Raw genomic sequence first — 230686 nt, 5'->3', positions numbered from 1 at the left:
AGCCGGAGTGTTTTTTTTTTTCATTAGTGTGGTATGTTATATTTTTGAAGAATGAAATCAATACAATCGTTCATGGCTGGAGGGAGATCAATGCAGATGGACAACAACGAAATAAATTCAAAGCATTTGGATCACCTGGATCATATGAATTTTAGGCTCCTTCACGTGAACTATACGAGTGACCCTGCGACGGAGTGGCTTCTGAGGAAACACTTCATTGAAACATACATGTTATTATTTGTAGCCAGTGGACAAGGGTGGTTAAAGATCGATGGCAGTTTCATCGAATTGAAGGCGGGCGGACTGTATGTAGGCTTCCCGGGGCAACTGGTTGAGGCAAATGTGCATTCGTTGGATGAACGAGGCGTGTATCACATGAGTTTTGATGTCATGTACGCACTGGAGCAGGAGGGTGGAACAGCCCTTGATATGATGAAGCAACTTTTACGTAATGAAGTGAATGGCGGGGTCAGCTCATCTTCGCCCGTTGCTGTTGGCGTGATCTGTCAGATGATTTACCACCACACGTTGAAGAAGGATGGTTTGCAAAGGTACTATGGTCAGATTCGTTTTCAGGAACTATTGTATACCTTGTTTTATGACGTGGCCTGTGCCGAAAAGACGGATCTCGTTTCACCAATTGAACATGTCAAAGGCTACATGGAGCAGAATTATTCGAAGAGATTAACCATTGAGGAATTAGCAAATGTGGCACGAATGAGCCCTCGACATTTCATGCGTTTATTCAAGAAAAGGTATGGTTACAGTCCTGTGGACTATTTAACGCTATATCGAATCAAACAAGCCCAGATCTTAATGAGAAATGATCACAGTTATCGACTCAAGGATGTGGCATCGTACGTGGGTTATCAGGATGAGACGTATTTCCGGCGTAAATTCAAACAAATCTCTGGCATTCCACCAGCAGCGTTTATACGTAATAGCAAACAAAAAATTGCTGCACTTCATTCTTTGAGCATTGGTATACTGCTTGCTTTGCAGATCATTCCATGTGCCGCGCCGGCAAGTCATCCGTGGACATACTATTATAGACGTAAATATGAAACGGACAAAGTTATGCCACTCGCAGAGAGTGAGACCACCTGGCTGGAACAGCTTCGATTAGTTAAACCTGATTATATTATTACGATTGGGACGGAGTCTGAGTCTCTGCAAAGTCAGCTACAATCTATTGCTCCAGTGTGTGACCTCCCGTGGGGAAAAGGCGATTGGAGAGAACATTTGAGATATGTTGCAAGTTTTTTGGACAGGTCGGATATTGCAGAGGTATGGCTTCAAAGATATGAAGAGAAAGCAACGATCATAAAGAATCAGCTTGCGGATTTCATACGAAAAGACAGATTAGTCGTACTCAAAGTTCATGGTGAAGCGTTGCAGATGTTAGGCCCAAGGAGCATTGCTTCCGTTTTTTACGTTGATATGCAAATGGAGGGTCCCGAAGGAGTTGAGACTTATTGGGAACGGGGAACAGCGACCATTAAGGAACTATCTGTTCTCAACGTTGAAAGAATATTACTGATTGTGGGTGATGATGAGACATCCAGGCAGACATGGTCTGCTGTGCGTAAGTCTGAAGAATGGCTTGAGTTGTTAGCAGTACAGGATGGCAGAATGGATATCCTGTTGTCGAGCGTCCTGCTGGACTACACTGCGTTTACCCATGAGCTTATGTTGGATGAAATATTAAAGTTATGGCAAGATCGTCCATAGCAAAAAGTCTGAATAGTCAATATCATGCCTGAACATATTTTATTATACTACTCCTATATCGTAGTGATAATGATAATTATTATTGATTAGACATTGTCATATATTAATGACCTATAGGGGGTACATACAGAATGAGATTCAGAAGGATAACCGTAATATGCACAATGATGTTGATGCTCGTTATTTCGGCTTGTGGTGCAGCAGGCAAAGAAGCATCCTCGAGCAAGGGACAAGAAGCGGGTTCCGCCAATTCTTCAACAACAGAAGCCAGTCAGGTGAAAAAAGTGAACATGGAAATGGGAGAAGTTGAAATTCCGGTGAACCCACAAAAAATAGTTGGTTTGTCCGTTGTATATCCAGAATTTTTATATTCACTTGGCATCGTACCCATTGCTGTACAGAACTACCATGAGGATTTTCCTTCTTACTTGCAAGAGCCATTTGCAAACACGATGAAAATGGGAATAGGAAGAACGCCTAACTTTGAAGCCCTCATGGAGGCAGCTCCGGATTTAATTATCGCTCCTGACTGGTGGTCCAAAAAGGACTATGATCAGCTTACTCTGATTGCACCTACCGTACTTTTGCCACAGCGTGATGATTGGCGCGATGAACTGCGGGATATGGCCAAAGTTTTGGACAAAGAAGAACAGGCAGAAAAGGTGATCCATGATTTGGTGGATAAGGAGAAGGTAGCTGCTGCCAAATTGGATAAGCTGATTGGTGAGGAGACTGTTCTCTACATTAGAGTGATGGAAAAAGAAATCGTACTTCATGGGGAGAATCTTGACCGAGGAAACTTTGTCCACAAACGATTGGGAATGAATCCACTTCCTAATTTCCCGAAAGATCAAACGGCCATGTCCGTATCCTTGGAAGTACTGCCTGAATACGACGCAGATCATCTGATCGTACAGCTGGATGATGAGACTAATCCGGAAATTAAAAAGAAATTTGAAGAAATGTTATCTTCATCGTTATGGAAAAATCTGAAAGCAGTCAAGCAGGACCACGTCTACATGGTGGGTGGCAAGGAATGGTTCAATCTGGGAATGTCTCCACTTGCCGATGAATATGTCATTGATGATATTGTTGCTGCTTTTGAAGCAAAAAACAAATAAAACAAACTGGGAATGTTACTTGTATCTCGAATTCATAACTAAATAAACAAGGTGTGTTTAAAATGAATGAAGAAGATATCTATGATGTAACCATCATTGGAGGCGGCCCTGCTGGCATGTATGCGGCTTTTTATGCAGGGATGCGTGATATGAAAGTCAAAATCATTGAAGGGAAGGACCAACTTGGTGGTTTTCTGCATACCTATGCGGAAAAAACAATTTGGGATGTTGGTGGCCTGCCACCTATGAAATGTTCGAAGTTGATCGAATGGCTTGTTCAGCAAGCAAATACGTTTAATCCAACGGTTGTATTGAATTGCCAGGTAGAAAGGTTTTCCCGACTGGATAACGGAATATGGAGTATATATACCGCTGAAGGGGAGATACACCATACGCGCACGATCATTGTTGCAGTAGGCCGCGGTATCGCAGAGATTCAGAAGCTGGAGCTTCAGGAGCCGATTGAATATGAGCAAGAGAACCTTCATTACACCGTGCAAAATCCAGAACATTTCGCTGGGAAGCGTGTACTCATTTCGGGTGGAGGCAACAGTGCTGTAGACTGGGCAATTGAACTTGCTCAACTTGCTCGCAGTGTAGTTGTAATCCACCGGAATAATGAGTTCCGCGCGATGGAACGAAACGTCAGTGAGATGAACAATATAACGGATGTGAGAACACCATACAGCATCACGCAGCTTCATAATAATGGAAATCGAATCCAGCAGGTTGTGATCACGCATATGAAAAGTCAGGACAATGTAGTGTTGGAAGTGGATGAAGTCGTCATTAGTCATGGATATAAAAGCAATTTAAGTGATCTTGCCAGTTGTGGCTTAGAAATGGACGATGGAATGGTTCTAATGAGCCACCATGCACAGACGAGTCTTCCGGGTGTTTTTGCAGCAGGGGACTGTGCGACCCACGAGAGCAAAGTTAGACTCATTGCAGGTGCCTTCAATGATGCGATCGTGGCAGTTAATAGTGCGAAACAATATATGACGCCAGACGCACCCCAGATGGCTTATGTTTCTTCCCATAATGAAATCTTCAGAGAAAAAAATCGACAAATTCCAAGTCTTTAAACTTGGGATTTGTTTGCGTATTTCGATTCGTTGGAGTATTAAAGTCTGATCTTTTAACATTTCCTTAATTTTGGGAGGAATGGAAGGAGTATCGAATCTGTAAGCGGTAATTGTAAAATTTGATCGAAAAAACACAAAAAATCTTGTAAAATTCACAAGAAAAATAGGGAGTACTCTTGCAATCTTTAACCAAAACCCCGAAAATAGAGAGACAGATATAGAAGATTTCTCTTTGGGAGGATTGGAAAGAACATGTGGGGTGCTCCTTTTACGGCTCAAGCCAAAAAAATGCTGCTACTAGGCAGTGGAGAATTGGGAAAAGAGGTCGTTATTGAGGCCCAACGACTGGGAGTAGAGACGATCGCTGTTGATCGTTATGAGAACGCACCTGCAATGCAGGTCGCGCACCGGTCTTACTGCATCGACATGCTGGATGCCGAAGCTTTGAAACAATTGATCCGTAAAGAAAAACCTCATTACATCGTACCTGAGATTGAAGCTATTGCAACAGAAGCTTTACTGGAGCTTGAGGAAGAGGGATTTTGTGTAGTACCTACTGCCCGAGCTGCACGTTTAACGATGGATCGCGAAGGCATCCGTCGGCTTGCAGCCGAACAATTGAAACTTCCGACAGCTGACTACCTTTTTGCGGACAACCTGGAACAACTTCAGGAAGCCGTACGTGAGCTTGGCACACCTTGTGTCATTAAACCATTGATGAGTTCTTCCGGCAAAGGGCAGAGTGTATGCCGTACACCGGGCGACGTGGAGGATTGCTGGAACATTGCTCTTTCGGGAGCACGTGGCAAATCTGTTCGTGTTATCGTGGAGAGCTTTGTGCAATTTGACAGTGAGATTACATTACTTACCGTTAGGTCTGTATCTGGCACCGTATTCTGTCCTCCGATCGGCCACATTCAGAAGGATGGGGATTATGTCGAATCCTGGCAACCTCATGCAATGACTCCTGAACAATGGGAGCAGGCTTGTCATATTGCCAAATCCGTCACGGATGAACTTGGCGGTTATGGACTGTTTGGAGTGGAATTGTTCCTGACTCCGGATGGTGTTGTGTTCAGCGAGGTATCGCCTCGTCCACATGACACAGGAATGGTTACAATGGTGACGCAAGACAGTTCCGAGTTTGCGCTGCATGTACGTGCAATTCTTGGTTTTCCGGTCACAGGTGTACATCTGTTGACACCGGGAGCTTCAGCAACGCTGAAGGCTAATGATGAAACATCTGACTTTACTGTAGGCGGGATAGAAGAAGCACTGGCTATTCCTCGTACTCAGATTCGTGTATTTGGCAAACCTGAGACCAAAGTAGGACGCCGAATGGCTGTAGCCTTAAGTGCTGGCCAAGATGTGGAAGAAGCTCGTAAAACAGCGGTGAAAGCCGCTAATATGCTGAAAGTGGAGGTAAATCATGTCCAATAATGTTGAGGCCCCTGTACTGATGATCCGAGAGTGTGAGCTGCGAGATGCTGAAGCGGTAACGGGACTGATGCGAGAGGTCAGCTATCCGACAACAACCAATGTCATGAAAGAACGCATTGAATGTTTGGAAACCAATCCAAACGCATGCATGCTTGTTGCCGAAGTGGATGAACAAATTATTGGTGTGATTGGCTTGCAATGTGTGCAAAGTCATGCCTATCCAGAACCTGCCGCACAAATTACTTCCCTGATTGTAGGTCAAGAACATCGTGGTGGTGGGATTGGCCGTCGTCTGATGGCTCGTGCCGAAGATTGGGGCAGACAGCAAGGTGGTAAACAACTGTTTGTCACGGGTGCTAACCGTGAAGTGACTTCAACAACGTACTCTTTTTATGAGCACATTGGTTTTCAGAAGAGAGGCTATCGGTTCAGTAAAGTTCTTCTATAGTATAAAAAAAGTTTCTTCTATTGCATGGAAATTCTCATGATATCCTGATCTGCACATTCTGGTGTGGTGAATGATAAATAGATGGTGAAGCGACATTCGACTAGCATTTTTAGTCCGAATGTCTTTTTTTTGTGCTTTTGTCAACGGGGATAGAGCCTTACGGGATAAGCCCTCAGACAAATCTGTAACATTCTAAAAAATGACAAAAAAGTTACTTTTCCATATTTTATAGGTTCACAATCTCCTGTTGAATTGATATACTGCTAGAGTATTAATTACAAAGTTGTAATAACTAATCTTAAGGAGATGAATGAATTTGAAAAAGAAATGGATGAAAACTGTCGTAACGAGTAGTCTGACAGCCGTACTGGCCGTAGGGGTAATGCTTCCTGCTTCCGCGTCTGCTGCAGATTCAACATATAAGACTATCACAACGTACAAAATTACAAGTACAGACAGCTTGAAAGCTTATATTGAGAAATGGCTCAAACAAAATGGATACACCGTATCCGAGGGGCAAATTGTAGAGAAGCCTGCTACGCAGCCTGATCAAACAACGAAACCTGCTGAGCCGACAACAAAACCAACTCAACCAACAACAAAACCTGCTGAACCTACAACTAAGCCTGAGCAACCGACTAAACCAACACAACCAGCTCAAGAAGAAAAACCGGAAACTACACCGGCTAAAGATCCTTCAAACACAGGTAATACAGGTAACAATACAAGTAATAATGGTAGCGAAAGCACACAATCCGACTTTGCTACTCAAGTTGTAAAACTTGTGAACGCTGAGCGTGCTAAAGCAGGTCTGAACGCTCTGTCTTCAGATGCACTTCTGGACAAAGTGGCTGTTGCTAAAGTAAAAGATATGAGCAACAACAACTATTTTGATCACCAGTCACCTACGTATGGTTCTCCGTTTGATATGATGAAACAATTCGGAGTAACTTACAGCTATGCAGGTGAGAACATTGCCCAAGGACAAAAAACACCACAGGAAGTGGTTACAGCTTGGATGAATAGTGAAGGTCACCGTGCCAATATTCTGAGCAAAAACTTTACGCATATCGGTGTAGGTTTCTACAACGGATACTGGGCACAAGAGTTTATCGGTAAATAATCGATTTATAATGAAGAAAGTATGAATTTCTTTTCCACAAGGTTATGCCAGCACACAGTTCAAATCTGTGTATGGTATAACCTTTTTTCCGTAAAATGACATAAGGAAAATGAATTCTGCGAATATAGCGCCAAAATTTGCAAATTAACGACAGAACATTTATGTTATTTAGGAATAGCATCATCAGGGCGTGTCTGAAAACTCCGAAGGAAGCGGATTTTCAGACACGCCTTAATGTAAAGTCATTATAAATTATTAAGCACCCGGATTGGTGTACATGAGCGGAGATGTGATGATGAAAAAGAAAAAAAGCCTTGATTCAGCACCATGGATCTGGAGAACCGTCAGTACAGTATCCATCTTGGCAACCTTGTTGTTGTTATTTGGATTTGGATACGCCATAAAAGACGTGATTTTCCCCGAGGGAGATTCAGCGTTAACTACAGGCCAAGAGGCAACTGCTCCATCTAAGGATAAAGAAGGAGAACCGGCTGTAGTGGAAGATAGGAAGATTCGGATGGCTGTCATCGGCGATTCCCTGGCAAGAGGTACGGGGGATGATGAAGGACTCGGTTTTGTGAGACGTGCAGGGAACCTGCTTAAAGATAAAGGATATGACGTTCAGGTTCTTAATAATCTGGGTGTAAACGGTTTGAGAACAGATGCTTTACTGGAAAAACTCGATGAGCAAGGCGTGCGTTATGTCTTACAACAGTCCAATTTTATTTTGCTCTCGATCGGCGCAAATGATTTGTTCCAGGGAGGACAAGTTCTACAGGGTGAAGATCCGCCAACAGCAGAGCAGCTGGCAGCGGCTTTGCCGGAAACGTCGAAGCGCCTTCAAGAGATATTGAAGAAAGTCAAAGAAATTAATCCCGATGCACAGATTGCGTACATAGGGCTGTACAATCCATTTGGCGATGTGAAGGAACTAGAGAAGCCGGGTAATGCAGTAGTTGCTGCATGGAACGATGCCGCACTGGCTATTTTGAACAATGAGGACAAGATGACACTTGTCCCTACATTCGATTTATTTGAAAATCATCTGGGGGAGTATCTCTCGTCAGATCATTTCCATCCCAACGGACAAGGTTATGAGCAAATTGCAGTTCGGATTACACAGGAATTCCAGGCAGATACACCGGCAGAAGGGAGCGGAAATTAAATGGCAGAGAAGCAGTATGATTCCGTCTTGTCTGTACAGCATCTGAAGAAGCGGATCGGACGCAAGTGGATCATTAAGGACGTTACATTTGACGTAAAACCTGGTGAAATCTTTGGATTTCTCGGTCCCAATGGTGCCGGAAAAACAACAACGATACGGATGCTGGTGGATCTGATCAAACCGACAGAAGGAAAAATTAAAGTCTGTGGTTATGATGTGAATCGGGACCCTGAGCGTGCTTTGAAGTATGTAGGCTCCATTGTTGAAAATCCGGAGGTATATACATATCTGACAGGATGGGAGAACCTGGAGCATTTCGCTCGCATGCAACCAGGTGTGGACAATGAACGAATTCAGGAAGTTGTAGATATTGTGCGTCTGGATCAGCGGATTCACGATAAAGTCAGAACGTACTCATTGGGTATGCGTCAACGGCTCGGTATTGCACAAGCGCTGCTTGGGCGACCGCGTCTACTTATTCTGGATGAACCGACAAATGGTCTTGATCCAAAAGGCATTAAGGAACTTCGTGTCTTTATTAAGCAACTTGCCAGCGAAGGTATGGCTGTATTTGTCAGCAGTCACTTGTTAAGTGAGATCCAGCTTCTCTGTGACAGAGTAGCCATTATCAGTGCTGGACGTGTGCTTGCTGTTGGAGGTGTAAGCGAACTGATTGAAGATCATTCGAAGTTGGCTATATGGCATGTTTCACCACTGGAGCAAGGCAAAAAAATGTTGCAGGATGCAGGCATTGCTCTGGTAGGTCGACCTGCGGATGTGATGGATGATACCATTGTTGCGGGCCTTGGTCCCAACGCCGTGGTTGCCGAGATGCATGAAGATCGAATTCCTGATCTGGTGCAGCAGATGGTTCAAGCAGGTATTCAGGTTGAAGGGGTACAGCGGATTCAGCCTACGCTCGAACAACTATTCTTAAAAATGACAGAAGGTGAATCCATTGAGTAATATCATGCCTCTGATCCGTAATGAAACGATTAAGATGGTGAAGAAAAAACGGCTTTATATTATATTTATTGTACTTGCGGTCCTCGTACCGATGTTTACGTATGCCCAGATGAAATCTGCGGAGAATAATCGCGACAAGTTTGGCGGCGATTGGCGTCTTGAACTTCAACAGGCCATCACAGACAATCAAAATTCGCTCGGTAGCGATCGGGTACCTGAAGAGTACAAAAAATATAGAACAGTATATATCCAACAGATGCAGTATTATCTCGAAAATGACATCAATCCCAAAGAACCGGGTGGTGTTACCTTTACACGGGAGTTCATGAACAACGCAGTTGGATTGTTTATTCCACTGTTAATCATGGCTATTGCTTCAGATCTTGTTTCAGGTGAACGTACGACAGGTACGATTAAAATGCTTTTAACGCGTCCGGTTAGACGCTGGAAAGTGCTTCTGAGTAAATTAATTACGCTGATTATGTTTGTTTCAATCATAGTGGTATCAGCCTACATTATATGTTATGTCATATCGGGTGCGGTCTTTGGTTACAAAGGCTTCAACATGCCAATCTTCACAGGATTCAAAGTTGTGGGAACAGATGTTGATATGTCGGCAGTGCATGCTGTAGACCAGTGGCTGTATATGCTTATGCAGGCAGGACTGATCTGGTTTGTGAGTGTAATTGTGGCTATGCTTGCATTTATGGTATCCGTACTTGTGCGAAGTACAGCTGCAAGTATCGTTATCATGATGGCCGCTCTGATTGCTGGAACAATCTTGACCAGTATGGCTGCATCCTGGCAGACAGCGAAATATCTGTTCATGGTTAACCTCGAACTTCCTGATTATTTGTCAGGCGGATTACCGCCAATCGAGGGTATGAATTTAGGTTTTTCCCTTATTGTGCTTAGTGTTTGGGGCATTGCTTCACTCATTGTGTCATTCCTTGTCTTTACGAAACGGGATATCTTGAATTAAAATGGACAAGGATAAGAAAACATCTGTTTGCATTTTAGGCATTTTTTTAGTTGCAAGTTAAGAAGGGGGAGCATGAATGGTCGAGCAAATCGATATGTCGGCAGGTTCGACAGGCGGAGGACAGGGGTCTTCAGGCTACGACGCGGACGACATTCAAGTACTTGAAGGGTTGGTAGCGGTACGGAAACGGCCGGGGATGTACATCGGCAGCACCAGCACTTCGGGTCTACATCATTTGGTATGGGAAATTGTCGACAACGCTGTCGACGAACATCTCGCCAAATTCTGCTCCAAAATCGATATCACGCTGCATAAGGACGGTTCTATTACGGTTCAGGATAACGGAAGGGGAATTCCGACAGGTATACATAAAACAGGGATTCCTACTCCCCAGGTCGTGTTTACGATTTTGCACGCAGGCGGAAAGTTCGGTGGATCAGGATACAAAAAATCAGGCGGTTTGCACGGTGTAGGTGCGTCAGTTACAAACGCATTGTCCGAGTGGCTTGAAGTCGAGATTTTCCGTGATGGCAAGATTCATCGTCAGCGATTCGAGTATTGGAAGGACAAAAAAGGGATTGAACATGTCGGTGAACCGGTCTCCGGTCTCGAAGTGTTGGGCAATACCAATCGGACAGGTACAAAAGTTACATTTAAACCGGATATTCGGGTGTTCCAGAACGGCATTCAATTTAATTATGATACATTGGCAGAACGCCTCCAGGAGATTGCTTTTCTGAATTCAGGTCTGAGAATTGTGCTTAAGGACGAACGTTCGGGCAATCAGGATGAATACATGTATGAAGGCGGAGCAAGCCAGTTTGTTGCTTTTCTGAACGAAAATAAAGATGTGTTGCATGATGTTATTCACTTCTATGCGGAGAAGGATGACATTGAAGTCGAAGTGGCAATCCAGTATAACGCGGGTTATACAGAAACACTGGCTTCGTTCGTGAACTCGATCCCTACTCGGGGTGGCGGTACTCATGAGACCGGATTCAGGGCTGCGTATACCCGTGTAATGAATGATTACGCACGGCGTACCAGCATGATTAAGGAAAAAGACAAAAACCTCGAAGGTAATGACCTGCGTGAAGGTATGATGGCCGTCATCAGTGTCAAAATGTCAGATGTTGAGTTCGTGGGTCAGACAAAGGATCAGCTCGGCAGCGCTTCCGCTCGAAGTGCAGTGGATTCGGTCGTGTCCGAGAATATTCAAAGGTTTCTGGAAGAAAACCCGCAGGTAGCTCAAACGTTAATTCGCAAAGCGGTTCAAGCCTCCAGAGCCAGAGAAGCAGCTCGCAAAGCACGTGATGATATGCGTACAGGCAAGAAACGCAGTGAAAGTTCCAACCTGAACGGCAAGCTGACGCCGGCGCAATCAAAGGATTTTACCCGAAATGAGTTGTTTATTGTTGAAGGTGATTCCGCAGGTGGTTCTGCCAAACAGGGCCGTGACTCGAAGATCCAGGCTATTCTGCCGCTCAAGGGAAAACCGCTCAATCCGGAAAAATCGAAGCTGGCCGACATTCTCAAAAATGAAGAATACCGTGCCATTACAGCGGCGATCGGGGCGGGCATAGGAACCGAATTTGCAGTTGAAGACAGCAATTATTCCAAAATTATCATTATGACCGATGCGGATACGGATGGCGCACATATTCAGGTGCTGCTGTTGACCTTCTTTTATCGTTATATGAAGCCTTTAATTGATGCAGGCAAAGTATATATTGCTCAGCCGCCATTGTACAAACTTACTCGTAAGTCTGGTAAGCTCGCGACTGTTCGATATGCATGGACGGATGAAGAACTGGCGAATTATATGAAGGAATTCGGTAATAATGTTGAGCTTCAACGTTATAAAGGTCTTGGTGAGATGAATCCGGATCAACTGTGGGAGACAACAATGAATCCGGAAACTCGTGCGATGCTGAAGGTACAGATTGTTGATGCAGCAAAAGCAGAACGTCGTGTATCTACGCTCATGGGTGATAAGGTTGATCCGCGGAAACGCTGGATTGTAGAGAACGTCGACTTTACAGAGTACGAAGAATAGAAGGTGCTTGGAATGAGTCCATCAGAACAATTTATGCCGGCCTTTCTCGAAGAGGTCGTTGGGGACCGTTTCGGTCGCTACTCCAAATATATTATTCAGGATCGAGCCATTCCGGATGTCCGGGATGGGTTGAAGCCAGTACAACGGCGTATTCTGTACGCCATGTACGATTCAGGTAATACGCCTGACAAGACTTACCGCAAGTCTGCCAAAACCGTTGGGGACGTAATGGGTAATTATCATCCACATGGTGACTCCTCCATCTATGAGGGTATGGTGCGGATGGCTCAGCCTTGGAAAATGGGCCATATGCTCGTGGACGGTCATGGTAACTGGGGATCACAGGATGATGACCCGGCAGCGGCGATGCGGTATACGGAGGCCCGTTTGTCGCCCATCGCAATGGAGATGCTTCGCGATATCGAGAAACGGACGGTGCTGTTTAAGGATAATTTTGATAATACGGCCAAAGAACCGGTTGTATTGCCATCCCGTTATCCGAACTTGCTGGTTAATGGCGTCAGCGGTATTTCCTCGGGCTTTGCAACCGAGATTCCTACACATAATCTGCGTGAGGTCATTGATGCTTCCATCGCTGTGATGGAGAAACCGTCGATTGAGCTGGACGAGATCATGATGTTTATGAAGGGTCCTGACTTTCCAACAGGCGGATTGATTATGGGCGGTGACGGCATTCTGGATGCCTATCGCACAGGTAAAGGACGGATCTATATCCGCTCCAAAACCGAGATTGAAAACATGCGCGGTGGCAAACAGCAAATCGTCATTACCGAGATCCCTTATCAGGTCGTGAAGTCTCGTCTGGTTACAGCGATGGAGAACATCCGACTTGAGAAGAAGGTTGAAGGTATTGCCGAAGTGCGTGATGAGAGTGGACGTGAAGGTCTGCGAATCGTGGTTGAGCTGAAAAAAGAAGCGGACGCACAAGGTATTTTGGCTTATTTGCTGAAGAAAACCGACCTGCAGGTCACCTATAATTTCAATATGGTGGCGATTGTGAATAAAGCACCTCACCAATTAGGATTGAAATCGATCCTCGAGGCTTACATTGCCCATCAGCGGGAAGTTGTAACATTCCGTACCCGGTTTGAGCTGGAGAAGGCGCAAGACCGTGCGCATGTGCTCGAGGGCTTGGTAAAAGCACTTAACATCCTTGATGAGGTCATTGCGGCCATCAAAGCGTCGAAGAACCGTCAAGATGCTCAAAATAACCTGATGTGGATGTTTGGATTCACGGAACGCCAAGCGGATTCCATCCTTACTTTGCAATTGTACCGTTTGACTAATCTGGAGATCAATTCTCTGGAGAAGGAACTTGGTGAACTGATGAAGAAGATTGCACAACTACAATCCATTCTGGATAGTGACCGTAAGCTCATCGGAGTCATCCGCAAAGAATTGATGGAGATTCGTGAGAAATACGGCATAGACCGTCGTTCCGCGATCCAGGGTGAAGTGGAAGAACTCAAGGTTAATCTCGAAGTGCTTGTCAATGCGGAAGATGTATTTGTTACGTTATCCAAAGAGGGATACGTGAAACGTACAGGCATGCAGTCCTTTACACGTTCAGGTGGTGAACGGAGCGGAAGTGGAGTAAAAGATGGCGATTATATCGCTCAGGTTCTGGAAGTAAATACGCTTGAGAACTTGCTTGTCTTTACGAGGAAAGGGCAGTACTTCCTGTTACCTGTTCACCAGGTACCTGAATTCAAGTGGAAAGATCCAGGCACAGCCATTGTGAATGTCATTCCCCTTGCGAAAGATGACCGTATTGCAAGTGTGCTTGCTGTGAAATCCTTTGAAGAGCCAAACCACAGTCTGGTTTTCGTTACGCGAAGAGGACAGGTGAAACGAACGGAACTGAAGGATTACGTTACCAAGCGTTCCGGTGCAGTTGCGGCTTGTAAAGTGGGCAAGGACGATGAAGTGTTATTTGTACATCTAAGTACAGGTGGTCAAGATATTATGTTGATTACAAAAGAAGCCATGGCGATTCGTTTCCGAGAGGATGAGGTTAATCCAATGGGACGTGTATCCGGTGGTGTTCGTGGTATTCAGTTAAGAGATACAGATGAAGTTGTATCTGCCCTATGGGTAGAAGGAGATGAAGGTGAAGTTGCCGTGTTGTCCGATTTGGGATATGGTAAACGTTCATTACTCCTGGATTATGCTATCCAGAGCCGTGGAGGCAAGGGGCTTGCCACATTCGAGTTCAAGGAAGGCAAACGTGTGAAACCGAATGGCAGCCGTATTGTTGGAGCGTTTTATTGCAAAGAGCAACGTAAGATCACTGTAATGACCAAGGAAGGCCAAGTGCATCCGATCTCTTCGGAAGGTGTTCCGATTACTGAGCGCAAACACATTGGCAAACTGATCGTTCCTGTGGATAAACAGGACGAGATCGTTGAACTTCTGAGGGACTTCAATGAGAATCAACCAGCATCATCTTCATAAAAACAAACAAACGAGACTTTTCGCAGAACAGCTAATCCTGTCATGCGAGGAGTCTTTTTTTGTTGTTCGAAGGCGGATTAGAAGAGGTCATTCATGCGAAGTTTAACAACCTTCGTCGATTACGGTCGATCGCTAGGAAATTGAAAAAAGGCAGCAGGAATGCGGCTTTGGAGCGCGAAAACTTAAGCAGGTGAAGTGATAACCGGTTGCAGAGAGGAGCGATGGAAGATGTATAATTCCGATTTTGCCAAGTGCTGGTCCAGGTTAACGAAAGATTATAAATTGCATATGGATCAAGAGCTGGCACCCTCATTAACGGAGGCTCAGCTGGCTGTTCTGGAGGTACTTGAAGATCATCAGAAGATGAAACCTTCGGATCTGATACCTTATCTGGCGACTACGCCAGCTGCTGTAACCATGCTGCTCGATCGGATGGAGAAAAATGATCTGATTCGCAGGAATCGGGATAATCAGGATCGACGCATTGTGTGGGTATCTCTGTCAGAGAAAGGAAGAATGGAGACAGAGCGGGGAATCACCATCCGTAACGAATTCATGAACTCTGTTCTCAGTAACATTTCGATGCACAATCAACAATTGCTGGTATATCTGTTAGGCAAAATGACAACACCGAAGACCAAAGAGCCTGCCTTATCTACTTCGGTATGATACCATGCTGATTCTTCTGAATAACCATAGGAGTGCCTGCTCGTTTCATGCAGGAGCCCTATGGTTATTTTATTTACAAATTACATATGATACACACTGTGTCCAGGTTAGTTGAGTAAAGGCATGGATGTAACACAGTTAGTATGTCCTGATATTATTTTTGTGAATTCATATGTAAAGAGTTGACTATGTAAATATTTTTGTTATAATAAATAATTGTTCCCCTGATATTTCGTGTACGAAATATTATATTCCAAAAGTAAAAGGGTGAAACAATGACTGATACGTATGAAGTATTCTATATTATTAATTCGTTCCGCCAAGTGAATCAAATGCTTTTTCGAGCATTTTGGAATGAAAACAAGGAGATCGAGCTGACTTCGATCCAGTTTATGGTGTTATCCATCCTGAGGGAGCGTCCTTCCATTGGCATCAATGAAGTGGCTGAGCTATGCCATATGGGCAGCAGTTCCATGAGCGCTGTTGTGGAGCGACTGGTCAAAGGCGAGTATATCGTTCGGACACGTTCAGATGCTGACCGCCGATCCGTTAAGCTTCAGATTACGGACAAAGGGGAACAGGCCCAACAGGAAACGCACCATTTGTGGATGGAAAGAGTGTCACCCATTCTGGATATATCGAAGGAAGACCTTGAGCACCTACTTAGAATTCATAGTCAAATGATTGAAAAGTTAGAAGGAAGAGAGATGAACAACATATGAGTACGACTACTGCTGCAGCTCCATCCTCAGCGATGGACAACATCAAGAAAGGCCCGATTGTAGCGGCATTGTTAATTGGTGCCTTTGTGGCATTCCTGAACCAAACCCTGATGAACGTAGCGCTTCCTAAAATCATGGAAGACCTCGCGATCAATGCAAACAAAGCCCAATGGTTAACTACGGGTTATATGCTCGTCAACGGTGTACTGATTCCGGTTACGGCATATCTGATTGCCAAATTCTCAACGCGTCAAATTTTTATTACAGCCATGACTCTATTTACCATAGGTACATTAGTCTGTGGTCTTAGTCCAACCTTCACCATTCTGATGGTAGGTCGTGTCATTCAAGCGGCAGGTGCAGGTATCCTGATGCCTCTCATGACCGTTGTATTCCTGACCATCTTCCCGATTGAGAAACGTGGTCAGGCCATGGGAACCATGGGGATCGCGATGATTCTGGCTCCTGCGATTGGGCCTACACTTTCAGGTTATGTGGTTGAGCATTATTCCTGGAGATTGTTGTTCTACATCATCTTGCCATTTTCTATTATTGCAACGGCAATTGGTATTGCTTTTGTCAAAAACGTAACACGTCAGTCCAGACCTAAACTGGATTATCCAGGCGTTATTTTATCTACACTTGGTTTTGGTAGTTTGCTCTACGGATTTAGTGATGCGGGTACCGATGGATGGGGCAGTGCAATTGTCATTGGATGTCTCGTCGTAGGTGCGATATCCCTGATTCTGTTCGTTATTCGTCAACTGACAACAGATCATCCGCTCCTTGAGTTCCGTATTTTCAAGTACAACATGTATACATTAACCACAATTATCAATATGCTCGTGACAATGGCGATGTTTGCAGGTATGATCCTGCTTCCTATTTTCCTGCAAAACATTCGTGGATTCTCACCAATTGAATCAGGACTTCTGATGATGCCTGGTGCGATATTGATGGGGATTATGTCTCCAATTACAGGTCGCATATTTGATAAAGTGGGCGCACGCTGGCTATCGGTTGCAGGTCTTGCCATTACGGCGATTACAACTTGGGGACTGAGTCGCCTGGCAATCGATACTACTTACGGCTACATGATGTTTATCTATACGGCTCGTATGTTTGGTATGTCGATGCTGATGATGCCGATCCAGACAGCAGGTCTGAATCAACTGCCTCAGCGTCTGAACGCGCATGGTACAGCGATGTCCAACACATTGCGTACTGTTGCCGGTGCGATCGGTACAGCCATTCTCGTTACCATCATGAGTAGCAAGCTCAAAACACATCTGGCGGATGCAGTGGCTGCGGGCCAAGTTGACCCTAATAATAAGACAGCGATGTTAGCTGCTACCGCAGATGCAACAATTTACGGTGTTAACTATGCATTCATCGTGGCTACCGGAATGACCGTGGTTGCTTTGATCATGGCGTTCTTTATTCGGAAAACAAAACCAGCTGTTGAGCCTGTTACTGTAGAACAGGAAAAAGCGACGGCTACAGCATAACGAATATCAGAAAAAACCAAAAAAGAGAACTCTAGCAGTTGAAATGGGGTAACCCTAACTGCCTGAGTTCTCTTTTTTTTTGGTGTGCGCAATATGAGGAGAGTAATCTTATTATTCGGTCTGGATCGTTGGATCGAGAAGAAATACAGGATCCGGCTCATGACCGAACTGTTTGAGGTTAATGGTTCCGTTCAGTTGAAACTCCACACCTTCGCTAATCAGTTCTGTTTCCTGCATCATGCGCGAGTGTTCGTCCGGTATGGAGATTTCGCCTTTTGCGTTGACGACACGGTGCCAGGGCAGACGTTCCTTACGGCTCATCGAGTGCAGAATACGAACGACTTGTCTCGCGGCTCTTGGACTTCCGGCATGGGCTGCAATCTGACCGTACGTCATCACTTTACCTTCGGGAATCGCCGCGATGATCGCAACGACTTGTTTGGTAAACGGGGTCATCATGATGTCTCCTTTCTGTATCTTAGGTATATAGCTGAAAATATGAAAAAACGTGTCGTTCAGATACAGAATCTGAACGACACGTGATATGGACAGATCTAACCTGATCCTGTGCATTTATAGAGGTTGTTCGATAAAAATGCTTGTGATCCCATCTTCTCGTTACTGAAAACCAGTCTTTTTGAACACGTATTTATTGAGGTTGTCCAAAAGCTTTTTGGTACACAGCAGCTGGCCATTCTGCCCAGGGGAATTCTCTTGCAGGCAAAGATTGCAGAATAACTTCTTCCTTGGTAACTGGATGAGGAAAAGAAGCAATCGCAGACCATAAAGCAATCTGTTGCCCGGGTTTATTCACGCTTGCACCGTACTTCTGATCCCCGTACAGAGGGCAGCCAATTTCTTTCATTTGCACCCGAATCTGATGAGATCTGCCGGTGTGCAGTTCGATATGGACGAGGCTGTAACGGTCTGTCTCGCCGATAACACGGTAATCCAGAACGGCATCCTTACCGCCAGCTGTACCTTTAGGTACAACAGTAACGGTATTTGTACGTGCATCTTTCAGGAGTGTGTGTTTTAACGTTCCCTGCTGTGCAGGCAACTTGCCATGTACAACAGCCGCATATATTTTACGGAAATGACGTCCCCGCACAGTCTCGGACAATCTCGAAGCTGCTTTAGAAGTCTTGGCAAAAATCATTGCCCCTCCAACAGGACGATCAAGTCGGTGTACTAACCCGAGATAAACATTGCCAGGTTTGTTGTATCGTTCTTTCAGATCCTGCTTCAGCAATGTAAGCAAATCCGGATCACCTGATGAATCTTCCTGGGTAGGTACATTGACCGGCTTCGTAATACCTAACAGATGGTTGTCTTCGAACAGAATCGGAATTGCATCGTGATCATGCCGATGTTCTGACATGATTAGGACTCCCAACGGCCCAGAATACCACAAGGCAGATCAAGACCACTGCGTGTGATCGGCAGACCGATTTCACCTGCGGTAATGTCACCGCCGTACTGAGCAGACATCGTCATGGTCAACATGTTGCGCAGAACGGTGGAGGAGATGCCCGTAGTGTAGGAGTTCACCAGCATGAATAATGGATTATCCGACAAGATCGTCATACATGACTTCAAGAAAGGATATAGGTTCTCTTCCAGTTTCCATGTCTCTCCATTAGGGCCTCGGCCATAAGAAGGAGGGTCCATAATAATGGCGTCATAACGATTTCCGCGCCGTTGCTCCCGTTGTACGAATTTGAATACATCATCTGTAATAAAACGAACAGGGCGATCAGCCAGTCCGGATAATTGAACATTTTCCTTGGCCCATTGAACCATGCCTTTAGCTGCATCCACATGCACAACAGAAGCGCCTGCGTAAGCTGCAGCTACCGTTGCTCCGCCTGTATAGGCAAACAGGTTCAAGACAGAAATAGGGCGTCCTGCATTGGAGATTTTATCCATCATCCAGCTCCAGTTGGCGGCTTGTTCAGGGAACAGGCCAGTGTGCTTAAAGCTGGTAGGTTTAATGTGGAATTTCAGGTTTTCGTATCCGATCGTCCAGCGCTCGGGAATGGGCTTTTTCATATCCCAGTTACCGCCACCGGAAGAGCTGCGATGATAGTGACCGTGCACTTGCCGCCATTCATTGGTTTCTTGCTCAAGGGGCCAAATAATCTGTGGATCGGGTCTGCGTAAAATCACATCTCCCCAACGCTCCAGTTTCTCGCCGCCTCCTGTATCGATTACTTCATAGTCCTTCCAATTCTTAGCTACGTACATAATGATTTATCCATCCTTCAAAAGTCATTTGGATACTATTGTACAACAAAAAAGGGCTTGTACGCCAGTTGGGGGACGGGATCATTGGAGGAAGGTATTACATCTGACCTTAAAAGGGTGAGGTATTTTAGCTGTGTTGAAATCCAAGGTGTGCCATATACTGAAAAACAAAGATAACCAAAAAATTAATTTGACAATGATAATCATTATCACATATGATTTTGTTAATCCAAAATTCATTCTTTCTTCATAGAGAGAATATAACATGATCAATTAAAGTGAGGGAAAAATAGATGGCTAAATTGTTAGTGGCTTATGCGAGCATGACAGGAAATACAGAAGAAATTGCAGAACTGATTGTGGAAGGAATTACACAGGGAGGCCACGAGGCAGACCTGAAATCCGTAACGGATTGTAATGCATCTGATGTATTGGACTATGACGGATTCATGATCGGTGTGTACACCTGGGGAGACGGGGAGTTGCCAGATGAATTCCTTGATTTCTATGAGGAGCTGGATGAGCTGGACCTGAGTGGTAAGAGAGCTGCGGTGTTTGGTAGTGGTGACACCTCGTATGAGCAGTTCTGCGGTGCAGTTGATCTCGCGGCTGCCAAGCTGCAAGAGCGTGGGGCGGAGGTATCTCCAGAGATGTTGAAAATTGAATACAGTCCGCTTGAGCAGGAGAAGGAAACATGCCGTGACTTTGGCAAACGCTTCGCTGCTGCCGGATTACAGGTATCCTAAAGATCATGTTAAGACATAATGTTCAGGCAGCGATGCCAGTCGGAAGGAATGATCTTCCTGAACGTCTGCTTGAAGATTACAGATTGGAAGAAATGCTGCGCAGCCCACACCGATTCATCCGCCCTGAACCAGTGTCTGAGCAGCGTCTTCCACTGCAATGGAGGCACCGTGTACAATATGCGGTGAGCCATGCGGTCAATGCCTTTTATAGTCTCGACCCCGATGTTCGCAAAGAGGTACCCGTACAGTATTTACTTGAGAAATGGTGGCCCAGAAAGACCGATGGTTTCGAATCTGTTCTCCATTACTGGGATGTGAAGAACAAGATTACGGATGAATTGTCACTCGCCATTGCAATGAACGATGATCTGAAACATCCAGCCATTCTTTTTGAACAGTGGAGAACGGAGTTACCTTCATTATCCATGCATTTATCGATGATATTTCAGGCGGCCTGGCAACCAGAAGGCTGGGATTCGCTGCTTATTCAGAAATATATGGTTGTCCACGATCCAAACGTAGTTGAAGCATTTCAGCATATGGTCAGTGTATTCTGCTGGGAGGCCTTCGGAAAATTACCGGGTATGATCGAGATATACTGCTTGTTGGAAGGACGCAAAATTAGGTACATCCCTGGACGCCAGTCTCTGATACGTTCCATGGACTACATTCGCTTGATACGTGACAGTATGCCGCAAGCTGAAGTGGTGGAGTCAGAACAGTTTACGACGCGTGATAAGGCGCGCATACACGAAGAGGTAGATCGCTGGAAAACGGAAGCCGTTGAACCGAAGAAAACATGGTTGATGTGAAGGCGATTGAAGGATAACGATATATCATGCAGATAGAGGAGGGGAAGTTGCCATGTCTACCGGTCTAAGTCAAGATATAAGCAGCGGCAAGAGACGTGCAGGAACTTGCGAATTCAGTTCGTTGCCAGTACCCCAGTCGGTTATACGAAAGTTGCTTGATGAAGCAGATCCTTCATTATATGTGATGAGTTCAGAACCTTGGAGGTTTATGTTGTTTGCAGGCGAAGGGCGACAGCTATATCTGGAAGCGGTCAGACAGAGCTATCCACCCCATCTGGCTGATCGCTACGGCGATTGGGCTACATATCAATACACGGAAGCAATCCCTACCCATCTGGTTGTCGTGGCGCCTAGAAATGCCCGTGAGGATGATCTTCTGCCGGCCAAAGCCTGGAGCAAACGTTTTAGTATTCTGGCTGCGGAACAGGGTTTGAATGCTGTCTGGAAGATCAATGATTATCAACAACATCCTGTGTTTATGAATTTGATGGGTTTGACAAGTGAAGAGAAGGTGCTGGGGGTCTTCCATATCGGTTACGGAGACCAGCCTGCATTGCGGGATATGGATGCAAGCAGACCAGCCTCTGAACTGATGACGGTCTATGACCATCTGGTATAAAAAAATGATTCATTAGTTCTCTTATTTGCTGGTGTTGGACAGAAAATCACGAACGAGCTGACGATTCGTCTGATCTTTGTTGTAGACGGAGAACAATCGATTGGACACCGTAAGGACATTGCCAAAAAAGAATCGTTCGAATTGGGTCTGCCTGCCCCCGAATGATCCGGCCCCAAGCTCCCAGATCAGGCGAAACAGAGCGTTGCGTTCGTGAGAAGCCATATCGTTCCCTTTCAGATATATATTCAGTGACGGAGCGATATCGGATTGAAACTCTTCTTCCTGAGGGATCATAATCACCCCGCTCGAACCCAAGAGTTGCAGAATTTCAATCATCTCAGGATAAAGTTTCGGAAAAAGGAGATTGGCTGCCATTAATGGTTTGGGTGCAGGTAATACAAATCCTCGTCCGTCTGGTATTGCACCTGCCTCCGCGGCCAAGGCCAATGCTTTTAACGATTCAAGACCTGCGAACACACGTGCAGATTTCTCTATAACATGTGCTTCCGTATTCAGATCCAGTGTATCCGTGAGAAGCTGGATTGTACCGAGAACAAATTCCGTCTTGGCAATATAACGACACAATACCTGATGACCTGCGTGAATATGAAAGTTGCTACCACTGAAGAGACGTGAGGACATTTCCTCACTTCCTGCAAAAAATATTCGTTCATGCGGAACAAGCACCCGGTCAAAGATGACGATATTGTCCATTTCTTCATATCTGGAACTCAGAGGATAGTTGGTGTGAGATTCGGCTGCGTAAGTATCCCTGCATACCAGACTGATTCCTGGCAGATCATTGGGGACAGCAAAAGAGAATGCAAATGGATTTTCGTCATCAAATGGGGCAGGAGAAGGTGACGGATAGACAAAAATCTCATCCGAAGTGGCAGCTTGTGTAGCCATCATAAATGCTCCGCTAATAATGAGGCCTTCCTCAGTGCGATCTACGACCTTTGCGGCAATAGCATCCTCAGTGGCATCCAATTGCCCTGAGATTTTGCTGGCATATGGCTGAATGAAGGCATGGGATAGCGTAATATCATGATCACGGCAGTAGGCATAATAATTCTTGAGATTATCTGCATATTGGGGAGATAATTCGTTCAGGAGATCGGCACCTGTGTAAAAGGACATTATGGCTGTATTCATGTAATCGGGTGAGCGACCAAGAAAGCCATGATGGACATTTGCCCAGATATTCATCCCTTCCCGTCGTTTACGGAGGTCATCGGCACTCGTTGGAGGCAGGAAGGATATGCCCACAGGTTTGCCGTCTGCCGGGGAGGCATACGTCATCTTTTCCGCAAATTGAGGATCAGATTGCAGATCATACATGTACATCTGAGTCTCCATTAAACCAGCAAATGCTACATGTTCAGAGCGTTTTCCAGTAATCAGTTTACCTTTGTACCAGCAAGGGACGGACTGGGTATCAATTCGTTCGCGATACTGTGAGCCACTTTTAACAGGCATTATTATTCACCTCTTGGTTCTAATCGTTCATGGGCAGACTGACTTCTTACGTAGTGTACGTAGGTTATCTGTCCAATGTGCATTTAAGAGGTGAGAAGCATTTTTACAGAATAGGGCTTGATAATAATTATCATTCTTGTTACAATAGACAAAGAAAAAAGGAACCGGTAAGGGCTCCTTTATGTGCATTAGATGAAATTACTTATTTTACTTCAAAAGTCTTACAGTCTGTTTCAGCAGACTGACTTGCTTCTTTGTTACTGTGACTCACGATGTAGATCGAAGAAGCGTTACATTTGTTCTCTTGAGCCCAGTGACGACAGGAATTAACTTCACACAATACGTCTTTTGCCATGATTGTTAACCTCACTTTAATTGGATTACAGTCGTTGGTATAAAGAAACCAGATACAACAAGTTGCCGCTTGCGAACCTGGAAAATTTTTGCTCTCACGAAATTTGGAGGGCTTTTTTTGCGTTATACACAACGATGCATATTTAGAATAGCAAATTTTATTGAAGCTTGCAACCAAATGACTTCCTTCTGTGGCAAAATAGTGTACGTGCTGTGGTTATATTTGCAAAAAGACAGTAGTATGTTATTATTTAATAGTAATAATTACGATTAAAGGTCTAAGTGGTTCTATATAAATTGAACTAAACATTTACACGATAACAGCGATCGGAAGGTTGTTCTGTCATCGAAGTGGTCAGTGTAAATATTCATTAGTTCAACTTATATAACTTGAATCACGGACTGACACTATAAATGAAGGAGCATATGTATACATGAGCAAAATAAACCATATGAACCGGATTCCCCGAGCAAAAGGGATCGATATGGCTTCTTTTTATACGCCGAAAGAGTGTAGGCGTAAAGCCCAGCATATTGTATTTTCCGCAGAAAATGAGCGTATCATTAACGAATTCATAACCATTCTGGGCATGAAAGAGAGGTTCAGAGAGCATGATGTATCAATCCCCAACAAAATGGTCATGTTCGGGCCTCCAGGCACGGGAAAAACATTAACGGCATCACATCTGGCGGAGCGTCTTGATCTGCCATTGGTTCTTGTGAGATTAGATGCGATCATACATAGCCATCTTGGGGAGACGGGGAGTAACGTACGCAAGTTATTCGAATATGCACGAATGAATCCCTGTGTGTTATTTCTGGATGAATTTGATGCCATAGGCCGGACACGTGAGAGCAATGATGAAGTGAAAGAGATGGCTCGTGTCGTCAATACGTTATTGCAGTGTCTGGACGAATTTGATGGGGACAGCATACTGGTGGCTGCAACGAATCTGGAGACCCAACTGGATCATGCCATCTGGCGACGTTTTGATACGAAGATGACCTATGGTATGCCTGATGATTCAAGTCGCAGATTGTATATCAGCAAGTTGGTGGGAGCATTTGAACAGGAGCCCCGGCTGGAAGATTACATATGTGAACGCTTGACCGGGTGCAGTTATGCGGATATAGAGCAGATTGTTTTGAAAGCAAAGCGGAAAGCGATCATTGCCAGTAGTACACTTCATAAGCAACTGATCTCGAATGCTTACGATGAATACAAGCCACGTGTCTTAGAGTGTTGACTGCTTCTATTTTGGATAGTTTAGATAAAGCAACAAGGAACAACGCTGAAATAGCCCAGTCTCCTGAATGGAATCCTGGGCTATTTGCCATGTTAGCATGTTGCGTTACACTTTAACGGCTGCTCCGTATGCTTTTTCTGTATTCATGGCTTCTTGTGTTGCAGTCCAGCGTGGCAGGCTTAATCTGAACATGCTCCCTTCCGGGCTGCTGGAGACAAGTGTTAGTTCACCGCCTTGTTCCTGAGCAAGTAGCCGGCTATATGTTAATCCTAGACCCAGGCCGCGGTTACGACGTTTCTTGAGCTCTCCACGATAGAAGCGTTCGAAGATTTTGGGTTGTTCTTCAGCTGCGATGCCTGTGCCGTTGTCCTTGACATCAACGTACAGCATCTGTTCTTCTGTACTTAGATAAATATCGAAGACAGCTTTCTGTTCAGGAGCTGTGGCATGAAGTGCGTTATTGAGCAAATTGACAATAATCTGCTGAATGCGGAGAGCATCCCCCATGGTAAAGAAGTTAATTGGAGGGGCGTGCAACTGAACCTCTGGCATTTTGTCCTCATACGCAATCTTCCACTGATAGATGATCTCACCGACCAACAGTTTCAGATCCGTTCGTTCCTTGCGAACGGCAACACTTCCTGCAGCCATGGCGTTATAGTCAAGCAAATCTGCGACCATTCGCTCCATCCGTTCAGATTCCTTCAAAGCGATATCCAAAAATTCTTTCCCTTCCTGTGGACTCACGACATCGTCACGTACTGCCATAACGAGCCCCTTGATGGAAGTTACCGGTGTCTTGAGTTCATGACTGACCCCTGCCAGCGAAAGTGTACGCCATTCTTCGAGTTGCCGGAGACGAGTCGCCATATCTCGGAATGAATTTACAAGTTCATTGATCTCACGTTCTCGTGTATTCAAGTCAAGGCTCACATCATAATTGCCACCTCGAATCTGCTCAGCGGCATAGGCGACCTGACGAATAGGTCTGGATAACTTGTTGGACAGGAGATAGATTGTAAACCATCCACAGAGGATTAGTCCTCCGAGGATTAGAGCCACGAGCCATATCGTCTCTGGACCAAATGTAATGGATTGTTTGGACTGCATCACCCACACTTTACCCAAGGTTTGATCTCCCTCGGATATGTTGACCGTTACACCTGCATATTTGTTGTTTCGCGGTTCAAGATAGTCGTCTGATAGTCGATAATGCACGTCTTTTTGCTCCATTTTAGGCTGGGAAAAGATCAATTGATTGTTATTGTCCAAGATCATGACGCAAAAATAATGATCTGTATTAAATAGTTTCTCTCGCTTGGTTACCAGTCTGTCCAGATCGGGTGGAACCCGAAGTATATTATTTTCACTGGTCACATGATCGGCAATCTCCAGACCAAGCAGTTCTGCGGTTTTGAGGCTTTTCTCAATGGAAGTTGTTCGAATCCAGTAGAGTGCCCCTGCCGCAATAATCGTGAAACCAATGCACAAAATGAGAAAATATCGCAGTGTCCAGTGTGACAGAATGGATATCGTTCGTTTGGGTTTCTTTTGCTTCAGTTGGCGATCCAAAATTGATACCCCATTCCTCGCAACGTCCGAATTTCTCCCGTCTCTGGCGACCAGTGGGAGAGGGCTTGACGTAGTCGTTTAATCGATAGATCCACAGCACGGTCACTGCCATCATAGTCCATCCCCCATACCTGTTCAATAAGGTGATCCCTGGTAAACGTACGATTCGGATAATCGGACAGGAAGAACAGTAATGACAGGTCACGAGGTGTGAGTGCAACCTCTGCACCGTTCAGCAGCACTTGCTTGGCAGCAAGATCAATGACGAGATTTCCAAAGGAACGCTTCTCTTCGCCACCTGATGTCCAATGTGGATTACGGCGCAATACCGCATTCACTCTGGCGACCACTTCTTCCGGTACAAAAGGTTTGCTCATATAATCGTCAGCACCGGCATTTAGTCCGTTGAGACGGTCTGAAATGTCATCCAGTGCAGTTAGCATGATCACGGGACAAGCACTTTTTTCACGAATAATCCGCAGCAGATCCCATCCGTCCATTCCTGGCAGCATGACATCAAGTAATACCAAGGAAGGCGTTACGGTATCAAAAAGGGTAAGTGCAGTCGGTCCATCTGCTGCATGATGAACTTCAAATTCTGCTTTTCTCAGATAAGCAGCCAGTACTCGTGCAATAGCTTGCTCATCCTCGACGATAAGTATGGATTTCAAGAAAAGCGTTCTCCTTTCGCTGAGTAAACTTGTACTGATTTTACATGAGCCAGAGCGTAAAGCCAATCCTGTATTACGGATTTGAAAAAAATATGGGACTTGTCTTATCTTGACTTCTTCCTGACACATTCAATTGATATGATTCACTCCAACAAGCAACTTAAACAATAATATACTGGAGGAAACATACAGATGAACAAGAAAGCAAAAGCATGGCTTATTACAGGTGTGGCGGCGGTTGCCGTAATCGGTGGCGGTGGTTACTATCTCGCAAATAGCTACTTGGGGAACAACGTGGAGATTGAACAGGTGCTTCCTGCCAGCACAGCAACTTCCACAACAACTGTAGATAGCACAGGAACGGCTGTAGCCAATGAAACTGCAGGAGCAGAGCAACTGAACGGAGACTGGAACATCAGCGAAGGTTCCAAAGTATACTTCTCCGTAACCACTTCACAGGAGACGGTTAATTTTGTGGACGAGCAGGTAAAAGGGAATTGGACAATTAATGTAGATGATGCTTCTCAGATGAAGGCAGAAGGACAGATCGAGATGGACGGCATTGATTCCGGGAATGGACAACGGGATGGTCACGTGAAGCAAGCCGATTTCTTCGACATTGCAACATATCCACAGGCAACTTTTACAGCGACTTCATTTGAAGGGGTACCTGCGGAATGGCCTGTTGGTCAGACGGTTGATATCAAAATGAATGGTACCATTACGGTTAAAGGTATTGAAAAAGAAGTAACTTTTGATGCAAAAGCTGCTTATGAGAATAACGAAGTATTGTTGTCGGCGACATCGATGGTAACATTCGAAGATTTCGGAATGGAAAATCCACACTCCGTTGTGCTCTCGACTGAAAATGATATCCAGGTACAGCTTGAATTGAAACTTTCTAAATAAGTGTAACAATGATCATGCCTGAAAAATCTGTTCTGTTCTGCCTTACGGTAGACGGACAGATTTTTTTGTTTCTCTTGCAAAATAGTGTGATTAATATAGCTCAAATGTAACTGTCACAGGATCATATTGTTAAAATAACTGCTGTTTCCTTTGGAAAATGCCGTGTTACCCACCACTATTAAGCGCTTACAATGAGGAGGATTCATAACATTCATTGATCCATGCACAATCAAACACAAAAAGGGGGAGATCAAGAGTGAACAAGAGGTACATAAGCGGGTGTCTGGTATTACTGATGCTATTCTGTGATCTGGGGTTGATGGTTCGTCCAGCGGCTGCAGAAGATGCAAAAGTGAACGTGGCACTTAACAAGGCGGTTTCGGTAAGCACAGAATATTTGGAGTGGGAGAGTAAAAAGGAGCACTTGGTTGATGGTAAAAGTGACACGCATTGGACTGCTACGGCGGGAGTTACCTCCGAACAACCACAGTGGGCAATGATTGATCTGGGTGAAGACTACAATCTGTCCGGAGCGGAAATAACGTGGAGAGAAAACACGGTTGTGAAATATATGGTAGAAACGTCTGCTGACCAGCAGGCATGGACCAAAGTTGTTGATCAAAGTGAAAATGCCGATCCCAAACAGATTACTGATCTGACGTTTCAGCAGAAAGATGTACGATACATCAGACTGAACATCTCCTTTTACAAGGGTGAGGGAGTTTGGCCGGAAATATTGGAGTTCAAAGTGTGGGGAGAATCAGAAGGCACTGAACCTGCCAACATTACCAAATATGATTCAATCGAAGTGAAAACGGTGACAAGAAGTGCGCCAGTTCTGCCTAATCAGGTAAAAGCATGGTACCAGAATGGAAAATCAGGAATGGTTCCAGTGGAATGGGATAGTATTGACCCTTCAGAGTACGCACATGCGGGCAGCTTTACCGTGACAGGTGCAGTATATGGTGCGCCTCCAGAGCCTCGGCCTGAAGCCACGGTAATTGTTGAGGGATATCGTGAAGACTATGTTAGAGGTGTCGATATTTCCACGTTGACTGCCATTGAGGACAAAGGCGGAAAATACGAGGACAGCAACGGTACACAGCGTGATTTGCTCGATATTCTCAAGGATCGTGGTGTCAATTACGTACGCCTTCGTCTATGGAATGACCCGCAGAAATCCGGGGGCTATAACGATAAGAAAGATGTCATTCGTTTGGCCAAGCGAGTGAAGCAAAAAGGTATGAAGATCCTGCTTGATTTCCACTACTCGGACGAGTGGGCGCACCCGGGTCAGCAGCTTCGTCCCAAAGCTTGGGAAGGTCTTTCCCCCGAAGAGTTGAAGCAGGCCGTATACGACTATACGGTTGAAGTTGTGGGAGAGATGAAAGCAGAGGGCGCCATGCCTGATATGGTGCAGATCGGTAACGAGATTAACAGTGGTGTGTTGAACGGCTTGAGCAGTGACGTGGATTTCGAGCAAAATGTTGCATTGCTAAAAAGCGGAGTTGATGCTGTACGTGCAGTAGAAGGAGAGATCACCGATAACGCGGATAAGGTGAAGATTATGATCCATCTGGCTGAAGGCGGCAAGGCGGATACGTTCAAATGGTACTTTGGAGAGTTACGTAAAGGCGGACTGGACTATGACATTATCGGACTGTCGTATTACCCGTTCTGGCATGGGACGTTTGCGGATGTACAGAAAACGATGAATGAAGTGTCAGTCGAGTTTGGCAAAGATGTTATTATCGCTGAAACGTCCTATCCGTTTTCCTATAAAAACGGGGACGCTCATGGAAATATCATCGGATCAGACGAAGCGCTTCATGTAGGAGGAGCAGATTTCCCCGCAACCGTTCAAGGTCAATATGATGCCATCGCTGGCATTATGGACATGATTGCGAACGTGCCGAATAATCATGGAGCAGGTTTCTTCTACTGGGAGCCGGCGTGGATTCCGGCCGGTGTAGGCTGGATTGCCTCCGAAGGGAATGCTTGGGAAAACCAAGCCATGTTTGATTACGACGAATTTCCGGGCAACGGCGGGCATTCGTATGAAGGCAGAGCGTTATGGTCCCTTGATGTGTACAAACGTGGATTGGGTCTTCTGCCCGCAGACCGCCAGCAACTGGATGCGGCACTTACACGAGCCAGATCATTGGTACAGACTGATTTTACTCCGGAAAGCTGGGGGACTCTGGCTCCGGCAATCTCGGCAGCGAATGATGTATACCAACAGGCATACACGCCGGGCGGGGTAACTCAAGCAGATACAGATGCAGCGACAACAGCATTGGAACGTGTGATGCAGCTGATGCAGGTTATCGCTCCGCAGCTTGACGAGCTTCGAGCCAAAATAGCGGAAGCGCGTACGTATCAGCAGGCTGACTGGTCTGCGGCCACTTGGGCGGTATTGACCAAAGCGCTGGAAGGCGCTGAGCAGGTCTTGAATGATCCTAGAGCGACACAGACGGATGCGAATACAGCGGTTAAACGTTTGCATGATGCCATTGATGGTCTATCCAATGTGGACAAAACACAACTGCACCAGTACATTCAACAAATGCAGCAGCAGACAAAATCTTCCTATACACGCCGGAGCTGGTCTGTATTGGAACAGTCTTTGCAGGCAGCGATTCAGGTCCGAGATAACAATGCTGTTGTCCAATCTGAGGTGAATTCAGCACTGAATACGTTGAAACAAGCCTTTACTAGTCTAGTCTCTCTGGAGGCTTTAACAACGGGAAAAACGGCAACGGCTTCAAGTAGTGCAGGGACAGGAGGCAATCAAGCCAACTCTCCTGAAGGTGCAATTGACAACAATCCGAACACTTCATGGGGAACAGACCAGAGTAAGGATAGCTGGTGGCAAGTGGATTTGGGTCAGGTTGCTAACCTCCGCAAAATCGAAATGTCGATGTGGAGTGGCGGCATCAAATATACGATCGAAGTGTCCAACGATAACAAAAATTTTGTGAAAGTAGTGGACACCACAAGTGATGTTGTTGTATCAACTGCACCCAGCCATGTACTTCCAGAAGGCACGGAGGGACGTTATATTCGAGTAACAATTAAAACAGGTCCCACATGGGTAGGATTCATGGAATTTGAAGCTTACGGTACGTTCCCGGCGGACAAATCTGCACTGCAAGCTACTGTAGATACCGCTGAGAAATTAAAGCAAACCGAATACACGACTTCAAGCTGGAATGTGTTCAGTAAGGCGCTTTCTGAAGCGAAGGCATTCATTCTGGATGTTGAATCTTCAACGCAAGATGTGAGCAATGCGGATCGTGCGTTACAAGATGCTGTGAGTAAACTTGTACGTCAAGATGTAACACCTGGCCCTGGCCAGCCATCCCAACCAAGTGAACCATCACAACCGTCCAACCCGGGAACAGCCCCTTCAACGGGGAATCCGGCTGTAACAACACCGACTGAACCTGGTAATCCGCCAGCGAAGGGTCTAATAACGGTAAAAGGAACAGCAACCGGGGATGACAAGTATTCTATTCGTCCAGATGTATCTCAATTAACTCAGGCACTGCAATCCATGGATGCAGGAAATCGTACGTTGAAACTGCTTGCAGATGTACCCGACACAGCCAAGACAGTCACATTCCAGTTGGCTGCAAGTCAACTGGCAGCATGGATTCGTTCCGAGGAAGTGAAATCCCTGGATGTAGTCGTAGGACAAACTACCGTTCGTGTTCCTCTAAAATCACTCCCGCTAACTATTGCGGAGACTGCGGGAACGTTCGACATCGTAGTGGCAAAAGGATCGACAGATACACTGTCCACATCGCAAAAAGCAACGATCGGTAATCATGCGATTGTTGATGTAAGTTTGTTAATGAACAATAAGCCATTGCAATGGACAAACAGAGCGGTTGAAGTTGCTCTATCCAATGTGGAGCAACCTAAAAAGAATGATGTAGTTATGGTTGTACATTCCGTATCTCCAAGTGGTGAAATGAAACCTGTTACGTATTCCAAGTACGATGACAAGACAAAGACGATGGCGTTCAAACCGCTGGAATCGGGCAGTTATGTCATTGCAGAAGTTGAAGTACCATTACATGATCTGCAAAATCACAATTGGGCTCTCCAAGAAGTGCAGAACCTATACGGTAAGGGAATTATTACGGGGATGAGTGCAACACGTTTTGTCCCACAAGGTGAACTGACCAGAGCACAATTTTTGCAAATGATTATTAAAGGTATTGGTGATGTACGCCAGCCCGATCCATCTATCTCAATCCCAACAGATGTGAAGGAAGGGCAGTGGTATGCCGATTCAGTACGACTTGGCATTGAAATGAACATTATTCAAGGCCGGGCGGATGGAAGCTTTGGAGCGAATGAACGTATTTCGCGAGAAGATATGGCCGTTATGCTGAACAGAGCACTGCAGGTTGTGCAACGTGATCAGGATGCGAACAATGCTGCACAAGGAAATACTTTATTTGTAGACAACGCCGAGATCGCCGGGTATGCAAAAGAAGCTGTAGCTTCGATGCAACAACTTGGACTGCTGAACGGCATGCCTGATGGCACGTTTGCCCCGAAAGAAACAGCGAACCGTGCACAGGGTGCTGTTGCAATCGCGAGACTGATGGAACAACTGTATTAGAGATATTTCAAAAAGTCCGCTTTTGATTACGAAGAATGTCTGGTGGCATCATCAGTACGCATGAATAGAAAATAACAAAGCAGGTAAAGAGATCGAATCATAGGATTCGGTCTCTTTATTTTGCGAAAAAAAAGAGAGGATCAGACTTTACTGCTTTCTCTAAATAGGCATATGAACAATTTGTTAATGTCGTATTGACAATATCATTTTCTTTTGTTATCATTTCGATAATATCAAAACGACAATATTAAGAAATGGGGAATGAGCCATGTTTGGATTCCGATTTGCGAAATTTCAACCCAGTGAGTATGTCATGAAAGTGAAAAATGGTGAGGTACAACGTCAAGGTGTCGGATTGTCCTTTTATTATTATGAGCCGACCACATCGGTAGTGGTTCTACCCGTGTCCTCGGTGGATGTACCATTCATGTTCGAAGAGATTACAGCGGACTATCAGACCGTTACTGTGCAGGGGCAGCTAAGCTATCGCATAGTGGATTATTTGAAAATAACCCAGAGTCTGAATTACACGTACAATTTGCGCAAGAATCGGTATATTTCCGACGACCCCGGCAAGCTGGACCAACGGGTGATCACCACAGCAAAAGTACTAACCAAGAAACATCTGGAGCAAATGCCGCTGAAGGAGGCCATTCAATCCAGTGAACGGCTGGCAAGCAGCATGAAACGTGAAGTTGTGCAAAGTGAAGAGTTGGAGAAACTGGGCGTTGAGCTGATGAGTCTATCCATTCTGGCCATTCTGCCTAATAAAGAGACGATGCGTGCATTGGAAGCACAAGCGCGTGAAGAGATTTTGCGTCAAGCAGATGAAGCGCTCTATGTGCGTCGCAATGCATCGATTGAACAAGAACGCAGAGTGAAAGAGAACGAACTGAACACCGAAATTGCCGTGGAGACAAAGAAACAGCAAATTAGGGAGACTCAGTTGCAGGCAGAACGCTCGGTAAAACAGAAACAAAATGAGATGGAGCAGGAGCAGCTTCAGTTCAATACAGCGATGGAGGAACGTAAGCAGCAGCTGATTGAGTTAACCATTGCCAATCACAATGCGGAAGCGGATGCCAAAGCGTATGAGATTGCTGCCGTGATGAATTCGTTGCAAAATGTACAGCCAAATGTACTGCAAGCGATGGCAAACATGGGTATGAATTCCGATAAGCTGATCGCACTCGCGTTCCAGGAACTGGCTGAAAATGCAGGCAAGATCGGACAGCTTAATATCTCGCCGGATCTGTTGCAGGGATTAATGTCTCCCGCGCCGGGCAGAGATCAGGGAGGTCGAGCGAGATGAGATTAGGAAGAAGAGAGCAAGCAGAGCAGGCAGGGAAATCTGTACGTCAGCAGCCTGCGGCAGATGATCGAATGAGCGAACATAAACTGATTCTGGTGAAGCGCCGGACCAGACTGGAAGAACTGGTGGTTCGATATAACACGGTGCAGCAAGCTCAGTTCTATATTGAACGTCTGGGCGCAGACTTCAGTGATTATATGGAGGAAGACCGTCGTTATCGGTTATCTGTGCAGCAGGCACAGCAGCAACTGGGACAGTTGGGTCGTGTACAGACGATTGATCGGGAACATGTACCCAATTTTATCTTTGGAGAGCAGGATATCGTGGTTGTGGTCGGACAGGATGGGCTTGTAGCCAACACCCTCAAATACGTAACCGAGCAGCCGCTCATTGGTGTGAACCCGGACCCGATGCGGTGGGATGGGGTATTATTACCTTTTACCGTGGAGGATCTCAGCTTCATTGTTCCTGATGTCATTCGAAAGCAACGAACCTTGAAAGAAGTCACTCTCGCCAAAGTGGAACTCAATGATGGACAGTATCTATATGGTGTGAATGATCTGTTTATTGGTCGGAAGACACATGTATCGGCTCGTTATGAGGTGCGTTTGGGTTCATCCGCAGAACAACAATCTTCCAGTGGCATCATCGTATCCACAGGCATGGGATCAACGGGCTGGTTCAAAAGTGTGCTGGCTGGAGCCACCGGAATTGTAGGATCGACGGCTTGGCAGAACATGAATTCTGAAGCTGAGGTTGCTACAGCATCGGCATCCATTCATGGAAGCAGGCAGGAGCTGAATCATTTTAACTGGGATGCGCCTTATTTATATTTTTCAGTACGTGAACCGTTCCCGAGCCGGACGACAGCAGCCAATCTGGTGTTTGGACAGATTCATTCAAAGCAACCATTGCACATTGTATCCCAGATGCCAGAGGATGGTGTTATATTCAGCGATGGGGTTGAGCAGGACTTTCTTGAGTTTAACTCAGGGGTAGAAGCTATTATTGGGTTGGCAGAGAAGAGGGGGCGTCTCGTAGTCTGACCCTTTATTTCCAAACCGTTTCCGACTAGAATGGGTAACTAGATGTGATACATTGACGTCAGGAAACGGAAAGAGGGTTAACGATGCAGTCAATATTGTTGGTTGAAGATGATGCCAAGCTAGCAGGATTGCTGGCGGCTTATCTGACCCGAAATGGATTCCAGGTACAGGTCACAGATGATTTTCGTCATGTATTGGATGAATTTGTGAAGATGGAACCGGATCTGGTGCTGATGGATGTGAACTTGCCTCAATATGATGGTTATTATTGGTGCAGACAGATACGCACACATTCCATATGTCCCATTTTGTTCATATCCGCTCGGGATAGTGGTATGGATCAGATTATGGCGTTGGAGCATGGGGCGGATGATTATATTACAAAACCTTTTCAATATGAAGTCGTTCTTGCCAAAGTCCGCAGTCAGCTGCGCAGAGCCTATGGTTCTTACGCTGCTGTGCAGCAGGAAGTGAAGGTCAAGAACGGCCCCATGATCCTCTATCCTGAGCGATTCGTATTGGAATATGATGAACGCTTAACAGAGCTGACACAGAAGGAAGCCATACTGGTAGAAGCGCTGATGGCGAAGGCAGGGCGAGTGGTCAGCCGGGAAAAATTACTTGAACAGATGTGGGAAGATCAACATTTTATTGATGATAATACGTTGAATGTATATATTACGCGTTTACGTCGGAAGTTGAAGGAGCTGGGTGCTGAAGAGATTTTGGAGACGGTTCGCGGAGCGGGTTATCGCGTGTTGGATCTGGGTTCATCCGCACAAGGGAAAGGGAAATGAGACTTTTCCTGAAAGACCACCAGATGTTAGTTGGATTTTATGTGCTGCAGATGCTGCTGGTTCCGTGTGTGTATTGGCTCTCTGGTGAAGATCGCCCGATGAAAATTGTCCTATACGGCATGCTGATCAGTACCGTGGTGCTGATGGTCTATCTGGTCATACGTTACTTCCAGCTGCGAGCCTATTATCGTTTACTTCAACAACCACATTTGCTTGTAAAGGAGCCTTTTCAAACGCTTGGAAATTCGGTCGTGGCGGAAGCCATCCAGGAATTGTTACATGAACTGGAGCGTAATCGGCAGAACGAGATAGGTCAGTTACGTACTAGCAAGGAACAGCAGGTGGTATTCATGAATCGATGGGTTCATCAGATGAAGACCCCGTTGTCCATTATCCAACTGACCTTGGAAGATGTGGACGATGAGACGGCTGGCAGTATTCAGGATGAACTGGATAAGCTGCGCAAAGGACTTGAAATGGTCTTGCATTCATCAAGGCTTGAACAGTTTGAAGGGGATTTTCGTGTGGAGCTGTTGTCTATTCAAGAAGTGCTTCGGAGCAGCATTGCAGAGAACCGACGTTTGTTTATACGCAGAGGCATTACGCCGGATATCCGTATAGAGGAAGACCTTCAGATATACAGTGACTCCAAGTGGCTACGGTTCATGTTTACCCAGATTTTGACCAATGCCGTGAACTATTCCGATAGCAAATCAGGCAAAAAAGTGATCATTACCGGCTATAAACAGGAAGAGCGTACGATCTTGGACATTCAGGATGAGGGAATCGGCATCTCGTCCGAAGATATTCATCGGGTGTTTAATCCCTATTTTACAGGTGAACGGGGCAGACAATACCACGAATCTACGGGAATGGGATTATATCTGGTCCGTGAGATCAGTGCCCGCCTGGATAACCGTGTCGAGTTGTTTTCGGAGCCAAATGAGGGAACGTTGGTCAGATTCAGCTGGATTCATTCGAAATATCCGAAGTGAAAAGTGCTTTGCCTATGGGCGAGGTGCTTTTTTTAATGGACAGAAGTGTCATAGAGCAGGCAGGGGAACAGAACCTTAAACGCGTTGTAAGAGAAGTTTAAGGTAATTCGATAGCACCGTTACGGGAGGTCAGTTAGGATAAGAATAGAATTAACGTATAAAGAATGATGGATCAGGAGGGAATTACGCATGGAAATGTTACAGGTATCAGGACTGAACAAAGTATATCAGGGCAAAGTGCAGACTCAAGCCCTTAGTGATATTCATCTGACAATCAAGCAAGGTGAGTTTGTGGGTATTATGGGCCCGTCGGGCAGTGGCAAAACCACATTGTTAAATATGGTCTCTACCATTGATGAACCCAGCTCGGGCAAGGTGCTGATTAATGGCATGAACCCGTTTGATATGAAAAAGAAAGAACTTGCCATGTTCCGACGTCGTGAACTCGGATTTGTCTTTCAGGATTTCAATCTGTTGGACACGCTGACGGTTGCTGAGAATATTGTACTTCCATTGACACTGGACAAGGTCAAACTGAAGGAGATGGAGAGCAGACTACATCGTATTACAGCCAAGCTCGGGATTGATCATATTTTGGATAAACGAGTTTACGAAATCTCGGGCGGACAGCGACAGCGCACAGCCATTGCAAGATCCATGATTAATTTGCCTTCGATTGTACTGGCGGATGAACCCACCGGCGCATTGGATTCCAGTTCATCTCAGGCCGTCATGGAGTCCCTTGAACAGATTAATCAGGAGGAGAAAACGACCATTATGTTGGTCACACATGACCCGCTTGCGGCAAGTTATTGCAACCGAATTGTATTCATCAAGGACGGGAAACTGGCAGCCGAGGTACACCGCGGAGATAATCGACAGACGTTCTTCCAGCGGATCATTGATACTTTATCCTTCTGGGGAGGGAATTCACATGAGCTTTCCTCAGTTCGCGTTTAACAATATTCGCCGGAATGGGCGAGCGTATATTGCTTTTTTTCTAAGTAGTGTGTTTATGGTCATGATATTCTTCGCTTATGCGGTATTTATCTATCATCCATATGTGACAGAGTTGCCAATGGGTGACACAACCGCTACGGGGATGCAGATCGCTTCAATTATCGTGTATGTGTTTGCATTTTTCTTTGTTATGTATTCCATCAGTGCTTTTCTCAAATCACGGAATAAAGAGTTTGGCATTCTGACCATACTTGGTGCAGAGCCGGCACAGATTCGGAAATTGGTTATTTTGGAAAACATGTTAATCGGCTGCCTGTCCATTATTGCGGGTATCTGCGGAGGTATGTTGTTGTCCAAGCTGTTCCTGATGTTAACCACTCGTTTTATCGGGATGGATGATCTGCCCTTTTATTTTCCCGTGAAAGCGATTCTGATTACGATCGGGGCCTTTCTGTTATTATTTTTCTGCATTTCACTTTTCACATTGGTTTTTATCGGAAACAAACGGACGTTAGAACTTTTGACGGGAACCAACAAACCTAAAAAAGAGCCCAAAGCTTCATGGTTCTTCTCACTTCTGGGTTTTGCATTACTTACAGTCGGCTTTGTGGCAATCCGCAGCGAGTTGAATGGTGGGACGATCATGCTTGCAGCAGTGACAGGCATAGCCGGGACGTATTTTTTCTATTCACAGCTTTCCGTACTCATCATTCGTTTATTGAAGCGTAATCGTAAAACGGTATGGCATGGTACACGTCTGTTATGGATCTCAGAGATGAGTTACAAAATGAAGGATAATGCTCGCATGCTCTTTATGGTGACCGTAGTCATTGCGATTGCTTCGATGAGTGCGGTGGTGATTTTGTCACTGGATCAGGAGAACCAGGAGCAGTTTACCAATAACGATTTTCCAGTCAAATACAATGTGTACACTCCTTCGGATCAAATGGATATGAGCTATATTGATTCGACACTTGAAGCAGCAGGCTTGAATTATCAGCAAGTGTATCTGGAGTACTTTTGGTCTGATGCGGATCAGAGTGCTGTCTCGGTTATGCCACTCAGTCATTACAACCGATTCAATGTGATCCTAGGAAAAAAGACATTCCAATTGGATTCAGACTCAGTATTGTTCGTAGATTCCCGTAATGAGAAGGATCAGGCTCAGATCGATCGCAACAGGTTTCGCAATTATGCGGAAGGAGACACCATGACTCTGAATCTGGAAGCTGGTCCGATGCAAGCAAGAGTTACAGCTACGGATGTTGAGACACGGTTTGCAACCTTGATCTATTCAACTGCTGTGGTTGTCCTCCCGGATGAGAAGTTTGAAGAGATCACACAACAGCTCCAAGGAAATAGATTATCTGGCAAAGTTCTGTATCAGATTCCGGCATGGGGTCATGCTGTACCTGACCGACACTCCTCGGAAGCCATGGTTAGCGATCAGCTTCTGTCGTCCGCAGATACCATTCGAAGCGATAATGCTTCTTCTGATGAGAATTACTCCGGCTTTCTGACCACTCGATATGGAGATTTTGAGAGATACAGACAGGGTACAGCACTCTTTACCTTTCTGGGCATATTTATCGGATTAATCTTCTCCATCTCTTCCGCAAGCTTTCTGTATTTCAGACTGCATACCGATCTTGAAGCAGATGGGAAAATGGTGCATTCTCTTTCGAAAATGGGTCTCAGTTTCGACGAGATGAAACGATCATCCACTGTTCAGATTGCCATTCTGTTCTTCTTACCAATTGGGGTAGCTATCATTGAAACGTTGGTCGTGGTTAAGCCGTTCCTGTCTGAATTCGGTATTACGAATTATACGGTTCCGGTGTTGACTGTATTTGGTGCGTTTCTCCTTGCACAGACATTTTATTTCTTTGTTATCCGTTCCAGATATATATCTTCTCTGCGCAAAATGATGGTGTAATTATTCAACAAACGAATGATGATATGGATCGACCATGATCTGTTCATGGCCCGCATTTTCTTGATTAAGATCAAGGAAACGCGGGCTTTCTTGCGTTAAGATGAATGCATCAATAGATGATATTATCGAGGAGGACGATTATATGAGTATTACGTCATTGCAAGAAGTCAAAGCATTTAGTGAGGACCGTTTTACAAAAAGGGTTTTATTCCAACAAGGTGGTGGGGTGACCTTTGTCCTTCATTTTCTGCCAGGTCAGCAGCTTCCCGTTCATAAACATCCGGGCACAGACGTTATTTTACTGGTGGTTGAAGGCACAGGCACACTTATTCTGGATGGAAAAGAACAAGTGGTGAAACAAGAGGATGTGATCCATTGCGGCGGTGAGGTGGAGTTTGCATTCCATAATACAGGAGATCAGGAAGTTCGTTTGTTCGTGGTGTTAAACAAAGTGCCAGCAGCATCCTATGCAAAGGACATCTAAGATCTAATATCAAGGAATCTATAAAATGATTCACTGATCGGCACTAATATAAGGGAAACTCTATTCTGGAGTTTCCTTATTTATTTTTATTCAAGAATACTCTCCTGCAACAATCGTCCTTCTAGCAATCTCCGGGGTGTATATCAAGTATATGTTCCCATACATAGCAAAATAAAAAGCATACTTGGGTCTGAGAACATCAGATCTGAAGTACGCTTTTTCGTATTCCGCCAGCAGCTTGTTCATTCATCCGGTCTACCGTCATTCTGCCTAGAAGTATCCCAGCATTTCCTTGGCTTCATTCGACATCAGCTGTGGAGACCATTGGGGCTCCCACACGACTTGAACATCAATATCGGTCTTATTTGTATTTTCCTGCAAAACCCATTTCACCGCACCAACAATCGTATCGTGCAGCGGGCAACCTGGTGTAGTCAGCGTCATTCGTACATGAACCCGTTCAGGCTCTTCCCTTACTTCATACACCAGACCCAGGTCAACGATATTGACACCTAATTCAGGGTCATACACTTCCTTGAGACATTCTAGCAAATGCGTGGTTTGTTTCATCATGTTCACTCTCCAGTCCACCTTATTTATGTTAACGTCTGAATACCAGAGCAATATTTGTTATATAAACGATGGAGACAAGAGACAAGATCGTCCCTCCAACCATCATGACCTCAGCCAGATTAATCAGAATTCCACTGACAAGCAAAAGGCTTCCAGCGACCATGGCGAGCATACCCCAATTGACATACCGTTCACTCAGCATACCTGCCATCAGCGGAGTTCCGGGTCTGCCTGCCTGCTTGCCATATTTGTGGGTCCACCATAGAAAAGGCACGATTTTGGAGGCATAGCCAAGTATGGTGAGAGACACCCACCCCCCGAGATACACCCATCCAGACAATAGAACAACACGTGGATGGAGCAGCAGTTCAGTCCCTTGCGAGGAATAGATCAATAGGGCAACAGCATATACAGCCAACGCACGGCTTACATACACAGACCAGCGAATGCCCGGACCCGGGTTGCTTTTGTGCCGTTTCTCCTGAATTTGCTCCAAGTGATACACATAGAAGAGAAGGGTTGCGGTTAGAAGTAAGAGCGCAAACCAGAGTAAGCCTCCCTTCAACCCAGTCAGAAATGCGACAACGCCTGTAACTACAGCTGCATTCCACAGAACCAAGACCACTTTTTGCAGTCGAATGGAATAATCGTGGGACAAGTAGAACATCGGAAGCATTTTGTAACTGAAGCCGGTAATTAACATGCCAAACCAGCCGAGTGTTCCCATCCAGATATGTGCGCCGAATAAGCGTTCATGCAGACCATTCCAATCACCAAAGGCAAAATTCAGGCCCATCAGCATACCGTACAGCCCGGTAAGAACCAGATAAAGACAGGAACAAGCTGCACTAATCGTCACCGGATTCCACTGTGAGGCACGGAAGAGGGTAACGGCCATATTCCATCCGAACAATAGAATGCCCGAAAGGGCGAGTGTAGCAGAACCGGCAATCCAGATGACATCTGCACGAATGAAGCCGTATAACATGCCCACGATTCCGATACTGAACAAGAAGTAATGACAATAACCGAGGAACAGACTATAGATATTGGATTGCAAAATAACGTGTATCAACTGATAAACGGCACCCATACCCAGCATGGTTGCCCACCCGAGCACAAACAGATGGGCATGAAACCAACCTTCGGGTCCTCTGAGTTCATCACCAAGCCAGCCTGTCAGCGAGAGCAGGGAGAATGCGTGATACATTACAAATCCAAAGATGCCCGTGATGATAAAAAGAAACGGCAACCTGGACATGGCTTTTGCCTCCTTACCCTTTTTCAATTCTCACTTTGGCCGTACCATCAGCTTGATCCTCAACGGTGAAAGGGCAACCGAGATTATTTAACTCTTCAATCAAGAAGACTGGCACACGGTCATTGTGAATCAGTACGACTTCCCCAGGTTTGCAACGTTCCAGTGCGGCAAGTGTTCGCATCATGGGTTGTGGCGGTTCCAATCCGCGATTGTCCAGTATCACGGTGGGCGCCTGTAGGGATTCAAAGTTTTCAATCGCAACAGCTTGCTCCTCTGGATGGCCTTTGCATGAAGCTGATTCTTCGTCTGAACCGGGCTCAGAATCGACTTCCGATCCAGATAAAACTATTGAAGATAATGCTTTGTCACCGGTTTTATTTTTTTTGTGCACAAACGTGGTAACCCAGTGATCTGAACCTTTTCGTTCCGATGTGCTGGAGTATCCTTTCAGCTTGAGAATACCGAGCAGGGGCGTTGGTTTGAATGGAGCGTGTAGTACAAATACATCTTCATGCTGAAGGCCTTTGACCGTGTCCATGATCAGTTGAAACGGCTCCAACTTTTTACTCAGATGAGGACGCACATCCAATTCAACAATATGGACATCAGATGGAGACATGTGCGTTCACATCCGATCCTGCACTAGCTACATCCGCCTGTTGTACCAACTGTAGAGATGATTCATACAGGGCGGCCATTCCACCGTACAGCGCATAAAAGAATGACTCCGGCGCATCGAGGGAGAAGGACAGATAGGCTTTGGGGTCCATGCCGAGCACACGCTCAAAAAGTCTTGCACTGTCATAGGCGTAAAAACAGAAATGAGTATATTCGAACACAGGCATTTTTTCGTAAATGGTGATAATCTCTTGCGCATATTCCGCTTGCTCACGCTGTGCCAATTGAATCATGGTTGTGGCGTCTTCTAACCTCAGCGTGATGCGAAGTGTAGTATCGTCTATGATTTCAACGTGGGCCATAGCGGTTCAGCTCCAATCTATAATTTGCTGATTTTGACTTGGAAGGTTGTAGGACCCTGCTCAATATACTCCCAGTTGAAGCCATCGGGATGTGTGGACTGAAATTGGAATCGAAGTGGCTTAGGATCGTGATCGTTAATGAGCAGCATGGATTCCTGTGGTTGCAACTGATCAAACGTTTCGAAAATAACTTTATGTTTCAAATGCGGTGGATACTCGGTGGCATTAATGGTTGCTGCGTATGTGTTCATGTGTCATTCCTCCAAATAGGGATAGTGTGTGGTGTTGCAATTTGATTATAGAAAACGTGAAGAGGGGTCTGTGTGAGCCTGCTCACACCTTTTTTAATGTCATAGACTCGCCTTATTTAAGTCAGAATCCTGAGTGGAAAGAGTGCTATGGGCAAGCCAAAGCTAACAATATCCTGATACGTATAATGTTAATTGTGCATGCGAAAGAGACCTTAACAACGATTACGGGCGTTAAGGTCTTTGTGCACACACAGTTTAATGTAATAGCGTGGGAGAAAACAGTGTATCTGGGTGCAGGGTGGTCACGCATCCCTTTGTTGCTTCAAAGCATGCAAATCATGAATGATGATCCGGCTGCGATCCACTTCGAGCAAATTCTCTTTTGTAAGCTGGTTTAAAAGCCGATTCGCTGTTTCCCTTGTAGTTCCAATGGAGTTGGCAAACTCCTGGTGTGTCATGGGCAGGTTGATGATAATCTGGTCTCCATGCATTTGTCCGTGCTGCTCTGCGAGCATAAGAAGGAAGGAAAGCACACGATTGCGTACATCCTGACCAGAAAGCACCTGCAATTTATCCTGTAATTCTCTTATTTTGTCACCGAGAACACGCATAATTTTGATCGCAATGGAAGGTGTGCTCAGCATTAATCGTTCGAAAAGTCGGACAGGTATGGCTAGTAGTACGGTAGGGGTAATGGCTTCTGCGGTAGCCGGGTAAGGGTACGCATTAAAAAAGCCGGTGTGTGGAAACATATCTCCTGTTTTGAGGAAAGAGACGATCTGTTCATGCCCGTTCTCATCGGTTTTATAGGCCTTTACAATGCCCGTACGGATGAAAAAGACAGCTTCCTTTTCGCTTCCTTCGCTGAAAATAACTGATTTCTTCTGAATGCTTCTGGAAATGGCGATATCTTCGACTTGCTTTAATTCCTCGGGGCTAAGGTCCTGGAAGATGGGAAACTGTTGTAGAAACTCCGCTGTTGTATCTTTGTTTACCCTACTCATGAGAATCTCTCCTCTCTGTGTTCATATTTCTGAACGACGACATCATTGTATCATAGCGTGATTTTTGAACACATCAGGTGATATAGATCACCGTAAAGCCATATCACTGTTTTTGATTGCTCAACCAGGGTTAATGGAATGATAGAATATGATTGAACAAGAGAGGGGTCGGCCCGGATGTGGACTGCATTCATGTGGGGCGGCATCTCTGCCTCAGCGGTAGTCATTGGCGCACTCGCAGCATTGTTTCTGAAGATTCCCAAACGAGTCATTGGTTGGATTATGGCTTTTGGGACAGGAACATTAATTGGTGCAGCGACCTTTGAACTTCTCGGAGATGCGCTGAATGATGGAGGAATTATACCTACAGCCATTGGATTTACGGCGGGTGCTGTCGTGTACACCCTGTTTGACCTGCTCGTTTCTGCAAAGGGAGGGGCGGGGCGTAAACGATCGGCAAAGTCGGGAGACTCGAATCAAAGCGGGCTTGGAATCTTTGCAGGCACGGTAATGGATGCTATCCCGGAATCCATCATGCTTGGAGCCAGCTTGCTGGCCGGAAACGGTGTCAGTGTGGTTCTGGTAGTATCAATCTTTGTCAGCAACATTCCTGAAGGTCTGTCTAGTACGGTTGGACTACAAGGCAAGTACAGTCGTGGCAAAATCATATTGATGTGGCTGAGTGTACTGTTGATCTCCGCGCTTGCAGCACTGGGCGGATATCTGTTTCTGGAACAGCTTCCAGAGGAGATGGGTGCAGCGATTGGTGCATTTGCAGGTGGTGGAATCATTGCCATGATCTGCTCAACGATGATGCCGGAAGCCTTTGAAGAGGGTGGGCCTGTAGTGGGTTTGATTGCATCCATGGGATTGCTTGTGTCGCTGTTGCTCGATCTGTAGATGAGAGAATAAGCTTTCGATGCAGCTTTCTTTCAGAAAGCTTTAAGGCGCACGCTTCGCTTCCTCAGCTTATTTCTGTCCTTTCCGTTTTTGTGTAAATCTGAGTTGAATTTATATAAAAAGAGTATCCGAACAGAGTAGTTTCTGATCGGATACTCTTTTTTGCCAAAACAGCTTCCTCCGTATCCGCAAGCTTCCTTACGTAATTCATTGGCGTTGGACAGTCGGTTCCATTCTTTCCCTAAGCTGTTCCAGTTGAAGAATAAGAATGCAGTTCCCTGTAACCTGAAGAAGTCCCTGAGTTTGCATCATGGCGAGTTTACGACTAAGCGTCTCTGGTGTGATACCAAGCAATAGAGCCATATCTTTTTTGAAAACAGGCAAGCGGATCTCATGTTTTGCATGATTCCGGGTATGGAAGAACAACAGCAGCTTGGCAATCTTCTGTTCCGTTGTCATCGCACTAAGCGAGCTGTTCCATTCATCAGTTTCACGGAGAAGATTGGAAATGGCAAGCAGGAAATGATAAGCAAGCTTTGGATCATGTTTAAGCAACTGGTCGAAGTCATGTTTGTTGATGGAGCAGATGTTCGAAGGCTCCAGAACTTCAGCGTTTGCAGCATGTGGTTTTTGGTGTAACAGGGAATCTTGTCCGAAGAAATCTCCGGGAAACAGAAACCGCATAATATGTTCCTTGCCACTTTCATTGTATTTGGATAACTTCACACATCCCTGATGAACCACGTAAAGCGTATCTGAGCGTTCGCCCTCATGGACCACAACTTCACCTTTGTTATATTTGCGGGTATGCAAAAGGGAGATCAACAATTCAGCTTCGGATGGATCTAGATGCTGGAACAGAGATACTTTGGAGAAACAGGCATCATTGGGTTCGTGCTCACAGATCATCGTTTCATCACCTCGAAATTGTTCAGAATGGGTATAAACCATTATCTATTGTTATGTCTCAGTGAGACATTGCGGTTCCACCCTGATCAGTACCATCCTTGGTCACACGCAGAACAGCGGCAGCTCCTTTGGCTACATGGTTGAACTGATGGGTTACAATCGCATAATCACCTTCTTCGGTCACGGTAAACTCTACGACAGCTCCACCACTTGCGGGAAGCATGACGGTCTGTATTCCATACTGGATGTTGCGTGGATTTCCATCGGTATACACACGGTCCATAATTGTACCTACAACGTGGAAGGATGAGACTTCATTGGGTCCAGCATTACTGACATAGATCCGAACCGTATCTCCTACTTTGGCTAGCAGGGGATGTTTTACTAATCCATAATCATTGCCGTTAAATACGACATAATCCGGTTCTCCGTTCAAAAAAGCTTCGTAGTCGTGCTCCTTATACCATTCACTCTGAACAAGGATATACTCACGATCTACCAAGTGATCAGAAGGGTATCCAGCCTTGGGTTCCACAATAATCATGCCGTACATCCCGTTTGCGATATGGGCAAGGACCGGTTTGGTTCCACAGTGATACATGAATACACCGGGTGAGGAGGTTGGATAAGTGAAGGTGCCTTCCTCGCCTGGCATAACATCAATAAATTTGCTGCTTGGAGCAGCATGTACAGCGTGAAAATCCATGGAGTGAGGCAGGCTGGAATCTTTATTTTTCAACGTGAACACCAAGGTATCTCCCTCGGTCACTCGTAGGACGGGTCCGGGAACGGTCCCATTAAATGTCCAAGCGTTGTAGATCACACCTTCGGAGATTTCGATATCTGTAACTTGGGCCGTCATCTCAATATATACCGTAGTACCTTCTCTACGAATGATCGGGTCCAGCGGGGGTTGACTGACCGCAGAGAGGGAGACTTCATCGTGGTTAACAGGTTTAACCGTATCGGTTGAACTACAATGAGAGAGCGTTGCTGTGAATATAGCGAATACGAGTGACCATTTATATACATTCAGTAAGGAAAACATAGTTGCACAACCTTCACTCAAGTGATGTTTTTCACAATCTAAAAAGCAGGTTTTCTTTCATTTCAGTAGTTATTTAGTTATAGATTACGTTATTGAGGTGGGGACGGGTGTGATGAGGCACACACTTGGGTATGTCGTATTAGAGGTATTTCCAACAATCTGCCTTCAATTCTTGTGCTGAGGAACGGAGTTTCATATAATTTTAGAGAGATGGATTGGTAAATGTTGAGTATTTTGACGCCGTGTATATCGTAGTTTCAGAAGAAAGGTGGATACGGAATGAAACGTTTCGAAGATGAAGGTGCGTATAAGTACAGTTTCTATTCGGTACTTCGTCGGGGCGAGCGGGTTGATGTGAAATGTCCAAAATGCGGAGGACACGCATCTATTGAACAAGGTAAAGATCAACTGGGATGGAAATGTTTCGATTGTTACGCTCAAGCGCTTGAAGAACCGGTGTATCAATATAAGGCCAAGGGGAATTGTGCTGTATGTGAACGTTGGTTTAACGTGGAAGTCACAGACGGGAAGAAGACTTCTCACCGATCAACGCATGTGGAATGTCCGCATTGTGGTGCTGTTAATCAGGTTGAATTACATGCCAAATCGACATACGGAAGGTGTTTTTCCGAGATTCGTGCAGGGAAAGATCCTGTATTCGGGTTGGAGCTATACTTCCTGGATGAGTTCAGAGGAAAAATCATATGGGCTGTGAATCGGGAGCACCTGAATTATCTCATTGCTTATGTTTCCGCAGATCTGCGTGAGAAACCTGGAAATATGCCTTTAAGAACAGCTTCACATAGTATTCCGGCTTATATTAAGGATGCGAAGAACAGGGATATGGTTGTGCGTACACTGTCCAAGCTTCAGCATAAGACTGGATGAGACTGAAAGATAAGATGAAGCGTTAAAGCTGCAAGGGAGAGAAGACATGAAACTACGATTTAAACTTAGTATTTTTGCAATCATTCTGGGGATGTTGATGATTCCGGCTTATTTTATTTTACAGACTTATGGCATATTTCAAAAAGAGACAGTCTTATCTGACTATGCTCTCGCGGTTGATGTTAATGGTGAGTCCTATGGGGCTTGGCCGCTTATTAACAGTTTTGCAGCGATGGATAAACAAGAGGATAACCGTCAGTTTTATTACCGGATCGACATGAGTCATCTCCAATACCTGTTTAATCTGGCCTATCGGGAATATGAAGTGAAGCCCGGTGGGGACAATCCGTATCTGGATGGTACTGTAAACTATCAACATACGGATCACAACTATGTGCAGACTGAAAGAAAGTATGAGAACGCCAATGATTTTACAACGGTCTTAAATCTGTATGATCAGGATGGGCAGGTGATCTACACCTACGATAATACCGGCAAAGCGGATAACGAATTGGTGAAGTCCATCATTCATCAGGGAATGAGCCGTAATAGTGGCGGTAGTAGCGAAGCTGCCCGCGATCCGTATATCAATATTACGGCGTTATTTCGCGACAAGCTTAACATTGATGTGAAACTGACGGTGGATGAGGAACACAAAGTGGTTACCATTCGAATGAACAAATCGGAGGCGAGATGATGAATGCGTATGGTGTGCAACACGGACCTGCTTATCTGGAAGGTTTAACAAAGAAGGAAGAGGACATAAAGTCCGAGGAAGTGGAGTGGAAAGGCAAACTTCAAACGAGTGATGGTCATGATAAATTCCATATTTTTTATTATGGTGACTTGACGGATGATGATCTGATTACCTGGCATGATTCGACACCGCTTCTTGTATATGCGGAGCATACCGTCACGGGTGAACGCTACCTGATCATTGATGCCGCTAAGCACGGATATGATGCCATGTTATGTGAGACTTATTCGGAAGAAGCACTACATGACAGACCACTTCGCCCTTATCTGGATGTTGAAGGAGAGGACATCTTTGAGGTAGAGTTGACGGCCTACTACAATGTGCCTTGGGATGATGAGTTTGGCGAAGATGTAGATGAGCATGGTACGTATGAACTGATTACGGGAGAGCGCATGGATTTTGATCAGGTCAAACGTGATGGATATGATGCGTTCGCCATTCGTATTCTGAATCGTAAAGGGGTATGGACTGACATTGTACAGGAAGAACTGGCTTAGATCTGTATACGAATGAACCAAACTGAGATGGGAGATGTCGACAAATGTATATCGTATCCCGTGCACTTAAGCCGGTTCCAGCAGAGGAAATGGATCACTTTGAACAACAACACGCCATCTCGCTACCTTTGTCATACCGTACCTGGATTGAACAATACGGGGAAGGCACCTACACAGGCTGGATGAATGTGCAAAGACCGGACACGGAAGTGCTGAAGCCTTTTGTTGAATATGATTTTTGGATACATACGGATGAATCGCCTATATGTCAGCATCAACTTGCGCAGTGCATCACCATCGGCAGTTCTGTAGATGGAGATTTCCTTGCTGTTCATCCGGAAGTTGAGGGGCTGTTGTGGCTACCGCGTCATAATGAACATATCACCTTATGGGCATGCCCGAAGACTGAATTTGGCGTAACGCTGGACCGGATCTATTGTGGGTATTACCATCAGGATAAACCGATAACGCCACTTTATTTTGAACCGTGGAATGAGCTGCGTAAGCACGCATTTTATCATTTTACAGGGACGGGACAGGGAAGCTCCATGAAGGAACTGGCCGATACATGCAAAACGGAATTTAAGTGGGACGCTGTGTTGGAGAATGAGTACATGTGCAAGCTGTTTATGGCGTCGATGGGAGGATATGTACGTTTTAACTATGCAAATGGGAGAGAAGTTGCCCTGTTCTATGAAGAAAAAAACGGTGCGGAGGAGGCGACAGATAACGATATCAGTCTGTTTTTGCAGGCACATCATTGTACGGCATATGAATAGGGCTAGAGTGGAGGAGAACCTATGAGTTGGTTAAAAGAGGACATCGCGGAACAATGGCGTAATGAAGGCAAGCGTTATGCAAGGGATGTCAATGCATTTGTACGGAAAGGCATGGAGGGAGAGCAACCAGATGAATCCGAGCTGAAGGACGATTCCAGGAGCGATATGAGTACTGAAGTATTCCATATGGTGAGACAGGCCAATCTCCACGGTGACTTGGAGGTGCTTCGACGTGAGTTGCCAGCAGCGACGTGGCCATTGAGCGAGGCGTTTCAGGCTTCCATGCAAGCGGTCAATGTTGTAGGTTATCTGAACGAAGAGACGTGTGTGTGTAATACGGGTATCTTCACGGAGAATGGTCAGATCTATACGATGGATCAGCACGGATGGCAGTTGATTTCTCCGTATACTTTTGCAGGTTGCTCATCAGACGGATTGGACTATGCGCTTGCAGGACCGGAAGGGATTCGTATTATTCGTCAGCCAGATCGCAGGTTGGAAGGACAGGAGATAGCGACATATCGTTGGGAAGATATTCAATCCCGGATACAGTCTTCCTTACCTCGGATTGAATCACTTGCGGATTGTGAGCATCCCGAATGGACACTTGAAGGACTTATACCTATGGATGAAGGCAAAGCACTACTCATCCATTCACGATACGGGATATATCTCGTCACACAGGCTCAGGTGACCTTGCTTCATCCCGATCTGGCAGAGATCGAAGAGTATGAGCTAGAGGATACACAGTTAGACATGGGACATGCAGTGGTATCCCGGGATGGTCGATGGATAGCATATGGTAGCCAAGGGAGCAATCATATGGTGATGGACCGCCAACTGAACAAGACATACTCTCTCTATCCAGAATCGAGCTACCCTCATTATGCAGCATTCACCAGTGAAAACCAAACCGTCTGGTTTAACGCATGTCATTTCTATAACGGGGTAACGATACAGGTTCCGCTGGAATCTATCGCAGGTAACGAAACGAAGGAAGATTGGCCGGTCATGGATGAGAATGCACGAGTGTATGCAGCGGTGGAAATAGAGGCGGGAATGGTGCTTGGGGATGCATATGGTTATCTGTATTGTGTGAATGGCGAGGGTGAGGAAGTATGGCGTCATTTTGTAGGCAGTACGATCTATTCTCTCGCTGTATCCCCTGAGCAGTCCAAGCTAGCAGTAGGTACCTATGGCGGCATGTTGCACGTGCTCGATCTCCGTTCCAAAGAAATGGACGAGTACGGGATCGGTACAGGCAGCCTTCGTGAGTTGGAGAGGTATGTATTGTGGCGTGGAGAAGAACCTCTGCGCTGGTAAGTTCATATTACAATCTGCAAAGGGGTGAAGGAATGGAACGTGAAGAGGCTGTAACGTTATTAAAATGTCATTCCTTTTCCTATGATGATCTGAGTCATCCCAAGATGGAGAACGGTTTTATTGGCAGTCTGCGGCCCTTTCGTGGCCATTTAATTGAGGAGAATTTTCATGAGTTGATGGAGATACTGCGGGTACTGGCATCAGAACTTGCACGGCCTTCACTGGATCGGGAAGTCATGGCATGTCTATGGGGAATTACTCATATGGCACGCGCCTGGGCCGTTGAACCTGAGGGTATGCTTCGCAGCAACAACCTCATCTCGGACGAACAGGTGGCGTTGATGGAACAATGGCTTAATTTGTTATCTTACGCAGTCATGGTTCTGATTGAAGGCGGCGGAGAGGAAGAAGCATTTTGGGAATATCATCAATATCTACAAGAAGAGAAGGGCTGAGATAGGGAGGTGTGGTCAGCGTGGAGCGGAATGTATCATTAAACGTGTTAATGGACGAGCTGAATCACTTGTTAGATGAGAGAATACAGGATCAAGAGATTCGGCAATTGTTCGAAGAATATCAACATCGGGAAGGTGCATCCGAGGAAAGTTTGGATCTATTCGAAAAGGAGTATGGCGTCCGGCTGCCTGGCGATTTTCGTACCTTTTACCAAAGCAAAGATGGCAGTGGTTACGGGTTACATGTGCTGTACCCAGGTGATGCCGAGGGTGGGCGTTGTACACCTTTTTATCTGATGTCATTGGAAGAGATTCGAGAGACCAAACAATACTTCTGTGAAGTAGATGAGAAGCTTGAAGAGTATTATTCTGCCGAAGAGATTAGCCAGTTGGACCTGGAGATCAAGCCATACCTGTTCCATAAACCATGGATTCCTTTTGCAACGATCGCGGGAGGTTCACTGTATCTGATGCTCGATTTCGATCCAACGGAGGAAGGGACGTATGGGCAGATTATCATGTACGTGCACGATCCAGACTTTGTTTATTACCTTACACCTACCTTCACGGTTCTCCTCAGCATGTCGAACTGTAATCTGAAGATGATGGATGAGATCACGTATTAAATCCTGAACGATTAGATAATTCCTTAATAACAAAGAAGCTGCTGAAGCAGCTTCTTTATCTGATTGAACCTGAATTTTGGATACGTCTCATGATTACCACTGGAAGAAACGATGTCCGTGAAATCCTCCGCCGCCTGGAGATCCTCCATGTCCACCTGGACCACCCGGACCGCCAGGTCCACCTCCGTGAGGTCCACCGGGATAGCCACCTCCCGGGAAATGACCAGGGTGTCCACCGGGGTAACCACCGCCGGGATATCCACCATGCCACCAAGGACCACCGATCGGATATGGCAGTGGAACAGGAACGATGGGCGGGTATGGATAGGGATAAGGGTACGGGTACGGTGGCGGTGGTGGATAATAAGGGTAAGGATAACCCGCAGGTTGCGGGGATGATACTGAACCAGGGCCGTATGCCATGTAACAAGCCTCCAATAACTGGATTGATGATATCAGCCTATGCCACAGTGGTTTCAGATGATACAACAGATTAAAGATTAATGAATATAGTGCCATGAGGGGTGAACATATGGTAGCCGTAGCTTTTCACACGGATCCAAAAGGAACGGCCTATGAACTGTTGATTGACGAATTGATCGAGAAGACAGACCGGTTTATGCTGGTTGATAGACAAAGGTACGAAGAGAACGAGATACCGGAAGTGTTTCGTGTGTTAGAGAGATTGAAACCCTATCTTGTGGAACGTGCTACGATGGAAGAGATGATGCTGAAAAGCGGAGCCTATTATTCCGAAGGCACCTATTATACATATCGCTGTACACCGGAATCGGGTCAAGTGCTCAAAGAAGAAGCTAATCGTTTTCATGATTGGTGTTACCCGGCATTGCCGGACGATCTTTGTTTTATAACAGAAGACGGAAATGATTATTTTTTCTCTGTTGCCCATGAACATATGTACGGCATGAGGATTACATACAAAGAAGCGAGTGAACTTATGGAGCGGATTCCGGGGTTGTTCTTTGAATTGGACCGTCATAAGGAAATTGATCATCTTCTGGACGATGCGATCAGGCATCAGACCGATAAGCTGGATATCAGCTTACACGGTTTAAGTGAGCTTCCCGAACGAATTCGGGAGTTGAAGCACTTGAAGGAGCTGACGATTTTTGAGCAGAATCTGTACTCGCTCCCTGCAAGTCTTTTCGAACTGACTTCATTGGAAAGATTGGTCATTACAACGCTGGATCTGGAGCGTCTTCCGGCAGAGATCGGGAAACTCAAGCAACTTCAAGAGTTAAGAATTTATTGTGGCAGCCCTTTTGAATCTGTACCTGGTTGGAGGCCCAGACCACAATCTGAATTGGGACTAAATTGCATCCCGCCTGAGATTGGTGAATTAAGTGAACTGAAGTATCTGGAGATAGTATATTCTGGTATACGTGAACTCCCTCCGGAGCTGGAAAAACTGAAGAATCTGCGTGCTTTACTGGTAACGAATGCACTGATTGAGGGAACTCCGGATGTTGTCACAAGAATGCACTGGCTGGAGTATGTAGACTTAATGAATATTCCATTTGGTACACATTGGGAAGAAGTCTGGGAAATGAAAAAGAACATGTAATGAATAGAGCCCTGCTCGGGATGTCCGAGTCAGGGATATTTGTTATGGGATGAAAATTGGTGGAAATGTCACGTATCTGGGCGCTGGGCATAAGCTGGCATATAGGTTATGACCTAAACCGAGAGCGAAGGGCAGGCGTTTTATTTTGGCAACCTCATACATGGATTACACTTTACCAACCACCGAATTTACTTACGATTTGAGCAATAACCCGTTATTCAAGAAGGATGAGAACAACTATATTAACTCTCTTTCCATCAAGCAGTTAAACACACTGGGCAATGCTTCTTTACTGGATATTTTCCTCAACACGGGCAATGTGGTTGAACCACATACGCATCAGAATGCAACGGAGTTGGTATACTGCATCAGCGGTGCGGCAGTTGTTTCCCTCATTAATCCGTTTACCAACGAGCTGCTTCATTTCCCGATTACTCCGGGGCAGGTGGCTAACGTTCCTCAAGGCTGGTGGCACTATGAAGTGGCTACTGCAGATCATACACACTTACTGGCAGTTTTTGATGCTCCTGTTCCTGAGGCGATATTTGGCTCAGACACCTTACGTCTTACACCTGCAAAACTTTTGGCTTATACGTACTGTCTGGACGAGAAAAAAGTTCAAGAAGCGCTGGCTCCGATCCAAAAAACAGTGATCATTGGCCCGCCGGCAGATTGCCAAACTTCAACTGCTCCCGCCTCTAACAGTGCTCCAAATGTGAATCATCAGCCTTACGTAATGCCTAATGTACAACCCAATGTACAGCCAAACATGCAACCAAACATGCAACCCAATGTACAACCAAACATGCAGCCCAACACACAGCCAAACATGCAACCTTACGTGAACCGTCTTCCGTACTGGGGCACTTGGGTTGATCCACGTATTATCCATGAGCCGGGCTGTCCGTATTATAGAGAGCTTCCTGTGAATACTAATAATCAAGAGGAAAGATGAACTTTATTTGCTGAGGTTATCTAATACACATAGGTATTTCAGTTAAATTAGGTATAGCAAAAGAAGCGTTCGCAAAAGAACGCTTCTTTTGTTGATTAAAGGTGTCTTCAAACCTGCTGAAAGCCGATACATACCTGAACGTGTCCGAAGCATGGAGTGCTAACGAATCGTAGGCGTCTTAATCAAGGATTTGAGGCGTGCTCAGAAATCTAAAGAATCTGAGACACGTTATATCAGAATAAACAGCCGTATGAAGTGTTTTTATCGGGGGATTTTGGGAAGTAAAGTGTCTGATGTTCCTTACAATTTTAAATGAGGACCTAGAGGCCAAATAAGATGTCCTGAGTTCCTAAGAAAATTTTCAACCCATTCCCCAGAGACCGCAGGATAGTACTTCAAGACTTTTTAGGCGCTGAGATCCATCATCGATAGATTGCCTGAGGTTGAAGACACACCCTAGTATTTATATGATTTAATTTACGATGTGTAATTTCGTCCCAAGCCAAGCTCCGTTAATAATTGACGATAAGCAATCGAAGTACGGTCAGCGGGAATATGGGCTTCGGCATGCAGATCAAGGGGCAGATCCTCCGGTTTCTGTGACTCGACCATCTCGCGGTCTTCTTCAAAGACCTGCAAGTTGAACTTGATTGTGTCTTCAATCGGAGCGTCTTTGTCAAAGTTGCGTGTGATTGGACAGAATAGACGTGTATAACGGGCAGAGATCGGTGAAGCACAATTCAGAATATTCAGCTTGTCGTCTCCTGGGAAATGTACCGTAAGAGAGGCCACAAAAGGTGGGAACACTCGAAACTCGCGCAACCATTGGAAACCTTCAGGTGCAACAAGATCTTGCCCTTTGCCATAGTTACTCACCGTACTCCAATACTCGGCCAGTAACTCATTACCTTCGCGTTTCACTTTGTATTGGGGGACTTCTGTGTTGTTTCGGTCACCAAACGTTTCGGTATGCACATAGGCAAAATGGGATACATCCAGGAAACCCTCCATTTGTCGTCCAGAGGAACCAGCAATGTCAAAGTTGGGTGGCAAAATATTGATATAATCCGGATCATCCCAACCAGGGAAGGAGGGGATCTGTTCTTCCATTCCTGCCAGTGTAGTCCATATTAAGCCATAACGTTCAACTGCCGGGTACACGATAAGTTTGAGCTTAGGCGAGATCTTGGAACTTGGGTGCGCAGGTACGGCGGTACATTTGCCTTCGCAATTATATCGAAAACCGTGATAAGGGCAGACAATCTCGCCATTTTCTACCCAGCCTTTGCTAAGTGGAGCCCCGCGGTGAAAACAAAGATCCTTGGCTACCACAACCTGATCATTACTGCGATAGAGAACCAGCTTCACATCGAGTAATTGAGCAGCAAGTGGTTTGTCTGTTACTTCGGTTGCTTGGGCTATCGGATACCAATATTGGGATAAAACATGCCAGTCTTCAGCGGTGAACGTACAGCCTCTAGGCAATTCGGACGTCACATTACGGTTTGCATTGGAAGTTATCATAGGAAACACTCCTTGCCGATATGAATAAACGATTCTCTTTTTGTGTTAGAAAAGTTAACTTGATTAGCCGTATGTTACTACTCCTTTGGTCAAAGTATCAATATATCCAACCTACTTTTGGTTGAAATCACAAACAGATCAGTAAAAAACGTACATAGATACGGAAAAACGCGGATTTTTCTTACGTTAGATGTTAATTTTATAGAATGAGGACAGACATTCAGTATGTTATTTATTTCCATTACTGATTATCAACTCCATGGAGGTTGTCCTGCCATCAGAATTTGCAGTGTGAATATTCGTTAGTTGAGCAACCATTCTTGTGGGTATAAAAAGATTTTCGCAAAGAATGTCACAGATTCCGGCCGTCGTTTGTCTTCAGTATGTAAACCAAATGACGGAGGCGAATGAAAAATGAATTTAAGAACGAATTACAGAGTAGCTAGTCCAGGTGCTTTTAAAGCGATGATGGCAATGGAGCAATATATATCCGGCCAATTTGAAAATAAAGTATTGTATGAGTTGTTAAAAATCCGCGTGTCCCAGATCAATGGCTGCGCCTTTTGTCTCGATATGCATGCCAAAGATCTGATGAAACTGGGAGATTATGCGGATCATATTTTATTGCTGAGTGTGTGGCGTGAAGTGGCTTTCTTCACGGATCAAGAACGTGTTATGCTGGAGCTGGCTGAAGCGGTGACCCGAATCTCGGAACACGGTGTACCACTTGCGTTGTACGATAAGGTTCGTGAACATTTCAGTGAATCCGAACTGGTGGATCTGATCCTGGCCATTAACACGATTAACAATTGGAACCGGATTGCGATTACAACAGGGATGTATCCGGGTTGCTTTAAATAAAATACATGCACCATGCCAGAGGGGGCCATTCTTATGAATTCCAATCTCCACGCCAATGAGCCAGATGTGTCTTCTCTGGATGTTGGTGAGTTGTATATTCGTTATAAAAAATATGCATTTTCAATAGCTTACCGCATGCTGGGCAGTGTGGTAGAAGCTGAAGATATTGTGCAAGATTGCTTTGCGGGGATTCAGAGCACGTCTGCTCAGGATATTCGTAATCCCAAGTCCTACATCGCCAGATTGGTTGTGAACCGAAGCTTGAATCTGCTAAATTCCGCCCGTAATCAGCGGGAAAGTTATGTTGGTGAGTGGTTGCCAGAGCCGATGGGTGACAGTGAAGAGTCGAACATGCCAGAGGAAACGATGGAGAAAAAAGAACTGATCTCCTATGCCTATCTGGTCATGTTGGAGCGTCTATCACCCATGGAACGCGCTGTTTTTGTACTTCGTGAAGCGTTCCGATATGATTATTCCGAAATAGCGGATTGGCTGGGCAAAACGGAGAGTAACTGCCGTCAAATCTTTAGCCGCGCCAGACGGAACTTGCCTGAAAGACTTCCGCCGATCGAGCAAAGTGATGCAGATATGATAGCTAAAGGTGAATTGCTGAGCCGTTTTACATCGGCTTTCCTTCGTTATGACGTCTCTGCCATGCTGGAGTTACTGGCAGATCAGCCTGTATTTACAGCAGATGGCGGTGGCGTTGTGCATACGGTTATGAGAACAATGAACGTTCACAAAGGTGTGCTTGCACTCCTGACCTCACGGCGAGTCCTTACGCGATTGCGTGAAAGAGAATGGGTGCCCATGTGGATCAATGGCGAGCTTCAACTTGCGTTGATGAAAGAAGGACAATTGTCCGAGGTACTCTGTTTGGAGTTGGACGCTTCTGGAGAGCGGATTGAGGGCGTGTATCTCGTCGTAAATCCGAACAAACTTACATCAATAGACACTTCAACTCTTTGATCCAAACGTAAGGAGTTGAAATGAAAAAAAAGCGGCACCCTCTGTCACGAGGATTGCCGCTTTTTTTTCATTTACATTTTGTTATTCAGCATCCAATTACTCCGGAGCAAATTGTTGTTGAACATTTTCGATGATTGCTCTGACTTCAGGTGTAAGCTCATCATTGTTCTGATTGAGGACCAGCAAAATCTTTTCCATAGTGTCCAGAATAACACTCTCTGTATTGGGCTCCCGCTTAGCCAAAGCTTTCTCGTAAGCCTTTTTCACCTCAGGGTCTATGGTGCGGATTTCTTCGTTGTCCGTGTACCAATCATATGCAGGTGTATTGTCACTTCCGTAAAACAGGTAATCCACAGATATCCACTGCTTCACTGCAGATGTACGATTGGAATTCGGAAAATTGTTCAAAAAGGCTTCTTTCTCCAATGTACGCTGAATTAATTCATTCCAGGAGATGATAATGCCACCATCTGAAGTCGTCATTTGGTTGGACTCGGTAGCCATAATATCAATGTACGCAGCAATATCAGCCTTTACAAAAGGCTTGAACTTTTGGTATATCTCATAATTGATGATGGGGTAATACAAGCCTTCACTGGTTTCCAGTTTGAACCCGAGATCAGATGCTTCCTGCAGAAGTTTCTTCGCTTTCGGATCTTTAATTTCTTTGAGCAGACGACTATATGTAAGCTTCTGTTCGTAACCAAGTTGTTCATGGGCTTGAGATATGGCCTGTTGAAATTGTTCCGTATACATTTGGTGATCCACATCAGCCAGCTTTACGTTCTGCATGTTCTCCAATTGCAGCGTCATTAGTGTGGCCTGCCAAGGGCTGGCTTTATCGATATGATTCATCAGGTATTTACGTGCTTTAATCAGACTTTCTGTGGACTTCACTGCTTCTGTTCGATAGGTTTGGAATTGATGATACACCGCTTTGGAAGCGGGGACAGGTGCAGCCAGTGTTGTTGAGGTCGTCAGTGTTGAGCCAATGGCAGTACAGCCAAGAGCCATAGCCAGGAAACCAAGTTTAACAGGTTGCTTCCATCTCATTTGTATACCTCCCCATTAATGAAGAAAAGCCATTTGAATTTTCTTATAACCGCATTTCACCGTATTTTATATGTATGATCCGTATGTTGAATATGTAAGTTCTGTCTTTGATTAAACCAGTTTCTGGTAAGCGAATCAAGTGTCTTCAGTAGGAAAAAGATTACATAATTAAAGAACAGCCCCTTAAACCCGAAAGGGTTAAAGAGACTGTTGTAGGTATTCGGACTTTATTTTCTAATTAATGAAGTGGTTTATTGCTATTAGGCATCTGAGGTGCTCCGGTTGCTGGAATGTATGCCTGAAGCATCTGCTGTGTATCACTTGGAGTGAGTTGAGGTACTTGGTAATAGGCGTTTTTATTCTGGAACATGAAAATTTCATAGGCCATCTCGATAAAATGCTGGATCTGAGAAGCGATGACTCGGCGAACCGTTCCATTTGTGATCTCGCTACAGGACATGCCGAGCAGACTCGCATGTGATTTGATCAGTCCCAGCATATGACCGCTGATTCCGGCATCCTTTACATCGGCCAAGCTCTGGTTTGGTTTTTTCGGTGCTGATGGCTTAAGGCCATATACCGGTGGTACCATGTTGGGGATCATATAGGTAGCTGTCTCTTGATGAGGCTTCTGTCCGGATGCAAAACACTCTGCTGTCAGATTGTACTGGGATAATATGAAGTTGTATTGCCGGTCCAGAATGCCAATCAGTTCCTGGCTCTGTACAAATGTACGAAAGATCATGTATTGATCCAGTACGTTAATGGTGGAGGACAGAATCTCGTGCACGTCGAACATCTCATGGCCGCCATGATTCATGTTAGGGGTGACATTTGGATTAGCATTCAATGTGGGTTGTACTACATTCTGAGGGTTCATGGAATTTGGATTCATTGTAAATTTGATTCTCCTTTGGTAAATGGTATGATTCTATATAAGTTGAACGAAAGAATATTTACACTTGCCACTCCGATGACAGAACAACCTTCCGATCGCTGTTATCCCCAGATTTTTAATTCAATTTTACAAAGGTGAAAATCCGGTGATAAATGCGAACGCTTCGCTTCTTCAGGTTCTTTCTGTCCTCTGCGTTCTCGTGCCAATGTATAGTTCAACTTCTATAGTATGCTTGGAAAGTAGTAAACTTATGTAATGTGTTAGGAGTATACGCACAAATAGGAATAGGCATGGTGGTGGTTAAAGATGGAAGAGACCGATTGGGGTGTAGCAAAGGATTTGTTCGTCAAACATTACGGGAGCGCTATACAGATGCATCGAGAAGGGGTGTATGCAGAATATAAGCGATGGGACGTACCCCAAGAGCTAGAGGAACAATGGATAGGGGAGCGAATTCAACAATTAAGTTCCGAGCTGTCTATCATGAATTGGGATGCGGTGGATGAACTTGCGTTGATTGCCAAACATCGGACAGAACCATCAATTATTATGGAAATTACAGCATTTGCTTCAAGACAATTGAAGAGTGCGGACAGTATGGTTCGTCTCGTGTACGCTGAACGTCTGATTGAGCTCATTAAACGGTATGAATCTTCTCTGCCGATGGACAAGTTACGGGAAACCTATCAATTGACGATGGACTTGCTGGTTGATGTGGCGATTAAACCGTTGGTGCTTGATCCAGGCCATGAATTACAGCAGTATGGATTAAAGGATAAACGTGGATTGAATTTGCGTGTTGAAAAGAATAAGGAAGAAATCATCCGCTATTTTCGAAACTAATTGAATTTTACCAAGTGAGGTCAGAATCATTGAGAAAACTGAATTATATTCACATATTTATTTTCCTTAGTGTGGTTACAATAGTAACGCTTAGTTTGTACTATGTAGCCGCAGATTGGCTGGATCAGCGTTATTTCCGCTTCCTGATCTGGAATCTGTTCTTGGGCTGGATTCCTTTTGTGTTCTCTTATGCAGCCTATCTTCTAAGTGATGTGAAATGGAAAGGTGCCGCATGGCTTGCAGTCGCAAGTGGACTGCTGTGGTTGTTATTTTTCCCGAACTCTTCTTACATTGTTACGGATTTGGTTCATCTGACAGCGAGAAGTACCCGGTATTATGGTGGGAACGGAGTGGACTACACGTATTGGTACGACTTGAGTGTTGTATTAATGTTTGTCTGGACTGGACTTCTACTTGGATTCCTGTCGATGTATCAGCTTCAGGAAGTGATCTATCACCGTATTGGACGCGGGGCATCCTGGATCTTTGTACTGGCAGGTTGTGCTTTGGGAAGTTACGGGGTATTGCTTGGCCGTGTATATCGACTGAATAGCTGGGATGCACTGACGAATCGCGAGACGCTGATTGAACTGATGCACGAAAGTGTAAGCCGTCCGTCTCTGGCGTTTTGCCTGTTTTTTGGCACGTTTATCACTACCATCTATGCCACATTGTATTATCTGATCAATACGAGGTCTCCCCGTGAAATGAAGAAGAGTGCAGGAAGTCCCGAGTCTGACCTGCAAGCGTTACGCTAATTCATGTTTTCTTAAGGCCGAACTCATTAGATCTAATCTTAATGTACATTGCTTGAAGGGCTGTTCCAAGTCATACCCATGGCTATCGGAACAGCCCTTTAACATTGGATCGAGCGCAGGATGTTCTGAAGAAAAATATCTCTACTTATCAGAGATTAGCTCAAGGATTGTTTTCACAACCAGTTCAGGTTCATCGTGAATAATCATATGCCCACTGCGGGTGGCCACAATGAGCTGACTATCCTTCGATATATTCAACATGTTCCGTTGCCCCGATTGCCATATGGATTCGAGCTTATGCCCAATGTCAACCGAAATCCCTGCACTAGCATAGTCTTGAGGACGTCCGCGTGCAATGATACGTACAGGGATTGATCCAAGACTTTGGCCACGAATGGCATCTTCTGTTGAATGGGCGTGGAGGGCTTCTTCTTCTTTGGCGTGAAAATAGGAAGGGGTAGCAATCACATTAATAAAAGTATCCCGATCTTGCTTGGCAACCAGACCATCAAGCATAAAGTCTGGAAATAATCTGAAAGCTCCAGATACCTTCAGTAAAGATAACAAGGAGGCAGGCGGGTTTCCCTGAAACTGAGCCTGTTCCAACAAAACCTTTGTATTCCGTTCATCATCCTCAGGTCTCGCATCAATGAGGACAAGGCTCTGAACCTCATTTGTATAGGTCTGTGCAAAGAGTCTAGCATACATACCCCCAAGGGAATGACCTACCATAATGTAAGGGCCGCGGATATTCTCTTTCTCCAGAGCTGCATGTAAATCTTTGACGATATTTGCACCTGTACGTTCTGTGGGTGCAGATTCACTCCAAGCATATCCTGCACGATCATACGTGACAACCGTTGCATGTTGGGCTAGTTCCACAGGAATGTCTCTCCACGACAAACTGGTTTCACCACTTCCAGCCTCCATGAGTATGGTCGGTGAACCATTGCCTTGTTTATGAATGTGTAGTTGGTAACCGCCGACTTGAACTAACGTACCTGGAGGTGGAAAGTCCTTTTTGGCCTGCGACGAAGCAAACCACTCATAGAGGAATGCGGCACCTACCAGTAGTAGCATTGTGCAGAATAACCTTATTATGAAGGTGAAAACTCTGAATTTCTTGCGTGTTGAGGCTGGGGTAGTTGTATGCATGATCTTATGAATTCCTCTCCTACAGCTGTTTTTATATTTTAATACAATGTATTAAAAAGATTATAGCACAGTGTATTACAAAAAGAGAAGTTTGTTGTATAATGTTGTCATGCCAAAAATCGTAGATCATGAAGCTCAAAGGAAAATCGTTGCTGATGCAGCAATCCGGGTCATTCAAGTGCATGGACTGGAGCATGCTACAGTTCGGAATATAGCGAAGGAAGCGGGACTATCTGTAGGTTCCATGCGTCATTATTTCGCCACACAGGCTGAATTGTTCACCTTTTGTATGAACCTTTTTGCAGAACGGGTACAGAGAAGGGTGGAGGCGTTACAGATGAGTGGATCTGTACTGCAGGATATGAAGAATCTGCTCTTGCAATTTCTCCCGTTGGATGAAGACAGAATGATGGAAATGGAGGTCTGGTTTTCGTTTACAGCCAAATTATTGGTGTACCCCGAATTAAAAAAGTTAAGTGATCAGATGCATCAGGGGATGTATCGGTCGGTTCAATGGGTAATACAGGAGTTGCAGAAGCAGGGGATGACACATCCTGAACTGGATGCTGAGATGGAGATAGAGAAGTTATACGCTCTTGTGGATGGACTCGCCATTCATATGTTAATACAGCCAGATAGACTTACAGTAAAACGAGTGGAACAAGTGATTGAACAGCATTTGAGCATGCTTTGTCAAACTTAATCTTACGTTGTCTGAAGAAGGGTTATTTCCTTTTATAAGGGAGTAATCCTTCTTTTTATGCAAAATTGGCAGGTATGCAGGAGATGACGAAGAATTAAGAATGAGAATGTAATGAATACATAGACAAGTAGGTGAACAACAAAATGTTGAATGCAGTAGAGCTGACAACAAAAGTAGAAGAAGTCATGGAACGCGTGAATTTTTCGGGTGTTGTATTACTCCAGCAAGCCGGGAAAACCCTTTTGAATATGAAACGTGGTTATGCGAATCGTAGTGAAGAGCTTGCTAATCAGGTGGACACACGCTTTGGAATTGCATCAGGATGTAAGATCTTCACGGCAGTGAGTATATGCCAACTAATTGAAGCGGGTAAATTGTCTACTGATTCCAAGCTGAACGATGTGTTGGATGTGGAGTTTCCACTGTGGGACGAAGGGATTACCATCCAGCAGTTGTTAACACACACGTCAGGCATTCCGGATTATTTCGATGAAGATGTGATGGAAGACTTTTCAGCATTGTGGAAAGACAGACCGGTTTACGCGATGCGGCGATTAAGTGACTTTCTGCCCATGTTTCAGCATATGCCAATGAAGTTTGCTCCGGGTGAACGTTTTCACTACAACAATGCGGGTTTCATTGTGCTGGGGCTTATCGTGGAACAGCATTCAGGACGGTCGTTTACAGATTATGTGGAAGAGCACATTTTCAAAAGTTGTGGCATGAAGGACTCCGGTTATTTCGTAACAGATCAGCTTCCGCGCAACACAGCCTTAGGGTATATCGATCATGAAGATGGCTCCTGGAACACCAATATGTTCTCCATTCCTGTCAAAGGTGGATCAGATGGTGGAGCCTATGTTACGGCACCGGATATGATTCGATTTTGGGAGGCTTTGCTGGGTCACCAATTGTTGAATGCAGAGACAACACGGCAGTTATTAACTCCACATGTCCATCAAGAGGATGAAGAGTACTATGGGCAGGGGATCTGGATTGACCGCAAGGGGGAAGAGATTTTTAAATTTCATGTCATGGGGTTTGATCCAGGGGTGTCGTTCATGTCTTCCGTGTATCCGGACTATGATCTGCAACTGGTTGTGATCTCTAATCAAGAGTCTGGTCCGTATCCAATAACGATTGCCATCGAAGAAGCTTTGGCATGACAAATAAACCCTCAGCCTATGGGCTAGTTATGCCTACATAAGGTTGGGGGTTCATTGGTCGGACAGGATAGAAGGACAGCTGCGTTTATAACATTTTCCATAGCTCAGGGGCGATTAAACGAGGGAAAACATCCAGCGGAGGTTTCTCTTTCTTTCGTTTGTCATTGGTTAACACCGTAACAAGTTCCAGCTCTGGGACAATGTATACATACTGACCACCAAACCCTCGTGCGTAATAATAATGGAGATTGGGTTGGTCGTCTTCAGCAGCAATATCTTCGGCGGCAGACTTTTCATTTGGATAAACATCCACCCACCAATGCCAAGCATAACTGCCGTGATTTGGTGGAGTGACCGTAATGAAAGGCTGCGTAGAATGGGTGACAAGATCACTTGAAATGAGAGACTGTCCTTCCCACATTCCTTGTTGTAGAAAGAGCTGACCGAATTTCAGCAGATCTACGGGTAACATCTTAAGACCGAATCCGCCAGTATGAACACCTTGTGGGTCGCTTTCCCATTCATAATCTTTAATTCCCAGCGGGCCAAAAAGATAATGTTCTGCAAACTCGGCTACGTTCATACCTGCATTTTGCATCAGGATGGCGGATAGGATCTGTGATACTCCGGAGTTGTATTCCATGTATGTACTCGGTTCATGACTTAGGCGCTGTTCCAACGCAAAATTCACCCAATGATCGGTGCGAGTCATGCGAGGGAATGAATTCTGCCCGCCGAACTCGTCCCAGTTGAATCCGGCTGTCATGGTAAGCAGTTGTTCCAGCGTGATCGAAGGTTTACGAGGATCAGGATCAGATGTCAACTGTGGGAAAAAGGTGGAGATTGGGGCTGATGCCTCTGGCAACAAGCCTTTATCCATTGCTATACAGATGAGTGCGGATAGCACACTCTTGGTACATGAATTGATTTTTGCAATATCAGTCGCAGCCTCTTGGTTGCGGTAGTGTTCGAACATGTTCTCACTGCTTACGCTGACGAGGCAGCTTCGCAGATCCAGCGGTGGAATGATATGATCTAACTTGGATGACAGTGATGAAGGATTCATAGTGTCCTTTCTGTACGGTTGATTTGTTATAGGATTTTGTAGAAATAGGTGTCCATTATCTTAGCATACTCCCTAGGTAGGGCTCAACCAGCGCTACATTATTATGTCAAAGCAAGCATGTAAAATGCGATTTTCGATGTAAGCAACTTAAAACGGTTCAGAATGGATACGAGAAAGGATCAAGCCTGAGATTCCTATGGAGTCAGGCTTTTATCTCCTCAATTTAGAATCTAAAAGTCCCTCAAACGATCAAATACGTCATATAATCCTGCGTGTGCTGCCTAGATGTGGTTCAATAATGAAACGTTTCGAATTTATATTTATAAATGATCCATAATATAATCAATATTTGTAAGCGTTTTATTTTCCTGTTTACGGAAATGGGAAATTTATGATAACATATACACGAAACGTTTCGAATCCATTTGAAGGGAGAAAATTATGAAAAAAGTAAGACAATTCAGCTTCATTTTAACTTTTTGTCTGTTAGCTAATCTAGCTTTAACTCCTATGGCTTCAGCAGGTGACTCAAACAATGGATTTCGAGCAGAATTGAAAGCGATTGCATATAAGACTTATACGTTTTTTGAGGACTATACGGATCAGAACACTGGCTTGACTTATGATGAAGTACGGCATACTGAAAACGGGATAGAAGAAGCTAAACGTACCTCGCCCACAAATATCGCAATGTATATGATGAGCACCGTTTCAGCGCAACAATTGGGCATTATTTCAAAGAAAGAAGCTGTACAACGCCTGCAAACGACTATACATTCCCTCGAAAAGTTAGAAAAGTGGAACGGCCTATTTTATAACTGGTATAACACGGATGACGGTTCAGTGAAGAAAGATTGGGGACAATTTATTTCCCAAGTCGATAATGGCTGGTTATCCGCTGGTTTAATTGTTGTTGGGCAAGCCTATGAAGAACTTCATGGGGAAACAAGCAAGCTGGTTAAAAATATGAATTATACTCCGCTATATGATCCTGAAGTCGGCCAATTCCGCGGAGGTTATGATGTGGCTAAAGGCGCGCTGACGGACCACCATTATGGAATGTTTTATACGGAACCACGTGTAGGCAGCTATATTGCCATTGGGAAAGGTGATGTTCCCCAAGATCATTGGTGGAAGATGTATCGCACATTACCTCAAGAATGGGATTGGCAAGCTCAGATTCCTCAAGGCAAATCCGTTAAGTACGATGGAGTGGATGTGTTTGAAGGAAGTTATGTATACAAGGACAAAAAGTTCGTGCCAAGCTGGGGAGGCAGTATGTTTGAAGCTCTTATGCCCGGTATGGTCATAAAGGAAAAAGAGCTGGGTACTCAAGCTTTGGGATTGAACAACCAGCGTCATGTCGAATTGCAAATCGAATATGCCAAAGAAAAAGGGTATGCGGCATGGGGCTTTTCACCTTCTGCAACTCCGACAGGTTACAGTGAGTTTGCAGCAACGCCGTTAGGTACCTCAGGTTATAAAGACGGAGCAAAGGTAACAGCACACGCAACATTCCTGGCCTTGGATTATGCCCCTGAAGCTGTTCGAAAGAACATTAAAGCTTTAAAGAACTTTAAAATGTTTGGCAAATATGGGTTCTATGACTCAGTCAATGTTGAAACGGGAGAACTTGCAAAAGCTTATCTGGCCCTGGATCAAGGGATGATTATGGTATCGATTGCCAACTACCTTCAAGATGGCGTTATCCGCGATTATTTTCACAGTGATGTGATAGGGCAGACGCCAGAAGAATTATTAAAAAAAGAAGTGTTTTCTATTCAATGAAGGGGAGAAAAAATTGCCATATCGATTGTTTAAACGGAACGAAGCAGCGTGTTTTCTGCTTCGTTCCATTTGCGTTTGTCGAACCCTCTCTTAGGTACAGCTCGAGGTGTTCAGGCTGGGTGAAAGGAGTGGTTTTTCTCATGAATGATGCAATGACTTAGAGTTGTATTGGTAGTTATCAAGATCCTATAGAGAAGATTTCTTCTTCGAATTTAATACCTCAAATGCCTCTGTCAAAAAATCCATGGTATGCTTAGGTATCAACGACTCATAGGGTTTTACGTTTTTATAAAGTTCTTCGTTCTTTTCTTCGTCATGGAGAATCAGGTGATTTAATTGGGTATTTGCAATGATATCCTTCAACTGTTGCTGTATGGAAGGATGATCTGGTTTAAGATCGTGTATGGTAGCTCGATGGACAAGCAATACCAAATTGAATAATTGTTCATCCAAGTAAGTTTGCTTAGAGATATCCTCTGGGAACACCTTCTCAATAATATCCGTAGAAACATACTTTTGAAGCAGCTTTTTTTGGTCCTCCTCAACACGCATCGAGTTCATAAGTAGCATGAGCAATTCTGAGTTTAATTCATTGAATTCATCTTTTTCCTTTAACAGTTTTATTCGTTTAATTAATGCTAAAGAACAATCAATAGCTTTTCTCCTATGTTTAAGCGATTGTTCTTGAACTCTAATTATTTCATCAAAAGAATATTGCGGATTATCCAAGCTTGCTTTAATCTCGTTTAATGAAAGTCCTAGACTCTGCAATAATTGAATTTCATGCAGCCTTTTAAAATCCTCATTTATATATACATGATGATCATTTTCGTTCTTTTGTGAGGGAACCAATATGCCAAGTTGTCGATAATGTCTTAACGTACGAACTGTTGTGCCCGCCAGCTTTGCAAATTTACTCACTGTTAATTGCATCTAACGTCCCTCTTTTCAAATAATCAGTTCTTGTATTTTCGTGCCAGAATAATTCCAATAGAAATATTATAAATGACATGTGCAAGGATTGGGGGAATTAACGACCCCGTAAAATAAAAGAGTAGTGCAAAAATCAAACCATTTACAAACACAACTATAAGGACACCCGCAGCTCCTCTATATTGAGGAACGTGTATTATCCAAAATAGAAAAGTGCTTATTAGAATGACGAGCCAATCCAGGAACAAAGAATATCCAATAAATAATCCGATCAGGACACCTCTAAAAAAGAATTCTTCAAATAAACCACCTATCGCCGTTAAAGCTATACCACTTGGTCTGATCATTATTTTTTTAATCATATCTGATCCCTCGGTTTTAGGGAGTTCTGCTCTTGTTCTGATAAATGTAATTAGAACAATCGTAGTAATAAAAAAACTAAAAATAAGACCGATGATGATTGCGGATAATATACTAATCTCGTTTGGCATGAATAAGGAAGCTATAAATGGTAATATTCCTCCCCACTTAAAAAAACAATAAAAATAAATCCAATAAATAGAAAAGCTGATTGTGTTAGTAATGCGATCAATAGTATTTTGTAATGTTCCTTTGTATGGGTCTCAGACATAATGAAAACTCCTTTATCACATTTTTTTCATTGTAGATTGTGACGTAGCGTCCTCCGCAACAGCTTTTTTATCAAAGTCTTGATCAGTTACTAATAACAAACGTTTGAATTCTTGCTCGGTGATCACAATATGTATCTTTTGCAGCGTGAAGAGAGGTTCGTAATTCACATATTTACAGCCTTGCTCCTTCTGCAACCATCTTCATCAGGGCTGAACGGAAAGTACCGCAGTAGCGCGGTTTTACACATCCTAAACATGACAATGCAGAAGCTACATATTTACTGTGTCATCTTAGTTTCACTATACTTCGAACTGTAAGCGTTACCAAAAAAGGGTCAGCAAGAACGCAAAGCAGCAACATCATCGTATCTAATGAAAAAGACATAGAAAGGAGTGGGAGAGTGAAGGAGAGTCACACTGTAATATCCGTAAGTCCTTCATTGAAGAAGAACTCCCTTGGCAAAAGAATTTGGAAAAACTGGGAGCTGTATCTGTTCATGCTTCCCGCGTTGTTGTATTTCCTTGTTTTTCATTATGGTCCGATGTACGGCATTCAGATTGCTTTTAAGAATTTCGTACCTTCGAAAGGAATTACAGGCAGCGAATGGGTTGGGTTTGACCATTTTGAACGGTTCTTCAATTCTTATTTTTTCTGGGATCTGCTCTGGAACACATTCAGTATCAGCTTCTATGAACTTGCCATCGGATTTCCCCTGCCTATCATTCTGGCGTTGGCCTTTAATGAAGTCCGCAACGGCCCGTTCAAGAAATCGGTCCAGACGGTGACCTATGCACCCCATTTCATTTCTGTAGTTGTCATGGCAGGTATGATCATTACCTTTTTATCACCTTCCAGCGGAATGATTGTCCGGTTCATCGAACTCATTGGTCTTGAACCAGCACAATTTCTGACTGATCCCGCATGGTTTAAGACGGTGTATGTATTCTCCGGCGTCTGGCAGAGCACCGGGTGGGGAACCATTATTTATCTCGCGGCTCTGTCTGGGGTAGATCCCCAGCTCCATGAAGCGGCCATTATGGATGGAGCAAGCCGAATGAAACGGGTGCTGCATATCAATCTGCCGACGATATTACCCACAATTACGATCATGCTGATCTTAAATATGGGTAATATACTGGGCCTTGGCTTCGAGAAGATTCTGCTGTTGCAGAATTCACTCAATATGGAAGCTTCCGATGTAATATCCACCTATGTATACCGCGCCGGTCTGGTGAACGCCCAATATAGCTTCTCAACGGCTGTGGGATTATTCAACTCGGTAGTCAACGTTATTTTGCTTGTTACGGTTAACCAGATCGCCAAACGCACCAGTGAGAACAGCCTCTGGTAGAAAGGAGTTGAAGTCTTTGGTTACTGCGATGAAAGAATCCAGGGGGGACAAGCTTTTTCTGATCAGCACTTATATTTATTTAGGTCTTTCACTGCTGGTTGTGCTCTATCCGCTCATCTATATTCTCAGCGCTTCAATTAGTTCACCGCAGGACGTCAATTCGGGAGCAATGTGGTTGTTTCCGAAGAATGTAACACTGGACGGCTACAAGCTTGTATTTGAGAACCCGAAGATTTGGAGTGGTTACTGGAACACAATTATTTACACGGTGGTGGGGACTCTGCTTAATCTCGCCGTCACTCTGCCGGCCTCGTATGCGCTCAGCAGATCTGATTTTGTCGGGCGCCAGTTGTTCATGGGCCTCATACTGTTCACGATGTTCTTCAGCGGCGGAATTGTACCGACGTATCTGCTGGTCAAGAACCTTGGACTCATGAACAGCATGTGGGCATTGATTCTGCCGGTGGCAGCTTCGGTCTGGAATATCGTCGTGGCCCGCACCTTTTTTCAGACGACCATCCCAAAAGAACTTCAGGAAGCAGCGCACATTGACGGCTGTACAAATCTAAAGCTGTTCATTCGCATTGTTCTACCGCTGTCGGCACCAATTGTAGCCGTTATGGCCCTGTTCTATGGGGTGAGCCACTGGAACAGCTACTTTCCGTCCCTGATCTATTTAAATGATGAAGCGAAGTATCCGCTGCAGATGGTTCTGCGTCAGATCCTTGTCCTTCAGGAAATGACGGCCGAAACCACGGGCTCATCAATCAACGGCGAGGTGGCGACCGCCATGAATAATAAGGCAGAAACGGCATCGCTGATTAAATATGGAGTCATTGTGGTCTCCACACTGCCCATCGTGGCAATCTATCCGTTCCTGCAACGTTACTTTGTCCAAGGGGTCATGATAGGCTCTGTTAAAGGCTAAACAGTTAAAATGTGATGATAACAAGGGAGGAATTATGAATGCCGACCACACGCAAACCATGGAAGCTTCTGTTATCTTCGGCTTTGGTTCTTACATTACTGGCAGGCTGCAGTAATTCAAACGAAGGTGAAGCAAACAACAATCTCGGAAAAGTCGCTGTGAACAATGAAGGTTTCCCGATTGTTAATGAACCCGTTACTCTGTCGCTTATGGCACCAGATGTAGGGATTCAGAACTGGGAGAACATGGCGGTGCTTCAGCAGATGCAGGAGAAGACCGGTATTACGCTGGAATACAAGAATGCACCGAAGGACAGCTTCGAAACCAAGAAAAATCTGGTGCTCGCCAGTGGGGAGTACCCGGATATCCTCTATGCTGCCGGTTTGACAACTGCAGAGCAGATGAATTATGGAGAGCAGGGTATCCTCATTCCACTGGAGGATCTGATCGAAGAGTATGCTCCGAATTTCAAGGCGCTACTAGAGGAGAATCCGGATGTCCGCAAATCAATCACTGCACCGGACGGGCATATCTATTCCTTGCCGGTAGTAGAACTTAGCCAGCACTGGTACCGTAATCCGATGTGGTATAACGGGGACTTCCTGAAGGCACTAAATATCGACAAACTGCCCGAAACGACAGAGGAATTGTATACCTATCTGAAACGTGTGAAAGAGGAAGATCCCAACGGCAATGGCATAGCCGATGAAATTCCACTTTCTTCGGTGACAACACCTGCTGCGAACCTCCGCGATATCCGTACATGGCTGCTTGGTGCCTTCGGTATTTATGAAGAAGAAATTTATGTGGACGATGCGGACAAGGTGCATTATACACCGCTTGAAGAAGGCTACAAGGAATATTTAACCTATATGAACCGCCTGTGGTCTGAAGACCTGCTGGATCATGAGAGCTTTTCACAAACAGCGGAGCAAAAGAAGGCCAAAGCACAGAATAATCAAATTGCCCTCTTTTCGGACTGGCATGCCTACATGAGCAAAGGTGGAGAGCCTTCGACGGCAGATCCGATGTTTGCACCTGTCCACAGTGAATCCGTTGCTGCTCCAGCGATTGCAAAGAACAGGGGGATTACAAGCGGCGCTTTTGCTATCACGCAGAGTAATCCTGCGCCGGAAGCCTCTATACGCTGGGTGGATTATCTTTATTCCTATGAAGGTGCCATGTTCTTTAATAAAGGTCCAGAGGGCATTCTCTGGGAATACACCGATAAAGAGAACCGGGTCAAACAGTACTTACCGGTACCAGACGGCAAGGAAATGGAAGATTATCGGGCAACGCTGACACCTAACTACGGCATTCCCGCTCCAACCCTGTCCATGGATGATATTAATAAGGGGCTGAAGACAGACTTTGACCTCTGGGTAGAGCAGGAGACCAAGCAGAAGCTTCTCGATAAAGGCGCACGGATTCCGTTTCCAACGCTGTTTCTTACCGTGGAAGAGCAGACCGAAATCAGTAGCCTGAATTCTGATTTGAAGACATATGTGAATCAGATGGAGGCGAAATTCATCACTGGAGCCGAGCCACTTACGGGCTGGGACAATTATGTGGCGACCGTCAAAAAAATGGGCGGAGAGCGTATGGTTGAGATCAACCAGGCTGCCTATGATCGCTGGAAATCCAACTAACCAGGTCCATGCGCAGAAATTTGCTGTAAAAAATGAGATATAAGCATAAAACGTGTTCCTGAACATTAAATGCAGGAGGATTAGACATGCAAATCACGAGACATCCGAATAATCCCATTGTCGTCCCGGGCAACTATGAATGGCGCAAGGTTACGGTTTTTAACCCTGCAGTTATCATCGATAACGGCAAATTTTATATGATTGAGCGCACCGCTGGTTCCCTAACTCCATGCAAAAATTACTTGGGTCTGCTAGAGAGTGAAGACGGCGTGAACTTTACTCACGTGAAGGATGAGCCAATTGTGACGCCAGACATGCTGGGATTCCCTTATGGTAGTGTACAGGACCCACGGATTGTCAAAATTGACGGGACCTTCTATCTGAACTACGCCCTTCGCCCCTGTGCCATGAGTTATTACCCTACCGGGGCAGGCGTCCCCCTTCGCTCTATTCCGGAATATCCGGACGGGTGGGGGGACGAGGAGGGACATTGGCTAACCCGGTCCTCCATTTTGAAATCAGATAATCTGCTGGATTGGGAGTATGTGGCGGACACGACACCTCTTGATATTAATGACCGGGACAACATTTTGTTCCCCGAGAAAATAGGCGGCAAATTCGTACTGCTGCGCCGCCCCGAGGAATATGTGGGAGAAGCCTACGGTACGGATAAGGCGGCCATGTGGATTACCTACTCCGAGGATCTCGTGAACTGGGAAGAGCCCAAGCTGCTCGCTACCGCCCAGAACCTCTACTGGGAATCGCGGAAGATTGGTGGCTCTACGCCCCCGATACGTACGGACAAGGGCTGGCTGGTGCTTTATCATGGCGTCGATGAGGACATCGTCTACCGTGTGGGGGCCATGCTGCTGGATTTGGAGCATCCGGAGAAAATCATTGCCCGGACGCATCATTTTATTATGGAGCCAGAGACGTATTATGAGAAATTTGGGTTCCAGATCCCCAATGTCATCTTCCCGACCGGAAATGTGGTCAAAGATGGACTGCTCTATATCTATTACGGGGTAACAGATACGGCGATTGCCCTAGCAACAGTTCCTCTGGATGAGCTGGTAGAGCATATCCTCCAGGAAGGGCAACAGCAAAATAAATTATAAATGAAGCTGTATCTTCAAATATAAGAATTCAAATATAAGAATGTAGTACAGGAAGGGCGGAAGCTCCGCTTCGCCAACTTAAACAGGTCTTTTAGTATTCATCCCTCTCAAGGCATGTTCCTTTCTATACTGCCCTGGTGTCAGACCGATTTCTTTTTTGAACTTGCGGATGAAATTTGGCGCATCCATATAACCGACCTGTTCGATAATTTCTTTGAGCGGTGCGCTAGTATTCTCCAGCAGTCGCATGACTTCATCTACACGACGTTGCCAGATATATTGTGAGAAATTGCTTCCGGTCTTCTCTTTGAAGCTCCGGCTTAAATATGAAGTTGAAATGGCAAACTTAAGCGCCACATTTTCTAGACTGAGTGTGTAGTCTGCAAACTGCTGATCCACGTAAGCCAGAATGTCATCCATTAATGTAGACTCGCTTGTCTTCGTATTCAGCTCCACTTGCGCGCAAATGTCAGCGGCCAGACAGATCAAACGGCTCTCGAGTTCTTCAAGTGTTTCGAAGGAGGTCAATTCCTTCATATTGGCGAACACTTCTTTCATCCCAAGTTCGGAGGCGGTGCGTAGAAAAGCGTTCAGCAGATCGAAACAGATGCAGCGTAGTAGATGAACTTGCAACGGCTCATTTTTGATCGTATGAATGGTATCGGAAATCATTTGGACGGCTACTGATTCGTTGCCCTGCTTTAGACTCTGCTCCAGTTTCAGCATGGATTTGCGTGGAATCCAGAAGCTCTCGGCAGCAGAAGGGTTCAGCTCTGCAAGCTGCTCGAAATAAGTGACCTGACCGCTGCGCCGGATGATCCGGTGCTCCAGAGCTGCAGCGGCTTCAATGAAGGATTGGTTAAGACGGGCTAAGTCTCTGTAGGCCATGCCGACACCGATACTTAGAGATAGCTGAGAGTGCTCGCGGATTAACGTTTGAATGGCTTCAATGACCTGCTCCAATTGGCTTTGAATCGGCTTGTCCGCATCACCGGGAAGTGAAATAATCAGGGCAAACTGGTCCTTGACCGAGAATTCTACACCAAAGATCTGAGCTCCGGTACAGGGAAGACATACATTGCTGAGTATTTCCTGCAACAGATGGCGTTCCTGCCAGGACTTGCCGCCGGGTACAGTATCATCCCAGGACAAAATAGCCGAGAAATAGAGCCCTTGTCCTTGAGGATGCCTGAATCCTGCGCTAAGGATCATTTGTTCGATCTCCGGATCATCCGGCTTGCCGTGCTTGAGTAACAGCAGCATGCACTGATTGCGGACAAAGGGCTCCTGAAAATCAATTTTCAGACTGTAATTGTGGAGGGTCTGGCGTATCCATTCCCATTCATTGCGGAGCTTGGGAGCATCATCGCCGCTGCCTTTCATCTTGTCCATCAAATCCCTGATCGGATGGTACTGCCGTTTGGCTAACAGCAGCGCAGCAGCTATGCCGGTAATGACGGTAATACAGAAGACGATTAGGACGAGGGTCTGGACATGGGCGACACGGCTGAAGAACTGGAAGCTTGGCATCGTGGTCACATAGGTCCAGCCATTTTCTTCAGATTGAACAGAAACAACGGAGTATTGTTCTCCATCCATCTTCAAATTATGAATACCGGGCTCAAGTGTAGCCAAATTCTCAATTTCGTCCTGGGGAAGGCTTATGCCATGGCTATTCGCGGTCAACACCTCTCCGGAGGGACTGAAAATATAACTGCTTCCTGAAAAATCACTCAAAATCGAATCCATGACCCCGGTAAGGTTGGATTCTTTCATTAAATAAACAACGGTCCCATATGGAAACGGGTCATTAGGTTTAACGGGCACAAGCATGACGAGCATCGACTCCACTCGGGAATTAACCTTCACGTTCTCAGCGGGACGGACCAGGGGCTGCCTAGTTTCATTCAAGTCCCGCCGCAACTCTTCCGGATTCCAATGCTCGAACTGATAGAGGCTATCAAAGGTGACGTCAAGATTAGCCAGACCGCGGTACGAATAGATGTTGGCATCGTTATGGAAATAGAGAAGCAGATCCTCTGCAATGCTGCTGCTAGCTTTGTAATTGGCCAGCGCCTGAATCGCCTCCAAACTGTAATAGGGATGCTGTACCATATAAGGGGTCAGGTGTTTGTCATAGGCGATTCTCCCCGCTATTTCCTGAAGCTCATTCATACGGTTATCTATAGTGCTCTTCACCTGGTTAAGCTGATTGACATTTGATTGTTCAATCTCTACACGCAATCCTTTGACAGCGTTTTCATATACAAAAATAGTTACACCTGTCAGAGGGATAAGAAATATGAGAATGTAAGAAAAGGCATATTTCAGCAGAAGCCTTGATTTGAAATGATTCCAGCTGAGCCTGAATCTGTTGAGCAAGGATGGCTTGAGTGCCGAATTTGCCATGAAGCAGTCCCTCCAGTGTTAGGATATTCGGATTAAACTTTTGAATTAGAAATCAGTGTTCTCTTCTGGATTACTCTTGTGCTAGTATAAACATTATAACATTATAATCTTTAGAATAAAGTAGATCATCAGGCTTATTTTCAACTAATTAGAAGTACAGATTTCATATCATGAATCATTTTTTGAATTTTGCCTGTAAACCGGGGTTGAAAAAGGAGATGGGATGAGTGGGCACAGAGAATGTGCTGCGCAATTTGCAGCTTGTTGACGGGCGAATTATGGATATCGCCATTCAGGACGGGATCATCACCGCCATTACACCGCCAGGACAGGCTGAAGGAGAAAATGAGCTGGATTGTTCAGGGTTATATGTGTCCAGTGGGTGGATTGATATGCATGTGCATGCCGTCCAGGAGCTTGATCCCTATGGCGATGATATCGACGAAATTGGTGTGAAGCAGGGGGTAACAACGCTTGTAGATGCCGGAAGCTGCGGTGCAGATCGAATTGGAGCTTTTTATACCGCAAGACTACAGGCTGCTACACAAGTATTTGCTCTGTTGAACATTTCAAGCATCGGGCTCGAACGGACGGATGAACTGTCGCAGCTGGAATGGATTGACCGGGCCAAGGTACTGGAGGCAGCAGCGGCTTATCCTGATTTCATTGTTGGTCTGAAAGCCCGCATCAGCCAAAGTGTGGTCAAAGACAGCGGCATACATCCACTCAAGTTGGCACGCACACTCTCGGAAGAAACGAAACTTCCGCTCATGGTTCACATCGGTTCTGCTCCGCCCGCGATCTCTGATGTGCTGGAGCTACTACAGTCGGGTGATGTAATCACCCATTATCTTAACGGCAAGTCCAACAATCTGTTTCATGCAGACGGCACACCGCTGCAAGAACTGCTGGATGCAGCTGCTCGGGGAGTTCATCTGGATGTGGGGCATGGCACAGCGAGCTTCTCCTTCCGGATTGCAGAACAGGCCAAGGTTGCAGGCATTGCGCTGAATACAATCAGTACGGACATTTACCGAGGCAACCGTATGAATGGTCCGGTATACAGTATGTCGAATGTACTGACGAAATTTCTGTACCTCGGCTACAGTCTGGAAGAGGTGATCCGTGCGGTTACAAGAAGTCCAGCGGAGTGGCTCAGTAAGCCGGAGCTCGGGCAGATTAGGGTGGGACAGCAGGCGAACCTGACTTTGTTTTCTCTGGAAGCAGGCGAAAAGCAACTTAAGGACTCGGAAGGAGATGTCCGGGTCACGCAATACTATATTGAGGCTAAAGGAGTTTATGCTAATGGGTCACTCATTACAGGCTAAATATGGATTGAAGCGTGTTATTAATGCCAGTGGAAGAATGAGCATCCTTGGCGTTTCCGCACCAACGGATTCAGTCATGGATGCGATGAAACAGGGCGGACAGCAGTACGTGGAAATTGCGGATCTTGTGAACAAATCCGGAGAATATATTGCACAGCTACTTGGTTCGGAAAGCGCGGTTGTGGTGAACTCCGCATCCAGTGGTATTGCACTGTCAGTGGCAGCCATTGTGACTGCCGGAGATCCACGTCTCAGCCTTCGTCTGCACCAGGAGCCGATATTGAAAAATGAAATTATTATGCTAAAAGGCCATAATGTGCAATATGGAGCGCCGGTTGAAACCATGATATTCCTTGGCGGCGGCCGGGTAGTGGAAGTTGGATACGCCAATGAAGGCCGCAAGGAGCATATCGATCAGGCAATCGGCGAACACACTGCAGCCATTTTTTATGTTAAATCCCATCACGCTGTCCAGAAGAACATGATTTCTGTGGAAGAGGCCTGGGAGGTTGCACAGCGAAGAGGGGTGCCGCTGATTGTTGATGCGGCAGCGGAAGAGGATCTGCACAAATATATCCAACTTTCGGATCTGGCCATTTACAGCGGGTCGAAAGCTATTGAAGGCCCTACTTCTGGCATTGTCGCCGGCAAAAGGAAATACGTGGAGTGGCTTAAGGTACAGCTACATGGGATTGGCCGCAGCATGAAGATTGGCAAAGAGACCATTTTCGGGTTACTTCAAGCGCTAGAGGAATACCAGGACAAAGCGGATAATAGTGAACGAGAGAAGCAGACGCTGGAGGCTCTTCAGGCACTGGATAGACTTCCTGGTGTTTCGGTCCGCATCGTGCAGGATGAAGCCGGCAGATCGATTTTCCGGGGGCGCGTCCAGATTGATTCCTCTCTTGCCGGGGTGGATGCGAAGAAAATGAATGACCAGCTACGTGAAGGTGTAATTGCGGTATATACCCGAGACTATGGCGTCAAGCAGGGTTATTTCGATATTGATCCAAGGTCGCTGCAAGGAGATGATTTGCAGGTCATCGTCAGCAGAATACATGAAATCGTGGGAGGCAAACCAGAATGAGTCATATTCAGCAGTGTCTGTATAAGAACAGGGCCGCAATTAATGTACTGGCCGGGAGTATCGGGAACGCCAAGGATGTGTACGAAGCTGCGGAAGGATATGTACTTATTGGTGTGCTCTCCAAAAATTATGCTACGTCGGAAGAAGCTGTAGTTGCCATGACTGAATATGGTCAGGCTATTCAAGATGCAGTATCTATCGGACTTGGGGCCGGAGACAGCCGTCAGGCTGCAGTTGTGGCGGAGATTGTCGCCAGCTATCCGGGAAGCCATATCAATCAGGTATTCCCGGCAGTCGGGGCAACCCGTGCCAATCTGGGACCTAAAGATAGTTGGATTAACTGCCTGGTATCTCCGTGCGGTCAGCCAGGTTATGTAAATATATCGACTGGCCCCATCAGTTCAGTAACGACTCCGCAGGCCATTGTTCCGGTTCATGCCGCCATTGCATTGGTTCGTGACATGGGAGGGAACGCGCTCAAATATTATCCGATGCAGGGGTTGAAGCTGGAAGAGGAGTACCGTGCTGTTGCCAAGGCTTGTGGAGAAGCGGGATTTGCTCTGGAGCCTACAGGCGGAATCGATCTGGACAACTTTGGACCCATTCTAGAGATTGCACTACAGGCAGGCGTACCTCAGGTTATACCACATGTCTATTCTTCAATTATTGAGTCGCAGACCGGGAGTACAAACGTACAGGATGTCCGCAGACTGCTCGAAACAATGAAATCGCTGGTAGACCGATATGCCTAGGGTTGCTGCATTTGGTGAAGTGATGATGCGGCTGCAGGTTCCGGGCTACGAAACACTGGTCCAGAGCAGCAGGCTAGATTATTCGTTTTCCGGCAGCGGGGTGAATGTAACGGCAGCACTAGCCAGATACGGCCATAACGGTGCTCTTATTACGACTTTGCCGGAAACTCCGGTGGGCGAAGCGGCTATCGCTTATCTGCGCAAGCTGGGGGTAGATACCTCTCTTATTAGCCAGGGCGGTAGACACCTTGGGATGTACTTTCTGGAGAATGGCTTTGGAGCCCGCCCTGGCAGAGTTACTTACACAGACCGGCTGGGCAGCAGTTTCAATACCGCGGAGGCAGATAATTATGATATGAAAGATCTTGCCTCCCGAGTCGATGTTCTTCATTTATGTGGCATTACGCTGGCTATGAATGATGGCGTGCGCAAGCAGATGAAACGGCTTGCTGAGGAAGTGAGGAGTGCTGGGGGCAAGGTTGTTTTTGATTGTAATTACCGTCCTGCGTTATGGGGGACAGATGGTTATGTCAAGGCCCGCCCGCATTATGAGGAACTGCTGGGGCTGGCAGATCTGGTGTTAATGAATGAGAAGGATGCAAAGTGTATTCTTGGCATCGGAACCGGAGAATATGATAGAATAACACAGATGAAGCAAGCGATTCCTGAAGTTGCAAAGCGCTTCGGAATCGGAACGGTAGCAGGAACCCACCGTGTGATTAACGCGGACCATACGCATTCCTTGACAGGATATATCTATCATCAAGGTACGTTCGTATTTTCCCGAAGGCTGATATTCCCAGTGTATGACCGGATCGGTGCAGGGGATGTATTTGCTAGCACCATCATCCATGGGGAATTGCAGCAATACCCACACGAGTATACGGTTAATATGGCAGTGGCGGCAGCGATGCTGGCCCATACCACTCAAGGCGATACAGCGCTTTTTACCGAGAATGAGGTGCTCCGCGCGCTGTCGGACCATCCCTCAGATGTTGAAAGGTAGTGAACAGTGAGTGTCTCTGAAGCGCAAGCAAGGTCCTTTATATCAGCAAATCCAAAAAATTCTCAAAGATCGGATTCTACATGGAGTATATCCTCTTGGAAGCATCATCCCCTCTGAACCACAGCTGGAGAAAGAATTTGGCGTCAGTAAAATGACAGTCCGCGGTGCGGTCCAAGAGCTGTCGCAGGAAGGTTACGTGCTGAAGAAAAGCGGTGTTGGCACAATTGTGTTGCGCAATACCTCTCATCAGAAGCTCTCAAAGGGCAAACGGTTTACGGAGCTGCTCGTAGAAGAGGGCCATAAGCTGGAAAAGAAAGTTCTGAATTCCCGTTTACTCACCAATGATACCGGAACGGAGGAATATGGTCGCTACGGGCCGTATTGCCAGCGGATTGAAAGGCTCTACATTCTTAACGGACAACCTTATATTCATCTGATACACTTCTTGGCAGCAGCTGCATTACCCGGCGGAGGCAAGGAGGGAATAAATGGAGATATCCAATCGCTGTATGAATCACTCGAGGAGAACGACATTTTGCTGGAAAACTTCAAAGACCGTTTCTTTGTAGAACCTGCAGCTCCTGAGGTATGCCAACTGTTGAAGATTCCCCCGGGGACACATGTGCTCAAGCGCCTTCGTAACTCCTTCGATGGAGAAGGCAGATTAATTGAGCACAGTATAGGCTGTTACAACACGGAACTTCATCATTATCTGGTGAGTTACGACACTTGAGGTCGGCGGTGCAAAAAAGGGTCCTGTAATGTTCATAACAGGACCCTTTTTGCGTAAACTAAAAATCCCTCAAACGATCAAATACCTCATATAATTCCTCATGATTAACCTTAACCGAATCATCTTGACGCAGTTCCAAATTCTGCTGTAGCTGATCCAGCAGCGCCGTCAGAACAACATAAATCTCTTCCCGCTCAACAGTTTCGATAAAGCCGGTCTTGGCATTCATCTTGTTGAAGGTCTGTGTGTAGTTGTCAACCATGGAGACGAGCTGTTTGTGCAGAGCTTCCTGATTGTTAAAATCTTGACTTAACTGACGGATTTCCTTCAAGCACTGCTTGTACAATTGAGCTGCTTTTTTGGCGTGAGCTGCCTTAATGTGGTCCCGCCCATCCCAATCCCGAAACGGATTGTTCAGGTTCTCCGCAAGCCATTCCGGTTTGCGTGCTTTGGTGATCTCTATATCAAGTCCGGCAGCAACGGATTTTTTATATCTTGTTTTGATCCATTTGGCTGCATCGGCAGGCAAGCTGGTTAGCCACAGCGTAGCCAATTTTGGAAGTTGCTCTGGACCAGGGAATTCTTCACCATTGAAGCCGAACAAGTCGTATGTAGTGAAGGTTTGCAAATTTGCCAAATGCTGAATCGATTCTATATGGGATACATTGCCGGGTTTACCCCACAATCGCAACTCTGAAAGCTCATGATAATACTGCACAAGTGGCTCCAGATTAAGTTCCGTAATATCTCTGATATACAGACCTTCAAGCCGTGAGATTCCCCTAACCTGTGGCATGCCCGATGCAACATTGAGAGTGATGTATTTACCGTCTTCATGAGCCAAGATACGCAGATCAGGAGACAGCTCACCTGTGAAATTCAGACTTTTCATCTTTGTGTTCAAAATTAACTCCTTCAACCCGCTGACATCCACAAAAAGCTGGTCAGGTGACTCTTGCTGATATCGAGCATCGTTTGACCATGATGTAAGATATGAAGTTCATTAATGAACGGGTTGTCCTCTATAAATGGAAAGATCGATTCCGTATATCCATCCAATTCAATATGTGTCAGACAAGGAAGCTTTGCGAGTTCGGCTACATCTTCAGAAGATTTAGGGCTGAAATCGTGTCGAGGGACAAGAACATGAGCCGATTACCGATTAGATAAACACCTAACTAAGTTTCATGCAGTTTCATTTAACAAATGTGCAGGAAAAATAAACTAATTGTCCAGTGAAAATATAGTATTTTCTTAGTGTTAAGGTTAAAGATAGGTCCCTGTTTAAGCACTATATGCTACAAACGTAGGTTCTTTAATAGGTGATTGGAATTGGAATATATAAAGGTGGACATAACCCGCGAAGGAGCGGAGGGCAGTGCTCAGTTTTTTATGAACAAAAGAGGTATTTGTGGTATTATATGTAATTATGGGTTAATAAATAAATGGATTATTTGAAATGAAAATGGGGGAATCAAAATATGGAACGTAAAATTCAACTAATGGAAACCTACGTAAATATCAACTTTGGAAACTCACCCTTTTTAAAATTAGATAATGGGTTGCAAATTCCATACTCTTCAATCGAGGGAATAACAACAGGTAGACCAATACCAAATGCTTTTAAACTATATGGTGCTTTATTAGGAGAAATGAGAAATGGGTTATTTAGATCAAATGGTGGTTATCAACTGCACGTTTTTGAAAATGAGCTTGAAACACTTCATTTAGATTTGAATAGCTTTAAAGTTGGGAAGTTCAAAATATCAAAGTTGATCATTGGTGTTGAAAATCCTGAAGAAATAAGTAAAAATATTTCCGAAAGAGTGCAGTGATAATTTGTTGACGTGTCGAGGGACAAGAACATGATCATGAGATAGTAATATCAAAATTAAAAGCCGTACACGATTACGAAAATCCGTAAGTAAGTATAACAAGACAGCACTAGCCATTCATCAGATTAATGTCCTTTTGGCTAAACTCTACGGAGTTGAAGCGACAGTAAAGGTGTATGCCAATGTAAAAACTCCTAGCGCTGTTTTACTAAAAAATTCAATCCATAAAGACAAAAGTTTATATATTACTCGAGATGAGGCCAAAAAAATCATCTTATCGATTCAGTCCGGAACGAGATGGACTTCGGCTATAACCGAGGAGTGGGCTACAGCTTCAATAGGCAGTGTTTGTTATAAACTCAGCAGCTCAAATTCCAACTTCCAGATTATTATAGATAAATATAATGTTCTTAGTTAGGTGAAAAAAACTACTCTACAATATCAAAATAAACCAAAAACGGAGGTCCTTATGTTTCTCTTATCTGCCATCCAAGGATGTACCTTAAAAAGATGAGCGCGGTGGGTTGAGAAGAAAATTATGCTTTTAACTGTCCAGTAGTTGAAATATCCGACTTAACTATTGTTAGAAGTCGGAGCTTCTTCTCGAATGTTTAAGCTCGCGTTGACGGTCACGGTCATGATGAACGCCACAGCTGGTGCAGCCTCACTCTCGGATATGTAGATCTCTCTTTCCGTCCTGATGTCCGCAAACGGAGCAGATCTGGATGGGAAGGGGACCATCGTCCGACAGAGTTGTCTTTATTTGTTTAGTTGCCAAAATACATTTTTCTGTGCATTAAAGAGTCCTTCTAATAGAATATCTTGTAGTTCTAAAGTATTATCTAAAACAAAACCATTTACCTACATCTTCAGATAGGATAAAATATACTAAATACCTATATTTGGAGGATTAGATGAAAAAGTTACTTATCTCATTGCTTATTATGTCAACACTATTTTCAGGATCGGCCATGGCAGCTAGTAATACAACCACAAGTAACATTAAAATCACGAGCACAACAGAACAAAAAGCAAGTAATAAAGTCAAATCTAGTATTTTTAATTTATCAGATCAGCAACTTAAAAATGCAATTGCAATAGGCAAGAAAGGATATGATGCCGTAATTGATTTCAATAATAAGCAAAAATTAAAGATTTCAATTGATAAACTTGAAATATGGCAACCAGATGTCTGGGTATCTTCCCCATATTATAATATAGTTAGAGCCTCTTTTCTAAAGTTTAACGATTATGATACATATACATTAAAAGATGCAAAAGAGTTCTTAGCACTCTACAAAGGTTTGAATAGATTAGATTTCGAGCTACGTACGTATGGCAATAGTATTACTTTTACCAAGAATCTTAAAGTGGTATTGAAACAAGGGAGTAAAGTTTATCAACCAAAAGATATAAGAGGTAAGGACAATGTCTCAATGAGCGGATCATGGCCAGAAGCTCCAGCATATGTGTCAGTCTTACATGTAAGTTTTGATAATTCAAAAATCGATTTTAGCAAGCCAGCTGAGCTAGTTTATATGTATTCAGGTAAAGAATTGTCTGTAACCTATAAAGTAGATTTCACAAAAGTTAAATAATCCCCCCTTCTGGGGGATTTTTTAATGAAAGTCCAAAAATACTACAATCTATGCATATTACAGGCATAAGTAGATTAAAAATAGATCAAGAATAAACATATGAAACTTTCTAAGGAGAATATACAATAAATTATCTGAATGTTAACGAGGAATTCAATAAAGATAATCATCTAGCTATTAGTGGAACAACGAATCTGCCGACGGATATGGAACTGATGGTCACAGTTACAAGTGAAGAGGGATATAACGCACAATCGAAGGCGTATGTAATGAACGGATTGTTCCAAAGTGAATGGTTCACTTCAGGTGGACAAGGGCTTCCAAGTGATAAGTATAATGTCGAAATCACTTCTCCTACGGCCAATGTTCAACCTCTAAATGTGAAAGAAGGGATTGGAGAACAAGGCGCTAACTTATCCGGGCCGCTTGTGAACGAGGACGAAATTCGGGGAAAGAAGAATAGTATATTCACATGAATTCAGTGGTGGGGAATGAATTGAGATGGTGTTTACGGGCCAAAGAGAATTTCAAGTGAGCGGGGCACGATAAATTTCAATAACATCGCCTCTGCTCATTCTTTTTCCAAGAGAAGGGTTCGCACGTGGATTTGTTAGTATTTGGTTCTAATATACCTATGCATAGTAAAATATTGAAAAAATTACATACTAAATTGCAATAGAATCTATATTTCAGTTGGTTGCTGAGTATAAACCTTAATGATGAGTAAAGGAATGAAAGAGATGAACAAATGGACGATGAAGGAAACATTGAAAGGAAAGACCTTTTCCATAATTATCCTAACGATTATTTTGACCATTGCCATCAATAAATTGGTCAATCGAATAATGACTCAAGAGGTGATTTTTGAGGGGGGGTTATACTCTTCTCATACAAACCATTTCTCACTTGGTATCTATGGTGTGATATTTGCAATCCCCGCTGGATTTATAAGTATTTTAGTTGTAAAGCTCTTTACGAATAAGATTAAAAGGCAGTCCAATCCCTTTGATGATGAAAAAAAATTCAAATGGCATAGTATGTATGGAACTGTTTGCGGATTTATTATTCTGTTTCTGCTACTTAATTTAACCAATACGTACGCATCTCAAATGCTAGTATCTGATGTATGGGATGGTTTCATACATCTAGCTATTTCATTCATTATTCCAATTGTCTTTGCTGTGATATCTGCAAAGTTGATCAACAAAGTTATGGTTCGTATAACAAATACAAACGGAAGATTGATTGAAGAGATAGAGGCAGGAAAATACGATAGAGAGATTCTAAGCCAGAGAGATAAAGCTAGAATGTTGAAGTTATTAAAAAAAGGAAGCGTAGCTTCCTTGAAGGGAGGAATGATGCGGCTCAAAGTCATTGATTTTTTACTTTTGGTCGGTGGTACTATTGTATTCGTTCTGCTGTTAGTACTGGATAAGGTTGTCTCATTATTTAGTAATCCAAACCATGGTACCGGATGGAGTAATGGGGAAAGTAATTTACACGAAGAGAGAGAACGATTAAAAAGTAAGGCATATGATAACGCTGAGGAAAAACGGGAACAGGCCGATTTTTCAAAAGAAATGTTTGTAAAACAAGCTAATTATAATGTTAGGTATTCGCAATCAGAATGGAATCGAGCAGTTCGAGATGAAAGAGAATATCAAAGGGCCAAACGGGATGCAGATTCGTTATAGTTATGAGTACGTAATATTTCAAGCCTATAAAAGGTCAGACAGCATACATTCTGCCAGAACAGCACTGATCAGATTATCAGTTAATATATAATTTTGCGAGGTACAATATGAAAAATCAACATTTTGTAATATTTTCAAATACGTTTGAGGAATATGAGGCATTTATTAATGAGGTATATTCTATTGGCCAAATGAACTTTTTAAATCAACACCTTACCAAAAAAACTTAAATCATATTGAACTTAAAGAAAAAGGTAGGAGATAGAATAGCCATTGTAGTAGTGATCCGCCCATAATAGTGTGAAACTTTTACGTGCAATTATTTAAGGAGGGTATCTTCACATGAAGCGTATGTCAATTTCTGAATTGAATGAAATTTTAGTAAAAGCAACACTCTCGGCCAGACAAGAGGCCAAAAGCAATGGTGTGCCCATTGTATATGAAGAAAATGAAAAAATGATCAAGGAATACCCGGATGGCAGAAAAACAGAGATTATATATGAAAAAAATGGTAACAAAAAGGAAATTGAATACCCATGAGCTGAAATAAATGAGTTGATCATTGTTCCATTAAAAGTCGCTATTTTAGCGGCTTTTTTATTTATGGTACAAGTTCTTGTCCCAAGCCTAGGACAAGAACTTGTACCGATTGCCGAATAGAGGTTGTTGGATTGATCCAAGAGATGGCTAAGCAAAAAGGATGCACGGTCTCTCAACTTGCTCTGGCCTGGTTGCTTGGAAAGGGGGAACATATCGTTCCGATCCCGGGGACTCGCAACTTGGAAAGAGTTCACGAGAACTTAGGAGCGCTACAGGTTTCGCTTACGGATGATGAGATGAACAAGATAGATCGCATATCACCCCAAGGCATTGCAGCCGGAGGCAGATTCCCTGGTCAAGTCTAGTTTGTTTATACATGATTCTAAGAAACCTAAAGTTCAGGATTAAAAACAATATATAACATGTTTCAACGGTATTATCTTTCTATTCTCCGGCATACAGTACAACAATGAGATGTATGCCCAAGGAGGAGAAATGATCGTATGATGAATCCGATTTTACAAGCCCCGAATGTTCCGCTGGCAGCCGATTCCAATGCGGTTGTGAATTATCAGAGGGATTCACGCAACTATGTAACCCAGTTGTTTGGAGAACAGCTGCCGACCATTGCGAATGGTTTCTTCAACGTGTACTTAAGCAAAGGAATCATTGTGCAGCCGCACTGGCACACCAATGTTACGGAGATGGTTGTGGTCATCACCGGTGAAGTTACAGCGTCAGTCTTCAATCCGTTTACGCGTGAACGATTGACATATCGTCTGAAACCAGGTCAGGTTGTGGTATTTCCGAAAGGCTGGTTTCACTGGTTTGTCGCTGAGACAGATGATGTATATGTATTAACTATTTTTGATCAACCAACGCCTGATATTGTGTTTGGAGCGGATTTCTTGGCAGCTACACCGCCGGAGGTGGCTCACCGCGCGTACTGTTTGGATGAAGAGGCATATGCGAGAGCTGTTGCGTCCATTAAAAATGATGCCATTCTGGGCCCTCCAATAGGGTGTGATACGCAGGTTTCTGATCAATCGACTTCACCTTCCAAGACGTCTGTGCCATCGTCCAATAAGCTGAAATCTTAATTCAAGATCCTTATTCATTATCAAAGTACACAGCCTGTAACTGGAGAATAACAGTTGCAGGCTTTTTGATGTGTAGATGTAATGATCGTATGATAAAAATTCAAAATGCCTGAGTCAGTGTATTACGATCTCTGTTAGTATAGTATGAACATCCAAAAAAAACGGAGGACTCATGAATGAACATGTCAGAAATGAATACGCTTGAAACTGCAATGAGTTATGCACCTATTTTGATGTTTGACAGAGCCGAACCCTTTTATCCTGATTTTGTTGGCATTTCTGTGTTGCATCAATCAGGGCCTTCACCATCGTTCAGAAGGGACATAAAGTTTCCGACCGAGGCAGTACAATATGTAATTGAATATGCAATCTGGTGGGATTATGAGATTGGACATCTGTATGAAATGGAGCATGTATGGGTTTATGTGGGTCATGACGGAGAGGTAGTAGACTGTGAAGCCAGCTTTCATGGGAAAGTGCTGCGTGGATTGTTGAAGGAACGGGTCAATGTGGTTGGACATCATGTATGTCTGTACTCGCAGCCTGGCAAACATGCTTTCTCACCACTTCCGGTTGTATTTGAGTTATTGCCAAACCTGTATAGTGCAGCAGGTGCCGAAGCTGGATGTGATGGGCTACTTGTGAATGAGTTGTTTCAAGATTATTTTGAAACGAACGAACAGATCGATGCTCAGGTGGAGCGTTATCTGCAGACCAAAGCGTTTGTACCTACCATGGAGTTCGAAGAATATTTACTAAAACCGGAGATGTTCATGACGTGGGATAATCTGTTTGATATTATTCCGCACAGGATTAAGGACCGCTTGATGGAACTGGAGCAGTTATATAACACATAAGTAATTAGTTTTAAACGGGTTTTATGTTAATTTAAAGTGTGTTTTTTCGCTTCAAAACCAAACTTTGTTAATTCGAGTTTGGTTTTTTTTATGGGAAAATGGACTCAGTATGGCTAAACATTTATTAGACTTGAGTCTTGAAATGTGGAGTGTGTGCAGCAAAATACATAATTTTTACGCATGGAAAATGATATTTGTTAGACGTAAGAACTATACAACTTCTTATGTAAATATAAGAAGATCATATCACATGAAATTTTGTATGGAGATGTATTTGCAAATCAATGCAGAATGTAGATTATACATATATATGTAAGTGGAAAAAGAAATTTAATAGGTAAAAAGTATAAATTATATTAAAAAGAAGTTTCTTTATATCTGAAATAAAAATTCATAATAGTGCAAATTTATAGAAATAAAAATTTCCTATTCAGTTTTAATATATTTATGTCGAAATAGATCGTAAGTTGTCTGGAGCGCGACCTAGAGAAGGGTTTACTAAGCGTTATATACATAACTGGACACTACGATGCCTAGGAGGAGATTACATGAAGTGGTTTGAAAACTTGAAAACAGCAACAAAGATTATCTCAGCATTTTTAATTGTGTCGATAATCCTCGCGTCGCTTGGCGTCTACTCGGTAGTAACATTGAGAAGTACAAATGAACGAATGCAAGAGATGTATAACAACAATCTGATCTCAGTTAGGGAACTGTCCTCTGCTCAGGTTGATTATCAGAGATTGCGAGTTAACGTGCGAGATTTGAATTATGAAACGGTAGCAGCAGAACAGACCAGAGTTACGGAAAATATCGCTACAATTCGTCAATCCATGGAGGAGCGACTTGCTACGTATCGTCCTCTTGCTACTACCCCGGAAGAAGCGGAATTGCTTCGTAAGTTAGATACCCAATATACCAGCTATATGAAACTTTATGATCAAGGCGTCACTATGGCGGTATCAGATGATGATGCAGCTTTCATTACATTCCTGAAATCAACATTGAAACCTCCGGGTGATGAGGTTGTAAAAACACTCGCAGACTTGGTGGATCTCAATGTAACATTGGCAGATCAGGCTAACACGAAGTCTGAAGAAGCCTACACAACTTCCTTTGCAGTAACAATTGTTATGGTCGTTGCATCCGTACTCTTCAGTGTCCTCATTGGATACATCATCTCTCGCTCCATTTCGAAGCCACTCATGGCCATGCTGGGTCTAGCTACGGAAGTTGCCAACGGAAATCTGACCCTTAAATCAGACATCTCTAGCAAAGACGAAGTGGGTCAACTGGCTGCGGCATTGAATCGTATGGTCGACAACCTGAAAGAGTTAATCAACAATATCGTGATGAACTCTCAAAGTGTTGCCGCTTCTTCGGAACAGATCTCAGCTAGCACACAGGAAATTGCAAGCACCAGCACAAGCCAATCCAGTGAGGCAGGAAACATCTCCGAATTGTTCAAGGAGCTTTCGCTTGCCATTAACTCTGTCGCTGCAAGTGCGGAAGAAGCTGCTGAGTTGTCCAACGATACCGTGAAGACTGCACGTGAAGGTGGACTTGTTGTACAGACTTCATTGGAAGGTATGCAAGCTGTTAATACAAAAATGACCAAGCTTGAAGATGATTCTCGTAAAATTGGTGACATCATCGAAGTGATTGACGATATCGCTGAGCAGACCAATCTGCTCGCGTTGAATGCTGCTATTGAAGCGGCACGTGCGGGAGAACAAGGACGAGGATTCGCCGTAGTCGCAGATGAAGTCCGGAAGCTTGCAGAACGAAGTGGTGAGGCGACCAAAGAAATTACAGCCATCATCAAAGCGATGCAGGAAAACACGAGACAGAGTGTACAGGCAGTAGCAGCCAGTGTTGAGCAGTCTTCCATGACTGGACAGGCGTTTGATCAGATCATTGATATGGTCAATAACTCTTCTCAGAAAGTAAACGAAATTGCAGCTGCATGTGAGGAAGAGGCAGCTCAAGCGGCGGAGGTAATGAGTTCTGTTGAATCCATCTCGGCTTCCAGTGAGGAATCCGCCGCTGCGTCAGAAGAGACTGCAGCAACCTGTCAGTCTTTGGCACACCTGGCGGAAGAGCTGGCGATTTCGGCAGCTGCCTTCAAAACCCAATAAAACACATTGAATTGAGGGTGAATTGATGTCTTCACTTCAGAAGGAACAATATATTGAGCTGTCTGTAGGTGCAGAGACTTGCGCCATTCGAATCGAAGAAATTCACGAAATTATTAAAATGCTCAGCATTACGGATATCCCATTCAGTCGCCAAGAGATCAAAGGGGTAGTTAATCTGCGTGGCAAGGTTGTATGTGTGATGAGTCTGCGGAACCTGCTGGGTATGCCGGATGAACCGGACACCAGAGCAACGCGTATTATCGTAGTTCGACATCAGGAGGAATATATTGGCTTGATCGTGGATCGCGTGAACAAGGTAACCACATATTCGGAAATACATCCGCCAACTGGCGGATATGGTCGTAACCGTGAAGGTTTATTCCATGGTGTGGGTCAACAGGAAGACAAGCTTGTGGGCATTTTGAAACTGGACGAAATATTGGGCGGTTAGGGAGGTATATACGAATGATGGATTTGTCTGCCTACCGTGACATCTTTATCGAAGAACTGAATGATCAATTGGAACGTATGGATCAGTCTTTATTGGCATTGGAGCTTTCGCCTTCTGTAGAACTGGTTCAGACGCTGTTTCGGGCAGCCCATACCATCAAGGGATCAGCATCCACAATGGATTTCCGTGAATTAAGCGACCTCACGCATGAAGTGGAGTATGCTCTTGAATGGGTCCGGGAGAAAAAACCGGAGATGACTTCGGAGCTAATTGATACGTTGTTTCGCTCTTTGGACGCCATGAAGGTGCTTCGTGATCAGTACATCCGTGGGGAAGCTTATGCAGACTTTCGAGCAGTAGTACGAGAAATAAAAGATTTAATTCAAACCCCGGCAGTAGTTGGGCAACTTAAAGTACCTCAATTGCAACCAGCAGAATCGATTGTGGCACAGGTGGCTATAGTGTCAGGCAAGCAGTTATTGTCCATTCATATCGTGCTGGAGCAGAAGTGCATGATGAAAGCGGCCAGATATCATATTTTACGACAACGCATTGAGGAGATCTGTGGTACGGTTGTCGCTACTTCGCTCATGGAGAGTCAACCGGGCGCGCAGAATGAAGATGATCATTATGGTCAGTTCATCATCATCGTAGCAACGTCAAAGGACACACAGCAGCTTAAGGCAGAGCTGTCTTCAGACTCGGATATTCATATGCTGGAGATTGATCCATATCTGCTGGAATCCAATGAGGTTGCAGCGACGTCTGCACCAATTGAATTAATCTCTGAAACAGAGCAAACGAAACAAAGCTTGCCTACCGTGAATACAACTGGCCCGGATGAGAAAGTGAAAGCTGCTCAACCTACGGTTCGTGTGAGTGTTGAACGTCTGGACCATTTGATGAATTTGGTCGGTGAACTGTTAATTGATCAAACATCCCTTGCAGATCTTAGTGGATCGGGTGCGCGTAAGGAGTCTTCACCACTAATCCGGAGTATTAGTGGTGTATCCGATCATATGGGCAGGGTGATCAAGGAACTCCAAGAAGGTGTAATGAAGACACGGATGTTACCTATTGATCAACTATTCAGTCGCTTCCCGAGATTGGTTCGTGACCTATCACAGAAGCTGGGTAAGGATCTGGAACTGGTTATTCAAGGTGGAGAGACTGAGCTTGACCGGATGATTATTGAAGAACTGAGTGACCCGCTGATCCATCTCATCCGCAACAGTGCAGATCATGGCATTGAAAGTGCAGAGGTTCGGGCGGAGAACGGTAAGCCGTCCAAAGGACGTATTACCTTAACTTCGTTTCATGAAGAAAATCATGTTGTCATTCGTTATTCGGATGATGGCAAAGGCATCGATGGTGAGAAGATCAAAGCTTCCGCTTTGGGTAAAGGTATCATTAGTGAGGAACAGGCTGCACGCCTAACAACACAGGAAGCTGTCCATCTCATATTTGAGCCTGGTTTCTCCACGGCTTCTTCTGTCAGTGAAGTATCAGGACGCGGCGTTGGAATGGACATCGTGCGTAGTCAGATCGGGCGGCTCAACGGTATCATTGATATTGATACGGAGGTTGGTGTGGGTACCACGTTTACGATTCGTCTACCACTCACACTGGCGATTATTAAAGGTCTGTTAGTCAAAGTATCGGGTCGTGTTCTAATCTTGCCGATGTACAATGTTGCTGAGATTGTTCGAATTTCACCTGAAGATATTCAGATGATTCAGGGGCAACAAGCGATCCTGAATCATGGACGAATTGTACCTTTTCACCGACTGTGCGACAGGCTCAACTATCCACGAACAGACCGTAAATCCAAGACCATTCCAATGGTGATCGTGCGTTCCGTTGACAAAATTGCAGCATACGCAGTAGATGAGATTATAGGAAATCAGGAAGTTGTTATTAAGACGCTTGGTACGTATCTGGGAGCGATGAACCATCTATCTGGTGCAACGATCCTCGGTAATGGTAAGGTTGCCCTTATCTTGGACGCGTCCTATCTGGTGAGTCTTTAATCGTTAGATAAACACATAAATTATGCACGCCTAAGAGCCTCATCGTCCATGACTGGATGGTGGGGCTCTTTGTTGTACCTTTTGAAATTGTGACCACTCAGGATTTGAAAATGAGATCCATAAACCGGTTGGCAGCCAGAGAGATTGGCATATTGCGTTTGGTCATAATCCCCACATGGGAAGGGGGGAGCGGGACATCAAGCTGAATTTCGAAGAGAGAACCTTCCTCCAGCTCTTTGGATATAAATTCACGTGTGACATAGGAAATTCCCAGTCCTCGACGCGCAAACTCAATCAACAGATCAACGCTACCAACCTCAATCTCAGGTTTCAACGTGTAATTATAGCTGTTAAACAACTCGGTAATAGCCATCCGAACCCGGCTGTTCCGGGAGAAGAGGATCAGTTGATGCTCCAGAAGCATCTCAAGTGTCATGACTTTACCCTTCAACTGAGCATAACGTTCTCCAGCTACAAAACAGTCCTTCAACTGAATACTTTCCCTGACTTCTAGCTGTGGATCAACAATGGGCATCCGAACAACACCAAGATCAATCTTGCCTTCTTTCAGAAAGGTGATGACTTCCGGCGTAGTTCCATGACTCAGATGCAGCTTGATGTTAGGGTACAAGGTGTGGAATTCCTCTAGATACGCCAGCATGTAATGCTTGAACAGGGAGTCACTGCCACCAATCCGGAGTTCACCATTGTCGAGATTCTTCAGTGCGGCCATTTTTTCTTCCGCAAGTGAGATCAGAATCTGGGATTGTTCAATATAGGAGTATAGACTGGCACCTTCCTGTGTCAACGCTACACCCTTGGAATTTCGATAAAACAAGGTAAGACCAAAGCTCTCTTCCAATTGCTTAATGGCATGACTGACGCTGGGTTGAGTGATATACAGTGCTTTTGCAGCCTGTGTCAAACTGCCCGTTTTGGCGGCCCAATAAAAGACTTTATATAGTTCGTAATTTGTTGTCATAGATGTGGTCTATAGCTCCTGTGAAATATATTAATTACTTGTATAGCTATAAAACGTATTATAGTGTAACTACAACAAAGAAACCAGAGTTACTTGGAAGGAGAACGGTGAGATGGAACCAACTACCATTGTTTTATTTGGTGCTACTGGCGATTTAGCCAAAAGAAAAATATATCCTGCCTTATATAACTTATATCTTGAGCAGAAGCTTCCGGAAACCTTCTCATTGATTGGTCTTGGGCGTAGAGAGTGGTCTGATGAATTCTTTCAGGCACAAGTGGAAAAATCATTAAATGAATTTTCCAGACGCCAGGCTGATCCTGAAGTTGTGAAGTCATTTGTGAAAGCTTTTCGCTACAGTGTATTGAATATAAGCCATAAGGAAGATTATATAAAGCTGTTGGGATTAGTTGAACAAAGAGAAGCTGAGCTTGGCATTCCGTCCAATCGCTTGTTTTATCTCTCGGTTGGTCCGGAATTCTTCGAACCGATTGCCGAGAATATTCAACAAAGTGGGCTAGGTTCCACAGAGGGCTGGAAGCGTCTCGTCATCGAGAAGCCATTTGGTCACGATCTGCAATCCGCCCGAGACCTTAATCGCAAATTAAGCGAATCGTTCACGGAGGAAGAGATTTATCGGATTGACCACTATTTGGGCAAACCGATGGTACAGCGTCTGGAGACGTTGCATCAAAGTAACCCAATCATGAAGGCGTTATGGAACAATCGTTACATCTCCAATGTGCAAATTACGGCGAATGAGACTGTAGGTGTCGAAGAACGTGCATCCTATTATGATCATGTAGGCGCTGTACGAGACATGTTCCAGAATCATATGTTGCAATTGCTCATGATGATGGCGATTCAGCTTCCTTACAACAGTACTTCCGAAAAAGTTGGATTGAAGAAAAAGCACATCATGGAATCGATCCAGCCGTTACAAAAACAAACTGTGGGCGCAAACATCATCCGTGGGCAGTATGCGGCAGGCAACATTCAAGGCAAACCGGTTAATGCTTATGTTGCTGAACCAGGTGTAGCGGAGAACACGATGAATGACACATTCATTGCTGCCAAATTGCAAATTGATGATTTCTTCTGGCGTGGTGTTCCGTTTTACATTCGCACGGGTAAAAGAATGAAGGAGAAATCAACACGTATCGTGATTGAATTCAAAGAACCTTCAGGACAGACAAATGTGCTGAAAAACAAGGGTTCCAAACCAAACCTGCTCGTCATTGAGATGAGTCCGGATCAGAGCATGACACTGCAACTGAATGCAAGTGATCCTGAGAATAAAGGTGAATTCAAACCGGTTCATATTGATCTTTCTCCGGACAAAGGTGACCTTGCGGAAGCTTACGAGAATCTGATTCGTGATGCTTTGCTGGGTGATCCAACCTTCTTTGCCCACTGGGATGAAGTAGAATTGTCATGGGCATGGGTGCAGCCAATTCTGGATGCATTCCAGGAAAATCTGTTGCCACTTCACCTGTATCCTGCGGGTAGCTATGGACCGGTTGAATCAGATGTTATGCTTGAAGAAGAAGGTCACCACTGGTGGTTTGATGAGCCGGCGGATCAGGAGTCTGTAGTTACAAATAGCATACCCTTGGCGGTTAATGCGAATCTCTAAACCAAAATAAAAAATATATCTGGAGGTAATTTAATCATGAAATTTTTTATCGATACAGCTAACGTGGAAGATATCCAAAAAGCATACAAAATCGGCGTATTGTCTGGCGTAACAACAAACCCATCTTTGGTAGCCAAAGAAGGCGTAAAATTCGAAGATCGTATTGAAGAAATCTTGCGTTTGGTACCTGAAGTGGAGTCCGTTTCTGCGGAAGTGACACCAGATGCCCTTACTGCTGAAGAAATGATCGCGCAAGCAGAAGAATTGATCAAAATTAACAACAGTGACAAAAACATCACGATCAAATTGCCAATGACACTTGCAGGACTTGAAGCTTGCCGTTACTTGACCAAAAAAGGCGTGAAAACCAACGTAACGTTGATCTTCACTGTGAACCAGGCGCTTCTGGCTGCTCGTGCTGGTGCAACATATGTATCTCCATTCCTGGGACGTCTTGATGATATCTCCGAAGATGGCGTACAACTGGTTACCAAAATTGCTGAATTGTTCCGTACACATAATCTGGATGCACAGATTATTGCGGCTTCTGTAAGACATCCGGATCACGTTACACGTGTAGCGATGGCTGGAGCACATATTGCTACTGTTCCATTCTCCGTCATTGAACAGATCTCCAAACACCCGCTGACAGATCAAGGTATGGACAAATTTGCAGCTGACTGGAAAAAAACAGTACAATAATCACTGAATATTTATTCGTTTCAACTTACAATAAATACGTGTTCAAAAAGGTCGGTTTTCAGTACCGAGAAGATGGAATGAAGCTAGAAATGGAGTAGCGGAGCGTAGGAAACTACGTGAGCAACCGCAATGTTTCCGAAGGAAACATACTTCGTAAGCCTCCCACTTATTTCGGCTGAATTCCATATTCGATGCTGATGATGCCTTTAGGCATTCTTCGTAATCAAAAGCGGACTTTTTGAACACCCTCTATAAAACTATATAAATCATGGAGCATTGGGAGGACATAATGAGTAAACAACAGATTGGTGTTATTGGATTGGCAGTAATGGGTAAAAACCTGGCTTTGAATATTGAAAGTAAAGGTTTCTCGGTATCGGTATTTAACCGTTCCCCAGAGAAAACGAACGATCTTCTGAAAGAAGCAGAAGGTAAAAACCTGACAGGTGCGTTCACCATTGAAGAATTTGTGGAATCCCTGGAGTCTCCGCGTAAAATTCTGATCATGGTGCAAGCAGGTAAAGCAACAGATGCAACGATCGAGCAACTGCTTCCACATCTGGATCAAGGCGACATTATTATCGATGGAGGTAATGCTTACTTCCCTGACACACAACGTCGCAGTAAAGAACTGGAAGAAAAAGGTTTCCGCTTCATCGGAGCAGGTGTATCCGGTGGTGAAGAAGGCGCACTGAAAGGCCCGGCAATCATGCCAGGCGGTCAGGAAAGTGCTTATCAGTTGGTAGAACCGATCCTGACAGCGATCTCCGCTAAAGTTGGCGATGACGCTTGCAGCACATATATCGGACCAGACGGTGCCGGACACTATGTGAAAATGGTGCATAACGGTATCGAGTACGGAGATATGCAGTTGATTGGTGAAGCTTATCACTTGCTCAAATCCGTATTGAACGTTTCCGTTGAAGAGTTGCATGAGATCTTCACTGAGTGGAATCAAGGGGAGCTGGACAGCTACCTGATTGAAATCACGGCAGATATCTTCTCCAAATATGATCCTGAAACGGGTAAACCAATGGTTGACGTTATTCTGGACGCGGCTGGACAAAAAGGAACAGGTAAATGGACAAGCCAAAGCGCGCTGGATCTCGGCGTACCATTGTCAATGATTACGGAATCCGTATTCTCCCGTTTCCTGTCTGCCATGAAGGACGAGCGTGTAGCAGCTAGCAAAATCCTGAATGGACCAGCAACTGAAGCATTCTCTGGCGACAAAAAAGCGTTCATCGAGAACGTTCGTAAAGCACTGTTTGCAAGTAAAATCGTTTCCTACGCTCAAGGATTTGCACAAATGCGTGCAGCTTCCGATGAGTATGGTTGGGATCTGAAATATGGCAACATTGCCATGATCTTCCGCGGCGGATGTATCATCCGTTCGCAATTCCTGCAAAACATCAAAGAAGCTTATGATAAGGATGCAGCTCTGAAAAACCTGCTTTTGGATCCTTACTTCCAAAACATCGTTGAGTCTTATCAAGGCGCATGGCGTGAAGTTATAGCGGCTGCTGTAAAACAAGGTATTCCGGTACCAGGCTTCTCCAGCGCTCTTTCTTACTACGACAGCTACCGTACAGAGCGTTTGCCAGCAAACTTGCTGCAAGCTCAACGTGACTACTTCGGTGCTCACACATTCAAACGTGTGGACAAAGAAGGTTCATTCCACTTCCAGTGGATGGACACTAACGAGTAATATCAGTTCCGAATATATAGCATTCTTGCAGTCGTTCATGAATTTAACTTCATGGTACCTGCAAGGGTGCTTTTTCTCGTTAATGGTTCGAATTTGAATATCATCAAATTGTAATAAAATGTACGAATCTGGGTTTGGCAAACAGATGATCTGACCCTTCAACTACGTTATACTTGTTCAGACGGACCGTTGTCCGTGATGAAAATTCAGAATAGAACTTATTGACGTGGAGGTTAGACCGGGCATGTTTGTATTAGCAGGTATATTGTTTTTGGTCGTATACGGTTTATTAGTGTTCTACATAGGCTGGAGCGGTTGGAGTTGGATGAAACCAGTTGTGTCCGCCAGATTTCGATGGTTTTATATTATAGCGCTTGTATTCCTGGCCGTTTCCTTCATTTTGGCACGATTATTTGGAAGCATCTCGTTCCTCAGTATCATCGGTTCTTACTGGCTGGCAATCTTCTCGTTATTATTACTGATCCTGCCCGTCGTTCACCTCACGGTGTGGTTGCTGAGATTGACCCGTATTCCTAGACATCACACACAGAAATGGGCTGGGGTCGTTACGTTGGTGCTGTTAATGTCCACATTGGGTTACGGAATTTTCAACGCTTACAGCCCTGTAGTGAGAACATATAATATCCAGATTGATAAAAAAGTAGAAGGTGTAGACAAGCTCAACATTGTCATGGCTGCCGATATGCACTTTGGATTACTGTCCGGTCCTGCACATGCCAAACGCATGGTGGAGGAGATTAATGCGCTGAAGCCGGATCTAGTGCTGTATCCTGGAGATATTATTGATGACAATCTGGATATGTATCTTAATAGCGGAATTGCCGACATTATCAGCGATATTCAGGCTCCGTACGGCGTCTATGCTTCACTCGGGAATCACGATAAGTTCGATGGTCCGATTGAAGATCTGATTGCTGCGCTGGAGAAAAGCAACATGCAAGTTTTGTACGATGACAAGATTGTACTGGATGACAAGATTACTCTCATAGGACGGAAAGACCGGACAGAGAAGGATCGTGCAGAAGTAGTCACGTTAATGCAAGATACGGACTTGAGCCAACCAGTACTTATGATGGATCACCAGCCGTATGATCTGGATATTGCGGAGCAAAACAATGTAGATCTGGTCGTATCTGGTCACACCCACCGTGGTCAGATTGCGCCTGCTCAGTTCATCACACAGGCTATTTACGAGAATGATTGGGGTTATCTGCAAAAGGGCTCCATGCACTCTATCGTAACGTCAGGATTTGGATTCTGGGGACCTCCAATTCGTACTAGTAGTCGTTCGGAGATTGTACAGATTAATGTGACGTTCCAGCAATGATGAAAGGCCCTTCGAGAGGAGGGCTGCCTTATAAGCACGTCAAGCGTAGATTGATGATACCGGCTCCGCTTTTATGATGACAAGATCAAATCGACTGTCGTCATAAAGCGGAGTATTTTTATGCAAATTTAGACGGATACTGATTAATTCGTAAAATAAAACGGCTCGATCTCCCGGAAATCGGAGCTTCAAGCCGCCTGTTTTTTATTATGTAAGTTAGTTTCTTACCCCTTTTGAAGGAATGGCTTCAAACGAATAAAATGCGCCTTTTGTATTGATTTTACCAATAAGCGTTGTGGCTCCTTTTTTTGTAAAGGTGTATTCGTTTTCTTGGATACGAACGGAATAACCTTTTAGCTCAATACCAAATATAGATCTGACTGTGGGTATAGCGATGGATAGTGCTTTGTTTTTGCTGAGCTTGGGCTTGGCAAAAGACTTTTTGAAATCAGTATCATTTTTCCAGTTGATACCTAGTTCGTTGGTGACTTTCCATACCTTTCCCGTCTTGCTGCCGATATGTACGTAATTTAGATTGTCGTCATCCCTATACTGCCATAACATATCTTTTCCTTCTACGGTAAATAAGGTGTAATCAAAAGCTTTTACTGAGGGTATTCCAAGTGTTTTGAGTGAATTTCGTGCTATGTTTGTCATCCAGGCATAGGAATCATCGATTTTATATTGCAGAATTGCCGACATATGATTACCTTTGTCCACATCGATGTAAAGTTGTTGACTTGGTCCAAAGATGACCCAGTAGTTTTGAAGTAAATGTCCATGTTCTGGATCATTGGCTTTGAAACGCCAGAAACCACCTTTAATGAAGATATCTTCATCTTCAAACGTTTTTAAGAAGGCATCAAGCTTCAGGCGCAGCGCATTATCCATGACTTTATTCAAATCAGCGTTATCATACATGATATGGGTGGACGCGACACGATTTGTATCAGGATCGTATGTTTGTGTGAAATAGGCGAACCCGGTTCCATCAATAGTTCCGTTAATGACCCACGGATCAAATGATCTGTCTATTGTGGTGAATTGAATGCTCTGTTTCCCCACGAGTTTAACTAGTTCATCACTCAAAAGTTGTTGTGTCTTCCGATCCAGCTGGTCAGCAGACTCTTGATTCTCAATCAACGAGAGGTCATTGGAGTTTGCGGCCAAGGTGAGTGGCGCAGATAATAAGAGTGACATGGCAGCAATGAATACAGTCATTGAAACGATTTTTTCCAAAATGAATCCTCCTGTTTAGTTTAGGCCATACTAAATAATGCTTACATATTATTAATGTAACATAAAAGTAAAATGTTGCATAAACATAATAACCCAAACATCGGTTTCCTGTTGACACCGTTTTCAGGTTATGATAAATTAGATCCGAGGCTTGTTACCGGTAATGCGGGCAAAACCACTATGGAAATGATTTTATTATTTCTGTTTTGGTTTTGCCCTTTTTTATTCCTCAAAAAAAACCAGGTGGGTCCATAATGATTATTAAACAGATATTTAATAACAATATTGTCAGTACCGTGGATGACAAAAATCAGGAACTACTGATCCTCGGCCGGGGTATCGGATTTAAGTTCAAAGCAGGCGATGAGATTGATGAAGAGCGGATTGAGAAGATATTTCGTCTTCAGGATGCATCGATCTATGAGAAATTCAAATCCATCGTAGCTGAAGTGCCGATTGAGATTCTGCAGGCAACAGATGATATTGTGACACTGGCACGAACGCAATTGAACAAAACCATCAGTGACGGGATCTATGTCTCGCTGTCTGATCACATTCACTTTGCCGTTCAACGCTTGGAAAAAGGAATGATTACTCGTAATCCACTTTCTTGGGAAGTTCAGCATTTCTATAAGGCGGAGTATGATGTGGCCAGAGAAGCACTGACCTTGCTGAAGGAAAGACTGGATATTGAGTTTCCCAAAGATGAAATCTGTAATATTGCCTTACATTTCATCAATGCGGAAGTCAATGATTCCATGAACGATGTCACTCATCTGATGCAGCTGTTGCAGGAGATTATGAATATCATCAAATATCACTTCAACGTCGAATTGGATGAAGATAGCGTCAACTATTTCCGCTTCATCACCCATTTGAAGTATTTCTGTCAGCGTGTCATTACCCATTCTTCACATGATGATGCCGAGGAGTATTTATATGAAGTGGTTCGGAAAAACTATCCGGAGACATTCAAATGTATTGGCAAGATCGAGACTTTTATCCATAAGAACTATCAGTATGACATGACTCACTCTGAGCAGTTATATCTAACGCTCCATCTGGAACGTCTGATGAAAACCAAGCGGGACGTATAAAGTTCACGCAATAGAATCAAATTACAACTGGATATCCTATGGGCTTGTTACTGTTCAATCAGGCAATACCCGAATGAGATGGCGCCATCAATATGCGCTAGATTCGTTCGGGTATTTTTTATTGGAAAAATGAGGAGGAAAACAACATGAAACATCAGGAAACGGCACAGGAAATCATCAAAGCCGTTGGGGGAACAAACAATATTAACTCGGTGTATCACTGCGTTACTCGACTGCGCTTTGATCTGAAAGACAACGATAAAGTTGATAACGGCTCACTCAAAAAACTGGATAAGGTCATGGGAACGAATATTTCCGGCGATCAATTCCAGGTCATTATCGGTAATGATGTGGCAAAAGTATTCGATGCCATGGTGAAGGAAAATCCGGCAATCCAGCAAACTACAGAAAAGAAAGAACCAAAGTCGGATAAAAAACAAAATGTCGTGCTGAAAATTTTTGAAACAATCGCAGGTGTCTTTGCCCCGATGCTTCCAGCGATTACTGCGGCAGGTATGCTCAAGGGATTACTTGCACTATTCGTGTCCGTAGGTTGGATGTCTGCTGGAACGGATACGTATCGTATTCTTTCAGCAATTGGTGACGGCGTATTCCACTACCTGCCTTTACTGATTGCAGTCAGCGCTGCTCGTAAATTCGGCAGTAACCCGTTTGTCGCGATTGCACTAGGTACGGCACTGATGTATCCAGACATGACAGCATTGTTATCTAGCGGTGAATCGGTTGGATTTTTGGGAATTCCGGTTACGGCTGTAAGTTATGCTTCATCGGTTATCCCGATTCTTCTTGCAGTATGGTTGATGTCTTATGTTGAGAAATGGGTTGACCGTGTTATCCCAGCTGCACTCAAACTATTGCTTGTGCCATTGATTACCTTGCTTGTTATGGTTCCGGTAACGCTGATTGCAATTGGTCCATTGGGTACATTTGTAGGTAGCGGATTGTCTGGCGGTATCAACTGGCTGTTGAATGAAGGCGGATTGATTGCAGGTATTGTTCTTGGCGGCGCGATGGCGCTCATTATTATGACAGGAATGCACTATGCACTTGTGCCGATCATTCTGAGTAATATCGCTACACTGGGCTTTGATAAATTCTTGCCATTGACCTTTATCTCCAATATGGGTCAGGCTGGTGCAACACTCGGCGTATTCTTCCGGGCAAAAGATAAAAAACTTAAAACCGTGGCATTGTCAACGAGCTTCACCGCACTCATGGGTGTAACGGAGCCGGCTATGTACGGGGTTAACATGAAGTATAAAAAACCATTTGCCGCAGCGATGATTGGTAGTGCAGTGGGTGGCGGATTCGCCCTTGCTTTTGGCGCGAAAGCATATGTACTTGCGGGTAACGGTGGTCTCCCAGGACTTCCTTCCCTAATCGGACAGACCTTCTGGTACTCCTTTGGGGGCATGATTTTGGCCTTTATCGTGGGTGCAATCATGTCTACGATATTTGGTATCAAAGAAGAAGAAGGAGACGCTGAGGCGTTAGCTCAATTCTCACCGGATGCTTCTACAGCACCAGCGAAAGTTGTTTCCAACGAAGCTGCAACCGTAAATGTGGACGACATGGGCGACCCAACACCAACGAGTGATGCAGTAGCTGTTGCACCGATGACAGGTAAATCCATCCCGCTCAAAGAAGTCAACGATCCAACATTTGGTGATGAATTGATGGGTAAAGGTGTGGCATTTGTTCCAACGGTGGGCGAATTGGTTTCTCCAGTGACAGGTACCATCATGAATGTCTTCAAAACGAAACATGCGATCGTTGTCCGCAGTGATAACGGAATGGAATTGTTGATTCATGTTGGAATTAACACGGTGAAGCTGCGTGGACAGTATTTTGATGCACATGTTACTACAGGAGCACGTGTTCAGGCTGGAGACAAGTTACTTACATTTGAACTGGCCGAGATTGCAAAAGAATACGACATCACAACCGCTATGGTTGTTACCAATACGGCTGATTACAAGCAGGTTCTACCTGTGAAATTGGGCGAAATCACGATGGGTGAAGACGTATTGAAAGCTGAGATCTAAACTGTCCGTCTTAGGACTAACAATATCAACAAAAGAAGGAGAGATACGAATGATTAATCGACAAGGGTTCCCGGAAGGTTTTCTATGGGGCGGCGCTATTGCCGCTAACCAGGCTGAAGGTGGATTTGACGCTGGTGGCAAAGGATGGTCGACAGCCGACATGGTTCCTTATTTTGAAAAAAAGGACTACACCAACCTTAGAGAACTGATGCATGTTACCAGTGCAACGGTTGAGAAAGCAATGGCACATCATAGTGCGGAAGGTTATCCGAAGCGTTACGGGATTGATTTTTACCATCGTTTCAAAGAAGATATTGCGCTCTTCGCCGAGCTGGGCTTCAAGACATTCCGTCTGTCCATCAACTGGCCGCGTATTTTCCCGAACGGTTATGATGCCGAGCCAAATGAAGAAGGACTGCGTTTCTATGACGAAGTGTTCGATGAACTCCGGAAATACGATATCGAACCACTGGTAACCCTCTCGCATTACGAGATGCCTATGGCACTTGTTCTGAAATATAACGGCTGGGCTGGCCGCGAAGTGATTGGACATTTTGTAAGATATGCGGAAACCGTGATGACCCGATACAAGGACAAAGTCAAATACTGGTTGACGTTTAATGAGATTAACACAACGATTATTGAACCGTTCACAGGCGGCGGTATTATTGAAGATCGGGTTGAAAACACGATGCAGGCTTCATATCAGGCACTTCATCATCAATTTGTAGCCAGCAGCCTGGTGACAGAGAAAGCACGTCAGATTAACCCGAACTTCCAGATCGGATGTATGCTTGCTCGAATGATTCACTACCCGGCGACGTCGAAGCCAGAGGATGTACTGCAAGCACAGATTGATAACCAGCTGAACCTGCTGCATACGGATGTACAAGTTCGTGGTAGTTATCCAACGTTCATGGCTCGGTACTGGGCAGAGAACGGGATTACGATTGCCATGGAACCAGGAGATGAGCAAATCCTGCGTGAGCATACGGTTGATTTCATCTCATTCAGTTATTACACATCCTTGGTGTCCGCAGTGAACCCAGAGGAATATGGAGTAACTGGAGGTAACCTGTACAGTACGATCAAGAACCCGAACCTGGAGCGTACGGAATGGGGCTGGCAGCTTGATCCGATCGGTCTGCGCGTTGCACTGAAAGAGCTGTATGACCGTTATCAATTGCCGCTGTTTGTGGTGGAGAATGGCCTTGGCGCGAAAGATACGGTTGAGGCAGATGGTTCCATCAACGATGATTACCGTATTGATTATCTGAGAAAACATATTACACAAATGAAAGAAGCCGTTATGGATGGTGTGGACCTGATGGGATATACCAACTGGGGAGCGATTGATATCATCAGTGCATCCACTTCGGAAATGTCCAAGCGTTATGGCGTAATCTACGTGGATCAGGATGACAATGGACAAGGCACATTGAATCGTTATAAGAAAAAGAGTTTTAGCTGGTACCAAAAAGTTATTGCCTCGAATGGCGAGAACTTGGAATAGATCAATCTATATAGGCACCCCGGGCGTAGCATTAATTGCGGCGCAGGGGCGCCTTTCTAATGTTCTGGCAGAATTTTCTTAAATACTAATGGTACTTTAATGCAAAAAGGTGACTACTTAACATTCTGGATGGTATACTGTGATCGTATTGGGGGAGGGATAACCATGAAGAAGCCTATTATTGCTGTAGATATGGATGACACGATATGTCATCTGGTCAAGCGGGCTATATATCACAACAACCTCAACTTCCCGACCCATCCGTTGCGCTATGAGGATATGATTCATTGGGATACATCCCATTTGCGTCATCCAGAGAGCACGCATGATGTATTTTATGGTCGGCCGGGTCTGTTCGAGGAATTGGAGTTATACGACGAGTATGTAGTAGATGAGATGCGAAAGCTGAACGATGTTTATGATGTCATTGTTGTGACGGCAGCGGAACCAAGAACAGTCGTTGAGAAATGGAACTGGCTTCAGCAGCATATGCCTTTTATAACCGCAGAACAGTTTATTACATGCAAAAGAAAAAACTTGCTCGGTTTCGATCTGCTTATTGATGATGGGGCACATAATTTGATTCCCGCGCATGAGGATGGCAAAAAGGTCATCTGTATCCCGCATCCATGGAATATACAGGAGCGTGAGCGATACAACTTTCCGTTGATGTCTTCATGGAAAGAGGCCAAGGCATACATAGATGAAGTGTTACAGGTTGTTGGTGTCTGAAAGCCTTATTGTCCAGAGTGCTGTGCTCTGGATTTTTTGCGATAGGCGAGAGGTGTTTCACCTGTTATTTTTTTGAATGCAGCATAGAATGAATCCATATCCCGATATCCGACCAGCTCGGCAATCAGGCTGACTTTGTGCTGTGATTTCTTTAGAAGTTCGCAGCTTTTTTGTATACGGAGATGTTGCAGGTGGCCGCTAAAGGTCTGTCCGGTATGTCGCAAAAACATTCGCCCAATCTGTTTTTCACTCCAGCCTGATATACGGACCAGATCAGACATCCGAATACGATTGCTTACGTGCTCCTTGATATAGTGAAGGATGTAATCAAAACCGGTGGAATGATTCTCTTCATCATGTTCCTTTTGATAAAGTTGTCTGTAGGTCATCAATACCAACTGGCTTACCAAGGTGTATAACATGGTAGACGAACCGATTCCCGGAACAGAGGATTCACGGTACAGCTTTACCATAAGTTCTTCAATCTGATCGTTGTGATCCACAACGGAAATATACGGAACCTGATCTTGTGCCAGATCCATCAAATGATGAATGATTTCTTTTTCCTGAATGACGGATGTCAGGGTGTTGGTCAGTTCAGCATTAAATAAGCAATTATATAGAATTAACGGATGTTCGGTTACGTTTGTACTCACAGGACGAAAGACATGAGGAACGCCGACAGGAATGACAAACAGCATCCCCTTTGTCACCGGAATGACATCTTCACCGATATGATGAAAGCCCTTTCCTTCGGCAACATAGCTATACTCAATAAAATCATGTGCGTGAAAAGGAAGCACAAAATCTTCAGAGCAACGATTGACAAAAAGTTGCAGATGATTATGCAGAAAGTATTCGCTTTTCATGAGTTGTACAGATGAATTCACAAGCAACCTCCTCGCACAAATGGCTGAATCACCGGATGAAATAGTCCTGATTACCGGGTATTTAGGGCAACAGGATCGATATAATTATATCGTAACCCCGAATGGGAAGCCAAGATGGAAAGGACGATCTGCTAATGTTCAACGTGAGTCACCTTCGCTGTGAGTATAGAATCAATCCGATAGGCCTTGATGTCAAATCACCGAGATTAAGCTGGCAGTTGCAGTCTGATCGTCGAAACTGCATGCAATCCGCATACCAGATCCAGCTTTGCCTGTCAGAAGATTTTGATGAGATTGCATGGGATTCTGGCAAGATAAGCACGGATCAATCCATACATGTGGAATTAAACCATTTTCAGCCTTCTCCGCGAACGAGATACAACTACCGAATTCAGGCATGGGATGATGCAGGAAGTGATTCGGGCTGGTCCGAAACGGCTTATTTCGAGATGGGACTTAAGGATAGTCATAACAAGTGGCAAGCAGAATGGATCACAGCTCAACCATCAGATGATGGAGATACGTCATGCCCACGTATGCGCAAGCAGTTTAATGTGAAACAACCTGTTACGTCTGCCAGAATATATGTGACAGCACTTGGATTATACGAGTTGCATATGAACAACACAAGAGTAGGAGAAGATTATTTTACACCTGGTTGGACCTCTTATCGTAAGCGATTACAATATCAAACCTATGATGTAACTCATCTACTTCAGGATGGGCAGAACATATTAGGCGCTTATCTGGGTGATGGCTGGTACCGAGGGTATCTCGGCTGGAACAAAGAACGGGAGATATTTGGTTCAACGTCCGCATTGCTGCTGGAACTGCATATGAAATACGCAGATGGATCGGAGGAATGGATTTTATCTGGTGGGGATTGGACCGCTGCTCCTAGTGCGATTCGTATGTCGGACATCTATATGGGGGAGACGTATGATGCACAAATGGAGTCTGATTGGTCGGATTCATCTCAGACGAATTGGGCACCTGTGAACGTACTGGATCATCCCAAAGATATCATCGTTGCGCAGGAGAACGTACCCGTCACCCAAGTAGAACAGCTACAGCCAATCGCTTTGTTATCAACCCCACAGGGAGATCGTGTAATAGATATGGGGCAGAATATGGTGGGATGGGTGAGATTCAGCATTCAAGGTGAGGCGGGTCAGACGGTTGAGCTGCACCATGCTGAGATATTGGATCATCAAGGCAACTTCTACACCAATAATCTTCGCGCCGCCAAGCAGTGTATTCGCTACACTTGCAAGGGGGATGGCGTGGAAACATTTGAGCCGCATTTTACGTTCCAAGGGTTCCGTTATGTTAAGCTGGTTGGCTTCCCGGAACACGTTTGTCTGGATGAATTCACCGGAATAGTTCTGCACTCGAATATGGAGCAAATAGGCCAGTTCTCATGCTCCAGTCCACTGGTGAACCAACTGCATCACAATATATTGTGGGGGCAAAAGGGGAATTTCCTTGATGTGCCGACAGACTGTCCACAGAGGGATGAACGGCTCGGATGGACCGGGGATGCACAGATGTTTATCCGCACGTCCTCCTACCTGATGAATACGGCTCCCTTCTTCACCAAATGGCTGCGGGATCTGGAAGCGGATCAGGGAGAAGATGGCGGTATTCCATTCTTTGTTCCGGATCTGAGAAGTTCCACCTCAGAAGGGTGGGGAGACACCAGTCATTCCGCCGCCGCTTGGGGTGATGCAGCAGTCATCTGTCCTTGGACCATCTATGAGATGTATGGGGATGCCAGATTACTGGCCGAACAATATGAGAGTATGAAGCGGTGGGTTGAGTATATTCTCGCGCAGGGTGACAATCCGTACCTGTGGAACACGGGATTCCACTTTGGCGATTGGCTGGGACTGGACTCCAAGCCCGATAGTTATGTCGGCGCAACGGACACGGATTATGTGGCAACTGCATTCTATGCCTATTCGGTTTCGTTAACACAAAAAGCGGCTGAGGTACTTGGAAAGACAGACGATGCTGAATATTACAAGCAGTTGCATACAAACATTATTCATGCGTTTCGAAATGAATTCGTGACTCCAGCTGGCAAAATTGCTGTTCCTACGCAAACAGCACATGTTCTTGCGCTCCAATTTGACCTGCTGGACGCCACTGCCCGAACTCGTGCTGTTGATCAATTGGCGAAACTCGTGAAAGAGGCGGGGAATCATCTTACTACAGGCTTCGTGGGCACACCTTATCTAAATCCGGTGCTGAGTGATGTGGGACTTCACGACCTGGCTTATACATTACTTTTTCAAGAGGATTATCCATCCTGGCTATATCAGGTGACTCAAGGCGCAACGACTGTCTGGGAACATTGGGATGGGATCAAAGAGGATGGAAGTCTCTGGAGTGCTGATATGAACTCATTTAACCACTATGCGTACGGTGCGATTGGAGAATGGTTGTATCGGTATGTTGCTGGCATTCGGTCCGATGAACATCAGCCAGGATTCCGAATGGTGCATATCGAGCCGCAACCCGGGCCTGGACTGGATTGGGTAGAAGCGAGTCTGGAGACGATGTATGGTCAAGTTGCTTCAAGCTGGCACCGGCTGGCGGAGGGTGAAATGGAGATTCGGGTGCATATTCCCGCCAACACAAGAGGTACGGTACGTCTTCCTGGAGCAGGTGCACAGATCGTTCTGGAGCAAGGGAACCCGTTGGATCAGGTAAGTGAAGTCGAGAATATTCAAAGTATTGGAGACGATGTTGAAGTCACACTTGGATCTGGGAGTTACCAATTCACGTACAAAGACACGGATACGAAGAATGAACGGGGTGTTCAGGAGGCAACATTGACAGAGTCCGTATAATGATAGAAAAAGCGATAAGAGGTACACTTGAAGAGGATCTGCACACACGCAGGTCCTTTTTGGAACTTGTCTGAGAGTGAATTTGTAGTATTTGAACAATGAAAGGAGCATGACCATGGCAGAACCTGCATTCAAAGATGTACCTTTGCGCCGCGATATAGAGGATTTGGCTAAGCAACAAGATCACCATACATTGGCCTGTTGGGCTACGGAGTCTGCGGCACGTGTCTTGCCTATATTTGAGGCGTACCAGTTGGAGGATCTCCGCGCCCGTGATGCCATTAATGCAGGAAGAGGTTGGATCCGTGGAGAGGTTACCATGGTTGATGCTCGAAAGGCCGCTTTTGCAGCTCATGCTGCTGCACGGGAAGCCGATAATATCGCTGCCTCTAGTGCATCTCGTGCGGCGGGACACGCAGCTGCAACGGCCCATGTCAAAGGCCATGCGGTGCATGCCGCAACGTATGCAGTGAAAGCTATCTTTTATGACTGTTTGATGGAAGAGCAAGAACGTCGTGTCCTGGAAGAGAGAACGTGGCAATATCAATATCTGTTGGGAGGAAATACGGGTCATGGGGAAAGAACACGTTAGATTAATTAAACCATCACAAGCATATAAGGATGCGTATTTGGCATTTTATGAAGACTGGATCAGAAGTGGAGAATTGATGGTACCTTGGGTCATTTCCAAAGATCCTTATGCGTTCGATGAGATGTTGGCGTTTTTGCAGCGCAATGAACAAGGGATTGACATCCCGGAAGGCTGGGTCAAAGACAGTACATACTGGCTGGTCACGGAGAGTCAACAAATCGTGGGTGCCGTCAATATAAGGCATGAGCTTAACGACAAATTGTTCAACAGTGGAGGGCATATTGGATATGGTATTCGTCCAAGAGAGCGGCAAAGTGGCTATGGTTCCGAAATACTCAGGCTTTCTTTGGAGAAAACGAGAGAGCTTGGAATTACCAAAGTATTGATCGTATGCGATGCGGTTAATGAGCCTTCCAGAAGGGTTATCCTTCGAAATGGTGGCATTTGGGATGAAGACTATGTGGAGTCAAATGGCAACATTGTTGAACGATTCTGGATAGAAAATGTCGAATAATGCAGAATAATGATGTGATATAACGAAAATAATATGGATTATGATTGTATTACCCTCGTGTGCTGATTAAAATGAAGCATAGAATCTGGATTGCGGCCGGAAACTATCATCCCATATCAGGCACAAGTGAGGTTATCTTTATGAATCAACCGGTTTATCGGCCCCGGCGAATTGAGTACCTGGATCTCTATCGTGCGTTTGCCATCATGGCAGTGGTAGCTATTCATGCAACTTCAACTGCAGTTGCGCATTACCCCAAGCATACATTAGATCATGATGTGTATTATTTTTGGAACACGTTTTTGCAATTTGCTGTTCCAGCGTTTCTGTTCCTTTCATCCCTTGTCTTGTTCTACAACTACAGCTCCAAGGTGAATGAGAAGGGTTGGATGCTCGCTTTTTATAAGAAGCGTTTATTTAATGTATTTGTACCCTATGTGGTGTGGTCCCTTATCTACTTTGCTATTAAACAGTTGCTTGCGGGCAAAGAACCTTTGACCCATGGTGTTCAATTTGCCAAACAATTAGTGATGGGAACCGCTCATACGCACTTGTACTTTTTTCTGATTATTCTTCAATTCTATATCGTTTTTCCATGGCTTCTGTCCCTTACACGCCATCGTTTGTTTAATCGTTATTTGCCATTATTCTTTATTGCTGGCCAAGCGATCTTCTATGCACTACATTTGCAGTTTCACTTCGAACGGACAGGAAGTTTGTTACCCAGTTATCTGATCGTGATTGGATTTGGCGCATGGGTTGGGTTGAATTTTGAGTGGGCATTGAAGAAACTATATGCTCACCGTTATGTGCTTATAGTTGCATTGTTGAGCGGAGGTGCCATTTTTATATATGGTAATGCTTATATCAAAACCGCTTTCGCTGCATACCCGGTTATTATCTATACCGTGCTGTTCCTGTTCCGAAATCTGTTTACGCTGTCAGCCTGCTTGCTCCTACTGATCTTTACTGAACGAATCGGCACAGGAAAACATACTGAAGTTCGTAAAGCTACGCATGTTCTGGACTCCTTGGGTACGGTTGCATTTGGTGTATTTTTAATGCATCCACTCGTACTGCTCTTCTGGAGACGTGAATTCACAGATGAACTGGCTCGGCATTTCAGCCTGGGTATCATTCTATCTTATGTTGTCGCGCTCCTGATCTCATGGATCTGCGCGATGGGATTGCGCCGGATGAAGTGGGGATGGGTACTGATTGGACGTTAAGTTAAAATAAACATATGTCATTTAAGATAAGAGATTTCAAGCCCTCACGCGTTGAGGGAATCACTTGAAACCTCTTTTTTATTTGCCCTAAAGAAGGTATTATAGAGTTTAATGTCCATAAAATTGAATTAATGGAATGAACACTACCTTGTCAGGAGTGATCGAAATGAAATTGGTGATTATTTTTGGTCCGCAGGCTGTGGGCAAAATGACGGTTGGGCAAGAACTGGAGAAGATAACAAAGCTTAAATTGTTTCATAACCATATGACCATTGAATTGGTGTCTCCTTATTTCAGCTATGGTACACCACAAGGCAAAAGACTGGTGAGCCTGTTCCGGCAGGAGATTTTTGAAGAAGTGGCAAAGAGTGATTGGCCGGGTCTGATTTTTACTTTTGTATGGGCGTTTGATTTGGCGAAAGACGGAGAGTACATCCGTCAAATCAGGGAGTTATTCGAATCTAATGGAGGACAGGTCTGTTATGTGGAACTGGAAGCCGATGCATCGGAAAGATTGGAGCGCAATAAAAGTCCGCATCGCCTGTTACATAAGCCAACAAAGCGAGACATCGCGTGGTCTGAGCGAGATTTACTAGATACGATGAAGCATTATCGACTGAATTCGGAACCTGGAGAAATCACGCATGAGCACTACATACGGATTGATAACACACACAAGAGCCCGGATGAGGTGGCAAAGTTAATTCAGGAACGATTTAATTTGTAATCTATCAAACGTTTATCTTAGCAGAGAAGACTTTTTATTTGAGAGGGGCATTACATATGTATTTCGTTATTTTTTTTGCTCATAGGACTTGTTTTATGTTATCTGATCCCATTTGGTTCGATAGTGGCCGGGGGCATTATTTTTGCACTTGTTGTAGACCAATACCGTCAGACGATGCATATGCGTGAAGATATTCGAGACATCAAGAATCATTTGGGGCTAATGAACAAAGGCGAGGCGCAAGAGTACGAGATGGATCAAGAATACACTCAAGTCGATCGTTTGGATTCAGAAGAAATGAACATGATTAATCGAAGAATTGAAGCCGAACTGGAGAAAGGAAGCAAAAACAATAAACCGTGAATCCTTGTAAAATAATTCTTGTTTTGCACACTCCTGTGAGTATATTTACCTAGATCAGGAGTCATGTTAATACGATATTAACTTTTTGTTGCACTGTGTAGAAATTTGTAATATTATGAGGGAAGCGCGTACAACATATCGGGTTGTAACTGTTGAATCAGGCAAAGCCGTATACCTTGAGAAAAGGGATTGGTTTGTCTTTTTCTGTATATTGGAGTGATAAAGTGAAAATCGAGAAGGTGCTGAACAATAATGCTGTAGTTGCAATGAATGACGAACAGGAAGTTATTATCATTGGCCGGGGGATTGCTTATCAGAAGCGGGCGGGTGATATGGTTTCCGAGCAGCATATCGATAAGATATTTACTTTACAGAATGAAGATATTCAGGAAAACTTCAAGGCATTAATCTCAAGCATTCCTCTGGAATACATGAAAGTATCCGAGGAAATCATCGCTTACGCCAAATTAAAACTTGGCAAGAAATTAAATGAGAGCATTTACTTACATCTCACAGACCATATTCACTTTGCCATTGAGCGGTATCGCAAGAATCTGCCCATACGCAACGGGTTAATCTGGGAGACAAAGCAGTTATACAAAGAGGAATATGAAGTCGGAATGGAAGCGCTCAATATGATCTGTGATCAGTTTGGTGTGATCTTGCCCGAGGACGAAGCCGGTTTTATGGCACTTCACTTTGTGAATGCAGCTTTGAACGAGGAAATGCCCAACATCAAGAGTATGACGCAGGTCATGCAAGAAATCTTGACAATCATCAAGTATCATTTCAAGATTGATTTTGATGAGAACTCACTAACATTTTATCGCTTTGTGACGCATTTGAAGTTTTTCGCCCAACGTTTGGTGAAGGGAAAACATTACAAGAGCAACAACGATGATGAACTGTTCCTGATGATTCAGAAAAAGTATCCAACAGCACACAAGTGCTCGGAGAAAATTAAGAAATTCATTGAAAGCAACTACACGTATCAACTAACTGACGAAGAATTGATGTACTTAACGATTCATATTGAGAGAGTTGTGAATGCAACCTCTGAATAATCCCATAGATCAGCTTGCAGGGTTGCAACCGCTAGGGCAAAACCTGAACGCTTGAATGACAGAACATACCGTTAACCGGGTGTTCCATACATTCAGATGTTCAGGTTTTTTTATTCTCTCCAATATGCTTCGAATCCGTGTCTAGCCAGAAAGGAAGAAAAGACTTCATGAAACACGAGCAATTAGCCAAAGACATTCTGTCTGGCGTTGGTGGTAAACAGAACATTAACAGTGTGGTGCACTGTGCGACCAGACTTCGTTTCAAATTAAAAAATGACAATAATGCCAAAACAGACGAACTCAAAAATTTACCTGGAGTCATAACAGTAATGCAAAGTGGGGGGCAATACCAGGTAGTTGTGGGTAACGAAGTGTCTGATGTATATAAAACCTTGTTACAGGTGGGTAATATGAATGCGGATGAACCGGTCTCAAGTGATGAGTCAGAATCTTCCGGTAAAAAAGAGAGTCTTTTGGGTCAGTTTATCGACTTGATCTCAGGTGTATTTACACCAATTCTCGGATTGCTAGCTGCAACAGGGATGATCAAAGGTTTCCTGTCCATGTTCACTTCTCTCGAATGGCTGGACCCGGCTTCAGGAACATATCAATTGTTGAATGCTGCAGGAGACTGTCTGTTCTACTTCTTCCCAATCTTCCTGGGTTACACAGCTATGAAAAAATTCGGTGGATCTCCATTCCTCGGGATGGCCATCGGAGCATCACTTGTATATCCGACCTTATCCGGTCTTAGTGGTGGGGAACCGCTCTATACGCTGTTTGCAGGCACATTGTTTGAATCACCGATTCATATCACGTTCCTGGGTATTCCCGTTATCTTGATGAGTTATTCCTCATCCGTTATTCCGATTATTATTGCTGCTTATTTTGGGGCAAAGGTAGAAGCGTTCTTCAAAAAGATCATTCCATCTGTTGTGAGAACGTTCCTCACGCCATTCTTTACGATTCTGATTGTTGTACCTGTAACATTCCTCTTGATTGGTCCAATCGCGACATGGGCAAGTCAGCTGATTGGTGCCGGGGTATCGGGTATTTATGACTTGAGTCCGTTGGTGACTGGTATTGTTGTTGGTGGATTGTGGCAAGTATTGGTTATCTTCGGGTTACACTGGGGTATCGTACCAATCATGTTGCTCAATCTGTCCACTCTGAAAGCAGATCCGATTCTGGCGATGATGTTTGCTGCTTCTTTTGCTCAGATTGGTGCCGTTCTTGGTGTTATGCTTAAAACAAAAAATACCAAACTCAAATCACTGGGTGTTCCTGCCTTTGTGTCCGGGATTTTTGGTGTAACTGAGCCTGCTATTTATGGTCTTACTTTGCCATTGAAGAAACCATTTATTATGAGTTGTATTGCTTCTGCAACCGCTGGTGGTATTATTGGCTTCGCTGGTTCCAAAATGTTTGTATTTGCTTCAGGAATCTTTGGTGTTCCAGCGCTGATTAGTCCCACAGAGGGGATCAACTATGAATTCTGGATGGCCATGATTGCCACTATCATTGCTTTTGTACTAGGTTTTGTTCTCGTTTATTTTGTAGGATTCAAAGATCCTGCTAATCCAGAGGCTGCCAAACAGGCTCCAGAGCCAGTAAAAGAAGAGAAGGCTGCACTTGAGCCTAATCCAAACAATCGTTACGAAATTGCCAGCCCGATGACGGGTGAGGTGGTTCCTTTGCAAGAAATTAACGATGCTACATTTGCTGGTGAACATATGGGTAAAGGAATTGCTATTCGTCCAACCAGTGGGAGAGTTGTATCCCCGATTAATGGTGTGGTACAGACGATTTACCGTACCAAACATGCGATTGGACTTGTAGATGATCAAGGTGTAGAGATTCTGATCCATATCGGTCAGGATACGGTACAGCTCAAAGGTCAACATTTCACTGCCCATGTGAAAGATGGAGATCGTGTGAGTGTTGGCGATCTGATTGTTGAATTCGATCTGCAGGCCATTATTGAGGCGGGTTATGAGACCGTAACACCGATTATTGTGACCAATACGGCTGATTATTTGGACGTAGTTGCTACAACAAATCGTGAAGTGCAAGAAAAGGATAAATTGGTTACGGTTATTGGTTAAATCAGCTTCAGTGCGTATTTATAAATGTGGACATTATGCTATAAAGGGACCCTTTCGATGCTTTCGGAAGGGTCTCTTTATAGCATTTTTGGTCACTTAAATGCATTTGTGAATTTAATAAAAATAAGTGTTGCAAACGTAGTTCAGATGTACTATGATGAGTTCAAGAAGTAAGCGCATACATCAATCGGGTTGTAACTGTTCAATCAGGCAATTCCGACCATCCTCAGTTAGAGGATATGGAATGCAACTTACTTTCGTTATCCAAATAATTAAATACCAATGTGTACAGCCTTACAGGGTTGCAACCGTTAAGGGCAAAACCTGAATTGCTGAATAACACGACTGATTTCCGGACGATCCGGTAAGTTGTGTATGTTCAGTGGTTCAGGTTTTATTTGTTTCAAAAGTCATGGGGAGTCTACTTAGAGAGGGAGAATTACAATGAGCAACTACGATCAATTGGCTAAAGACATTCTGTCACGTGTAGGTGGTCGCGAGAATGTAAACAGTGTATTCCATTGCGTAACAAGACTGCGGTTTAAACTAAAAAATGAAAGCGTAGCCAAAACGGAAGAACTTAAAAATCTGCCAGGTGTTATTACTGTCATGCAAAGTGGTGGACAATATCAAGTTGTTATCGGCAACGAAGTGCCGGATGTATATAAAGCAGTCGTTAAAGTAGGGAATTTCCCAAGTGAAGGACAAGTTGAAGAAGAAACGGACAACTCAGGCAAAAAAGTAGGGTTGTTCAGTCGATTTATCGACATGATCTCCGGTGTGTTCACACCGTTACTCGGTTTGCTGGCTGCAACAGGTATGATCAAAGGTTTTACAGCCATGTTTTTATCCTTTGGATGGATTACGGAAGCTTCTGGAACGTACCAACTGTTGAATGCAACGGGTGACTGTCTGTTCTACTTCTTCCCAATCTTCCTTGGTTATACGGCAATCAAGAAATTTGGCGGTTCACCGTTCCTGGGAATGGCGATAGGTGCTTCGTTAGTTTATCCTTCGCTGTCCGGTTTGACTGCTGGAGATCCATTGTACACCCTGTTTACAGGTACGTTAATTGAATCACCGATTCACATTACGTTCCTGGGTATTCCAGTTATTCTGATGAGTTATTCAACATCGGTTATTCCAATCATTATTGCTACATTCTTCGCTGTTAAAATTGAAAGATTCTTTAAAAATATTATTCCTAAAGTTGTTAGCACGTTCCTGGTTCCATTCTTTACATTGCTCGTTATCGTTCCGGCAACGTTCATACTGATTGGTCCAGTATCCACTTGGGCAGGCCAGTTGATTGGTGCAGGAGCAACAGGCATCTACGATTTAAGTCCAGTGGTTACAGGTTTGCTTATCGGTGGATTGTGGCAAGTGTTTGTACTGTTTGGACTCCACTGGGGACTCGTGCCAGTCATGCTTCTTAACTTGAGTACTTCTGGGGCTGATCCGGTAATTGCAATGTCTTTTGCTGCCTCCTTTGCTCAAATCGGTGCTGTACTTGCCGTTATATTGAAAACCAAAAATACGAAATTGAAATCTTTAGGTATTCCGGCCTTCATCTCTGGGATCTTCGGTGTAACCGAGCCAGCTATCTACGGTCTGACACTTCCACTGAAAAAACCATTTATCATGAGCTGTATTGCTGGTGGTATCGGTGGTGGTATCTTGGGACTGGCCGGTTCGAAATTATACATCTTTGGTGGACTGGGCGTGTTCGGATTCCCAAGTTTCATTAATAAAGCAACAGGTGTTGATTCTGGTTTCTATATGGCTCTGGTTGCATGTGGTATCGCATTTATCCTTGGTTTTATTCTGACGTACGTGGTTGGATTCAAAGACAAAGTGGAAGCTGCACCAGCTCCAGCACCTGTACTTGATCCAAATCCGAACAGCAGATACGAAATTGTAAGCCCAATGGCTGGTGAAGTTGTTGCATTGAACGAAATTAATGACATAACGTTTGCAGGAGAGCACATGGGTAAAGGGATTGCAATTCGTCCAACCAGTGGCAGAGTGGTATCTCCGATCACAGGTGTCGTTCAAACCGTATATCGTACCAAACACGCTATTGGTCTTGTAAGCGATGATGGTGTAGAGATGCTGATCCATATTGGACAGGATACGGTAAAGCTGAAAGGTGAACATTTTACAACCCATGTGAAGGACGGAGACCGCGTTAACGCTGGTGACCTGATTGTTGAGTTTGATCTGCAAGCGATTAAGGATGCAGGTTATGAGACGGTTACACCGATCATTGTCACGAATACTTCAAATTATCTGGACGTTGTAGGAACAAAAGATGCATCCGTTCATGAGAAAGATAAATTGATCACGGTATTAAGCTAATTGAAATCACAGATGGTTTAGGAGGAATGCCTCAATGAATGAAAAAATTACAGCCTTCCCGGAGAATTTTCTCTGGGGAGGAGCAACTGCAGCGAATCAATTGGAAGGTGCTTATCTGGAAGGTGGCAAAGGTTTAACAACGGTAGATCTGATTCCGATTGGTGCCAATCGATGGAATATTGCTCTGGGTAACCTGGATTCGTATGAGCCAAAAGCAGGGGAATTTTATCCTTCACATGAAGCCATCGACTTCTATCATCGATATAAGGAAGATATTGCGTTATTTGCTGAAATGGGATTTAAGTGCCTCAGGCTTTCCGTAGCCTGGGCACGGATTTTCCCTAATGGCGATGAAGCGGAACCAAACGAAGCAGGCTTACAATTTTATGATGATGTCTTTGATGAGTTATTGAAATACAACATTGAACCTGTCGTGACGATCTGCCATTTCGATGTACCTGTACATCTGGTCAAGACTTACGGCGGTTGGAAGAACCGCAAGATGATTGGTTTCTTTGAGAAATATGCAACGACTTTGTTCAATCGATACAAGAATAAAGTGAAATACTGGATGACGTTTAATGAAATCAATATGTTGCTGCATCTCCCGTACATTGGAGCGGGTATTGTTCTACAGGATGGTGAAAACAAAGATCAGGTTCTATATCAGGCAGCACATCATGAATTGGTAGCGAGTGCACTTGCTGTTAAGGCTTGTCATGAGATCATTCCGGGTGCACAGATTGGTTGTATGTTAGCCGCTGGAATGGTGTATCCATACAGCTCTAATCCAAATGACGTGTGGAAGGCGATGGAGAAAGACCGTGAATCGTTCTTCTTCATCGACGTGCAATCGAAGGGAGCATATCCGGGTTATACTAAAAGATTTTTCAGGGAAAATGATATTCGGATTGAAATGCATCCGGAAGATGCGGAGATTTTGATGCAGAATACGGTTGATTATATCGGTTTTAGCTACTATGCAAGCCGCTGTACAAGTACGGACCCTGAGATTTTGAAAGATTCGACAGAAGGCAATGTATTTGGTTCGGTGAAGAATCCATATCTTCAAGCATCTGAGTGGGGATGGACCATTGATCCTAAGGGGCTTCGAATTACGCTTAATCAACTGCATGACCGCTATGGCAAACCGTTGTTTATCGTAGAAAATGGACTTGGGGCAACCGATGTGTTGTTAGACAATGACTCCGTTGAAGATGACTATCGCATCGAATATTTGAATAGTCATTTTGCCGAGATGGCTGAAGCGATTCAAGACGGTGTAGAGCTCATAGGTTATACAAGCTGGGGACCGATTGACCTGGTCAGTGCGGGTACCGGAGAGATGAAGAAACGTTATGGCTATATCTATGTAGACAGAAATAATGATGGCACGGGCACACTTCGCAGAGTGAAAAAGAAGAGTTTTCACTGGTACAAAGATGTCATTGCGAGTAACGGCGCACAATATTTCTGATACAAGATGTCCGACGCTATAGAATAGACAAAGAGCAGTCTCGTTATTACGGGATTGCTCTTTGTTTATGAGGGGATGAATTTGACCCATGATGTAGCTTTTAGATATAATAAAAAAATCAAGAGAATCTTGTCACTTAAGAAAGGGGAGCATTCACTCATGAAGAAAAAATCACTTGCATTTATATCTTCGGGATATGGATACTCCACTGCTGTCTTTTTCTAGAATCTATTCCAAGGGTGAAGTCTGCCCAAAATCGGAAGAAAACTAGGAAATAACGCAGAAAAATCTTAAGAATGATGAGGTAATCCAGATGAATATTGACAAAATTACTAGAAAAAATCCAGAAAATATGCCAGCTCCTGTAGGTCAGTACACGCATATTACCAGAATCCCGAGGAATGCAGAGTTATTTGTGACTTCGGGTCAAATTGGAGCAGATCGTAGTGGACTCTTTCCAGAGAGTCTGAATGAGCAAGTCACTAATACATTTAATAATATTAAAACGGTGCTCGAATCGGAGCATTTAGATGCTGAACATATTATCAAAGTGAACGTATGGGCAACCGAGAAAATCGATTGGGATTTCTTATATGCCGAGTGGGGACAATTATTTAGTACGGATTATCCTGCAATGACGATTGGATATATTACGGCGTTAGGTCTACCAGAGATTAAAATTGAAATAGAGCTTTGGGCAGCAAAGGTGTAACATCGAATACTTTTTAACCAAAAGAAGGAGCATCTCACTTACAGATGCCCCTTCTTTTTTTTATTCGTGAAAAATGGAAAGGATATGCCTTTGAGCAATCATGAGCGATAGTAAGTGTATTATGGCACCTGCAAGCTCTGATAGGCATTCAGTCGACCATACGTCCAATAGATCCCGGAGCCTGATACCGGATCAGAAGCGAAACACAGCGCATCACGGATCTGGGCATTTGTTTTCCCACGTGCAGCAAGAAGGGCAGCCACTCCAGCCACATGAGGAGCAGCCATCGAAGTCCCGCTAAGGTAGGCATAGGAACCACCCAGGTATGTGGATAGAATGGTATCACCCGGGGCAGCCATATCAACCCAGGAACCATAGTTGGAGAAATTGGATTTGAGATCGGAGGTGTTGGTTGAAGCGACAGCAATCACGTTGGGATACGATGCAGGTACAATAGGGAATGAAGTGTTGTCGTTACCGGCTGCAGCAATAATCACAGCTCCCCGATCCCAAGCATACTGTACCGCAGCTTGAAGGAAAGCATCTCCCATCGGACCACCGAGGCTCAGGTTAACAACCTGTACACCGTTATTGGCCGCATAGACAAGCCCGTTACCGACATTACCTACCGTTCCTTGCCCGTTGTTATCCAGTACCCGGAGCGGAACGATGGATGCGAGTGGTGCAACACCTGCGATACCCACACCATTGTTGGTAACGGAGGCAGCGATCCCGGCTACATGGGTGCCGTGACCGTTCCCGTCCTCAGGGATGTTATCATAATCAACATAATCATAACCGGGGAGAAGCTTGGAGGCCAATTCTGGGTGGTTCAACTGTACACCGGTATCGATAATGGCGATTTTGACAGAGCTGTTACTTTGAGTAATGTCCCATGCGGTGGGTGCATTAATTTTGGACAGGTTATACTGGTAAGGAAAGAACGGATCATTAGGGGTGAAGGATGCCTCAACGAGGTAATTCGGCTCAGCATGTTCAATCAGCTCATGATCTTTGTAATGTTTAAGCATCCGGTGCATTTTTTTGCGGGATTCCACACGGTACCATCCTAAATCTTCATAGGTCTCAGCGACCTTACATCTCCCTTTTTTGTGAAGGGTGTGCATCTCATCCTCCGTTGTACCTTCCTTGAATTTGACTAAGAGCTGCTTGGGAGCATGAGGGTGAAACTTGCTCTCGGCACGTCGGTCCAGATAACGATACACGAACACGATTATTGCTAGCAAAATGAAACCAAAAACACCTAACCATAACCACATGAGCGTTTCTCCCTCCAATATGGATTGTGACACGCCTTATCGTATGCGAACTCTATCAGACTGCGCGGGCACTCTTGCAATTTGGTTAGTAGTGCAGATAGATTGATAGGACGGGATAAATTCGGTAAGATGAGATGAAGAGAGCCGATCTTGGCATGAACAAGATTCAAGGAGACCAAGAAGTAGCTCCTAATACAGAGGATAAGGAATGTGGATTTATTGACACAACTTCAGAGTATACCAACAGTCACACCAGTTCAGGCACACCAGATTCATGATGCCATTGATTTTGCCATGCGTGTACGCAGAGAAGTGTTTCCGATGCTGGATCATACGAGATTACCTGTGGACTTCGAGCAGTTCAGAGAACATTATCTGGATTCCGATGGTTCGGTCTTTCTTGTAGCAATGATGGGGGATGCGGGCATCGTCGGAACGATTGGAATATTACCATATGATGGACGTATTCAGGCCGTAGACGGTCGATATGCAGCCCAATCCGCAGCCGAAATTGTGAAATGTTATGTAGATCCTGCGTATCGCAGATATGGCATTGGTTCCATGCTGGTAAAAGAACTGGAGAATGTGGTGAAGGATATGCACTATACTACACTCTACTTGCATACACATCGCTTCTTGCCAGGAGCCGTAGATTTCTGGAAACGTCAAGGGTTTACGGTTATTGCTGAGGAAAATGATGACTGGCAAACTGTACATATGGACAAGTTGGCATGAAGGTAATCATAACTCAATGACATTACAATGGTATTGGAGGAGATCTATCCATGTATTCAAGTCTGATTGAGAAACTGGAACATACCGAGGCTATACGCTGGTTCCCGAACCATCAAGTTCAAGAGAGCTGGATTGTTGAAGTTGAACAAGAGTTGGGCTTTTCGTTACCCCCATCCTATCGCTGGTGGCTTCTGAATTATGGTCAAGCGCTGTTAAGCGGGACAGAAATTCTGACGATTACGTCTTCGGAACACCGAGAGTATACCGATGCTGACATTTTGTATAGATACCGACTTGCCGATGAAGACGCAAAGAAGGAAGGGAAGCTGGAGCTGTTTGTACCGGACGAGGATGAACATTACTACTTTGATACGCAGACGGCTGATCACCTTGGGGAGTATAAAGTGATGCGTTTGGATTACTTTAATGGGGAACCTGAGGTATACGCGGATTCTTTTGACGGATTTTTGGAGAAGTTGATCGATCAGCGAACACCACGAAATAGGTAATTTTATATCAGGAAAATGCCTGTCGGCACTCGCTAAGTTAGACATAGACAACATTACATGACAGGGGCATAAGCAGATGCAAGAAATGAAGCGGAAAATTGTATTTATTGATATTGATGGCACATTGGTAGATGATGACGGAAACATTCCGTTGTCAGCACAGAAGGCTTGCAAACAGGCCAGAGAAAATGGACATTTGCTCTATTTATGTACAGGCCGGTCCAAGGCGGAAATCTATGATTCCATCTGGGATGTAGGGTTCGATGGCCTGATTGGTGCAGGTGGAGGTTATGTGGAGTTTGGCAAGGACGTGTTGTATCACAAAAGGGTAACAGCGGAAGACGTACGTCATATGGTTGATTTCTTCAACGAAAACGGCATTGACTTCTACCTTGAATCCAATTCGGCTCTGTATGCGAGTAGTAATCTGCAACCTCATTTGGAACGCCGTATCTATGGTGATGTGGAGAATGATCCTGTAGCCAGAGAGAAGAAGGAACTGAAGCCACACCCTTTTATTGCTGGATTGACTTATGGAGAGGCCGACCTGTACAAGGATGACGTGAACAAAGTATGTTTCTTGGAGAGCTCGGTCATCCCGTTTGAGCGAATCAAGCAGGAGTTCGAAGGCAAATTTGAAGTCATTCAGTGCACGGTGCCGATTTTTGGTGAAGGAAGTGGCGAGCTGATGATCCCAGGCATTCACAAAGCCATTGCAATCGCCGATCTGCTGAAGCATCTGGGCATGTCCCAAGAAGATACATTTGCCATCGGTGATGGCATGAATGATGCCGAGATGCTGGAGTTTTGTCACGTCGGCATTGCGATGGGTAATGCAAAGCCAGGTCTGAAAGCCATTGCAGACGATATTACTGGAACCGTTGAGGAAGATGGATTGTATCATAGTTTTGTGAAGTATGGATTGATCACTTGATAAAGAAAACAAGGTGAGAGATAAAAACGGTTAATACGTACACCCTTTGTCCCAAACCTTATTTTAGACCCTGCATATATTATTGCAGGGTCTTTATTTTGGTTTAAACAGATCAATTTATATTTTTACAAAAGGGTTCTAATCAAACCATAACATCTAAGTGAAGGAGAGAATCGAAATGGCCATTCTATCAACCGGACCCATTGAGAATAATGCCGTCAGTGATGTAAGGCCAACACAACAAGTTACCGTTAAAATTGATAACAGGAATTCTCTGGATGAATCCGTTGTTTTGATACAAGGGTATAATTTGACCGCTACGAGGACTTTATATGTCAGCGAGCAGATTTCACTTGCCCCGGATCAGGTAGTGACAAGATCTTATTTTGCCAATCTTGATGCATTTGAATTTGTCTTTACAGTTGAAGGTGTAGCCGTAGAGCAGACGGAGATTTCCGTGTGGGGCAAAAATGAAATCGGCCAGCTTGTTGCTGCACATCGATTAGTTTCTTCCGAACTTGAAATAGAGGGGGATAATACGTCAGTCAACCGCATATATGTAGCCAATTTTAATAGTAACGATGTTTCCGTCATTAATGGCGAAACGAATACGGTGATTGCTACCGTTCCTGTGGGGACGAATCCTGCAGGGATTGATGTCAATCCACTAACGAGTCGTGTTTATGTCGCAAACAGAGGCAGCAATACCATTTCCGTCATTAATAGTTTAACCAACGCAGTGATTGCTTCTGTTCCGGTTGGGAGTGAGGCAGGTGACGTAGGGGTCGATATAGCGACCAATGCTATTTATACGGCAAATTTTAATTCATTGGATACAACTGAAGATGTAACCGTTATTGATGGATTGACCAACACGGTGATTGATACTATTACTATTCCGGGACTCATTTTTTTAACGGGTATAGGCGTCAATTCCTTAACCAATCGGATCTATGCAGTAAATTTTAATTCTGATGCTGTGTCTGTGATCGATGGAATAACCAATACAGTGATTGCTACGATACCCGTTCAGGTTAATCCATTCCGCGTAGGGGTCAATCCAGCCACCAACCGTATTTATGTATCGAATTTTACCAGTAATACAGTTTCCGTTATTGATGGTGTGACGAATACCGTAATTGATACCATTCCGGTCGGCGTTACGCCAGCTGAAGTAGCGGTTAATACCTCCACAAACGCCATTTACGTACCAAATCGAGATACGGATAATGTTTCAGTAATTAGTGGATTAACCAATACGGTGATTGCTACTGTTCCTGTCGGAATTAATCCAAACGGAGCGGGCGCCAATCCGTTAACCAATCGAGTTTATATAAGCAATCAAGATGACAATACCATTTCTGTGATCGATGGCGAAACCAATACGGTGATTGCTACCATTCCGGTGGGGGCACGTCCGTTCGCAGTAGGTGTAAATCCGTAGAAAGGTGAGGGGATTCGTATGAAAGAAGTTATAATGGCATCAGACTTAATGGAGCAGCTGATCACCATGAACAAAGAAAATTCTGTATGCCAAGTTAGGATTCCAGGTAAGGGAATATATGCAATTGTATTACAGGGCGATTATTCAACTGTACCATTTTCAGATCAAATGTTGAGTGATACAGAGAACGAAGTGAGCGAAAAAATCAGATCAGAAAGGAACAGGCATCTCTTCAATGGAGGTGTCTATTTGCATAGTACTCAGACTACAGACAAGATCCAGTAAAGAACAACACTAAATGTTCCAACACAGAGGACAACAAGGAGCCCAAATAGAATGACGAATTTTTTTCCGTTCATAGAAATAGATGACCCTCCTTTTGACTTTATTATTGCATAACTCCTAATGAAAGTTTATTATAAATTTTGCAAACAAGGAATTTATTGGTTTTCAGTTGTCGAAGTGCATGAAATATAAAGTTGATACATGGAGGATGCTGGATGAGTAATGTAGCTCTGTTGTTTCCTGGACAAGGTTCTCAGATGGTTGGGATGGGTAGAGACTTTTGGAATAACTTTGATGTGGCTAAGAAGTTATTTGAAGAAGCCAGTGATGCCATTTCTTTCGATTTGAGAAAGTTATGTTTTGAAGGTAGCATGGCTGATTTGACAATGACAATGAACGCTCAGCCTGCACTTTTGACTGTTAGTATCATAGCATATCAGGTGTATATGCAAGAAATAGGGATGGAACCTGCTTATTTGGCTGGGCATAGTTTGGGAGAATATTCGGCTCTGGTATGCGCAGGTGTGCTCTCATTTCATGACGCCATTAAACTGGTAAGACAACGAGGTATCATTATGCACAATGCAGACCCGGATCAGAAAGGTACCATGGCCGCCATTTCAGGTATTCATTTAGATACACTTCAAAACATATGCGAACAAGTTTCCACGATCGAGCGTCCTGCTTGTGTGGCTTGTATGAACGCTGACCAGCAGTTTGTCATTTCGGGACATCGGCACTCTATACAAGAAATTATTAAAAGGACAGAAACCCTAGGAACGAAACATTCTTATATCAATGTAAGTGGTCCCTATCATTCTCCCATGATGCAAACCGCAGCAGAACAATTCAAAGTTGAATTGGATCAATATCAATATGCCCATGCAATAACCCCGATTATTTCCAATGTTACAGCAGCACCCTATGAGTCTGATCGATCTGTCGTTGAATATTTAAACATGCAGATGACGATGCCTGTAAGATGGTCAGAGTCTATGCTCTATCTGGTTGCAAATGGGGTTACTGAAGTTATAGAGTTGGGTTCTAAACATGTGTTAGTTAGTCTTATGAGTAAAATAACGAAGCGTATTCTACCTTACTCGCTAAGTCAGACTTCCGATTTAATAATACTTACAAATACACAAGAAAGGAAAAATAAACGGTTAACGATTCGTAAAAAGTTGTTATCAGAACTAATAGTAACCGCACTCATTTCACGGAATTATAACCCAGATTCGATATCATATACCCAAACGGTTGCCCCCTTATTTCATCATTTACAACGGGTACAGGAACAAATGCACAAGAATGGATACGAACTCAGCGAAGAAGAGATAAATGATGCTCTACAGGTATGTCATTCCATTATTATAGCAAAAAAAATTCCATTGGATGGAGCCGCGTTGATTGATGCAATCTAGTACCCGATCTGTTCTTTTGCAAGATCTATTTTACAGCGAAAGGCTACCTTTTTATAAGGTAGTCTTTTTGTCCTTTAATGCATCTGAACTTGTTGAAGCTTCAGATGTTTTGTAATAAATATGTCAATAACTCACGAATCAATCTCTATTTTTTACCATATAGTAACAATAAATTGATTGATTTTACATATATTTCTATGGTAAAATTTGCTTGAAAATATGTGTAAATAATTAGATAAGCATGTTAGAGATGATTCATTTGGAGGAGAGATATGTATACTAATCAGTTTCAAACACTAGTGGATGTTATCCGCGACAGAGGTAAAATAACGGACCGCGGTATTCGTTTTATCGATGCGGACAAACGTGAAACTTTTATATCTTATCATCAATTATTTACTGAGGCACAAGGGTATTTAGGTTATCTACAAGCCATCGGAATTAAACCTAAACAAGAGATTATTTTTCAGATTCAAGAAAACAAACGGTTTTTAGTCGCATTCTGGGCTTGTATACTCGGTGGAATGATCCCTATCCCTGTAAGTATTGGTGAAGATGAAGAACAAAACTTGAAAGTATGCCGTATTTGGAATTTGCTAAATAACCCTTTCATGATTGTATCTGAGAATGTGCTGGATAAAATGAAGAGATTTGTTTTGGAACATGACATGCTTGATTTCCATCATCAATTAGAAGTCAGAACGGATATGATCCAAGACACCATATATCATTATGAATCTATTAATAATTTAGTTGAACCTCAGTCTGATGACTTGGCATTTATTCAATTCTCTTCTGGATCAACCGGTGATCCCAAAGGCGTAATGCTCACCCATCGAAACCTGATTTATAATACTTGTGCTGCTATTAATGGCACACAAATTAGCTCAAACGATAGTTTTCTCTCCTGGATGCCCCTTACCCATGATATGGGTTTGATTGGATTTCATCTCGTACCCCTCGTGGCAGGAATTCATCAGTACTTGCTCCCAACGGAATTATTTATTCGCAAACCGATTCTATGGATGAAAAAAGTAAATGAACACAAAGCAACCATACTGTCTTCTCCTAACTTTGGTTATAAATACTTCCTGAATTTCTTTCGCGAAGACAAAGCGGAGGGATGGGATCTGTCATCTGTCAGAGTCATTTATAATGGGGCGGAACCTATATTACCCGAAGTGTGTGATGAATTCCTAAATGTATTGTCAGCATATCACTTAAAGAAAACAGCCATGTTTACCGTATATGGATTAGCAGAGGCCTCTGTTGCTGTCTCCTTTCCCAAGGTAGATGAAGAATTTACTGCGGTGTACGTTCACCGGGATCATCTGAACTTGGGGGAGCGTGTCATTGAAGTCGAGAAACATGCTGAACATGTAGCATCATTTGTTGCCGTTGGCGAAGCAATTGATTATTGCCATGTTAGAATTTGCGATGAGGAAATGAACAGTGTTCCCGATTTGGTTATTGGAAAAATTCAAATCAAGGGGGATAACGTCACCCAAGGTTATTATAATAATTCACTTGCAACGGAGAAGTTATTAACGCACGACGGGTGGGTGAATACAGGAGATCTGGGTTTTATCATGAACGGAAAACTGGTTGTAACAGGGCGGGAAAAAGACATTATCTTTATCAATGGTAAAAATGTATATCCCCATGACATTGAACGTGTCGCCATACAATTAGATGATATTGAACTCGGAAGAGTTGCTGCTTGTGGTGTGTATGATACGAATAGTCAAAGTGAAGAAATTATTGTGTTTGTCGTGTACAAAAAAAAGATTGAACACTTCTTGCCGCATGTTAAAGAAATCAAAAGACATCTATACAAACATGGGGGATGGAGTGTCAAAGAGGTACTGCCCATCAAAAAATTACCCAAAACAACAAGTGGGAAAATCCAGCGGTATCAGTTAGCCAAGCAGTATGAAGCAGGCAAATTCTCAACAGAATCTGCATTCATCCATGACTGGATCAAGAATGACAATGACAAGGCAAAAGAAAAGGCTGCTGTTTCGGTTCGAGTCATAGAACGTGAATTAACTTCACTATTTTCTGAAGTGCTGGTTGGGAAGAAGGTAGAACTTGAGGATAGCTATTTTGATATGGGTGCAACTTCATTACAGCTGGCCCAAATCGCTGAACGTATAGAACAAAAATACGGAGAAGAGCTTGCTGTTACGGACCTCTTTACCTATCCCTCGATAACTGAATTGGCAGCATATCTGGCTAGAGGATACAGTGAGACCATGCAAGTCAACAAAACTCAAGAGGATCATACGCCATCCAAAGATATTGCTATTATCGGTATGTCTTTGAATCTCCCTGGTGCATCAAATGCAAGCGATTTTTGGCGTGTTTTGGAAAATGGAACGCATAACATTCGGGACTACCCGGAAAGTCGGATAAAAGACGCAGCGGATTATATACAATCCATGCGAACCGAAATGAGCGAAGTTCAATGGATCAAGGGTGGTTACTTGGATCAAATTGATCAATTCGACTATTCTTTCTTTGGCATAACCCCAAAAACTGCACAATTTATGGACCCGAATCAAAGGATGTTCTTGCAAACGGCATGGCATACGATTGAAGATGCCGGGTATGCAGGGGAAGGAATAAATGGAAGAAATGTGGGCGTATACGTGGGATATTCCAAAGTTGGGTATGATTACGAACGGCTCGTGACGGCGAGTTACCCTACAGAACTCAAAAATTATATCATTGGAAATTTACCATCTGTACTGGCGAGCAGAATTGCATATTTCTTGAATTTAAAAGGCCCGGCCTTAACGATTGATACCGCTTGTTCCTCCTCACTTGTTGCTGTTCACATGGCATGTAAAGGATTGCTCGCTGGAGACTGTGAAATGGCAATCGCAGGAGGCATTCGAACGGCATTATTACCGATAAGTATCGGACTGGATATGGAATCTCCAGATGCATTGACGAGAACGTTTAGCGAAGATGCCAACGGCACGGGATTTGGCGAAGGTGTTGGGTCGGTCATGTTGAAGCCAATGCAGCAAGCGATTAAGGACGGGGATCATATCTATGGTGTGATTAAGGGAAGTGCGATTAATCAGGATGGCAAGACGGTAGGAATCACAGCACCTAACCCGGAGTCACAAACCAATGTGATCGAACAGGCTTGGAAGGAAGCCGGTATTTCTCCTGATACGCTTAACTTTATTGAAGCACATGGAACAGGGACAAAATTAGGTGATCCGGTTGAGTTCAATGCTTTGCGTAAAGCTTTTGAGAAATATACGGATCGGAAACAATTTTGTGCAATCGGATCTGCCAAAGCTAACATTGGACATGGCTTTGAAGCGGCGGGGATCGCTGGATTAATTAAATCTATTCTTATGTTTCAACATAGAAAGATTCCACCATTGGTTCACTTTGACAAGCCTAATCCTCTGCTTAAGTTTGAAGCTTCACCTTTTTATGTGAATCAGGAATTAATGGCTTTTGGTGAAGTAGAGGGTCCATTAAGAAGCGGGGTTAGTTCTTTTGGTTTCAGTGGTACCAATGCGCATGTGGTTCTCGAAGAATATGTTCCTTCCCCAACCGTAGATAAAAGAATGTCCCAAGAGCCTAATTTATTTGTTCTGTCTGCTGCCACGGAACGGGCGCTGGATGAATTGGTCGGAACGTATCATGAATATCTAACTGATCACACGGATGTTTCCATACAACAAATCTGTTATACAGCCAGTATGGGAAGGGCTAATCTGGATTATCGGCTTGCCATCGTAGTCACGAGTACACAAGAATTACATGAAAAATTGAAACGAATTGCAAGCGGAGAGGGTAAAATGCCAAATGTTTATTTTGGTTATGCCAAAAAAGACAAAACGCTTGTTAGCGATCATCTCTATGCTGGGGGAAAGGCAGAATCTTTAAATGAACTCGGTCAGTTATTTACACTGGGGGCAGTGATTGATTGGGAAAGGTTTTATAATCATGAAGTCATTCGGAAAATTCCATTGCCTCTATATCCATTTGAGCAGAAGCGGTGTTGGATTGAAGTCAAACATACGATACCAGCGGGACATAGGTCAGAGAGGAATGAGGTTCAAATGGAGATGAATACAAACGATATTGAATTAAAGATTAAAACAAGCATCAGTCGTGCATCTGGTTTGAAGTTGGAAGAGCTGGATCATCAAGCTCATTTTCTCCAAATGGGATTGGATTCCATCATTCTTGTGCAAATTCAGAAGGAGATCTCAGAGCTGTTCCGTTTGAATATCCCGATGGAAATGTTTTTTGAAACCCTTACAAATATTAATTCCTTAGTTAAATATGTGTCAGAGAATATAATGCATAATGATGTATCTGAAAATATAAACAATCAAACAGTTCAGGAGCATACTGAACAACAAAATCTGGCATCTGTAAACAATATAAACACGGCAAAATCATCAGGGAATGTGTCGGAACAAATTGTGATGTCTGCCATTCAGCTCATGGAATCCCAATTAAAAAGTTTGAATGTGCTGTTAGGCGAGCAAATGACTGCTGTTCAATCGCCTCTTTTGGAGATGAAACAGCATGAAACCAAACCAACCAAAGAGATCCAACCCAATTCGGAATCGAAGGAAGCCAAACCTTTTATACCGTATCAATCGTTGAAAATTCATGAAGAGAGTGGATTCTCAGCGCTTCAGAACCAGTATGTTGAACAATTTATAGCCAAGTATACCACAAAGACAAAAAGCTCCAAATATAAAACGAGCCAAACTCGTTATGCCCATGCGAATAATCGCAATGTGTCCGGATTCCGTTCGTATTGGAAGGAAATGGTGTATCCTATCATTTCAACTCGTGCAGAGGGATCTAAGATATGGGATATGGACGGGAACGAGTATTTGGATCTGACGATGGGATTTGGTGTGAATCTATTTGGCCATAATCCAGCATTTATTCAAAATGTAATAGCAGACAGCCTCCAGGAACAGTTGCCTCCATTGGGCCCTATGTCAGACTTGGCAGGAGATGTCGCAGCTAAAATTTCCGAGCTAACGGGTGTAGAGCGTGTCGCATTTTATAATTCAGGAACAGAAGCTGTCATGGTTGCACTTCGTTTAGCGAGGGCAGCAACGGGGCGTTCCAAAGTTGTATTATTTTCAGGATCTTATCACGGTACACATGACGGCGTGTTGGGTATAGCGAATCCTGGGGATGCTTTATCGTCTGCGCTGCCTATGGCTCCTGGTATTGTAAATAGCGCTATGGAAGATTTGATTATTCTTAATTATAACCATCCACAATCCCTGGATATGATTCAGAACCTGGGTGATGAATTGGCTGCTGTGCTTGTAGAGCCGGTGCAAAGTCGAAGACCTGATATGCAGCCAACACAATTCTTACGGGAACTTAGAGAAATAACAAATCAATTTGGGATTGCACTTATTTTCGATGAGGTCATCACTGGATTCAGAATCGGTCTGGGTGGAGCACAGGATTGGTTTGGGGTTCAAGCCGATTTGGTTACGTATGGGAAAGTGGTCGGTGGCGGGCTGCCTATTGGCATAGTCGCGGGTAAAGCTGAATTTATGAATCCGGTAGATGGTGGAACCTGGAACTTTGGTGATGATTCTTACCCTTCCGATGCAGATAAGAAAACGTTTGTCGGTGGAACCTTCTGTACACACCCTCTTACGATGAGAGTGACGTTAACGGTACTGCAGTATCTTCAATCCGAAGCAGGAACTTTATATAAGGAATTAAATGAAAAAACAGATTATCTTGTTAAAGAATTAAATGCGATTTTCAAAACAGCGAATGTACCGATGCAAATGGTGAACTATGGATCTTTATTTCGATTTATATCATTTGGAGATATGGAATTATTCTTCTACCATTTAATTTATAAAGGTTTATATATTTGGGAAGGCCGTAACTGTTTTATATCGACTGTTCATTCCATGGGTGACATGGATACGATAATCAGAATCGTGAAAGAGACGATCCATGAACTACGCGAGTGGGGGTTTATCCCTGGTGAATCGCCTGTTTCGGAATATCCGCTCTCTTTAGAGCAAAAACAATTATTGTTAACTTCATTACATGGGGAAGATGCGAATGCTGCATTAAATCAGAGTGTTATTTTAAAAATGACAGGTGGAATAAAGCCTTCCACACTGGATCAGGCCGTGAATCAGATCGCACAGCGTCATGAAGCCCTGAGAACAGTCATTCATGCCGATCGTGAAACACAACAAATCAGATCCGTAATGGAATTTCAATGTACATGGTTGGATTTCTCGGCATATGCAGGTGAGGATCAAGAACGGGAAATTTCCAATTGGTTATCTGCCGATGCAAATGAAGCCTTCGATTTACAGTCTGGGGAACCTCTATTTAGAATCACCTTGCTTAAAAAGGCAGCCGATCAACACCTTATGGTGCTGACATTTCATCATATTATTGTAGATGGCTGGTCGATTGCTGTATTCATTCAAGAGTTGGAACATACCTATTCTGCTCTGGTCCGAGGAGTTCCGATTCAATTACCTGAAGCCACTCCATTCCGTGAGTATTTAAGATGGCAACGCCTTGAACATGAAAAAGGCTCATTTACCGAAGGAGTCCAGTTCTGGAAAGAACAATTTTCCTTATCCTATCCCAACATTTCACTTCCAACGGTACAGTCCGATGATGTGCCCAGGGGATATTCTGGTGAAAGGTATTCCATCAAGTTGGATCATCAATTAACAGAGTCTTTGCGAACGTTAAGTATAAATAATAAGAGCAGTTTGTTTGTAACGATGTTTGCAGCGTTTCATTTATATTTGCATCAACTAACAGGGCAGTCTCACCTTGTCATCGGCGTGCCTACAGCGGGTCAGTCTCATATGGGAAAAAATGCGCTGATTGGCAACTGTGTCAACATTGTACCTGTTCATCATGCCTTGTTAACGAAGCAGTCCGTCGTAGAGCATGTTCTTCAACTCAAGGAAACGCTGGCTCTTGTCATGAAGCATCAGCATGTCCCACTGACTCTCGTATCCGAACAGCTTGCTCATATGACTGCACCGGATACCCGGATTTTATTCAATATGGACAGAACGATTCATCATCTTCAATTTGAAAATATCAAGACTGAATTCATGTCGTATCCGATCAAACATATTTCTTACGATTTATTTCTTAATATTACGGATGTTAGCCATGAATTGTATCTGGATTTTGATTACAATACCGATCTCATTGGACCTGAGATGATGAAATTGTGGTCCGAAGGATTTAAGGGTTTACTGCAAAATATGGTGAGTCATCCAGAGGCTGAAATTTCGTCTTTGACGTTGTTCTCATCCGAGCAACAGGATCAATTACAAGAGATGTACAATCGATTTGTTACGGAGCGTCTTCCTCACGTTAATCATGCAGCCATATTCGAGCCTCCAGTCAATGTAGTGGAGAAAAAGCTGGCTTTGATCTGGGTAGACGTATTATCCCTCGATCAAGTGGGGAGACATGATCACTTTTTTGATCTCGGAGGAAACTCGCTCAAGGCGACTGTAATGCTATCCAAGGTACATGAGCAGTTTCAACATAAAATTTCAATCGTTCAATTCTTCCAAAACCAACGTCTGAAAGAGCTTGCCAGTCTGATTACAGGCGAGAGCGAGGAAACATTCATTCCAATCAAGGCATTGGACGTGAAGGAGTTCTATGAGACGTCAGCTGCACAACAGCGAATCTACTTTCTGGATCAATTTGAGCCTAATAGTGTGTTTCAGAACATGTGCGGCCATATCACGGTCACAGGAAATATCGATGAAGCTAAACTAATTTCGTCATTGGAACAAATCGTGCACCGTCACGAAGCTTTTCGCACCAGTTTCCATCTGATGGATGGAGAGCTTTACCAGCGTATTGCTCCAACGATTGATTTTGAAGTAAAACAATCTCAGGAAAGCTCTGCTTCATTCGAACAACATGTTAAGGCGTTTGCAAAACCATTTGATTGCTCCAAAGCGCCATTAATACGTGCCGAATTTATTCGTATAAACGATGATCATGCAGAGATTCTCATCGAGATGCATCATATTATATCGGACGGATATTCCGTTGGCATTCTTGCGAATGAACTGATCGATGTGTATGACGGAAGAAACATGCCGGAAATTGAGATTGAATACAAAGACTTTGCAGCTTGGCAGAAAGAATTTCTGGCGGGGGAGTCTTATAAGCAGCAAGAAAAATATTGGCTGGATCAATTCAAAGGAGAACTCCCGAACCTTAATCTGCCTACTGATTTTGTTCGGACACCTCATTTGACTTCGGCAGGTTCAAGATTGTCATTTGTGTTGGACGCACACTTGAAGCAGTCGCTGGAGAAGCTTGCGAAACAAACGGGAACTACGATGTTTATGGTGTTATTGGCAGCGTATAATGTGCTGCTTCATCAATATACGGATCAAGAAGATTTGATTGTAGGTACACCAACATCAGGAAGAAACCATCCGGATGTCGAGAATATGATAGGTGTCTTTATCCAGACGGTAGCGATTCGATCACAGCCGGTGGGGAATAAGTCATTTCGATCCTATCTCGAGGAAATAAAAAAACAATCCCTGGATGCATTGGATAACCAGGACTATCTTTTTGACAATCTTGTAGAGAAATTAAACACACATCGTGATAACACTGGGACAGCACTTTTTAATACGATGTATATCTTCTTAAATACCGCGTTGAATCAACGGCAAGAACAGGATTGCAGCTTTAAAGTTAGAGAATTAAATGTCGGTGTATCGTTGTATGATCTGATGTTCATCGTTGAGGATGATAACGAGTGTCTGGAAATGCACTTTAATTACAAGACGGAGCTGTTTGAAAGGGATACCATCGACAGAATGAAAACACATCTGTTTAACATCCTCAGAGACATTGTGATCGAACCTGATATTGCCTTGTCCGATATTCAAATGCTGTCTGAACATGAGCAGAACGTTCTTTTATATGACTTTAATGATGCCAACATAGAATATTCCCGGGATCAGGCCATCCAGGAATTATTCGAAGCACAGGTGGAACGGACACCCGATCAATTAGCCGTCGCTTTTGGAGATGAGCAATGGACGTATCATCAATTGAATGAACGGGCGAATCAGTTGGCATATACGCTTAGAGCTGAGGGAGTGCAGCAGGATCAATTTGTAGGTATTCTGACAGATCGTTCGATTGATATGATCGTTGGCATCTTTGGCATTCTAAAAGCAGGCGGGGCGTATGTACCGATTGATCCGGATTCTCCTGAAGAGCGTATCCGCTATATCCTGCATGATTCGGGGGCAACGTTGTTAGTCACGCAAAAACATTTGAAGCAGTTGGTATCGTTTAATGGAAAAATGATTGATTTGGACGATGAAGAAACCTATGCAGCTAATCTGTCGAATCTGGAACCGGCAGGGAATTCAGAGCAGTTGGCTTATGTGATCTATACTTCAGGCACAACAGGCATGCCAAAAGGTGTGATGATCGAACATCGTCAGGTTCATCATTTGGTTAAAGCGTTGTACAGTCAAGTTATAGATGATCAGCATAGCGGTTTGCATGTCGCTTTACTTGCGCCTTACTATTTCGATGCATCTGTGAAGCAGATTTTTGGTGCACTGCTGTCAGGACATGCCTTGTACATTGTAGACAAGGACACGGTACTGGATGGACAAGATTTGATGAATTATTATCAGCACCACCAAATTGATTTGACGGACGGAACACCTGCACACCTGAAATTGCTTTCGAAGGCAAAAAACGTTCAAGGCATATCGCTAAAATATATGCTCATTGGCGGTGAAGCTCTTTCTCAGCAAAGTGTAAATGATATCACATCATTATTTGCTCTCAATCATATAACGCCTCCAACCATAATTAATGTGTACGGTCCAACAGAATGTTGTGTGGATGTTGCGACATACCGTGTACTTCCAGAACACCTGGATACAGCGAATCAACGAGCTCACCTACCGATTGGTCGAACATTAGGAAATAATCGTCTGTATGTATTGAACAAACATGGCAAAGTTCAGCCTGTAGGCGTCGTAGGGGAATTATGTATCTCTGGCGATGGGGTTGGTAGAGGATACTTGAATTTACCTGAGCTGACAGCAGAAAAATTTGTACGTGATCCGTATGTCCAGGGAGCGACAATGTACAAAACGGGAGATTTGGTGAAATGGCTTCCCGATGGCCATATCGAGTATTTGGGAAGGATGGATCACCAGATTAAAATTCGCGGATACCGGATCGAAGTAGGGGAAGTCGAAGCAGCACTGTTAAATATAGAGTGTGTGAAAGAAGTTATCGTTATGTCACATGAGGATGATCACGGGGACAAATCGTTATGTGCATACTTTACAGCGGATTCCACGCTGACGGTGGGAGAGTTAAAACAAAGCCTCTCTAAGGTGTTGCCGAATTACATGGTTCCAGCCTACTTTATACAATTGGATCACATGCCTCTGACATCGAACGGGAAAATCGATCGCAAATCGCTTCCGAGTCCAGAAGAAAACATACAAACGGGAAGTGAATATATAGAACCCCAAACGGGGGTGGAAAAACAGTTGCTGCCTATTTGGCAGGATGTGCTTGCGGTGAAAAAAATCAGTGTAAAAGATCTTTTTTTTGATGTAGGAGGCAACTCTTTACGTGCGACCAAGCTGGCCGCCAAAATCAATCAAAAGCTGAATATCCGCATATCGGTAAGAAACGTCTTTGAATGGCAGACCATCGAACAGATGGCTCAATCTATTGAACAAATGGAACAGGATGTATTAGTGTCCATTCCTCAGGTAGAGGAAAAAGAATATTATCCTATTTCTTCGGCGCAAATGAGAATGTACATTATGAGCATCAAAGCCGGCAAGGAACTCATGTACAACATGTCAGGTATGTTTATGTTGGAAGGATCGCTTGATCGGATCAGATTGGAAGAAGCATTCCAACAATTGATTCATCGTCATGAATCGCTTCGGACCGCATTCAAAGTCATACACGGAGAACCGAAACAGATCGTATATTCTGAAGTGAATTTTGGGATTGAATCGATCAAGTCAACGGAAGAAGAGATCGAAGACCAGATTGAACAATTTGTTCGATCATTTGATCTCGGGCAAGCACCTCTTATGAGAGTGAGGCTGATTGAACTTCAGCAGGAGCGTCATGTTTTGCTGGTAGATCTCCACCATATCATTGCAGACGGACTATCCGTGCATCTTCTGATGACTGAACTTAGCCAGTTCTATAAGGGAGAGGAGTTATCTCCTCTTCGAATTCAATATAAGGACTATGCTGAATGGCAGCAAATACAGCTTCATAGTGAGCGGATGAAAAAGCAGGAGAAGTATTGGCTTACTGTGTTTGGTGAGAGTATCCCGCTATTGGATCTGCCAACAGACTACGAAAGACCTGAAACGCTAAGCTATGCGGGAGATGTATTGGACATTGTTGTGCAGGAAGACCTCCTTCCAGGCTTGAGAAAAATGGAAGCTTTGACAGGAACAACGCTATACATGATTCTATTAGCCGCCTATACCATTCTGTTGTCTAAATACAGCGGACAAGAAGATATCATCGTGGGCACGCCGATTGCAGGCAGGACACATGCTGAGCTGGAGCCGGTCATGGGGATGTTCGTGAACACACTGGCTATTCGAAATTATCCTGCAGGGGATAAAACTTTTACGGAGTATCTGCTGGAAGTCAAAGAAAATATGTTGAACGCATATGAGAATCAGGATTATCCGTTTGAAGAATTGATTGAGAAAGTAAATGTAACCAAAGATGCTCGGAGGAATCCGTTGTTTGACACCATGTTTGTATTGCAGAATACAGATGCTTCAGAGATTCAGATGGATGGAGTAACCTGTAAGCCTTATGCTCCAAATACGAGAGTATCCAAATTCGATTTAACGCTGTATGTTACCGAATTGCAACACAAGTTAGAAGTGGCCTTTGAATACAGTACGATTTTATTTGAGAAAACAACGATTGAAGCGATGTCACAAAATCTGTTGGTCATATTAACAACCATTGCCAACGACCCTCATATTGAAATCAACAAGATTCAATTGGTTGAAGAATTATTAGATGGGGATACGCTGGCTGATCTAATTGAAGTAGATTTCTAAAATAACTAAAAATATAAATGTGATCGGGGTGCCGTATGTCTATTTTTAAGAAACAGGAATCGTATTGGGCAAGCCGATTTGAAGATGATGATCATCTTGTTCATTTGCCTTATTGCAAGACAACCTCCAAACACCCAGACGATACGCAGCACCAGAATGATATATATAAGTCTTTATCAGCCGATGTCTCATATAAAATCAAGTCCATGTCGCGCAATGCTCCTATGGCGATATATACGATCTTATTAACGGGAGTTCAGTGTCTGTTATATAAATACTCGAATGAAACCAAGATGATTATTGGCATACCAACGATGGAAGAAAAGAACAATGATCTATCGCTTTCGAATAAGGTTCTTGTCTTAAAAAATAATATCAATCATGTGATGTCATTCAAATCCTTATTTAATCAAGTGAAGACCAGTTTAACCGAAGCCATTCAGCATCAACGAATCCCTTTCAGAAAAATGGTTGAACGTTTAAATGTTCAGTATGATTCGAACCATGTACCTCTAATTCATACCTTGGTTTCGTTGAATGAAATTCATCCTGCCCTTGATGAAAATAACGTAAAAGCGGCGACAATGTTCCACTTTGATCTAGAGAACGACTCCATTCAGTTAAGATTAGTTTATGATGATGATCGTTATGATCGAGAGTATATGGTCCAAGTTGTAGAACATCTTGACCAATTGTTATCCGTTGTGCTGAACCAACCTGATCTGGAGTTAAGTCATGTCGATATGTTATCGGAGTTTCATCGAAACAAGCTGTTATTTGACTTTAACGATACAAGGGTGGGGTATCCACAGAACAAGACGATGCATCAATTATTTGAAGAACAGGTGGAACGAACACCGGACCATCCGGCAGTCGTATTTGAGAATAGACAGTTAACGTACAGAGAGTTAAATCAAAAATCCAACCAATTGGCCCGATTGCTTCAAGCTAAGGGGGTGCAGGCGGGTCAGTTCGTTGGCATTATGGCAGAGCGCTCACTTGAGATGATCATAGGTTTATTCGGTATTCTAAAAGCTGGCGGGGCATATGTCCCAATCGATCCGGAATATCCGCCAGATCGTATTCATTATATCCTTGAGGATTCAAAAGTGGCTTGGTTGCTGCATCAAAGTCATATACAGAAACCTGAACATTATGCAGGGACATTTGTTATTCTGGATTCTGAAATAAATCACCATGATCATCATTTAAGTTTGGAAGATGGAGCGATCTCCAGTGATTTGGCATACATGATCTACACGTCTGGAACAACAGGTCATCCCAAAGGCGTAATGATTGAACATGCCAGCATTGTGAATTCCCTGCAATGGAAATCGGATTTTTATCATTTTACCGGAGATGATCGGGTATTAATGCTGAATCCTTTCGTTTTTGATTCATTTATTACTCATTTCTTTGGTCCGATGATATCTGGCTCGACAGTGTACTTGTTAAACCAGCAACAGTGTAAAGATGCTGTAGCCATCAATACGATGATCAAAAAACAGGAGATCACGCACATTCAAAGTCCACCCAGTTTCTTGATGACACTGTTGGAACAAGTAAGCGCGGAAGATTGGGCATCCATGAAAAATGTGGTGGCTGCGGGAGAGAAGATTGTTCCTGCCTTAATACACAAATTACAGCGCATCAATCCACTGATTGAAGTGTGTAATGAATACGGTCCAACCGAAAATAGTGTTGTATCCACAGTTCTGTCGATCAAGTCGGCAGATCAAAATATCTCAATCGGGAAGCCTATTGCGAACAATAGAGTCTACATTTTAGGAGAACGGAATGAATTGCAGCCTATTGGAGTTCAGGGAGAATTATGTGTAGCCGGAGCAGGGCTATCCAGAGGTTACTTGAACCGTCCAGATCTGACGGCGGAGAAATTCGTGGATGATCCATTTGTTTCGGGAGCGAAAATGTACAAGACAGGTGACTTCGCAAGATGGCTGCCCGATGGGAACATAGAGTATATAGGAAGGGGAGATCATCAAGAGAAAATTCGTGGACACCGGATTGAACTGGGTGAAGTGGAGACGGCTCTTCTAAATAGTACCCAGATAAAAGAGGCCATCGTCATAGCCAGAGAAGATGAAACGGGAACGAAACAATTATGTGCGTACCTGGTAGGAGAGGATGCAATCACGATCGGGGAACTGCGGGGGGCGCTGTCCCAGCAGCTGCCAAACTACATGATTCCGTCCTATTTTGTACAGCTGGATCAGATGCCGCTCACGTCTAACGGGAAAATCGATCGCAAAGCTTTGCCTGCTCCCAAAGAACATATGTTGAAGGGCATGGAGTACGAAGCACCCCGAACGATGGTGGAACAACAACTTGTATCGATCTGGGAAGAGGTACTTGGGGTAGAGAACATTGGGATTTTGGATAATTTCTTCGAGCTTGGAGGAGATTCGATTAAATCCATTCAAGTTTCTTCGAGGTTATATCAAGCAGGTTACCAGGTGCAGATGGATCATCTGTTTAAAAATCCAACCATAGCAAGCTTGATTCCCTATGTTCAACCCATAAGTACCCTGTCAGAACAGGGAATCATCACTGGAAAAGTGATGCTGACTCCAATTCAGCATTGGTTTTTTGAGCAATACAAGGTGGACGCCCATCATTATAATCAGTCCGTGATGTTGTATCGGAAAGAAGGTTTTCATGAAGCCACACTTCGCCGTGTATTCGATAAACTGAGTGAGCATCATGATGCACTTCGTATGGTATATCGCCATACGGAGCGGGGGTATGAAGCGTGGAATGAAGGGTTGGCAAGGGAATCCTTATATACACTTGAAGTGATGGACTTTAAGTCATTAGCAGATCCGTCTCAAGAAATCGAGAAGAAAGCAAATGAAATGCAAAGCACGTTTAACGTGGAACGTGGACCCTTGATGAAGCTGGGCGTATTTCAATGTGCAGACGGAGATCATCTACTAATCGTTATTCATCATCTAGTCATCGACGGAGTTTCATGGCGAATTTTGATCGAAGACCTATCGAGGGGTTATGAACAATTAAGTGATGGCGAACCCATTCAACTACCGCAAAAAACGGCTTCCTTTCAATTATGGGCAGAACAGCTCCAGTTGTATGCGAACAGTGATGCGATAACGCAAGAGATTGTATATTGGAATGAAATTGAAAAAGCAACCTATAAGCCGTTACCTACAGATTTTAAAGCGGATCATGCACTGGAAAAAGACAGTGAAGAAATCACGATGGAATGGTCAGCGGCAGAAACGGAGCAATTATTAAAACAAGCGAATCGTGCTTATAAAACGGAGATTAGCGATTTGCTGCTCAATGCACTAGGCATGTCTATTCACCAATGGACAGGCATGGATAAAGTGCTGGTCAATCTGGAGGGACATGGAAGAGAACAAATTTTACCGGATCTCGATATTACACGAACGATCGGATGGTTTACAAGCCAGTATCCGGTTGTACTTGATATGGAAGCAAGTTCAAATATGTCTCTTTTCATCAAAACAAACAAAGAAATGATTCGTCAAATCCCTAAAAAAGGGATTGGTTATGGTATTTTACGATATTTAAGTGCACATCAGCAAGAAATGCCCTTTACCTTGAATCCTGAAATTAGTTTTAACTATTTGGGACAATTTGATCAGGATCTTCAGAATAGTGGGATGCAGATCTCTCCCTATCGAGGCGGAGCAACAGCAAGCGACAATCACAGAAGAAATGTTCTTATCGATATGAATGCCTTAATTGTGGAAGGCAAATTGACGTTGTCACTTCGGTTTAGTCGCACCCAATATCAAAAAGAAACGATGGAGCGAGTAGTAACATATTTTAGAGATCATCTGCAAGAAATAGTGATGCATTGTGTGACAAAAGAGAAGCCGGAATGTACACCAAGTGATCTAACGTTAAAAGGAATTACGATTGAAGAATTAGAAGGATTTGTTCAAGAATCGGAACACATTGGTGAAATCGAAGATATATATGCTTTGTCACCGATGCAAAATGGGATGTTCTTTCATCATTTGCTTCATTCAAAATCGGAAGCGTATTTCCTTCAAACCACGCTGGATCTTCATGGTTCGTTAGACGTGGAAGCTTTTACGAAGAGTCTGGATCAGTTGATGCAGCGTAATTCGATTCTCAGAACAAATTTTCATAGCAAATGGAAGAATGGACCTCTGCAAGTGGTATACCGTCATAAACGGAATGGGCTAATATACGAAGATTTGCGTGAGATGAACGAAGAAGATCGTGAAGCATACGTGGCAGAATATACAAGAGCAGATAAAATAAAAGGTTTCGACCTGTCTCAGGATGTGTTAATGCGTATTTCGATCTTGCAAACGAATGACCAAACCTATCGTTTCATTTGGAATTATCATCATATTTTGATGGATGGCTGGTGCCTGTCTCTTGTAATCCAGGAGTTGTTTGATGGATACTTTGCTATTCAGGAACAACGAAAACTGGAGGCAAAGGGTACGATTCCATACAAACACTATATTGAATGGCTGGACAACCAAGATCATGAAGAGTCCCTGAAATACTGGAGTGACTATTTGCAAGGTTATGATGAGCAGACCACTTTGCCAAAAGAACATTCAATTACGAAGAGTGATGAATATCATTCAGAGCATATAATTTGTGCACTTAGTCAGGAATTAACCGGACAAATCGCACAAGTGGCCAGTCAGAATCAGGTGACGCTGAATACGTTCATGCAGACAGCCTGGGGAATGTTGCTACAGATATATAACGGTAGTGAGGATGTTGTATTCGGAAGCGTGGTGTCGGGCAGACCTGCGGCGATTGTCGGAGTTGAGCGAATCATTGGTTTATTCATCAATACCATTCCTGTACGCGTTCAGACTCAAGGTAACGAGACATTTGCAGCGGTTATGAAACGGAATCAGGAACAAGCTGTGGCTTCGCATCCACATGACACGTATCCGTTATACGAGATTCAAGCGGAAACATCGCAAAAGCAAAATTTGATTGATCATATCCTGATATTCGAGAATTATCCTGTACAGGGCATTATGGAACAGTTTGGGGATCAGGAGGAGACAACTCTTCGGATTACGAATGTAGAAGCAGATGAACAAACGAATTATGACTTTAACCTGATTATTAAACCAGGCCAATCCATGAAATGCATGTTCTATTACAATGCTAACGTCTATGATCGGGCAAGCGTAGAACGCATTCAAGGTCATTTGATTCAGATGTTGAAGCAAGTGGTCAACAATCCGAATATTCCGATCCATGACATTGACTTGACGACAACACAGGAGAAAACACAAATTTTGGAACAGTTTAATGATTCTATGGCTGAATATCCAATGGACAAGACAATTCATGGACTGTTTGAGGAACAGGCGGCAAGGACTCCTGCACACGTTGCGGTTGTATTTGAGGATCAACATTTGAACTATCAAGCGCTGAACGAGAAAGCCAACCAATTGGCAAGAACGTTGAAGGCTAAAGGCATTCAAAATGATCAGTTAATAGGGATCATCGCTGATCGTTCGCTAGACATGGTTGTAGGAATCCTTGCGATTTTGAAAGCCGGTGGCGCATACGTGCCGATTGATCCTGAATATCCAGAGGATCGTATAAACTACATGCTTGAGGATTCGGGTGTACATGTATTATTAGTGCAAAGTCATTTGAAAGAACGCATCTCTTTTGCAGGAGAGGTCGTTTGCCTGGATCTACCTGAGTCCTATCATGAAGATCATTCCAACTTGGGAGTGACTGCTGCACCAACAGGCTTGGCATATGTAATTTATACCTCAGGAACGACAGGTAAACCAAAAGGGACATGTATTGAACATAAAAATGTGGTTCGATTGTTGTTCAACAGTAAAAATTTGTTTGATTTTAATACATCAGATACATGGACCTTATTCCATTCTTTTTGCTTTGATTTTTCGGTATGGGAAATGTATGGGGCATTGCTCTATGGCGGAAAACTGGTTATTGTACCTCAAATGACGGCAAAAAGTCCGGAACAATTTCTACAATTGTTAAAAGACGAGCAAGTGACGATATTGAATCAAACGCCAACGTATTTCTATCATCTTCTTCAGGAAGAACTGGGAGGTCATGCAGCAGATCTGAAATTAAGAAAAGTGATTTTTGGAGGAGAAGCCCTCAATCCCGTGTTATTGAAGGATTGGAAGCTGAAATATCCATTTATCCAGTTAATTAATATGTATGGGATAACCGAAACAACGGTTCATGTAACGTATAAGGAAATAACCGACATTGAAATACATGCTGGAAAGAGCAATATTGGAAAACCAATCCCGACGTTGCAGACCTATATTCTGGATAAACATCAACGCATTCAACCGATCGGTGTTCAGGGAGAATTAGTTGTAGCAGGTGAGGGCCTTGCCAGAGGTTATCTGAACCGGCCTGATTTAACCGCAGAGAAATTTGTTGATCACCCCTGGATTACAGAAGGGAAAATGTATCGCACAGGAGATGCCGCAAGATGGTTGCCGGATGGAAATATTGAATATCTGGGACGAATCGATCATCAAGTGAAAATTCGCGGTTACCGAATTGAGCTTGGCGAAGTGGAAACTGCGCTTTTGCAAATAGACTTCATTCAGGAAGCAGTCGTTATTGCCCGTGAGCATGAGGATGGTTCGAAGCAGTTGTGTGCGTATTGGAAAGGCCACAGCTCACTGACAGCGAAGAAAATCAGAATGGCATTATCTCATGAAATTCCGGATTATATGATCCCGTCTTATTTTGTTCAATTAGAGCATATACCGTTAACTTCCAATGGAAAGGTTGACCGAAAGGCATTGCCATCTCCACAAGAACATATGCAAAAAGGGACCGAGTATATGGCGCCGCAGAACGCTGTAGAACAAGCGATCGTCTCTGCCTGGGAAGCTGTGCTTGGTGTTCAAAAGATTAGCACATCAGATCATTTCTTTGAACTCGGGGGCGATTCGATTAAATGTATTCAAGTTTCCTCACGACTGCTTCAAGCAGGGTATAAAGTGGAAATGAAGCATTTCTTCACCTATCCAACAGTAGCAGAGTTGAGTGAACACGTTACATCTGTGAGTACTATTTCTGACCAAGGGGAAGTTAGGGGACAAGTGATGCTGACACCTGTTCAGCGCTGGTTCTTTGATCAAAATATGGTGGACGCACATCATTACAATCAGGAAATGATGTTCTTTCGTGAAAAAGGGTTTGATGTCCGCTTTATTCACAGCATCATGGATAAGATCGTTAAACAGCATGATGCTCTCCGCATCCTTTATCGTCAAGCGCCTGAAGGTGGATATGAAGCGTGGAATCGAGGGGCAGACGAAGATGGATTATACAGCCTTGAAATCGTTGATCTCAAAACAGAAGCAGATCCTGCATCGTTCATTGAAAATAAAGCAAAAGAAATTCAGAGCGGTATGGATCTGTCTCACGGGCCTTTGATCAAACTTGGGTTGTTCCAATGTGCTGTAGGGGATCACCTGCTTATTGCCATCCATCATTTGTTGGTAGACGGGGTTTCATGGCGTATTTTATATGAAGATATTCAGACAGGACATGATCAGTTCTTGAGAGGCCAAGAAATCCAGCTTCCTCAAAAAACGACCTCGTTTAAACAATGGGCAGAACAATTGTCTACGTTTGCAGATAGCCCGGCGATGAAGCAAGAGAATCCATACTGGAGTCGTGTGGAGCAGGCCCAGCTAAGCCCGCTGCCAAAAGATATGGATTGTGATGAGACGATTGGCAAAGATAGTGAAACGATCACCATTCATTGGACAGCAGCGGAAACGGAGCAATTATTAAAGCAGACACATCATGCGTACAATACGGAAATTAATGATATATTGCTAACGGCATTGGGAATGGCAGTTCATGATTGGACAGGCATGGGAGAAATTCTTGTAAATCTGGAAGGGCACGGTAGAGAAGACATCCTGCCAGAGCTGGACATTACGCGTACAGTGGGATGGTTTACGAGCATGTACCCCGTTATGATTACGATGGAGTCCGGGGCTGACTTATCAAGGAGGATTAAGACCGTCAAGGAAAGACTGCGTCAGATCCCAACTAAAGGCATTGGTTACGGGATTTCGAGGTATTTGTCACATGGAAATGAAGGATTCAAGTTAGAGAAAAATCCCGAAATTAGTTTCAACTATATGGGACAGGTGAATCAGGATTCGGGCCAAGATGGCATTAAATTCTCGCATTATTCCAGCGGACCATCCGTAAGTGAAAACAACAAGAGACCTTTTGTACTTAATATGAATGGCATTGTTACAGAGGGTCGGTTGTCGCTGTCCATTAACTATAGTCAAAAACAATATCGCCGGGAAACGATGGAGCAATTGGCTTGTCTCTATAAGGAAGGTCTTAATAGAGTCGTTGAACATTGTGTAACGAAGGAACAAACCGAGCTTACGCCAAGTGATATTTCATGCAAGTCATTAACCATTGATCAATTGGATCAAATCGTGGAACAAACTGGGCACATCGGTCGAATCGAAAATGTGTACCCACTTACACCATTACAGAAGGAAATGTTGTACGAAAGTGAACGGAATCCAATTTCGGGCGCTTACTTTGTACAAATCATGTTTGATATGCGTGGTGATTTCGATGTTGCCTCTTTTGCGCAAAGTTTGGATCAATTAATGCAAAGGCATGCGATATTAAGAACTAATTTTTACAGTGATTTCGTGGACATCCCTCTTCAAATTGTGTATCAAGAGAAGGAATTTGAATTTATCTATGAAGATGTAGCTGGCACAAGTGAGCTGCAACGTAAAACGTATGTTGACGAGTATATTGAGCAGGACAAGGCAAGAGGATTTGACTTACAACGAGATTCGCTAATACGCATGTCTGTTTTACGAACAAAGCATGAGGAATACCGCGTCATATGGAGTTTTCACCATATTTTGATGGACGGCTGGTGTATGTCTCTGGTAAGCAAAGAGATATTTGAAAATTATTTTGCGATTCGGGAAAATAGAAAGCCTCAAGTGACTCTATTAACACCGTATAGTCAATTCATTGAATGGCTGGAACAGCAAGATCATCAAGGTGCAATAACCTATTGGAGTCATTACCTGGAAGGTTATGAAGGGCAAACGAAATTGCCTGGAGAAAAAATCAAACCGAAACATGAAAGACAGGATTCCAGAACGCTAAACTGTTATTTGGATGATGTACTAATCGAACAAATGAAACAGATTGCGGAACAGCAGCATGTAACGCTCTATACGTTAGTTCAGACTGCTTGGGGTGTATTGTTGCAGCAATACAATGAAAGCAATGATGTTGTATTCGGAAGTGTTGTATCGGGCAGACCGCCTGTTATTCCTGGGATCGAAAGCATGATTGGATTATTTATTAATGCGATTCCGGTTCGTATGCAGGCTCAGGCCGATGAGTCATTTATATCTTTTATGAAAAGGAATCAGGCACAAGCTGTGGATTCACATGCGTATGATACGTATTCGTTATATGATATTCAAAATCTGACCAAGCAAAAACAATCTCTGATTAACCATGTTGTTGTATATCAGAACTTCCCGGTAGAGCATCGAATGGAGAGTTTGGGTCAAAAAGGCGAAATACCGCTTGAAATTATGAATGTTGGGGGTACAGAACACAATAGTTTTGATTTTACTTTGATCGTCAAGCCCCATGAGAACATGAAGATCATATTGATGTATAATGCCAATGTGTATGACCTATCTACCGTTGAACAGATTCAAAAACACTTTATTTCCATATTTCAACAAGTGGTAAGTAACCCGGAAGTTAAAATAAACGAACTTGCGTTGAGTACGTCGAACATTTATTAATGGAAAAGTAATGGGCCTCTCCAAAAGTGAGTTTCCTCCTCACTCAAAGCGCTAACGAATCTGACGCGTCTTAAGAGGTAGATTCGATGTGAACGGCAAACTTAAACGAACCTCAGTAACGTTATTTCATCATATCAGGGTGTCATAACCTAAAAAACGACCCAATCGACGAAATAACGTCTCTGTGATTCGTTACACCATAGACTTGTGCAAATCAGAGCGAATAGCGTGTGCCAGGTTCATTAGAATAAAATAACTTTTATAAGGGATGTCCTCAGTCATGCTCATGACTTATGGCATCCCCTTTTTATGCTCCGTTAATGATGCAAGGAACTGCCTGAAGCTGAGGGTGGTTATGATTGATTGGAATGGATTTTCGTATACATTTTGATCGACCTTTTAACAAATCCTCCCTTGTGACCGATATATAATAAGTACATCTATGTAATCAGAAAGTGAAAGGAGTGCAGAACATGGATATTGCAGCATTATCAATGGCGATGAGCCAAGCTTCAGTAGTGCAGTCGGCAAGCTTGCAAGTGATGTCGATTACGAAAGACATGGCACAGCAGCAAGGCCAGCAGATGGCGGAAATGTTGAAGTCAGTGCCTGCTCCTCATCCCAATCTGGGTGGAAGTCTCGATCTTTCGGTTTAGTTGAAATTACAGCATGTGTTCTTATGTAACACCCATTGCAGCAAGCAAACCCAAACAGCTCCAATTCAAATGAATTGAAGCCGTTTGGGTGTTTTTTTTAAATACATTCCGAAATTCCGATCTTCTCAGCGAAACTTTGACAAACTTGGCAATCTGCCTTCAAAGGGCAGTGTGTCCTTCAATGTCCATAACTCATCGTAACTGGAAATCTGAAGATCGGCTTTGGACAAGTCCTGATTGCCTGATCCCGGATTACGATATCCGATGCAGCGCATGCCTGCACTTTTGGCGGCCTGAACACCATTGCGCGAGTCCTCGATCACCAGACAATTCGAAGGGGATGCACCAATCATCTCAGCGGTGGTCAGGAAAATATCTGGTGCTGGCTTGCCGTTTGTAACTTCCTCACCTGTCATTCGCACCTCAAAGTATTGTCCAAGTCCGGTTTTGTCCATGATCAGATCAATCAGTGCACGTGGAGAGGAAGAAGCAACGGCTATGGGTACGTGTTGCTCATGCAGCCAGCTTAACCAGCGTTCCACGGAAGGCATTGCTGTGAGATTCGGATGGGCAAGCATCGTTTGCATCACATTATGCTGATGATAAGCAAATATTTCTTCCAGCGTAGCTGTCAGTTGATGTTTGTCCAATACTTGCTGCCACATGGATTCCAGCGTAACTCCAACATAGGTATGATGTTCTTCATCAGTCACCCTTGCTCCAAAATGGGTAAAAGAGCTGCGCTCAATCTCGAAATAAATCGGTTCGCTGTCAATCAGTACACCATCCATGTCAAAAATGACTGCTTGAATGATGTCATCATTGGGGGCTCCTAGTCCGTTAGATTCTTTGTTTGCTGCCATGTTGTATTCCTCCTCCAGGATTGTGTGTACATATATCTCTAATGTAATCCATTCATGGTTAACCTTCCACTTTAGAAACTGGAACCGCTGGATTGCAGCACAACTTTAATGGCATGTGAAGAGGCTTGAAGTGTGCGTCCCTGAATATCGCAGCCAAGTGTACGGAATGCCTCTTCGTAATCCTCCAACGGGAAGGAGTGGGTGATGATTTTTTTTGCCGGAATAATCCCTTGTTCAATCATATAATGTGCGGTAGCAAATGTCCCCAGAGAATCGATGGAACCAATAATTTTCAGACTGCGGTCCACAACTTCCTTGGGATTGAAGGATGTGTTTCCATCTCTCAGACCAACCAGCATCAGATAACCGCCACTGGCGAGCTGGGAGAGCACTTGTGTACCTACGACACCTGTTGTATCCACAATCATATCGACCTGATGGGTCGCGGGTGACAGCGATTCTATTGCACTTTCGAAGGATGAATGAACTTCCCAACGATCGGGTGCAATGGAACCGGCAATGGCTAAGCGTTCTTCGGAGATGTCGACCAGACAGCCGGTGACCCCTTTAGAAGCGAGCGCGTAGCTGTACAGAATGCCAATCGGGCCTGCGCCGAGGATGATCGTTCTGAAATTCGGCAATAAATGAATCTGATTAATCCCCGTCAGCATACAGCTGAGCGGTTCCGTCAAAGTTGCTTCTTCATAGCTCACATGGTCCTTCAATTTGTACAAAAAACGATCCTCGGTCACATAATAATCTGTAAATGTTCCGTCAGCGCTCACACCTGTCTCGGTAACAGACTTGTGTGTGCAATGATTTTGTCTGCCTGTTCTGCACATGTCACATTGTCCGCAATAGTAGGTGGGGTCGATCACAACACGGTCGCCCGGTTGTAATGTCGTTACCGCAGAGCCAACAGCAATGACTTCCCCGGCAGACTCATGACCGAGAATGACAGAAGGAACCGCATGATATTTACCGCTGACGATGCCTAAGTCGGTACCACATACTCCGGTTGCTCGAATACGAACCAACACCTGATTATCTCTTGTAATTTCCGGGACAGGCCGTTCCTCAAGCGCCACATCCCAAGCCGATTTGTATACCAATGCAAGCATGATATAACCTCCTTGTAATTATATAAAATATAAATATAGCGATTCATCTTAAAACAGTTTCGGACAAGATACGAAAGTAGTGAAGGGGACGAAATCGATTCTGGAGAAGCGAAGCGTTCGCCTTTATCCACGGATTTTTCCCTCGTGAAAGGGAAATCAAGAAAATCCGTGGATAACAGCGATCATAAGAACGATTCGTAACCGAAACGACCACTTCGAACAGTTGCATTGAAATGTTTTAATGAACGCTGGCAAGCACTGAATCCAGCCGCTCCACAATCTCAACCAGTTCGTCTTCGGTTGTGGTAAGGGAAGGCCGGACCTTAACAACGTTGCCGAAGCCATATCTTGAACTTCTCAAGATCAGATGCTCATCTGTAAAAGCACGGTCAACAATGGCATTGGTTTTTAGTGTATCCGGTTCATTACCGTCACCTACGATCTCCAACCCCCACATTAACCCGACGCCACGAGCTTCCCCGATACTTGGGTATTTCATAGCCAATTCATGCAGCAATTCACCCAGAATTTCACCTTTGCGTTTTACCGCATCCAGAAATCCGGGTTCGGATACCACTTCCAAGGTGGATTTGGCAGCGGTTACGGAGATCAGATTACTTCCTGAGGTGAAGGAGTGTTCGTGCTTTTCGAGCACATTCAGCCGGGATTGCATTAATACAGCAGCAACAGGTACGCCGATTCCGCCAAGACCTTTTGCAAGGGTAATCATGTCAGGCTGGATATCAAACAGTTCGCTGGCAAACATGGTTCCCGTACGACCGATTCCTGTCTGCACTTCGTCGGCAATAAGAATAATATTGTACTCGTCACACAGTTTACGCAGACGTTTGAAATATCCGGGTGGAGGAATGATATTGCCACCATTTCCGAGAATGGGTTCGATAATCATGCAGGCGACTGAGCCGGAACTTGCATATTCTATTGCATCAGATATAGCTTCAACACATTGATAGCCGCAGTCTCCATTTGAGGATTTGAATGGGCAGCGATAACAGTATGGGGCAGGTACATGGACAGCGTTAGCCACAGCCGAATTGGGGAAGCGTTTCCGCCTGAAGGCATTCCCCGAAATCCCGGTGGCAAATTGGGTCTGCCCATGATGGGACAGATACAGGCTGATGATGTCTGTCGATTCGGTATACTTCTGTGCGATTTTGGTCGCACATTCGTTGGCAGTTGAACCAGTAATATCCCGCATCCATCCGGCATTAATGTCGTTTGGAGCATATTCGATTAAGTGATCAAGTACTTCATTTACGTATGGTTCAGTGAAGGAGGAAGACATATGCGTCAGATTGCCGACTTGTTCCTGAATTTTGCTGACTACATGTGGGTGATTATAGCCCAGTGACAGATTAAACGTGCCTGACACGCCATCGAGGTATTCAACACCTGAATCGTCAATCAACTTAATCCCTTTTCCGGCTATGAAGCGGTTGTTGGTTAAAGTTTGCATACGATTTCCTCCAATATAATGGTGTACTAGCTCGAACAAAGCTCAACAATCCCGGATGATGCGGGCATCACCTCCCTTAAGAAACGATGTTTACATTTCCTTGCTATGTTGTGCGAGAGCAGCACGTACTGCATTATTTTTTACAGTCCATAGATGAGAGACCATCAATGTGAGCAGCAGGATCAGACAGAATCCGGCCAAAATCCAGATCGTATTCACAACAGGCCAGGTACTCATACTCCATCCAGTCACATACTGCAAGATGGCTCCTCCAATACCACCCGATGCGATCAGGATACTGGTTGTCCGCTCGGTCATACCGGGAATCAGAACATTTGCGTAGACCAGTGCGATACAGAACAGCCCAGACATGAACAGACCGGTTCCGAAGATGAGCACATACGTTGCCCACTGTCCAGTTACAAATACCATAGCGACCGTAAACAAAAGCGTGCCAACCGTACTCCAGATCAGGAAAGGCATATAGTTGACGGCTTCCGCTATTTTCCCCGAGAAAAGACGGCCGATGATCATCGCAATCCACAGGATGGAGACACTTAGCGATGCGACAGATTCCTGAAGCTGCAATCGTTCTACGAGAATGGAGGGCAGGAAGTTCATTAATCCCAGTTCCAGTCCCATGTAGATGAAAAAGAAGATGACAAAGATCGTCAGCAGACCCAGCTGTTTTCTAGAATATCGGGCTTTACCTGCTGAGTGTGCCACTGTATTCTCGCCAGCCTGTTCCAGATACAGTGCGGCTGAACGGGGCATGGTGATCCACAGTAGCATGAGAACGAGTGACAACACGGCCACTGTATAAAAAGTAAGATGCCACAGATCCATCCAGATAAATAAAGCAGCGACAGCGGGGATGAGAAGTGCTCCAAGAGCAAAGAACACATCAAGCTTAGACATCGCTACGGCTTTCTGATTCTCAGTGAATTCGATCGTGAATGCTCCAACGGAAGGCTCAATAATGCCTGAGCCAAAGCCGATGAGAATAGTAAGTAGAAGAACACTAGTCCAAGATGGCAAAAATCCGAGAACAGCATAAGCCGCTACAATACAGACCAGTGCAATCAGTAGCATAACTTTTCTTCCGATCCGGGCAGTCATTGAAGGAGCGACAAGAACCCCGACAAGAAATCCAAGGAACTGCAGAAATAACAAAAATCCGCCATCACTATAACCGCGCTCATAATATGTCAATAAAACAGGGAGAAGGGCGCCGAGCACAACGCTGGTTATGCCGATTAACAGATAAAAACCGCAGCTTAGAGCGAATATTCTTTTCATAAGTCTGCCTCCTAGTTGGATAAAAATTTTATATTATGTAATTAATGTTTATTTCATGTATAACTTATACCATAAATGCACAAATGTACATGCTTTTTGTTGTAAAATAATGTTAAATTTTGATGAGGAGAAATATTTCTCGTGCTAAGTTTCATCTAAAACGATTTCGTGTCGAAAGGATAAATATGATCCAATCCATATGACCTTTTAACAGGGTTTGGCATTTGTATTGATCGAGGATAGTAACACGTGCATATATAAAAAACGTTCCCTGTCTGAGTAGACGGGAAACGTTCTGATTAGCCCTTTTATATGATGTTACCTGACCTCAACGTATCGCCATTAAGCAGTCTGTACAAAGAATATTCCATCGAATGGCGCGTGAGCAGACGCGGGACCCCTTCGCAAAAATAAATAACCGTTTGCATCGGGAAGACCCAATATATCCCGATAAGGCTCAGGAAAATCTCCGGAATATATTTGACACACCAGTTGATGTTCCTCTACCAAATGGTCAATTCCTTTCACACCATTTGGTAACGTGGGAGAGAAAAATGAGAATGCAGGGAATGCCTGATCGTCTAACTCCATTTCAATCAAACGTACGCCGCTTAACGGAATGGGTGGAACGGGACATACGGAAGTGAGTGGATGCGAAGATACCGAGACATAAGTGCACCCGGCGAGAATATTCTCGTTCCATTCCAGCTCATCTCCCGTATAGGTTACCTGATCCAGAAAATATTCGGAGGCGGAGTAGGTCGAGAAGACCGAGATATATTTATCTTGTGGTAAAGAAGGGATATGGACCTGCTGTGAAAGTGTATTACAATTAATGGAGAACAGATGCAATAAAGGCTGCCCCTCGGGGTTGAGAGGCCAGTCGGAAACGTATGCAGTTTCTCCACCAATCCACATGCCAGAGTCTTGGTTTGGATCATCGGGGTCAACTGTAAATCGAGTAACTTTGTACATGAGAAACTCCTTCCAGCGTGTATTTTGGCATTCCTATGTAACGTTGTATGTGTTTTTATATAACCATTCATTGCTTCGTTTCAGTATAAATGAGATGATGTGGAATGAAAATCAGTACAAGGTACTAACTCATTGCACGAAGCGAATGAACGTACCAGCACTCTAAGAACCAGTGGCAATACTATAGATGAGAAGTGGTGACACATGTTAATTAACAAATACATAAGTGAAACGGGATTCTGCTCCCGCAGGGAAACGAACCGTTTAATTGCAGCTGGACGCATAACGATCAATGGCAGGGTATGTGAAAAAGGGGCGGAAGTTGAACCTCATGATGTGGTACTCATTGATGGCAAGGAGATTCCTCGTAATGACAGTGAACCTGTCTACATTGCTCTGAACAAACCCATCGGTATTGTCTGCACAGCAGCAGCACATGTGGAAGGGAATATCATTCAATATATGAATTATCCTTCTCGCATATTTGCGATAGGCAGGCTGGATAAGGCATCTGAGGGGTTGATTTTGCTTACGAATGATGGAGGCATTGTGAACAAGATGATGCGTTCGGAGCATAACCATGATAAAGAATATGTAGTGACTGTAGACAAACCCATAACAGATCAATTTGTAAAGTCCATGTCTGAAGGCGTTGAAATTCTGGACGTGGTGACCAAGCCCTGCGAAGTGTATAGGCAAAGTGAAGATGTATTTCGTATTATTCTGACACAGGGTCTCAACCTGCAGATCCGTAGAATGTGCAAAGCCTTGGGGTACCGAGTGTTGAAGCTGGAACGCATCCGAATTATGAATATTAGGCTGGATCAACTGGAGCGGGGGCAATGGCGTCATCTGGAGCAAGAGGAACTGGAGATTCTGCTGTCTCAATTAAATGAGATAAAATGAATGACTTCTGCGCATGTCAACGGTGGTCAACCACGATGTCCAGTTTTATCAGTAAAAAATGAAGCAAACACTAACCCCTATGCGGATTAGTGTTTTTGTTGTTAAGCTTGTGTCCTTTTCGTTCTGAAATGTAAGAGCCAAATAGGGTTAAGAACGCACCGAGAACAATCACCCAGGTTATCTGCTCTTGAAGAATCAGTGCAGATGACACAACTGTAATGACAGGCACCAGATAGATATATACACTCGTTTGGATAGCTCCGAGAAGATTCACGGCCCGGTTCCAGGTCACGAAACACAATGCGGAGGCACCCAGACCGAGGTAGAGAACATTAGAAAGGTTGGTCATACTTGTGAAGCGTCCGAGTTCCCAATGGAATTCAAACAGGAACAGAGCTGGCAGCATGAAGATCAGGCCATAGAAGAACACTTTGCGAGTCGCACCAATGGTGTGATAACGAAGCTGGCCAATTTTCCGCATTAACACAGAGTAGATCGCCCATACCGCAGGTGCTATAAAAGCAAGCAGATCACCTACCGGATTCAATTGCAGAACGAAACTGCCGTTCAGTGCGATGAGTAGGATGCCGCTCAAGGCAATCCCAAATCCGATAAGAAAGCGGCGCGTTAACTTCTCACCATCCAGGAAGAAATTGGCGAGCACGGCAGTGAAGAACGGGGCAATGGAGACAATAACACCCACGTTGGAAGCGGTTGTGTACAGCAGGGCAATATTTTCAATGAGAAAATATAGAGTCACTCCACATATTCCTGCTCCGATAAATAACCATTCTTCTCTGAATGAGGCGATCCGCAGTGAACCCGGATAGATTAGCAACAGTACCAAATACCCGATCAGGAAACGGAAAAATAGAATCTCCACTGGAGTGAAATCAATCAACAAGACCTTTGTTGAGACAAACGTAGTTCCCCAGATCAATATGGTAAATAAGGCGAGCAAATGTCCGGTAGCAGCATTAGTGTCATGATGACTCGTCATACGAGGTTATCGATGGTTCGTTTCAACTCCGTATCATGGTTGAAGATACGTTTGTATTGCTTCGGCGTCAGCCCGATCAGTTTTTTGAAAAAATTCGTGAAATGGCTCTGGTCACTGAATCCTGTCTGTGCGGCTACTTCAATGGGAAGCAGGCCTTGTTCCAGCAGACGTTTGGCTTGATTAATGCGAATCGTTTCCAGATAGCGGTAAGGTGATATGCCTTTCTGGCGAGTGAATAAACGCAGCAGGTGATACTTACTCATCTCCGTCAGATCGGCTAACTCGTTCAGCGAGATGCTCTCCATGTAATGAGCTTCTATGTAATCACATATGCGTCTGATCTCTGCGGTAACATCCTGCGTGGATACAGGCGGTTCAGCATCCGCATAATCTCGCATTAATTGATCCAGCAGAAAGAGTAACAATTCTTCTTTGCAGAAATCCGATTGCTCCTCCAGAATCATCTGATGAAGCTCGTGCAGGGAACCCACAAGTTCACTCTGATAGAGAACGGGGGATGTGAACCGTGGCAAGTATGCTTGTCCAGTAATCTCTTTTGCATACTCTCGCATAACCTCAGGCTGGACGTTGATACAGCGATAATCGAGGGTTCTGCCATCGACCTGTTCGCAGGCATGAGGATCATGTGGATTAAAGACAATCATGTCGCCACTATTCAGAATGTATTCTTCGTTGTTGCAGACGAGGTGACGCTTGCCTTGCTCAATAAATCCAATGACGTAATAGTCATGAAAATGATTGGGAAATTTCTGCATAATGCCTTCAAATTGATAAGCTTCTAGCTGTAGATCGGTATCAAATACCACAGTCCGGACTTCCCGAGTCATGATGCACCTTCTTTCTGGTATGTTAAGGTCATTATAGGTTGCAAAGAAGGAATTTTCTTGAACGATATTGCTATTGCTCGAAGTGTTTGATCGCACAGATAGCTCCAAAAACAAAATACCCGCAATCCCGGAGGGAAAGCGAGCCCTTTGCATAGTATAGTTGATTCATGAGTTCGAACCTATATATAGGGGAGAAAAAATGTCTGGAACAATTAGTAATTGTTCTTAGTGTAACGTAGCCAGTGCTTCAGGTGTAAAAGCCTGAATCTCAGATACGCGGCCTTCGCGTATTTTGGCAGCCCATGCCGGATCACCAAGGAGTGCACGTCCAACAGCTACCAGATCAAATTCCTGCTGCTCATATCGCTTCATGAGTTCGCCCATACCTGGATGTTTTACTTCATTTCCTTCTTCTTCAGGCTCATCTGCCATACCTACAGAACCGACCGTTATCGTGGTTTGACCACTTAGCTTCCGCACCCACCCTGCAAATCCAAGATCAGATCCTTCAAACTCGGGCTCCCAGAAGCGTCGTGTCGAGCAGTGGAAGATATCTACACCTGCATCAACCAGCAAACGAAGGAATTGTTCCAGTTCTTCCGGTGTGTCGAACAGTCTGGCTTGATAATCATTCATCTTCCATTGAGAAATCCGCATTGCAATAGGGAAATCAGGACCTACCGCAGCACGAACTGCCATGACAAGTTCAACCGCGAATTGAGTTCGTTTCTGTAGGTCACCACCATAGCGGTCCGTTCTCCTATTCGTTGTTTTCCAGAAAAACTGATCGATTAGAAAACCGTGTGCACCGTGAAGTTCAATTCCGTCAAAACCAATACTTTGCGCATTGGCTGCTGCATCTGCATAGGCTTGAATCACAGTTGCGATCTCTGCCTCCGTCATGGGCGCACCTACTTGAGTACCTTCCATATCAACTCCCGATGGACTCAGTGATGCAGCTTCCGGGTGTGGGTCAGATCCTGAAGGACGAACGATTCCCATGTGTAAAATCTGCGGAAAAATCTTGCCGCCGGCTTCATGGACTTGTTCGACCACTTCAGCCCAGCCTTGAAGAGCTGCTTCTCCATACATATGAGGGATTCTAGGTTCACTTGATGCAGAGGGATGCTCAATGGTTGCACCTTCGGTAATAATAAGTCCAACACCATGCTCGGCACGTCGACGATAATATGCGGCTACGTCTGAGCCAGGGACACCGCCCGGGGAAAAAGCACGAGCCATGGGGGACATGACGATGCGTGAGGACAGGGTTAGCTTTGAAACAGTGTATGGTTGAAACAAACGCGCTGTAGAAATAATGTTATATTGTGGATTACTCAAAATATACACCTCCATTATGTTGTACCTCTCAGTGGGTACGAGTGCAATGTTAACAAGGTCTATAGGCATGCTCAACCAACAATCGGAGCATTTTGTTGCTTAAGCGAAAGACACGGATTATTGTATGGTGTCTTTGCACTTACTTTCACTTGTTGAACAAATAACACTTATCTATAATGAAGGAGTCTAACCAAATATTTTGTGTACAAAGGAGGATTGGGGCATGTCTGGTGTATTGTCTCCAAACTCGAATGATCCGCGTGTAATCCGCACGCGTCAATTAATTCTTGATGCGTTTTTAAACCAATTGAATCTTAAAAATTTCAACAGCATTACGATTCAAAACATTACGGAACAAGCCACAATTAACAGGGCTACATTCTACGCCCATTTTCAGGATAAATATGCACTGCTTGAAGCCTTGTTATCGGATGCTTTTATGGAATATGTAACAAAAAGGGTAGACCCGGATGCACGGTTATCAGCGGAAACCATACAGCAGCTTATATTTTCATTATGTGATTATCACGTCTCAAGTAATGAGTGCATCAAGAAATATGAGACGGTTGCACCAATCATTGAAGAGAACATCAAGACTCAACTGGAACAATTCCTTCTTGAATTAATGAGCAAAGTGGCGAAGGATGTAGATCCCAAAACGCTAAAAATGACTGCAACCATGCTAAGCTGGTCGATCTATGGAATGACGTATCGATGGAATGTGGATGGAAGACAGGAATCCCCTGCTGAGTTAGCTCAACGAGTTGTCCCCTATATGATGGGCGGATTGGAATTGTTGAATTAAATTGATTTGAATGAGTGAATCAATCAAAGTCATGAGAAAAAGAGCAGATGATCTGCTCTTTTTTGGTATTCGCACTAACCGAATTTACTTATACAGCTTCATCGGAAGGTTTGTTAAGGACTGCCCAGCGGCAGATGGAGTCAGGTTTTCTTCCAGGATGAACCCTTGAACAGGTTCAATTTTGGTGAATGTCTTTAGGAATGCGGTTAATACGATCTTCGCTTCCAGGCGCGCCAGAGGAGCCCCAAGACAGAAGTGAGTACCGAAACCAAACGCAAGCTGTTTGTTATTGTTCGAACGATGAATATTCAGTGTGAATGGATCTTCGAACATGTTCTTGTCCATATTGGCTGCACTCATCCACGCCACGATGGCATCTCCTTTATTTAACTTAACCCCAAGAAGATCGTTATCCTCTTTGACCATGCGGTCCATTTTACTGATGTGAAAACGATATCTCAGCATTTCTTCTACCGCGGCTGGAACAAGTTCAGGGTGATCTCTGAGTTCGGCATACAATTCCGGTTGGTCATATAGAAGGGAGTAGAACGAGTTGGCCAGCAGATTACTGGTCGTTTCGATGCCAGCTCCCAGAATAAACATGGTGGTTCGCACAATCTCTTCATCTGTAAAAAATTCGCCATCCAACTCAACCTGAATCAGGTCTGATATGATATCTTCTCCCAGATTGGATCGTTTGGACACAACGAAGGGATACAAGTACTTGAAGTATTCTTCACCGGCAATCTTTTTCAATTGGTTAATCTGTTCAAAGGTTGCATCGGTAGTAGGCATAAACATGGTGTCCACCCAATCCTTGAATAGATTACGATCTTTGGAAGGAATACCGAGCAGGTCAGACATGATAATGACAGGAAACATACTCGTATATGCTTCAACAATATCCACTTCAGGTTGATGTTCAAATGCGCTGATTAATTCATCGGCCACGGCCTCAATTCTTGGTTCCCAGAGCTTGAGACTTCTTGGTGTAAATGCACTGGCGAGTAAGGATCTCCGCTTGCGATGTTCCGGGGGATCTACGTTGTGAATATCCAGCTTGTCCGGCATATGGTGCTCGTTCCCCGAACCTTCTTCTTCATTCGAATATCCTACGTTAACAATCGATCTTTTTCTCACACTGGAGAAGTGCTCGTGATCATTAAGCACCGTTTTGACAAGATCATACCTGAACACATGCCAGGAATCGGTTTCTTCGTTGTAGACGACAGGTTCCTGATTCAACATGCTGCGATACCAACGGTAGGGACTGAATTCTTCTTCTTTCGATTGAAAATTCGTGATTTCAGATAGAGAAATTATAGCGCTCTTCTTCATTCGTTTCGCCTCCTTGGTTGGTCTCATTGACAAATATACCAAACAAGAGTACTTTAATTCAAGTAGTTTATATTATAACAAACAAGGTGGAGTAGACAGTGAAGAACATACTGAAGCATGGCGGAGTCAAAGCAGGCATATTCATGATTGTTTTTTATCAGATCGTAATGTTGATCGTTTTTATGTCAGGGTATAGTGCCATCCCGAAAAATGTAACGAATCTTACCGTGGCTATTGTCAACGAAGACCAGCAATCCGGTACGGAATTTGTACAAAAATTGCAAGAGCAATTGCCGTTTAACGTGGTAATGGATGAATCGTTGCAACAGGCGAAGACAGGACTTGAAGACCGGGATATTCATATGATCATTCGTATACCGGGTGATTTTACGGAGAAACTGTCTGAACAGGGCGGGAAAGCGCAGCTCCAGTACCTGATTAATGAATCGAACCCAACAACAATTACAAGCACCATGAAAAATGTAGCTGCTGAAATTACTGCGCAGATGGGAACTCAGATTCAGGCACAGAGCTTCGAGGGGGTGCTGAGCAGTATGCAGGTTCCAGCGGAGCAATCGAAGCAGATTGTGGAATCCACTATGGGAAAAGTGTCATCTGACATCGTTCTGAGTAACCCGCAACCAGCAGGCATGCAGAATCAGATGGCACCGATGTTCATCACCATGGCGCTGTATGTCGGGGCTATGATCTATGCGATGCAAAGCATTCTTTGCAATGCGAGGAGCCAACCTGCTTATTTCCATCCTTGCTCCACTTGTAGGGATCGGCATTTATTTTATGGTGCAGGGGTATGGGGTGGAAGTGTTTTTGAAAATGTGGATGGTACACAGCTTGCAGCTGTTTGTGTCGATTGAGTTCACAAGTATCTTTATCATGCTTCTCGGTCAAGGTGGAATGCTGATCAATATGATCTTTGTACTCAGCCAATCCATTGCGAACGGGACGTCCATGTCACCGGAGATGATGCCAGGATATTTCAAATTCGTAAGTCAGATTACACCGATGTTCTATTCAACACATCTGGATTATAATATTCTCTTCGGCGGAGGGAAAACAGTAGAATATGCGGTCGGACTGGCACTGGTGGGTGTGGGAGCCTTTATTATCAATACGGCCATCCATCATTTCAAAAAAGCCAAACAGATCGATACAACACAGGAGCCTGTACAACAGCCCGTTATGATATAAAATAGAAGTTATGAGGGTAGGCGATTAGGACCAAGCTGTACCCTTGGATGAGCAGAATGGGGGCAGTCACAATGTCGATTCAAATATTTATACTCGGTGCACTAAGTGAAGGGAATTATTACCCTTATGATATTAAGAAGCGTATTGGTAAACATCTGGATCAAACCGACGCCAAAATTACTGAAGGCACTATCTACTATAATTTTGAAGTGTTGCTGAAGAAGGGCCTGATCGAGAAGGTAGAAACGATACAGACTGAAAATCGACCGGACAAAACGACATATGGAATCACCGAAAAAGGGCGACAGTCACTTGAAGAAAGCATATATAAGGTCTTCCAGAAGTTTACGAATGTGCAGTCACTGTACGCTGCGTTGGTCAACCTGGATAAGGTGGACAATCAGAAGATTGCTTACCTGATTGAGGATATTATCGAAAAGATGAAAAAGAAAATAGAGTATATTGAGCTTCATACCCCAGAACAGATGGATACTAAAGGGGAGCTGAAAGATGCTCTGTTATTAATGAGAGATCATGCTTATCAGAGTATTCAAAGCGATATCAACTGGTTGGAGAAACTGCGAAAACATGTTGAAAATAGAGTAGCAAAGAATTAACAGAGGAGGAATAACAAGATGTTTGAACATTTAGTTGTTTTTAAATTTAACGATAAAACCACGCTAGCCAAACAACAGGAATGGGTGGCTCAATTGCTCGCACTACAGGAACAAATCCCGGGAATTGTCACGCTGACCGCAGGAATCAATACAACGGAAGAAACGGACCGTATTCAAGGTTATACGATTGGATTGAGAGTGACGTTTGAAGATCAGGACGCATTGCGCGCTTATGGACCACATCCTGCTCATCAGGCATTTGTAGCTTCCCTGGATGGTTGGGTGGAAGATGTCATTGTAGTTGATTATGCGATATAAAGCCACGTTATCAGAGGGTTAACGAATATAGGAGTTGAAGATTCCCATGTGTTTAATTTTATTTGCTTACAACATGCATCCAAAGTATCCGTTTATTCTGGGATCAAATAGGGATGAATTCTATCACAGACCTACGGCTCAAGCACACTATTGGGAAGACTATCCTCATATATTGGCTGGCCGGGATTTGTCGAAAATGGGAACCTGGATGGGCGTAACAACAGGTGGGCGTCTGGCTGCTGTTACGAATTATCGTGATCCAAATGAAGAGGTACAGGCCAAGGGCTCAAGAGGAGATCTGGTTGCTGACTTTTTAAAAGGAACGTCCACACCTGAGCAATTTATACAACATGCGGAGCAAAGTCGCAATGATTATCCTGGCTACAATTTGTTAGTGGGTGATCCTGACGACCTCTATTATTATTCTAATGTGGGTAATGTTGTGATGAAGTTGAAACCGGGAATATACGGGATTAGTAATCACTTGATTAATACAGATTGGCCCAAGGTGAAACGTGGAAAAGAAGGGCTGGAGAAAATCATCCAAGGGGAAGACGAAGATACCCTGACAGAACAAATATTAGGTTTGCTGCAAATTGCAGATCCTTCAGTGGATGAACTTTTGCCTCATACAGGCGTTCCATTGGAGTGGGAACGTTTGTTATCACCCATCTTCGTTAGAAGTGAGAAATTCGACTATGGGACCAGAGCTTCATCCGTTGTTCTGATGAACAGAGAAGAAGTGTTTTTTACGGAGATGGTTCACCAGAACGGAGAGGTAATCGAGCAACGTTTTAACATTAATCCTCTCAACTGGACAAGCTGAGAATATGAAATAAATGATGTTCAGACCTTATGCATTAATGTGTCAACTTATATAACGCGACATAAACGGTATGAGAATACCTTTTGTATAACATGCCCAATTTTAGTTGGGCTCTTTATCTCTTATCACAATTCTATGTTATGAATCATGGAACTTCCCTGAATAGTTTATATAATGTGAATCAACATAACATGATTTTGCAGTGGTTCAGTTGATTCTAATTTCAGGGGGGCAACGTGGGATGAAAGAAACCAAAAAGATGAGAGTTTTTTCACTCGGGATTCAGCACGTATTAGCGATGTATGCGGGAGCAATTCTGGTGCCTTTGCTTGTGGGCAGAGCACTAAATCTGACTGCAGAGCAGTTGGCGTATCTGGTTTCCATTGACCTGTTAACGTGTGGGATTGCAACGTGGCTTCAGGCTCGGAAAGGCAAGTACTTGGGTATTGGTCTGCCAGCGGTGCTCGGAAGTTCTTTTGTAGCGGTGACACCCATGATAGCGATTGGATCGCAATACGGAATTCCTGCCATATATGGGTCGATCATTGCAGCGGGTTTATTTATCGTCATCTTTGCTGTGTTTTTCAGCAAAATCGTCAAATTGTTTCCGCCAGTTGTGATTGGTACAGTGGTAACGATCATCGGTCTTGCGTTAATTCCAACCGGTATTAAAAATATGGCTGGTGGAGCAAACAGCGAGAATTTCGGAAGTTTGGACAATTTGGCGCTTTCATTTGGTGTATTACTGTTCATTCTAATCCTGAATCGATATGCTCGCGGTTTTGTTAAATCTCTGGCTGTTCTCCTTGGTATTATCGTGGGGACCCTCATCGCAGCCTTCATGGGAAAAGTAAATTTTGCCGCTGTACAGGAAGCCTCTTGGTTCCATTTACCTCAACCCTTTTACTTTGGGTGGCCTACCTTCGAAATTGGCCCAATCATTACAATGATTATTGTAGGTACAGTCGTTATCATCGAATCAACAGGTGTATTTATGGCTTTGAGCAAAATCTGTGATCAACCGATCAACGAAAAAGATCTGGCACGGGGATATCGCGCAGAAGGTCTCGCGTTTGTCCTGGGTGGCATATTTAATGCTTTTCCATACAATACATTTGCACAGAATGTTGGTTTGGTTCAGCTCTCCAAAGTGAAAACGACCAATGTTGTTGTTGCAGCCGGAGGTATTCTGGTCTTTCTGGGACTTATTCCGAAGGTAGCTGCTTTTGCAACCATTATTCCAAGTGCTGTCCTCGGAGGAGCGACTGTTGTCCTGTTTGGAATGGTCGTCTCATCCGGGATCAAAATGCTGCAAAACGTTGATTTTGGAAAACAATCCAATCTATTAATCGTGGCTTGCTCCGTTTCGCTTGGGCTCGGTGTTACTGCTGTACCCGATCTGTTTGCCCAGCTTCCTCAGAGTATTCGGATTATTGTTAGCGATGGTATTATCACGGGAAGCCTGTCAGCGATCCTGCTTAATGTCTTCTTTAACCTCGCTTTGAAAAAAGAGAGCTTGCCAGTACAGCCTATACCGGCTCAAGAAGCACACACGTAATCCTTGTAATAACAGACGTGTCATCTGGTAGTAAGTGGAATAGATCCAAGATGGTTTTCTGGGAAGTGGAATGAAAGACAATGATTCCACTTGGCAAAGAAACCTCTTGGATTTTTTTTGCTTACGATTCATGAGGAATGCAAAAGGCATGCAAATATGCTAAAGTTTCATCAAGAACATTTAATATGTTCGTTTAAGTCAACATCCTCTTGAATTGAATTTCCATGCGACTACATAAATGAGCATCGGTTCACAAGGCTACAATATAACCAAGGGATATCCCTGGTGCAGAAAAGGAGTTGTGATCACATGCAACAAGAAACATTGAACAAAGGGTGGAACTTGGAGAATAGTTATGCGGAGTTACCGCAACCCTTCTATACAAGTCAGGGCGCAGTGCCTGTTCAATCACCAAAGCTAATCATTTTTAATAGACTGCTTGCTTCCAGCTTGGGACTGGATGTGGAGTCTCTTGACAGTGAGGAAGGAGCACAAATTTTTGCAGGTAACCTGATTCCGGAAGGAGCTGAGCCTCTGGCTCAGGCCTATGCAGGACATCAATTCGGAAATTTCAACATGCTTGGTGATGGACGTGCTTTGCTGCTGGGTGAACAGATTACGCCACAGGGCGAGCGAGTGGATATCCAGCTGAAAGGTTCAGGAAGAACACCGTACTCTCGTGGAGGAGATGGACGTGCTGCTGTAGGGCCCATGTTGCGAGAGTATATTATTAGTGAAGCGATGTATGCACTGGGTATCCCAACGACACGCAGTCTGGCGGTGGTATCAACAGGAGAAAACATTATCCGCGAAACAGAGCGGCCTGGGGCTATATTAACCCGGGTGGCTTCCAGTCACATCCGGGTAGCAACCTTTCAGTACGCAGCAAGGTGGGGATCTATTGAAGATCTCCGGGCGTTGGCTGATTACACATTGAATCGACATTATCCTGAGGTTGCTCACGTCGAAAATCGTTATCTTTTGCTCCTTCAGGAAGTAATTAAACGGCAGGCGGCACTCATTGCCGAGTGGCAGCGTGTTGGTTTCATTCATGGCGTGATGAACACGGATAACATGGCGATCAGTGGTGAGACCATCGATTATGGTCCGTGCGCCTTTATGGATGCTTACAATCCTTCAACCGTATTCAGCTCCATTGACAGGCAAGGTCGCTATGCTTATGGTAATCAACCGTATATTGCCGGGTGGAATTTGGCTCGTTTTGCCGAGACACTTCTGCCGTTGTTGCATGAAGATGAAGAACAGGCAGTGCAACTCGCTCAGGATGCTATCGCACAATTTTCTGAATTGTACCATCATCATTGGCTCAAGGGAATGCGTGCCAAATTGGGCTTGTTGGATGAAGAGGCCGAAGATGAAGCGCTGATCAAGGATCTTCTTGAACTTATGGAGAAGCATAGTGCAGATTACAACAATACGTTCCTGGCTTTGACCTTTGATAGGTTGGAAGGGACAGCTTTGTTTGGCACGCCAGAATTTGTTGAATGGCATGAGCGGTGGCAAGCAAGATTGGACAGACAGCAAGAGGAGAAGGAAGTCTCTCGGCAGTTGATGAGAACAAGCAATCCAGCCGTCATTCCCCGAAATCATCGGGTCGAGGAAGCCCTTGAGCAAGCGGAGAACCACGGAGATCTTAGCGTAATGCAGAAGCTTTTGGCAGTTCTTTCAGACCCGTTCGCGCACTCACCTGAGCAGGCTGAATATGCCGAACTGCCAGCACAGTGCAATACTTCGTATCAGACTTTTTGTGGAACCTGATTGAACAGTATGGAATGAAGAGGCTGCCTTGGGCAGCTTTTTCATTTTTCATTCTGTCTTCGACGTTAGAATCCAACGTGGGTATTGAATTTGGAGAATGTCATGCAATAATTAGAGAAGTAGAGATTTACTTTTACAGAGGCAGGTGCATTCATGTCCAACATGTTAAGCAAACAACAATTGGCAGACATCCTTTTACAGCTTTTAGAGCGTACGTCTCTCCGTAGGGAACAGATGCAGAACTATGTTAACCGCTTGTTTGAGACCTTTAAATGCGATGGTGTGCCCTATGTAGAGAATGGAGAAGATGCGTATATCGTTCGAATCTACGAACGTGGTTTCGTCACGTTAGAGAAACGGGTGAAACAGCCGGATGAAGTCATCTATTGGATGCTGGAGGATATTATTTTCACCGCGACGCATGTAGGGTTGTTGGAAAGATATGGCGTGGATAATAAACAGACGCATTTGAACTACACAAATGAAGTGATGAATGAACTAAACAGGGGTGTTCAGGAAGCCTTCCAGCAGATCGGTGATCCGTATTTACATTGGTATCTGAAGGGTAAACGTCAGGAGTTAGAGGGTATGAAATAAATAAAAATGAGGTGTGTTACGTGAGCGAGCAAGATATTAATGATGTATGGTATGACTATGCTGTGTTATTTGTCGAAAAAAAGAATAAATCTGAACAGGGCTGGGCTTCGTTGACTTCGAACGAGCAGGATATTGCTGCTTTATGGCTATTAGAGGCGGATGTCTTTAATGGCGGTTTTATTCAGTTTTTCTGTAACTGGGGGGAAGAGGTATACCGTTACGCGTTGCGGGCATTACATACCATTGGTGCGACTCAAGTCGTGGAGATTATAACGTCAGCGTACGGCTGCATGGAGTATTTGAAAGAGGATGAAAGGCTTACTGAACTGTGGGATATTCCTAAATTACTGACAAAGGAACAAGAGGACCAGTTAGATGCGCTGGATCAGCAATTTTGGAACAATGAGGATCAGATTGCGGAGAAAGCCTATGGTTATTATCACGGAAAATTGAACATGATGATTATATAATCTGGTTTCAATTATGCATCCGTTGTTCTGTTCAAAGATTGCATACTTGGTCTTGCAATGACTGGAACGTTCGGCTATACTTGCTATAAATTGAATACATGAATCACGTTGATAGAGCGCAGTAGCGGCTTTGTCCCTGTTACAGAAAGTCAGGGGTTGATGGAACCTGATACATACAAGGGCTGCGAATTACACTCTGGAGTACTTGGGTAATGCCAAGCGGATGGGCAAACGATATATTGCCAAAAGTGGTATGGATAACGTGTTAAGGTCACGTGTTGTCCATGCAATTTGGGTGGTACCACGGTTATGATAATCGTCCCTGTGTCTAATGAAGACAAGGAGGCGATTTTTTTGTGTCCAAAAAAGCCGTTCCAGCGTGTTATTTCGTAATTTAACGTAGATCATGACTGAATCTTGAGGATAGAAAAGGGGTTATACGAATGAATATTATTGATGAACTACAGTGGCGTGACGCCATTAACCAGCAGACGGATGCAGAGGGATTACGTGAGTTGACTGAAACGAAGTCCGTTTCTTTGTACTGCGGTGTTGACCCAACGGGAGATAGCATGCATATCGGACATCTCATTCCCTTCATGATGCTGAAACGTTTTCAACTGGCAGGACATCGTCCAGTTATTCTGATTGGTGGAGCTACAGGCACGATTGGTGATCCAAGTGGTCGTCAGGCAGAGCGTTCTTTGCAAACGATGGAGCAAGTGCAGGAGAATGTGGATTCACTGACAGCACAGATGAAGAAGTTGTTTGTAACAGACGGTGATAATCAGGTTCGCATGGTGAACAACTACGATTGGACGCACAAGATCAATGTCATTGAATTCTTGCGTGACTACGGCAAAAACTTTAACCTCAACACCATGCTGGCTAAGGATGTAGTTGCGAGCAGACTGGAAGGCGGAATTTCGTTTACCGAGTTTTCCTACCAGATCCTTCAATCACTCGACTACCTGCACCTGTTCCAGAACGAAGATGTACAGCTTCAAATCGGCGGTTCGGATCAATGGGGTAACATCACAAGTGGTCTCGATCTGATTCGTAAAAAAGAAGGATCTGAAGCGAAGGCGTACGGTCTGACTATTCCGCTCATGCTCAAATCCGACGGTACGAAATTTGGTAAAACAGCTGGCGGAGCAATCTGGCTTGATCCAAACAAAACGACACCATTTGAATTCTACCAGTTCTGGGCGAATACAGATGACCGTGATGTCATTAAATACTTGAAATACTTTACCTTCCTGAGCAAAGAAGAAATTGAAGCTTTGGCTGAAAAGGTAGAGACAGAGCCGCACAGACGTGAAGCACAGAAAGCACTCGCGGAAGAAATGACAAAATTCGTTCACGGCGAAGAAATGCTCGAACAGGCTAAACGTATTACAGCTGCGCTGTTCAGTGGTGATATCCGTTCCCTGACGGCGGATGAAATCGAGCAGGGATTCAAGGAAATGCCAACATTCGAGACGGACGGCGAAGCGAAAAATATCGTGGACTGGCTCGTAGATCTCGGCCTGGAGCCATCCAAACGCCAGGCGCGTGAGGATGTCACCAAAGGTGCGATCTCCATGAATGGTGAGAAAATCACGGAGCTTGAATTCACAGTGTCTGCAGAACACGCCATTGGCGGTAAATTCATCATTATCCGTAAAGGTAAGAAGAACTACAGCTTGGTCAAACTTCAATCGTAGTTTCCAAGAAATAGTACGTAACACAGGCACGTATAGAGACTAGAATAGACACACAAATAAAGATACAAATACAGAAACAAAAAGACCGTCTTCCATCTCTGTCAGGCGACAGAAGGGAGACGGTCTTTAGTATAAGAGGTCATTACTTGACCTATAGTTTATTGATTAACGATCGCTGTGATTTCTTCATCCAGATCAAGTCGTACATTCTCACGGTACGCCCGGATGTTGTATTCACTGTGCAGGTAGCGAAGAATCGCTTCAATCATATTGGACTCGACCAGATATTGACTGCGTCCTTGGATCCAAACTTCAGCGGAATAACCTGTATCTTCTTCCCAGCTCAGTTCTACATTCACATCGGTTGGACGTACACCCTTACGTTCTGCCATATGAATACAGATTGCATTCACAATTTCATCCATGCTCAGAACCATAGAGATTAGTACCGTCCGTTTCTGTTACGGTCATCATCACGATCATTGCGACGGTCATAACGACCATCCGCTGCAGGTTTACGACGATTGGAGATGGCTCTGAAGAGTGCCATAGCCAGCATAACAATCAACATGATTGCTGCAACGTTCACGAGCAATCCGAGGATGTTACCCAGAGCGCCCATGCCACCGAACAATCCGCCAAACATCATACCAGCAAGACCACCAAGCATCATGCCTTTCATGAATCCGCCGCCACCGCCGAAGAATCCACCACCACGGGTTGCAGCTGCACCAGTACCGGAGTTATTACCGGAATTGGATTGATTCACGTTGTTGTTGGAGTCGGATTTCTTAGGAGTGTTGGTATAACTTTTTGTACCGGATTTGAATCCGCCACCACGTCTTGCATCTGCAGAATCCGGATTTGTTACTCCAACTGTTGCGAACAATAATGTAAAGGCCATAAATACCATCATTAGATGTTTAACTCCAAATTTTTTCTTCATTGTAAAGATCGTAACCCCCCGATTAATTTGTTTGAATCGCCCAAAAATGGGCCTTACTCATGTAATACGGTCAACTTGCAGGAACGTTTCAAATTTTATTAAATTTCTGAAACGCTTGGACTTGGATCTTGAATTGCAGCTTGGCCATCAAGCAATTGGGTAACCCAATGACACCATTCCAGGCCTGTTTGCGCATGCATTAAACCTTTTTGTACCAGGATGTAGCTTCCAAAATCTCGGTTGCCTACACGAAGATTATCCAGAGGTATACGTGACTTCAAATCCTCGAAATAACGTATGCGTTCCATAAACCAGCTTTTACGCTCATTCAGAATGCGTCTCATGCTTCCGTCTTCCGCTATGCCAACACACAAAATACGCAAATTAAATTCATCGCGTGTAACCGGTGCGGTAACAGGAGTAATCATCCATTCCAAGAGCTTTTCAATGCCTTTTTCCGTAACTGCGTACATTTTCTTGTCCGGTTTGTCAGACTGTTGTACCCAGCGGGAGGCCAATAACTCATCGTTTTCCATCTTGGACAGGAGTGGGTAGATCTGGCTGTGTTTCGCTTGCCAATGCGGCTGGATCTTCAGCATCAGATCATAGCCCGATGACTCCTCGCGGGTAAGCAGCCCGAGCAATCCGTAGGAAAGTATGTTCATGCACATGTCTCCTTAATATTAGGGCTAGGTCAGAGAGAACAATCGTTTTTACTTTCTTTGACCGCTTTCATAAAAAGTGTACACTGAAACTGTATGGTTTGACAACCTGACAGAGCAACTGCCTTAATTTAGACAAAAAAAGTGCGAACCATAAGGTCCGCACTCCAAACCATTTAGAGAGATGCCTGTTGTCCATACCCCTCAGCGACAAGATCAAGCTCACCTGTGGCAGAATCGATAACCATGCCGTGGACGGGTACATTGGGAGGAAGTAAAGGATGCTTCTTGATCACTTCCACAGTATGTTTTACCCCTTCTTCGACGCTGTCAAACCCACGCAACCATTTTTGCAAACGGATGCCCGAATTCTCCAGAGTAGTCATGACTTCTTCCGATACACCACGCTCTACCATATGTCCAATCATGGTCTCAGCGTGAAGGGAAGCCATACCACATTCCGTATGACCCACTACCAGGACTTCATCTGCACCCAGTTCATAGATGGCGACAAGCACACTACGCATTACACTCCCGAAAGGCTGAGATATAATTGCGCCTGCGTTTTTGATGATTTTCACATCACCGTTTTTCAGGTTCATGGCCTTGGGCAGCATTTCCACCAGACGTGTATCCATACAAGTGATGATAACCATCTTTTTGGTTGGAAACTTGCCAGCCGTATACTTTTCGTATTCTTTGGTCTCGACAAATGATTTGTTGTAAGCCAAAATCTCTTGAATGTTGTTCATGTCCATTGCCTCCTGTTATCCAATACGACGAGCACGGCCACTTGCATATGATGCAGCTTGTCCTACACGCCTTTGCTTTAATAGTATTTCACGGTCAGCAGATGGCATTACTCCAACCCTTTAGAGGTTGTTCAAAAAGTCCACTTTTGATTACAGATCATGCCTGAGGGCATCATCGGCATCGAAGTTGAACGCCATTTCCATCTTCTCGGTAATGAAAACCAGACTTTTTGAACACGTATCTTTAGGAGAACAATGCAATTTTCATCTGTTAAAAGTTGATTATACGCAATGCAAAAAGTATCATCAATAGGGTATAACATTTTTTTTGAAGAGGTGAACGATAACAATGGATAAACAAACACAGGAACATTTGGAATCCTTCCGTAATCTGGCTCGTAAAATTAAGAGCTATCATGAAGCCATTGGTTTGCTTCACTGGGATCTGCGCACAGGTGCGCCGAAAAAAGGCGTTCCGACTCGTTCGGAGACGCTGGGTATGTTGTCCACCGAAGCATTCAAGCTGCAAACCTCAGCTGACATGAAGACTTACCTGGATGCGTTAACGACTCCAGCGGTATTGGAACAGCTCCAAGATATAGATCGTCGTCTGGTTGAAGATTGCAAGAAAGAATATGATCGCAGTCAATCCGTACCACCGGAAAAAGTACAAGCTTATACCGTGCTCACAGCCAAGTCGGAAACGGCATGGGAAGATGCCAAGCATAACAGTGATTTTGCAGGATTCTCCCCATATCTGACAGATATCGTTAAGCTCAAACAGGAGTTTATTGATTACTGGGGTGTAAAGGATACGCGTTATGATACGCTGCTTGATATGTATGAACCGGATCTGACCGTTGAGAAAGTGGATGCTGTATTTGCCCGCCTCAAAGCACGTTTGGTGCCTCTGCAAGAGAAGATTAATGCTTCAGAAAACAAGCCAAATACAGAGTTTCTGAATCAGTTGTTTGACACCGAACAGCAGGAAAAATTCAGTCTGTTCATTTTGGAACAAATGGGCTATGACTTTGAAGCTGGACGATTGGACGAGAGTGTGCATCCATTTGCAACGGGTCTTAACCCGGGTGATGTGCGAATTACAACACATTATCTGCAAGATGATGTAGCAAGCGCAGTCTTCAGTTCACTGCATGAGGGCGGACATGCCCTGTACGAGCAAAATATTGATGACAGTCTGGCGGGTACCCTTCTTGCCGAAGGAACGTCCATGGGGATTCATGAGTCACAGTCTCGTCTTTGGGAAAACATGATTGGTCGCAGCCTGCCATTCTGGACACGTTATTACAAAGATTTGCAGCAGCATTTCCCTCAATTGAGCGAGGTTGAGCTGGAAGATTTCTATCGTGCAATCAATCGGGTGGAGAGTTCACTCATTCGGATTGAAGCGGATGAACTGACCTATAACCTGCATATTATTATCCGGTATGAGATCGAGAAAATGTTATTCAACGATGGTCTGGAAGTGAAAGACCTGCCGGAGACCTGGAATGCAAAATACAAGGAATACCTCGGTATTATGCCAACGAATGATGGAGACGGCGTTCTTCAGGATGTTCACTGGTCTGGTGGTGACTTTGGTTACTTTGCTTCGTATTCTCTGGGTAATATGTATGCAGCTCAAATTCTACATACATTGCGCAAGGAAATGCCGGAGTTTGATACCCTTATTGCTGAAGGTAATCTGATTCCAATTAAGGAATGGCTTACAGACAAGATCTATCGGTATGGTAAAAGTCGCACACCTTCCGAATTGATTGTTGCCGTAACGGGTGAAGAATTGAACCCGGATTATCTGGCCGATTATCTGGAAGCCAAATATGCCGAGATTTACAAGCTGTAGATATCCTATAAATAACATATTGAATACATTTCGAAGAGCTGAAGAGTCGGGCATCATTGCCCGGCTCTTTTTTGCATTTAAGTTCTTAACCTTTTGTTGGGCATCGGCATATCCATAATAGAGAGAAACTGCTGAAACCAGTGAAGGAGGGAAACAACATGAAATACACGCCATGGTTCGTCCGGGGCATCGTTATTCTGCTGATTATCATTGTGGCGCTCACCAGCTGTAACAAGGAAGAGAATGAAGCCAAGATTACGATTGGCGAAGTGACTCGTTCGGTATTTTACGCACCGGAGTATGTGGCTGTGGCTCAAGGTTTTTTTGAAGAGCAGGGACTTGAGGTGGATATTCAGACGACTGCTGGCGGTGACAAAACGATGGCGGCATTACTCGCAGGTTCAGTGGATATCGCACTGGTAGGAGCGGAGACGTCCATATATGTCTATCAGCAGGGAGCGGAAGATCCGGTCATTAACTTTGCCCAGCTCACCCAGACGGATGGTACATTTCTGTTCGCTCGTAACACAGAAGGTAGCTTCGATTGGGAGCAACTGAGGGATTCCACATTTCTCGGTCAGCGCAAAGGCGGCATGCCGCAAATGGCAGGGGAGTTCGCACTGAACAAACATGGCATTGATCCGCAAAGTGATCTGGAGCTGATACAGAATGTGGACTTTGCCAACATTGCGTCTGCTTTTGCCTCAGGCACGGGAGATTATGTTCAACTGTTTGAACCCCAGGCATCCATCTTTGAACAAGAAGGTCGGGGCAAGGTTATTGGATCGTTTGGAACAGAAAGTGGTCGTCTGCCTTACACGGTCTTCATGACGAAACAGAGTTATCTTAACGACAATAAGGATATCGTCCAGAAGTTTACGAATGGTCTGCACAAAGCGCAGACATGGGTGGATTCCCATACGTCCGAAGAGATTGCTGAAGTCATTTCTCCTTTTTTCAAAGACATCGATCCGGCCATTTTGGTAAGCAGTGTGAACCGTTATAAGGAACAGGGCAGCTATGCAACGGACCCGATCATTGATGAGGAAGAGTGGAACAATCTGCTTGATGTCATGAGTGCCGCCGGCGAGTTGAAAGAACGCGTGGATTTGAGTGCAATTGTGGATAATGCCTATGCGGAAGAAGCTACGAAATCAAAGTGATGGGTATTCAGGAAAGGAAGTGAGCAGAATGCCTGAATCCGAAAGTGTGATCCGACTGGAGGGGATCTCTCAAGTATACGTCAGCGAGCGGGAAGCTTCATTGGTGATTGAAGACTTGAGTCTGGAGATCCAAAAAGGAGAGTTCGTCAGTCTGGTTGGACCGAGTGGATGCGGTAAAACGACATTGTTGTCGATCATCGCCGGGCTGCTCACACCCACCCGAGGAGAGGTTAAGGTTAAAGGAAAACTCGTTGGCGGCCCCTCAGCACAGATTGGTTATATGCTTCAACAAGACTATCTGTTTCCATGGCGGACCATTCTGGATAATGCATTGATTGGTCTTGAACTGACAGGCAGACTGGATGAACGGAGCCGTGAGCGTGTGCGTGAACTGCTGGTAAGTATGGGTTTGGCCGGAACGGAGAATCAGTACCCATCAGAGCTTTCAGGAGGCATGAGACAGCGAGTGGCTCTGGTGCGCACGTTAGCAACCGATCCGGGAATTTTATTGTTGGATGAACCATTCTCAGCACTTGATTATCAAACCAAGCTGCAACTGGAGGATCTGGTCTCGGATACGTTAAAACAGTTTGGCAAAACATCCGTTCTCGTCACCCATGATTTGTCTGAAGCCATTGCGGTCAGTGACCGCGTCATTGTGCTTGATCGCAATCCCGGCCGCATCCGCCGTGAGTTTATTATCCCTGATGGTATTCGGAAGGCTCAGCCGTTTCATGCCAGGGAGCAAGAAGGATTCAATGCGTTGTTTCAGGCGTTGTGGAGTGAACTGGATCAGTCCGGGGGAGGTGAGGAAGACGCGTGAATCCAATGAATCCGAAGCAGGAAAAGCGTGACGAATGGATGGGGCAGCTGCATCGGAATCATATTCAGCAGGTGGCCAGATGGCGACATCAAGTACTTGCCGTACAGTTATCTATGTTGGTATGTATGTTTTTGCTATGGGAAGTGGCAGGCAGACTCCGTTGGATTGATGTACTGTTATTCAGTTATCCGAGTAAGATTTTTGCCCAGATTGGCAAGGACATCGCTAGCGGCGAATTATGGGCACATGTTGGGGTAACCGTAGGGGAGACGGCAGTTGGTTTTTTACTGGGAACACTCGTTGGAACCTTGCTTGCGGTTTTAATTTGGTGGTCTCCTTTTTTGTCCAAAGTGTTGGACCCCTATATGGTTGTGTTCAACAGTATGCCAAAGGTAGCGCTTGGCCCGATCTTTATCGTTATGTTTGGCGCTGGTTTTACGGCAATTGTTATGACTACGTTGTCCATCACGGTCATTATTACAACACTGGTGGTGTATAACAGCTTCAATGAAGTGGATCCCAATTATATTAAAGTGATTCGTACGTTTGGTGGAGAACGTTCCGAGATTTTTACCAAAGTTGTATTACCTGCTTCGTTTCCGGCGATTGTATCCACCTTAAAAGTGAACGTTGGCATGGCTTGGGTGGGTGTAATTGTGGGTGAGTTCCTGGTCGCCAAACAAGGGCTCGGTTATCTCATTATCTACGGATTCCAGGTATTCAACTTCACACTTGTATTATCAAGTCTGTTAATTATTGCTGCAGTTGCAACAGCCATGTACCAACTTGTTGTCTATGCAGAACGCAAAATGCTGGCTGGCCGCAGGTGATTCGGACGTGTTTTACTCGTAATGTGACCGGGTATGATATGTATACAATTTCACAAGGGGTGTCACGTTGCCCGATACCGTAAAATCAAGTACCATATTTAGTATGAATATTCCGCGCAGATCCGGAATGAATGCGATGATTGGAGAAGAGGGCCTTGAGGTTCTGTCGCAACGATCTAACTTGCCAGCGTCCCTCATTCGGGGCGTGTTGCTGTGACCGGCATGCATGCGCATGTCGGTTGATGTCGTCTAGTTTACATTTGGATGAGACATACTAGTCATGATAAATGAATGAGGCGACGAGCTGGCTAAGAATTTTTTTGCAGCTTAGAGGAGATGGAATGTTAAATGGGTTTTAGGGTAATTAAAACCGCAATCGCCGCATTAATGGCCGTGCTGATTGCGGACTGGTGCGGCTTGCCAGGACCGACATCAGCGGGATTGCTTGCCATTCTCGGGGTGGATGTAACGAGAAAACGAAGTATTCGTACCATATCGGCTCGATTTTTTGCTTCCGTAGTTGGACTTTTATTTGCAAGTGTACTTTTTCACTTTCTAGGCTTCCATTACTGGGTACTGGCCGTATACATATTGATCGCATTCCCGGTTATTGTCCGGGTTGGCTTCAAGGAAGGTATTGTAACAGGTTCGGTCGTGGTATTTCGGGTGTTCGGCGGCGGGGAAATGGACGTGCATGTCGTCCTCGTACAAATTGCTTTGCTTCTGATTGGTCTTGGTTCCGCAATGGCGGTTAATCTGGCCTATATGCCGGCAGCGGATCCTCAGATGCTGCGCATTCGCAAACGAATCGATGAGCTCTTTTCGAAGATTTTCAAGGAATTCGCGGCCACGCTGCGTAATCCCAATGAAGCATGGGCGGGGAGAGAACTGATTGAAGCGGATAAAGCTATCCTTGGCGGTATCGATGCAGCCAAGCGTTCTCTGGAGAATCAGGTGATTCATCCGAACGAAGAATGGAGTGTCTACTTCTATATGCGCAAAACGCAGCTGGACTCCATCCAGCATATGATGCATCTGGTGTCCCAGATCTATCAGAAGATGCCACATGCGGAAATGGTATCGGAGCTGTTCGATCAGCTTAGTCAGGATGTACTTACTGAATCTTACACCGGACGAACTGAAAAACTTCTTGCGGATGTGCAAGAAGAATTCAAACGTATGGAACTGCCGGATACAAGGGAAGAATTCGAGATTCGTTCTGCAATTCTCCAGTTGTGCCGCGAACTCGCGCTGTATCTGAAAGTCGCGAAGAAGGACAAAGCACCGTCCCCAATCTCGGACCGGTCCCAATCTACAAACGAATAATAGAAAATAGTTGTCACCCTAGACGAATGCCCTGCATACACTTGTAGTGAATGATTGTATGGAGGAGGTTTAAAGATGTCATTGAGTCATAAACATCAATGTAGAGAGATTATCACGAAGGCGATCTGCGGCAAAGGTCGTAAGTTCTCTACCGTAACACATACCGTGACTCCGCCAAATGGTCCGACAAGTATTTTGGGGGCTTGGATTATCAACCACCAATATGAAGCCGTATCAGCGGGTGACGGAATTGAAGTTATTGGTACTTACGATATCAACATTTGGTATTCCTATGACAAGAATTCGCAGACGGATGTAGCCAAAGAAACGGTCTCGTATGTAGAACATGTGCCTTTGTCCTATCTGGACCCGAAACACCGGACTTCCACAGTGGAGGTATCTGCGGATGCAACGCAGGAACCTAGCTGTGTGGAAGCCACAGTATCCGCAGGTGGAAGCAGTGTAATTATCCGGGTAGAACGGGAATTCGCTGTGGAACTCGTTGCCGAAACCAAAGTTTGTGTGAAGGTCTGCACAGATGGTTGCGGTGATTACGAAGACAAGGACTATGACTTTGGCAGTGGCGATGGAGATTATGACGATCTCGATCCCGATCTGCTCGACGATGAGCTGTGAGTTTGATTCATCATGTATTTGTTAACCTAAGGTATCATATGCGCCAGAAGGCGCGATGAAGAGGGCGTAAGCCCTCTTTCTTCTTAAATATTGAAAAATGGGTGTTAACGAGCCTCGCAATATGCCTGGAATACCTTTCATGGGAAGGCTCCGCATTGCGGGGTTATTTTTATTTAGTTGCATGATCCGGGAGGGGGGACGTCATGAATGTCTTAGAACAAGCGGAGGAGGCATTACTCCGATATGAAAGGATGACTTCTGGAGAACGTACAAAACGGTTAAAACAGGCAGGCATTGAAGTATTGTCACTGCACGATCGGCGCAAACGCGAACCAGGCTTGCGTGTACGCTATGATGTAGAGATAAGTTGTCTGCAGGCGATCCGGATCAAGCGCAAGGATACTAGTGGCATGGGAGGGGCACAGGAAACTCTGTTGGAGCGTGAAGCGAGTTCAACCTTGTTCAAGCGCATAGAACGACTTGCGTTCAAAACGCTGTATACGCTAGGACTGGATCATGGAGCTGTTCGAATGGAATCTTCAGGGAATGGCGGATGTGCAGTGATTTCGATTGATCCGGGTCCCTGGAAAGGGGTGACCAACCTTGCTGCTACCTATAGGGAAAGCTGGAAGCAGCATCAGGAACTGCTGGATGAGGAAGTGAGTCACAGACCCACTCCGATACTCGGCATGGACCCGGAGTTTCTTCTGGTGCAGATGCCGGAATCCAAAATCGTACCCGCCTCCAAATTTCTTGAACGTACAGGAATGGCAGGCTGTGATTCCGTGACGATTGGTGGACGGCGCATATATCCGGTTGCCGAACTGAGACCTGCTCCCAGCTCCGAACCACGAGAACTGCTGGCTCATCTGATGAGGGCATTCGCAGCAGCTTCCCGCAGCATCAGTGATCACTCGCTCATCTGGCAGGCAGGAGGGATGCCACAGCGGGGGTTACCTCTGGGTGGTCATATTCATTTTAGCGGCGTGAATCTTACCGGGGAACTGCTTCGTGCACTGGACAATTATTTGGCATTGCCACTGGCATTTCTGCAAGACCCCCGTGGATCGGGAAGACGGCCCCGTTATGGAGCGCTTGGTGATTTTCGTCTGAAATCCTACGGTGGGTTTGAGTATCGTACGTTACCCAGCTTTCTTGTGTCACCCCTTGTTGCGAAAGGTGTTGTGGCCTTGGCAGGTCTGATCGCGAGCGGGTATACTCAATTACGGCAGCGTCCGTTGGCAAAAGCTGAGGTTCATACCGCTTTTTATGAAGGAAAGCGCGAAGTGATTAAGGAACACATTCCAGCTCTCGTAGATGATCTGAAGAGGTTGGATGGATATGCACGTTATGAACGGTATGCGTCTCCGTTACTCCTTCAATTAAAACTGGGAAGAACTTGGGATGAGAGCCGCGATATTCGCAAACTCTGGAATATTCGGGCAGGTTCATGAAGTACGGACGTTTTTTTGATATAATAAGAAACAAGTCTTTTTTTAAGTAGTAGCTACGGAAGATATGGAGCAGCAACCTTTGAAGGAAGTGGCAAATAGCCAAAACATAAGGCGGAGGCGCAAACACAGTGCCTGACCGTCTTATTGTCCTTCCAGGACGCGTTTCTTCCTGACATTATAGGAATGGGATGGAGGATATTCATCATGGCTCAGTATACGCCAATGATTCAACAATATTTGCAAGTGAAGGCCGAAGCACAAGATGCTTTTCTATTTTTTAGACTGGGTGACTTCTATGAAATGTTCTTCGAGGATGCGATTAATGCTGCTCGTGAACTAGAGATCACGCTGACCGCACGTAACGGAGGCACGGATGACAAGATTCCGATGTGCGGTGTACCTTATCATTCGGCTGACAATTACATACAGCGTCTGATTGAAAAAGGATATAAAGTAGCGATATGTGAACAGATGGAAGATGCGAGTGTAACCAAAGGCATGGTACGACGCGAAATTGTACGTGTGGTTACACCCGGAACGGTGATGGAAGGCAAAACGCTGGGGGATAAATCCAACAACTACATGGTGTGTCTTACAGGTAATCAAAATACGCTGGCTCTCGCGGCCTGTGATCTGTCAACGGGTGAGTTGTATGTGACATCCGTACCCTATTCCAAGGAATGGCTTAAGGATGAAATCGGCATCTACGAACCATCGGAGCTGGTAGGAGATGCAGCGCTGCTTGAAACGGTAGAAGCCGAGGCGTCTCCAATCGGTCGACCTGTGGTCTACACGTCCTGGACAAAGAATAAGGAAGATCTGGTCCGTCAGCAGTTTGGTGAGGCTGTGTGGGCAAGATTAGAGCCTGAACGTCAGGCATGCATTGCACGTCTTTTCTCCTATCTGAGTGAGACACAGAAACGTTCTCTGGGACAATTAACACAAATCTCAACGTATGAGCCGGATCATTATATGATCTTGGACCCGTTTACCCGCCGGAACCTGGAATTGGTGGAAACCGTGCGTGAACGCTCCAAAAAAGGTTCATTACTCTGGTTGCTTGATAGGACGGAGACTTCCATGGGTGCAAGAATGCTGCGTCGCTGGGTCGATAAGCCATTATTGCAAAAAGGGAAGATTAATGAGCGTCTTGAAGCAGTGGATACGCTGTACAACCAGTTTATATTGCGTGAGGACCTGCGGGCAGAACTCAAAGACATCTATGATCTGGAGCGCTTGGTAGGCCGGATTGCGTTTGGTAATGCCAATGGTCGTGACCTGAATGCGCTCAAATCATCCCTGGAGAAAATTCCAGGACTTCGTCAACATTGCGCTGGATCATCTTCCGCAACATTGCAGCATATTGCCGAAACGATGGATGATTGCAATGATCTGCGTGAAGCTATCGGGCAAGCCATTGTGGACGAGCCGCCTGTATCGGTAAGGGACGGAGGTCTGATTCGTGAAGGGTACCATGAACGTCTGGATGAATTACGTGAGGCTTCGGTCAACGGGAAACAGTGGATTGCAGAGTTGGAAGCGCGAGAGCGTGAGGCGACAGGCATTCGATCGCTGAAGATTGGATATAACAAAGTGTTTGGTTATTATATCGAGATCACCAAGTCCAATCTGTCCGCATTGCCAGAGGGACGTTATGAACGTAAACAGACACTTGCCAATGCAGAACGTTACATTACGCCGGAGTTGAAGGAAAAAGAGACGCTGATTCTCGAAGCTCAGGACAAAATGGTTGATATTGAGTATGGACTTTTTGCGGAACTTCGCGAGCGGTTGAACAAAGAGATTGCAAGATTGCAAAAGCTGGCCGAACAGGTAGCCGAAATTGACGTGTATCAATCTTTTGCGGTGATTAGTGCTGAGCGAAACTTTGTACGGCCTACGTTGACCGACGGTTATGATCTGGTTGTGGAAGAAGGACGCCATCCGGTTGTCGAGGCGGTCATGCGAGATGGCGCATTTATTGCCAATCACACAGCAATGACCAAGGAAGAGGCACGTATTCTGCTGATTACTGGTCCAAATATGGCTGGTAAGAGTACGTATATGCGACAGGTCGCTTTAATCTCCATTTTGGCGCAAGTAGGTTGTTTTGTACCTGCGGGTCAGGCGGAAGTGCCGATCATGGATCGCATTTTCACACGGATCGGTGCCGCGGATGATCTCATTGGTGGACAAAGCACATTCATGGTGGAGATGGCCGACATTCAGGTTATGACAGACAAAGCCACACCACGCAGTCTGATTATTATCGATGAACTGGGACGGGGAACGTCAACCAGCGAAGGTATGGCGATTGCACAGTCTGTTATTGAATATGTACATGATATTATCGGATGTAAAGCCCTTGTATCAACTCATTTCCATGAACTTGCTCATCTGGAGGAGAGCCTGGACAAGCTGGCCAATTACTCGATGGCGGTACAGGAGAGTGGTGACAAAGTTAATTTCCTGCGCAAATTGATTGCCGGGGCAGCCAGCAGTAGTTATGGTATCTATTGTGCACGCCTTGCAGGTCTGCCTGATAGCATTATTGAGCGGGCGAATGGACTATTGCATGGGTTCGAACATGCGGCCGCGCAAGTAGCTGTGGGCAGTGAATATATCGGAAACGAGAAGCAGGAAGCAGGCTTGAAATTAAAAGGTGCAGAGCTCCAGCATACGGATTCAGCACCATTGATCAGGGAGCGCGAGATTGCGGAGAGTGCAGAGTACAGACCTTCTATTGAAGATTCGGCCGGAAAGCAACATGCCAAGAAATCAATCAGCAAAGCACAGTCCGGTGCAACCCATTCAGATGTGGTTCAACTGTCCATCTTTGGGGATGATGAGCCGAATGTGGCAACGAAACCGGATGTGGTTGCGGAGGATAAGCCAGCGCGAGAATTCATTCGTACGATGAAAGATATCGATGTCATGAATATGACGCCTCTTCAGGCGATGCAGATATTAAATGATCTCAAATTAAAGGCACAGCAATTATCCTGAATATAAGGGAGGGGAAAACCTGTGGCGAAAATACATGTGCTTGATGAACATATTGCCAACCAGATTGCGGCGGGTGAAGTGGTCGAACGGCCTGCTTCGGTTGTCAAAGAGTTGCTCGAAAACTCGGTGGATGCAGGCGCTACCAAGATTGAAGTAACGGTGGAAGAGGGCGGACTCCTCAGTATTCGTGTCAAAGACAATGGTTCAGGTATCGAGCCAGAGGATATGGAAACTGCCTTTTATCGTCATGCGACCAGTAAAATAGCTCATGGCCGAGATCTGTTCCAGATCACAAGTCTTGGATTCCGCGGAGAAGCCCTGGCGAGTATTGCCGCAGTGTCCAAGGTAGAGGTATTATCGGCAAGTGACAATGACGGGCGAGGACGCCGCATTGTAATTGAAGGTGGGAACCTTATTTCTCATGAAGATGCAGCCTCACCCCAAGGTACAGATTTTGCAGTGAGAGAACTATTTTACAATACACCAGCCAGACTCAAATATATGAAAACGATCCAGACGGAACTGGGACATATATCAGATGTTCTTTACCGGATGGCGATGTCTCACCCCAATATTTCGTTCAGACTGCGACATAATGAGAATGTGTTGCTTCAGACGTTGGGCAACGGCGATCTGCTGCAAGTGGTTGCAGCGATCTATGGTACAAGTGCAGCGAAGGCGATGCTCCCCATTGAGGGAGAAAGTCTGGACTACCGGGTAAGCGGGCTGATTAGCCTGCCAGAATGGACACGAGCGAACCGTGGTGGGATGTCAACGATTGTTAATGGGCGATTTGTTCGCAATTACGGACTCAATCAGGCGATTCTTAAAGCCTACCATACCTTGCTGCCCATCAATCGCTTCCCACTTGTCGTGGTGCAGTTGGAGATGCATCCATCTCTTGTGGATGTGAACGTGCATCCGGCCAAGCTGGAGGTTCGCTTCAGCAAGGAACCTGAACTGTATGAATTCGTGGAGACGACGTTGCGAGGGATACTCCGGCAGGAGGTATTGATTCCACAGGTCAAAAAACAGCAGATCCGACGTGGAGACGATAGTTCCTTTATTCAGGAACAATTCCTCTTTCCACGTGGTCCGCTGAAAGATCCAACTGATCCAGAAGGCTATGGACAACAAGGCCCACTCGGGAAACCTGCCAGTGCATTGTTGAAGTTGATTGCAGAAGATGATGATTTGGATTTGGATGCTCCGGCGGATGTGTCCGCAGCACAGCCAGTATCTGAACAGGGTCACTCAGTGCCGTTGCCCGAAGCTCCACCTGAGGTTACACAGCCCCCGGAGCAGTTAGAAAGTTGGAACGGGGATATTTTGCAGAAGATTGCTAGTCATGACGGGGGACAGGCATCCGCTAACGTGCAGGAAGGTACCAAGGATGTAAGTGCTAGTTCTACCGAAACTGTTCCCAAATCTGACCTCTCTTCTCGAGATGGTGGGGATCGTGTAGCAACAGAAAAACCACTGGCTGAAGGCAAACCGGCTACCTATCGTTCCGATTCCGTAACTTCACCGGTTAGAGAAGCACGTTCATCCTACAATCCATCTTCGATTGCGAGAGAAGAACGAACGTGGAAAACTTCAGGATTGCCTGATGCCACTAAACTTGCTGCTGCCATTAAATCGGATGCATCCATGCCCGCATTTCCGGAGCTGAGTCTGATCGGACAGCATCATGGTACGTATTTGATCGCGCAAAATGACCAAGGTTTATATTTGATTGATCAGCATGCCGCTCATGAACGCGTGAATTATGAGTACTATTACGAGAAATTTGGTAACCCTGCTCAGGCCTCACAAGAGTTACTGCTGCCTATTACGCTGGAGTTTACACCTTCGGAGACGGAAAAACTGAAAACAAGACTGGCCTGGTTCGAGCAGGCGGGTGTATATTTGGAGCATTTCGGTGGACAAACGTTCCGCGTGCGTTCCCATCCGTTCTGGTTCCCCAAAGGGGACGAGAAAGACATTATCGAAGAAATGTCCGAGTGGGTACTTAGCGAACGCAGCATAGATGTGGCCAAGATGCGGGAAGCTGCATCTATTATGTGCTCCTGCAAGGCATCCATCAAAGCGAACCAAAAGCTGACGGATCAGGAAGCAGAAGTTCTGATTCAGCGTCTGGGTTCATGTCGTCAGCCCTACACTTGTCCACATGGGCGGCCGATTGTGGTTTCATTTTCAACGTATGATCTGGAAAAATTATTTAAACGAGTGATGTAGCTATTTAGGGGGACATTATGTACATTACAACCGGTGACAAGGAGATTGCCTCTCAGGTGGAGCGTGCGCGTAAGCTCGCCGAAACGACAGGAGGTACCTACGTACCGCGCAATAGAACGTCTTTACCCAAACTGATTGAACAGTATGGTACCAACGAAATACTGGTCGTGCTCAATGGCAGAGCCCGCTTGTTCCGCAAGGATGCAACGGAGCTTGAGTTTCACCCCAGTATGGGATTTGTTCGCGCTAAACGTGTTCTAAGAGGTGAAGCCGATCCTATGCTGGAAGCTGGTGCGGTACTCGAAGGAGACACGATTGTTGATTGTACCGCTGGACTCGGCTCAGATGCGCTGGTATTTTCGGTTGCGGCTGGTGAGAGTGGACGGGTCATCGCCTGTGAAAGTTCGCAACCGCTCTATACCCTGCTGCTGGAAGGCATGTCTCATTATAAGAGCAATCAGCCCATGGTGGATGAGGCTTTTCGGCGCATAGATCTGCGGCATGTGGATCATCTAGAATTGCTGCGGTCCATGCCGGATCGAAGCTGTGATACCGTATATTTTGACCCCATGTTCCGTGAACCGATGATGGATTCAAGTGCTATACAGCCCTTGCGAGATTATGCAAATGCTCACGCGCTGGATGAACAGAGCATTATGGAAGCGAAACGGGTTGCCCGTAAACGAGTAGTCATGAAAGAAAAGCGCGGCAGCGCGGAGTTTGACAGGCTCGGATTTGAAATACTTGATCGAGCGAATGCAAAAACCCTGTACGGAGTGATTAATGTTGAAAGTGGAAGTTAAACCAAAACCTAAACTGCTTGTGCTGGTTGGACCAACAGCAGTAGGCAAAACAAGAATGAGCATCGAGCTGGCCCATGCTTTCAATTGTGAGATTATCTCAGGGGATTCGATGCAGGTATATCGTGAAATGGATATCGGAACAGCCAAGATTACCTCTGAAGAAATGAAGGGTGTACCTCATCATCTTATTGATATCCATGAACCGGAGTATCCGTATTCTGTGGCCGAGTTTCAGGAAAGTTGCACCCGATTGATAAGTGAAATTCATGAACGCGGGAAAATGCCTTTTATTGTAGGTGGCACCGGTCTATATGTGGAATCGGTATGTTACGGCTTCCAATTTTCGGATAGTGGTTCAGATGAAGCATTCAGAGAGGAACAATTCAGCTATGCGGAGCAATATGGAGCACAGGCCCTTCATGATCGATTGAGCGAAGTTGATCCCGTTAGTGCGGATCGTCTGCATCCGAATGACCAACGGCGAATTGTACGTGCGCTTGAGATCCATCATCTCACAGGCGAGAAGTGGTCTGATCAGCTGGCAGTACAGAAGAAAGAGTCGCCTTATGACCTTCTTATTGTTGGTCTGACAATGGATCGGCAGAAGTTGTACGCCCGGGTAGAAGAGCGGATTGATCTGATGATCGAACAAGGTCTGGTGGATGAAGTGAAGTCTCTGTTGGAACGCGGAGTGGCCAGAGGTCATATTTCCATGCAAGGGCTGGGGTATAAGGAGATTGCAGCGTTCCTGCAAGGGGAAGTGAGTTGGGAAGCTGCGGTTGAGTGGTTGAAGAGGGATACACGTCGGTTTGCCAAACGGCAGCTTTCCTGGTTCCGTCATATGAAGGATATTGAATGGGTGGACATGACGGATACCCAAGATTTTGAAGGGAAATACAAGCAGATAAGTGAATTGATTACACGAAAATTTGATTGATTTGAGCGATTATTAGTATTCTTCTGACAGGCATCGATTAGATCAAGATATGTAAACCTCTACCTTTTAGTCTTCAAAAGGATAGAGGTTTTTACTTATCACTAGAACAGATGGTAGAGATCAATCATTCGCCAAACAACGAAAAAATGTGCTTTAAAATGAAGATTTTGTCCCTCTTTTGCAAAACAGACAAGCGGTGTATAATGGATAAGTCTTCTATTTGTTCACCTCGCCAAGAATGGGTGTAAAATAGCAGACAAGGGGTTTTTGTGGATTATATGAAACTGTTCATGATATAATAGCACGAAAGCTACTCAGCGATATTGAATATTACTTGAACACGAATTCAAATGAACCAATGGGGGTACGGCTAATGAACAAGTCCATCAACATCCAAGATACGTTCTTGAACCAACTGCGGAAAGAAAATATTCCTGCTACGGTCTATCTGACCAACGGCTTCCAAATCCGCGGGACGATCAAGGCATTTGACAATTTTACGATCGTCATTGACAGCGACGGACGCCAGCAAATGGTCTACAAGCATGCCATCTCCACGTTCACGCCGCAACGCAGCGTATCGCTGATGCAGCAAGATAACAGCGGCGAAGCTTAAAAAAATTACGAAACCTTTTCACCAACCATTTCGTCTACAAGTATAGGTATTGAAACAGAGCAACCTGAATAAAGGGTTGTTCTTTTCATTCCGGGCAAAATATGTTTAATATATGCCTGAGCCTACAGACGAATAGAAATTATGCAACCGAAAGGGAGTCAGGAGGTAACATGCCAAACGATCCGTTGTCGAGGTCTAACAATCGCAACAACAATAACAAGTCACCCAAAAAAGCGAAGCCAAAGACCTCTAAAAAGAAAAAAATTACGGGTAAACGCGTTGGATGGACACTGTTTTTCACAATGGCAATCGCCATATTCTGTGCACTAGGCGGATATTTATTTATTATGGTGAGTGGTGAAAATCTGCTCAAAGCCAACAAGGACAAAACCACAATTAATGAAACTTCAAAAGTATATGATCGCAATGGCCAATTAATGGGGGAGCTATCCATTCAGAAGCTGGAACCCGTCAAAGAAGATGATATTCCTGAGCTGGTGAAGCAAGCCTTTGTTGCAACGGAGGATAAACGCTTCTACGATCATCAGGGCGTGGATATCTGGTCCATAGGGCGTGCGGCGGTTAAGGACGTCATGGCTCGTTCCATGGTGGAAGGTGGTAGTACACTAACCCAACAGCTTGCCAAGAACATGTTCTTGTCCCGTGACAAAACGTTCTTCCGTAAAGCAACGGAAGTATCAATTGCCATGGCATTAGAGCGCAAGTACACAAAAGACGAGATTCTGACGATGTACCTGAACCGGATTTTCTTCGGTCATCAGCGTTACGGGATTAAAGCAGCATCTGAATTTTACTTTGGAGTTACTGATCTCAAGAGGTTGAAGTTGTGGCAAATTGCTACATTGGCAGCTATGCCGAAAGGGCCTTCTGCCTATAATCCGGTGAGCAATCCAAACGACTCAAAAGCACGTCGAGGTGTGGTATTGCAGCTGATGTATGAACAAGGCTACATTACCAAGGCGGAGATGGACGAAGCAAAAGAGATTAACTATAACTACAAGCGACCAGAGAAAGACAGGAAGTATCAAGGTTTTATAGATTATGTGCTCCGTGAAGCTGAACGAGTAACAGGTAAAACGGAAGATGATCTGAATATCGGCGGATACAAAATCTATACAACTATGGATGCTCAGGCTCAAACAGCCATGGAAACTGCGTTCACAGATGATAGTCTGTTCGAGGCAAGTAAAGATGATCAACAGGTTCAAGGCTCCATGGTTATTATGAACCATGAGAATGGTAGCCTCGTTGCCCTCCTGGGTGGACGGGATTATCAGACTAAAGGTTATAGCCGTGTAACGCAGAGTCGAAGACAACCAGGTTCAGCTTTTAAACCGATTGTGTCTTATGCACCGGCGCTTGAATCAGGAAATTACAGTGCCAACTCGTCGCTGAGTAATGCAAAGCAATGTTTTGGTAACTATTGTCCTGGTAACTTGCATGGATATTCTTCGACGATCAGTATGACGGAAGCCATTACGAAATCGGAAAATATTCCTGCGGTTTGGCTGCTTGATAAAATAGGCGTTAACACAGGCATTAATTTTGCCAAGAGTGTAGGTATACAGCTGACAGATGAAGACAAAAACTTGGCGATTGCCCTCGGTGGTCTAAGTAAAGGTACAAATACACTGGAAATGGCGCAAGCCTATAGTGCATTTGCCAACCTCGGAGAATACCGACAAGCCTATTCGATTAAGGAAATTAAGGATAGCGCAGGCAAAACAACGTACAAACACGATAACTCGGACACAACGCGTGTCATGAGCGAGCAAAATGCGTATCAGCTTACACAGATGCTGCAGAACGTTGTTAATGACGGTACGGGACGTTCAGCACGTCTGGATCGCCCCGTAGCGGGTAAAACAGGAACTGTTCAAAGTGGTATCTCTGGCAACAGTGCCAACCGTGATGTATGGTTTGTTGGATACACACCGGAATGGACTGCCGCAGTCTGGATGGGCTATGACAATCCGGATGCCAATCACATGCTTAAGAACAGCAGTAAGCTGTCGGCAGCTTTCTTTGCCAAAGTCATGGGAGATGCTTTAAAAGGCGTTCCAGTGAAGCAATTCAAAGCACCAGCTGGAGGGCAGGCACCTCCGCCAGTAGAAGAACCAGAAAAGCCGGCTCTGTCCGTTAGTGGGCTGAGTGGATCATACGATCCAAATGCACAAACCGTCTCCCTAAGTTGGACTGGAACGGGTGACGCGAGTACGCAATATCGGATTTATCGGAAAGAAACATCGGAAGCCCAGTTCACTCATCTCATTGATGCAATAGGAGCGACCAATGCACAAGATTTAAGTGCGTTGCCTGGTCTAACCTATGAGTACTATGTGACAGCTTACGACTTGGCATCAGGACTTGAGACGGATCCTTCCAACACCATTTCCTTGATGATTGAAGCACAGGAAATGCCGCCGGAGGAACCTGATCCTGGTATAGACCCTGGAACAGAGATAGATCCTGAGCAGCCAGGTACGGAGAATCCGGACAATGGTTCACCGGATAATGGCAACTCGAACGGTAATAACGGTAATGGTAATGGGAATGAAAATGGCAACAACGGAAATGGTAATGGTAATAACGGAAACAATGGCAACGGTGGTAATAACGGTGGACCCGGCCAAGGAAACGGTCAACCTGGGGGAGGAAACACGACCCCACCTGGCCAGGGAACAACAGAGCCAGGCGGTACCGGTGAAGGCTCCGATGATGGGGCCGTAACGACGCCGGGCGAGGTTGTAACTCCGGACAGCGGAACGAGTGGGGATACTGGAGGAACAGATGCACCTGCAGATTCTCAAGCTGGAACCGGCGGTTAAGCCAATGAATCACTAAATAGCTACATTAAAAAACTGCTTCCCGGAATTTCGGTGAAGCAGTTTTTTTGTTATACGGAACCAACTGTAATAGCGGCTGATTTGATGAATAGGTGGGACAAAGCTTCATTTTGAGTGTAAACCTTAAATATGGTAAGCTGTAACTATTCGTAATACGTTGTGCAAGAGCGGGCCCAGAGCGCTGGAATCCATCAGGCGGACGTTATTACATTGTTCACCAATAACATCAGAGCAGGTCACGGACCTGTAGTCGGCAAAGAGGGGTTCGTATGAAACGGAAATTCGGGGACCGCGCGAACTGGCGCCGGATTACGAACCGACAATTCACATGCCGGTTCGTTCAATCCAAAATTTTCACAGGTTATATTACGTTGTACACCATACAGGATTTGAAAGAACCTTTGTGGAAAACTTATGGAGGCAGTACCTTCTGTATCGCAGATAAAGGTTATTCCTGGCTGCAATACTATCCGAAGGGAGAGCACTTTGTTGTTACGGCGATGTTTGACGATCAGGAACGGATTGTAGAGTGGTACATTGATACATGTCGTAGTCAGGGGATAACCGATCAGGGCGTTCCTTGGTTTGATGACCTGTATCTGGATGTCGTTGTACTGAAAGATGGAGAAGTATTTTTGCTGGATGAAGATGAGCTTGAAGATGCACTGTCACGGAAGCATATTACTACAGGCGATTATGACCTGGCGAACAAGACGGCTAAGGAACTGCTGCATGCCATTGATGCACATGTATTTCCGTACTTTCAGTTATCGCTGAAGCATAGGAAGAGTTTGTTTGAGAACGGAGAGTTTCGAAAAAACATTCAGATTTGATACATGTACCTATCCGTAGAATTCTTCATGATCCTTCTAATATTGGAGCACCTGATAGAATACATTAATAATCAGGAGAGTTCAGCCCGATAAAATAGAGGTGATGGCGAATGAACGGACGGGTCATGGCTGCAGGAGAGCAACCAGGAGGCAGACCATCCAGACAAATTAATATTGTGTTGCGTAACCAGGAACCTCAGATGTTGGTCAAAGATGAAGCAGCGGCAGTACAGGCAGCCAAGAGTGTAACCAAACATGCGCACTTCCAGGAGATACAGGGTGAATTGGAACAACTGGTTGGACTTGAAAATATCAAAGACTTGGTATTTGAGATCTATGCTTTCCTACAGATTGCTCAGATGCGTACCGAAGCAGGCTTACTTAGTGGTGCGCACGTGTATCATATGATCTTCAAAGGCAATCCGGGAACTGGTAAGACCACCGTGGCGAGGATCGTTGCCAAACTCTTTCAGAAGATGGGTGTGTTGAGTAAAGGTCATCTTATTGAAGTAGAGCGTGCGGATCTGGTTGGGGAATATATTGGTCACACGGCGCAGAAAACAAGAGATTTGGTCAAGAAGGCACTCGGTGGGATATTGTTCATTGATGAAGCTTACAGTTTGGCCCGCGGGGGAGAGAAGGATTTTGGAAAGGAAGCTATTGATACGCTTGTTAAGTCCATGGAAGATAACAAAAATCAGTTTATACTGATTCTTGCCGGGTACTCGGAAGAGATTGATTTTTTTCTCCAGACGAATCCGGGATTACCTTCTCGCTTTCCCATTCAAGTGGAGTTTCCAGACTATAGCATTGATCAGTTGATTCAAATCTCTGAGATTATGGCCAAAGAGCGTGATTATATTCTAATGCCTCAGACCATACTCAAACTTAAGCAGCATTTGCTTCAGGAAAAAAATGATTCGCTGCATGCGTTCAGTAACGCCAGATACGTTCGTAATGCCATTGAGCGTTCGATCAGGCATCAGGCGGTTCGTTTGTTGGAACAATACTCGGAAGGCAGTCCAGGAAAACTGGAGCTGATGACAATCCGTACAGAGGATTTGAACTTTGAGCGAAAGTAAGCGATAATATAGTTTTTACACCAGCCGGCCGGGCCAACCGGTTCGGCTTAAGGCATGCCATGGCATATTCGTGGTAATGAATATCAACAGAATAGTAATTAGAGGGAGTGAACATATACATGACAAATGGCACACATGATACAGATATGGTCAAAAAAGATCGCGCCGTCTTGGTGAGTCTTGTTACGGATGATGTAAAACGTACAGGTATCAACCCTGAGTACTCTTTAGAGGAACTGGTGAAACTTGCCGAGACAGCTGGAGTGGAAGTGCTAAGTGTACTTTCTCAGAACAGGGAAAAACGTGATACCAAATGGTTCATTGGTAAAGGTAAGGTGGAAGAACTCCGGGCAATCGCGGAGGAACTCGGAGCAACTACGGCTATTTTTGATCAGGAATTGTCAGGTGCACAGGTTCGTAATCTGGAAGAAACCCTCGATCTCAAAATTATTGACCGTACCCAATTGATTTTGGACATCTTTGCACAACGTGCCAACACTAGAGAAGGTATTATTCAAGTGGAATTGGCTCAACATAGCTACTTGCTGCCACGTTTGTCGGGTCATGGCAAGAACCTGTCCAGACTCGGGGGCGGAATCGGAACAAGAGGCCCAGGTGAAAGCAAGTTGGAGACAGACCGCCGTCACATCCGTGGTCGTATCGATGATCTGAAGCGTCATCTGGAAGAATTGACTCGTCATCGCAAGTTGCATCGTGAACGCCGCAAAAAGACAGGTATTGTTCAGGTGGCCCTCGTTGGTTATACCAATGCTGGAAAATCAACCTTGCTCAAACAGTTGACGGCTGCAGATGTGTATATTCAAGATCAGCTGTTCGCGACTCTGGATCCAACATCACGTACGATGGAACTTCCAAGTGGGAAAGAGATCGTACTTACCGATACGGTTGGTTTTATTCAAAATCTCCCGCATGATCTGATTGCAGCATTCCGGGCAACGCTGGAGGAAGTGAATGAAGCAGACCTGATCCTGCATGTTGTGGACGCCTCATCAGCTATGCGTGAAGATCAGATGCGGACGGTTAATACGATTCTGCAAGAACTTGGTTCAGGGGACAAGCCGCAGTTAGTCCTGTATAACAAAAAAGATGCGTGCACACCAGAGCAGCTTGAGATGCTTCCATTGGATAAAGGTCATATTAAGGTAAGCGCATTAGACTCTGAGGATCTGCTTAAAATCCGTGAATTAATTCAGACAGAGCTGACAGGTGATACGAAACGCTTCCGTATTCCGGCAGAACGTGGTGATCTTACGTCGGTACTCTACAAAATTGGTGATGTAGTGGATACCAGCTTTGAAGAGAATGATGTAATTTATGAAGTTGAATTGCAAAAAGGTGAATATGAGAAATTTGGTTATATGCTTGAAGAATTCATTGAATTGTAATATTCATGACACATTGATGTGATAAGTTACACGATAATGGATATTCAACGTCAGATTCGTGCTATGAAGGGGAATGAAGTAAGATGGTAAGCTTTGATTCAGAAATATCTGAACTTCAACGTCAAGTGGAGCGTCAGATTGAAGGACAACTGCAACAGATTGATCGGATCACAGACCACAATCAATGGAAGGTGATTAATGCTTTCCAACAGCGAAAAGTAAGTGATTTTCACTTTGCAGGTTCAACAGGTTATGCCTATAACGATCGTGGGCGTGAAGTGCTTGATGAAGTATATGCTGATGTTTTCGGCGCGGAAGCCGCGTTGGTGCGTCCTCATTTTGCTTCAGGTACTCATACGATTAGTACAGCTCTCTTTGGAGTATTGCGTCCAGGTGACGAATTATTGTACATCACGGGTAAGCCTTATGACACATTGCATAAAGTTATTGGCAAACCCGGTGATGGTACAGGTTCATTACGCGATTTTGGCATCGGTTACCGTGAGACGGCCTTAACTGATGAAGGTGGAGTGGACTGGGCAGCAGTTGAAAAAAGCATTACACCGGCTACAAAAGTTATTGGGATTCAACGTTCACGTGGTTATGACTGGCGCTCCTCCTTCTGCGTTGCTGAGATCGCTGACATGGTTACGCGTGTTAAAGCGCTGAAGGAGGATGTCATCGTATTCGTAGATAATTGTTACGGTGAATTCACGGAGGAACGTGAACCGACAGAAGTCGGAGTTGATCTGATGGCCGGATCACTGATCAAGAATCCTGGTGGAGGCATTGCGGAAACCGGTGGATACATATGCGGGAAGGAACAATACGTACAGCTGGCAGCTTATCGTCTAACAGCCCCTGGAATTGGGGGAGAGGTGGGAGCAATGCTGGGGACAACACGTGGCATCTACCAAGGACTTTACATGGCACCGACAATTGTAGGACAAGCTATCAAAGGAAGTACGTTTGCTGCTGCGATGTTTGCTGAATCCGGATTTGTAACCAAACCCGCCTGGAATGAAGCTCGCACAGATCTGATCCAGGCTGTTCAGTTTAGCTCTGCTGAGCATCTGATCGCCTTCGTGCAGGGGATTCAGCGTGCAGCAGCTGTGGATAGTCATGTGGTTCCTGAACCTTGGGATATGCCTGGTTATGAGCACCCTGTCATTATGGCGGCAGGTACGTTCATTCAGGGTGGAAGTCTGGAATTATCAGCCGACGCGCCTATTCGGGAGCCGTATATCGGGTATATGCAAGGCGGATTAACGTACTCTCATGTCAAATATGGCGTTTTGATGGCGTTACAGACTATGAAAGATCGTAAATTATTGTGAGTTTATCTAACACGTCATTGACACTTGGTAATAACTAAATGTACAATAGGGTGAAGAATAGATGACTGGAAGGTTGATGAACATGGGTGATGAAATTCGCAGAAATATGGCCTTATTCCCGATTGGTATTGTAATGAAACTTACGGATCTGTCTGCACGTCAGATTCGTTATTATGAGCAGCACAGTTTGATCGTTCCTGCGAGAACGTCAGGTAATCAACGTTTATTCTCTTTTAATGACGTAGAGAGATTGCTAGAGATCAAGGCTTTGATTGAAAAAGGAGTTAACATCGCGGGGATCAAACAAGTGATGAATCCTGTTTCGAAAGAATCCGAGGAAGCTACAGTTATCACGCCAGACACTGAAGTTAAACGCAGAGAGTTGTCCGATACGCAGTTGCACCGCTTGCTGAAGCAGCAGCTTGTATCAGGTAAGAGACCTGGACAAGTATCTCTCATTCAGGGAGAGCTTTCCCGATTCTTTAATAAAAAGTAAATTCGCATAACTTGGCGAGTGAGGGGAAAACATGCACTTTTGGTGTGAGACTCCTTGACCCGTGGAACTTTCTAATGTACAAATATAACAGGCAAGCCAAATACGCAGATAAGAAAGGGAGAGGTTATAGTGAGTTATACAAAAGAAGACATTCTCCGCATTTCGAAAGAAGAAAACGTACGATTCATTCGATTGCAATTTACTGATTTGCTTGGAGCTATCAAAAACGTTGAGATTCCTGTGAGTCAGTTGACTAAGGCTCTGGATAACAAAATGATGTTCGATGGATCTTCCATTGAAGGTTATGTACGTATTGAAGAGTCCGACATGTACCTCTATCCAGATCTAGATTCTTGGCTTATTTTCCCATGGGTAGCAGAGAACCGTGTTGCACGCCTGATTTGCGACGTATATCTTCCGGATGGTAATCCGTTCCCAGGAGATCCACGTGGCATCTTGAAACGAAACCTGAAGGAAGCCCAAGATATGGGATTCACTTCCTTCAACGTTGGTCCTGAACCAGAGTTCTTCTTGTTCAAAACTGACGAAAAAGGAAACCCAACTAACGAACTGAATGACCAAGGTGGTTATTTCGACCTTGCGCCTACGGATCTTGGTGAAAACTGTCGTCGTGACATCGTTATCACACTTGAAGAAATGGGCTTTGAGATCGAAGCTTCCCACCATGAGGTAGCTCCAGGTCAGCATGAGATCGACTTCAAATATGCTGATGCTCTGAAAGCTGCTGACCAGATCCAAACGTTCAAACTCGTTGTTAAAACGATTGCACGTCAGCATGGTTTACATGCTACATTCATGCCGAAACCGCTGTTTGGTATGAACGGATCCGGTATGCACTGTAACCAATCCTTGTTCAAAGGCAATGAGAACGCATTTGTTGATGAGTCGGACGAGTTGGGTCTGAGCAAAACTGCTCGTCACTTCATGGCTGGAACTCTGAAGCACGCGCGTGCGTTTGCAGCAATTACTAACCCAACTGTGAACTCATACAAACGTCTTGTACCAGGTTATGAAGCACCTTGTTATGTAGCATGGTCTGCTAGTAACCGTAGCCCAATGATTCGTATTCCAGCTTCCCGTGGTCTGAGTACACGTGTTGAAGTTCGTAACCCGGATCCGGCTGCTAACCCTTACCTAGCTTTGGCTGTTTTGTTGAAAGCAGGTCTGGACGGAATCAAACGTGAGCTTTCCTTACCAGCTCCAATTGACCGTAACATCTACATCATGTCAGAAGAAGAGCGTGTGGAAGAAGGTATTCCAAGCTTGCCAGCTGACTTGAAAGAAGCTTTGAATGAATTGATCCGCAGCGAAGTCATCTGTGACGCTCTCGGCGACCATGCCTTGGCTCACTTCTATGAGCTGAAAGAAATTGAGTGGGATATGTATAGAACACAAGTCCACCAATGGGAACGCGATCAATATATCACGTTGTACTAATAGCTCAATCCCTTGGCGCTCTAGCGCTGAGGGGTTTTTCTTTTTGTGGGCAAGTACCTATATATTTAAAGAAAAATCAAAGTGCCCACAAAATGCCCACAAAATATTTTTCTATTCGAAAATTTCTTCAGTGAATTTCTCAAATCTATCTATATTGCTTTTCTGGATCTTGCCTGAGATGTGGGCATATACATCTGATGTGATCTGAATGCTTCCGTGACCTAATTGTTCTTGAACGAATTTCATATCTGCCCCTGACTCAAGTAAAAGAACCGCGCAGGTATGTCGGAGAGAGTGAATGGGGAGGGATGGGAGATCACAACGTTGTAAGATGCGGGAGAAGGCATTGAACAATGATGATTTAGGCATGAAGTTTCCATCTTCCCTACATAGAACCAGATCAAGGTCATGGTGGTATCTATCCCCAAGTATCCCTTTGTTATGCTCCTGCCACTCTCTGTGAAATTTAATGTCATTTACTAGATTTGTAGTAATTTTTATTTTTCTTTCTGATTTATCTGTCTTAGTGTCACCGAATAATTCTTCTTTGTTTTTTGCTGTAAAATCTAGAGTTTCATCAATTGTAATGAAATGATTATCCAAATCAATATCGATCCATTTTAGAGCAGCTGCTTCGCCTTTTCGCATACCAGTTTCAATTAACACTCGGAAAAATATCCAGTATACATAACCATAATGACGAGAGTTTTGCATAAACAATGGTATATCATCTGAATCAATAAAGTGGACTTCCTTCTTTTTGCGCTTAATTTTTATTTCGACACCTAGACATGGATTTTTTTCTAATTTTCCGATTATAACAGCTTTTTGTAAGGCATTATGCATTGTGGAATGAATCAATTCAACCGTACGTCGGCTATATCCTTTCTCACTAATATAGTTTATAAAATTTTGGTACATAATTGGCTTCACATCTCGTATAAGCATGTTTTTAAAAAAAGGGATAATATGATTTTTAATGTTGTTCTGATGAAGTAATAATGTATTCTTACGAACACTTCCCTTCTTATATTCATTGATCCAAAAATCTAGATAATCTTGAAGTGATAAATCAGATTGTTCATAGCCAGCAGCAAGCTTTCTTTCAAATTCTCTAACTGCCAACTGCGCTTCTTTTTTTGAATCGAATCCTCTTTGTGCCTTCTCACGAAATTTCTGTGTGAAAGGGTCCTTGTACCTTAGTCGATACTCCCATCCAGTCCCATGTTTTTTATAACTAGCCAAATAAAAACCTCCCATAAAGAACGTATGTTCTGTTTTTGTATATGTTAAACCGTCTTGCAACGGTGGAAGCGCAAGATTACATAAAGCTATGTAGTTCAGGTGGAATAGAGCAGCGTCTTAGTAACTGTTCCTTCGTTTCCCCAAGTTCTGGTTCAATTGTTGCTGTCAGTAACTTAATTGCAAACTGATTTGCCTGTCTTTCGTATTTTCCTGCATTAAAGAATGAGTGTTCATCTAAGAAGAATCTGCTTATGCCGGGGTGGAGACGATCATGGGCGAGTTCGTGGGCACAAACAAATCTCATCCAAGGCTCACTTAGATCAGAGTTAATTACGATAAAGCGCCGCCTTAGTTTACGATAGTACATGCCACGTGTATTCTTCCCAAGATCACTGTACCAAACCTTAATGTTAAGTCTTTCTGCGATTATAAAGGGATCGTTTGTCTTGAAGCGTTTAATGAGTCCTTGAACGATATCGTCCATAGGCTATTCCTCTTTCTTTTTACGACCGTAGGTTTTCTTGTTATCTTTTTTAGCGTCCCAAAACATTGCTTCCATAACTCGCTTGATTTTTTCTTTATCCTCACCTGAGATAGGTACCCCGTCAAACATTACATCTCCATCTTCCTCTAACATTGTTTTGAAATCTCTTTTATCTTTGGGAGTTGCCCATTCGGGAAGGGCTGTTGAATCTCTACCTAGCAGAAAATCTACTGAAACTTGATGCAGTTCGGCCAATTTATCAATAAACTCAATGTCAGGTTTTGCGATACTATTCTCCCATGAATTGTATCTAGGACGTTTGATACCGAGTCTTTCTGCCATTTGATCTTGAGTTAATCCTTTTTTTTCGCGTAATTCAGTTAACCTCTGACCTAGTTTCATTTTGTACAATTTCTCCTTTTTAATAAGAAAGATAATATAATTATCAAAATAATATTGACGATAATATAATTATCAAATATAATCAGAGGCAAGGAGGTGAACAGTTTAGTGGAAACACAAAAGCGACAATTTTTCTCAGACTGTAGGAAACATAAAGGCACACAAGCAAAAGTGGCTCAAGATAATAAAATCTCAACGGTTTATGTTCGAATGATTGAGAATGGAACATTCACTCCTGGCAGAGATCTCATGTTCAAATTATCAAAATATTTCGGTCATCCAGCAGAAAAACTGTTTCCTGATTATTTTGAAAGGCTTCTTAGTCATGCAAAAAGCGATAATTAAATTATCTACTGTTAATATAAACGATAATATAAATATCGTCAATAATGTTGAATATATTTTTTTGACCTAATTGATAATTAAATTATCAATCTAATGGGAAAGGAGATTTTTATGCTATCGATCAGCGTTGATGAAAAAGAAATAAAAAATCTCCTGAAAGAGAAAGTAGCAGAGATTTTAAAAGAAGCCGATGCGGAGTATATTTTCTGGGATGCCTCCGAATTGAAGCGCAGGACTTGCATGAGTTGGAATTTCATACAGGATCAATTCTTCTTTGATCCAAGGTTTCCTAAAAGGAAAGTCGGAAGTAAATGGTACTTTCCAGCAAGAGAAACACGCGAATTTTTGGAAGAGTGGTTAACAGAACAGCCAGCAATATGAAGATTCTATTTTAAACGTTCTGGGAGGAGAATCAGGGTGTTAATTGACATAAACAAAATCAAAGTCAGTGACCGAATTCGTAAGGACTTCGGCGGTATCGAAGAACTGGCGCAAGACATTGATCAGAATGGTCTCATTAATCCTATCCTTGTAACACCTGATTATCAGTTAATCGCAGGAGAACGCCGCTTGCGTGCTCATCAGGTCCTGGGACGTAAAGAGGTTGTAGTTCGGGTGATGGAAATCAGCGACTTCGAACATCAACTCCGGCTGGAGATTTCAGAAAACGAGCACCGAAAAGAATTCACTTTCTCGGAGCGAGTTGAATGGGCTAAACGTCTGGAAGATGTGGAACGGATCAAAGCTAAAGAACGAATGGCCGCAGGCAAGGAAAATGTTCCTGAGCAGCCTGCCGGACAGGTCCGTGACATTGTAGCTGATCAAGCAGGATTTGGATCAGGCAGAACCTACGACAAAGCCAAGTACATCATGGAAAACGCGACACCAGAAATCATCCAGCTACTTGATGAAGGGATAATTTCTACACACAAAGCCTATGTGGAGACGAAAGAACGGCTTGAAGCTGCTGTGCGAGTGGCCGAGACTCGGGCTAACCAAGCCGAGCAAGAAAAGGAAGAACTTCAACGGCGGTACAAGGATGCGATTCCAGCCGATCAGGTGGACGAGGCAGTAGCGGCGGCGGTTGAGGGCCGAGACGAGGAGACGGAAGTTATCCTGGCGCAGAAAGCTCAGGAAGCTGCTAAGAAGATAAAAGAGCGTGATCAATACTGGAAGGACAAGCTTGAAGGTGATGTAGAAAGTGAGCGGCTGAAGGTGGATGAATTGAAACCTGGTTATCAGCGAGTGAGCGAGGAATTGGAAACAATCAAACTTCAACAGCCAGACGATTTCGATGAACAGCAGGCCGATGCCCAAATGAAGAAACTTCGCTTCGAAGCTGACAGCAACACCATTCAGATCAGCATCCACATGAAGCAGTTCTTGCAAAAGGTTGGCATTACCTCATTCATGCTAGGAGCAGTTTCGGGTGCAAGCATCAGTGAGAAGAAACGATTGTCTGAAGGTCTTGATATGCTTCAATCCTTCATAGACCAACTTCGTCCGGCAATTAATTCAAGAAAGGTGGTAGATCGAAATGACATTGATTAATCAAAATCAGCCTGACTACTTATCGGTTGTTGAAAGACAGATGCAGTTAACTGAAGCTCAAGGTATGGCGATTCGTGGTTTGGTGGATGGCATCAGACAGATGCAAGAAGATGTAGCAGAAAAGGTTGGAGAGGTCCAAATGATGGTTCAGGAGGTCCGGGACAGCGTAACGCTGACGGATGCAGAGTGCTACCAACTCCAGTCTCTTGTTCGCAAGAAATCGAATTCGCTAACCAAGGACCGGTATAAAGAGTCCGATGAGAAATTCAAGGACCTGGTTGGGCGCTATCGCCGGATGATCTGGAGTAAGTTGAAAGAACGATTTGAAGTCGCGAAATACAGCCATGTGCGGCGTATCGAATTTGATGATGCGGTTGAGTTCATCACGGAATTTCGTCCGGAAGACTATATCTGATCTGTTAGGAGTTGAGAACGATGGGGTTCAAATTTATGACACTTGATGAGATGGCCCGTATTTGGGCACATAAGCCATTGCAGTATGAAATCATACAGAGAAACATCGCTAAAAAGAAATGATGGTCCATGCTCAGAAGTTATTGCAAACCAGGGTGTTGCGAAGACAGATTAGAGGTTTATGTGACGATGCAATTGATGTGCTATCAATGGAATTTAGTATTAAGCCCATCAAAAAGAAAATCAAAACACTTCGTAACGATCTTGAAAAGTTGGAACGGTCAATCAGTAAAAATGCAGAGTATGAAGGTCTCATCTGGAAAGAGCCGTCGGGCTACAAGATTGAAGGGACAGTAATTGGTTTGTGTAAACACTGTGATAGAGAAGTGTTCTCCGGACAAAAAATTCCTGATCCAAAAGAAGAAGGACTCTTTTGTAACTACTATTGCAGAAGAGTCTACCGCAACAACAGTATCAAATGAGTCCTTAAGTTAATCGTGCTACCAACACGATCATTTAAAAAAATATTCAACGGCAGTATAACATGAAAACTTAAAAATGGAAATAGGGGGATGTCCCGTGAAAGAAAATAAGAATTTTGCTGTACGGGAAACGAATATCACTGTTAGGGGAGATAAAGAAATATCCCATCCCATCTTTCTGCGGATGTTGGAAATGATGAGAGGCAGAGGATTTACCGTTGGTTCTGACCCGAGGATAGATCGTGATTATGCGATCCTTTCAAAAGATCACTTCGCTGGAAGCAAGGGAGACCTCCTTTTCATAGCCGACAAATATAACACAGGTGCTCGTATTGAGTTTTACCAAGAAATCAATGTTGAGAACAGAAACGGTGGAAGGTATGACTTCAACAAATTTAAAAAAATGCCTTATTTAATCCAGAAACGATTTTTGGTAGAACGAAAACATATTGAGGATTTTCTGTTGCAAGAAGGTTTATCTTTTGACTCTGATTCTGAGTTGAAAACATCATATGACAAGGTGTTTCACAAGCTAAACGAACCGAGTAGACATTGGAGATCCGAAAATTTACCTGATTACAACGCTCTTGATAAAGATGGAGTGCGGATCAGCAATGGAGAAGTTAAGTACTTCCGTAGTCGTAAAGGTGTACTGATGCGTGGAACTGTCTATCACAACATCAATAATATGTGGTGGGTGATCGTCAATAAGGATCACTATACAAATCTAGCTGCATTTGAACTCTTCAACCTTGATACTGTTCCTGAAAACTCTGTCAAAAAACTTATACGTAGATCAGGGCATAACAATCCAAAATCAAGATTCGTTCCAACAGATGAACAATTGAAAGACTGGAAACGGAAAGCGAAGCAAGTTGGCAGGGAAGGGAGAGTTCAGTTTGCTAATTCTATACTGGAATACCTTTATGAAATCAATTGGTTGTCACGTAAATTCCAGTTTGTTATTAAGGAAACGAATCGACTTGGTCTTGTTGAAACAGAAGGAAATCCATATTTTCTTGGCATGAGGATAGGCGAGCGGAAATATGATCCACCTAAAACTATTCCTCTATATCCTAAACCAAGGCATATGTCTGGTACAGAATCAGGCTGGGTTGAGAACATACGCGATTATGTATCGCAGGGAAAACCGACAGTCTCCCGGTGGTTTTGCAAAGATCAGAACGGTGAAGGTGGACAAGCTTACCTTTGGCCTGAGGTTAGAGAACGATTGTTGAAGATCGGCGCACATGTTTAGTAATGGAAAACTCAAACTGTATGACTTTGGGGTGAGGTGAGTGGCAAGTCCCCAGTTAAAAAACGGATATATCGGAATTGCTAATGAAATTTGGGATGAGATCATCAGCAGGAAGTTCACTGAACGTCAGCAGAAGGTACTCAAGCTCGTTCTGCGACTCTCTTATGGCTGCCAAAAGAAAGAGGCTGTCATACCACTCCTCAAGCATTTTGAACTATGTGGAGTGCGTATACAGGATGCGAAAAAAGAGATCACCTATTTACGACAATGTAAGGTTATCTCATGGGATGGAAAGCAAATTTTTTCGCTGAACAAGAACTACGATGAATGGCGAGTTAGTCTTGTGAAAGAGTGGGATCGAGACAAGTTTTCCGAACTTATTTCACTTAACCTGAGTAAAAGCAAAGTTACGAAAAGTGTAACTCAAACAGAAGACAAATTGCGTGGAAGTTACGAAAAGTGTAACTCCGAAGTCACGAAAAGTGTAACTGACGAGTTACGAAAAGTGGAAGTCGAAGATGGATCAAACCCTTGCGAGAGTAAGGGTGAGGGCACGTCTAAAGACATGTTTAAAGACAGTATTAAAGTTGGTTGTTGTTTAACTGATCCCGATTCGATATTTGAACCGTACATGGGAAACAAGGATTCTGTTCCTAATACCGAAGCAGATACTGACTCTGATCGGGAGGTTTCCCAAACGGAATATCGTAATCAAGTGGCAGCTCGTTATCTCCAGAGAAGAGGCAAGGGACTGGAGATAACCTTAAACGATGAAGATGCGGTTAAACAGTTCATAGCTGAGAGGATTCCGCTCCAAACAGTTATCGATGGTATTGACCAATCGTTTGACAATTTTAAACCCAAGAACAAATGGGATCAGATACGAAACCTGAGTTACTGTGCAACGGTTGTTTATTCGTTGCATGCCAAACGTGAAAAGTCAGACACAGGCGCGATTCAGCTAGCGACTTCCGTACCAAATGCGCCGATTGAAACGGTATCTAACGTGACCGCAGATGATTTAAAACAGATGCTTGCTAATCTAAGGTCAAAGCAAGGAGTGTGAGTACATGGGCAGCTTTCAGGAGGAACTCAAGGCGCTAATTCCCCCAAGGTTTGCAGAAAGACGGCAGGCAGCTATTCAGCAGATTGATAGCCATCCGGAAATTAAACGACTTAGACAGGCATATCCTGATCGTTCAGGAGACCTGACAAGCCCAAGACGATACAGGGATGTATCCGAACATTTGGCTCAATGTGATGTATGCGCCACGTGTTCCGGTCTAATAAGCTGTCAAAACGTCCAGAAGGGACATAGGAGCGTTGAAGAACCAAGCCCAAATAAACAGGACGAGTTGGTGTTCAGGCTTAAAAAATGCGAACTATTGAAGTCTTACGAGCGGCAACAGGGCATAGGGGAACGCATCAAGAGCCACTTCATTCCTGAGCATATTTTGGAAGCCACCTTTGACGACATTGAACCTGATCCTCCGAGGATGGCAGCTATTGCGGGAGCAGTGAAGTTTTGTAGTGAATTTGTTCCCAAAGAAACGGTACAAGGATTGTATTTGTACGGCCCAATGGGAGTGGGCAAGAGCCGGTTTGCCGGAGCTATTGCCAGAGAGCTTGCTAAATGTGAGGTTGATGTTTTGATGGTGTACGTTCCTGATTTCATTGAAGAGGTCAAAGATGCCATAGGTTCCAAAGAAAGCGTAGCGAAGAAACTGGATGCTCTCAGAACAGTTCCTGTGCTTATCCTGGATGATATCGGCGCCGAGTCGATGAGTGGTTGGGTAAGGGATGAAGTTATTGGTCCGGTTCTCCAGAGACGTATGGAGCGGTTGCCGACCATCTACACATCCAATCTAACGATACAAGAGTTGTTCAAACATTTTGCTAATGCCAAGGGATCTCAGGATGAGAAGAAGGCAGCTCGAATCATTGAGAGGATCGAACCATTTGTAAAGTTGCTGCCAGTAGGCGGAAGAAATAGACGGAGGGGATAGTAGGATGTGTAAAACTTGTGGTGGCGCAACGGTAAAATATCAATTTGTAGGCGCAATGATGATGCTTGGTCCATGCCCTGAATGTAATCCAAAGGCGAAAAAAGAAGCGAAAGAGGGACTCCGACCTTATGAAAATACTCGTAGATAGTGAGCTGCTCGTTGAGGCACTTGAAGATGCAAGTAAGGCTTTTGCAAGCAAGAGCATTATGCCGATTCTTGATTGTTTTTTGATCGAGGCAAACAGCGAAGGATTGAAGGTTACCGGGACGGATAATCGGACAACGATTCAGTCGTACATCTTTAGCAAGGATGTCCAGGTGGAGGTAAACGGACAAATTGCTATCCCTAAACTGTTATTGGAAATGATGAAGAAGCTCAATGGTGATGTGAGCATTGAAACAAAGGGAACAACAGCGATCATTAGGTCCCGGAAGAAAGAAATCGACATGGCGATTTTCGAAGCTGAGGAATTTCCGCAAGTTCCTACTATCGACGATAGTGAGTTGTTCGAGACAACTGGTCGGGAACTCAAAAGGTTATTCAAAAAGGCAACTTATGCAGCCGATCCAACGGGTAAAAATGCGGCAATACTCGCAGGAGCGCACATCTATATCGATGACGGATTGATTGGTATTGAAGCCACAGATAGACATCGACTTGCGAAAACGGAGTATGCCACAGATGTTGCTAAATTAGGTGGAGCTGTTATAGAGGCCAAAGCACTCGGGGATCTCCAAAAGATAATTTTGGATAAAGACAATATCGAATTTGGTTTCTCGAAATCTGCTGGAGGAGAAGTGATCCACGTATTTGCGAGAACAGATCGATTCACTTTTTACTCCAGGGTACTAGAAGGTGCCTTCCCAGATGTGAGCCGGATGTCAGTTGTTCCAGAGGGTGTTACTAAAATTACGGTGGAAAAAGATGAACTAATGAGTTGCCTCGACCTCGTTTACACACTCGCCAAAGAAGACAAGCACAACCAGATCGTTATCAGTATCACAGAAGATGAAGTGAGTATTCGCGGTAAAGGAAGAGAATCTGGAAAGGCAAATGAGAGTATAGTTCCAGTTTCGTTTAAAGGCGAAAATTTTGCCGTTGCCCTGAATTCCAAGTACTTCATAGATGCTATCAAAGCATTAGAAGGAGATAAGGTGACACTGGTTTTCCCGGGCAAGTTGAAGCCAATTTATATCCTGGATGAAAGTGACGAGAGATCACTCCATATGGTACTTCCTTATAGGACGGAAGAAGTGTAATGAACAAATACAATGCAACCAAAGTGATCGTTAATGAAGACGGGACGCTGTTCTCGGAATGGATCGTCAAGAAGCACAACCTTGATGTAACCGGCATACGATTCGATAGCGTGGCAGAGGGAGAGTATTATCAGCTGCTTCTCCAACAGAAGAAATACGGGGATATCAAAGATTTCGAATGCCATCCTAAATTTGTTCTTCAAGAGAAACCGAAGGTCACTTACATTGCTGACTTCTTGGTAACAGAATTAGATGAAAGTCAACGGGTGGTGGATATTAAAGGAGTAGAGACCTCCACGTTCCGCGTCAAACTGAAACTATTCCAAGCTAAATATCCGACTTTACCAATAGATATACTTGTTAAAAAGCGCGGAGAATTCATTCCTCTCGCACAATACAAGAAGGAAAAATCAGTCCGTAAACGAGTGGCGAATGCACTTAAAAAACGAGTAAATGAAGGGAGAAAGCAAAATGAAAATCAAACATACCGTAATCAAAAACGAGGACGTTAATAAGCACCTTGACCAACAAGAGAAAGAGGACTTGCTGCGTTTGTTTCACAAAATTCAGTATGGTCGAGTTGCGGAGGGGAAGGTTGGGTTCAACATGTACCTGGTCGTAAATACGGACGAAACTTACGCTGAAGACGTTGTACGCATCTTACAAGAAAACGGTCATTGGGAACCAACATACGATCCAAATCAAGTCGAGTTTAGACAAGAGGGAGATACGATGGAGCTTCCAGAAACTGAGCTGGAGGCATGAGTGGACCAAGGCCAGAACCCAAGGGCAAAGGAAACATTTCCTTACCTCATCTGCGGAAAATTCTACTTGAGTATAATAGTAAATTGGGAGGTGTACTCTGTGACTGAAGCTGAGAAAGATGAATTCTCCACTGCTTTATCTGAAAGGTATACGCAGGTTAAACAATTAAGTGCATCTAACAAAGAATTGATAAACGCTTGGAATGCAGTAATTAGTGACTTGCCTCTCGATATAAAATCAAAGTTTGAAGAAAAACAGAGTCTAGTTTCGGTTTTGTAAAGGAGGTTTGGATGTGAGTACTGTAGATTTGAACAGTTTTGCTGAACAACCTATTGAAGTGCAACTAGCAATTGCTTTTTATATTGGATATTCAGTAAACATAGTTAGAGCGACCGCTGAGGAGAGACAAGCGCACTATGCTGTTTTAGAACAAGCTGGATTATTGGAACCGCTAAATCCGTAATGGATGCGTAGAGGATTAGGTTCAAAATATAAGCATAAGCACAGGAAATGAGAAGGGAAAGGCGGATGAGTAATGGCCCATCAGACATTCTGGAAACCGGAAAAACAAGTGAAAGAAAAGAAATCGAGCAGCTTTGGACGCAGTAAGAAGGAAAAGCGACCTGTTCCGGAATGGAAGAAGGGAATATTATCTCATCACCAATCCCGACCAGGTTCGAAGGAACGTGGCGATTTCCCAAAGGAAGTCATTGCTGAACTTATTGAAGAATCAAACGGAGTTTGTGAATGCTGCAAGATTGCGGAAGGGACAACTACCCATCATGTCTATCCGCGTGGGAGAAAAGGGCGTGGTGTTAAAACCAACGGCCTACGGCTTTGCTGGCCCTGTCATGATCGGATACAAACAAACGAAGAATTGCTCCAATTCTGGATTTCAGCCTTCCGTGATAAATACGGAGACCGCTTCTGGTTTGATGAACAAGATTGGGACGAGTATAACCGGAAGCAAGAGGTGCAGAAGAGAGCGGATCAAGAGAAGCAAAATCGACAGCAGTCCCTGAACCCGGTTAAAGAACTTATCTCGTCAGCAGCAGGACGTTCATTGAAAGCAAAAGAGGTTCGGCTTATTGAAATGATGGATGATAAACAAATCGCAATATTCGAGACTTTGATTAACGATATTGTACGTATTGATGAGAAGTTTCAAGTGCCGTTTGGATATGGTCATTTCGATGATTAAAATCAAATTAATTCATATAACAACGTAAATTATTTATTAATTTAGGGGTCATCCCCAGGAAGGGAGTACAGACACAAGTGGACCACAAACAGAAACGGATGATTGCGATCGGTGAGACACTCAAAGCATATACCGACGAAACCAAACCAGGTCCGTGGAATGTGACTTGGAGCGGAGGCAAGGATTCGACCGTCACTTTGGATGTTGTATTCCAAGCAGTATTGCTGCTCAAGAAGAACAATCCGGAAGCGTTAATCCGAGAAATATTCATCACTACAGCCAACACGGGATTGGACTTCGTTACAGATCCCCTAAAGCAATCAGAAATGAAGAAAATCGAAGAATTGATTAAACGTGAAGGTTTGCCTATGACAATAGTCGAGGTCCAGGCCCCGTTAGAAAAGAGCTTTATGTATCTGACGGTGGGCAAGGGATACCCGTTACCAAAAAATCGTATGAATCGCTGGTGTACGGAGCGACTCAAAATCGAGCCATCACAGAAGCGTTTAAAAGAGATCAGCCCCGTGTTAACCATCATGGGCGTAAGGCTCTCAGAGTCGGCTGCGCGCCGAGAAAGTATCGAAAGCCGGCGGGAATCGGAGTACTTCGCTGACGGAGCGTTCTACCCGATCGTGAACTTCACACTTGATGATGTCTGGTCGTATCTGGTACGTGAAGGTATGGCTTGGGGTGACGCAGAGGAACTCGGTCAGCTTTACAAGGACGCTACAGGTGAGTGTGGCCTGAGACAGCGTAAGGCAGGGGCTGGCGAAAAGAATGACGATCCGTGTGGCGCACGAACAGGATGCATCATCTGCCCGGTGGTCAAGATTGATAAATCAAGCCAGGAATTTGCTAAATCTCACCCATGGCTGCAACCGTATGTTGATCTACGTAACCTGATGATCGACATGTACAAAGATCCACGTAATAAGGCAGGCAGAAAACGTGATGGAAAGGTCCTTGAGTATGGACAAGGTACATTTACCATCAAGGCGCGTATGGCGCTGTATGAGGCCGTCAGGCAGGCTGAGGCAGACAATGAAGAGTTAGCCCTGAGATATGGAGCCGAACCACAAAAGCTAATCTACAGCAAGGAACTGGACGAATTGATTCAGCAGCAATGGCAGACAGACATGGATGAACATCCGTGGTTGGAAGATGCGGACGAGATTGGACTGTTTTACGAGACAAAAATCAAAGGACTGGCGAATGGATACCAACTTGTATGGAACATCCATTATGACATGAGCAAGTGATACCAAAGAGGAAGGGGCAGAGCCTCTTCCCACCACATACCACATAAGAAAGGTTGTTGAAGATGCAAGCAATGAACATATACCAGTTCTCGTATTCGGCAGCGCACTTTGATGAAGCATTCACAACATTTCAAATAGCGCCAACACCAGGAAAGGCTAAGAGCGCAGAGTTCAGATCCTTCAGTGACTACGATCCAGACACCAAGTACCTTGATTTCCTCAAGTTGGTGAAAGTGCGGAAGATTGGTCAGTCTACGCCCAAGCGAAACGAAGCGCCTTATCCGAACCAAGCGAGAATTGAACTGATCAACGGTCTGATTCGAGTGATCGGAAGGGCAGGACGGAAATTCTTATATAGCAAGCAACATGATAGATTCGCCGCGTTCCATTGGGCAGACGGAAAGCTTTGGCTGGTGGACGATTACACCGATAGACCTTTGCTTATGGATAAGGATGTTCAAGGGCAACATCGGCATTTCTCGCACGGAGGGACACTGTGGGGCCTTGTGTGCGACTTTAGGGATTACATCTTGGGTGATGATGATGCGAACTACAACAACGGTTACGGTGGGCTGTATTGCCCTCATTGGGGATATCCAGAAGAAGATATGGAGTTCATTCGTGCTTATGCGAAATCGATCGGATATTTAAAACCACGGGTATAGGCCCACAAAAGGAGAGATAACACATGAACCAAGCGGATAAAGAGAACGTTGAAGAAATTCGAGAGTTATTGGCTGCCTGCCTTGAAGAAGAGGGATACCGGATACCGCAATCAAGATTTGCAAACGACAACCTATCAGGATTCAAGATCGTGTTGCGCTCAGGGACGGAAATTGAACTATTAATGCACTTCTGAGGCTCCGGCCTCTAACCAAGGAGGGATATACACATTCCTACCAATCAAAACGCTCCTGGCTCACTTTTACAGGCACCGCGCTACAAGCTGGCTGTTGGTACGATAATATAAATGATTATAGTACACTATAACTAAAGGTGGTGATTAAATGATCCTAGCTAAAAAGGTTAGAATTCGACCAACTCCTGAGCAGGAGCAGCAATTGTGGCGTTCAGCAGGGACGGCCCGCTGGGTATACAACTTGACTCTTGCCCGGCAAATAGAGAATTACCAGAATGGCGGGAAGTTCTTGCACGATGGCGTACTGCGAAAAGAGTTGACGAAACTCAAGCAGCGAGAAGAATATGCTTGGCTGTACGATGTGTCCAACAATGTAGCGAAACAAGCCGTAAAAGATGCTTGTGATGCCTACAAGAAGATGTTCAAAGGACAATCCAAGAAACCGAGGTTCAAGATCAAGAAGCGCTCCAAACCAGCGTTCTACAACGATACAGTCAAGTTCAAGGTCAAAGACAGTAAGGTCTTACTTGAAAAAATAGGCTGGGTGGCAACGTCCGAACAACTTCCAGATTCGGACAAGTACAGCAATCCGCGAGTATCATTTGACGGTAAGTATTGGTACGTATCCGTAGGTATTGAGCAGAAGCAAGAAAGCCCTGAACTGTCGGACGAGGCGATTGGTATTGATGTAGGTATTAAAGAACTGGCGGTCTGTAGTAACGGAATGGTCTTTAAGAACATCAACAAGACAGCCGCCGTAAGAAAGACGGAGAAACGATTGCGGAGGTTGCAACGCAAAGTGTCCCGCAAATATGAAATGAATAAGGAAGGAAGCCGTTTCGTTAAGACACGTAACATTGTGAAAGTCGAAAATTCCATTCGTTTGCTTCATCGGAGAATAACTAATATTCGCGGCAATCACATCCATCAAGCAACAAACGCGATAGCGAAAACCAAGCCTAGCACCGTTGTGATGGAAGATTTGAATGTGAAAGGGATGATGAAGAACCGACACTTGAGTAAAGCAATTGCAGGCCAAAAACTGCATGAGTTTACCCGACAAATGAAATACAAGTGTGAGAAGATAGGCGCAAGGTTTATCCAAGCCGACAGGTGGTTCTCTTCATCGAAATTGTGTTCGTGTTGTGGGCGGATCAAGAAAGATTTGAAATTATCTGATCGTACCTATGAATGCAATTGCGGATTCAGTATTGACCGAGATATGAACGCGGCAATCAATTTATCAAAATTGGCGAATTAACACTTACACGTTATCGCTAATATGTAGGATTCGTTGCATCCGAATTTACGCCCTTGGAGTGTTATATCAAACAAAAGTAGTCTCTGGACAAAATTGGGCACGAGGAAAAGGGAAGCAAACTAGGATTGTGTAGATTTATACAACTCTTGGCAACGGATATATAGATGACACAAAAAAAAAAAATAAATCAAAAAAAACAACAAAAAGAGATAAGGAAAATTTTCCTGATCACCTTGAGGAGGTAAAGCATTGAATAACGATGATGTAGTTGTAGTAGTCAACAGAGATGATGTCGAAGACACGAATAAGATCATTCAACTCAACTTTTTTTCGGACGTGGATGAAGTGGATATCCGTAAAACAAAGTGGTTGCTCGGAAAATATGTAGACATGATAGACATCATTCAAAATTATGAATATGCACTTAAACAGATCGAGAATGGAATGTCGGCGTATGAGTTACTGTCCGCAGAGGGATCGGTTGCGAAACGTGAATCAGGCCATGAATTGACTGCTGACGTCACAGCAAACGCAGTTATCATGAAGGACAAGCGGCACGCAAATTACGAGCTGTACGTATTCATATCTAATAACATTAAATTCGCCATAAATAACATTAAAGATCCCCATGAGGGTGTAGTAGCGAGATTGTTGTTTCTGGAAGGGAAGAAGTACCTGAAAGCTCAAGGATACATGGAAAAAGGATATCGCAAGGATGTTCCCGGCATCGCCGCAACAACATTCGCAGATAAACGGCGTAGGGCAATAGCTGGTATTGCTAACAGCCTGAAATTCAACCGGACTTTGGACTTTGTCACGATTGACTATGGAAGAGGACGGAATAACGAAGGAGAAATAGGCTTGCTTATTCCGAAATGAAAGGCGCGAAAAGCCCCGTCAGCACTGTTGTTGATGGGGCTTTCACTTTAATAAATAAATCTCTCCTCTATTATATTCAAGAGTTTAACAACAATCCTCCGTATACGAAACACCCAAAACAAAATCAGTAAAGTATACCTATCCATTTTCCTCCTTTTCTACTAAAATAGTTTAAGAGAAGGGGGTGGAATACATATGGATGCAAATCGCGTGATAGCTGTTAGAGTAGGGCCACCAGAAACAGCGGAGCATCACATTACACACTTTAAGATGGAATCGAGAGTCGAAATGACACAGTTTGAGATGATTATTTATGTCCAAGCTACGCCAAAAACATATTACACCTATGCTGGAGAAAAAAAGGCATATCTCGAAATAGGGAGAACAGTTGACGGAGTTCCTTACGTCAGAACTCATTCCGATTCAACACCAGATAACAATCTGCTAAACCTACCAAGATTCTAATAAAAAAAAGACACTCGTCTGAGCGTCCATATGCTGATATAATTTAATTTGTACAGCCAATTTGTGGTGGGTAATGATTATCTCCTGAGAAAGGAGGTGATCGCATGAACTTCTCTTTCGAACAAGTAATGCTTCTAGCAATGTCCTTAATCGCGTTGCTGGCATACATCGATCTCAGAAAGAAATGACCCGCCACAGGTTGATCGCCAAAGTGCGGGTCATTTCAGTCGTCTAGCACCATTCTGAGGTGATCACACCACAAAATGCTGTACAGGAGTAGCCTGGCGGGGCTACTCTTATTTTTGTCTTACTTTCATTTTATTAAACATCTGTGGAACTTACAACACGTAACACATATTATTTTATTGTAATTGAGCATTATTTGTGTAAATTATGTGCGTTTTATGTGTAATTACTTCAACGCAGCCATTTGAGCTGCAAGATCTGTGAGTAAGGCTTGTTGTTGGGTGTGTTTATTGGGGTTATTAATGAACACATGCAACCTCCATCACGATATGTAAATCTTTCATACTTAAGTTGATGATTGTTTAAGAGTGACATACTCAACTAAGGAAATTATTCCTACATGGTAGTCACAAAAACGAAGTAATTCCGAATAAAAATCATGTTATCTTAAATCCATATAATAACGTAAATGAGAAGGTCGCTCTTTTGAGCGACCTTTTTGCATTGGAGGGAAGAATATGGATGGTAACTATTTCAGCAGAAATGAACCGGCAATTCCAAGGGTGTCGGACAAGCAACCGGAACAATGTCGTGGGTGTGGATGGGGAACTTGGACCGGTGTAAATCAATTATGCATTATGTCGCGGTGCTGGAAAGGATCAGAAGAGTCAAAGAGGGTGATTGAATGAGAATGGTACAACCAATTCGCGACGAACGTGTTATAAATGGGATGAAGGAATACTTCTATATACGAAGCATGCGCAATTACTTATTTTTTTGTATGGGTATTTACAGCGGACTCCGTGTTTCTGACTTGCTAAGTCTTAGGGTGTGGCAAACCAAGGGAACTCACATAAGCATGGTTGAACAAAAGAACAAGCATGCCAAAACATTCATCATTCATCCAAGTATTCGATCAGATCTGGATGATTACACTGCCGACATGTTTCCGACTGATTTTCTATTTCCGAGTCGCCAGGTTAAAACAGTAAGTCGAATGCGCAAACAACCAATTGACCGGACTACGGCCTATCGCTTTCTAAGCGAAGCAGCTCGTGAATTCAGATTGAAAGACATCGGTGTTCACTCGCTGCGGAAGACCTGGGCGTACCGCCTTTATATGGACGATCCAGAGAATTTAGCGTTACTAATGGAGATGTTCGGACACATCGATCCAAGAGAGACTTTAGACTATATTGGGTTGACTCAGGACATGATGGACAGAGCAATTCTGAAATTAAGGTGATATGAGTGAAACATAAATCACCGTTTAGTGCACTCATTTAAGAGAGGTGAGGACATTAGATGAAGAAACACGTTTTTTTATGCCCTAAATGAGTGAAACAGAATTACCTTTATGTTTCAGTCAACTTACATTATTTAGTGAATATGAGTACGGAACACTAGCCTGCGATTCAGACGGAGGCTTATTTTGTTTCGTAACGTTTGACTATTACTGACCTTAAATAGGAATTCCAACTCAATTACATGAAAGTGGTGATAATTTTGTGAGCAGGAAGCAGAATCCGAATCGTAAGAAGGCGTTCAAAATTTGGAAAGATAGTGGCGCTGTGATGAAGCCGAAAGAGATTGCGGAAAAGTTGGGCATCACACCTGAGTCAGTCCGGAAGTGGAAGTCACTTGATCAATGGGAAGGAAAGATGGCGAATGCTAAACCCGGTGCTCCTCGTGGCAATCAGAATGCTAAAGGTAATCGAGGTGGTAAAGGCGGTCCGCTCGGGAATCACAAGGCTGTAACACATGGATTGTTCCGTAAGTTCGAGCCGCAAGATCCTGAGTATTTAGAACTCATAGATATTGTTCAGCAAATGGAACCAATAGATATGATCTGGCATAACATCACCCAGGGATTCCGTAAAATCATTTGGGCACAGCGTATCTTCTTTATCAAAGACAGAGAGGATATGACCAAAGAGTTGAAAAGGGAGAAACCAGGTGAGTATGGAGATGAATACGAATGGGAAATTCAATTCGCTTGGGATAAATACGCTAGTTTCATTAAAGCAGAGGCAACAGTCATGCGTGAGATTAGGAGAGCCATCAAACAATTTTTAGAAATCGCACCACTGGAAGATGAGCGCCGACTGAAGATAGAGCAGATGCAGGCCAAAGTTGAGAAAACTCGTCTTGAGATTGAAAAACTGAGGAACGAAGATGGGAACACAGAAGATGATTTAATCGAGGACTGGATAAAGTTTGTTAAGGCAGGGGATGTGAAGTAACATGGCATAGTTTATTAATTTTAGTTTTAATTTGATATATTGCAGGAGATTAATTATCTTTGTATAATTGTGGGAACAACTTCAAAGGGAGAATTAGAGTATGGAGGAATTATTGAAAATATTATTACCTAAATCTGAAAATGAAAAAAAAGATTTATGGGATAGAGCTATATTTGTTACTGATACTAATGTTCTATTGAGTTTATATAAATATACAAATTCTACTAGAGGTCAATTATTGAAGGTTTTAGATAAAATGGGGGATAAATTATGGGTACCTCATCAAGTTGCATTAGAGTTTTTGTATAATAGATCAATCAAGATTCATGAACAAGAGGAGGAATATAAAAATCATTTGTCAGCAATTGACAAAGCAAAAGACAAAGCTAAGAAAGAAATTGATGATAACTTGAATTCGATAAAGAAATCTTTTAGGAAGTTTGATACAGAGAATATAAAGACAAGAATTGATACTTTCTTTGAAGAGTTAAAAAAAGATATAGAGAAAGACAATTCAGATAACCCTAATTTTTATGAAGAAGATGAGGTGCTTGAGACTTTTAAGCGTATATCCAGAACAATCGGAAGTTCTTATTCAAAAGAGGAATTAGATGAAATTTATCTAGAAGGCGAAGAAAGATATAAATTAAATATCCCTCCAGGTTACAAAGATTTACAGGATAAGCAGGGCGAATTTAAAATTTATGGTGAAACCACTATTAAAAATGAATATGGTGATTTGATACTATGGAAACAAATTATTGATAAGGCGAAAATCGAAAAAAAACCTGTCGTGTTTATCACAGATGACGTAAAAGAAGATTGGAGAGAAAATAATAAAGGTAAGAAGGTGCCTAGAAAAGAACTAATTAATGAGTTCTTTGAGAGAACTAAACAACAATTCATGATGTATACTACCGAATCATTTTTAAAACATACAATTAAGTATTCTGATGATTGGCATGTGAATGATGATGTAATTGAAGAAGTGCATGAAACAATGACAAATCATAAGTTTAATTACGAAAATTTTCATATCATTTTAGACGAGGAATTTAAATCATACAAAAAGTCAAAAGAAGAGCGTGTAGGCGCTTTGTATTTAGAATTAGCTTCAGTACAAATTCAGATAAAAAATTGTAATACTCAATTAATGGAACTTGACAAGAGTGAAAGTGGAAATAGAAGTCATGCTGTTGAACTAGAAGAAGATATAAAACAAATTTCATTGTTTAATTTACAGAAAAAGAAGAAAAAGATATTAAATGAACTAAAAGAACTACTTAATCTTAAACAAGAAGAATCAAAATTTGATTGATAAAAGTTATCACGAACGAAAGTACTGAATGCCTTTGTTATTACTACCTAGAAAGTGGTGTGAGCTCAAGGTGATAAGTTCTAGGAACAATTTCAGATCTAATAGAATAGCCTTTTTCAAGTTGCGAATCCCTGAGTACCGGAGAAATCCGGTACTTTTTTGTGTTGAAATGTTAAAGTTTACGCCGGATGAATGGCAAGCTAAAGTATTGATGGATATAGCCGGTAGTCCACGTGTCTCAGTCCGATCAGGACAAGGAGTTGGAAAAACAGGGTTAGAAGCTGCTACTGCACTATGGTTTCTCACATGCTTTCCATATCCAAAGGTTATTTGTACAGCGCCGACACGTCAACAACTTCATGACGTGCTGTGGGCTGAAATTAGCAAGTGGAAAGAGAAAAGTCCGGTTCTAAAAAGTATTCTTAAATGGACAAAGACAAAGATATACATGCGTAATTACGAGGAACGCTGGTTTGCTACAGCCCGGACAGCTACTAAGCCCGAGAACATGCAGGGTTTCCACGAAGATTACATGTTGTTCATAGTGGACGAAGCATCCGGGGTTGAGGATCGTATCATGGAAGCTATCCTGGGTACGCTCTCGGGTGAATTCAATAAGCTGCTCATGTGTGGAAACCCGACTCGTACCATCGGTGTCTTTTATGATTCTCACAACAGGGACCGGGCAGATTACAAGACACACAAAGTTTCCTGTCTAAACAGTCCCCGGACAAGTAAAGAGAATATAGCCATGCTTGAACGTAAGTATGGGAAGGGATCTGATGTATGGCGTGTCCGCGTTGAAGGAGAATTCCCGCGAGGAGAGTCGGATACATTCATCGCGTTAGAGGCGGCTGAATTCGCAAAGAATGAGGTCAAGATTGAATCTGTTGGTCATAAACTTACTGTTGGCGTTGACGTTGCTCGCTTTGGTGATGATGAGACAACCATATACGGACAGATTGGTGGGAAAGTTGTTAAGAGTCATTTTCATCACAAGCAGGATACGATGACAACTACCGGTTGGGTTTTGCGAATCGTTGATGACATCAAATCTAAACATGCTGAAGTGGATGAAGTAGAGATCAGAGTCGATGATAGCGGTATAGGTGGAGCTGTGACGGATCGGCTGAATGAGATCAATGACGAGAAAAGCTTAGGTTATACAATCATTGGAGTGAATAACGGTTCATCTGCCGACGATTCGCATTATGGAAATCTCGGGTCTGAAATGTGGGGTCACATTAAATCTTTGTTGGAAGAGAATATGAGTAATTTTATGCTTGGAGTTCCTGGTGTTCTTGAACTCCCTGATGACGAGAAGTTGGTAACACAACTGACATCTCGTAAATGGAGAATGGGCAGTAACGGTAGGATTTATTTGGAGAAGAAAGAAGATATGAAGAAGAGAGGGTTACAATCTCCAGACAGAGCGGACGGGTTTGTACTTGCATTTGCTAATATAGAGAATGAAATTGGATTTGCGTTTGGCTAAACCTGAACTAAAAAGTTAATTGAAAAAAATAAGAAAACAAGGGCTATCCAGAGCGGCCCTTGTTTTACAAGATTATTGGATACCTTTATCTTTAAGTCCTTTGGAGATTTTATGAATTTTGTTTCTGAATCCTTCTTTTCCAAGTTTTTCGTGTGTAGCATTGTATGCGTCCAGTACATCAGCGAGATTGTAAATGGATGCTTTTGCGAAAATTACGAAACTGCCTTTAAAGTATCGTAATACTACCCTTGATTCATCGGGAAGGGTTTTCCCTTGGTACTCTCCTATTTCAGAGTATTTCCTGTCAATATATTTGCCGGGAGATAGTTCTAATACTTCTTCGTAGTACCTATCATTATTTTCGTAAATCCCACTAGGTTTTAATTCATCAGCAATTAAGTTAAAGTAAGACCATTCCGAAGAAACGTCAGGGAAATGCTCCAAGACGAGTTTCTTTGGTTTGATAACATGTGTCATTGCGTCAAAATCTAACTCAATGCAACCTTTCTCATTTGAGTCTGAACAACCTACAAGATCTACTCCGCCACCGTCAGGCATGAATGTATGGTTGCTAGCGTCACTTTTTGAAATTTCTTTAAGTATTCTCTTAATATCTTCTAGGTCTGTGAATACTGTTTCCTCTGGTACTGGTGTTCCGGCTACGGAATTGATAAGATTTTCCCATTGCGGTAAATCAGACTCCCTGAAATCTTTATTATGTTCGAAAAAATCAGACATATATTATTCCTCCTCAAAGAGATATATTGAAATTTTAACACACTTCAATGAAATTAATGTTAAATTTTGTTACAATTTGAGATAAGGTTTGTTGAAGACATTATGTTAGGTGATGTATTAAATGAGCGAGAAAGGATTCAAAGTATTAAATTGATTTAGACGAAACTCGGGTAGTTTTAAATGATGGAACTGCTCATTGCAAATGTGGTAAGCCAACTGTGAAGGGGTTGTGGATTTGTAATAAATGCCCCAGTAAACTCGAATGTCCTTACCTTTTGCCCTAAAAGAAATCCGCACTAAAGACAAAGCAATAAAATGATATTTAAATCAATAGTAGTTTGACAGAAGAAAGAAGGCAGGGAAAATTCCTGCCTTCTCTTTATGAGTAGATGCATTTGTTTTGACCTTTGCGGAGATATGAAGCGGATATCTTTATTTTTGGGTGATATATGTAATTTTTGTGGAAGATTTTATGGAGGGATTGTATACTTTGTTATAGTATGTAATCCTTGGAGGCAAAGTTATGAAACCAAAAATATTTATTGGTTCTTCTGTAGAAACAAGAAAAATAGCATATGCTATACAAGAAAACTTGGAGTATGATGCCGAATGCACAGTGTGGACACAAGGTGTATTTGAATTATCCACGACTGCATTAAGCAGCTTGATAAGGCAAGTACATTTAACTGATTTCGCAATATTTGTTTTTGGACCAGATGACGTTACGCAAATTAGAAAACAGGAAAAATCGACTGTAAGAGATAATGTTATTTTTGAAACAGGACTCTTTATCGGTGGCATTGGTGTTGAAAGAGTATATTTTGTATCGCCGTCTGATAACAGTGATCTACACTTACCATCCGACTTGTTAGGGATTTCTTCAGGTAGATATGATAGTTCTCGTCAAGATTATACTGCTGCTCTCGGTACGTTCAGTAACCAAGTTCGCAAAAAAATAGAGGAATTGGGATTCCTCAGGAATCACGTTGTGAAGGAAGATAACATTCAGAATTCAAGCGTACCAGAAAAGGGATTTGAATATACGGATAGTCACGTTGCTTTGGATAGAGCTGTATATCTGAAAATAAAAGTGTATCTACCAATCGGTGGTTCTATTCAGTTTATAAGAGATAATAACTTCTCAGGCTCGTTTAAAAGAGAGCACATTAATGATCTTAAAAACTTTCATTACGAAGGAGACAATCCAGAGTTAGAATTCGTTAATCCGGAACTGGAAGGTATAAGGGTTGAATTATCAAACAGCATTGAGAGGTTTTTGTACCTAATAGCAAAAAACACTTGGGCAGAATCTGATACAGCATATGCAAGCATTCCACAGGAATGGGAAGAGACAAATCCAGGACGTTATCAAAGAGTTCTAGATTCAATCCATCAAACTTGTAATGACATTTGTAAGGCATATGATCAATTAATCAGAAGATCCAAAATTATTCTTGCAGTATAAAAACGTAATGGGTAAATCCTACTGTTTGATTAATTTAGTTTGACAAATATCCGTAGTAGATGTGTATTGTTTAGCTGATATTATTAATCCATAGAAGTATGACAAAAGAGAGAAGGCAGGAAAATTTTCCTGACCTTCTCTCTTTGTTCTACTACAAGTCCAACCATTCAGCTATCTCAAGACCCTTAAGATATTCTTCAGTGAGTTTTAAGAAAGCTGAATAGTCAGTTAGTAACAGATACATTAGTTCATTTTCAGTCATCTGTATCACCTCCTCTCAATGTAAGTATTACCAATCTACATTTTTTTCATGCCTATTCTATTAAGAAAGGAGGAAAATAATTGGGTGTAAGATCATGGTTTATAGGCTGGCTTGAAGCAGGAAGAACGAAAAAAGAACCTGATAGAATGACAGAGAGTTATCCTTTGCCTTACGGAGTTATGATGCGTAAAGGTAATAACCAGCCAGCACCTAAACGGACTCCAACGAATTTGAGGAAGCTTTCGGAGTCACCGATCCCGAGAAGGGCAATCAACGTTATCAAGAACGGAATTACAAAGCTGAACTGGTCTGTGACAACTATTGATGAGAATAAGAGCGAGAAGTATCGCGAGTTATGCAAGATCATTGAACGATCTCTATTGAAGCCAAACCCAGGTGACTCATTCCGTTCGTGGATTGAGCAGCTTGTGGAGGACATGCTTGTTTGCAGTGCGGGTTCATCTGAGATTCTTCGGGCAGGAGATCCACTCAGGCCGTTTAGGATGTATCCTGTTGATTCGTTCTCTGTAGACTTGTATCCGGAATGGGATGGTAAATCGACTTCGTACAGGTATGCTCAGAGGGTTAACGGTCAACATATCCATCTGAAATCTTCTGAACTTATGTATATACGTATGAATCCAAGGAGCAATACACCATTTGGCCTTTCTCCACTTGAGATAGTGTGGGAATCGGTTGAGATGTTTATTTCAGCTCATCGATCAGCAGGGAAACAAACATCTAATGCAGGAAGGCGTAAGCTGATCAACCTTGGTAAAAATGCAAATGCTGAAGCGGTGAAAGCATTTCGCTCTTATTGGGAAAATGAAGTCATGGGTAGAGGAGTTGATCCGATCATAGGGGGCGAGAATCCAAGTGTTCTTGATCTTGGGGCTACCGATGACAAAGCATTGTTCCTTGAATGGCAGCGTTTCTTGATTGAAATCGTGGCTATCTCCTTTGATATATCGCCCAAAAAGCTTGGACAGACCAAGGATGTTAATAGAAGCACAGCCGATAGCGAGGATGAAGACACTGAGGATACCGTCCAATCTATATCTGAGAATATTGTCGAACATATAAACAATCATATCATTGACGGTATTTTTGGAATGGGTGGCGTTCTTGAATTCAAATTCCATTATGAAACTTCCTTGAAAGATCGAAAGCTCAAGGCGGATATTGATGCAATCTATTTGGATCGTCGAGTCATAACACCGGATGAGGTTCGTGATGAACAAGCCAAGAAGGCATTGCCTAACGGTCACGGTGAGGTATTGCTTGTTCCGGGCAAGACAACTGTAGTAAACCTGAATGACCCCGCCGGAGGACAACCGCAATCCAAAGAACCCACCAGTGACCCTCCACCAAACACAACTGAAGAGGATGAACCTTAACACCGCTTAAATGAGCCGGTGTTTTTTTGTTTTTCAAAGAGAGATAGTGAGCGAGAGCTCCAATTCCGTGGGAGGGGGTGAGAAGTTAAATGCTCAAAACATTGAAAATGAGTAATCAACGAATGCGTGTACAGGACTTTAAATTGTCTGATGAAAGTGGGCATCCGAACAAAGTCCCTTTCAAGTGTGCGCTATTTGCTGTTGATCAGCCGAGCGATGGATCACCGCACGGTGCTGGAGGAAAGAAGATCAGAATTTCATCAAGCGTATGCGATCAGTACTTACAAACGTTTGTAGGTATGGCTCTCAACATTGATTATGTAAACGGAATGGCAGACCACGAGCCTCGTTTTAAGGTGGCCTTCATCGAAAAAGCATCACGGAGCATGGATGGATATGCATGGATAGAGGGTTTTATCTATGGCAAAGACTTTCCGGACGTGGTTGCAACCATTCGTTATTACAACGGGCTGGCTAAGGAATACAACTGGAGTGAATATCAATTCGGCGCATCTCTTGAAATGGAAGCATCTGTACAGAATGCATCCGATGACGAGAACGTGCTTGATGTGATCGAGTTTTGCGGAACGGGGGCAGCAATCTTATTCGCTGATGCCGCTGCATATAAAACAACGAGCTTTGCAGCTCGAAATACAACAAAAGGACAGGGGGATGTCGAAATGACACCGGAACAAGCGAAAGCGATGGAAGATGCTATGAAGACATTACAAGAAAGTATGGCGACGATTACAGCCAGTGTGCAAAGTGTTGTGACAGAGGTCGGGTCTATTAAAACCGAAGTTACAAATATGAAGGCATCGAAGGAAGAGGATGAGCAAAAGACGGCAGAGGAACAAGCCGCTGCTGATCTGAAAGCAGCTCAAGACAAAGCAACTGCATTGGAGAAAGAATTAAAAGAGTTGAAAGCTGCAGCTACACCTCCGGGTGAACCAGAACGAAAAACAATTAGCGCTACTTCATTGCTCTCCAAATACGGCGCTAACCTTTCTGGAAGCGAAGATGGGACTGATTATAAAACCTTCTGTGCTTCAGTTGATGCCCTGAACCTTTCGTCCTCTGAATCATTCAAATTAAAAATGCAGGCAAAAGCACAATTTGCCCAGAAAGAGAGCGTGTAATATATGAACAGCCGCGTAGGGCAAGCTCAATTCGTTGATATCGCAGCAGCAACTCAATTCCAAGGACCAGGTGCTCTGATTACGGATGATTATCAAAAAGAAATTACAGACATTCTTCGCCGGAAGTCGGTGTTGGATGGACGAATCAATTACGTACCAGCTACAGGTGATATCTCAACGTACTATGAACAAAACACTGTAAACGGCGGTGATTTCATCGATCCTCGTAATCCATCGGCTACAGCAACAAGCAATGATCGTACGCCACATGGTGTGAAGATCAAGGCTTTAACGAATCAGGTCAACTTCGGGCATTACGATGTTACTCTCGGACAACAGCAAAATAACTTCCCGGAACTGAAAGCGAAGGATCTCGATGACATGCTAAATGGTATTGCATTGACACATGGTAAAGCTCTATGGCGTGGAAATGACACTGCATTGGCTGTTCCTACCACTAGACAATACATGGGCATTCCAAGTCAGATCACAAATACGTTCACAGTAGGTGTTGGAGCATCGATTGTTGCTGCTATTCGCGCAAAAGTTGCCGCAATGGTAGGAAGCGAGAAATATGAAGTACTACCGACAGCGATCTACATTCACCCAATCGGTCATTATCACATGACTGAGGAAGTGCGTTTGGCTGTAGAAAGCGGAAAAATGTCTGATCCGTTTGGTAAAACAGTTGTGGCGGGTCTTGAGGTTCCCACTATCATGACAGCGGCTGGTTTGTTACCGATCATCCCTGAGCCGTTTATGCCTTCTAAAGCAAACGAGACTAACACAGGCAATACGGATTACGGTATCGCCATTGTTACCGAATCCATGATTGAGTATCACTATGTTGGAGAGAAAGGCATGTTCCTGTTCGAACTTGGAACAACAAGCAACTTGCTTGAACAATACGTTGGGGTGAAATATGGTGCGCCGGTTGCCAAAGGTCCAAGTTACGCTCACGCGTACGGAACTATCGAGCGTCCTACAATTGCTGCTGTAGGTTAATCAAGTTCAAGGCGGCCCAGAAGGGCCGTCTTGCAGAAAGGAGAATGACTTCGTGGCAAAATCGAATTTGGACAGATTGAAGGATGCTATTTCTGCTGCTATTCAACTGTTATCCCAAACGAAAGCCGGAGATGATCCGGGGCAGTATCCAATCGCTGCTGTTGAAGCTTTCCAGAGTGCCATCAAAGAAGCTGAATTATTGGCAGCAACTGATGGTGCTGAACCGAGTCAATTCGAAGTTGGGAATAACGTGCTGAATGAAGCACGAGAAGCTTTTATATCCAGCAAGGTTGTTGAAGCGCCAAAAGAAGATAAACCGGATGTTGTTGAATTGACTTTGATCGGCACGCCAAGCCAGTGTAAAGGCTCGCATTCTATCCATTTCAACAGTGGGATTGTGACATTCCAGGAAGGAAAGACATTTGTTCCAATCGCACTAGGAAATACGCTCATTAAAGCTGGTTATGCGAAATGAGCCGTTACCTCGAAGTTACCGATATCGATTATGTTCCTGCCGGTGTCAAACTAACAGAACCTTTGATCATTCGTGCATCAGCAATCATTGACGGCAGATGCAAGCGAGAGATTGGAGTAAAGACATACACTGAACGAATACCCCTCACTGATTCTCAGCGGGGGCACTTGTCGTATTATCCTGTACTTGATCTGCTGAGTGCAAAAGGGAGGCCGACACAGGGTGCATTCGGAAACTTCTTTGGTTCTCCTGAATTCGAACCGATCGATAACCTGAACATTATTGATGTGGACAAGGAAATCGGTTCAGTGTGGTGCGGACAATCTCCTTTTGGTTCTCCATACAAAGAGGTGGAAGTGAGTTACACGAGTGGTTGGGAAATCATACCGGATAAAGTGAAGGTGGCTTGCGGATTGCTTATTGGACAGATGGCTACTAATCCTAACTCTAATGTAAAGTCGAAGAAGGATTTCGATTACAGCATTGAGTATTTTGGAAATAACATGATCACACCGGAGATTGCCGATTTGTTGTCAGAGTTCGAACTCCGTTCATTTAGGTAGGTGAAGGTAAATGTTCTATGAGTTCTCTCACCGTCACACTGCTTGTACAGTTGATGAAAAAGAGGAATCGGTCATTCTGTCTCGTGAAACAAAAGCAACGACTGTAATGGGCAAAGAATACGTGTACAATGGACTCTTTTCACCTGATTCACTGGTTGAAAGGGGTTCTTTGGTTCGGACAGATGATTCATTCTTAGTCCAGACACTTCGAAATACGGTTGATACTGACAAATACTGTTCTTTAATCAAAACGAACGTTACCATCGAAGTCCAAAGGTACATGCAGGAGTACGATGCGAATGACAATCCAAAGGGCAAACCTGAGTTTGTACCTGTTGCCGCTGAAGTTATTGGGTTTGCTCAACAAGTGTCTGCTCAGCTCAAGCAAGAAGATCCTGGTCTTTTACCGACAACTTCACTGGTTCTTCTATCGCAGACTAATGTTGATGTCAGGGAACCGAGTGACCCAGCATTGGTAAGTCCAGACCGCATCGTGATTGCTGGCAAGAAATATCAAGTGGATGTGGTGGATCTCATCAAGTATCCGAATCTGCTGCACATTCAGTTGTGCGAGGACAGGCGATGATTGCTGGATATGACGCTGAACGTGCAGCGAAGGACTTGGAAAATAAGCTGGCTGTTGAAATTACAGGTCAAACGAAAATCATTATGCTTACTGCAAAGACTGGTATCAGGTATTATCCGGCTGTCAGAGAAAGCCTGGCAATGCACATGACTGTGCTTGCGAACCAGATGATATCAGGAGACATCACTGCAGATTACTGGCAAGCTTGGCTTGAGCAATTCGGTAAAGGCTCACTTATGGCTGGACCGAGCCAAAACCCGGGTTTAGTCAGCTACATGAACAGTGAGGCGTGGAACAAGTTGAGGTCAAAGGGTAGCCGAGTTGTTGTAGGCCGGGGTAGAGGTACTTACCGAGCTATCGATGGCACAATTAAAAAGTCCAAAGGCGGATACGCGGGTGTAGATTTGGAGGAGTTGGCAGAACGTGGGGACCTTGATCCTTCGTTCAAAGCCACTCCTCCTACTTATTTCATGCGTATAGCTCTGGAATCCAATCGTGATCGGATATTAAACGGAATTAGTCGTGTTCTTACAGAGTTTCCATATCATCGTTACTTCAGGGAGGTGAGAGATTGAGTCTTCAATTGTTGGATGCAGTTCAGCACGCGCTTAAAGGTGATACCGAACTCATGGAGTTACTTGAGCTTGACTCATCTTCACCTTCCGTGGAGGTAGCGAAGAGATTGACAAAGGGGATGGAACCTGAAATCACTGTAAGTCATGAAACGGTTCCTCATATCTGCCAATATGTGATGCCAGGGCGCTTTTCTCCAAATCAATTAGTCTTCGAAGGAAAGTTTTGCTTAGATTTTTATGCTGGTACTGGTTATGCGGCGAAGCTGCTCTTTGAACGAGCTTTTCGTATTTTGCACGATAAACGGATAACGATGCCAGGTTGGGCGACATACCTTTGTGTACTGACTTATGATGCTGATTTTGCAACAGGCATACAAGGTGTCAAAGGATATAAGGCCATTTTTGATGTTGATTATCTCCGGATGAATTGAGGTGAGGATATGTCTGAAAAACAAACTGAAGTAACAGATAACAAACCGGAACTTAAGGAAGAATTTCCTGAGCTAGAGAAGTTGATCCGAGAAAAGATTCGTCTTGCACAAAAACTCGGATTGATGGATGGCAAGGAACCGATTGAAGGATATGAAAACACGAAGGAATACAAACGAATTGAAGAGATTGATGCACGGCTCTGGGAGCTTGTCTAATCAACTCTATACCCAAGGAGGATAAAATATGAGACCACTCGTTTTTGATGGCGTAGGAACAATCGTAGCCCGTAATTTGGATAACACAATTAAGTACGTTGAGGACAAGGTAACAAAGGTTACGTTACAACTGCAATTTGACTGGCAGGCCGTCATGGGCGGGGACAGTGGATATGCATTCCATTACACAGCAGGGGATCTACAAGACAAAGTTAGCATTGAAGTACCACGTTACTCCGCGGCAATCGCTGATATGTCTCAAGGTGGTAAAACAGAGAAGAAAGAAATTGTGTTTGACGAAACAGAAACAGCCTTTCTGAAGAATGGCGAATACAAACTAGCCTTCGGAGAAACCTTGGTAGCGGACAGTGACGAGGTCTATCTCAAGGACCCGGATACCGATGCATTGACTCAACTTACCCGTGTTGCATCAACGCCGACCGATCAACAATACACGATCACTGCTGAGGGAGTGATTGAATCTACCATGGCAAATAATGATAAAGAGCTTCTTGTTACCTACAAGTGGTCTAACCAAGGAACAGAAACTTCATTCGATGGAACTCGTCGCCCAACAGCGTTCAAATTCACGCACAGATTTAAACTGATCGATGATAAAACGA

At 44.1% G+C, this 230686-nt stretch carries 204 protein-coding genes and 1 other annotated feature (1 of these 205 only partly in view); of the genes, 158 read left to right on the top strand and 46 right to left on the bottom strand.

The features are described from left to right. The first annotated feature begins 90 nt into the window (after window positions 1-90). The 14 genes from NZ043_RS28780 (at window position 91) to NZ043_RS28715 (ending at window position 17491) form a co-directional block, all read left to right on the top strand. Window positions 91-1731 carry an AraC family transcriptional regulator gene (locus tag NZ043_RS28780; RefSeq protein WP_339309897.1) on the top strand — a complete coding sequence of 547 codons (1641 nt, stop codon included), beginning with the start codon at window positions 91-93 and terminating at the stop codon, window positions 1729-1731. A gap of 131 nt (window positions 1732-1862) precedes the next feature. Further along, the gene (locus NZ043_RS28775; RefSeq protein WP_339309896.1) at window positions 1863-2852 is read left to right on the top strand and encodes an ABC transporter substrate-binding protein; all 990 of its coding nucleotides are present in this window, start codon (window positions 1863-1865) and stop codon (window positions 2850-2852) included. Between the two features lie 62 nt (window positions 2853-2914). Next, window positions 2915-3937 carry an NAD(P)/FAD-dependent oxidoreductase gene (locus tag NZ043_RS28770; protein WP_339309895.1) on the top strand — a complete coding sequence of 341 codons (1023 nt, stop codon included), beginning with the start codon at window positions 2915-2917 and terminating at the stop codon, window positions 3935-3937. Between the two features lie 252 nt (window positions 3938-4189). Continuing rightward, complete coding sequence (gene purT, locus NZ043_RS28765) at window positions 4190-5377, top strand: formate-dependent phosphoribosylglycinamide formyltransferase (protein ID WP_339309894.1); 1188 nt, start codon at window positions 4190-4192, stop codon at window positions 5375-5377. Next, window positions 5367-5825 (top strand): GNAT family N-acetyltransferase, encoded by a 459-nt coding sequence (locus NZ043_RS28760; protein WP_017687788.1) that lies wholly within the window; start codon window positions 5367-5369, stop codon window positions 5823-5825. The genes purT and NZ043_RS28760 overlap by 11 nt, the downstream gene beginning before the upstream one ends. 316 nt (window positions 5826-6141) lie before the next feature. Continuing rightward, window positions 6142-6948, top strand: a complete 807-nt coding sequence (locus tag NZ043_RS28755; RefSeq protein WP_091029008.1) for a CAP domain-containing protein — start codon at window positions 6142-6144, stop codon at window positions 6946-6948. A gap of 277 nt (window positions 6949-7225) precedes the next feature. After that, complete coding sequence (locus NZ043_RS28750) at window positions 7226-8113, top strand: GDSL-type esterase/lipase family protein (protein WP_339309893.1); 888 nt, start codon at window positions 7226-7228, stop codon at window positions 8111-8113. Continuing rightward, the gene (locus NZ043_RS28745; protein ID WP_249912269.1) at window positions 8114-9079 is read left to right on the top strand and encodes an ABC transporter ATP-binding protein; all 966 of its coding nucleotides are present in this window, start codon (window positions 8114-8116) and stop codon (window positions 9077-9079) included. Continuing rightward, the gene (locus tag NZ043_RS28740; protein ID WP_211084733.1) at window positions 9072-10061 is read left to right on the top strand and encodes an ABC transporter permease; all 990 of its coding nucleotides are present in this window, start codon (window positions 9072-9074) and stop codon (window positions 10059-10061) included. Before NZ043_RS28745 ends, NZ043_RS28740 begins: the two co-directional genes overlap by 8 nt. A 76-nt stretch (window positions 10062-10137) precedes the next feature. Next, complete coding sequence (gene parE, locus NZ043_RS28735; RefSeq protein ID WP_249912270.1) at window positions 10138-12117, top strand: DNA topoisomerase IV subunit B; 1980 nt, start codon at window positions 10138-10140, stop codon at window positions 12115-12117. A gap of 12 nt (window positions 12118-12129) precedes the next feature. Further along, window positions 12130-14592, top strand: coding sequence for a DNA gyrase subunit A (gene gyrA / locus NZ043_RS28730; protein ID WP_339309892.1), 2463 nt, complete (start codon window positions 12130-12132; stop codon window positions 14590-14592). A 228-nt stretch (window positions 14593-14820) separates the two neighbouring features. Further along, entirely contained in the window at window positions 14821-15261 is a 441-nt protein-coding gene (locus NZ043_RS28725; RefSeq protein WP_124116267.1) for a MarR family winged helix-turn-helix transcriptional regulator, read from the top strand. 275 nt (window positions 15262-15536) lie between these two features. Beyond that, entirely contained in the window at window positions 15537-15983 is a 447-nt protein-coding gene (locus NZ043_RS28720; protein ID WP_036613308.1) for a MarR family transcriptional regulator, read from the top strand. After that, the gene (locus tag NZ043_RS28715; RefSeq protein ID WP_091029016.1) at window positions 15980-17491 is read left to right on the top strand and encodes a DHA2 family efflux MFS transporter permease subunit; all 1512 of its coding nucleotides are present in this window, start codon (window positions 15980-15982) and stop codon (window positions 17489-17491) included. Before NZ043_RS28720 ends, NZ043_RS28715 begins: the two co-directional genes overlap by 4 nt. A 111-nt stretch (window positions 17492-17602) precedes the next feature. Here NZ043_RS28715 and NZ043_RS28710 read toward each other — a convergent pair whose 3' ends face one another. The 3 genes from NZ043_RS28710 to NZ043_RS28700 form a co-directional block, all read right to left on the bottom strand. Beyond that, window positions 17603-17947, bottom strand: a complete 345-nt coding sequence (locus NZ043_RS28710) for an MGMT family protein (protein ID WP_339312902.1) — start codon at window positions 17945-17947, stop codon at window positions 17603-17605. 193 nt (window positions 17948-18140) lie between these two features. Then, complete coding sequence (locus tag NZ043_RS28705; protein WP_339309891.1) at window positions 18141-18872, bottom strand: RNA pseudouridine synthase; 732 nt, start codon at window positions 18870-18872, stop codon at window positions 18141-18143. Window positions 18873-18874: 2 nt separating this feature from the next. Beyond that, window positions 18875-19738 (bottom strand): class I SAM-dependent methyltransferase, encoded by an 864-nt coding sequence (locus NZ043_RS28700; protein ID WP_017687801.1) that lies wholly within the window; start codon window positions 19736-19738, stop codon window positions 18875-18877. A gap of 293 nt (window positions 19739-20031) precedes the next feature. Between NZ043_RS28700 and NZ043_RS28695 the strand changes: the two genes are divergently transcribed. Genes NZ043_RS28695 through NZ043_RS28685 form a run of 3 tightly spaced genes read left to right on the top strand, consistent with a single transcriptional unit; the run spans window position 20032 to window position 21915 of the window. Continuing rightward, the gene (locus NZ043_RS28695; RefSeq protein WP_017687802.1) at window positions 20032-20484 is read left to right on the top strand and encodes a flavodoxin; all 453 of its coding nucleotides are present in this window, start codon (window positions 20032-20034) and stop codon (window positions 20482-20484) included. A 5-nt stretch (window positions 20485-20489) separates the two neighbouring features. Further along, window positions 20490-21296, top strand: a complete 807-nt coding sequence (locus NZ043_RS28690) for a hypothetical protein (protein ID WP_249912273.1) — start codon at window positions 20490-20492, stop codon at window positions 21294-21296. A 52-nt stretch (window positions 21297-21348) separates the two neighbouring features. Continuing rightward, window positions 21349-21915, top strand: a complete 567-nt coding sequence (locus NZ043_RS28685; protein WP_339309890.1) for a nitroreductase family protein — start codon at window positions 21349-21351, stop codon at window positions 21913-21915. A 21-nt stretch (window positions 21916-21936) separates the two neighbouring features. Here NZ043_RS28685 and NZ043_RS28680 read toward each other — a convergent pair whose 3' ends face one another. Next, a complete protein-coding gene (locus NZ043_RS28680; protein ID WP_339309889.1) occupies window positions 21937-23394 on the bottom strand; it encodes a 4-hydroxyphenylacetate 3-hydroxylase N-terminal domain-containing protein in 1458 nt (485 codons plus the stop codon). A 202-nt stretch (window positions 23395-23596) separates the two neighbouring features. Beyond that, window positions 23597-23749 carry a DUF1540 domain-containing protein gene (locus NZ043_RS28675; RefSeq protein ID WP_076209985.1) on the bottom strand — a complete coding sequence of 51 codons (153 nt, stop codon included), beginning with the start codon at window positions 23747-23749 and terminating at the stop codon, window positions 23597-23599. Window positions 23750-24182: 433 nt separating this feature from the next. Between NZ043_RS28675 and NZ043_RS28670 the strand changes: the two genes are divergently transcribed. After that, window positions 24183-24995: an ATP-binding protein gene (locus NZ043_RS28670; RefSeq protein WP_339309888.1), complete on the top strand. Its 813-nt coding sequence runs from the start codon at window positions 24183-24185 to the stop codon at window positions 24993-24995. Window positions 24996-25100: 105 nt separating this feature from the next. On the opposite strand, the gene NZ043_RS28665 is transcribed toward NZ043_RS28670, so the two are convergent. Together NZ043_RS28665 and NZ043_RS28660 are read right to left on the bottom strand one after the other, a co-directional pair. After that, entirely contained in the window at window positions 25101-26567 is a 1467-nt protein-coding gene (locus NZ043_RS28665; RefSeq protein ID WP_339309887.1) for a HAMP domain-containing sensor histidine kinase, read from the bottom strand. Beyond that, window positions 26552-27238 carry a response regulator transcription factor gene (locus tag NZ043_RS28660; RefSeq protein WP_036613325.1) on the bottom strand — a complete coding sequence of 229 codons (687 nt, stop codon included), beginning with the start codon at window positions 27236-27238 and terminating at the stop codon, window positions 26552-26554. The genes NZ043_RS28665 and NZ043_RS28660 overlap by 16 nt, the downstream gene beginning before the upstream one ends. Window positions 27239-27430: 192 nt before the next feature. On the opposite strand from NZ043_RS28660, the gene NZ043_RS28655 reads away from it, so the two are divergent. The 9 genes from NZ043_RS28655 to NZ043_RS28615 all read left to right on the top strand — a co-directional run bounded on the left by NZ043_RS28655 (window position 27431) and on the right by NZ043_RS28615 (window position 40313). Then, window positions 27431-28147, top strand: a complete 717-nt coding sequence (locus NZ043_RS28655; RefSeq protein ID WP_133385296.1) for a YceI family protein — start codon at window positions 27431-27433, stop codon at window positions 28145-28147. A 256-nt stretch (window positions 28148-28403) separates the two neighbouring features. Beyond that, complete coding sequence (locus NZ043_RS28650) at window positions 28404-32783, top strand: glycosyl hydrolase 53 family protein (protein ID WP_339309886.1); 4380 nt, start codon at window positions 28404-28406, stop codon at window positions 32781-32783. A gap of 268 nt (window positions 32784-33051) precedes the next feature. Then, on the top strand, window positions 33052-34095 hold the full coding sequence (locus NZ043_RS28645) for an SPFH domain-containing protein (RefSeq protein ID WP_062835104.1): 1044 nt from the start codon (window positions 33052-33054) through the stop codon (window positions 34093-34095). 71 nt (window positions 34096-34166) lie between these two features. Next, window positions 34167-35141 (top strand): sugar kinase, encoded by a 975-nt coding sequence (locus NZ043_RS28640; RefSeq protein ID WP_133385997.1) that lies wholly within the window; start codon window positions 34167-34169, stop codon window positions 35139-35141. 83 nt (window positions 35142-35224) lie between these two features. After that, window positions 35225-35938: a response regulator transcription factor gene (locus NZ043_RS28635; RefSeq protein ID WP_133385294.1), complete on the top strand. Its 714-nt coding sequence runs from the start codon at window positions 35225-35227 to the stop codon at window positions 35936-35938. After that, window positions 35935-36933: a sensor histidine kinase gene (locus NZ043_RS28630; RefSeq protein WP_133385293.1), complete on the top strand. Its 999-nt coding sequence runs from the start codon at window positions 35935-35937 to the stop codon at window positions 36931-36933. The genes NZ043_RS28635 and NZ043_RS28630 overlap by 4 nt, the downstream gene beginning before the upstream one ends. Window positions 36934-37122: 189 nt before the next feature. Further along, window positions 37123-37893 carry an ABC transporter ATP-binding protein gene (locus tag NZ043_RS28625; RefSeq protein WP_133385292.1) on the top strand — a complete coding sequence of 257 codons (771 nt, stop codon included), beginning with the start codon at window positions 37123-37125 and terminating at the stop codon, window positions 37891-37893. Further along, complete coding sequence (locus NZ043_RS28620) at window positions 37868-39829, top strand: ABC transporter permease (protein ID WP_133385291.1); 1962 nt, start codon at window positions 37868-37870, stop codon at window positions 39827-39829. The genes NZ043_RS28625 and NZ043_RS28620 overlap by 26 nt, the downstream gene beginning before the upstream one ends. Before the next feature lie 142 nt (window positions 39830-39971). After that, the gene (locus NZ043_RS28615; RefSeq protein WP_133385290.1) at window positions 39972-40313 is read left to right on the top strand and encodes a cupin domain-containing protein; all 342 of its coding nucleotides are present in this window, start codon (window positions 39972-39974) and stop codon (window positions 40311-40313) included. Between the two features lie 270 nt (window positions 40314-40583). Here the strand turns inward: NZ043_RS28615 and NZ043_RS28610 are convergent, their stop codons facing one another. From NZ043_RS28610 to NZ043_RS28585, 6 genes are all read right to left on the bottom strand, one after another. After that, the gene (locus tag NZ043_RS28610; protein WP_133385996.1) at window positions 40584-40883 is read right to left on the bottom strand and encodes a metal-sulfur cluster assembly factor; all 300 of its coding nucleotides are present in this window, start codon (window positions 40881-40883) and stop codon (window positions 40584-40586) included. A gap of 31 nt (window positions 40884-40914) precedes the next feature. Continuing rightward, window positions 40915-42147 carry a hypothetical protein gene (locus NZ043_RS28605; protein ID WP_133385289.1) on the bottom strand — a complete coding sequence of 411 codons (1233 nt, stop codon included), beginning with the start codon at window positions 42145-42147 and terminating at the stop codon, window positions 40915-40917. A gap of 13 nt (window positions 42148-42160) precedes the next feature. Next, a complete protein-coding gene (locus NZ043_RS28600; RefSeq protein ID WP_091029049.1) occupies window positions 42161-42766 on the bottom strand; it encodes a DUF2249 domain-containing protein in 606 nt (201 codons plus the stop codon). After that, the gene (locus tag NZ043_RS28595) at window positions 42753-43127 is read right to left on the bottom strand and encodes a hypothetical protein (protein ID WP_133385288.1); all 375 of its coding nucleotides are present in this window, start codon (window positions 43125-43127) and stop codon (window positions 42753-42755) included. The genes NZ043_RS28600 and NZ043_RS28595 overlap by 14 nt, the downstream gene beginning before the upstream one ends. A gap of 17 nt (window positions 43128-43144) precedes the next feature. After that, window positions 43145-43378 (bottom strand): DUF2249 domain-containing protein, encoded by a 234-nt coding sequence (locus NZ043_RS28590; protein WP_036613358.1) that lies wholly within the window; start codon window positions 43376-43378, stop codon window positions 43145-43147. 302 nt (window positions 43379-43680) lie between these two features. Continuing rightward, on the bottom strand, window positions 43681-44382 hold the full coding sequence (locus tag NZ043_RS28585; protein ID WP_133385287.1) for a Crp/Fnr family transcriptional regulator: 702 nt from the start codon (window positions 44380-44382) through the stop codon (window positions 43681-43683). 177 nt (window positions 44383-44559) lie between these two features. Between NZ043_RS28585 and NZ043_RS28580 the strand changes: the two genes are divergently transcribed. After that, the gene (locus NZ043_RS28580) at window positions 44560-45282 is read left to right on the top strand and encodes a ZIP family metal transporter (protein WP_133385286.1); all 723 of its coding nucleotides are present in this window, start codon (window positions 44560-44562) and stop codon (window positions 45280-45282) included. A gap of 207 nt (window positions 45283-45489) precedes the next feature. Here the strand turns inward: NZ043_RS28580 and NZ043_RS28575 are convergent, their stop codons facing one another. Together NZ043_RS28575 and NZ043_RS28570 are read right to left on the bottom strand one after the other, a co-directional pair. Then, window positions 45490-46191, bottom strand: coding sequence for a Crp/Fnr family transcriptional regulator (locus NZ043_RS28575; protein ID WP_165980210.1), 702 nt, complete (start codon window positions 46189-46191; stop codon window positions 45490-45492). 58 nt (window positions 46192-46249) lie between these two features. Continuing rightward, entirely contained in the window at window positions 46250-47239 is a 990-nt protein-coding gene (locus tag NZ043_RS28570; protein WP_133385284.1) for a multicopper oxidase domain-containing protein, read from the bottom strand. Window positions 47240-47518: 279 nt separating this feature from the next. Between NZ043_RS28570 and NZ043_RS28565 the strand changes: the two genes are divergently transcribed. The 7 genes from NZ043_RS28565 to NZ043_RS28535 are packed head-to-tail and all read left to right on the top strand — an operon-like array spanning window position 47519 to window position 52564. Then, window positions 47519-48127 (top strand): hypothetical protein, encoded by a 609-nt coding sequence (locus NZ043_RS28565; protein ID WP_133385283.1) that lies wholly within the window; start codon window positions 47519-47521, stop codon window positions 48125-48127. Window positions 48128-48173: 46 nt separating this feature from the next. Continuing rightward, window positions 48174-48824 (top strand): hypothetical protein, encoded by a 651-nt coding sequence (locus NZ043_RS28560; protein ID WP_091029063.1) that lies wholly within the window; start codon window positions 48174-48176, stop codon window positions 48822-48824. Continuing rightward, on the top strand, window positions 48821-49381 hold the full coding sequence (locus NZ043_RS28555) for a hypothetical protein (protein WP_091029065.1): 561 nt from the start codon (window positions 48821-48823) through the stop codon (window positions 49379-49381). The genes NZ043_RS28560 and NZ043_RS28555 overlap by 4 nt, the downstream gene beginning before the upstream one ends. Before the next feature lie 44 nt (window positions 49382-49425). Further along, window positions 49426-50160, top strand: coding sequence for a hypothetical protein (locus NZ043_RS28550; RefSeq protein WP_091029067.1), 735 nt, complete (start codon window positions 49426-49428; stop codon window positions 50158-50160). A gap of 21 nt (window positions 50161-50181) precedes the next feature. Then, complete coding sequence (locus tag NZ043_RS28545) at window positions 50182-51483, top strand: hypothetical protein (protein ID WP_133385282.1); 1302 nt, start codon at window positions 50182-50184, stop codon at window positions 51481-51483. A gap of 32 nt (window positions 51484-51515) precedes the next feature. Further along, window positions 51516-51938 (top strand): hypothetical protein, encoded by a 423-nt coding sequence (locus tag NZ043_RS28540; RefSeq protein ID WP_133385995.1) that lies wholly within the window; start codon window positions 51516-51518, stop codon window positions 51936-51938. Window positions 51939-51958: 20 nt separating this feature from the next. Beyond that, window positions 51959-52564, top strand: coding sequence for an SMI1/KNR4 family protein (locus NZ043_RS28535; RefSeq protein ID WP_240768049.1), 606 nt, complete (start codon window positions 51959-51961; stop codon window positions 52562-52564). A 93-nt stretch (window positions 52565-52657) separates the two neighbouring features. Here the strand turns inward: NZ043_RS28535 and NZ043_RS28530 are convergent, their stop codons facing one another. Beyond that, a complete protein-coding gene (locus NZ043_RS28530; protein WP_176872598.1) occupies window positions 52658-52987 on the bottom strand; it encodes a hypothetical protein in 330 nt (109 codons plus the stop codon). Window positions 52988-53096: 109 nt separating this feature from the next. Between NZ043_RS28530 and NZ043_RS28525 the strand changes: the two genes are divergently transcribed. Further along, the gene (locus tag NZ043_RS28525) at window positions 53097-54149 is read left to right on the top strand and encodes a leucine-rich repeat domain-containing protein (protein WP_091029076.1); all 1053 of its coding nucleotides are present in this window, start codon (window positions 53097-53099) and stop codon (window positions 54147-54149) included. A gap of 145 nt (window positions 54150-54294) precedes the next feature. Further along, window positions 54295-55104, top strand: coding sequence for a cupin domain-containing protein (locus NZ043_RS28520; protein WP_133385281.1), 810 nt, complete (start codon window positions 54295-54297; stop codon window positions 55102-55104). Between the two features lie 477 nt (window positions 55105-55581). Here the strand turns inward: NZ043_RS28520 and NZ043_RS28515 are convergent, their stop codons facing one another. Continuing rightward, a complete protein-coding gene (locus tag NZ043_RS28515) occupies window positions 55582-56628 on the bottom strand; it encodes an aromatic ring-hydroxylating dioxygenase subunit alpha (RefSeq protein ID WP_133385280.1) in 1047 nt (348 codons plus the stop codon). Between the two features lie 414 nt (window positions 56629-57042). On the opposite strand from NZ043_RS28515, the gene NZ043_RS28510 reads away from it, so the two are divergent. Then, complete coding sequence (locus NZ043_RS28510) at window positions 57043-57489, top strand: carboxymuconolactone decarboxylase family protein (RefSeq protein ID WP_091029083.1); 447 nt, start codon at window positions 57043-57045, stop codon at window positions 57487-57489. Between the two features lie 33 nt (window positions 57490-57522). Further along, the gene (locus NZ043_RS28505) at window positions 57523-58458 is read left to right on the top strand and encodes a sigma-70 family RNA polymerase sigma factor (RefSeq protein ID WP_133385279.1); all 936 of its coding nucleotides are present in this window, start codon (window positions 57523-57525) and stop codon (window positions 58456-58458) included. Window positions 58459-58554: 96 nt separating this feature from the next. Here NZ043_RS28505 and NZ043_RS28500 read toward each other — a convergent pair whose 3' ends face one another. Next, window positions 58555-59511 carry a hypothetical protein gene (locus NZ043_RS28500; RefSeq protein ID WP_133385278.1) on the bottom strand — a complete coding sequence of 319 codons (957 nt, stop codon included), beginning with the start codon at window positions 59509-59511 and terminating at the stop codon, window positions 58555-58557. A gap of 238 nt (window positions 59512-59749) precedes the next feature. Further along, window positions 59750-60331 carry a spore coat protein gene (locus NZ043_RS28495; RefSeq protein WP_223200002.1) on the bottom strand — a complete coding sequence of 194 codons (582 nt, stop codon included), beginning with the start codon at window positions 60329-60331 and terminating at the stop codon, window positions 59750-59752. Between the two features lie 384 nt (window positions 60332-60715). Between NZ043_RS28495 and NZ043_RS28490 the strand changes: the two genes are divergently transcribed. Both NZ043_RS28490 and NZ043_RS28485 read left to right on the top strand, forming a co-directional pair. Then, window positions 60716-61252: a hypothetical protein gene (locus NZ043_RS28490; RefSeq protein ID WP_133385277.1), complete on the top strand. Its 537-nt coding sequence runs from the start codon at window positions 60716-60718 to the stop codon at window positions 61250-61252. 29 nt (window positions 61253-61281) lie between these two features. After that, window positions 61282-62010, top strand: coding sequence for a DUF1361 domain-containing protein (locus tag NZ043_RS28485; RefSeq protein WP_133385276.1), 729 nt, complete (start codon window positions 61282-61284; stop codon window positions 62008-62010). 141 nt (window positions 62011-62151) lie between these two features. Here NZ043_RS28485 and NZ043_RS28480 read toward each other — a convergent pair whose 3' ends face one another. Continuing rightward, entirely contained in the window at window positions 62152-63090 is a 939-nt protein-coding gene (locus NZ043_RS28480) for an alpha/beta hydrolase (protein WP_133385275.1), read from the bottom strand. 169 nt (window positions 63091-63259) lie between these two features. Between NZ043_RS28480 and NZ043_RS28475 the strand changes: the two genes are divergently transcribed. Continuing rightward, the gene (locus NZ043_RS28475; protein ID WP_133385274.1) at window positions 63260-63868 is read left to right on the top strand and encodes a TetR/AcrR family transcriptional regulator; all 609 of its coding nucleotides are present in this window, start codon (window positions 63260-63262) and stop codon (window positions 63866-63868) included. 143 nt (window positions 63869-64011) lie between these two features. After that, window positions 64012-65034, top strand: a complete 1023-nt coding sequence (locus tag NZ043_RS28470; RefSeq protein ID WP_339309885.1) for a serine hydrolase — start codon at window positions 64012-64014, stop codon at window positions 65032-65034. 85 nt (window positions 65035-65119) lie between these two features. Here NZ043_RS28470 and NZ043_RS28465 read toward each other — a convergent pair whose 3' ends face one another. After that, window positions 65120-66100: a serine hydrolase gene (locus NZ043_RS28465; RefSeq protein WP_339309884.1), complete on the bottom strand. Its 981-nt coding sequence runs from the start codon at window positions 66098-66100 to the stop codon at window positions 65120-65122. 441 nt (window positions 66101-66541) lie between these two features. Between NZ043_RS28465 and NZ043_RS28460 the strand changes: the two genes are divergently transcribed. Then, window positions 66542-67888: a glucoamylase family protein gene (locus NZ043_RS28460; RefSeq protein WP_339309883.1), complete on the top strand. Its 1347-nt coding sequence runs from the start codon at window positions 66542-66544 to the stop codon at window positions 67886-67888. A 186-nt stretch (window positions 67889-68074) separates the two neighbouring features. Here the strand turns inward: NZ043_RS28460 and NZ043_RS28455 are convergent, their stop codons facing one another. Together NZ043_RS28455 and NZ043_RS28450 are read right to left on the bottom strand one after the other, a co-directional pair. After that, a complete protein-coding gene (locus tag NZ043_RS28455; RefSeq protein ID WP_339309882.1) occupies window positions 68075-68821 on the bottom strand; it encodes a MerR family transcriptional regulator in 747 nt (248 codons plus the stop codon). A 23-nt stretch (window positions 68822-68844) separates the two neighbouring features. After that, on the bottom strand, window positions 68845-69183 hold the full coding sequence (locus tag NZ043_RS28450) for a CPBP family intramembrane glutamic endopeptidase (RefSeq protein WP_339309881.1): 339 nt from the start codon (window positions 69181-69183) through the stop codon (window positions 68845-68847). 653 nt (window positions 69184-69836) lie between these two features. Here NZ043_RS28450 and NZ043_RS28445 point away from each other — a divergent pair. The 4 genes from NZ043_RS28445 (at window position 69837) to NZ043_RS28430 (ending at window position 74500) form a co-directional block, all read left to right on the top strand. Continuing rightward, window positions 69837-70805, top strand: a complete 969-nt coding sequence (locus NZ043_RS28445; protein WP_249912603.1) for an ABC transporter permease subunit — start codon at window positions 69837-69839, stop codon at window positions 70803-70805. A 16-nt stretch (window positions 70806-70821) separates the two neighbouring features. Continuing rightward, window positions 70822-71733: a carbohydrate ABC transporter permease gene (locus NZ043_RS28440; protein WP_124116320.1), complete on the top strand. Its 912-nt coding sequence runs from the start codon at window positions 70822-70824 to the stop codon at window positions 71731-71733. A 38-nt stretch (window positions 71734-71771) separates the two neighbouring features. Beyond that, window positions 71772-73382 (top strand): extracellular solute-binding protein, encoded by a 1611-nt coding sequence (locus tag NZ043_RS28435; protein WP_339309880.1) that lies wholly within the window; start codon window positions 71772-71774, stop codon window positions 73380-73382. Window positions 73383-73468: 86 nt separating this feature from the next. Further along, on the top strand, window positions 73469-74500 hold the full coding sequence (locus tag NZ043_RS28430) for a glycosidase (protein ID WP_339309879.1): 1032 nt from the start codon (window positions 73469-73471) through the stop codon (window positions 74498-74500). 78 nt (window positions 74501-74578) lie between these two features. Here the strand turns inward: NZ043_RS28430 and NZ043_RS28425 are convergent, their stop codons facing one another. Next, entirely contained in the window at window positions 74579-76909 is a 2331-nt protein-coding gene (locus NZ043_RS28425) for a helix-turn-helix domain-containing protein (protein WP_339309878.1), read from the bottom strand. 278 nt (window positions 76910-77187) lie between these two features. Here NZ043_RS28425 and NZ043_RS28420 point away from each other — a divergent pair, with 278 nt between their 5' ends. Genes NZ043_RS28420 through NZ043_RS28400 form a run of 5 tightly spaced genes read left to right on the top strand, consistent with a single transcriptional unit; the run spans window position 77188 to window position 81815 of the window. Next, window positions 77188-78237 (top strand): amidohydrolase/deacetylase family metallohydrolase, encoded by a 1050-nt coding sequence (locus tag NZ043_RS28420; protein WP_289392815.1) that lies wholly within the window; start codon window positions 77188-77190, stop codon window positions 78235-78237. Continuing rightward, window positions 78215-79324, top strand: coding sequence for a DgaE family pyridoxal phosphate-dependent ammonia lyase (locus NZ043_RS28415; protein WP_339309877.1), 1110 nt, complete (start codon window positions 78215-78217; stop codon window positions 79322-79324). The genes NZ043_RS28420 and NZ043_RS28415 overlap by 23 nt, the downstream gene beginning before the upstream one ends. Beyond that, a complete protein-coding gene (locus NZ043_RS28410; protein WP_339309876.1) occupies window positions 79321-80076 on the top strand; it encodes a KDGP aldolase in 756 nt (251 codons plus the stop codon). Before NZ043_RS28415 ends, NZ043_RS28410 begins: the two co-directional genes overlap by 4 nt. Continuing rightward, window positions 80069-81082 (top strand): sugar kinase, encoded by a 1014-nt coding sequence (locus NZ043_RS28405; RefSeq protein WP_339309875.1) that lies wholly within the window; start codon window positions 80069-80071, stop codon window positions 81080-81082. The genes NZ043_RS28410 and NZ043_RS28405 overlap by 8 nt, the downstream gene beginning before the upstream one ends. Window positions 81083-81092: 10 nt before the next feature. Beyond that, window positions 81093-81815: a GntR family transcriptional regulator gene (locus NZ043_RS28400; protein ID WP_339309874.1), complete on the top strand. Its 723-nt coding sequence runs from the start codon at window positions 81093-81095 to the stop codon at window positions 81813-81815. Window positions 81816-81873: 58 nt separating this feature from the next. On the opposite strand, the gene NZ043_RS28395 is transcribed toward NZ043_RS28400, so the two are convergent. After that, the gene (locus NZ043_RS28395; RefSeq protein WP_339309873.1) at window positions 81874-82719 is read right to left on the bottom strand and encodes a hypothetical protein; all 846 of its coding nucleotides are present in this window, start codon (window positions 82717-82719) and stop codon (window positions 81874-81876) included. Window positions 82720-83296: 577 nt separating this feature from the next. Between NZ043_RS28395 and NZ043_RS28390 the strand changes: the two genes are divergently transcribed. The 11 genes from NZ043_RS28390 (at window position 83297) to NZ043_RS28340 (ending at window position 94058) form a co-directional block, all read left to right on the top strand. After that, window positions 83297-83650: a hypothetical protein gene (locus NZ043_RS28390; RefSeq protein ID WP_133385259.1), complete on the top strand. Its 354-nt coding sequence runs from the start codon at window positions 83297-83299 to the stop codon at window positions 83648-83650. Window positions 83651-84564: 914 nt separating this feature from the next. Beyond that, entirely contained in the window at window positions 84565-85248 is a 684-nt protein-coding gene (locus NZ043_RS28385; protein ID WP_339309872.1) for a hypothetical protein, read from the top strand. A 215-nt stretch (window positions 85249-85463) separates the two neighbouring features. Then, window positions 85464-85724, top strand: coding sequence for a hypothetical protein (locus NZ043_RS28380; protein WP_133385257.1), 261 nt, complete (start codon window positions 85464-85466; stop codon window positions 85722-85724). Window positions 85725-85988: 264 nt separating this feature from the next. Further along, the gene (locus tag NZ043_RS28375) at window positions 85989-86942 is read left to right on the top strand and encodes a hypothetical protein (protein ID WP_133385256.1); all 954 of its coding nucleotides are present in this window, start codon (window positions 85989-85991) and stop codon (window positions 86940-86942) included. Window positions 86943-87284: 342 nt separating this feature from the next. After that, a complete protein-coding gene (locus tag NZ043_RS28370; protein WP_133385255.1) occupies window positions 87285-87482 on the top strand; it encodes a hypothetical protein in 198 nt (65 codons plus the stop codon). Window positions 87483-87511: 29 nt separating this feature from the next. Beyond that, window positions 87512-87847 carry an aldo/keto reductase gene (locus tag NZ043_RS28365; RefSeq protein ID WP_339312898.1) on the top strand — a complete coding sequence of 112 codons (336 nt, stop codon included), beginning with the start codon at window positions 87512-87514 and terminating at the stop codon, window positions 87845-87847. A gap of 138 nt (window positions 87848-87985) precedes the next feature. Next, entirely contained in the window at window positions 87986-88582 is a 597-nt protein-coding gene (locus NZ043_RS28360) for a cupin domain-containing protein (RefSeq protein WP_133385253.1), read from the top strand. 176 nt (window positions 88583-88758) lie between these two features. Then, window positions 88759-89439: a hypothetical protein gene (locus NZ043_RS28355; RefSeq protein ID WP_091029150.1), complete on the top strand. Its 681-nt coding sequence runs from the start codon at window positions 88759-88761 to the stop codon at window positions 89437-89439. Window positions 89440-89987: 548 nt separating this feature from the next. Further along, window positions 89988-91577: a methyl-accepting chemotaxis protein gene (locus tag NZ043_RS28350; RefSeq protein WP_339309871.1), complete on the top strand. Its 1590-nt coding sequence runs from the start codon at window positions 89988-89990 to the stop codon at window positions 91575-91577. 25 nt (window positions 91578-91602) lie between these two features. Further along, entirely contained in the window at window positions 91603-92028 is a 426-nt protein-coding gene (locus NZ043_RS28345; RefSeq protein ID WP_133385251.1) for a chemotaxis protein CheW, read from the top strand. A gap of 14 nt (window positions 92029-92042) precedes the next feature. After that, window positions 92043-94058 (top strand): chemotaxis protein CheA, encoded by a 2016-nt coding sequence (locus NZ043_RS28340; protein ID WP_339309870.1) that lies wholly within the window; start codon window positions 92043-92045, stop codon window positions 94056-94058. Window positions 94059-94155: 97 nt separating this feature from the next. Here the strand turns inward: NZ043_RS28340 and NZ043_RS28335 are convergent, their stop codons facing one another. Continuing rightward, a complete protein-coding gene (locus tag NZ043_RS28335) occupies window positions 94156-95040 on the bottom strand; it encodes a LysR family transcriptional regulator (protein WP_036672843.1) in 885 nt (294 codons plus the stop codon). A gap of 112 nt (window positions 95041-95152) precedes the next feature. Here NZ043_RS28335 and zwf point away from each other — a divergent pair, with 112 nt between their 5' ends. The 4 genes from zwf to NZ043_RS28315 all read left to right on the top strand — a co-directional run bounded on the left by zwf (window position 95153) and on the right by NZ043_RS28315 (window position 100434). Beyond that, complete coding sequence (gene zwf / locus NZ043_RS28330) at window positions 95153-96676, top strand: glucose-6-phosphate dehydrogenase (RefSeq protein ID WP_091029157.1); 1524 nt, start codon at window positions 95153-95155, stop codon at window positions 96674-96676. A 36-nt stretch (window positions 96677-96712) separates the two neighbouring features. Beyond that, window positions 96713-97378, top strand: coding sequence for a fructose-6-phosphate aldolase (gene fsa / locus NZ043_RS28325; protein ID WP_062835043.1), 666 nt, complete (start codon window positions 96713-96715; stop codon window positions 97376-97378). Window positions 97379-97667: 289 nt separating this feature from the next. Next, the gene (gndA, locus tag NZ043_RS28320) at window positions 97668-99086 is read left to right on the top strand and encodes an NADP-dependent phosphogluconate dehydrogenase (RefSeq protein WP_289389573.1); all 1419 of its coding nucleotides are present in this window, start codon (window positions 97668-97670) and stop codon (window positions 99084-99086) included. Window positions 99087-99330: 244 nt separating this feature from the next. Then, a complete protein-coding gene (locus NZ043_RS28315; protein WP_339309868.1) occupies window positions 99331-100434 on the top strand; it encodes a metallophosphoesterase in 1104 nt (367 codons plus the stop codon). 216 nt (window positions 100435-100650) lie between these two features. Here NZ043_RS28315 and NZ043_RS28310 read toward each other — a convergent pair whose 3' ends face one another. Beyond that, window positions 100651-101673: a hypothetical protein gene (locus tag NZ043_RS28310; protein ID WP_339309867.1), complete on the bottom strand. Its 1023-nt coding sequence runs from the start codon at window positions 101671-101673 to the stop codon at window positions 100651-100653. Between the two features lie 254 nt (window positions 101674-101927). Between NZ043_RS28310 and NZ043_RS28305 the strand changes: the two genes are divergently transcribed. The 4 genes from NZ043_RS28305 to NZ043_RS28290 all read left to right on the top strand — a co-directional run bounded on the left by NZ043_RS28305 (window position 101928) and on the right by NZ043_RS28290 (window position 107081). Then, entirely contained in the window at window positions 101928-102770 is an 843-nt protein-coding gene (locus NZ043_RS28305) for a PRD domain-containing protein (RefSeq protein WP_249912330.1), read from the top strand. 146 nt (window positions 102771-102916) lie between these two features. After that, the gene (locus NZ043_RS28300) at window positions 102917-104836 is read left to right on the top strand and encodes a beta-glucoside-specific PTS transporter subunit IIABC (RefSeq protein ID WP_339309866.1); all 1920 of its coding nucleotides are present in this window, start codon (window positions 102917-102919) and stop codon (window positions 104834-104836) included. Between the two features lie 49 nt (window positions 104837-104885). Then, window positions 104886-106349 (top strand): 6-phospho-beta-glucosidase, encoded by a 1464-nt coding sequence (ascB, locus tag NZ043_RS28295; RefSeq protein WP_339309865.1) that lies wholly within the window; start codon window positions 104886-104888, stop codon window positions 106347-106349. 165 nt (window positions 106350-106514) lie between these two features. Continuing rightward, window positions 106515-107081, top strand: a complete 567-nt coding sequence (locus tag NZ043_RS28290) for a hypothetical protein (RefSeq protein ID WP_339309864.1) — start codon at window positions 106515-106517, stop codon at window positions 107079-107081. Window positions 107082-107086: 5 nt separating this feature from the next. Here NZ043_RS28290 and NZ043_RS28285 read toward each other — a convergent pair whose 3' ends face one another. Beyond that, window positions 107087-107971 carry an AraC family transcriptional regulator gene (locus NZ043_RS28285; protein WP_339309863.1) on the bottom strand — a complete coding sequence of 295 codons (885 nt, stop codon included), beginning with the start codon at window positions 107969-107971 and terminating at the stop codon, window positions 107087-107089. Window positions 107972-108105: 134 nt separating this feature from the next. On the opposite strand from NZ043_RS28285, the gene NZ043_RS28280 reads away from it, so the two are divergent. From NZ043_RS28280 to NZ043_RS28230, 11 genes are all read left to right on the top strand, one after another. Beyond that, a complete protein-coding gene (locus tag NZ043_RS28280; RefSeq protein WP_339309862.1) occupies window positions 108106-110826 on the top strand; it encodes a family 78 glycoside hydrolase catalytic domain in 2721 nt (906 codons plus the stop codon). Between the two features lie 115 nt (window positions 110827-110941). Continuing rightward, on the top strand, window positions 110942-111418 hold the full coding sequence (locus NZ043_RS28275; RefSeq protein WP_339309861.1) for a putative immunity protein: 477 nt from the start codon (window positions 110942-110944) through the stop codon (window positions 111416-111418). Next, window positions 111399-111932 (top strand): GNAT family N-acetyltransferase, encoded by a 534-nt coding sequence (locus NZ043_RS28270; RefSeq protein ID WP_339309860.1) that lies wholly within the window; start codon window positions 111399-111401, stop codon window positions 111930-111932. Before NZ043_RS28275 ends, NZ043_RS28270 begins: the two co-directional genes overlap by 20 nt. Window positions 111933-112072: 140 nt before the next feature. Then, window positions 112073-113161, top strand: a complete 1089-nt coding sequence (locus NZ043_RS28265; RefSeq protein WP_339309859.1) for an acyltransferase — start codon at window positions 112073-112075, stop codon at window positions 113159-113161. Window positions 113162-113327: 166 nt separating this feature from the next. Continuing rightward, entirely contained in the window at window positions 113328-113888 is a 561-nt protein-coding gene (locus tag NZ043_RS28260) for an AAA family ATPase (RefSeq protein WP_339309858.1), read from the top strand. A 123-nt stretch (window positions 113889-114011) separates the two neighbouring features. Continuing rightward, a complete protein-coding gene (locus tag NZ043_RS28255) occupies window positions 114012-114251 on the top strand; it encodes a hypothetical protein (RefSeq protein ID WP_339309857.1) in 240 nt (79 codons plus the stop codon). Window positions 114252-114475: 224 nt separating this feature from the next. Further along, window positions 114476-115315 carry a PRD domain-containing protein gene (locus NZ043_RS28250; protein ID WP_339309856.1) on the top strand — a complete coding sequence of 280 codons (840 nt, stop codon included), beginning with the start codon at window positions 114476-114478 and terminating at the stop codon, window positions 115313-115315. 167 nt (window positions 115316-115482) lie between these two features. Continuing rightward, the gene (locus NZ043_RS28245) at window positions 115483-117420 is read left to right on the top strand and encodes a beta-glucoside-specific PTS transporter subunit IIABC (RefSeq protein WP_339309855.1); all 1938 of its coding nucleotides are present in this window, start codon (window positions 115483-115485) and stop codon (window positions 117418-117420) included. A 444-nt stretch (window positions 117421-117864) separates the two neighbouring features. Continuing rightward, window positions 117865-119778, top strand: coding sequence for a beta-glucoside-specific PTS transporter subunit IIABC (locus NZ043_RS28240; RefSeq protein WP_249912361.1), 1914 nt, complete (start codon window positions 117865-117867; stop codon window positions 119776-119778). Window positions 119779-119812: 34 nt separating this feature from the next. Next, window positions 119813-121255, top strand: coding sequence for a 6-phospho-beta-glucosidase (locus NZ043_RS28235; protein WP_339309854.1), 1443 nt, complete (start codon window positions 119813-119815; stop codon window positions 121253-121255). A 313-nt stretch (window positions 121256-121568) separates the two neighbouring features. Then, entirely contained in the window at window positions 121569-121967 is a 399-nt protein-coding gene (locus NZ043_RS28230; RefSeq protein ID WP_133385236.1) for a RidA family protein, read from the top strand. Window positions 121968-122086: 119 nt separating this feature from the next. Here the strand turns inward: NZ043_RS28230 and NZ043_RS28225 are convergent, their stop codons facing one another. Further along, a complete protein-coding gene (locus NZ043_RS28225; RefSeq protein WP_133385235.1) occupies window positions 122087-123247 on the bottom strand; it encodes a S8 family peptidase in 1161 nt (386 codons plus the stop codon). A gap of 210 nt (window positions 123248-123457) precedes the next feature. Between NZ043_RS28225 and NZ043_RS28220 the strand changes: the two genes are divergently transcribed. The 9 genes from NZ043_RS28220 (at window position 123458) to NZ043_RS28180 (ending at window position 151246) form a co-directional block, all read left to right on the top strand. Beyond that, window positions 123458-123982 carry a GNAT family N-acetyltransferase gene (locus NZ043_RS28220; protein WP_339309853.1) on the top strand — a complete coding sequence of 175 codons (525 nt, stop codon included), beginning with the start codon at window positions 123458-123460 and terminating at the stop codon, window positions 123980-123982. Between the two features lie 50 nt (window positions 123983-124032). Continuing rightward, window positions 124033-124491 (top strand): SMI1/KNR4 family protein, encoded by a 459-nt coding sequence (locus NZ043_RS28215; RefSeq protein ID WP_339309852.1) that lies wholly within the window; start codon window positions 124033-124035, stop codon window positions 124489-124491. Between the two features lie 76 nt (window positions 124492-124567). After that, window positions 124568-125425: a Cof-type HAD-IIB family hydrolase gene (locus NZ043_RS28210; protein ID WP_206105759.1), complete on the top strand. Its 858-nt coding sequence runs from the start codon at window positions 124568-124570 to the stop codon at window positions 125423-125425. A 178-nt stretch (window positions 125426-125603) separates the two neighbouring features. After that, complete coding sequence (locus NZ043_RS28205) at window positions 125604-126869, top strand: YncE family protein (protein WP_339309851.1); 1266 nt, start codon at window positions 125604-125606, stop codon at window positions 126867-126869. Between the two features lie 18 nt (window positions 126870-126887). After that, a complete protein-coding gene (locus tag NZ043_RS28200) occupies window positions 126888-127154 on the top strand; it encodes a hypothetical protein (protein WP_339309850.1) in 267 nt (88 codons plus the stop codon). Window positions 127155-127369: 215 nt separating this feature from the next. Further along, window positions 127370-128575, top strand: coding sequence for an ACP S-malonyltransferase (gene fabD, locus NZ043_RS28195; protein WP_339309849.1), 1206 nt, complete (start codon window positions 127370-127372; stop codon window positions 128573-128575). A 272-nt stretch (window positions 128576-128847) separates the two neighbouring features. Beyond that, window positions 128848-140733 (top strand): amino acid adenylation domain-containing protein, encoded by an 11886-nt coding sequence (locus NZ043_RS28190; protein WP_339309848.1) that lies wholly within the window; start codon window positions 128848-128850, stop codon window positions 140731-140733. Between the two features lie 35 nt (window positions 140734-140768). Then, window positions 140769-150590 (top strand): amino acid adenylation domain-containing protein, encoded by a 9822-nt coding sequence (locus tag NZ043_RS28185; protein WP_339309847.1) that lies wholly within the window; start codon window positions 140769-140771, stop codon window positions 150588-150590. Window positions 150591-151063: 473 nt separating this feature from the next. Next, complete coding sequence (locus NZ043_RS28180; RefSeq protein ID WP_017687882.1) at window positions 151064-151246, top strand: YjfB family protein; 183 nt, start codon at window positions 151064-151066, stop codon at window positions 151244-151246. Between the two features lie 125 nt (window positions 151247-151371). Here the strand turns inward: NZ043_RS28180 and NZ043_RS28175 are convergent, their stop codons facing one another. The 5 genes from NZ043_RS28175 to NZ043_RS28155 form a co-directional block, all read right to left on the bottom strand. Then, the gene (locus NZ043_RS28175) at window positions 151372-152109 is read right to left on the bottom strand and encodes an HAD family hydrolase (protein WP_091029220.1); all 738 of its coding nucleotides are present in this window, start codon (window positions 152107-152109) and stop codon (window positions 151372-151374) included. 71 nt (window positions 152110-152180) lie between these two features. Then, entirely contained in the window at window positions 152181-153230 is a 1050-nt protein-coding gene (locus tag NZ043_RS28170; RefSeq protein WP_249912371.1) for an alcohol dehydrogenase catalytic domain-containing protein, read from the bottom strand. Window positions 153231-153468: 238 nt separating this feature from the next. Then, entirely contained in the window at window positions 153469-154707 is a 1239-nt protein-coding gene (locus tag NZ043_RS28165) for an aspartate aminotransferase family protein (RefSeq protein ID WP_339309846.1), read from the bottom strand. A 90-nt stretch (window positions 154708-154797) separates the two neighbouring features. Further along, a complete protein-coding gene (locus tag NZ043_RS28160) occupies window positions 154798-156006 on the bottom strand; it encodes an MFS transporter (protein WP_339309845.1) in 1209 nt (402 codons plus the stop codon). 342 nt (window positions 156007-156348) lie between these two features. After that, window positions 156349-156981 (bottom strand): DUF1963 domain-containing protein, encoded by a 633-nt coding sequence (locus tag NZ043_RS28155; RefSeq protein ID WP_133385224.1) that lies wholly within the window; start codon window positions 156979-156981, stop codon window positions 156349-156351. Between the two features lie 204 nt (window positions 156982-157185). Between NZ043_RS28155 and NZ043_RS28150 the strand changes: the two genes are divergently transcribed. Beyond that, on the top strand, window positions 157186-157887 hold the full coding sequence (locus NZ043_RS28150) for a pseudouridine synthase (protein ID WP_133385223.1): 702 nt from the start codon (window positions 157186-157188) through the stop codon (window positions 157885-157887). Window positions 157888-157957: 70 nt separating this feature from the next. On the opposite strand, the gene NZ043_RS28145 is transcribed toward NZ043_RS28150, so the two are convergent. The 3 genes from NZ043_RS28145 to NZ043_RS28135 all read right to left on the bottom strand — a co-directional run bounded on the left by NZ043_RS28145 (window position 157958) and on the right by NZ043_RS28135 (window position 161076). Then, complete coding sequence (locus tag NZ043_RS28145; protein ID WP_339309844.1) at window positions 157958-158887, bottom strand: DMT family transporter; 930 nt, start codon at window positions 158885-158887, stop codon at window positions 157958-157960. Then, on the bottom strand, window positions 158884-159735 hold the full coding sequence (locus tag NZ043_RS28140) for an AraC family transcriptional regulator (protein WP_133385221.1): 852 nt from the start codon (window positions 159733-159735) through the stop codon (window positions 158884-158886). The genes NZ043_RS28145 and NZ043_RS28140 overlap by 4 nt, the downstream gene beginning before the upstream one ends. Before the next feature lie 225 nt (window positions 159736-159960). Next, a complete protein-coding gene (locus tag NZ043_RS28135; RefSeq protein ID WP_133385220.1) occupies window positions 159961-161076 on the bottom strand; it encodes an NADH:flavin oxidoreductase in 1116 nt (371 codons plus the stop codon). Between the two features lie 223 nt (window positions 161077-161299). Here NZ043_RS28135 and NZ043_RS28130 point away from each other — a divergent pair, with 223 nt between their 5' ends. Continuing rightward, window positions 161300-161881: a TetR/AcrR family transcriptional regulator gene (locus tag NZ043_RS28130; protein ID WP_133385219.1), complete on the top strand. Its 582-nt coding sequence runs from the start codon at window positions 161300-161302 to the stop codon at window positions 161879-161881. Window positions 161882-161965: 84 nt separating this feature from the next. Here NZ043_RS28130 and NZ043_RS28125 read toward each other — a convergent pair whose 3' ends face one another. Continuing rightward, a complete protein-coding gene (locus NZ043_RS28125) occupies window positions 161966-163219 on the bottom strand; it encodes a cytochrome P450 (RefSeq protein WP_133385218.1) in 1254 nt (417 codons plus the stop codon). 98 nt (window positions 163220-163317) lie between these two features. Between NZ043_RS28125 and NZ043_RS28120 the strand changes: the two genes are divergently transcribed. The 10 genes from NZ043_RS28120 to tyrS all read left to right on the top strand — a co-directional run bounded on the left by NZ043_RS28120 (window position 163318) and on the right by tyrS (window position 172299). Then, window positions 163318-164094 (top strand): ABC transporter permease, encoded by a 777-nt coding sequence (locus NZ043_RS28120; protein ID WP_339309843.1) that lies wholly within the window; start codon window positions 163318-163320, stop codon window positions 164092-164094. Then, window positions 164048-164428: a hypothetical protein gene (locus NZ043_RS28115; RefSeq protein ID WP_339309842.1), complete on the top strand. Its 381-nt coding sequence runs from the start codon at window positions 164048-164050 to the stop codon at window positions 164426-164428. The genes NZ043_RS28120 and NZ043_RS28115 overlap by 47 nt, the downstream gene beginning before the upstream one ends. Before the next feature lie 71 nt (window positions 164429-164499). Then, window positions 164500-165045, top strand: coding sequence for a PadR family transcriptional regulator (locus NZ043_RS28110; RefSeq protein ID WP_165980206.1), 546 nt, complete (start codon window positions 164500-164502; stop codon window positions 165043-165045). 18 nt (window positions 165046-165063) lie between these two features. After that, entirely contained in the window at window positions 165064-165363 is a 300-nt protein-coding gene (locus NZ043_RS28105) for a Dabb family protein (RefSeq protein WP_133385215.1), read from the top strand. Window positions 165364-165409: 46 nt separating this feature from the next. Then, window positions 165410-166189 (top strand): NRDE family protein, encoded by a 780-nt coding sequence (locus NZ043_RS28100; RefSeq protein ID WP_133385214.1) that lies wholly within the window; start codon window positions 165410-165412, stop codon window positions 166187-166189. 241 nt (window positions 166190-166430) lie between these two features. Beyond that, complete coding sequence (locus NZ043_RS28095; RefSeq protein ID WP_339309841.1) at window positions 166431-167747, top strand: nucleobase:cation symporter-2 family protein; 1317 nt, start codon at window positions 166431-166433, stop codon at window positions 167745-167747. Between the two features lie 309 nt (window positions 167748-168056). Next, entirely contained in the window at window positions 168057-169526 is a 1470-nt protein-coding gene (locus tag NZ043_RS28090) for a YdiU family protein (RefSeq protein ID WP_339309840.1), read from the top strand. A gap of 153 nt (window positions 169527-169679) precedes the next feature. Then, window positions 169680-170123, top strand: coding sequence for an Imm63 family immunity protein (locus NZ043_RS28085; protein WP_339309839.1), 444 nt, complete (start codon window positions 169680-169682; stop codon window positions 170121-170123). Window positions 170124-170143: 20 nt separating this feature from the next. After that, the gene (locus NZ043_RS28080) at window positions 170144-170593 is read left to right on the top strand and encodes a DUF4375 domain-containing protein (RefSeq protein WP_091029265.1); all 450 of its coding nucleotides are present in this window, start codon (window positions 170144-170146) and stop codon (window positions 170591-170593) included. A 99-nt stretch (window positions 170594-170692) separates the two neighbouring features. After that, window positions 170693-170920, top strand: a binding site (T-box leader). Between the two features lie 116 nt (window positions 170921-171036). Continuing rightward, window positions 171037-172299 carry a tyrosine--tRNA ligase gene (gene tyrS, locus NZ043_RS28075; protein WP_339309838.1) on the top strand — a complete coding sequence of 421 codons (1263 nt, stop codon included), beginning with the start codon at window positions 171037-171039 and terminating at the stop codon, window positions 172297-172299. A gap of 158 nt (window positions 172300-172457) precedes the next feature. On the opposite strand, the gene NZ043_RS28070 is transcribed toward tyrS, so the two are convergent. The 4 genes from NZ043_RS28070 to NZ043_RS28055 form a co-directional block, all read right to left on the bottom strand. Further along, window positions 172458-172736: a YxcD family protein gene (locus tag NZ043_RS28070; protein ID WP_017687903.1), complete on the bottom strand. Its 279-nt coding sequence runs from the start codon at window positions 172734-172736 to the stop codon at window positions 172458-172460. A gap of 5 nt (window positions 172737-172741) precedes the next feature. Continuing rightward, window positions 172742-173245 (bottom strand): hypothetical protein, encoded by a 504-nt coding sequence (locus tag NZ043_RS28065; RefSeq protein ID WP_091029269.1) that lies wholly within the window; start codon window positions 173243-173245, stop codon window positions 172742-172744. A gap of 98 nt (window positions 173246-173343) precedes the next feature. Then, the gene (locus tag NZ043_RS28060; RefSeq protein WP_253437997.1) at window positions 173344-173910 is read right to left on the bottom strand and encodes a PadR family transcriptional regulator; all 567 of its coding nucleotides are present in this window, start codon (window positions 173908-173910) and stop codon (window positions 173344-173346) included. A gap of 173 nt (window positions 173911-174083) precedes the next feature. Next, complete coding sequence (locus tag NZ043_RS28055; RefSeq protein WP_062835011.1) at window positions 174084-174659, bottom strand: carbonic anhydrase; 576 nt, start codon at window positions 174657-174659, stop codon at window positions 174084-174086. 349 nt (window positions 174660-175008) lie between these two features. Here NZ043_RS28055 and NZ043_RS28050 point away from each other — a divergent pair, with 349 nt between their 5' ends. The 19 genes from NZ043_RS28050 to glnA all read left to right on the top strand — a co-directional run bounded on the left by NZ043_RS28050 (window position 175009) and on the right by glnA (window position 199834). Continuing rightward, window positions 175009-176523: a carboxypeptidase M32 gene (locus NZ043_RS28050; RefSeq protein ID WP_339309837.1), complete on the top strand. Its 1515-nt coding sequence runs from the start codon at window positions 175009-175011 to the stop codon at window positions 176521-176523. 158 nt (window positions 176524-176681) lie between these two features. After that, entirely contained in the window at window positions 176682-177686 is a 1005-nt protein-coding gene (locus tag NZ043_RS28045; protein ID WP_091029274.1) for an ABC transporter substrate-binding protein, read from the top strand. Window positions 177687-177714: 28 nt separating this feature from the next. Further along, window positions 177715-178509, top strand: a complete 795-nt coding sequence (locus NZ043_RS28040) for an ABC transporter ATP-binding protein (RefSeq protein ID WP_091029275.1) — start codon at window positions 177715-177717, stop codon at window positions 178507-178509. A gap of 5 nt (window positions 178510-178514) precedes the next feature. Next, window positions 178515-179339: an ABC transporter permease gene (locus tag NZ043_RS28035; protein WP_091034842.1), complete on the top strand. Its 825-nt coding sequence runs from the start codon at window positions 178515-178517 to the stop codon at window positions 179337-179339. Between the two features lie 348 nt (window positions 179340-179687). Then, a complete protein-coding gene (locus NZ043_RS28030; RefSeq protein ID WP_091029278.1) occupies window positions 179688-180665 on the top strand; it encodes an aromatic acid exporter family protein in 978 nt (325 codons plus the stop codon). Window positions 180666-180740: 75 nt separating this feature from the next. Further along, window positions 180741-181301 (top strand): outer spore coat protein CotE, encoded by a 561-nt coding sequence (locus NZ043_RS28025; protein ID WP_062835006.1) that lies wholly within the window; start codon window positions 180741-180743, stop codon window positions 181299-181301. A 203-nt stretch (window positions 181302-181504) separates the two neighbouring features. Next, the gene (locus NZ043_RS28020; RefSeq protein WP_339309836.1) at window positions 181505-182755 is read left to right on the top strand and encodes a hypothetical protein; all 1251 of its coding nucleotides are present in this window, start codon (window positions 181505-181507) and stop codon (window positions 182753-182755) included. Window positions 182756-182959: 204 nt separating this feature from the next. Next, complete coding sequence (mutS, locus tag NZ043_RS28015) at window positions 182960-185761, top strand: DNA mismatch repair protein MutS (protein WP_339309835.1); 2802 nt, start codon at window positions 182960-182962, stop codon at window positions 185759-185761. 21 nt (window positions 185762-185782) lie between these two features. Further along, complete coding sequence (gene mutL / locus NZ043_RS28010) at window positions 185783-187999, top strand: DNA mismatch repair endonuclease MutL (RefSeq protein WP_339309834.1); 2217 nt, start codon at window positions 185783-185785, stop codon at window positions 187997-187999. Between the two features lie 17 nt (window positions 188000-188016). Beyond that, window positions 188017-188802: a class I SAM-dependent methyltransferase gene (locus tag NZ043_RS28005; RefSeq protein ID WP_133385205.1), complete on the top strand. Its 786-nt coding sequence runs from the start codon at window positions 188017-188019 to the stop codon at window positions 188800-188802. Continuing rightward, complete coding sequence (gene miaA, locus NZ043_RS28000; protein WP_240768044.1) at window positions 188783-189739, top strand: tRNA (adenosine(37)-N6)-dimethylallyltransferase MiaA; 957 nt, start codon at window positions 188783-188785, stop codon at window positions 189737-189739. The genes NZ043_RS28005 and miaA overlap by 20 nt, the downstream gene beginning before the upstream one ends. Window positions 189740-190112: 373 nt before the next feature. Continuing rightward, window positions 190113-190355, top strand: coding sequence for an RNA chaperone Hfq (gene hfq, locus NZ043_RS27995; RefSeq protein ID WP_017687918.1), 243 nt, complete (start codon window positions 190113-190115; stop codon window positions 190353-190355). Window positions 190356-190525: 170 nt separating this feature from the next. Then, window positions 190526-193204 carry a PBP1A family penicillin-binding protein gene (locus NZ043_RS27990; protein ID WP_339309833.1) on the top strand — a complete coding sequence of 893 codons (2679 nt, stop codon included), beginning with the start codon at window positions 190526-190528 and terminating at the stop codon, window positions 193202-193204. A 287-nt stretch (window positions 193205-193491) separates the two neighbouring features. After that, the gene (locus NZ043_RS27985) at window positions 193492-194055 is read left to right on the top strand and encodes a DUF402 domain-containing protein (protein ID WP_091029289.1); all 564 of its coding nucleotides are present in this window, start codon (window positions 193492-193494) and stop codon (window positions 194053-194055) included. A 110-nt stretch (window positions 194056-194165) separates the two neighbouring features. Beyond that, entirely contained in the window at window positions 194166-195137 is a 972-nt protein-coding gene (locus tag NZ043_RS27980) for an AAA family ATPase (protein WP_339309832.1), read from the top strand. 119 nt (window positions 195138-195256) lie between these two features. Further along, a complete protein-coding gene (gene hflX, locus NZ043_RS27975; protein WP_076331536.1) occupies window positions 195257-196543 on the top strand; it encodes a GTPase HflX in 1287 nt (428 codons plus the stop codon). Between the two features lie 83 nt (window positions 196544-196626). Beyond that, the gene (locus NZ043_RS27970) at window positions 196627-197880 is read left to right on the top strand and encodes a methionine gamma-lyase family protein (protein ID WP_339309831.1); all 1254 of its coding nucleotides are present in this window, start codon (window positions 196627-196629) and stop codon (window positions 197878-197880) included. 82 nt (window positions 197881-197962) lie between these two features. Continuing rightward, on the top strand, window positions 197963-198376 hold the full coding sequence (locus NZ043_RS27965) for a MerR family transcriptional regulator (protein ID WP_056689944.1): 414 nt from the start codon (window positions 197963-197965) through the stop codon (window positions 198374-198376). Between the two features lie 129 nt (window positions 198377-198505). Continuing rightward, window positions 198506-199834: a type I glutamate--ammonia ligase gene (gene glnA / locus NZ043_RS27960; protein WP_091029299.1), complete on the top strand. Its 1329-nt coding sequence runs from the start codon at window positions 198506-198508 to the stop codon at window positions 199832-199834. 111 nt (window positions 199835-199945) lie between these two features. Here glnA and NZ043_RS27955 read toward each other — a convergent pair whose 3' ends face one another. From NZ043_RS27955 to NZ043_RS27945, 3 genes are all read right to left on the bottom strand, one after another. Further along, window positions 199946-201079, bottom strand: coding sequence for a site-specific integrase (locus tag NZ043_RS27955; RefSeq protein ID WP_339309830.1), 1134 nt, complete (start codon window positions 201077-201079; stop codon window positions 199946-199948). A 76-nt stretch (window positions 201080-201155) separates the two neighbouring features. Further along, a complete protein-coding gene (locus NZ043_RS27950) occupies window positions 201156-201563 on the bottom strand; it encodes an ImmA/IrrE family metallo-endopeptidase (RefSeq protein WP_282321047.1) in 408 nt (135 codons plus the stop codon). Between the two features lie 3 nt (window positions 201564-201566). Beyond that, entirely contained in the window at window positions 201567-201965 is a 399-nt protein-coding gene (locus tag NZ043_RS27945; protein ID WP_036674137.1) for a helix-turn-helix domain-containing protein, read from the bottom strand. Window positions 201966-202073: 108 nt separating this feature from the next. Between NZ043_RS27945 and NZ043_RS27940 the strand changes: the two genes are divergently transcribed. The 24 genes from NZ043_RS27940 (at window position 202074) to NZ043_RS27825 (ending at window position 221211) form a co-directional block, all read left to right on the top strand. Further along, window positions 202074-202310, top strand: a complete 237-nt coding sequence (locus NZ043_RS27940; RefSeq protein ID WP_036674139.1) for a helix-turn-helix transcriptional regulator — start codon at window positions 202074-202076, stop codon at window positions 202308-202310. Window positions 202311-202421: 111 nt separating this feature from the next. After that, the gene (locus tag NZ043_RS27935; protein WP_339309829.1) at window positions 202422-202691 is read left to right on the top strand and encodes a group-specific protein; all 270 of its coding nucleotides are present in this window, start codon (window positions 202422-202424) and stop codon (window positions 202689-202691) included. Between the two features lie 36 nt (window positions 202692-202727). Then, window positions 202728-203861: a ParB N-terminal domain-containing protein gene (locus NZ043_RS27930; RefSeq protein ID WP_339309828.1), complete on the top strand. Its 1134-nt coding sequence runs from the start codon at window positions 202728-202730 to the stop codon at window positions 203859-203861. Continuing rightward, window positions 203848-204276 (top strand): ORF6C domain-containing protein, encoded by a 429-nt coding sequence (locus NZ043_RS27925; RefSeq protein WP_339309827.1) that lies wholly within the window; start codon window positions 203848-203850, stop codon window positions 204274-204276. The genes NZ043_RS27930 and NZ043_RS27925 overlap by 14 nt, the downstream gene beginning before the upstream one ends. A 208-nt stretch (window positions 204277-204484) precedes the next feature. Then, window positions 204485-204757 (top strand): hypothetical protein, encoded by a 273-nt coding sequence (locus tag NZ043_RS27920; protein WP_339309826.1) that lies wholly within the window; start codon window positions 204485-204487, stop codon window positions 204755-204757. Window positions 204758-204854: 97 nt separating this feature from the next. Continuing rightward, complete coding sequence (locus tag NZ043_RS27915) at window positions 204855-206015, top strand: hypothetical protein (RefSeq protein ID WP_339309825.1); 1161 nt, start codon at window positions 204855-204857, stop codon at window positions 206013-206015. A 40-nt stretch (window positions 206016-206055) separates the two neighbouring features. After that, window positions 206056-207081 (top strand): replication protein, encoded by a 1026-nt coding sequence (locus NZ043_RS27910; protein ID WP_339309824.1) that lies wholly within the window; start codon window positions 206056-206058, stop codon window positions 207079-207081. 4 nt (window positions 207082-207085) lie between these two features. Next, a complete protein-coding gene (dnaI, locus tag NZ043_RS27905; RefSeq protein ID WP_339309823.1) occupies window positions 207086-208021 on the top strand; it encodes a primosomal protein DnaI in 936 nt (311 codons plus the stop codon). Window positions 208022-208149: 128 nt separating this feature from the next. Beyond that, entirely contained in the window at window positions 208150-209280 is a 1131-nt protein-coding gene (dnaN, locus tag NZ043_RS27900; RefSeq protein WP_339309822.1) for a DNA polymerase III subunit beta, read from the top strand. Continuing rightward, the gene (locus NZ043_RS27895) at window positions 209280-209792 is read left to right on the top strand and encodes a DUF1064 domain-containing protein (RefSeq protein ID WP_339309821.1); all 513 of its coding nucleotides are present in this window, start codon (window positions 209280-209282) and stop codon (window positions 209790-209792) included. The genes dnaN and NZ043_RS27895 overlap by 1 nt, the downstream gene beginning before the upstream one ends. Further along, on the top strand, window positions 209752-210045 hold the full coding sequence (locus NZ043_RS27890; RefSeq protein ID WP_339309820.1) for a hypothetical protein: 294 nt from the start codon (window positions 209752-209754) through the stop codon (window positions 210043-210045). Before NZ043_RS27895 ends, NZ043_RS27890 begins: the two co-directional genes overlap by 41 nt. 99 nt (window positions 210046-210144) lie before the next feature. Beyond that, window positions 210145-210324, top strand: a complete 180-nt coding sequence (locus NZ043_RS27885; protein ID WP_339309819.1) for a hypothetical protein — start codon at window positions 210145-210147, stop codon at window positions 210322-210324. Between the two features lie 13 nt (window positions 210325-210337). Continuing rightward, a complete protein-coding gene (locus NZ043_RS27880; protein WP_339309818.1) occupies window positions 210338-210508 on the top strand; it encodes a hypothetical protein in 171 nt (56 codons plus the stop codon). A gap of 72 nt (window positions 210509-210580) precedes the next feature. Further along, the gene (locus NZ043_RS27875) at window positions 210581-211246 is read left to right on the top strand and encodes an HNH endonuclease signature motif containing protein (protein ID WP_339309817.1); all 666 of its coding nucleotides are present in this window, start codon (window positions 210581-210583) and stop codon (window positions 211244-211246) included. A gap of 77 nt (window positions 211247-211323) precedes the next feature. Next, window positions 211324-212505: a phosphoadenosine phosphosulfate reductase family protein gene (locus tag NZ043_RS27870; RefSeq protein WP_339309816.1), complete on the top strand. Its 1182-nt coding sequence runs from the start codon at window positions 211324-211326 to the stop codon at window positions 212503-212505. Between the two features lie 62 nt (window positions 212506-212567). Then, window positions 212568-213170: a hypothetical protein gene (locus NZ043_RS27865; protein ID WP_339309815.1), complete on the top strand. Its 603-nt coding sequence runs from the start codon at window positions 212568-212570 to the stop codon at window positions 213168-213170. A 23-nt stretch (window positions 213171-213193) separates the two neighbouring features. Then, window positions 213194-213364: a hypothetical protein gene (locus tag NZ043_RS27860; RefSeq protein WP_339309814.1), complete on the top strand. Its 171-nt coding sequence runs from the start codon at window positions 213194-213196 to the stop codon at window positions 213362-213364. 148 nt (window positions 213365-213512) lie between these two features. After that, the gene (locus tag NZ043_RS27855) at window positions 213513-214625 is read left to right on the top strand and encodes a transposase (protein ID WP_339309813.1); all 1113 of its coding nucleotides are present in this window, start codon (window positions 213513-213515) and stop codon (window positions 214623-214625) included. A 249-nt stretch (window positions 214626-214874) separates the two neighbouring features. Beyond that, window positions 214875-215504 carry a hypothetical protein gene (locus tag NZ043_RS27850; RefSeq protein ID WP_339309812.1) on the top strand — a complete coding sequence of 210 codons (630 nt, stop codon included), beginning with the start codon at window positions 214875-214877 and terminating at the stop codon, window positions 215502-215504. A gap of 195 nt (window positions 215505-215699) precedes the next feature. After that, a complete protein-coding gene (locus NZ043_RS27845) occupies window positions 215700-215969 on the top strand; it encodes a DUF3892 domain-containing protein (RefSeq protein WP_339309811.1) in 270 nt (89 codons plus the stop codon). Window positions 215970-216840: 871 nt separating this feature from the next. After that, a complete protein-coding gene (locus tag NZ043_RS27840; RefSeq protein ID WP_339309810.1) occupies window positions 216841-217401 on the top strand; it encodes a tyrosine-type recombinase/integrase in 561 nt (186 codons plus the stop codon). Window positions 217402-217663: 262 nt separating this feature from the next. Next, a complete protein-coding gene (gene terS, locus NZ043_RS27835) occupies window positions 217664-218398 on the top strand; it encodes a phage terminase small subunit (RefSeq protein ID WP_339309809.1) in 735 nt (244 codons plus the stop codon). Between the two features lie 100 nt (window positions 218399-218498). Next, a complete protein-coding gene (locus NZ043_RS27830; protein WP_339309808.1) occupies window positions 218499-219716 on the top strand; it encodes a PIN domain-containing protein in 1218 nt (405 codons plus the stop codon). Window positions 219717-219885: 169 nt separating this feature from the next. Beyond that, the gene (locus tag NZ043_RS27825) at window positions 219886-221211 is read left to right on the top strand and encodes a DEAD/DEAH box helicase family protein (RefSeq protein ID WP_339309807.1); all 1326 of its coding nucleotides are present in this window, start codon (window positions 219886-219888) and stop codon (window positions 221209-221211) included. A 72-nt stretch (window positions 221212-221283) separates the two neighbouring features. Here NZ043_RS27825 and NZ043_RS27820 read toward each other — a convergent pair whose 3' ends face one another. After that, window positions 221284-221949, bottom strand: a complete 666-nt coding sequence (locus NZ043_RS27820) for a serine/threonine protein kinase (protein ID WP_339309806.1) — start codon at window positions 221947-221949, stop codon at window positions 221284-221286. Between the two features lie 523 nt (window positions 221950-222472). Here NZ043_RS27820 and NZ043_RS27815 point away from each other — a divergent pair. The 11 genes from NZ043_RS27815 to NZ043_RS27765 form a co-directional block, all read left to right on the top strand. After that, complete coding sequence (locus NZ043_RS27815; RefSeq protein WP_339309805.1) at window positions 222473-223414, top strand: nucleotide-binding protein; 942 nt, start codon at window positions 222473-222475, stop codon at window positions 223412-223414. 342 nt (window positions 223415-223756) lie between these two features. Next, complete coding sequence (locus NZ043_RS27810; RefSeq protein WP_339309804.1) at window positions 223757-225073, top strand: phage portal protein; 1317 nt, start codon at window positions 223757-223759, stop codon at window positions 225071-225073. Between the two features lie 89 nt (window positions 225074-225162). Next, window positions 225163-226212 carry a 3-oxoacyl-ACP reductase gene (locus tag NZ043_RS27805; RefSeq protein WP_339309803.1) on the top strand — a complete coding sequence of 350 codons (1050 nt, stop codon included), beginning with the start codon at window positions 225163-225165 and terminating at the stop codon, window positions 226210-226212. A 3-nt stretch (window positions 226213-226215) separates the two neighbouring features. After that, a complete protein-coding gene (locus NZ043_RS27800) occupies window positions 226216-227217 on the top strand; it encodes a hypothetical protein (protein ID WP_339309802.1) in 1002 nt (333 codons plus the stop codon). Window positions 227218-227269: 52 nt separating this feature from the next. Further along, window positions 227270-227692, top strand: coding sequence for a hypothetical protein (locus NZ043_RS27795; protein WP_339309801.1), 423 nt, complete (start codon window positions 227270-227272; stop codon window positions 227690-227692). Then, on the top strand, window positions 227689-228255 hold the full coding sequence (locus tag NZ043_RS27790) for a hypothetical protein (protein ID WP_339309800.1): 567 nt from the start codon (window positions 227689-227691) through the stop codon (window positions 228253-228255). Before NZ043_RS27795 ends, NZ043_RS27790 begins: the two co-directional genes overlap by 4 nt. A 10-nt stretch (window positions 228256-228265) precedes the next feature. After that, window positions 228266-228841 carry a hypothetical protein gene (locus tag NZ043_RS27785; RefSeq protein WP_339309799.1) on the top strand — a complete coding sequence of 192 codons (576 nt, stop codon included), beginning with the start codon at window positions 228266-228268 and terminating at the stop codon, window positions 228839-228841. Next, the gene (locus tag NZ043_RS27780; RefSeq protein WP_339309798.1) at window positions 228838-229416 is read left to right on the top strand and encodes a hypothetical protein; all 579 of its coding nucleotides are present in this window, start codon (window positions 228838-228840) and stop codon (window positions 229414-229416) included. The genes NZ043_RS27785 and NZ043_RS27780 overlap by 4 nt, the downstream gene beginning before the upstream one ends. Beyond that, entirely contained in the window at window positions 229413-229847 is a 435-nt protein-coding gene (locus NZ043_RS27775; protein WP_339309797.1) for a hypothetical protein, read from the top strand. The genes NZ043_RS27780 and NZ043_RS27775 overlap by 4 nt, the downstream gene beginning before the upstream one ends. Window positions 229848-229856: 9 nt before the next feature. Next, on the top strand, window positions 229857-230063 hold the full coding sequence (locus tag NZ043_RS27770; RefSeq protein WP_339309796.1) for a hypothetical protein: 207 nt from the start codon (window positions 229857-229859) through the stop codon (window positions 230061-230063). 28 nt (window positions 230064-230091) lie between these two features. Continuing rightward, a protein-coding gene (locus tag NZ043_RS27765) for a hypothetical protein (RefSeq protein WP_339309795.1) crosses the window boundary here: on the top strand, window positions 230092-230686 show its 5' portion. It continues 176 nt past the right edge of the window; 595 of the gene's 771 nt are visible here — the first part of the coding sequence; its start codon is at window positions 230092-230094; its stop codon lies beyond the right edge, outside the window.

This window comes from Paenibacillus sp. FSL k6-2145, assembly GCF_037976585.1.
Classification (GTDB): Bacteria; Bacillota; Bacilli; order Paenibacillales; family Paenibacillaceae; genus Paenibacillus.
This window is presented reverse-complemented; position numbering and strand designations above follow the sequence as displayed.

Excerpts from the sequence above, each read along its gene's own strand:
- NZ043_RS28780 (WP_339309897.1), top strand. The coding sequence starts at position 91 with ATGCAGATGGACAACAACGAAATAAATTCAAAGCATTTGGATCACCTG.
- NZ043_RS28775 (WP_339309896.1), top strand. The coding sequence starts at position 1,863 with ATGAGATTCAGAAGGATAACCGTAATATGCACAATGATGTTGATGCTC.
- NZ043_RS28770 (WP_339309895.1), top strand. The coding sequence starts at position 2,915 with ATGAATGAAGAAGATATCTATGATGTAACCATCATTGGAGGCGGCCCT.
- purT (WP_339309894.1), top strand. The coding sequence starts at position 4,190 with ATGTGGGGTGCTCCTTTTACGGCTCAAGCCAAAAAAATGCTGCTACTA.
- NZ043_RS28760 (WP_017687788.1), top strand. The coding sequence starts at position 5,367 with ATGTCCAATAATGTTGAGGCCCCTGTACTGATGATCCGAGAGTGTGAG.
- NZ043_RS28750 (WP_339309893.1), top strand. The coding sequence starts at position 7,226 with ATGAGCGGAGATGTGATGATGAAAAAGAAAAAAAGCCTTGATTCAGCA.
- NZ043_RS28745 (WP_249912269.1), top strand. The coding sequence starts at position 8,114 with ATGGCAGAGAAGCAGTATGATTCCGTCTTGTCTGTACAGCATCTGAAG.
- parE (WP_249912270.1), top strand. The coding sequence starts at position 10,138 with ATGGTCGAGCAAATCGATATGTCGGCAGGTTCGACAGGCGGAGGACAG.
- gyrA (WP_339309892.1), top strand. The coding sequence starts at position 12,130 with ATGAGTCCATCAGAACAATTTATGCCGGCCTTTCTCGAAGAGGTCGTT.
- NZ043_RS28725 (WP_124116267.1), top strand. The coding sequence starts at position 14,821 with ATGTATAATTCCGATTTTGCCAAGTGCTGGTCCAGGTTAACGAAAGAT.
- NZ043_RS28720 (WP_036613308.1), top strand. The coding sequence starts at position 15,537 with ATGACTGATACGTATGAAGTATTCTATATTATTAATTCGTTCCGCCAA.
- NZ043_RS28715 (WP_091029016.1), top strand. The coding sequence starts at position 15,980 with ATGAGTACGACTACTGCTGCAGCTCCATCCTCAGCGATGGACAACATC.
- NZ043_RS28710 (WP_339312902.1), bottom strand. The coding sequence starts at position 17,947 with ATGACCCCGTTTACCAAACAAGTCGTTGCGATCATCGCGGCGATTCCC.
- NZ043_RS28705 (WP_339309891.1), bottom strand. The coding sequence starts at position 18,872 with ATGTCAGAACATCGGCATGATCACGATGCAATTCCGATTCTGTTCGAA.
- NZ043_RS28700 (WP_017687801.1), bottom strand. The coding sequence starts at position 19,738 with ATGTACGTAGCTAAGAATTGGAAGGACTATGAAGTAATCGATACAGGA.
- NZ043_RS28695 (WP_017687802.1), top strand. The coding sequence starts at position 20,032 with ATGGCTAAATTGTTAGTGGCTTATGCGAGCATGACAGGAAATACAGAA.
- NZ043_RS28690 (WP_249912273.1), top strand. The coding sequence starts at position 20,490 with ATGTTAAGACATAATGTTCAGGCAGCGATGCCAGTCGGAAGGAATGAT.
- NZ043_RS28685 (WP_339309890.1), top strand. The coding sequence starts at position 21,349 with ATGTCTACCGGTCTAAGTCAAGATATAAGCAGCGGCAAGAGACGTGCA.
- NZ043_RS28680 (WP_339309889.1), bottom strand. The coding sequence starts at position 23,394 with ATGCCTGTTAAAAGTGGCTCACAGTATCGCGAACGAATTGATACCCAG.
- NZ043_RS28675 (WP_076209985.1), bottom strand. The coding sequence starts at position 23,749 with ATGGCAAAAGACGTATTGTGTGAAGTTAATTCCTGTCGTCACTGGGCT.
- NZ043_RS28670 (WP_339309888.1), top strand. The coding sequence starts at position 24,183 with ATGAGCAAAATAAACCATATGAACCGGATTCCCCGAGCAAAAGGGATC.
- NZ043_RS28655 (WP_133385296.1), top strand. The coding sequence starts at position 27,431 with ATGAACAAGAAAGCAAAAGCATGGCTTATTACAGGTGTGGCGGCGGTT.
- NZ043_RS28645 (WP_062835104.1), top strand. The coding sequence starts at position 33,052 with ATGTTTGGATTCCGATTTGCGAAATTTCAACCCAGTGAGTATGTCATG.
- NZ043_RS28640 (WP_133385997.1), top strand. The coding sequence starts at position 34,167 with ATGAGCGAACATAAACTGATTCTGGTGAAGCGCCGGACCAGACTGGAA.
- NZ043_RS28635 (WP_133385294.1), top strand. The coding sequence starts at position 35,225 with ATGCAGTCAATATTGTTGGTTGAAGATGATGCCAAGCTAGCAGGATTG.
- NZ043_RS28630 (WP_133385293.1), top strand. The coding sequence starts at position 35,935 with ATGAGACTTTTCCTGAAAGACCACCAGATGTTAGTTGGATTTTATGTG.
- NZ043_RS28625 (WP_133385292.1), top strand. The coding sequence starts at position 37,123 with ATGGAAATGTTACAGGTATCAGGACTGAACAAAGTATATCAGGGCAAA.
- NZ043_RS28620 (WP_133385291.1), top strand. The coding sequence starts at position 37,868 with ATGAGCTTTCCTCAGTTCGCGTTTAACAATATTCGCCGGAATGGGCGA.
- NZ043_RS28615 (WP_133385290.1), top strand. The coding sequence starts at position 39,972 with ATGAGTATTACGTCATTGCAAGAAGTCAAAGCATTTAGTGAGGACCGT.
- NZ043_RS28610 (WP_133385996.1), bottom strand. The coding sequence starts at position 40,883 with ATGAAACAAACCACGCATTTGCTAGAATGTCTCAAGGAAGTGTATGAC.
- NZ043_RS28605 (WP_133385289.1), bottom strand. The coding sequence starts at position 42,147 with ATGTCCAGGTTGCCGTTTCTTTTTATCATCACGGGCATCTTTGGATTT.
- NZ043_RS28600 (WP_091029049.1), bottom strand. The coding sequence starts at position 42,766 with ATGTCTCCATCTGATGTCCATATTGTTGAATTGGATGTGCGTCCTCAT.
- NZ043_RS28595 (WP_133385288.1), bottom strand. The coding sequence starts at position 43,127 with ATGGCCCACGTTGAAATCATAGACGATACTACACTTCGCATCACGCTG.
- NZ043_RS28590 (WP_036613358.1), bottom strand. The coding sequence starts at position 43,378 with ATGAACACATACGCAGCAACCATTAATGCCACCGAGTATCCACCGCAT.
- NZ043_RS28585 (WP_133385287.1), bottom strand. The coding sequence starts at position 44,382 with ATGAGTAGGGTAAACAAAGATACAACAGCGGAGTTTCTACAACAGTTT.
- NZ043_RS28580 (WP_133385286.1), top strand. The coding sequence starts at position 44,560 with ATGTGGACTGCATTCATGTGGGGCGGCATCTCTGCCTCAGCGGTAGTC.
- NZ043_RS28575 (WP_165980210.1), bottom strand. The coding sequence starts at position 46,191 with ATGATCTGTGAGCACGAACCCAATGATGCCTGTTTCTCCAAAGTATCT.
- NZ043_RS28570 (WP_133385284.1), bottom strand. The coding sequence starts at position 47,239 with ATGTTTTCCTTACTGAATGTATATAAATGGTCACTCGTATTCGCTATA.
- NZ043_RS28565 (WP_133385283.1), top strand. The coding sequence starts at position 47,519 with ATGAAACGTTTCGAAGATGAAGGTGCGTATAAGTACAGTTTCTATTCG.
- NZ043_RS28560 (WP_091029063.1), top strand. The coding sequence starts at position 48,174 with ATGAAACTACGATTTAAACTTAGTATTTTTGCAATCATTCTGGGGATG.
- NZ043_RS28555 (WP_091029065.1), top strand. The coding sequence starts at position 48,821 with ATGATGAATGCGTATGGTGTGCAACACGGACCTGCTTATCTGGAAGGT.
- NZ043_RS28550 (WP_091029067.1), top strand. The coding sequence starts at position 49,426 with ATGTATATCGTATCCCGTGCACTTAAGCCGGTTCCAGCAGAGGAAATG.
- NZ043_RS28545 (WP_133385282.1), top strand. The coding sequence starts at position 50,182 with ATGAGTTGGTTAAAAGAGGACATCGCGGAACAATGGCGTAATGAAGGC.
- NZ043_RS28540 (WP_133385995.1), top strand. The coding sequence starts at position 51,516 with ATGGAACGTGAAGAGGCTGTAACGTTATTAAAATGTCATTCCTTTTCC.
- NZ043_RS28530 (WP_176872598.1), bottom strand. The coding sequence starts at position 52,987 with ATGGCATACGGCCCTGGTTCAGTATCATCCCCGCAACCTGCGGGTTAT.
- NZ043_RS28525 (WP_091029076.1), top strand. The coding sequence starts at position 53,097 with ATGGTAGCCGTAGCTTTTCACACGGATCCAAAAGGAACGGCCTATGAA.
- NZ043_RS28515 (WP_133385280.1), bottom strand. The coding sequence starts at position 56,628 with ATGATAACTTCCAATGCAAACCGTAATGTGACGTCCGAATTGCCTAGA.
- NZ043_RS28510 (WP_091029083.1), top strand. The coding sequence starts at position 57,043 with ATGAATTTAAGAACGAATTACAGAGTAGCTAGTCCAGGTGCTTTTAAA.
- NZ043_RS28505 (WP_133385279.1), top strand. The coding sequence starts at position 57,523 with ATGAATTCCAATCTCCACGCCAATGAGCCAGATGTGTCTTCTCTGGAT.
- NZ043_RS28500 (WP_133385278.1), bottom strand. The coding sequence starts at position 59,511 with ATGAGATGGAAGCAACCTGTTAAACTTGGTTTCCTGGCTATGGCTCTT.
- NZ043_RS28495 (WP_223200002.1), bottom strand. The coding sequence starts at position 60,331 with ATGAATCATGGCGGCCATGAGATGTTCGACGTGCACGAGATTCTGTCC.
- NZ043_RS28490 (WP_133385277.1), top strand. The coding sequence starts at position 60,716 with ATGGAAGAGACCGATTGGGGTGTAGCAAAGGATTTGTTCGTCAAACAT.
- NZ043_RS28480 (WP_133385275.1), bottom strand. The coding sequence starts at position 63,090 with ATGCTACTACTGGTAGGTGCCGCATTCCTCTATGAGTGGTTTGCTTCG.
- NZ043_RS28470 (WP_339309885.1), top strand. The coding sequence starts at position 64,012 with ATGTTGAATGCAGTAGAGCTGACAACAAAAGTAGAAGAAGTCATGGAA.
- NZ043_RS28465 (WP_339309884.1), bottom strand. The coding sequence starts at position 66,100 with ATGAATCCTTCATCACTGTCATCCAAGTTAGATCATATCATTCCACCG.
- NZ043_RS28460 (WP_339309883.1), top strand. The coding sequence starts at position 66,542 with ATGAAAAAAGTAAGACAATTCAGCTTCATTTTAACTTTTTGTCTGTTA.
- NZ043_RS28455 (WP_339309882.1), bottom strand. The coding sequence starts at position 68,821 with ATGCAATTAACAGTGAGTAAATTTGCAAAGCTGGCGGGCACAACAGTT.
- NZ043_RS28450 (WP_339309881.1), bottom strand. The coding sequence starts at position 69,183 with ATGATTAAAAAAATAATGATCAGACCAAGTGGTATAGCTTTAACGGCG.
- NZ043_RS28435 (WP_339309880.1), top strand. The coding sequence starts at position 71,772 with ATGCCGACCACACGCAAACCATGGAAGCTTCTGTTATCTTCGGCTTTG.
- NZ043_RS28430 (WP_339309879.1), top strand. The coding sequence starts at position 73,469 with ATGCAAATCACGAGACATCCGAATAATCCCATTGTCGTCCCGGGCAAC.
- NZ043_RS28425 (WP_339309878.1), bottom strand. The coding sequence starts at position 76,909 with ATGGCAAATTCGGCACTCAAGCCATCCTTGCTCAACAGATTCAGGCTC.
- NZ043_RS28420 (WP_289392815.1), top strand. The coding sequence starts at position 77,188 with ATGGATATCGCCATTCAGGACGGGATCATCACCGCCATTACACCGCCA.
- NZ043_RS28415 (WP_339309877.1), top strand. The coding sequence starts at position 78,215 with ATGGGTCACTCATTACAGGCTAAATATGGATTGAAGCGTGTTATTAAT.
- NZ043_RS28410 (WP_339309876.1), top strand. The coding sequence starts at position 79,321 with ATGAGTCATATTCAGCAGTGTCTGTATAAGAACAGGGCCGCAATTAAT.
- NZ043_RS28405 (WP_339309875.1), top strand. The coding sequence starts at position 80,069 with ATGCCTAGGGTTGCTGCATTTGGTGAAGTGATGATGCGGCTGCAGGTT.
- NZ043_RS28390 (WP_133385259.1), top strand. The coding sequence starts at position 83,297 with ATGGAACGTAAAATTCAACTAATGGAAACCTACGTAAATATCAACTTT.
- NZ043_RS28385 (WP_339309872.1), top strand. The coding sequence starts at position 84,565 with ATGAAAAAGTTACTTATCTCATTGCTTATTATGTCAACACTATTTTCA.
- NZ043_RS28380 (WP_133385257.1), top strand. The coding sequence starts at position 85,464 with ATGGTCACAGTTACAAGTGAAGAGGGATATAACGCACAATCGAAGGCG.
- NZ043_RS28375 (WP_133385256.1), top strand. The coding sequence starts at position 85,989 with ATGAACAAATGGACGATGAAGGAAACATTGAAAGGAAAGACCTTTTCC.
- NZ043_RS28370 (WP_133385255.1), top strand. The coding sequence starts at position 87,285 with ATGAAGCGTATGTCAATTTCTGAATTGAATGAAATTTTAGTAAAAGCA.
- NZ043_RS28360 (WP_133385253.1), top strand. The coding sequence starts at position 87,986 with ATGATGAATCCGATTTTACAAGCCCCGAATGTTCCGCTGGCAGCCGAT.
- NZ043_RS28355 (WP_091029150.1), top strand. The coding sequence starts at position 88,759 with ATGAACATGTCAGAAATGAATACGCTTGAAACTGCAATGAGTTATGCA.
- NZ043_RS28350 (WP_339309871.1), top strand. The coding sequence starts at position 89,988 with ATGAAGTGGTTTGAAAACTTGAAAACAGCAACAAAGATTATCTCAGCA.
- NZ043_RS28345 (WP_133385251.1), top strand. The coding sequence starts at position 91,603 with ATGTCTTCACTTCAGAAGGAACAATATATTGAGCTGTCTGTAGGTGCA.
- NZ043_RS28340 (WP_339309870.1), top strand. The coding sequence starts at position 92,043 with ATGATGGATTTGTCTGCCTACCGTGACATCTTTATCGAAGAACTGAAT.
- NZ043_RS28335 (WP_036672843.1), bottom strand. The coding sequence starts at position 95,040 with ATGACAACAAATTACGAACTATATAAAGTCTTTTATTGGGCCGCCAAA.
- zwf (WP_091029157.1), top strand. The coding sequence starts at position 95,153 with ATGGAACCAACTACCATTGTTTTATTTGGTGCTACTGGCGATTTAGCC.
- fsa (WP_062835043.1), top strand. The coding sequence starts at position 96,713 with ATGAAATTTTTTATCGATACAGCTAACGTGGAAGATATCCAAAAAGCA.
- gndA (WP_289389573.1), top strand. The coding sequence starts at position 97,668 with ATGAGTAAACAACAGATTGGTGTTATTGGATTGGCAGTAATGGGTAAA.
- NZ043_RS28315 (WP_339309868.1), top strand. The coding sequence starts at position 99,331 with ATGTTTGTATTAGCAGGTATATTGTTTTTGGTCGTATACGGTTTATTA.
- NZ043_RS28305 (WP_249912330.1), top strand. The coding sequence starts at position 101,928 with ATGATTATTAAACAGATATTTAATAACAATATTGTCAGTACCGTGGAT.
- NZ043_RS28300 (WP_339309866.1), top strand. The coding sequence starts at position 102,917 with ATGAAACATCAGGAAACGGCACAGGAAATCATCAAAGCCGTTGGGGGA.
- ascB (WP_339309865.1), top strand. The coding sequence starts at position 104,886 with ATGATTAATCGACAAGGGTTCCCGGAAGGTTTTCTATGGGGCGGCGCT.
- NZ043_RS28290 (WP_339309864.1), top strand. The coding sequence starts at position 106,515 with ATGAAGAAGCCTATTATTGCTGTAGATATGGATGACACGATATGTCAT.
- NZ043_RS28280 (WP_339309862.1), top strand. The coding sequence starts at position 108,106 with ATGTTCAACGTGAGTCACCTTCGCTGTGAGTATAGAATCAATCCGATA.
- NZ043_RS28275 (WP_339309861.1), top strand. The coding sequence starts at position 110,942 with ATGGCAGAACCTGCATTCAAAGATGTACCTTTGCGCCGCGATATAGAG.
- NZ043_RS28270 (WP_339309860.1), top strand. The coding sequence starts at position 111,399 with ATGGGGAAAGAACACGTTAGATTAATTAAACCATCACAAGCATATAAG.
- NZ043_RS28265 (WP_339309859.1), top strand. The coding sequence starts at position 112,073 with ATGAATCAACCGGTTTATCGGCCCCGGCGAATTGAGTACCTGGATCTC.
- NZ043_RS28260 (WP_339309858.1), top strand. The coding sequence starts at position 113,328 with ATGAAATTGGTGATTATTTTTGGTCCGCAGGCTGTGGGCAAAATGACG.
- NZ043_RS28245 (WP_339309855.1), top strand. The coding sequence starts at position 115,483 with ATGAAACACGAGCAATTAGCCAAAGACATTCTGTCTGGCGTTGGTGGT.
- NZ043_RS28240 (WP_249912361.1), top strand. The coding sequence starts at position 117,865 with ATGAGCAACTACGATCAATTGGCTAAAGACATTCTGTCACGTGTAGGT.
- NZ043_RS28235 (WP_339309854.1), top strand. The coding sequence starts at position 119,813 with ATGAATGAAAAAATTACAGCCTTCCCGGAGAATTTTCTCTGGGGAGGA.
- NZ043_RS28230 (WP_133385236.1), top strand. The coding sequence starts at position 121,569 with ATGAATATTGACAAAATTACTAGAAAAAATCCAGAAAATATGCCAGCT.
- NZ043_RS28225 (WP_133385235.1), bottom strand. The coding sequence starts at position 123,247 with ATGTGGTTATGGTTAGGTGTTTTTGGTTTCATTTTGCTAGCAATAATC.
- NZ043_RS28215 (WP_339309852.1), top strand. The coding sequence starts at position 124,033 with ATGTATTCAAGTCTGATTGAGAAACTGGAACATACCGAGGCTATACGC.
- NZ043_RS28210 (WP_206105759.1), top strand. The coding sequence starts at position 124,568 with ATGCAAGAAATGAAGCGGAAAATTGTATTTATTGATATTGATGGCACA.
- NZ043_RS28205 (WP_339309851.1), top strand. The coding sequence starts at position 125,604 with ATGGCCATTCTATCAACCGGACCCATTGAGAATAATGCCGTCAGTGAT.
- NZ043_RS28200 (WP_339309850.1), top strand. The coding sequence starts at position 126,888 with ATGAAAGAAGTTATAATGGCATCAGACTTAATGGAGCAGCTGATCACC.
- fabD (WP_339309849.1), top strand. The coding sequence starts at position 127,370 with ATGAGTAATGTAGCTCTGTTGTTTCCTGGACAAGGTTCTCAGATGGTT.
- NZ043_RS28190 (WP_339309848.1), top strand. The coding sequence starts at position 128,848 with ATGTATACTAATCAGTTTCAAACACTAGTGGATGTTATCCGCGACAGA.
- NZ043_RS28185 (WP_339309847.1), top strand. The coding sequence starts at position 140,769 with ATGTCTATTTTTAAGAAACAGGAATCGTATTGGGCAAGCCGATTTGAA.
- NZ043_RS28180 (WP_017687882.1), top strand. The coding sequence starts at position 151,064 with ATGGATATTGCAGCATTATCAATGGCGATGAGCCAAGCTTCAGTAGTG.
- NZ043_RS28175 (WP_091029220.1), bottom strand. The coding sequence starts at position 152,109 with ATGGCAGCAAACAAAGAATCTAACGGACTAGGAGCCCCCAATGATGAC.
- NZ043_RS28170 (WP_249912371.1), bottom strand. The coding sequence starts at position 153,230 with ATGCTTGCATTGGTATACAAATCGGCTTGGGATGTGGCGCTTGAGGAA.
- NZ043_RS28165 (WP_339309846.1), bottom strand. The coding sequence starts at position 154,707 with ATGCAAACTTTAACCAACAACCGCTTCATAGCCGGAAAAGGGATTAAG.
- NZ043_RS28160 (WP_339309845.1), bottom strand. The coding sequence starts at position 156,006 with ATGAAAAGAATATTCGCTCTAAGCTGCGGTTTTTATCTGTTAATCGGC.
- NZ043_RS28155 (WP_133385224.1), bottom strand. The coding sequence starts at position 156,981 with ATGTACAAAGTTACTCGATTTACAGTTGACCCCGATGATCCAAACCAA.
- NZ043_RS28150 (WP_133385223.1), top strand. The coding sequence starts at position 157,186 with ATGTTAATTAACAAATACATAAGTGAAACGGGATTCTGCTCCCGCAGG.
- NZ043_RS28145 (WP_339309844.1), bottom strand. The coding sequence starts at position 158,887 with ATGACGAGTCATCATGACACTAATGCTGCTACCGGACATTTGCTCGCC.
- NZ043_RS28140 (WP_133385221.1), bottom strand. The coding sequence starts at position 159,735 with ATGACTCGGGAAGTCCGGACTGTGGTATTTGATACCGATCTACAGCTA.
- NZ043_RS28130 (WP_133385219.1), top strand. The coding sequence starts at position 161,300 with ATGTCTGGTGTATTGTCTCCAAACTCGAATGATCCGCGTGTAATCCGC.
- NZ043_RS28125 (WP_133385218.1), bottom strand. The coding sequence starts at position 163,219 with ATGAAGAAGAGCGCTATAATTTCTCTATCTGAAATCACGAATTTTCAA.
- NZ043_RS28110 (WP_165980206.1), top strand. The coding sequence starts at position 164,500 with ATGTCGATTCAAATATTTATACTCGGTGCACTAAGTGAAGGGAATTAT.
- NZ043_RS28105 (WP_133385215.1), top strand. The coding sequence starts at position 165,064 with ATGTTTGAACATTTAGTTGTTTTTAAATTTAACGATAAAACCACGCTA.
- NZ043_RS28100 (WP_133385214.1), top strand. The coding sequence starts at position 165,410 with ATGTGTTTAATTTTATTTGCTTACAACATGCATCCAAAGTATCCGTTT.
- NZ043_RS28095 (WP_339309841.1), top strand. The coding sequence starts at position 166,431 with ATGAAAGAAACCAAAAAGATGAGAGTTTTTTCACTCGGGATTCAGCAC.
- NZ043_RS28090 (WP_339309840.1), top strand. The coding sequence starts at position 168,057 with ATGCAACAAGAAACATTGAACAAAGGGTGGAACTTGGAGAATAGTTAT.
- NZ043_RS28085 (WP_339309839.1), top strand. The coding sequence starts at position 169,680 with ATGTCCAACATGTTAAGCAAACAACAATTGGCAGACATCCTTTTACAG.
- tyrS (WP_339309838.1), top strand. The coding sequence starts at position 171,037 with ATGAATATTATTGATGAACTACAGTGGCGTGACGCCATTAACCAGCAG.
- NZ043_RS28070 (WP_017687903.1), bottom strand. The coding sequence starts at position 172,736 with ATGGTTCTGAGCATGGATGAAATTGTGAATGCAATCTGTATTCATATG.
- NZ043_RS28065 (WP_091029269.1), bottom strand. The coding sequence starts at position 173,245 with ATGAAGAAAAAATTTGGAGTTAAACATCTAATGATGGTATTTATGGCC.
- NZ043_RS28060 (WP_253437997.1), bottom strand. The coding sequence starts at position 173,910 with ATGAACATACTTTCCTACGGATTGCTCGGGCTGCTTACCCGCGAGGAG.
- NZ043_RS28055 (WP_062835011.1), bottom strand. The coding sequence starts at position 174,659 with ATGAACAACATTCAAGAGATTTTGGCTTACAACAAATCATTTGTCGAG.
- NZ043_RS28050 (WP_339309837.1), top strand. The coding sequence starts at position 175,009 with ATGGATAAACAAACACAGGAACATTTGGAATCCTTCCGTAATCTGGCT.
- NZ043_RS28045 (WP_091029274.1), top strand. The coding sequence starts at position 176,682 with ATGAAATACACGCCATGGTTCGTCCGGGGCATCGTTATTCTGCTGATT.
- NZ043_RS28040 (WP_091029275.1), top strand. The coding sequence starts at position 177,715 with ATGCCTGAATCCGAAAGTGTGATCCGACTGGAGGGGATCTCTCAAGTA.
- NZ043_RS28035 (WP_091034842.1), top strand. The coding sequence starts at position 178,515 with ATGAATCCGAAGCAGGAAAAGCGTGACGAATGGATGGGGCAGCTGCAT.
- NZ043_RS28030 (WP_091029278.1), top strand. The coding sequence starts at position 179,688 with ATGGGTTTTAGGGTAATTAAAACCGCAATCGCCGCATTAATGGCCGTG.
- NZ043_RS28025 (WP_062835006.1), top strand. The coding sequence starts at position 180,741 with ATGTCATTGAGTCATAAACATCAATGTAGAGAGATTATCACGAAGGCG.
- NZ043_RS28020 (WP_339309836.1), top strand. The coding sequence starts at position 181,505 with ATGAATGTCTTAGAACAAGCGGAGGAGGCATTACTCCGATATGAAAGG.
- mutS (WP_339309835.1), top strand. The coding sequence starts at position 182,960 with ATGGCTCAGTATACGCCAATGATTCAACAATATTTGCAAGTGAAGGCC.
- NZ043_RS28005 (WP_133385205.1), top strand. The coding sequence starts at position 188,017 with ATGTACATTACAACCGGTGACAAGGAGATTGCCTCTCAGGTGGAGCGT.
- miaA (WP_240768044.1), top strand. The coding sequence starts at position 188,783 with ATGTTGAAAGTGGAAGTTAAACCAAAACCTAAACTGCTTGTGCTGGTT.
- hfq (WP_017687918.1), top strand. The coding sequence starts at position 190,113 with ATGAACAAGTCCATCAACATCCAAGATACGTTCTTGAACCAACTGCGG.
- NZ043_RS27990 (WP_339309833.1), top strand. The coding sequence starts at position 190,526 with ATGCCAAACGATCCGTTGTCGAGGTCTAACAATCGCAACAACAATAAC.
- NZ043_RS27985 (WP_091029289.1), top strand. The coding sequence starts at position 193,492 with ATGAAACGGAAATTCGGGGACCGCGCGAACTGGCGCCGGATTACGAAC.
- NZ043_RS27980 (WP_339309832.1), top strand. The coding sequence starts at position 194,166 with ATGAACGGACGGGTCATGGCTGCAGGAGAGCAACCAGGAGGCAGACCA.
- hflX (WP_076331536.1), top strand. The coding sequence starts at position 195,257 with ATGACAAATGGCACACATGATACAGATATGGTCAAAAAAGATCGCGCC.
- NZ043_RS27970 (WP_339309831.1), top strand. The coding sequence starts at position 196,627 with ATGGTAAGCTTTGATTCAGAAATATCTGAACTTCAACGTCAAGTGGAG.
- NZ043_RS27965 (WP_056689944.1), top strand. The coding sequence starts at position 197,963 with ATGGGTGATGAAATTCGCAGAAATATGGCCTTATTCCCGATTGGTATT.
- NZ043_RS27950 (WP_282321047.1), bottom strand. The coding sequence starts at position 201,563 with ATGGACGATATCGTTCAAGGACTCATTAAACGCTTCAAGACAAACGAT.
- NZ043_RS27945 (WP_036674137.1), bottom strand. The coding sequence starts at position 201,965 with ATGAAACTAGGTCAGAGGTTAACTGAATTACGCGAAAAAAAAGGATTA.
- NZ043_RS27935 (WP_339309829.1), top strand. The coding sequence starts at position 202,422 with ATGCTATCGATCAGCGTTGATGAAAAAGAAATAAAAAATCTCCTGAAA.
- NZ043_RS27925 (WP_339309827.1), top strand. The coding sequence starts at position 203,848 with ATGACATTGATTAATCAAAATCAGCCTGACTACTTATCGGTTGTTGAA.
- NZ043_RS27920 (WP_339309826.1), top strand. The coding sequence starts at position 204,485 with ATGGAATTTAGTATTAAGCCCATCAAAAAGAAAATCAAAACACTTCGT.
- dnaI (WP_339309823.1), top strand. The coding sequence starts at position 207,086 with ATGGGCAGCTTTCAGGAGGAACTCAAGGCGCTAATTCCCCCAAGGTTT.
- dnaN (WP_339309822.1), top strand. The coding sequence starts at position 208,150 with ATGAAAATACTCGTAGATAGTGAGCTGCTCGTTGAGGCACTTGAAGAT.
- NZ043_RS27895 (WP_339309821.1), top strand. The coding sequence starts at position 209,280 with ATGAACAAATACAATGCAACCAAAGTGATCGTTAATGAAGACGGGACG.
- NZ043_RS27890 (WP_339309820.1), top strand. The coding sequence starts at position 209,752 with ATGAAAATCAAACATACCGTAATCAAAAACGAGGACGTTAATAAGCAC.
- NZ043_RS27875 (WP_339309817.1), top strand. The coding sequence starts at position 210,581 with ATGGCCCATCAGACATTCTGGAAACCGGAAAAACAAGTGAAAGAAAAG.
- NZ043_RS27865 (WP_339309815.1), top strand. The coding sequence starts at position 212,568 with ATGCAAGCAATGAACATATACCAGTTCTCGTATTCGGCAGCGCACTTT.
- NZ043_RS27860 (WP_339309814.1), top strand. The coding sequence starts at position 213,194 with ATGAACCAAGCGGATAAAGAGAACGTTGAAGAAATTCGAGAGTTATTG.
- NZ043_RS27855 (WP_339309813.1), top strand. The coding sequence starts at position 213,513 with ATGATCCTAGCTAAAAAGGTTAGAATTCGACCAACTCCTGAGCAGGAG.
- NZ043_RS27845 (WP_339309811.1), top strand. The coding sequence starts at position 215,700 with ATGGATGCAAATCGCGTGATAGCTGTTAGAGTAGGGCCACCAGAAACA.
- NZ043_RS27840 (WP_339309810.1), top strand. The coding sequence starts at position 216,841 with ATGAGAATGGTACAACCAATTCGCGACGAACGTGTTATAAATGGGATG.
- NZ043_RS27830 (WP_339309808.1), top strand. The coding sequence starts at position 218,499 with ATGGAGGAATTATTGAAAATATTATTACCTAAATCTGAAAATGAAAAA.
- NZ043_RS27825 (WP_339309807.1), top strand. The coding sequence starts at position 219,886 with ATGTTAAAGTTTACGCCGGATGAATGGCAAGCTAAAGTATTGATGGAT.
- NZ043_RS27820 (WP_339309806.1), bottom strand. The coding sequence starts at position 221,949 with ATGTCTGATTTTTTCGAACATAATAAAGATTTCAGGGAGTCTGATTTA.
- NZ043_RS27815 (WP_339309805.1), top strand. The coding sequence starts at position 222,473 with ATGAAACCAAAAATATTTATTGGTTCTTCTGTAGAAACAAGAAAAATA.
- NZ043_RS27805 (WP_339309803.1), top strand. The coding sequence starts at position 225,163 with ATGCTCAAAACATTGAAAATGAGTAATCAACGAATGCGTGTACAGGAC.
- NZ043_RS27800 (WP_339309802.1), top strand. The coding sequence starts at position 226,216 with ATGAACAGCCGCGTAGGGCAAGCTCAATTCGTTGATATCGCAGCAGCA.
- NZ043_RS27790 (WP_339309800.1), top strand. The coding sequence starts at position 227,689 with ATGAGCCGTTACCTCGAAGTTACCGATATCGATTATGTTCCTGCCGGT.
- NZ043_RS27785 (WP_339309799.1), top strand. The coding sequence starts at position 228,266 with ATGTTCTATGAGTTCTCTCACCGTCACACTGCTTGTACAGTTGATGAA.
- NZ043_RS27780 (WP_339309798.1), top strand. The coding sequence starts at position 228,838 with ATGATTGCTGGATATGACGCTGAACGTGCAGCGAAGGACTTGGAAAAT.
- NZ043_RS27770 (WP_339309796.1), top strand. The coding sequence starts at position 229,857 with ATGTCTGAAAAACAAACTGAAGTAACAGATAACAAACCGGAACTTAAG.